Origin of the sequence: Halosimplex salinum, from assembly GCF_003730195.1 — an archaeon.
GTDB classification, from domain to species: Archaea; Halobacteriota; Halobacteria; order Halobacteriales; family Haloarculaceae; genus Halosimplex; species Halosimplex salinum.
In genome coordinates this window covers 390,990-618,398 of record NZ_QWGG01000002.1, presented here as the reverse complement: position 1 = coordinate 618,398, position 227,409 = coordinate 390,990, and the positions used below count along the sequence as shown (strand labels likewise).

Below are 227,409 nucleotides of genomic sequence, written 5' to 3'. Positions count from 1 at the left end.
GCGCCTGCTGCGCCCCGTAGGGCCCGGAATCTTGTCTCAGATTCCGTCTCCAGGCTCTTGCTCTCACAACCTGTACCGATTATCGGCACGGTGGGCCGTTACCCCACCGTCTACCTAATCGGCCGCAGCCACATCCTACAGCGCCGTAACGTTTCGAGCTCTCGGCACTCCAGCCTGAGAGCCCTATTCGGCATTAGCCTCAGTTTCCCGAGGTTATTCCGATCTGTAGGGCAGTTTGGCCACGTGTTACTGAGCTATCTGCCACGGGTCTGAACCCGTGCGACTAGCATGGCTAAATCGGACTCCGATAGCAATGGCCTCCGGCAGGATCAACCGGAATGTCCCCTGCAGAACAGGGGGGTTAGGCGGGAACACACTCAGATATGAGTGTGATCTCTAATATCGCTATCTTAGTCTAGCGTCCGGCGACACACGGCCACAGACCGGGTGTCACCGAACTACCAGGGCTAACATCAGATTCCATCTTGACGGCGGACCGCAGGGGTGGAATCCTCATTTCCTTCGGACCTAATCGTAGGTCGAGAAGGGTACATAACCCCTTCGACCTCGAGTGAGTCCGGCGGTCGGGTTTCGTCGGCCCCGACCGGGCCGCGTTTGCATTCCATCCGAGCGCCCTGTTACACTTAAGGGCGTCGGATCGAGTCCCGTCGAACCGCACGACGGGAGCGGGACGAATGCTCCATCACTCGACCGGCGGATCCGGTGAGGTGGAGTGCGTCCCACGGCCCGGCGGGGGCGTGTGCCCCGCGCCGCTTCGTATCTGATACGATGAGGGTGTTTTACTTAAGGCCGTCGAATCGATGACCGCCACGTCATGCGATTACATGGAACGGGACCCCGTGAACGAAGCCGAGACCAGCCGGTGCTCGAGACGGTGATGTCGCGTGGCAGGAGGGCGGCCAGTCATCCCGCGCGTCTCACGCTCGGTATGGCCGAGTGGTAGCCACGCGTCTTGCGATGAGTGGGCCCGACCTATGTAAGTCACGCACGCGGGCGACGCGCCCGCACCGACGGACCCGTGGCTCAGGACGGTCGGTGTCGGAGAGGGTAGTCGGAGAGACGTTCCGGGTCGGACCGACTCAAATGTCGTCTAGGTGCTCGACGCCCTCTTTCGACACGTTCGCCTTCGTGATCTCGTCGACCTGGTTCATCCACACGTCGGACGGGTCCTCCGCGTCCCACTCGTTCATGTCGACGTCCGGCGGCGACTCCTTCCAGGACCACCCCTCGTAGACGTGGACCTTGTGAGTGCCCTTCTCCCGGAGCCGGATCGACTCGCGATCGGCCGCCTCCTCACTGCTGGCCGGTTCGAGTCGCCGCGCCGCCTTCAGTGCCGCCTGTCGAGGTGTGCTCCCCGAAAAGACGCTCTCTTCCTCACCGTTCTTCGTCCTGAGCGCGAAGTTGCGCTTGTCACTGTCGGGTGCCATTGGTTCGACCGCTCCATGCCAACCCAGCACATGATTCATTATAAATATACCCCCCAATCGTGGCGCGTGCTGGCGATTCCTTTATAACTCGCCGTCGAACCACCCGGGCGATCCGTCCGAAACCGCCCAGATTTCCGGGGAGAGCGCCGGGAATTTAACTCGCGCGCACGGATCGAGCGCCGTCTGCGACCCGGCCGGCGGCCGCGCACGGTAGACTTAAGTGTATCCTGCGGCGAAGGGCCGAATAGGATAGCGCGATGGTGCGAAAGAAGAAGCTCAGCCCGAGTGGCGCCAAAGACGAGGACGGCGAGTACCACAACGTCCACATCAACATCCACGAGGACGAGCTGGCCGTCGCCGGGATGGAGATCGGGGACGAGGTGTTCGTCAGGGTCCGCGACAACAAGATAATCATCCAGAAGGCCGACCCGGACGACGTGGAACACGAGTTCTGACCCGCCCCACCCCGGGGCGACACTCCTCTCATGAACGCATACGATATCGCCAAACCACTGTTGTTCTCACTGCCCGCCGAAACCGCCCACAGTCTCGGCCACGGCGCGCTCGGGTTCGCCGGGCGTCCTCCCTTCGAGGGCGCGCTCGCACGCCACTACGCCGTCGACGACGACCGACTGCGCGTCGACGCGCTCGGCCAATCGTTCCCCAGCCCCGTCGGCGTGGCCGCCGGCTTCGACAAGAACGCCGAGGCCGTCCGCGGACTGGCCGCGCTGGGCTTCGGGTTCGTCGAGGTCGGCGGCGTCACCGCGGTCCCACAGTCGGGCAACGCCCGCCCGCGGCTGTTCCGCCTGCGCGAGGACGACGCGGTCATCAACCGCATGGGCCTCAACAACGACGGCGCCGAAGTCGTCGGCGAGCGCCTCTCCCGACTGACCGCCCCGGTCCCCGTCGGCGTCAACATCGCCAAGTCCGAACACGTCGGCACGGAGGACGCACCGGCGGACTACCGCGCCACCTTCGAGGAAGTCGCCGCCGGTGGCGATTTCTTCGTCGTCAACGTCTCCTGCCCGAACTCCCAGGGGTTCGAGGAGCTCCAGAATCGCGACACGATGGAGACGATCTTCACGGAGCTCCAGGACGCCGGCGCCGCGCCGCTCCTGGTGAAGCTCTCGCCGGACCTGCCCGAACCCGCGGTCGCGGACACGCTCGATCTCGTCACCGAACTCGGACTCGACGGCGTGGTCGCGACCAACACCTCCACCGAGCGCCCCGACGACCTCCAGAGTCCGAACCGCGTCGAGACCGGCGGGCTCTCCGGCGCGCCCATCGAGGCGCGCGCGACGGAGATGACTCGCTTCGTCGCCGAGCGCGTCGACGTGCCCGTGGTCGGCGTCGGCGGCGTCGCCACCGCGGCGGACGCCTACCGGAAGATCCGCGCGGGCGCAAGCCTCGTCCAGCTGTACACCGCCTTCCTCTACCGCGGCCCGTCGATCGCGCGTGAGATCAACCGCGGCCTGCTCGACCTCCTGGAGCGTGACGGTTTCGACAGCGTCGAAGCCGCGGTCGGCGCGGACCTCGGCTGACGATCCGACGCCGTCTTCACTCGATATCAGACCGTCGGAAGAGTACCACGGCGAGTCCGACGAGCGCGAGCGTCGCGAAGACGAGGACCACGGCGTCGCCGAGGGCGTACTCGCTCTCCCGGAGGACGGCGTTGGGGTCGACGTACCGCGTCGGCGAGACGGCGCCGACCGCCTCGAAGTCCGTGTCGGTCAGGAGCGATTCGGCGAAGAAGAGGCCGGCGATGACGCCCGCCGCGCTCCGCTGGGCGATGCTCGCGCGGTCGAACAGCACGGAGGCGACGAGACCGATCCCCGCGCACGTGGTGAGATACGGGATCGAGAGGAGGTGGAGCGCGACCACGTCCGTCGCGGCGATCGGGTAGTCGACGGCGATAGTCCCGAGGACGACCACCACGGGGACGACCGCGGAGAGTGCGACCAGCGGGACGGCCAGCGAGACGAACTGTTCGACGACGACGCGGGCGCGGGAGACGGGCAGGGAGAGGAGCATGTCCATCCGATCGCGTTCCACGTCGGCGGCGATCAGCGACGCCGCGGCGTACGCGAAGTAGATCCCGACGATCAGGAGCCAGCCGAAGGTGTACAGTTCGGAGGCGAGGTACCCCTCCATGGTCGCCAGCGACTGGACGCCGAACGCCTTCGAGAGCGCCTCGGGGTAGGCTTCGAGCAGCTGGTCGATATCGCCGCCCATGCTCTCGGCGAACGTGGGGTAGACGAAGATGTAGAGGAGTGCGAACGCGCTGAGCGCGGCCGTCGCGGCGGCGGCCCCGCGGACGCGGTGGCGTCCCTCGTAGCGAGCGATCTCAAGCATCGTGATCACCGTAGAACCGCATGAAGACCTCCTCGAGTGGCGCCTCCTCCACGTCGAGGTCGACGACGGTCCGCTCGCCGAGCCGAGCGATCAGGTCGTTCACGTTGCCGGTGAAGGTGAACGTGCACTCGGTGACGGGGCCATCGACGAGTGGGGCGTCGGCCGCGCCGCCGTCGGTCGGTTCACGGTCGGCCACGCCGCCGTCGGCCGGTTCACTGGTGGTCGCCTCACGGTCGGCCGCGCCGCCCTCGGACGTCCCGCCGTCGGGAGCGCCGCCGTCGGTCGTGCTACAGGAGACGTCGTGGACGCCGTCGAGGTCGAAGGCGCTCGGGCCCACGTCGCCGGCGACGCGCACGCGGACGAACTTGCCGGTGCGGTGCAGGAGATCCTCGATCCGTTCGGTCGTCACGAGGCGACCGCTACGGAGGATCCCGACCCGGTCGCAGACGCGGCGGACTTCGCTGAGGACGTGCGAGGAGAGGAACACCGTCAGCCCCCGGTCGCGCTCGACCTCCACGAACTCGTTGAACGCCCGTTGCATGAGCGGGTCGAGGCCGCTGGTCGGTTCGTCCATGACGACGAGGTCGGGGTCGTGCATGAACGCCTGGACCAGGCCGAGTTTCTGGACGTTCCCGGTCGAGTACTCGCGGACTTTCCGGTCGAGCGGCGGGTCGAACGTCTCGAGGAGTTCGTCTCGGCGCTCGCCGCCTTTGATACTGGCGTGGAGGTCGAGGATCTCCCGTCCGGTCACGGTCTCGTCGAACGAGGGGTGTGCGGGCAGGTACCCGATGCGGCGCTTGGCGGCGATCAGGTCGGACTCGTCCGTGATATCGTGCCCGAGCACGGTCGCACCGCCGGAGGTCGGCGACTGGAAGCCCATCAGCGTGCGGATGGTCGTCGTCTTCCCGGCGCCGTTGGGACCGAGGTAGCCGAACACCTCGCCCTCCTCGACCGCGAACGTTACGTCGTCGTTGGCGAGGACCTCGCCGTAGTCCTTGGTGAGACCCTCCACTTCGAGTGCGGCCATGGGTTCCGATCCGCCCGGTCGCGGGATATAGCTACGGGCGGCCGATCCGGCGGCGGAATTATGGGCCCCTCGGGTGAACCGGAGTCCATGGACGCACAGGACCGCGTCGCCGCGTTCGTCGAGGCCAACGACATGGACGCCGACCCGGCCTACCGGGTGCTCGACCTGGCCGCCGAGGTCGGCGAGATCGCCGCCGACGCCGCGAAGTCGAGCGAGTACGGGGCGTCACCCGACGAACTGACCGTCAGCGAAGACGAACTCGGCGACGCCCTCTTCTCGCTGCTGGCGACCGCGGACGCGCTGGATATCGACGCCGAGGCCGCGCTGGCGGAGTCGCTCGCGAAGTACGAGCGCCGTCTCGACGAGTCGGGCGACGCGGGTTCGTCGGAGTGAGCGCCGCGGATGGTCCCCCGCCTCCTCCACTACTCCGACATCGAGAACGCGCACGACCGGCCGGAGCGAATGGGCCGACTCGCCGGCACCATCGACGACCGCCGGGACGAGCGGACGCTCGTCGTCGGCACCGGCGACGACACCGCTCCGGGCGCGCTCGGCATCGAGACCCGGGGCCACCACTCGCTGGCCTTCTTCGAACGCGTCGAACCCGATATCGAGACGTTCGGGAACCACGACTTCGACTACGGCCTCCGCAACACCCGCGAAATCGTCGCCGAGTCGCCGGTCACGTGGGTCAGCGCCAACGTCGGGCGCGACGGCGACCCCGTCACCGGCGTCGACCCAGCGGTCGTCGTCGAACGCGACGGCCACCGCGTCGGCGTGATCGGCGTCAGCGGGCGGGGAATCCATCTCGCACCCGCGCTCACCGTCGGCGACCCCGTCGCGGCCGTCCGGCGCGTCGCGGCCGACCGCGACCTCGACTCGCTCGTCGTGCTCGCACACGCGTCGGACGAGACCGTCCGCGAGATCGCCCGCGAGACGGCCGCGAACGCCGTGCTCGCCGGCCACTGCCACGACGTTCTCCGGGAGCGCGTCGACGGAACGCTCCTCGTTCGCCCGGGGTCCAACGGCGAAGTGGTGTGGGAAGTGACCCTCGGCGGCGAGGCCGATGTGGCCGAAGACGGCGAAGCGACCGCCACCCGCCACGACGTGACCCACGGGCCGATAGACGAGACGATGGCCGACCGCGTGCGCGCGAATCTCCGCGAGACCGGACTCGACAAGGTGGTCGCGACGGTCGAATCGCCCGTCGAGCGCGACCGGCGGGCCTGTCTCCGCGGCGAGGCGCGCCTGGCGAACTTCGCGACGGACGCGCTCCGGTGGGTCGCCGACGCCGACGTGGCCCACGTCGACACCCGCGGCCTGCGCGGCGGCCCGCCGATCGGCCCGGACGTCCGCGTCGTCGACCTGGTCGGCGTCTCCCCGTTCGAGGCCGGCGTCTTCGTCGCCACCGTCTCCGGTCGGGAGCTTCGGCAACTTGTCGCCGAGTCCCACCGCTCGGACCTCGATACACTGGACGGCCACGCCTGGACCGGCCAGTTCTCCGGGATCGAGATCCAGTGGGACCCCGACGCAGGCGAAACGGAGGTGTCGTTCGACGGCTCCCCGCTCGAACCCGACCGGGAGTTGCGACTGGCCACGAACGGCTACGTCGTCTACACCGACGAGTTCCAGACGCTCGGCCCCGCGGACGCCCGAGAACTGCACGGTCTCCAGTACCGCGCGTTCGTCGACTACGCTCGGGGTGTATCGGATCTGTCCGTGGAACTCGACGGTCGGATCGAGGATATCGCGGACTGACTGTTCGACGGCGGTCTGTCTGTGAAGACAGCGAACGCGGTGGCGCGTGCTGGAGCGCGCTTTCATGCGCGCGACAGTAGTCGCGCGAGGGATGAGTAGCGCAGCGACCGAAGGGAGCGAGCAACGCAATCGGCTGGGGAGGTGAGAGGCTGTCGGCGCGGTCGGGTGGGACTGAAAGGGGCGACGGGCTCGGCGACGGCAGGCGATGGAAGCACCACAGGAGTGAGCGAAGCGAACGACGAGGAGCGCAGCGAGCCTCCCGAGGCGAGCACGTCGGGGCTTTCAGCGCTCCGTCGTGATCCGCGAGAAGGACTCAAAGACTCGTTCGCCCTACCGCTCGTCGTCGCACGCCTACTCGGCAAGCTACAGTTCTCGGCTGTCGACGTGTGACGCTTGTCCACCGGAGGACTCGCACCCCTCGCGACCTCTCGGCCAAAAAGATGGGGCAAAAAGCCGCTCGCTCACTCCGTTCGCGAGCGTCCCTATCGAAGCGCGTCCAGATCGAACTGCGACCACCTTTTTCGCCTCGGGTCGCTCACTACGTTCACGACCACTCGGCCAAAAAGATGGGGCAAAAAGCCGCTCGCTCACTCCGTTCGCGAACGTCCCTATCGAAGCGCGTCCAGATCGAACTCGAACGCGGCGACCGGGACCTCCAGATCGTACTGGACGAGCACCTTCGGGTGCACTTCGCCGACGACCCCGACCTGCTGGCCGTCGATGATGACGTCGGCGGTGCGCCCGGAGATGAAGCTCGGGTGGTCCGTGGGCGGGGTCGCGAGTTCGACGTCGAACGCGCGACACAGCGCCTGGAGGCGGGCCTTGGCGTCCTCGTAGGAGGCGTCGTTGCGGGCGAGCGCGGCGGCGACGGACTGGCGCTCGGCCATCTTCGTCGGCTCGCTGTCATCCTGTTCGGCCGCGAGGCCGATTTCGGCGAGGTCCTGCGGGTAGGAACGATGGGTGTTGTTCCCGAGGACCATCATCACGGACGGGAGCGCCCACGTGCGGACGATCTCGTAGTCGGTGCTGTAGGGCTCCTGGATGACCGCCGGTGCGCCGCCGCCGAGGACGTCGCTGCCGCGCTCGACGTCGAGGCGGTCGTAGTTGGCTTCCTCGCTGATCAGGTGGAAGTTCAGGAGGTCCTCGAAGCCCATGCCGACGAGGGCGGTCCGGGCGGCCCGCTCCAGGCGGGAGCGTTCGTGGCGGCCGCCGACGGTGGACACGTCGGGGTAGCGCGGTTCGAGTTCGTTGAAGCCGTAGGCGCGACCCACGTCGTCGATCACGTCGACGGGGTGGAGCACGTCGACGCGGTAGGGTGGGATCTCGACCTCGTAGGAGAGGAAGTCGTCCTCCTGGTCGGCGCCCTCGATGCCGTCGACGCCGAGGCCGGCCTGCTCGATCAGGCCGACGACCTCCTCACCGTCGAGGTCGATGCCGAGCATCGACTCCACGTCCGAGTGGTCGACGGTCTTGGTCTTGGTGTCGAAGTTCGGGCGGACGAGGGTGTTGCCGGCGTAGTCGCCGGCGGCGTCGTCGGCGTACTGCACCTCGACCTCCTCGACGCGGCCGCCGCGGGCGTCGAGGGCGTAGCAGACGATGTTCAGCATGTGGTCGATCGTCCACTGGTCCGTGCCGGTCATCTCGATGAACAGGTCACGGGAGTCCTCGGTCACCTCGGTGCGCTTGCCGTTGATCACCGGCGGGAACGAGAACAGCCCGATGTCGTCGTAGATGGCCGGCATCCGCTCGTAGTCCTCGACGAGGTCGGCGAACTTGTGGGCGGTGTGGTGGCCCATCAGCACCTCCTGGGGCGTCTGGTCGCGCTGGCCTTCGAGGGGGACGAAGCGGTCCTCGCGCCGGCCGATGCCGGTGTACTGGACCGACTTGCCGCCGCCGGTCGAGGCGATCTCGGTGCGCGGGTCCGCCTCCTCTTCGGGCGTGTCCTCGCCGCCGCTGGCCGCGACCTGACCCTTCAGCATGGTCAGGTCGTGGACGCCGATGGCGCCCTTGGCGCGCTGGCGGCCCATCGTCGCGTGGAGCTTCTCCTGTAACTGGATGAGCGACTCCAGCGCCGCCTCGTCCATGTCGAGGCCGCGGACGACCGCGCCGGTGACGTAGGGGCGCTCGTCGGGCACGTCCGCGTCGACTTCGATGGTCCACTCGGCGTCGTTCGTGGTCGGGACGTAGACGCCGCGGTCCTCGCCGTACTGGTAGCGCAGCGAGCGGGCGACGCCCTCGACGGAGAGGCGGTCCAGTCGATCCGGCGCGAACTCCAGTTCGAACTCGCCGTCGTCGGTCTCGCCCTCGTACTCGAGGCCGAGCGCGAACAGTTCGCTTCGGAGCGTCCCGTTGTCCTTCTCCGGGTGTCCGGTCAGCTCTCGGAGCTCGTCGGGGTCGATCTCGACGGTGGGCATCAGTACACCACCTCCTCGTTGCGGAGGAACTCGAGGTCGACGAGCGTCCCGTGCACGTCGCGGATGTCCTCGGCGCCGGTCGCGAGCATGAACAGCCGTTCGAGGGCCAGTCCCCAGGCCATCACGTCGGCCTCCACACCGAGGGGTTCGAGCATCTCCGGGCGGAAGATGCCGGAGTTCCCGATCTCGATGAGTTCGTCCGTCTCGGGATGGCGGCCGAACAGCTCGAAGCTCGGCTCCGTGTAGGGGTTGTAGTGGGGCTTGAACTCGATATCGGTGATGCCGAACTGCTCGTAGAACTCGGTGAAGGTGCCCATCAGGTCGCGGACGGAGAGGTCCTCGGCCATCACCCAGCCCTCGATCTGGAAGAACTCCAGCAGGTGGGTGGCGTCGAGGGTGTCGTTGCGGTAGGCCTTCTCGATGGAGAAGTGGCGCTGTGGCGGGTCGATGTCGCCGTCGGCGATGCCCGCGAGGTGGCGGACCGACAGGGAGGTCGTGTGGCCGCGCAGGGCGAGCGCGCTGGCGAAGTCCTCGTCCCAGGGGGAGTGGTAGCCCTCGCCGTCCGGGCCGACGCCGTTGCGGTGGGCGTTCTCGACGGCCTCGACGAGGTCGTCGGGGAGGTCCTCGCGGTCCATCCGGGCGGGTTCCTCGAGGGCGAAGCGGTCCCAGTGATTCCGCGCCGGGTGGTCCTGGGGCATGAACAGGCAGTCGTTGATGTAGAAGTCGGCGTCGACGTGGGGGCCCTGCATCTCCTCGAAGCCCATGCCGACGAGGACGTCCTTGACGCGCTCGGACATCTCGCGGAGCGCGTGGGGTTTGCCGCCGTTGACCGTCTCGGCGTCGGCGCCCACGTTGTACTCGGCGAACTCGACCTCGTCCCACTCGCCGGAGGTGAGCAGTTCGGGCGTGACCTGACCGACCGTCTCCGCGACTTCGACGCCCTCCATCAGCGCGGTGACGCCCTCGTCGGTCAGTTCGACCTCGCGGGTCGTGCGCTCGCGCTGCTCGACGAGCCCGCGGCGTTCGAGGCCCGCGAGCGCGTCCTCGTCGACGTCCTCGGGCCGGAGGTCGTCGTCGTCGCGGAGCGCTTCGAGGAGCGTGCGCTCGGGGTCGGACTCGAGGTCGAAGTCGCCGTTGACTTCGATGGTGCCGCTGTCGATGGTGCCCATCCCCTTGCGCGCGAAGTTCGAGAGCGCGATCTCGACCTGGTCGTCGCCCAGGCCGGCGGGGCCGAGCGCCTGGCCGAGTTCGATGGGTTCCTCGTCGGCGTCGTTCGAGAGGGCCCCGACCCAGAGGAGGTGTTCGGGCAGTCCGTCGTAGGCGTAGTCCTCGCCCTCCTCGGTGAGGACGAGGTCGGTCTCGGTTCGCTCGGTGGTGGTGAGCAGCCCCTGGTCTTCGAGTTCGAAGGCGGCGCCGCTCACTGCGGCCGTCGGTTCGCCGGTGTCCTCGGCGATCTGTTCGACTGGTGTGGGGTCGTCCGCGCTCGCGGTTTCGAGCACGGCGACCTGTGTTTCCGGGAGTTTCATCTGTTGTCGCTGGATCGGCGTGGTCGTCAGTTAACGGTTCTTGTTGCGCCGGGCGCGCACGAGACTCGCGGCTGCGCGGAGCGCGCTGGGTCGGCGCCGGCCGACGCGAGCGGGTTCGACCCGGGCCACCGGGGTTCGTTTCGGCACGAACCGTCGGCCCGGGCGTCCACCGCCCGTCACGTACCGTCGAAGAAAAACCCGAACCCCGGCCGCGCCGCTTCCGGTCGACGTGCGAGGCGTCCCGTCGTGGGTTCGGGTGCCATGTGCGATCGATTCACGTCGCGGCCGAAAAGCGTTCCGAACTTCGCGGCCGGTGATCGCCGGGGCCACGACGGCCCGACGGCCCACGTGAGCGGCCGCCGACCCCGTCGGCGTGCCAACGTCTATGAGTACCGACGACAAATGGCGGGTATGGATCGCATTCGAAGCGCCGTGCTCACCTTCGTCACAAACTTCTTCGTCGGCTACCTCCTCGGTCGACTCCTCGGCGACCGCGACACCGGCGTCCGGGCCGGGGCCGTCCTCGGGGGCGTCGGCGCCGCCGCCAGCTGGCGACTCAGCGGACGATTCGAATCCGACTTCGTCGAACCCACTTCTGAGCCGATCCAGATAGAGATCGACGAGTAAGCGGTCGTTTCCGGAGGACCGTCCCGAACAGCGTGTAGCTGTAGGAGCGGTCACCCGCGACGGTCCGCGGCCACGTCGAGGTCGATGTCGAGTTCGTCGACCTTCTCGGCCCACTCCGCGCGCTTCTCCTGGTGGTCTTCGAGGAACTCCTCCATGAGTTCGGCGGCCTGTTCCTTACAGCCGCCGCAGAGCCGCTCGCCGCCGACGCACTCCTCGTACACTTCGGTCGCGAACTCGTCGTCGTCGCCGGCCAGCAGGTAGGCGTACAGTTCGTACACCGGGCACTCGTCGGCCTCGCCGCCGAGTTCGCGCTGCTCCTCGGCGGTCTCGCGGCCGCCGGTCGTCGCCGACTTCACCTTGTCGTAGCCGTCCTCGGGGTCGTCGAGCAGGGAGATGTGTGACGCCGGGACCGACGAGGACATCTTCCCGCCGGTGAGACCGGTCATGAACCGGTGGTAGATCGAGGAGGGGGCGACGAAGCCGTAGCCGCCGTGGTCGACCTCGACGTCGCGGGCCAGTTCCTCGGCCGCCTCGTGGGACAGCTCGAACGCGTCGACGTGCTCGTCGTAGACGCGCTTCTCGCCGTCGACGGCCTCGATCAGCGCGTCGAACGCCTCGTCGGTGGCGTTGCGTCCCAGGAAGCGCGTCCGCCGGCGGATCGGCTCCATCCCGGCGTTCTCGAGTTTCTCCAGGACGCCCTCGATCGTCGCGGCCTCGTAGCCGAGGGACTCGTACTCCGCGCGGTCGGTGCGGAGGGCGTCGGCGGCGTCCTCGCACCGCAGCGGGTCGCCGCTCTCGTCCGTCGCGTCGCCCCCGTCGGTGAGGTCGTCGTACACCGCGCCGAGGAGCGCGCGCTCCCGTTCGTCCTCGACCTCGAAGCCGGCGAACGCCTCCGTGACGCGGAAGAATCGCATCCGTGCCGCGAGGTCGCGGGCGAGACGCATGTGCGGGTCCTGGTCCGGGCCGACGGGGATGACGGTGGGACGGGGTTCGTCGATCTGGGGGTAGAGGATGTCGGCCATCTGCGTGACGACGCTCTGCATGTGCGAGACGTCGGTCTCGCCGTCGAAGTCGTAGATCGCCTGTAGCTCGGAGAAGTTCGCCTCGACGCCGAGTTCGAAGGCCACGTCCTGTACGTCGCGGTTGGTGGACTGGCGGTACAGTTCGCCGTCCTCCGGGTCGAACCCGAGCGCGAGCAGGGAGAGCACGTAGTCCCGCGCGTGCGTGTCGATCTCGTCCCACGTCAGGCCGCGGGCGCTGTGAGCCTCCAGGTCGGCGATGAGACCGTAGGCGTCCCCGCCCTGTTGCTGGTGCCAGATGATCTCGTCGAAGACGAGTTTGTGGCCGATGTGCGGGTCGCCGGTGGGCATGAATCCCGAGAGCGCGGCGAAGTCGTCGCCCTCGCGCATGGCGCGGGCGACCGGGCGGTAGTCGCGGTGGCCGAAGATGACCCCGCGGCGCATCAGGTAGTGCGGGTCGGGGACCTCCGGGAGCACCTCGTCGAACTCCTCGATGCCGAACTCCGCGAACAGTTTCCGGTAGTCCGAGACCGTGGCCGACCCCCACGGGTCGAGGGCCATCTCGTCGGCCCCCTCCGCGTCGACCCCTCCGTCGGAGCGGAGCGCTGACGACCCTCGCCTCCCTTCGCCCGGCTCATTTCCGTCCGCCCGAACCGCGTCCGAATCCGGGCGTGAGCCCGCCGAATCGTCCTCTGGCGAATCGCGTGTCATTGATTGGGATGTACTCGCCCCGACACGCACTAATACCGTTCGCTTTCCCCACCTCGCAGGCGCGCCCGCGACGGCCGCCCGCCCCACCGGATCCGACCGCCGAAAATTTTATATCCCAGGCGTTCGAAGTTGTAAGTAGGCAGTAAACTTAATCTAAATAGTAATTTTTATCCGGGAGAGTCATCTACACTGGTATCCCGAGAGGAACGAGTCCCCCTCGGTCGATTCGGCGCGGGCGCACCGCTCGACGACCAGCAACGGCCACACCTACATGACAGTACTCTCACCATACGGCATCACAACGGGCGAGGGATCGGGGACGGACGACAGCGACGACGACGGGGAGGAGACTGCGGACGACGGGACCTCGGACGCAGCGGGGAGCGGGACCTGACGGAACTCGCGATTCGAAGGGCGGACCCGAGACTGGTGAGCGATTCGAATCGTTTCAGGACTCACACCGGTCGAACGTCGCGAGACGGACGTATGCGCTCACGGCGTCAGCCGACTCACGGACAGCCATTCGATCCCGTCGGACTCGTCGTCCGACTCGCCGTCCACGAGCGCGAACACCATCTTCTTTCGAACGCCGTGAGCGAGCCGAACGTCGAGTGCGAGGTCCCGCGGTGAGAACGAGTGGCCCCCCTCCAGGACCCGGACCAGCAGTTCGGAGTGGCCCAGGTCCTCGACGGACTCCACGTCGGCGTAGGTGCGGAAGTCCGCGCCGAACTTGTAGCCGGTCTTGGGGACGAGACCGGATTCGCGGAGGAACTCGTACACGCGCAGGCGGCGGTCGAATCGATCGCCCTCGATGTCCTGACCGCGCTCGACGACTGCCCCTGCCCCGCCCTCGACGTCGAGCACGCCGGTCCGAGCGAGACACGCGGCTTCGAGCAGGGAGAGCTGGATCACGTCGCCGATCTGGTCGTCCAGCGGCTGACCGTAGAACCCGTTGGTGTAGAGGGCCTCTGGCGGGTCCCACAGCAGGACGCGGTCGGCGAGGAGTTCGCCCGGGACGTCCTCCGGGAGCTCCGCGTCGCTCGTCCCCGCTATCTCGGGGCGTTCGGTCTCCAGATAGGTGAGTTCGCTCTCTTCGTCGACGACCGCGAGCACCAGATCACCGAGGTCGCTCGACGCGACGGCCTCGCGCTCGCTGACGACGGCGACGCGGTAGGCGACCTCGTCGCCCCACGGCCCCGACCCGCGGGGGTAGACGACGAAGTCCACGGACGGGTCGTCGATGGCGCTCCGGGCGGCCGCGGAGTCGGTCCACCCGTCGCGGGCGGGGGAGAGATAGAACCCGCGGTCGCGCAGGTCCTTGTAGACGAGAAATTCGATCTCCGAGACGGCGGCGGAGGTGAGGAAGGCCCGGAAGTCCATCGCCGTCCCGTCGGGGTCCGCCACGGCGTCGAGGTCGCCCCGGTAGAGGAGGTGGGCGGCCTCGACGGGCGCGAGTTCGAGCGCGCCCGCGTCGACCGGGTGGCCGTAGCCACTGGAGTCGTAGAACCGCTCGCGCGCCTCGTCTCCCGCGCGCACCACGTCTCCAGAGAGCGTCGCGTCCATGTGTGGTCGGAACTCATCCCCGCTGAAAGCACCTACGATCCACCGGTTGTCTGTTCGCACAGCGACACCACTGGCCGGCCCGACCGCGACACGCTCGGCACGGACGGGCTTCCACAAGACACTCCACACGCCCCCGAGACACGCGCCCATGGACGCGGTCTGTTTCGACATGGACGGAGTACTGGTCGACTCCGAGGACTACTGGGTCCCCTACGAGGAGGAGGAACTGTTCCCGACGCTCGGTCTCGAGGGACTCGACGTCGACGAGATCACGGGGATGAACTACCGTGAGATCTACGAGTACCTGGTCGAGACCTACGAGATCGAGATGGAGCGCGCGGCGTTTCTCGCGTGGTACGACGAGGCGGCGACCACCATCTACGGCGAACGGGTTCGTCTGCTCGACGGCGCCGACGACCTGCTCGCGACGCTCCGCGAGCGGGGCGTCACCGTCGCGCTGGTCTCCTCCTCGCCCCACGACTGGATCGACGTGGTGCTGGAGCGGTTCGACCTCGCGTTCGACGCGGTGATCAGCGCCGACGCGCTCGACGGCCCCGGCAAGCCCGAACCGGCGGTGTACGAACACGCCGCTCGCGAGATCGGCGTCGACCCGACCGACGCAGTCGCCGTGGAGGACTCCGTCCACGGGATCGAGTCAGCGAGCCGCGCGGGCATGCACGTCGTCGGCTTCCGCCACGGGAGCGCCGACGACACCGACCGGAGTGCGGCCGACTTCGTCGCCGGCTCGCCCGCGAGCCTGCGTGAGCACATCCTCGCCCGCGCCGACGACTCCAGCGCCTGAGCGGGGCGGTCCTCAGGTCTGCGCACACCCCGTGTCCAGACACCGCCGACCGGAGGCCGTCTCGAACACCGGGAGTCCGCAGTCGCAGGTGCCGTCGACGACGCCGGTCGGGACGCCGAAGCCCGTGTCGCAGTCGGGGTAGTGCTCACAGCCGGCGATGAGACCGCCGCGGCGGAGGATCCGGAGGTCGCCCTCGCAGTTCGGGCAGTCCCACTCGCGGTCGAACCGCTCGGTCACGCGGTCGTCGATGGACTCGCAGTCCCGGTCGATGCACACCTCGAACGTGTCGCCGCGCTCGACCCGAAGCGAGGGGAGCGCGCACACGGGACAGGTCTCGTCGAGCACCGCCCCGTCGCGCGGAACGGAGTACTCGTCGTCGCACTCCCGACACAGCACCGACCCGCGCGCGAGGACGAGCGACCCCTCGCAGGTCGGACAGTCGCCGACGGGGACGCCGGCCCGCGAGACCGGGTGGCATGCCGCGCCGTGTTCGTCGTGGACCTCGACGCGGAGCCGCTGGTCCCCCTCGCGGGCGTCGAGCACGCCGTCGACGAACTGGACGCTGTCGGCTCTGGTGAGCCACGCCACCGGCTGGTAGCCGTCGGCGTCGTGTACCAGAACCGTGTTGTCGGGTTTGACCACCGTGACCACGTCGCCGCGGTGTTCGCGTTCGTTGCGTCCGTCGAACGTCGTCGTGCAGTCGCCGGCGACGACGCGCACCTCGTCGTGCATGGGTCGGCGTGGTCGCGGGTTCGGACTTAAAGTTCAGGAGCGAGTGGAAACCGAGCACCGCGAGATCGTCGGCGAAGCAGGAAGGCGGGGACCGAAACGATTCGAAGACGTCAGTGCTGCTTGTAGCCGTGGCCGATGCGGAGGGCGACGACGTTCGCGACGAGCAGCGCGACGAACAGCGGCGCCTGCTCGGCGGCCGAGCCGGATGCGACGAGCGTGAGCATCGCGAACGGCAAGGCGACGGAGGACCAGAACCCGGCGAACTGCGCCGAGTCGACGAGACGGGACCGGACCCACTCTGCACTGCGAGCGGACGGGCGGTCAGGGGCGGAGCGACGGAATGGAGAGGCACTCGACATCTGTTGTCACCTACTACCCACATGCATCCACTACCCCATATAAAGGACAGACCGCTAGCCCCATTTCGCGCCGATCAGCCGATTTTGCCGACCCCAAACTGACCTTTCAGCTGTTTTCCGAACGTTTTAAAACCGTCCTAAAACCGTTTAGAGTTTTTAAAACCCCATCTAACGTCGTACCTCGGCATTCGGCGAGAGTGTCGGTAAGTGCCGAAACAGGTCACGTCGCGAGTCGAATCGGCGGTGATCGAGCGACTCGTCGCCGTGGCCGCGCGCACCGGCCGCGCTCGGTCACTCGACGCGGACCGAGCGAGTCTCGACGATCGGATGGAGCGGGAGGTCCGGGAACGCGATCTCGATGGCGTACTCGAGTTCGTCGGCGTCACCGCCGAACACGCCCACGGGGAGGTCCACCTCGCCGAGATAGCGGTTCTTCGCCGCCATCTCCACGCCGTCATCGGGAACCCCACGGCTTCCCGATTGGCTCGTCGGAGCCTCGCTCCGACGGGCGTTGACGGTGACGCGCAGGCCCGCGCGGGCGTCGCCGCCGACGTTGCGAACGGTGACCTCCTGCATGTCGTTCTCGCCGGCGGTCACGCTGTCCGGGAAGTCGCCCCACTCGACGACGACGTTCGGGAGTTCGCCGGCGCTGTCGACCACGCGCTCGGCGACGCCCTCCGAGAGGCCGGCCCGGACGAGCCCCTCGACGCCGGCGTCGAGCACCTCGGCGGGCGTCGTGATCCCCTCGGCCGCGAGTTTGCTCGCGCGACCGGAGGCGACGCCGTCGATGGCCGTCAGTCCGACGGCGTCGTCGCTGATGCCGTTCTCGATGCGCGCCTCGATGCGACAGGCGAGGTTCGCGGCCCGCGGCCCGTCGAGTCGTTCGAGGAACGCGCGGAGCGCGGCGAGCAGGCGCAGGACGTTCTGCGTGATCACCCACGCGTCGCTCTGTAACTCGCTCGGCGTCGTCCCGCGCATCCGCGACTCGAGGATCGCGAGCACCTTCCGCCCGCCCGGTTCGAGGTCCTCGGTCGCCCCGAGGACGGCGGCGACGGCGTCGCGTTCGTCCGACCGCGCGCTCACGCTGTCGAACTCCGCGGCCGTCGCGATGGCCCGGAGGATGCCGTCCTGGTCGATGTCGGCCTCCCGCTCGGCCAGGTCGGCGAACTCCCGGGCGGTGTCGAGGCGGAGGTAGAACTTCGAGGCCAGTCGGCCCAGCGGCGTGGGTTCGAGGCGCATGTCCTCGCGCTCGACGAACCCGTCGGCGACCAGCGACCGGAGCGTGTCGCTGACCCGTTCGCGCAGCGCGCTCTCCGAGTCGTACTCGCCGGGCGCGCTCCGCGCCCGGACGTAGTAGAAGGTCGTCTCCAGCCAGTCCATCACGTCGTCGATGTCGCCGACGGTCCCCAGCGCGATCTCGGCGTTGAGATGCGCGTCCAGGTCCTCGGCGAGTCGGGACTCGATCTCCTTGCCCTCTCGCAGGAGTTTGCGGTACTTGTCGGCGTCCGAGGAGTCACAGACCACCCAGGCGTACCCCTTGTCGTCGTACCCCGGGCGACCCGCTCGCCCGAGCATCTGGAGCACGTCCAGCGGACTCATGTCGACCTCGCCCTCCAGCGGGTCGTGGAGCTTGGTGTCGCGGATGACGACACAGCGGGCGGGGAGGTTCACGCCCCACGCCAGCGTCGAGGTGGAGAACAGCAACTGGAGTTTCCCCTCCTTGAACCACTGTTCGACGAGGTTCTTGTCGTCCCGCGAGAGGCCCGCGTGGTGAAAGCCCACGCCGTCGAGAACGGACTGGCGGAGCGTCTCGTTCGAGAGGTCGGCGGCGTCGTTGTGGAAGTCGTAGTCGCCCCGGGCGCCCATCGGGATGTCCCGCTCGACGATCTCGTCGCGGGCCTTCTTCGCGGCCTGGACCGTGTCCTGGCGCGAAGAGACGAACACGAGCGCCTGTCCCTCCTCGCGGATATGCGGTTCGGCGATGTCGAGCGCGCGGTAGAGCCGACGGTACTTGTCGGCGAAGGCGTTGTCGCCGTGGGTGTACGTGCGCACGTCGGCGTGGAGCGGAACGGGCCGGTAGTCGTCGCCGAAGGCGAAGGTGTTGTCGGGCGGGGCGTCGAGCCACCCGGCCACGTCGTCGACGTTCGGCATCGTCGCCGACAGCGCGACGACGCGAGGGTCGCAGAGTCGGCGCAGCCTCGACACCGTCACTTCCAGCACGGAGCCGCGCTTCTCGGAGTCGAGGAGGTGGACCTCGTCGATGACACAGCAGTCCACGTCGGTGATGAACGAGTAGCGCGGCGAGTCGTGTTTCCGGGTGGCGGAGTCGGCCTTCTCGGGGGTCATCACGAGGATGTCCGCCCGCTCGGCGCGGCGCGGGTTGAGGTCGCGCTCGCCGGTGACGACGTAGACCGAGTAGCCCAGGTCCTCGAAGCGTTCCCACTCGCTCTCCTTCTCGTTCGTCAGGGCGCGGAGAGGGGCGAGGAAGAGCGCGGTCCCGTCGGCTTCGATGGCTTCACAGATGGCGACTTCGGCGAGGGCGGTCTTGCCGCTGGCGGTCGGCGCGCTGACGACGACGTTCTCCTCGGAGTCGAGCAGCGCGGGGAGCACGCCACACTGCATGGCGTTGAAGCGCTCGAAGGGGAACGCGTCGGCGTAGTCGGGCAGCACCTCCGACACCGCCAGGTCCGTCTCGCCGTCGGCGTGCCGTGACACGACAGAAGGCGGGGGCCCCGTCGGCATATGCGTTTCTATGGCGGAGTGGAAGTGGTCGCGGGTGGCGTCGGTCCGCGACCGCCGGTGGTGCCGAAGACCTATAACGCGGACTTCCGACCGTGGTGACATGTCCACCGATACCGCCGATTCGACGCCACCTCCTCGGTGTCGCCGCAGATCGCGACTCCTCGCCGTCCTCGTCGCCGTGATCCGGAGGGTCGACGCGGTCCGAATCCGCGCGCATCTCCGGCGCACCGAACGCGCGCTCCGTGCCGCCGATACCGACCACCTCGACGCCGATCGGCGGCGTCGGCGGCACCGAGCGCTGGACGCGCTCCGGCGCTATCGGCGTCGTGGGGAGTTCCCCACGAACGACGCCGAACCCCGTCGGGCAGCACAGTTCGTCGGCGCGAACGGCGTCCCCTGTGCCGTCGCCGCGCTCCTGCTCGCCGATGGAGCGGAGGAACTGGTCGACCGGATCGCCGCGACGGACAACGCGGTCCGGATCGAGAATCTCGACGACGGGCCGCTCCTCGACTGGCTCGACCGGAACGGACTCTCCCGGCTGAGGCCGCACGGATCCAGCCGATGTACGCGTCCGATATCTACCTGGTCACCGACTGCGGCCCGGTGAGCTGTGCGGTCGCGCGGGCGCTGGCCGGCACCGTCGCGGTCGGCACGTTCGCGGTCGCGGAAGTCGTCGGCTATCGACTCGCAGGTGGGCTCTTCCCCGACAACTCGTTCAAGCGACGCGGGACACTCGCGTACCTGACGATCATGAACCTCCTGCTGGCACCGATTCTGGGTATCCTCCTCTACGCGCTCGTTCCCTGAGATGCGAGCGAAAGATCGAGCGCTCGTCTACGCGGCCGGGCAGTTAGTGATCGTTGCAGTTCTGGGCAGCCTGCTGCTCGATCTCATCGGCTACGCGCCGGGCGATGTTTTCGCGAAGCCTCGTCCGACGACGCCAGCCGTCACTCTCGCGATCGGGATCGCGCGGGTCGCACCGGTCGTCGTACTGGCCCTCTACGTCGCGCTCCCGGCCGGAATCGGACTGTCGCTGGTCCGAGATGGACAGTCCGTCCGGCACGTGGGTCCGTGGATCGTCGGCGCGATCCTTGCCGGACCGTTCGTCCTCGCGGCGACCGGATGGGTCGCGACGTTCTCGCCATCGACCGTCCCCGGACCGCCGATCGCGACGGTGGGGGCGTTGGGAACTGTCCTCGTCGGCGGGGCGCTCGTCGCCAGCGGTCGTGACCCGCTCCCCGACGGAATCCCGCCGATCCTGTTCGCGAACACCGCGTTGCTCGTGACGTTCGCGGTCGCGGTCGTCTTCGTCCCCCGCTTGGCAGGAGAACGACTGGACGCGCTCGTCGTCTGGTCGTAACGTCACCGACGGAGGCCCTGCCACCCTACTAGTCCGACGCGGCGGCCTCCGTCGCGGCCTGGTCGAGCATCCCCCGGTCCGTCGAGAGGTAGAAGTAGCCCGCGAGCCACAGCGCGGCGGCGACGTTCGAGAGCGTGACGCCCCAGAAGACGGCCGCGACTCCGAGGTCGAGGACGTACGCGCCGACGAGCGCGACCGGCAGGCGGACCGCCCAGTACTGGGCGAGCGTCGAGTACATGCTCACGTCCGTGTTGCCGGCGCCGTTGAACCCCGCCTCGACGGTGTAGATGACGCCCAGCGCCCAGTAGCCGTAGGCGAGGATCTGGAGGTAGAGGACGGTGTACTCCAGCGCCTGTCCCGAGAGATCCGGAACGAACACCTGTGCGATCGGCGCCGGGACGAACCACTGGATCACGCCGAAGACGGAGAGCCCGACGGCGGCGATGGCGACGCCGATCCACGTGGCCCGGCGGGCCCGGACGGGCTGTTCGGCGCCGAGGTTCTGCCCGACGACGCTGGTCGCGGCCTGCGCGACCCCCTGCGCGGGGACGAACGCGACCGTCGCGACCTGCGACCCGATGTGGTAGGCCGCCAGGCCGGCGGGACCGCCCACGGCCGAGACGACCCAGATCATCACGAGTCGAGCGACCTGTCGCCCGGCGCTCTGCCCGGCGATAGGCAGGCCCACGTCGACCACGTCGCGGGCGGTGTCGATGTGGGGGCGGAGCGCCTCGCGGGTGAGCACGAAGCCCTGGCGGCCCCGAGCGGCCAGCGCGAGCGCGAAGAGTCCGCCGACGCCGTACCCGATGGCCGTCGCGAGCGCCGCGCCGAACAGTTCGAGTCGGGGGAACGGGCCCCAGCCGAGGATCAGCAGGGGGTCGAAGATCACGTTGACGACGATGGCGGTGAGGTTGACGTACAGCGCCGCGCGGGTGTCCCCCCAGCCGGTGAAACCGCTCTCGAGGGTGTCGCTCGCGGCGATGGCGACCAGCGCGAGGGCGTAGGCGGTGAGGTAGCTGACGGCCATGGACTGGACCATCGGGTCGTCGGTGAACAGGCCGACGACGGAGTCGGCGCCGACGACGAGACCGACGCCCAGCACCGCCGCGACGGCGATCGCACAGGCGGCCGCCGTGAACGGGACGCGTCGGGCGGCGTCGGTCTCGTCCGCGCCGACTCGCTGTGACGTGGCGACCTGCCCGCCGACGAAGAACGTCCGCAGCGGGACGTGGAGCAGGGCGACGATGGCCGTCGCGACGCCGACGGCCGCCACCGCCGTCCCGCCGAGGCGACCGACCCAGAACAGGTCGACCACCGACTGCGCGACGAGCGCGAAGTTCTGGGCCACCAGCGGCCCCGCCAGCACGACGAGCGCGCGTGCCAGCGATCCCCCTACGATGTCCTCCCGAGACACGTCGAACATGCACGATCCTCTCTCGTCGATACATGTTAAATATTTGTATCTATGTTTTGAGCGGAGTACCGGCCCGTTCGGTGACATTTTGTGACGGGGCGACGTTCTCTCGGCAGTGACTCCGACCCTCTCCGTGCTCCAGGCCGTCGTCGCCTGGGTCGCCGTCGCGCTCGCCGTCGGGCTGGCGGTCCGCTGGCGGGGGCGCGCGGCCTACGAGGGGCCGGCCGACGACGCGGAGACCGCGGCGCAGTTGCGACGGCTCCGCCGGCTGGCCGACGTGGCGGGTATCGGTGCGACGGCGGCAGTCACCTACCGGACGGGGCTGGGGCGAGCTGCACAGGCGGGCGTGACCGAGGCGGTCACGGACGCGTCGGGGCTGGTTCCGCTCGGGACGGTCGCCGGCGTCGTCGCCGCGGTCGCGGTGTACGCGCTCCCGGTGATGCTCGTCGCGCTCGTCGTCCGCCTGGCGACGCTCCCGTACCGCCGCGCGGTCCGCGGGTTCCGGGTCCGCTATCGCGACGCCGCGGCCTGGGAACTCGAACGCGACGGCGTCGGACTGGTCGGCGTCCTGCTGGCTGCAGGCGCCATCGCGCTCGTCCCGGCGGGGTGGCCGCGCGTCCTCGCGGCGGTCGGGCTGGGACTGGTCGCGACCGCGCTCACGCCGTTTGCGGTGGTCGTCGCTCTTTGGACCCGCTGGCCGACCGACGCGGAACTGGCGGCCGTCGCCGACGCGCTCCCGAGCGGGGTCCGCCTCCGCGTCGTCGACGACCGGACGCGGCTGGGGAGCGCCTTCGCCGCCGGCGTCCTCCCCGGCGCCGAGTACGTCTTCCTCACCGAGTCGTTGTTCGCGGTCCTCGACGACGAGGAACTGCGGGCGGTCGTCGCTCACGAGGTCGGCCACCACGAACGCGAGCACGTCCTCCTGCGATACACGCTCGTCGCGGCGGGTGCGGGCGTCGCCCTCGGCGTCGCCCTCGGCGTCGCGTCGGTCGCACCCGACGCCGCGCTGGTCGCGTTGCTGGTCGGGGCGCCGCCCTTCGCGGTCGTTCTGGCGTGGGTGGTCCGCCGGACGGAGGCACAGGCCGACGCTTACGCGGCCCGAGCGGTCGGCGGCGACGCCCTCGCGAGCGCGCTGGAGACGCTCGCCGACCGGCGATACATCGCGGCGGGGGTCGGTCCCTCCCGAGTCCTCTCGCATCACCCGCCGCTGGGCGACCGGATCGACGAACTCCGGTCCGGGGGCGAGCGCGTCGAGCCCCGGGCGCGGTGACGGCGCGCGCTCGTCCGGCGAGGTACAGGACAGGACCGCTCTCTCGGTCGCATCCGATTTCCGACGGGCGACAATCGTTTTAGGCAGCGAGTGCTAACGTATGGCATATCAATCGTCCCGTTACAGCGGTAGTGAGGCGAACGCCCACGGCTTCAGCCGTGGGACGAAGCCGACTACTGGGGAGCTAGAGAGTATGGATCGGCGAACGCGTCTCACCGTCTACTATCTCGTCCTCGTCGTCGGCGTGCTGTCCGGGTTCGTGGTCCTGTACAACTACGGGATGGCCACGTGGGAGGGGCGGCCACAGCCGCTGTACCGGTCGGTCGAGGCCGTCGTCCAGACGGTCACCACCGTGGGGTACGGCGGGGACGCCCCGTGGTCGAGTCCGCAGATGAACTACCTCGTCTCGCTCATGTCCCTCTCGGGGCTCGTGCTCATCTTCGCGGCGCTCCCGGTGCTCGTCGTCCCGCTCTTCGAGGACGCGTTCACGTCCAGCGCCCCGTCGTCGGTTCGCGGCGTCGACGAGCACGTCGTCCTCTGTGACTACGGGCCCCGCGAGGAGGTTCTCGTCGACGAACTCACCGAACGCGGCGTCGAGTACGTCGTCGTCGACGCCGACCGGGAGAGCGCCGACGACCTGTACGCGGCGGGGCACACGGTGATGTTCGGGGATCCCGAGTCGGACGCGGCGCTCCGGCGCGCCCGGCTGGCACACGCCGACGCGCTGATCGCCAACGTCGACGACGAGGCGAACCCGAGCGTCCTCCTCTCCGCCCGAGCCGTCAACCCGGACGTTCGGACGGTCAGCCTGGCCGACGACCCGGACGCCGCGGACTATCACCGGTACGCGGGGGCCGACCACGTGCTCTCGCCCAAGCAGATACTCGGCGAGCAGCTCGCGGCCAAGGCGGTCGGGACGTTCGACCCGGAGGCCATCGAAGCCGTCGAGATCGACGAGGACTTCGACATCGCGGAGTTCCCGCTCCAGAGCGGGAGCGAACTGATCGGCCAGACCATCGACGAGGTCGACGTCGAGGAGCGGACGGGCGCGGCCGTCATCGGGGTGTGGGTCCGGGGGAACTTCCGGAGTCCGCCGCCGCTCGACACCAGATTCGACGCCCGGAGCGTCCTCGTCGCGACCGGCGGAGAGGCGGAGCTCGACCGACTGAAGGAGATGACGCTCTCCGAGGGACGCCACCGGCGGGGAGACGTCGTCGTCGCGGGGATGCGTGTCGTCGGACGGGCCGTCACGTCCGCGCTCTCGAACGGCGGGTTCCAGTACACGACGATCGACCTCGCGGCGGGCTCGACCGTCGACGTGGTCGGCGACGCGACCGAACGACGGGTCCTCCGGGCGGCGGGTATCGCCGACGCCGCCACCGTCGTCCTCGCGCTGCCGGACGATACGACGGCCATCTTCGCGACGTTCGCCATCCGCGAACTGAATCCTCGCATCGAGGTCATCGCCCAGGCGAACGAGCACGAGAACGTGTCGAAACTGTATCGCGCCGGCGCGGACTACGTGCTCTCGCTCTCGGCAGTCAGCGGTCGGATGCTCGCGTCGATCGTCCTGGGCGAGGACATCCTCTCGTCGGGGACGCAACTCAAACTCGTCAGGACGACCGTCCCCGGTGCCGTGGGGGATTCGCTCGCCGACGCGGACATCCGTAACCGGACCGGCTGTACCGTGGTCGCCGCCGAACGGAACGGTCGCGTCGTCACCAACCCCGGCGCGTCGTTCGTGATCCAATCCGGTGACGAACTCGTGGTGGCCGGGACCGACGAGAACATCAGTCGGTTCCAGTCGGAGTTCGTGTAGCGGACCGCTGCCGGCTGACGACGGCAGGGAAGTCGGGAGCGATACGCGGCGCCCGAGACCCGGTCGGACGAGCGAATCACAGGAGAAGAGCGAAGAGGAGGTACGAGCCGGCGACCGACAGCGACGGGGTGATGATCCAGAGGGCGACGATCCGGGTCGTCGCCGCCGGGTCGAACAGGCTCTCGGCGGTCAGTTGCTCGACGTCCTCCTCTCCGATCGGGGGGACCGACGGCGAGTCGTCCTGTCGAACCTCGGTGTCTGGCGACTCTCCGGCCGCGATATCGCCCACGGTCTGGGCCGCGGGTTCGCCTTCCTCTGTCGACGGGGCGGCGAGTGCGTCGGCGGTGAGGCTCGGGCCCGGCGCGTCCCCGGACGGCGGGGTGGCGAGTTCGGCGAGCGTGACGGCACGGCTCGCCCGGCCCCAGCCCAGGCCGATGATACAGCAGGTCGTGCTCACCGCGAGGCTCGCCGGAATGCCGAGATACGAGAGGATGGTGATGATCGTCGCACCGACCGTCGAGACGATGAGCGCGGCCAGAATGGGGAGGTCCGTGATGCCGTCGCCGACCGTCGCGAGGGTGCGTCTGGCGATCGTGAATCCGCCGAGACCGATGGCGGCGACGGCGAGTAACACGCCCTGGTCGATACTGACCGCGCCGTTGCCGACCAGCGGGGCGACCGCGTTCGCGGCGTTCGATGCGCCCGCGCTGAACCCCATGTAGCAGGCGATACCGAGCACCAGCACGGACCCGGCGAGGTCGCGCGACGACGCGTTTTCGTTGAGTCGGGGGCGCGGTAGACTGCCAGAGCGGTCGATCTGTACCAGCTGTCGTTCGAGCCGTGTGAACGCCAGGCGAGCCTCGAGCTGGGGGTAGACGTACCGCCCGATGACGGCACCGATCCCGAGTCCGACGAGCGGGGCGACGATCCAGGCGGAGACGATCGTGAACATCAGCGCCTCGTTGAGCGAGCCCGTTGCGAGGCCGAGGCCGACGATCGCGCCCACGGCCGTCATCGACGTCGAGGCCGGGACGCCGTAGATGTTCGAGACCAGCAGCGAGAGCCCCGTGAAGAACAGGACCCCGACGCCGGCTACCGGGGTGAACTGTGCGGCCGGGACGATGCCCTCGCTCATCGTCACGATGACGTTCCGGCCGACCGTCCACGCCCCCAGGAACGCGAAGGCCGTAAAGAGCGTCGCGGCGGTCGTCTTCCTGACGAGTCGGCTCCCGACCGCCGGCCCGAACGCGACGCCAGTCGACGACCCGCCGATGTTGAACCCGACGAACGCTGCGACGATCAGACCGGCGACGACCAGCAGTGAAACCATGATGACTGTTCGTTTACGTCTTATTGCGTACAGACCTAACGGTCTATCCATTAGTAATAGACAATATAGATAATAATTCTGTCGTTTTCTCGGCTCGGGCCGAGCCGGACGAGGGATCTGGAGGATTTCACCCGTTTGTCCTCCGATCGCTCGTCTCGGTCGCGGTGCCGGCGGCCGCGTTCGGTCGAACTCCCGCACGCTTTTCAGCGACCGAACCGAACCACCGACAATGAGTCGCGCCCGCAAGCCCGAGTGGCTGAAGATGCGGCCGCCGTCGGGCGAGCGCTTCACGGACATCAAGGAGACGTTGCGAGAGCGCGACCTCAACACCGTCTGCGAGGAGGCAAACTGCCCGAACATGGGCGAGTGCTGGAGCGGGCGCGACGGGCCCGGCACGGCCACGTTCATGCTGATGGGCGACACCTGCTCGCGGGGCTGTAACTTCTGTGACGTCGAGACCGGCGGGATGGACCCGCTGGACGAGGACGAACCCGAGCAGGTCGCCGACGCCGTCGCCGAGATCGGACTGGACTACGTCGTCCTCACCTCGGTGGACCGGGACGACCTACCCGACCAGGGCGCCGGTCACTTCGCGCGCACTATCGAGGCGATCAAGGAGCGCCACCCGGGCATCCTCGTCGAGGCGCTCGTGCCCGACTTCCAGGGCGAGGAGCGCCTCGTGCGGAAGGTCCTCGACGCCGAGCCGGACGTGTTCGCGCACAACGTCGAGACGGTCGACCGCCTCCAGTGGCCGGTCCGGGACCGCCGAGCGGGGTACGAGCAGTCGCTCTCCGTCCTCCGGCAGGCCGCGGCCGAGTCCGACTCCTACGTGAAGACGAGCGTCATGCTCGGTGTCGGCGAGTACGACCACGAGATATACCAGACGCTCCGGGACCTGCGGAGCGTGGGCGTCGACGTGGTGACGCTCGGGCAGTACCTCCAGCCCTCCCGGTCGCATCTGGAAGTGTCCGAGTACGTCCACCCCGACGCCTTCGACACCTGGCAGCGGGTCGCCGAGGCGGAACTGGACTTCCTGTACTGTGCGGCCGGACCGATGGTCCGCTCGTCGTATCGCGCTGGGGAACTGTTCGTCGACGCCGTCCTCCGGGACGGCAAGAGCGTCGAAGACGCGCGCGCCGAAGCGAAAGCTGCCGAATAGCCCGGTTCCCACGAGGGTCCCGTGCGCGCGAATGTGGACAAACGCCCACAAACACGCCCGCAATAGCCGCGTTTTCCAGCAAAATAAATCCCCAAACGCGCGGGTCGTCAAGGCCGACCGGCAATAATGGACCACAGCGAAAGCTATTTACGAAAATCCTTAAGCCGACAGCACCACTTGGTTCGGGTATGCTACGCAGGAGGGTTTTATGAGTACTTTACAGCGCGACCCGGAGGACCGGGTCCAGGTCATCGACGAGGAGGGCCAGGTACGCGATGGCGCGACCGTGCCCGACCTCGCCGACGAGACCCTCGTCGAGATGTACCGGGAGATGAAACTGGCCCGGCACTTCGACCAGCGAGCGGTGAGTCTGCAACGGCAGGGGCGGATGGGCACCTACCCGCCCCTGTCGGGGCAGGAGGGCGCACAGATCGGCAGCGTCCACGCGCTGGCCGACGACGACTGGCTGTTCCCCAGCTACCGGGAGCACGCCGCGATGCTCCACAAGGGGCTCTCCCTGCAGCAGACGCTGCTGTACTGGATGGGCCACGAGGAAGGGAACGTCCGTCACGACGAGAACATCTTCTCCGTCGCCGTGCCCATCGCGACGCAGATCCCTCACGCCACGGGGGCGGCGTGGGCGTCGAAGCTCAGAGACGAGAGCAAGGCGTTCCTCTGTTACTTCGGCGACGGCGCCACGTCGGAGGGGGACTTCCACGAGGGACTCAACTTCGCGGGCGTGTTCGACGTGCCCGCGGTCTTCTTCTGTAACAACAACCAGTGGGCGATCTCGGTCCCCCGAGAGCGCCAGACGCGGAGCACGACGCTCGCCCAGAAGGCCGACGCCTACGGCTTCGAGGGCGTGCAGGTCGACGGCATGGACCCCCTCGCCGTCTACCAGGTGACGAAGGCCGCCGTCGAGAAGGCAAAACACCCGAACCCCGACGAGTTGCGTCCGACGCTGATCGAGGCGGTCCAGTACCGCTACGGCGCCCACACGACCGCCGACGACCCCTCGGTGTACCGCGACGAGGCTGAGGTCGAGGAGTGGCGCGCGAAAGACCCGATCCCGCGGCTGGAGAACTTCCTCAGGGACCAAGGGATACTCGACGACGAGCGCGTCGAGGCGATACAGGGGGAGGTCGAGGACGCGGTGGCCGAGGCTATCACGGCGGCCGAGGGCGTCAAGCGGCCCGAGCCGTCGGAGATGTTCGCACACGTCTACGAGGGGATGCCCAGGCGGCTGGACGAACAGCTGGACTACCTGCAGCGACTGCGCGACCGACACGGCGACGAGGCGCTACTGGAGTAATCATGAGCCAGACCACCGACACCGACGCAGACACCGAGGCAGAGAGCGGCGAGACGCAGAGCCTGACGCTGGTACAGGCCGTCCGCGACGGCCTCCAGACGGAGATGGCCCGCGACGACCGCGTGATCGTCATGGGCGAGGACGTGGGCGAGAACGGCGGGGTCTTCCGCGCGACGGAGGGACTCATCGACGAGTTCGGCGGCGACCGGGTGGTCGACACGCCCCTCGCGGAGTCGGGCATCGTCGGCACCGCCATCGGCATGGCCGCCTACGGGATGCGCCCGGTGCCCGAGATCCAGTTCATGGGGTTCATCTACCCCGCGTTCGACCAGATCGTCTCGCACGCGGCGCGCCTGCGGACGCGCTCGCGCGGGGAGTTCACCTGCCCGCTCGTCGTCCGGGCGCCCTACGGCGGCGGCATCCGTGCGCCGGAACACCACTCCGAGTCCAAGGAGGCCTTCTTCGTCCACGAGCCCGGCCTGAAAGTCGTGATCCCGAGCACGCCATACGACACGAAGGGGCTGCTCGCCTCCGCTATCCGCGACCCCGACCCGGTGATCTTCCTCGAACCGAAGCTCATCTACCGGGCGTTCCGCGAGGACGTGCCCGAGGACGAGTACACCGTCCCGCTGGGCGAGGCCGCCGTTCGGAAGGAGGGGTCGGACGTGTCCGTGTTCACCTGGGGCGCGATGACCCGCCCGACGATGGAGGCCGCCGAGAATTTGGCTGGTGAGATCGACGTGGAGGTCGTCGACCTGCGGACGCTCTCACCGCTGGACGAGGACGCCATCGTCGAGTCGTTCAAGAAGACCGGCCGCGCCGCGGTCGTCCACGAGGCGCCCAAGACGGGCGGGCTGGCCGGCGAGATCACCGCGACCATTCAGGAGGAGGCGCTGCTGTACCAGGAGGCGCCGATCGAGCGGATCACGGGTTTCGACGTGCCGTACCCGCTGTACGCGCTGGAGGACTACTACCTGCCGGAGCCGGAGCGCATCGAAGACGGCATCAGGGACGCTTTCGAGTTCTGAGCCATGGTCCGCGAGTTCAAGCTACCGGACGTGGGCGAGGGCGTCGCCGAGGGCGAGCTCCTGGAGTGGCACGTCGAACCCGGCGACCCGGTCACGGAGGACCAGGTCGTCGCCGACGTGGAGACCGACAAGGCCGTCGTCGACGTACCGTCCCCCGTCAACGGCACGGTACGAGAGTTGCTCGCCGAACCGGGCGAGGTAGTCCCCGTCGGGACGGTGATCATCACCTTCGACGTGGAAGGCGAGGCGTCGTCAGACGCCTCGGACAGTCGAGCGGCGGAGCCGCGAGACGGCGAGGAGGCGACGGAGAGCGAACAGGACGCCACCGCCGACACGGAGACCGAAGCGGTGTCCGACGAGTCCGCGACGGTCGGCGAGTCCGAACAGGCGGTCGCCGACGAGAGCGACGACGCCGGGCAGGCGGCCGAGTCGTCGGTGAACGGGCAGGGCGGGCGCGTGTTCGCCGCGCCGAGCGCCCGCCGACTCGCACGGGAACTGGGCGTCGACATCGCCGCCGTCGCGGGATCCGGTCCCGGCGGTCGCGTCACCGAGGCCGACGTGCGCGCCGCCGCGGAAGACGAGGGCGAGGAGGCCGACGGCACACAGCTGAAATCCGCCATCACTCGCATCGGAGACCACGGGAGCGCCGGCGACGGCGAGCCGGACGCGAGCACGAGCACCGACAGCGGCCTGAAATCCGCCGTCTCGCGCATCGACGACGGCGACAGCGGCGAGTCGGCGGGCGCGGCCGGCGGGACCGCAGGCGCGGCCCAGTCCATCGAGGCCGCCGGACGCGACCGGACGCTGGCGGCGCCGGCCACCCGGAAAGTCGCCGAGAAGCTCGACGTGAACATCGACGACGTGCCGACCGACGAGATGCGCGACGGCGAGCCCTACGTCGACGAGGCAGCCGTCCGCGAGTACGCCGAGGTCCAGAAGCAGGCCCAGGCCGCCGACGCCGAGGCGCTCGCGACGGCGGAGGACGCCGGCGAGGCGGGACCGCCGACGACGACGGTCGAGAGCGGCGCCGGACCCGACGCCGTCGAGGCGAGCGAGGGCGAGCGCCGCGAGCCCTACCGGGGCGTCCGCAAGACCATCGGGCAGGCGATGGAGCGCTCGAAGTTCACCGCGCCGCACGTCTCCCACTTCGACAAGGTCGACGCGACGGCGCTCGTGGAGGCCCGCGAGAAACTCAAGCCGCGCGCCGAGGAGCGCGGCGTGAAGCTGACGTACATGCCGTTCGTGATGAAGGCCGTCGCCGCCGCGCTCGACGAACACCCGGTCCTCAACACGCAACTCGACGAGGAGAACGAGGAGGTCGTCTTCAAGTCCGACCGCAACGTCGGCGTCGCGGCCGCGACCGACGCCGGGCTGATGGTCCCGGTCGTGAAAGACGTGGACAGCAAGGGCCTCCTGCAGCTGGCCTCGGAGGCGAACGAACTCGTCTCGAAGGCCCGCGAGCGGTCGATCGCCCGCGAGGAGATGCAGGGCGGCACCTTCACGATCACCAACTTCGGCGCCGTCGGCGGCGAGTACGCCACCCCGATCATCAACTACCCCGAGACGGCCATCCTGGGACTCGGCGCTATCGAGGAGCGACCCATGGCTATCGACGGGGAGGTCGTGGCGCGGGACGTGCTGACCCTGTCGCTGTCGATCGACCACCGCGTGATCGACGGGGCGGACGCTGCACGGTTCGTCAACACGCTGAAGGAGTACCTCGAAGACCCGACGCTGCTCCTCCTGGAGTAGCGGTCCGGCGCTCCTGCTGCTGGAGTGGCGAATCGAAAACGCTGTTTTACGATGAGACCGCGGCCTACTCCAGCGTCGCGAGGCGCGAGGCGGCGTAGGCCCGTGCGACGTAGACGGCGAGCGCGCCGGCGAGCGCGACAGTCGCGAACACGTCGACCGTGACGCCGAGTCCGCTCGCGCGGAACGGGTTCGCGCCGTCCATCGCGTGGACGTACGCGCCGAGCGTCGACTCGCCGCCGAGGCCGAGCGCGAACAGCGCGAGCATGACGGCGGTCGCGAGCCCGCCCGTCCCGAACCCGAGGTAGGTCGCGTACGTCTCGGTGTTGAACAGGCTGATCGCCTGGTCCTCGGTGAGCGGTTCGTGGCGAACTCGATAGAGGACGACGCCGAGCAGGAGCGCCGCCGCCCCGAGTTCGATGACGAGCGCGAACAGCCCCATCAGGATGATCGTCGGGGACGCCGTCGTCGGATCGACGGTCGGGAGATACGTGGCGGCGTCCGCGGGGAAGAGCGCGTAGACCGGGAGCGTGAGCGCCAGCGCGCCGATCAGCGCACACTGGATCAGGAGCTTCCGCGGCACGGGCTGTTTGAAGTGAGAGAAGCGTTCGACCTGGACGGTGTCGTACGCCGAGTCGCTCAACACGCGCTGGCAGATCGGATCCTCCGGCGCGTCGTCCGGGTCGGCCGCCTGACTTCGGTCCATGTCGGTTCGCCCTTAGTTGCGCCTGACCGTTCCTGTATAAGACGCTTGCGTTGCCAAACTCGTCGGCGGGAATCTATTCGAGGTGGAGTGGAGACGGACCCAGGAGCGAACCGCGTCGATAGGCCCGACTTACCCGGCGACGGCGCCCGGTAGCGACGTGGTTACTAACTGTCTTTCAAATATATAATTCCATACACATATGCCGGTAGAACTGTCGATACACGATGGAAGTCCGTGGTGGGCGAGCCACGACATCTGGACCGTCCCGGGCGGCGACCCGCAGGGGACTCCCGGGACGCCTGTCGTCGGTGAACCGTGTTACGTCTGGGCGCGAGTACACAACGAGGGGACGGAGCGAGCGGAGAACGCCGTCGTCAGGTTCTACTGGGCGAACCCGGCCGTCGGCTTCGACCGGACGACAGCGACCCAGATCGGGACGTCGTTCGTCACTCTAGATCCGGGTGAGACATCCGAGGTGCTGTGTCTGACACAGTGGCTGCCGCAGTTCGTCAACGAAGGGCACGTGTGCCTGCTAGCGGAGGCATTTCACGAGACGCTCGACCCGCTGGGGCCGAGTGCGTCCTTCGACGTCCCGGCGGATAAGCAAGTCGCACAGCGGAACCTCACGATCGTACAGGCGCTGGAGTCGATGGAGTACCGGTTCTCGTTCGCGTTCGAGGTCCACAACGCTGAACGCGTTCCCCAGACGTTCAGCCTGAGGGCCGAACAGGTCGACTTCGAGTCGGTCCGGGGGCTCGAATCGCTGTTCGGACCCGAGTTCGAACTGCCCGAGGAGGGGGCCGTCGAGGACCTCGGGTTCGTGGACGAGCCGTGTCCCGACCTCGACGACGTCGACGCCGAGGAGCGGATCGGCGACCTCGAACTCGACGCGGAGCGACAGACCGGCTTCTCGCTCGTCGGGCGACTCGACGGCGAGGCCGCGCTCGTGAACGTCACGCTCCGGAGCGACCGACGCACCGACCGCGACCGACCGCTGGGCGGACTGACCGTCCTCGTCACGGAGGCGAACCGATGACGCACGTCACTATCCCCAACCGACCGTTCGCGACCGAACAGATCACCGGCCTCATGCTCCCTGACGGCATCTTCGAGACGTCGATCGGGACCCAGAACATCAACGTCCACCTGCGGAACGTCGGCAACTCGTCGACCAGCGTGAACGTGTACGTCGAGGGAGCCTCGACGCCGGTGCTCACCGTGTCGCCCCGGACGCACGAGGTGTCCGGGCTCTCGAGTGGCGCCTCACGACAGGTGTCCTGGGAGGCCGACTTCAGCGCCGTCTCGCCCGGCGTGCACTACGTCAGCTTCGTGGCCGAGAGCGGCGGCGATCGGACCCGGATGATCGAGAAGATATTCGTCACGCGGGTGAACTTCGACCCGAACACGCTCACGTTCGGCGCGGAGACGCCGGAAGGGACCATGGAGGTCCAGTTCACGGACATGGTCGAGCCACGGGATCGCTGTTGCCGGACGCCGGACAGGGACAGACCGGAGCAGACCCGCGTCGACGGACGACCGGACGTGATCGAATACCTGCAGGAGTTCGAGGGTCACGAGGCGGACTTCGAGTTCTGCCCGCCGGGGTACCTCCCCGAGGAGCTGTCGATCGGTGTCGAGCCGACGCCGCCCTACGACGGGAAGTACGGCGACCTCCCGTTCCAGGACCCCTGGTGGAAGATCGTCCTGTGTATCATCGCGGTCGTCCTCCTGATCGCCGCCGCGATCGCCGCGTCACAGGAGGGCGGGACCGTGATCGTCGGTGGCGGCGGTGGCGGCGGTGGCGGCGGTGCAGACGGGGACGAAGACTGCTGTGGAGTCAGCGCGTCGGGCGGGAGCAGTAGCTACCTGGTGGCGGGCCTGGTCGCGGCCGCGGCGGCGGCGGCGACCGCTGCCGTCCTTTCCGACGACCGGGACCCGTTCCGGCGCGGCCAGGACAACACCGACCCGGGCGCCGGCGAACAGACCACGGGCGAGCGGCTCGACGCCGCGATCTCCTACGGGGAGCCCGTCGCGCTCGGTCGGCCGTTCGCCGCCGACGTGAAGTGGACGTACACCCGCCAGACGACCGGCGGGACGTACACCCACAGCGTCAGCGAGACCAACACGAACCAGCACGTCCTCTCGCGCTACGAGGTCCGCGCGCCCGACGTCGTCGACACGGGCCAGCAAGAGCGCTTCGTCGTCGAGGCGGAGTTCTTCGACGAGGACGGGAACCAGGTGACCGGGGACGAGCTGTTCGTCCAGTGTATCCTCGCCGGTCCGAACGGCGAGTACGAGCGGTTCGTGCTCCAGGACGACGGCATCGACCCCGACCAGAAGCCCGACGACGGCGTCTACACGGGCGAGTTCGACTTCCGGCGAAAGGACGCGCGACTCGGGATGTGGCGATACTACGTCGTCGCGCAGGACGTCAACAGCGCCGACCCCGACATGGACCCCGAGGAGGCCGCGAAGATCATCGGCGGGATGGTCGTGACCCACCAGCTCGAGATCACGTTCGACCCGAGCGAGGAGTGCGAGTTCGTCTCCGACGGTCACGTGAACGTGATCTGACCGGGGGCCGCCGCCGGTCACCGGTTCGCGTCGCCACCGCCCGCTCGCTCGCCACAGTTAAACCACGTCAGGACGACCGATCGAGTAACAGATGGTCGTCGGAGACGTCACTACTGGAACCGACGTACTGGTCATCGGCGCGGGGCCGGGCGGCTACGTCGCCGCCATCCGCGCCGGACAGCTCGACCTCGACGTGACCCTCGTCGAGAAGGACGCCTACGGGGGGACCTGTCTGAACTACGGCTGTATCCCCTCCAAGGCGATGATCTCGGCGACGGACGTGGCCCACGACGCCGGCCACGCCGAGGAGATGGGTATCTACGCCGATCCTGCCGTCGACTTACAGGGCATGGTCGAATGGAAAGACGGCGTCGTCGACCAGCTCACCGGCGGCGTCGAGAAGCTCTGCAAAGCGGCGGGCGTCAACCTCGTCGAGGGCCGCGCGGAGTTCGCCGGCGAGAACAAGGCGCGCATCGTCCACGGCGGCGAGGGGCAGGGCTCGGAGACCATCGAGTTCGAACACGCCATCGTCTCGACCGGCTCGAAACCCATCGAGGTGCCGGGCTTCGAGTTCGACGGCGAGCACGTGCTCTCCTCGCGCGACGCCCTCGCGCTCGACGCCGTCCCCGAGAGCATGGTCGTCGTCGGCGCCGGCTACATCGGGATGGAGCTCTCCACCGTCTACCAGAAGCTCGGCTGCGACGTGACCGTCGTCGAGATGCTGGACGACGTGCTCCCCGGCTACGAGGACGACGTGGCCCGCGTGGTCCGCGACCGCGCGGAGAACCTGGGTATCGACTTCTACTTCGGCCAGGCCGCGACGGAGTGGGAGGAAGCCGGCGAGGGCGTGACGGTCCTCACCGAGAACGAGGACGGCGAGGTCTCCGAGTTCGGCGCCGAGACGTGCATGGTCGCCGTCGGTCGCCGACCGGTCACGGACACGCTCGATCTCGACGCCGTCGGGCTGGAACCCGACGAGAACGGCTTCCTCCAGACCGACCACGAGGCCAGGACGGACGTGGATCACGTCCTCGCCGTCGGCGACGTGGCCGGCGAACCGATGCTGGCCCACAAGGCGATGGCCGAAGGCGAAGTCGCCGCGGAGGTCGTCGCCGGCGAACCCGCCGCGCTCGACCATCAGGCCATCCCCGCCGCGGTGTTCACCGACCCCGAGATCGGCACCGTCGGGATGACCCAGGCGGAAGCCGAAGAAGCCGGTTTCGACCCGATCGTCGGCCAGTTCCCGCTCCGGGCGAACGGCCGCGCGCTCACGCACGGCGAGGACGAGGGGTTCGTCCGCGTCGTCGGGGACGCCGACAGCGAGTTCCTGCTGGGCGCGCAGGTCGTCGCGCCCGAGGCCTCCGAACTGATCGGCGAACTCGCCCTGGGGATCGAGATGGGCGCGCAACTCGAAGACGTGGCCGCCACCGTCCACACCCATCCGACCCTCTCCGAGGCCGTCCGCGAGGCCTGCGCCAACGCGCTCGGGAAGGCCGTCCACTCGCTGAATCGGTAGCTCTCGATAGCCTGCATCGTCCGTTTCTGCCGCGGATCTTCCGTCGTGGCGCGCGCTGGAGCGCGCTCTCGTGCGCGCGACGAAGCCGCGCGAGGGATGAGTAACGCAGGAGCGCAGCGACGAGTAACGCAATCGGCTGGGGAGGTGTGTGGTCGTCTGCAGTGCTGTGCGGGGCGGTTGCTGTCCCTGGTGGACTGAAAGGGCGAGGCCCGCTCGCGTTCAGTTCAGTCGCCTGAGCGGGCACTATCCGCGCGAGTGCGGGGTGGTGCGGTTGTCCGAGCGCGGATATCCCACTCAGCGATCGCGAGCGGGCCGAGGGCTTTCGTCGCTCATCGTCAAGCGCGGTCGAAATAACTGCTAGCGAGCGGGCCGAGGGCTTTCGTCGCTTGCCGTCGAGCGCGGTCGAAATAACTGCTAGCGAGCGGGCCGAGGGCTTTCGGCGCTCATCGTCGAGTGCGGGCGAGACGACTCGTAGCGATCAGGTGGAGGGCTTTCGGCGCTCACCACCAACGGCGATCGATGCGGCTCCCGATTCTCCGGGAGACGAACCACCAAGTCCCGCCGTCCCGACTACAGATCGATGCCACTGGACTACACCCACACGCCGGTCACGGTCGACGGGAAGACGGCAGTGCTGATCGGGGCGACGAGCGGGATCGGTCGGGCTATCGCGCTCGGGTTCGCCGCGGAGGGCGCGGACGTGGTCGCGACCTCCCGCAGTGAGGACCGCGTCGCGCGCACGGCCGAGGAGATCCGCGACCGCGGCGCCGAGACGCTCGAACGGACCTGCGACGCGACCGAGCGCGACGAAATCACCGCGCTCCGCGACGCGGTCGAAGCCGAGTTCGGTTCCATCGATATCCTCGTCTACGCGCCGAGTTACATCGCCCGCGAGTCTATCGACGCCGTCAGCGACGAGCAGTGGGACGAGGTCTTCGACGTGCACCTCAAGGGGGCCTATCGGGCGACACAGGTCTTCGCCGAGGCGATGGACGAGGGATCGATCCTCCACGTCGCGTCGGCGTCGGCGACGAGCGCGATCCCGAACCTCGCGGCCTACTCGGTGGCGAAGGGCGGGCTGGACACGCTCGTCAGGGTCGCGGCGGAGGAACTCGGCCCCGAGATTCGGGTCAACGCCGTCCGGCCGGGATTTATCGTCAGCGAGCAGACGCAGGGGACCTACACCGAGGGAGAGCCACGCTTCGAGACGATCAGGGACCGGACGACACAGGAACGGCTGGGCCGGCCCGAGGAGATAGCGGGCGCGGCGATCTATCTGGCGAGCGACGCGGCGAGTTACACGACCGGGGAGATCGTCGACGTCGACGACGGGTTCGGGGCCGCGACGTTCGAGGAGTAGCGGGTCCGAGCGCCGGGAGCCCCGGAACGGCCGAGCGAGGGCCGTCAGGACGAGACGAACTCCCGGTCGCTCACGACGTCGGGGTGGCGAATCGCGTCGAGCGACTCGCTCACGTCCGAACCGGCCGAGAGGACGCCGACGAGGCCGACGAACAGCGCCAGCGGGTTGCCGGTGGCGAGCGCCCACATCGCAGGCACCACGCCCAGAATCACGCCGGGCGCGGCGACGCCGACGAGATAGGCCGAGCGGCGGATCGGCCCGGCGGGCAGGACGGCTACGCGGACGGGATCGAGTCCGCCGGGGAACAGCGACGCGTCGACGGTCACGTCGCGCCAGGAGCCCTCACCCAGCAGCGCGTAGGCGACGGCGTGGACCGCGCCGTGGAGGACCACAACCCCCGCCAGCAGGGCGAACTGGAGCACGTCCCCGCGCGGGCCGAGCATCGCGGTGTAGTCGAGGTAGCGGTCGAACCCGTAGGTCGCGACGTAGACCCCGGCGAACGCGGCGGCGACGGCGACCGGGACGCCCACCGCTCGCACTCGTCCCCACGCGTCGTCGTCGCACTCGGGATCCGGGTCGGCGTACATGGTCACGGAGCCGTCGCCGCGTCGGTCGCTTCGACGCTCGGCCGCTGCTCTTGCCGCTGCCCCTGCCACCGGCAGTCGAGCCCGGTCATCGACACCCTCCGACGTAGCCGCGACGGCGCGCCAGCGCCAGGAGCGTCAGTTGCCCGTACAGCAGCGCGAGCGCGATGGGGAGGAGCGCGAGCGCCGTGAGGGTGTTCGAGAGCGGGAGTAGCTCGGCGATCTCGAGACCGAAGACGACGGTTATCGCACCGATGTACAGCAACGGCGAGGCCGCCATCGACTTCGCCTCGGCGAACAGGCTCGAGCGCTCGGATTCGGAGCTGTTCACACTCATACGTGTGGCTACCGCAGGGACCCACTTCAGCGCTCGGCGAACGGGATTTCTATTCGAGAACTGTCACGAATCGCGGACCGACACCGACCCCGAGTCGTCGACCGAGACGGCGAGCGCGTCGCCGTCGAGCGAGACGTCGACGTCGATGCGCACGGGATCAGTGTCGGCCACGGAGACTGCGTCGCCGTCGACGAACGCGGGTTCCCAGACGTGTAGCTCGTCCAGCGGGCGGTCGTGGCGGCGGTAGAACGCGGCGACGGCGGGGTCGACGAGGAGACAGAAACCGACCGGGCCGACGAGGCGGGCGCCGCAGGTGTCACAGCGGACGCGGAGTCTCGGGGAGGGTTCCTCTCCGTCGGCGTCGGCGTCGGGGTCGGTGTCGTCAGAGCCGGCGACGACGGCGGGGTCGACCGGGCCGGAGCACTTCGGGCAGACGCCGGCCAGCGCGCGCTCGATGGCCTGGCGGGCGAACAGTTCGGTGAGCGAGACGACTTCGGGGAGCGTCGCGTCGGCGGCCGCGGCCGGCGGGAGCGACCAGTGGAAGAGGGGGTGACCGGCTTCGCAGACGACGGCGCAGACGCCGTTCTCGTAGGTCGCCACCGCGGGAGAGCCACACACCGAGCAGTCGCTGTCGAGGGGTTCGGGCTCCATCGACCCGCGGCCGGTGTACGTGCCCGCGAGGATGGCGGCGACGACTTCGAGGCCGGCGTGGGTGAGTCGGTACCCGCCGTCGGCTTTCTCGACGAAGTGGTCGCGGAGTTCGTTGAGGTGGTAGCGAAAGCGCCCGGAGTCGCGCACGTCGACGCGCCTGCGCAGGTCGGCGAAGCCCACGGAGTCCGGCCCGGCTTCGCGGTGGAACGCGGCGAGTGCCCGGAGGATGTCGACCCGGAGCGGGTCGGAGAGCGACGCGAACGCCGCCGCCGGATCGACGTGCATCGCTCCCGCCGGCGCCCCGGACTCGCCGCCGTCGGCGTCGGTCGTGCCGTCGGCCCCGCCCTCGTCGGGCGGACTCACGGCCGCGTCACACGGGTGGGGACCCGTCGCATGCGCGACGGTTCGCCGCCGACGGGCACAAATCCATCGGCGGCTACAGCCCGGTCACCCAGTCGGCCAGGTCGGCGACCAGTTCGCGCGCGACGTTGTCCGGGAAGGCGTACTCCGTCGACAGCGAGGGAGTCGTGCCGGGCTGGAACAGGTGCGAGAGATCGGGATAGCGCTCGAAACGGTGGACGTCGGGGTCGTCGAGGCCCTCCCGCCAGCCCGACAGCGCCGGGTCGATCGGGATCTGGAAGTCCCGACCGCCGTGAGCGAGAAAGAGCGGCGCGTCGACGCGGTTGGCCGTCGCGACCTGGTCGTACTCGAAGAGGGTCTTCCACCAGATGCCGGGGAGCGGCCCGATCTGCCGGTCGTCCGCCACGGAGCCGTCCTCGACGGCGGACATCAGCCGCTCCACCGCCGAGAGTTGCTGTTGCTCCCGGGTCGAGAGGCCGCCCTGCACCTCGAAGATGTGTCGCACCTGTTCGGGGTACACCTCGGTGAACGGCCGGGCGTTCCCGGAGAGGAGGGCGCCGCCGGCCACTGCGCCGTCGCGCTCGGCGATGCGCGGGACGCACGTCGCGCCGATGCTGTGGCCCGCGACGACCGTTCTGTCGGGTTCGACTTCCTCCTGTTCGCGGAGGACGCCCAGCGCGTGGACCGCGTCGTCGACGATTATGTCGTCGATGGACCACTCGGCGCGGGGCACCTCGCAGGCGCGAGTGCGCTTCTCGTAGCGCAGGACCGCGACGCCGCGACTGGCGAGGCCCTGCGCGAGGTCGCGGAAGGGCTCGTTCGGCCCGATGGTCTCGTCGCGGTCGTGGGCGCCGCTGCCGTGGACGAGGACGACGCCGGGGACGGCGTCCGCGTCGGTGTCGGCGCTGGTCGCCGTTGCCGTGTCGGTCGCCGTCGCGGTGGCGGCGGCGCTGGCCTCCGTAGCAGTCGCGGTCGCCGTGGCAGTCGACGTCCCCGAACTGTCGGCGGGCACGGAGAGCGTCGCGGGGAGCGAACACCCCTCCGGTTCGAGCGTCAGCGTCCGCTCGGTGAACGCCGACTCGTCGACGTACTCCGGCGACTCGTACTCGCCGGGGAACCAGAGGCCCGATATCTGTCCCTCGCCGTCGACGACCGTCTCGACGGGCTGAGACCCCTGTGCGCAGTCGAGGGGGACGACGAACGTCTCGGACCCGTCGCGGGTGTCGGTCTCGACGCTCCCGACCGACTCGACGGCCGCGTGCTGGGCAGTGAGCCCGAGCCAGTAGCGTTCGAGCGTCGAACGGGGCATCTCCCGCGCGAGGTCGGCGGAGAAGCGGGCGTGGGCGGCGTCGAACTCGCCCCCACGGAGTTCGGCGACGAACTCGCGAGCCGTCTCACGGCCCGCGGGCGTCGCCGTCGCGGTGACTGTCGCAGTCGCCGTCGCGGTGGCCGTGGCAGTCGCAGTGGCTGTCGGCGTCCCCGCTGGCGTGGGAGTCGGCGTCTCCGTCGGTGGTGCCGTCATCGTCGGCGTCGGTGTCTGTGTCAGTGTCTGCGTCACCCTCGGCGATGGATTTCGAGTCGTGGTTTCGGCCCCTTCCGATCCGGGCGTCAGCGTGTCGGTCGACCCGCCGGTACCGTCGTTACAGCCCGCGAGTCCGCCGGCCAGCGTGAGCCCGGCGACGGCGCGGAGGAGCGTTCGTCTGGAGGAGGCGATACTCGGGGCGGAGGCTTCAGGGTCGGACCCCGTCATCACTCGACCTGACAGTCGGGGACGACTTCAACACTTTGCGAACGGGATTTCTATCCGAGATCCGACAGCCGGTCGGGTTACGTGGCGTCGACGACACAGCGGAAGCCGATGTTCCCAGTCGAGCTCTCGGGGTCGTTCTTCGACCGCGCGGCGAGCCGATAGCGGTTGCACCACGACTCGTGACAGAGGTGCGAGCCGCCCCGCATCACCCGCTCATCGCCCGTCTCGGGACCGGTGGGGTTCTCGGGGTCGTAGGCGTCGGTGGTGTGGTGGTCGGCGCTGAACCAGTCGCGACACCACTCCCAGACGTTGCCGCAGACGTCGTAGAGTCCGAAGTCGTTCGGCCGGTAGGCGTCGACCGGCGCGGTCGCGAGGTGGCCGTCGTCGCCGGTGTTGTGCTCGGGGAAGTCGCCCTGCCAGACGTTACAGCGGTGTTCGCCGTCGGGTTCGAGTTCGTCGCCCCACGGGAAGCGCGTCCCCTCGCGGCCGCCGCGGGCGGCCCGCTCCCACTCGGCTTCCGTTGGGAGGCGCTTGCCCGCCCAGTCCGCGTACGCCGCCGCGTCGGACCACGAGACGTGCGTGACCGGGTGCGTGAGGATATCGGCGTCGACGACGCTGGAACTCGGGCCCCGCGGGTGGAACCAGTCGGCGCCGGCGACGGCCGCCCACCACTCCGCGCCGGGGACCCGGTCCCGGACGTGTTCGCGGTCGGCCTCGGCGACGAAGTCCTCGAAGACGAACGACCAGCCGAATCGCTCCGCGTCGGTCGTGTAGTCCGTCTCGCGGACGAACGCCAGGAACTCGGCGTTCGTGACGGCGTAGCGGTCGATGTAGTACGGGTCGGTGGTGACCTCGCGGGCCGGCCCCTCGCCGTCCTCCGCGAAGCCCACGTCGTCGTCGGTGCCCATGCGGAAGGACCCGCCGTCGACGCGGACCATCCGGTTCGTTCGTTCGTCGTCGTCGGTCGCGGGTTCGGTGCGCCAGTCGACGTCGGAGGCGTGGTTTCTGGCGGCGCTCGCGGTGGAGTCGTCGGTGTCGCGTCCCGGCCCGCAGCAGGCGCGGTCGTTCTCGCTCACGCCCGCGCTTCGAGCGGTTCGGAGTAAACGGTTTGGGTGCTCCGAGTAGTTGGGGACGAGCGTACAGCGACCGCAGGAGACAGCACTTGCGAGAACAGCGTGAAAGCCCCGACCGTTTCGGCTCGGGAGCCTCGCTGCGCTCCTCGCTACGCTGCGGTGCTTGTGTCGGCTTCCTTCACCGAAACGGTCGCCCCTTTCATTCCCACCCGCACAGACAGGCCCATCGGCCGACACGGGTGGGTATGAAAGGGGCCGACCGCTCCGGGAACCCGGACGTAGCAAGCACTGCAGGGAGCGAAGCGACCGAAGGGCGCAGCAAGTCCCGGGACCGGAGCGGTCGGGGGCTTTCACGCTGTTTGTGGTCGCTGTCGTCTCGGTCGCTGTCGGGCCGGCCACTCGACACACGACACCAGATCGACCACACCGAACCGCGGCCACTCCTAGGCGTGGATTTAATGGCGCAGAGGGCATGGTGGCGGGTATGGACATCCGGGACGCAGTCGAGGCGGACGCGGACCGGCTGGCGGAACTCACCGGCTCCCCGCAGGACGTGATGCGGAACCTGGTCCACGACCGGACCGTCCGCGTCGCGACCGACGACGAGGAGATAACGGGGTTCGTCAGCTACGACGCGCAGTCGGAGACGGTCCACATCACGCAACTCGAGGGCACGCCGGCCGTGCGCGACCGACTCCTCGAGGAACCGATACGCTTCGCCGAGTCGGAGGGGATGGCCGTCGAGTTGCTCGTCCCGGAGGACGAAGGCGAGACGCGCGACGCCGCCGAGGACGCTGGCTTCGAGCACACCGGCGCCGGCCCGACCTTCGAGGGGCAGCCGACCGTCCGCTACCGGCTCGAACTCCGAGCGGAATAACCGAGGGTTACGGCGCGATACGGACGCGCTACGCGCCGGCTACCCGACGCATACTTTTCTCACCTCGCGCGGACGATGAGACATGTCACTGGCCGCACTCGATGCGATCGACGACGCGTATCGGGCGACCGGCGCGTTCCTCCGACCCGTCGACCGGACGCGGTGGGCGAAGCTCGCACTGATCGGGCTGTTCGTCGGCCTCCCGACTGCGAACGCGGGCGGTGCCCAGTTCGGCGGGGGCGGACCCACCGACGAACAGCCGATGCCCGGCGGACCGGTCGACGGGGCGGTCGACATCCCGGTCGAGGCGTGGATCGCGATCGCCGTCGCGGTCGTCGCCGCGGTCGCGCTCGCACTGGTCCTCCTGCTCGTCGGGTCGGTGATGGAGTTCGTCCTCGTCGAGTCGCTCCGCGAGGAGCGAGTCCGGATCCGCGCCTACTGGCGGCGGTACTTCCGGCGCGGACTGCGCCTCTTCGGGTTTCGACTGGTCGTCGGGCTGGCGGTCCTGGCGGCGGTGGCGCTCCTCGCGGCGCTCGTCTTCGTGCCGCTGGCGCTCGACGACGGCGGCACAGCGGCCGTCCTCCTCGCGCTGTTGCTGGTCCCGGCGTTCGTCGCGATCGCGCTCGTCGCCGCGGTCGTCGGCGGGTTCACCACCGCGTTCGTCGTTCCGGTGATGATGGTCGAGGACTGCGGCGTGCTGTCCGGCTGGCGGCGCTTCTGGCCGACGCTGACCGGGCAGTGGACCGAGTACCTCGCGTACATCGTCGTCGCGTTCATCCTCGGCGTCGTCGGCAGCGGCCTGGTCGGCGTCGTCACCGCGATCATCGCCGTCCTGCTGTTGATCCCCTTCGGCGTGCTGGCCGCGCTGGCGTTCGGGCTGTTCGTCCTCGCCGCGCCCGTCGGCATCGCGGCGTTCGTCGTCGTCGGTATCCTGTTCGCCCTCGCGATCATCGCCGTCGCCGCGTTCGTGCAGGTGCCGGTGATCACGTACCTGCGGTACTACGCGCTGCTGGTGCTCGGCGACACGAACGAGGCGTTCGACCTGATCCCCGACCAGCGGGCGGCCGTCCGCGACTGAGCGACGGTCCCCGGGTCGGTCGTCACGCGTCCATCTCTTTCGTCCAGCGTTTCTCCACCTCGCGATTGGCGAGGACGACGGTGTCCCCTTCGTCGAGTTCGAACCGGGTCTTGCGGAGTTCGATAGCGCTGACCGTGCCCGTCATCGACTGCGTGGTGATCCGGTCGCCGGGGTTGAAGTCGGGGTCCTGCAGGAGGTACACACCCGCGACGGCGTCCTCGATCATCTCCGAGAGGGCGTAGGAGACGCCGAGCGCGAGAAAGCCCGTCGCGGTGCCGAGACTCGCCGCGATAGCGCCCAGTCCGAGGATGTTCAGGAGGACGAGCGCGGCGCCGAACCAGAGGAAAATGCCGACGATGGTTACCCACAGTTGCGCGATGAGGTCCTGTTCGGTGGGGTAGACCCTGTCGAGGAACCGGCGGACGACCGCCAGGACGACCTTGATCGCGACGTAGGCGAGCGAGACGAAGATGATGGCCATCACGAGTCGGGGGATTGCGGCCCTGAGCGCCGCCGCGAGTTCGTTTACCGTCCCGACAGCCAGATCGGCGAGAAAGTCGACGGGCGTCTGCATAGCGCCCCCAAAGGACGGACGGCCCAAGAGTTTCGGGGAAGCGGCGGTGAGCGGGGCGGTGGCTGTGGTGGGGAGCGGAGGCGGAGCGGTGGCTGTGGCGGAGCGAGAAGCGGAGGCGGAGCGGTGGCTGTGGCGGAGCGGGAAGCGGAGGCGGAGCGGTGGCTGTGGCGGAGCGGGAAGCGGAGGCGGAGCGGTGGCTTTGGCGGAGCGGGGAGCATCCGGCGAGGCGCGGAGCGCCGAGCCGGTTCACCGGAACCGAGCGAAGCGAGGTTCCGGCCCTTTTTCACCACCGGAAGACGATCCGCTCGCTTCGCTCGCGGCTGCGACTTCCGAGCCTCGTCTCGCTCCGCTCGACGAGACCATGTTTTTGCCGCGAGGGTGCCCGCAGGCGCGCGAAGCGCGCCGAGGACACCCGAGCGGGAAAAAGATGGTCGCAAAAAGATGGTCAAAGGAACTCCCGGACGTCGGAGTACCACATGTCGTGGTGGTCGAGGGCGTCGATGGCGCGGGCGACGCGGACGGCGATGGCGTGCCAGCACAGTTGCTCGGGGTCGTCGTCGTCGAGGTTGTACTCGGCGTCCTTGCAGTCACAGGAGTCGTCTTCGACGACGTACTCCTCGTCGTAGCCGACGACGACGGTGAAGTCGCGGTACTCCTTGACGCGCCGCTCGGAGACGGCCTCGATGGCGCGGGCGCCGCGCTCACCGTGGGCGTCGAGGATGCCGTCGACGGCGTCGGGAGTGAGTTCCCCCGTGTCGGCGAGCACGGCCTCCCAGCGGTCGACCGCGTTCACGATACCTCCCGTTGGGCACACCCGAACTAAACAAGTTCGGTGCGTGGGGCCGGTACGACCGGAGTACCGCGAGTACGGACAGCGATCCCGTCAGTGTGGCCCGCGAGGGAGCGACCGGGGCCGCCGGGGACCGGCCCCGTCCGACGCGAGAACGCATGGCTTTTCGCGTTCGCTGGACAGGTGCGGGTATGCGCGTCACCGAGGGGAACGTCGAGGTCGAGGTGCCCGAGCAGGCCGACGCCGGCGTGGGCGAGGGCGTCTTCTTCAACCCCGTCCAGGAGCTGAACCGCGACCTGACCGTCGCCGTCCTGCGGGCGCTGGAGGGCGAGCGCGAGGACGAGCGAAGCGAGTCCTCGAACAGAGCGAGCGGGGAGGAACGACCCGCGAGCCGCGACGGCGACCGGACGCCGAGCTACCTCGACGCCAACGCCGCTTCGGGGGTCCGCGGCGTCCGCGCGGCCGCCGAGGGGTACGACGCGACGCTGTGTGACGTGGACCCCGACGCCGTCGACCTGTGTCGCGAGAACCTCGCGCGCAACGACCTCGACGGGGACGTGGTCCACCGCGACGCCAACGCCGTGATGCACGAGGGAACCTTCGACGTGGTCGATATCGACCCCTTCGGGACGCCGATCCCCTTCGCCGACGCCGCCTTCCGCGGGGCGACGCGACTGGTCGCCATCACCGCGACGGACACCGCGCCGCTGTGCGGCGCGCACTTCGAGAGCGGCGTGCGTCACTACTCGACGGTGCCGCGCAACACCGAGTACCACGCCGAGATGGGGCTGCGCGTCCTGCTGTCGGCGCTCGTCAGAACGGCGGCGCGCTACGACCTGGCCGCCGAGCCCGTCTTCAGTCACGCGACGAAACACTACGCGCGGACGTACCTCCGCCTGGACTCGGGCGCGCAGGCGGCCGACGCGCTGATCGAGGAGCTGGGCTACGTCGACCACTGCGAGCACTGTCTGTATCGCGAGGCGACCCGCGGGCTGATCGCCGACCCGATCGACTGGTGTCCCGAGTGCGGCGAGGGCATCCAGACGGCCGGTCCGATCTGGCTCGGGCCGATCCGCGACCGCGCGTTCACCGAGGCGGTCCGCGACGCCGTGGACGACGGCATGGGCACCGCCGAGCAGGCCCGCGACCTCTGCGAGACGGTCGGCGCCGAACTCGACGAACCGACTCACTACGACCAGCACCGCCTCTCGAAGCGCTGGGGAGTCGGCGCCACGGCGATGGACGAGTTCCTCGACCGGCTCCGCGACGCCGGTCACGCGGCCTCGCGGACGCACTACGGCGGGACGACGTTCAAGACCGACGCCGACGTGGCCGAGATCCGTGCGGCCGCGATCGGGGACTGATCGGGGGCCGGCACTGCCCGGGTCAGGCGACTCCGAGGCGGCGCGCGAGCGCGTAGACGAGGTGGTAGAGCGGTCTGAGGAAGTAGTTCAGCATGCCGACGAGGCCGCCAAGGGCCTGCACTTCGCCGGCCGTGGCGTCGAGCTGGAGGGCGACGAGCGCGGCGGCGAGCGCCGGCCCGATCCAGAGGTCGGTCGCGACCGTGTGGAGGCCGAGGCCGTCGTCGGACGGGTCGTCGAGCGCCCCGGCGGCGAGGCGGAGCGCGACGGCGAGCGCGGCGAGCGCGGCGAAGAGGAGGAACGAACCGCCGACGCCCGCGGTCCCGGCGGCGACGAGCGAGAGGCCGCCAGCCAGTAACACGACCGTCGCACGCATCACGGCCCCGTCGAGCGAGGGATCCATACCTTCGAGTCACGCCGGCCGCGTCTTGGTCCTTTCGTCACGGCCACCGACGCCCTCGCGGCGGTCGACGGCGAGAGTCGCGACTCACCGACCCAGAGCCGGGGCTATTAGTGTCGCTGACCCGGAGTCGACGACGTGCAAGAGGATACGGCGGACGGTCGGGCGCAGGCGGTCGGCAGGGGGAGCGTCGCCGTCGTGCGGGAGATGGTCGCGCTCGTCCAGGAGCGGGAGGTGACGTTCCTGGCGGCGGGCATCGCCTACTACGCGTTCGTCTCCCTGCTGCCGTCGCTGATGCTCCTACTCGCCGTCGCGTCGGCGGTCGGCGGCGAGGACCTGGCCAGCGAGGTCGTCGCTGTCACCGGGGACGCGCTCTCGCCGGTCGGACAGGACCTGCTGCGGACGACGCTGGTCGACGCGTCCGGGCGCGCGCCGGCGACGCTGGTCAGCCTCCCGCTGCTGGCGTGGAGTACGCTCAAGGTGTTCCGCGGGCTCGACATCGCCTTCTCGCGGGTGTACGGGACGGAGGCGGCGCCGTCGTTTCTCGGTCGTGTGCGCGACGCCGTGGTCGCGCTGGGCGCGGTCGGGGTCGGGCTGGCCGCGCTTGTCGTCGTCGGTACGCTCGTCAGCTACTCGGGGGTCGCGTTCGCGGGCGTTCTCGGCACCGTCTCGCTCGTGGTCGTGTTGACCGTCGTCTTCGCCCCGCTGTTCTACGTCTTCCCCGACACCGACGGGACCGTCCGTCAGGCGCTTCCGGGGACGGTGTTCGCCGCCGTCGGCTGGACGCTCCTCGGGACGGGCTTCCGGATCTACGCGGGGATGGCCGGACAGTTCGAACTCTACGGCGTGCTCGGGGTCGTGTTGCTGTTAGTGACGTGGTACTACGTGGGGAGTATCGTCGTCCTGCTGGGCGCGGCGCTCAACGCGGTGCTGGCCGACCGGAGCCGTGAGACCACCAACACCAAGAGGGAGCCAGGCGAGACCAAAGACACGCGCCCATGACTGCAGACACTGGTGCCGACGACGACGCCTCCGGGGTGGACGACGAGCGGAGCGCGTCCCCGGACCCCGGACCGACACCCGGCCCGGGGGCCGGAACCGACACGAACCGCGACGAGCGTGGCGAGGAGGTCGAGGAGTTGCGTGCGGAACTCGATGCCCTGCGGGAGCGCATCGACGAGAAGACGGTCCACCGGGACGACATCCGCGCCGAACTCCGTCGCTACGTTCGCAAGCGCCAGCGCCGCGGTCACGCCACCGGCTGGGGTCCCTACCTCGTCCTCCTCTACGGGACCGCCATGACCGTCGCCGCCTTCTGGTATCTCGCGGGCTGGGCCGCCGTCGCCGCCATGCTCGTCATCTGGCTCTCCACGCTCGGCCTCTACGTCTTCATGGTCGTCGTCGGCTCGTTCCTCGCCGCCGGTCGCAAGGCCGCCGGCCTGCGCGACCTCGTCGGCAAGTTCCGGTAGCCGACCCCGGCCCCGCCGAGTGCCGACGGACGCCCCCTCGGCCGCCAGGGGTTGCGTTCGTCTCTCGCCGGTTCGAAATAACTAAACTCCGCCCCGCGAACTCACAGGCATGGATTCGGGTGGCGCGTCGATGGACGGTGAGTCCCGCGTCGACCTCCACGTCAAGATTCTGGACGAGGGAGTCGTCGAGCGGGCCAAGGCCGTCGGCCTCGACGCGCTCGTCTACGCGCCACACTTCACCCACCTCTCGACGATCCGGGAGCGCGCCGCCCGCTTCTCCGACGACGACCTGCTCGTCGTCCCCGGCCGGGAGTACTTCACCGACACCTGGACCGACCGCAAGCACGTCCTCGCCGTCGACCCCGACGAACCGGTCCCCGACTTCCTCACCCTCGAGGACACCATGGCCGAGATATCGGCCCACGACGCCGGGATCCTCGTCCCCCACCCCGAGTTCCTCACCCTCAGCATGACCGAAGCGGACATCGCGACCTACGCCGACGACATCCACGCCGTCGAGGTGTACAACCCGAAACACTGGCCGTGGGACGACCGCCGCGCCCGCGAGATCGCACGCGAGAGCGGCCTCCCGACCTACCTCTCCTCGTACGCCCACCTCACCCCCACTATCGGCGAGGCCTGGGTCGAGTTCGACCGCTCGATCGACTCCGCCGCCGACCTCGTGGACGCGCTGCGCTCGGGCGCCCCGCGACGGATGTACCACCGCGACGGCCTCTCGCACGTCCTCAAGCGCCGCGTCGAGTTCGCCCACCTGGGCTGGGAGAACACCTACGAGAAGTTCCAGCGCGTGGTCCTCGGCGGCGACGAACCCACCCACCCCGCCGGCGACTACCCCGACCGCTTCGCCGCCATGAACGCCTACCGCTAAGCGGCTTCCGGCGGGTGTTCGAGCGGTCGACTCCGCGTTCGAGTGAGCGAGTCCGTCGAGAACGCTACAGGATCGTGGCGATCGCGTCGCGGAACTGGTCGAACAGGAGCAGCCACACGAGCAGCGCGAACGCCGCGAAGACGGCGCCGGTCGCGGCCGCGAACCCGCGCCAGTCGTGGACCCACTCGCGGTCGCTCAGTTCTCGCCCGACGAAGACGACGTAGTCGGTGATCGCCACGGCCGACGCGAGCCCCAGCGCCCACAGCAGGACTTCCGTGACCGCGGTCGCGGGCACGAGCATCGCCACCATCGCCAGGAACTGCAGGTTCGTGACGACCTTCCCGGGGAGCCGCGCCTGTACCTTGCTCGTGTCGAAGTCGTACAGCGGCACGAGCGGCGCCAGCGAGACGACGAAGATGTCGCGGGCGAAGAAGAGGGCGAGATACGGGACCGCGAGGTCGAGCCGCGGGAAGAGCACGGCGACGAGGACCAGCGCGGTGAGTTTGTCGAGCGCGGGGTCGAGCAGCGCGCCCAGTTCCGTCGTCTGGTCGAGTTTGCGGGCGACCCAGCCGTCGATCCCGTCCGAGAGGATGATGAGCGCGAACAGGACGTAGCGCAGCGGGGAGTTCAGCGTGAACACGATGCCCGCGACCAGCGGCAGGCGGGAGAGCGAGATCAGGTTCGGGACGGTCCACACCTCGCTCGCCCGCGCCCGCCAGTCGATACTCATGGTGCTGGATTGCTCTTCGGTGGTCCATGTGTCCACCGATCTGTGTACGAGGGGTGGCCGCTCTCTGTGTACTGGACGCTCGCTATGAATTATTTCGGCCGCGGGTGACGGCAAGCGCGGAAAGCCCTCGGCCCGCTCGCTATGAATGGTCTCGACCGCGGGCGACAGCAAGCGCTGAAAGCCCTCGGCCCGCTCGCGGTCGCTGAACAGGATATTCTCGGTCGCTTTCGCTCCCTCGAATAGGGCCTGTTCAGCGACTCCCCTTCGGTGCGAGCGCGCCTCGCCCTTTCAGTCCACCAGGGACGGCACCGTAACCACACCGCACCTCACGCCTCCCCAGCCGATTCGCTCCCTGCGGTCGCTCATCCCTCGCACGGCTACTGTCGCGCGATGAAACGCGCCAACGTCAGAGCAAGCTCTGACGGCCCTCGGAATCGCAAGCGATTCCGAGACGACAGCGCGCGCCACAGCAGGAACGCAACCGGTCGATCCCCCCGTCTGTCACTCCTCGAATTCGAGGACCACGGGGCGGTGGTCGGAGACCTGCACGTCGATCACGTCACAGCGCGTCACCACGATGTCGGGCGAGGCGAGGAAGAAATCGAGCGTCCGGGTCTCGGAGACGATGCTGTCGAGCGGGCGCTTGGGGACGGTCTCGCCGGGGTTGTGGAGGAGGAGCCCGGTCTCGCTGAGGGCCGACTCGACCTCTTCGAGGCCGTCGTAGGCGTTGAAGTCGCCGCAGACGACGACGCGGTCGCGCTCGGCGACGATGGCGGCGATCTCGTCGAGTTGCTTGCGTCGGCCGCGGCCGCTCATCGCGAGGTGGACGCCGAAGATGGAGAGGCCGTTCAGGGTGACCTCGGTGACGAGCCGTTTGGGGCCGGTGTCGAGGTAGTGGGCCTCGATGGTGGCGTCCAGGTCGTCGCGGACGAGGAGGCCGTTCGAGAGGTGCGAGAGGACGGGCAGGTTGCCGAGGACGTTGCCGTCGCCGTACTTGGCGTCGGCGCGGGCGTGGTAGTCCAGGCCCCGTTCGGTCAGCATCTCGGCGAGGCGAGTGACCTGTCCTTCGGTCATAGTGCGCATCGACCCCTGGTCGACCTCGAGGAGGCAGACGACGTCGGGGTACTCGTCGGCGATGACGTCTGCGAGGCGCTCGGTGGCGCGCTCCTCGGCGGCGTCGCTCCCGAGCAACCCCCGGTGGGGTTTCAGCGCGTATTCGCGGAGCGATCCGTCGTAGTCGAGCAGGTAGCCGGCGTTACACGAGAGTATCTTCACACGTTCTCCGTCGCCTGTGGCGGCGACTCCGTCCGTTGGGGGGACAGAGCCCGTACGTGGATAAAAAGGCGACGGTAACCTGTCGGTAGCCGGAACTGTCGAGCGAGGAAACGGAGCGCAGACTGCGAAAGCGAAAAACGCGGTGGGGCGACAGGCCTGCGGCAGGCGTCAGGCCCCGGAGCAGCGTCGTGGGCGCGACGTGAACCGAGTGCGAGACGAGCTCTCAGAACGTCTCGAGGTACTGGTCGAGTTCCCACTGGGAGACCTCGACGATGTACTCCTCGAACTCCTTGGTCTTGGCCTCGGTGAAGTTCTCGTAGACGTGCTCGCCGAGGGCGTCCTGGATGACCTCGTCCGCTTCGAGGGCGTCGATGGCCTCGCCGAGGTTCGACGGCAGCGTGGTGATGCCGTACTCGTCGCGTTTCTCCTCGTCGAACTCGTAGATGTTCTCGCGGACCGGGTCGTCGCAGTCGAGGTCGCGCTCGATGCCGTCGAGTCCGGCGTGGATGAGCGCGGCGAAGGCGAGATACGGGTTACACGACGGGTCCGGGAAGCGCGCCTCGATGCGGGAGGCGGCCGGGACGCGCGCGGCCGGCTTGCGGATGAGCGCCGAGCGGTTCCGGTCGGACCAGGCGACGTAGACGGGCGCCTCGTAGCCCGGGACCAGTCGCTTGTAGGAGTTGACCGTCGGGTTGGTGACGGCCGACAGCGCCTCGGCGTGGTCGAGGATACCGGCGGTGAACTGCTTTGCGACCTCGCTCAGGTTGAACTCGTCGTCGTCGTCGTGGAACGCGTTCTCGCCGTCCTGGAACAGCGAGAAGTGCGTGTGCATGCCCGACCCGTTGATCCGCGCGATGGGCTTGGGCATGAACGTCGCGTGCAGGTCGTGTTCGGCCGCGATGGCGCGGACGACCGAGCGGAAGGTGGCGACGTTGTCGGCCGTCGACAGCGCGTCGTCGTACGTGAAGTTGATCTCGTGTTGCCCCTCGGCGACCTCGTGGTGAGAGGCCTCGATGTCGAAGCCCATGTCTTCGAGGCCGAAGATGATGTCGCGGCGAACGTCCTGGGCGAGGTCCTTGGGCGCGAGGTCGAAGTAGCCACCGACGTCGTTGGTCTTCGTCGTCGCGCGACCCTCTTCGTCCTCCTCGAAGAGGAAGAACTCGGGTTCGGGCGCAGCGTTGATCTCGTAGCCCATGTCCTCGGCGCGCTGGATGGCGCGTTTGAGCACGCCGCGCGGGTCGCCGGCGAACGGCTTGCCGCTGGAGGTGTCGATCACGTCACAGATGAGGCGACCGGCCGCGCTGTCGTCGTCGTTGCGCCACGGGAGGACGGCGAACGTCGACGGGTCGGGGTCGAGACGCATGTCCGACTCCTGGATGCGGACGAAGCCGTTGATCGACGACCCGTCGAAGTAGATGCCCTCGGTGAACGCCTTCTCCGCCTGGTCGGCCGGCACTGATACGTTCTTGACCGTCCCCAGAATGTCCGTAAACTGCAGACGCAGGAAGTCGACGTTCTTCTCCTCTATCTCGTCGAGCACGTCCTGTGCCTCCGCAGAGAGACCGCCGTCGGGTTGCGCGTTTTCGCTTGTCATGTTTATCGACACCCGAAGGGTATACCCATAGTATTAAAATCCTATCCATCTGCGCAATTCTTCCCCTTCGAGACACGGAATTGCATATTCGTAAAATTCTAATGCCCGGGGAGAGTTACTGAGGCTAATGACGTACGAAAATCTGGACCGCAAGTTGGTAAACGCGCTGCTGGGCGACGGCCGTGCGAGCCTCAGGAGCCTCGGCGAAGACCTCGACGTGTCGGTGACGACCGTCTCGAACCACCTCTCGGACCTCGAAGAGGACGGCATCATCGAGGGGTACACCCCCAAGGTCGACTACGACAAGCTCGGCTACGACGTGACCGCCGTCCTCCAGCTCAAAGTCGAGGGGAGTTCGCTCCCGGAGGTCACCGAGTCCCTGCGCGACCACGAACAGATGACCTCCGTCTACGAGGTCACCGGCGACTACGACATCATCGCCATCGGCAAGTTCACCGACACGGACGGCATGAACGAGCACATCAAGGAGCTGCTGGTCGACCCCGAGATCAAAGAGTCCAACACCAGCGTCGTGCTCAACGCCGCCTCCGAACACGAGCAGTTCGAACTCGAGACGGAGTAGTCGACGCGCTTCGGGCGCAGGTGTTGCGGTGATCAGCACGGCGACAACTCGTCGCCGCCGACGCGCTCGGTCGCGTTCGCGGTCACGCGATACCGGGCGCGCGACGCGCCGTCGGCCTCGTCTCTCGCCGTCCCGTACCAGTACGGCTGGGTCACGTTCACCGACAGCGCGTCGGCGCTCCGGTCGGTGACGACCGCCTCCCTGTCTATCACCGTCGGATCGGTCCCCCACTCGTCGACGCAAGTGGCGTTCGACAGGCGCTCCGAGACGAACGCCTCCTCGGTGGCGAGCGCTCGCTCGGTCGCGTTCTCGTCCGAGACCGGTGCGCCGCTCGGGGTGCCGCCGAGACAGCCTGCGAGCGCCGCAGTCACCACGAGCGCGACGGTAAGCGACGAATTCCGCATACCGGACGGTGTTGTCAGCTCGGCATAAGCTTTCTACACGCCGAACGACGACGCCGTCGCTCACCGGTCGAGAACGAAAGAAACTGCGGAGATGGGCTCGGGAGCCGGCCGCAGCGGTCGAAGGCGGTTCGGGGGTCGACGGGTAAGCATCCACGCGCCTTCGGCGCGCGGTTCACCGCGACCGAACGGAGTGAGGTCGCGGCTTTTTTCCCCAAGTTTTTCTTGACCGGGTTCCCGCAGCGAGCGAAGCGAGCGAGGAAACCCGGTCAAGAAAAAGTGGCTTCTACATCATGCCGCCCATGCCGCCGCCCATGCCGCCCATGCCGCCCGGGGCGCCGCCGGGGCCGCCGGGCGCGCCGCCGGGGCCGCCCTCGTCGCCGCCGGAGTCGGTGCCGCCGCCCTTCAGATCGCCCGCAGCGATGACGTCGTCGATGCGGAGGATCATGACGGCCGCTTCCGTCGCGGACTCGACTGCCTGGGTCTTGACGCGGAGGGGCTCGACGACGCCCTCCTCGACCATGTTGACGGTGTCGCCGGTGTAGGCGTCCAGTCCGACCTGGTGGTTGCCGGAGTCGTGCTGGCTACGCAGGTCGACCAGCGAGTCGATCGGGTCGAGCCCGGCGTTCTCGGCGAGCGTGCGCGGAACGACGTCGATGGCGTCCGCGAAGGCCTCGACGGCCAGCTGCTCGCGGCCGCCGACGGAGTCGGCGAAGTCGCGCAGTTCGAGCGCGAGGTGGGCCTCGGGGGCGCCGCCGCCCGGGAGGACCTGCCCGTCTTCGAGCGTCACGGAGACGACGCCGAGCGAGTCCTCGATGGCGCGCTCGACCTCGTCGGCGACGTGCTCGGTGCCGCCGCGGAGGATCATCGTGACGGCCTTGGCGTCCTCGACGTCCTCGACGAAGATGCGCTCGTCGCCGGCGACGTCCTTCTGGGCGACCGAGCCCGCGAAGCCGAGGTCGTCCTCGGAGATGTCGTCGATGTTGGAGACGATGCGGCCGCCGGTGGCTCGCGAGAGCGCCTTGATGGCGGACTTCTTCGCGCGGCGGACCGCGAGGATGCCGCGCTGGGCGAGGTAGTGCTGGGCCATGTCGTCGATGCCCTTCTGGGAGACGACGACGTCGGCGCCCGCGTCCTCGAGCTTGTCGACGTACTCCTCGAGCTGCTGTTCCTCCTGGTCGAGGAACTGCTGGAGCTGGTCGGGGTCGGTGACGTTGACCTCGGTGTCCAGTTCCGTCTCGGGCACCTCGATGGCGGTGTCGAGGAGCGCGACGTTGGCGTCCTCGACGGCGTAGGGCATGTTCTCGTGGACGCGTTCCTTGTCGATGATGACGCCCTCGACGAGCTCGGACTCGTCGATGGAGCCGCCGACGACGGTCTCGAGCTGGATGTTGTCCGTGTCGACGCCGTCCTCGTCGGCGACCGCCTGCACGGCGTTGACGACGAGCGAGGAGAGGGTGTCCTTCGCGTTCTCGGCGCCCTTGCCGGTCATGGCGGTGGCGGCGATGGATTCGAGGATCTCGGTGTCGTCGGCGTCGACGTCGATGGCGATGTCCTCGAGGGCCTCCTTGGCCTTCTCGGCGGCCTGGCGGTACCCCTGTGCGAGGATGGTGGCGTGGATGTCCTGGTCGAGGAGGTCCTCGGCCTTGCCCAGCAGTTCACCGGAGATGACGACCGCCGTCGTCGTGCCGTCGCCGACCTCGTCCTCCTGGGTCTGGGCGACTTCGACGATCATGTTGGCGGCCGGGTGCTCGATGTCCATCTCCTCGAGGATGGTGACGCCGTCGTTCGTGACGACCACGGAGCCGGCGTCGTCGACGAGCATCTTGTCCATCCCTTTCGGGCCGAGTGTGGTCCGTACGGACTCGGCGACGGCCTTCCCGGCCGTGATGTTCATCGACTGTGCGTCCTTCCCCGAGGTACGCTGCGAGTCCTCGGACATGATGATGAGGGGCTGGTTACCCATCTGCTGAGACATAATCAAGAGAAAGGTTGATTGCGATTCTATATAAAAGTACCGGAGGTAGCCGACGTTTCGTTCCTTGGACGCCCGAGAGAGTGTGAGAACGCGTATCAAAGGTGTATTTATATAGCAGAATCGGCCGTTTCGAGAGAGGCGCGGCGATTCGTGCAGATGTGAGCGGCGGGGCGGCGATTCGTGCTGTCGTGAGCAGCGGGGCGGTGTCGTGTCGGTTGTGGTGGGAGAGCCGCGTCGCCGGATCTCATTTGGTCGCGGAGTTCGTCTCTCCGGTATGAGCGAGACCGGCACCGTCGGAGCGGGTCGGAGCGGTCGCCGAACTATCGGGACGATAGTGGCGGGCGTCGTTCTGGTGAATCTCGTCGGCGCGGCCCCGGCCGTGCTGTCGGGGCCGGGGTCGGCGTGGTTCCAGTCGCTCGCGAAGCCGTCTATCTACCCGCCGGGGTGGCTGTTCGGCGTCGTCTGGACGCTCCTGTTCACGCTCGCCGGAGTCGCCCTCGCGCTGGTCTGGCTGGCCGACGAGGGGCGCGCCCGGCGCGTCGCGCTCGGGCTCTTCGCGGGTCAGATGGTCCTCAACGTCGCGTGGACGCCCGCGTTCTTCGCGGCGGAGAACCTGCTGGCCGGACTCGTCGTCATCGTCGCGCTGTGGCCGGCGCTGCTCGCCACCATCGTCGCCTTCGACCGCGTCGACCGCCGTGCGGCGCTGTTGCTCGTCCCGTACCTCGCGTGGGTCACCTTCGCCGCGGTCCTGAACTACCAGTTCTGGCGGCTGAACTGATCGACCTTCTTGCGCTCACTCGGCCGTCAGGTGAGCGAGCAGCGCGTCGTTGACCCGCCCCGGCTCCTCGTCGTGGACCCAGTGGGAGGCCCACGGGATCCGTTCGAGGATACCGTCAGAACAGTGGCCGATGCTCTCGTTGGCCATCTTCGGCAGGAGGGCCACGTCCTCGTCGCCCCAGACGACCAGCGTCGGCGCCTTGACGGTCTCACGGGGCGGTTCGTCCGGCCGCCGGATCAGCGCGCGGTACCAGTTGACCGCGCCGCGGATCGCCCCCTGTCGCTGCCACGCGTCGCGATAGTACGCGACGTCGGCCTCCGTGAACGCGCCCGGGTTCGCGCTCCCCTCCAGCAAGTCGACGACACCCTGCGCGTCGCCGCGACCAAGTACCGCTTCCGGGAGGAGCGGGATCTGGAACGCGAACATGTACCAGCTTCGCACGAGCTGTCGGGGGTTCGACCGGAGCGTCCGCCGCATCACCGACGGATGCGGCACGTTGATGATCCCGAGTCGGTCGACGGTATCGGGGTAACGGAGTGCGAGGTCCCACGCCACCGCCGCGCCCCAGTCGTGCCCGACGACGTGCGCGCTCTCGCGACCCTCGGCGGCGACGAGGTCGACGATATCCCGGGAGAGTTCACGCATCCGGTAGGCGTCGATGCCTCGCGGTTTCTCGCTCAGGTTGTACCCGCGCTGGTCGGGGGCGACGACGTAGTAGCCCGCTTCGGCGAGCGCGGGGATCTGGTGGCGCCAGCCGTACCAGAAGTCCGGGAAGCCGTGCAGGAGGACGACCATCGTGTCGTCGGGGTCCCCCGCGCGGACGACGTGCAGGTCGACGTCGTTGACGGTGTGGCGAGTCGACTCGACGGAGGGGAAATCGAGCAGCGTCGCGTCGGTCGCGGTCATAGTCGACACTGCGCGTGGGACCACCGTGTAGATTCCGGCTGGATGACGGGTCCGCCCGGCGCACAGCCCGTGACCGCGACCGGCGGACGATTTATTTCCGGTCGCCGAGTTGTCTCGGGTATGTCCCCGACGACCTACACCTGCCAGTGCGGGGCGACCATCGAGTACAAGCAGGACCTCCGGAAGGAGCAGGGCGAGGTGTACCCCACGTGGAAGTGTCGGGAGTGTCTCTCCGAAGTGCCGAGCATCCGCGCCGAACAGATCAAACATCAGCACCCGTCGTAGGAGGGGTCGGTCGAGAACTGCGGCCGAACGAGCTGTCGAGGAGACAGCGACCGCCTTCTGAAACAGCGTGAAAGCCCCGACGCGCTGGACTCGGGCGGCTCGCTGTCGCCGAAAGAGCGCAGAGCGCTCTTTCGTGATGACGAGAGGGCTTTGCTCTCTCGAACCACGGTGCTTGCGTCGCCGGCCTTCGTCCAGCACGTCGCCCCTTTCATTCCCACCCGATTCGGCTGGCCGACCAGTCTGTACGGGTGGGAATGAAAGGGGCCGACCGCTCCGGGAACCCGGGCGACGTAAGCACTGCAGCGAACGCAGTGAGCGAAGCGCGCAACGAGCCCCGGGACCGGAGCGGTCGGGGGCTTTCACGCTGTTCGCGGTCACGAGCACGCCAGCGGTCGTCGCCGTGCTGTTCACGACACTCCCACTGGTACTAATCGAAAATCAGACTGCTAGCGGCCCATCCCGAAGCGACGATGCCGCAACTCCGGCGTGATCTGGATGCGGTCGATCTCCTGGCCGGTGCGGTACCAGACGAACGCCGCGCGCGTGAACAGTTCGCGACACTCGATGCGGACCTCCCGCGGGACGCCCTCGGTCCGCTGGTGGACGTCCCGGATGGCGTCCTCCGTGAACAGTTCGACGGGCTGGTCCTCGTACGGTTCGCCGCGGAAGTAGGCGAACGAGCGAGCGATGTACTCCGCGATGTCCCCGGGGTCGAACGGCTCGATCTCCTCGTAGTAGCGCAGTCGGGAGTCGAGCGTGCCGCGCAGGTCCGCGACGCGCTCTTTCCCCTCGGGCGTGCCCATCAGGAAGAGTCGGACGCCCATGTCGCCGGCGACCTGCAGGGTCGAGAGGATGTCCGCGGGGAGGACCTCTATCTCGTCGACGACGAGCAGGATGGTCTTCCCGTCGGCGCGGACCTCCTCGACGAGTTCGCGAGCGGCCTCCTTGGCGTCCTCGGTGGCCCACGGGACGCCGTCGCGGGTCTGCCAGTAGTCACGATCTTCGATCTCGTAGCCCGCGGCCTCGGCGGTGGTCTGGATCGTGGCGTACAGTTTCCGGGGCGTGGTCTCTCTGGGGTTGTCGAGGATGGCGACGACGAACTCGTCGTGTTCGCCCAGGTCGCGGCGGACGATCTCCCGAAACGCGGTCTTGCCGGTACCGTAGTGGCTGACGAGCCCGATGTGCTGTTCCTGGAGGAGCCAGCCGGTCACCTGGTTGAGCATCTCCGTGTCGTGGCGGACGTACAGCGGTTCGGGCATCTTGTCGGTGCCCGCCTCCTCCGTGAAGGGGAGATCCGCCACCGTGTCCGGGTCGCCGCCGAGCGCCCGTCCGAACGACAGGAGCCGGGTCTCGACCTCGGCGAGTTGATCGAGGAGGATCCCCTGCCCGCGCTCCTCGTCGTCGTCCAGCGCCCGTATCTTCTCGACCAGGTTCCCGACGGTCTCCGTCTCCCCCGAGCGCCCGTCCGCCGTCGGCTGGTCCGTATCGTCTGTCATGCTGTTCGACCGATTACTGCGTGGTTGACCGCGCGGACGGATAGCTTTTCTGACGGGGCGCTCCGGGACGGTTCCCTCGGAACCGACGGCGCTCCGGGACGACTCACTCCGAAACGGTTCACTCGGAGACGGTGAACACGCCGACCTGCTGGTCGCTCTCTTCGAAGCCGTACCGGATCGCCTTCGCGCGCACGGTGGTCTCCCCCTCGGGAAGGTCGACGGGTCCCGTGTACAGTCGCCAGCGCGGCTCGGACCCGTCGTTCCCGACCATCTCGTCGGACAGCGCGTAGCCGATCGACGCGCCCTGCGTCGCACAGTAGAGCGAGAGCGTCGCCGGACCCTCGACCGTCGTGCCATCGACCAGCGCCTCGCGCTCGTCGTGGTCCGGCGCGTTGACGAGGAACCGCGGCGCCGCCGTCTCCGGTTGCTCGTCGCCGCGATGGCGCTCCCAGACCATCTCCGCCTCCGCCGTGTCACCGGTATCGTCGACGCGCTCGCGCCACTCGTCCAGCGCGTCGCGGAAGCGCTGGAGCGTATCCGCGTACTCCGGATCCCCGGCGAGGTTGTCGACCTCGTGGGGGTCGGAGCGGAGGTCGTACAGTTCCTCGGCGGGGCGGCGGGCGTCGAACCACTGCTCGGCGCCCTCCAGTTCGCCCGCGGCCGCGCGGTCGAGGATCTGGCGCATCACGGGATGGCGATTCCTGAACGGGATCCACTGGCGGTACGGCGTCCCCGGGCGGTAGTGGCGGATATACTTGAAGTGGTCGTCGCGGACGGCCCGGACCATGTCGTAGGACTCGTCGTAGCGGTCGCGACTGGCGAAGACGTACTCGCGCTCCGTGGCGTCCGGGCCGAGAAACTGCCGACCGCCCGCGTACTGGGGCACGTCGAGGCCACAGGCGGCCATCGTCGTCGGACCGAGGTCCATCGTGCTCACGAGTCGGTCGTCGACGCCCCCGTCGTCGGCCTCGCCGGGCCAGCGGACGATCAGGGGGACGTGGATGCCGCCGTCGTAGGGCCAGCGCTTGCTCCGCGGGAGTCCCTCGCCGTGGTCGCTCCAGAGGACGACGAGCGTGTCCTCCGCCAGCCCCGCGTCGTCGAGCCGGTCGAGCAGGTCCCCGACCCACTCGTCCGAACGGGCGATATTGTCGTACTGCCGGGCGATAGCCAGCCGTGTCTCCTCGGTGTCGGGGAGGTAGGGCGGCACCTCGACGGCGTCGGGGTCGGTGTCGGGTTCCGCCACGCTCCCGCCGAACTGGTCGTCGGTGCCGGGTTCGGTCGGGTCCCACTGGCCGCTCTCGTGGGTGACGCCGTTGGTGAACATGGCGAAGAAGGGCTGATCGGAGTCGCGTGCGTCGTCCCACCAGCCGGCGCCCTCGCCGTGGTGGTCCCACATCGTGAACGGCGTACCGAACTGGTAGTCGGCCTTCGAGTCGAGCGTGCAGTAGTACCCCTCCTGTCGGAACAGTTCCGGGACCGCGGTGACGTAGTGGGGCGGGACGGCCTCGTAGGGCGTCGGGAGTCCCGGGGCGTCCTCGTTGGTGTGGGTCGTCCGCATGTGGTGGGTGCCGATGGCGTTCTGGTGACAGCCGGTCATCACCGCGGCGCGACTGGGCGCACACACCGGCGCGGTGGAGAAGGCGTTCGGATATCGCCGGCCGTCGGCCGCGAGGCCGTCGATGTTGGGGGTTCGGGCGAGGTCGTCGCCGTAGCACCCCAGACGCGGCGTCGTGTCTTCCATCGCGATCCAGACGACGTTGGGTCGGTCGGCCCCGGGCATACCCAACGGGCGGCCGCCGCGGCCCTAAACATTGTTGCGGGGTTGTCAGGGTCGCGGGTCGCGTCCGTCGTCACAGCTATCCGGGGAGCGTCCCTACGGCCGAGCATGGCGGACCGCCCCGGCAACCCCGCCGCGCGAGAGCTGGGTTACTGTCCGTGCTGTGGCTACCGGACGCTCCCGCCGGGGCGACCCGGATCGTACGAGCGCTGCCCCGTCTGCGACTGGCTGGACGACCCCATCCAGTTCGGCGACCCCGAGTTCGTCAGCGACACCAACCACGTCACGCTCAGCGACGCCCGCGAGAACGTCCGCGAGTACGGCGCCTGCGTCGAGGGCGCCGCGCCGAACACCCGCGCCCCCGACCCGGAGGAGCCCCGCGACCCGAACTGGCCCTACGACGCCGACGAGTGAGGCCGTTCTGACAGTCGGTACCCGAAGGCTTATTCGCCGACGCGGCGGACACGTCTCTCAAGATGGACGTCTCGCGCGGCAGTGCCCTGATCCTGCTCGGCGTCGGCCTGTTCCTCACGACGATGCTCGTCGGCGCCGCGACCGCCCCCGACCGCTCCGTCGGCGGCGTCGACGTCTCGACACCGACGCCCGAACCAACGGACGGCACGCCGGCGTCGAGTGACCCCGGCGACGCCACGCCGACGGCGACGCCCCTCCCCGACTCGCCGCAGACGCTCGTCGGCGTGCAGGGCGGCTGGGTGACTCACGGCAGCGTCCTCGGCTACGACGGACAGGACGTCGCCTGGCGCAACACGCAGGCGGACGGCTACTTCGAGGTGAGCATGCTCGACGACGGCCGAGTTCTGGCCGCGTTCGCCAACGAGAGTTCGACCGACTGCGGCGAGTACGGCGACTCCTGTGCCCGCACGGGCTATCGCACCCTCGACCCCGAGACCGGCGAGATCGTCGACGAGTACAGCTTCCCCGTCGGCTCTATCACGAACAGCGAGGTCCACGCGATGGACGCGACCGGGAACGGTGGCGTCGTCTACACCGACATGGAGGCCGAGCGCGTCGTCGTCGTCGAGAACGGCACCGAGGCGTGGGAGTGGAACGCGAGCGACCACTACGAGGCGCCCGAGGACCCGACGAGTCGCGACTGGCTCCACATCAACGACGTGGACACCATCGGCGACGGCCGCTTCCTCGTCTCCGTGCGCAACGCCAACCAGCTCGTCATCGTCGAACGCGGCGAGGGCGTCGTCGAGACGATCAACGAGGACACTGGTACGAGTGACGAGAACTGCCTGCGAGGGGGCGACCGCCTCGTCGACGCCGACGGCGACGGCGACGTGCGCTGTGGCGACCCGTCGGTGATCAAGGAACAGCACAACCCGCAGTGGCTCGGCGACGGCGCCGTCCTCGTGGCCGACAGCGAGAACGACCGCGTGGTCGAACTCCACCGCGCCGAGAACGGCAGCTGGGAGCCCGCGTGGGTGGTCGAGGAGACCGGCGGGCTCGAACTCTACTGGCCGCGCGACGCCGACCGCCTCCCCAACGGTAACACCCTGATCACCGACTCGCGGAACAAGCGCGTCGTCGAGGTGAACCCGCAGGGCGAGGCCGTCTGGAGCGTCCCGGTCGACGAACACGTCACGAGCGGGTCCGGCATCCCCTACGAGGCCGACCGACTCCCGTTCGGCGAGTTCTCGGGGAGCTACGACGACGGCAGCGAGACGGCGACGGACGGAGACGGGACGGCCACCGACGGCGACGGCACGGCGACGCCGACCAAGACCCCCCTGCCCCAGATGACCGGCGACGCCGGCGGCGCCGACGAGAGCGGGTTCCCGCTGCTCACCGAAGCGGTCGCGGGCATCCAGGGAACGTTCTCGCTGGTGCCGTTCTGGTTCCGCGAAGTCCACCTCGTCGCGACGGTCGTCGGCTTCCTCTTCGTCCTCGTCGGCGGCGTCGACCACCTGCTGTCGACGCGGGGCCTGTCGCTCCCGGGCAACGAGTAGCGCGACTGACTCCGCCCTCGGACGGCCGGGAGCGGCCCGGCCCGGATCCGTGCTGGACCGTCTCGAGGCTGCGCAACAACTATTAGCGCTCCGCGGACTTTTCGAGCGGTGCACCTGTTCGACTACAGCCGCGAGACGGTATCGCTGGACGGCGAGTGGCAGGCGATACCGGACCAGTATCGAGTGTTCGAGGACCATCCGATCGGTGACTCGCTGGCTCTCCCGAACGCGCCGGCAGGAGACCGGCTGGACTTCGACGTCGACGACGGGTACTCGATCCGCGTCCCGTCGAACTGGGGCGAGGAGCTGCCGGAGTTCCGTCACTACGAGGGATGGATGTGGCACACGAGGCGGTTCTCCTGGTCCGCCGACGGGGACGACGGTCGGTCCTTCCTCGCGTTCGGAGCGGTGAACTACGAGGCGACGGTCTGGCTGAACGGCGAACTGCTGGGCAGCCACGAGGGCGGCTACACGCCGTTCGCGTTCGAAGTGACCGACGCGCTCGAAGCGGGCGACAACGTGCTCGTCGTGCGGGCGAACAACGAGCGCCGCGAGGACGGCGTCCCCGACACGCAGACGGACTGGTTCAACTTCGGCGGCGTGTTCCGGTCCGTCGAGCTGGTCCCGGTCCCGGAGACGTTCGTCCGGAACTACCGGGCCGAGACGACGCTCTCGGACGGCCAGGTCGGCGTCGCGGTGACCGCGTGGATCGACGGCCCCGACGACGAATCGACCGTCTCGGTCCGACTCCCGGAACTCGACCGCGAGGCGGAGCTGTCCGCCGACGGCGACGGCCGATACAGCGCCGAACTGTCGCTGGACGCGGACGCCGTCACGCTCTGGAGTCCGGCCGACCCCCGGCTCTACGATATCGAACTCGAGTGTGGCGGCGATACGATCGAGGACCGGGTCGGATTCCGGGAGGTCCGGGTGCGCGACGGCGACGTGCTCCTGAACGGGGACCCCGTCTGGTTGCGCGGCGTCTCGCTGCACGAGGAGTCGGCGGGGTCGGGCCGGGCGCTCCGTGCGGCCGACGTCGACGAGCGGTTCCAGTGGCTCGGCGAACTCGGCTGCAACTTCGCGCGGCTCGCACACTACCCGCACTCCCGGGAGATGACGCGGCGAGCCGACGAGGAGGGCATCCTCCTCTGGGAGGAGGTCCCCGCCTACTGGGACGTCGACTTCGGTGACGACGACGTGCGGGAGCTGTACCACCGACAGCTACGCGAGCTGATCCAGCGCGACTGGAACCGGCCCTCGGTGGCGCTGTGGTCCGTCGCGAACGAGACCGACCACGACGACGAGACCAGGAACCGGGTGCTGTCAGAGACGGTCGAGTTCGTCCGGGATCTGGACGATAGCAGACTCGTGACCGCCGCCTGCTTCGCCGAGGAGACCGACGACGGAATCGAGATCCGGGACCCGCTGGCGGACTCGCTCGACGTGATCGGAATCAACGAGTACTACGGGTGGTACCACGGCGACGCCGACGACATGCGGGCCTTTCAGGACGACCCCGACGGGACGCCGGTGGTCGTCTCCGAGACCGGCGGCGGCGCGAAGTGGGGGAACCACGGCCCGGCCGACGAGCGGTGGACGGAGGAGTTTCAGGCCGCCATCTACCGGGACCAGACCGACGCGATCGACGGCAACGAGCAGATCGCGGGGATGACTCCGTGGATCCTGTTCGACTTCAGGTCACCCTCGCGGCAGAACCCCCATCAGCGGGGGTACAATCGGAAGGGACTCCTCGACCAGCACGGCCGGAAGAAGCAGGCGTTCTCCGTCCTCAGGGAGTTCTACCGGGACAGCACCGAGTGAGCGCGGGCTACGGTGCCACGCTACTATCCGGGTGTTCGTGACGCCTCACTTCTCGACGGTCATCGACGTCTCGGCGAAGTCGAGGAACGCCGTCTCGTAGCCCTCGTGACGGGAGACCTGCGGCGGCGTGTCGACCGTGATCGCCAGTTCGTCTCCCGACTGTACGTCCGCGAGCGCGCCGTAGTGATAGCCGATGTCCGGGTCGACGGTCGCGCCGAGCGGCCCGTCGAAGACGGTCTCCCCGTCGCGAGCGACCGTCGCCGACAGCGCGGCCAGCGGGAGCGGGTAGCCGTTGTACGGCGTCCGCATCGAGACAGCGAGGTACGGGCGCTCGTCGCTCGAATCGCCGCCCTCGTCCGTCGACTCACCACCGGCGCCCGCGGGCGGCGAGTCCAGTCGCGTCGCGACGAAGCGGGCGTCGCCGCTCGACCCCTCACCGACGACGGTGCCGGGCAGGTCCTCGACGGCGGGCGCCGTCGACACCGGGAGCATGTCCATCTCCATCGGATCGAGGGCGTCGCGCTCCCCCTGCCGGTCCTGGAGCCGTTCGAAGGATATCTCGTCGAGCGTCGACTGGGCGAACGCCAGCGAGAAGTCGGCGGTGACCTGCTCGTCGAAGCGGTCGCGGAAGCCGCCCGTCCGGCGCGCCGAGAGGGGCGGGACGTCCACCTCGACCTCGTAGGTGCCGTCGCCGTCGAGTTCGAGGTTGTCGCCGGTGTGGACGCCCATGTTCTGGGAGAGCATCGGCCAGAGCGGTTCGCCGCTGACCAGCGTCTCGCCGTCGCTCGTGATCGTCGTCCTGATGCCGTCGGTGGGGATCACCGTCCCGGTGTCGGTGTCCCAGACGGTCGTCATGAGGTGGACGGAGTCGCTCCCCTCGATCTCGACCTGATTCGTCCGGTCGCCGTTGACCAGCCAGAACCGGTGGGGGAAGCTGTAGGTGAGCGCGACCGTGTAGTCGCCCGCCTCGGCGGTGTCGACCATCTCCATCCCTTCGACGTGGCTGGGGACGTAGACGGCGTCCGGGCGGTCCTCGACCAGCGGCGGGGAGCGCGCCGAGCGCGTCTGGAACAGCGACCGACACCCGGCCAGCCCCACCGACGCCGCGGTAGCTCCCGCGGCGAGGAAGCGTCGTCTGTGCATACGCTCTCTATCGGCCATACCTGTAAGCGGCTTCTGGTTGGACAGTCGAAAACCGCCGGCGGGGACGAGGATCGGCAGCCGAATGTCAGGCACGCGGCGTCGGGAGCGCTCTCGAAGAACGGGGCGGGAGGAGGTAGTTGCCGCGCCGCCGGACGTTGATGTACTGGAGGATGCCGTTGTTCGTCCGCTGGCCGACGGCGCCCTCGTCGGCCGCGTCGGTGCCGTTCATCGCCTCGCGCGTCGCCACGAAGTCGGCGATGGACTCCTGGAGGGCGAGGAAGTGCAGGCCCGCGTGGTCGCCGTCCGTCGAGTCGAAGTCGCGGCGGAGGATGACCGGGCGCCCGTCCTCGCGGGCGCGAGCGTTCTTCTGTGCGTGCCCGACGACGCCCTCCTCGCGGGCGTCGCTGGCTACGTCCTCGGCACAGGCGCCGACGCCGCTGGTGTTCCCGAGGTTCTTCCCCGTGCCCTCGATGCGCCCCTCGTCGGCGTGGGCCGGGCAGAACATCGTCGCCTCGCGGTGGTAGCGAGTGTCCTGTTCGTACCACTGCTCGAGGTTCAGGTGCATCGTCGACACGTGCTGGGTCGTGCCGCCCGCGAAGGGGCCCTCGTCGATGGTCACGCGGTCCTCGGTGGCCTGCGTCTTCTCGAAGCCGGACTCGAAGCCCATGAACAGCGGCGAGTCCTCGGGGACCGGCTCGGAGTCGGGGACGCCGGTCACGTCCTGGTTGTCGGCGGGGAGTCCTTCGCCGACGAACCCCGTCCGGCGATTCGGGCCGTCGTCGGCGAGCGCAGCGCGCTCGAAGACCCCCTCGAAGGTGGCGTCCATCTCGCGCCCGTTGAGTTCGGTCGTCTCCCCGAGCAGGGCCTCCTCGGCGCCGATGACGACGGAGCCGTAGTCGCTGGCGAGGTGGAGGACGGCATCCGGTTCGTCGGGCGCCGGGTCCTCGAACGGCGCGAGCGGTTCGGGCGCCGGCAGGTCGACGCTCTCCGGGAGCGGGTCGTCGAAGCGGTCGAAGTAGGCGGGCGCGTAGCCGACCGTGAAGAGGAGGCCGACATCGCCCTCGTGGCTCCGCGGGTAGGCCCGTTCGAGCGACCGGAGAGCGGTCTCGACCGTCTCGCGGTCCGCGTCGGTGGGCGTCCCGTCGCCCGCGTAGTCGAGGTACAGGAGGAGGTGGTGGCGGGGCGGCACGTCGTTCCCGTGGTCGTCCGTCTGGAGGGCAGCGTTCCAGGCGTGCTGGCGCTCCGGGAGGGCGGACAGGTCGTCGGTGCCCTGCGGGAGATCGGGGTTCTCCCGGTCGAGACACGCCGACAGCGCCGCGGACCCGCCGATGGCGACCGCGGCCTTCACGAAGTCGCGGCGGGAGATCCCTCGCGAGCGGGTGGGTGGCATTGGCGACTCCTAGCGACCGGTCGGACAAGGGGGTTCTGGTCGGGCAGTCGAAAGCCGCGAGCTCGGTTCTCCGGTCCGTTATTCCGCCAGCAGGCGGTCGACCAGTCGCGTGAATCGGTCGACCAGCCGCTCCGGCAGCGACGGTTCGACCGTGCGGAGGAGCCCCGCGGTCTCCTCGGGTCGTTCGAGCACGAGCGTCACGCGCCCGCGCTCGTCGCGGCGCTTGGCGACGACGCCGAGGTCGGTCAGTCGGTCGAGGTGCCACTCCAGCGTGCTCCGGGCCACGTCGACCCGCTCGGCGGTGTCGGCCGCGGGAGTCGGGCCGTGTCTGAGGAGGGAGACGACGATGTCGACGGCCGTCTCGCGGCGCAGGACCGCCAGCGCTCGCCGCTCGAAGGCGTCGCAGTCTGGCGGGTAGTAGTGGGTCCGCCCGTGGAACTCCCGAGAGACGACGGCGTCGCCGAGTTTCCGCAGGTGGTACTGGACCTGTCCCGGCGCGAGGTCGGTCTGACGGACGAGTTCGCTGAAGTAGACGCCCGGGTGGTCCGCGACGTGGGCGGCGACTCGTGTGCGCGCGTCGTTCTCGGTCATCTGGAGTCCTCCGTGGGTGAAGTGGAGTCGGTCGTCCGCCCGTAGTAGACCGCCCCGAGCAGGAAGGTGGCGAGCATCGCGTCGAGCGCGTGCTCGGCGAAGTGGTGGACGCCGGGACCGAGCGGTCCGAACATCGCCAGTCCCGAGACGAGCGTCCGGGCGACCAGCGCCCCGAGCGCGAGCACGACCAGCAGGTACGAGCGCGACCCGCGCTGGCCGAGCGCGACGACGCCCAGCGCGAGCAAGAGCCCGGAGCCGACGCCCGCGAGCAGGTGGATCCCGAGGAGGGCGGGGTCCGGGGACGGCGCCGCGTGGGCGACCGGACGAAGCGGTGTCACAGCCGAATTAGACGGCAGACGCACCTAAGTCGGTCGGTCCGACGCGTGCGGGGGCGGGCCGGCCGACGCTACGCCAGCGAGATGTCGAGGTAGAGCATGACGACGACGCCGACGATGGTGCCGAGCGTCGCGACCCGCTCGTTGCCCCGGATGTGGGTCTCCGGGACGATCTCGTCGCTGATGACGAACAGCATCGCGCCCGCGGCGAAGCCCATCGCGTAGGGGAGGATGGGCGCGGCGAGCGTGACCGCGAGCGCGCCCAGCAGGACGAGCGGGATCTCCACGACCCCTGACCGGATCCCGGTGACCATCGCGTAGAACCGGCGATCGAGACCGGCGTTGACCGCGGCGACCGACACCGCCAGCCCCTCGGGGACGTTCTGGATCCCGATGGCGAGCATGAGCGCGACGGCGCTCCCGATGGAGGCGTCGCCGGCGGCCGCCGACCCGAACCCGACCCCGACGGCCAGTCCCTCTGGCATGTTGTGGAGCGTGATCGCGAGGATGAACAGGACGACCGAGGCCAGGCGGTCCTCGTCGATGGGAACGCTCCCGTCGGGTTTCGCCGTATCCTCGCTGGGTTTCGCCGCGTCGTCGCGTCTCTTGCCGGTCAGCAGGTAGTGGGCGTGCGGGACGAGCACGTCCGCGCGGTCGAGCGCGAGCGCGCCCAGCAGGACGCCGCCGAGCACCGGCAGCGGACTGCCGCCGGGCGTCGCCTCGATCCCCGGGAGGATGAGACTCGTGAAACTCGCCGCGAGCATGACGCCCGCGGCGAAGCCGAGCGCGCCGTCGAGCGCCCGCTCGGAGGGGTCGCGCCAGACGAGCACGAGCGACGCCCCGAAGAGGTTGAGCCCGGCGATGACGCCGCCGCCGATCAGCGCCTGCACGAGGAGCGACTGCACGCTCAGTGCCTCGACGAGCGTCTCGGCGACTCCCTGCATGTACTGGTAACGCCTGCGCGGCCGTCCATATAACTGCCGGCGGGGACGACCCGCCGCCCGTACATATACCCGTTCGCCGCCCGAACGAGCGGACATGAACGGCCAGGAACTCGTCGACGCGGTCCGCGAGAAGCGGGCGACGGAACTCGACCGACTCGGGTCGGACAAGTACCTGATCGCCGCGACGGGCGCCGACCTGGAGCGCGCCCCGGTCCTGCGGACGGTCGCGGAGTCGGCCGTCAGCGGCCGCGAGACGTTCGAGCGCTGGAGCGAAGCGGCGGTCGGCGACCTCGCGACGGCGTTCGGGTCGGCGGCCGAGACCGAGGCGGCCCACTTCGACCGGGTCGTCGAATCGCTGTCGGCCCTGCCGAACGACGACGCCGAGGCCGACGCGACGATCGACGCGGCCGACGACCCGCTCCACGCCGCGCTCGCGGAGTTCGACGGCGCGGTCGAGCGCCTGGCCGCAGGATTCGTCGGCCGCCCGCTGGTCGCCGACCGGGCGCGCCTGCAGGCGATCAGCTTCTTCGTCAACGAGGCCGACGAGGTGCGGGCGGACCTGGCCAGAGACCTGCGCTCGGACACGCAAGACCGGCTGGACGAGGGGATCGCCCTCCTCGACGCGACCTGCGAGACGGACGCCGACTGGGAGCGCGCCCAGCGGGCCGCGGAGGGAGTCGTCGAGGCGGCCTACGACGAGTACGTCGACGCGCTCGAAGCGATGGGCGTCGACCCGAAGCCGGTCTGCTAAACCATCTTTTTTCACGGGGGCATCGGCGCGAGCCGTCGGCTCGCGCCTCAACCCCCGCCAAAAAACATGGGTGAAAAAGGCCGAGCCCTCACTTCGTTCGGGCTCGGTATCCGCGGGAGTGCCCGCCGCGAACGACCGCGGCCTCGTCAGAGCTTGCTCTGACGGCGAACCGCGCCTCGCTCCGCTCGCGCGAACGCTATTGCGCAACCGGCAGACGGACCCGAACACGTCGACGATCCCGGGGAACGGTTTTATCGAATCTCTCGCCCTATATGAGGCTATGAGCGACACGACAGCGGACGAGAGCGAGGATCCGGGTACCGCGACGCAACTCCTGCGGACGGTCACGCCGGGGACGGGGTACCGCCCCGACGTGGAGATGGACTCGCTCGGGTGGGCGCTGTTTCTCGGCCTCGTAATCCTGCTCGTCCCGCTGCTGCCCTTCCTGATCGTCGGGTGGCTGTTCACGAAGGCGCTCGACTTCCTCGCGCGACAGCGAGGGTCCGAGGGCGCGGACTGAGACGCCCGCCGACCGCACTACTGTTCGGCCTCGCGGATCGCCGTCCACACCCGCTCTTCGGTGAGCGGCATGTCGACGTGGGCGATTCCGAGGGGGTCGAGCGCGTCGCAGACCGCGTTGACGACCGCCGGCGGCGCGGCGATGGTCCCCGCCTCGCCGATGCCTTTCACGCCCAGATCGTTCGTCGGACTCGGCGTGACGGTCGCCTCCGTCTGGATATCGGGGACGTGGAAGGAGCGGGGGACGGCGTAGTCGAGCATCGAGTCGGTTTCGAGCGTCCCGTCGTCGGCGTAGACGGCTCCTTCGTAGCGCGCCTGGCCGATGCCCTGGGCGACGCCGCCCTCGACCTGCCCCTCGACGATGGTGGGATTGACCCGCTCGCCGCAGTCGTCGAGCGCGACGTAGCGCTCGATGTCCACCGCGCCGGTCTCCGGGTCGACGGCGACGGCGGCGACGTGCGTCCCGAACGTGTAGGCAGTCTCCTCCTGCTCGAAGAACGTCGTCGCCTCCAGTCCGGGGTCCATCCCCTCGGGGACGCCCCAGCCGTAGGCCGCTTCGGCCACGTCGGCGAAGGTACGGGTCTCGTCCGTGTGGTCGGGAGCGGCGAACTCGCCGTTCTCGTACTCGACGGCCTCGACGGGCGCGTCGAGCAGGTTCGCGGCCAGCTCGCGGGCCTTCTCGCGCACGGCGCGGGCGCTCTCCGCGACGGCGTTGCCGCCGGTGATGGTCGAGCGACTGCCGAAGGTGCCGGTCCCGGTGGGCGTGGCGTCCGAGTCCCCCTCGTTCACGTCGATGGCGTCGTAGTCGACGCCGAGTTCGTCCGCGACGATCTGTGCGTAGGTGGTGCCGTGACCCTGCCCGTGGGAGTGGGTGCCAGCGTAGACGGTGACGGTGCCGTCGGGGTGGGCGCGCACGACGCCGCTCTCGTGGCCGCCGCCGGTCGACTCGACGTAGCAGGCCAGCCCCACACCGAGGTAGCGCCCGTCGTCGTCGCGGTCCGGGCGGTCCCGGAGGTCCGCCCAGTCCGCCGCGTCGAGCGCCTCGTCGAGGCCGAGTTCGTAGTCGCCGCTGTCGTAGGTGGCGCCGACGGCCGTCTCGTGGGGGAACTCGGCGATCTGGTTCGCTCGCCGCAACTCGGCGGGGTCGAAGCCCAGTTCCCGCGCGGCCGCGCCGACGAGGCGCTCGGTGACGTAGTTTGCCTCGGGGCGGCCCGCGCCGCGGTAGGAGTGGATCGGTGCGGTGTTCGTGAAGACGGCGCGGGTCTCGCAGTGGATCGCGGGGATGTCGTACTGGCTGGCGAGGAGCGACCCGTACCAGCTGGGCATGGAGAGGCTGCCGCCGAGGCCGTACCCGCCGACGTTGGCGTCGGTCTCGACGCGGAGCCCGCGGATCGTCCCGTCGTCGTCGACGGCGAGTTCCGCGGTGGTCCGGTGGTCGCGGCCGTGAGCGCCCGCGAGGTAGTTCTCGCTGCGCGTCGCGGTCCACTTCACCGGGTCCCCGAGGTCCATCGCGGCGAAGGCCGCGGCGGCCTCGCCGGGATGGTGGTGGCCCTTGTGGCCGAAGCCGCCGCCCACGGAGGGTGCGACGACGCGGATCGCTCGCTCGGGGAGGCCGAGCGTCGTCGAGAGCTTCCCGCGGTGGCCGTGTGGCGACTGGGTCGTCATCTCGACGGTCAGGCGCTCGTCGCCGGCGTCCCAGCGGGCGACCGCCGCGCGGGGTTCGAGCGCGTTCGGGATCAGTCGGTTGTTCGTCAGGTCGACTTCGACGACGTGGTCGGCCGCGGCGACGGCCTCGTCGGTCGCCTCGGCGTCGCCGAGTTCCGAGACCGCCGCGACGTTGTCCGGCGCGTCGTCGTAAACGGTCGGGGCGTCGGGTTCCTGCGCGGCGCGCTGGTCGACGACGGTCGGGAGCGGGTCGTATTCGACGTCGACCGCGTCCGCGGCGTCGCGGGCGCGGTAGCGGTCCTCGGCGACGACGGCGGCGACCGGTTGCCCCTGGTAGCGGACGCGGTCGCGGGCGAGTATCGGGTGGCCGGGCGGGTCGCAGTCGAGGCCGTGCGTCGAGATGGGGAGGACGCCGGGGACCCCGGAGTCGGCAACGTCGTCCCACGTGTAGACGGCGAGCACGCCGTCCATCGATTCCGCGGCGCTCGCGTCGACCGATTCGACTGCGGCGTGGGCTTCGTCGCTCCGGGCGAAGGTGAGGTAGGTCAGGTCGGCCGCGGCGACGTCGTCGGTGAAGGTGGCGTCGCCGGTGAGCAGGGCGGCGTCCTCGCGGCGGTCGACGCTCTCGCCGACGAGGGCGTCAGATCCGGCGTCGGTGCCGTCCGGTGGGTCCGTCGGCGCGTCGTCGGTCATGGACGATGGATCTGGCGACAGCGGCTAAACTGTTGTCCCGCGCGAGCGTGCGAGCACGACCCCGACGCAGAGTCAATGGGGGAGCGAGACGGAGCTGACCGACTGGTCGTGTTCGGCGTCCCAGAACTCCAGGCGCTCGACGGACCACTCGACGGGGTCGAAGGGGGTGTCGCGCAGGCCGGCGGCCCGCTCGATAGACCCGCCGCGAGCGACGGTGACGTGGGGGACGTACCCCTCGCCCTCGATCTCGTCGACGGGGCGGAACACCTCGCAGAGCCGTTCGTGGAGGGCGACGAGACCGGGGCTCTCGACGGCGAGGTAGACGACCGGGCTCTCGCCTCTCGGGACGTCGGTGAACACGTCGACGCCGGTGACGCGGACGGCGAAGGGGGGTTCGCCGGCCAGCACTTCGCGGGCGCGGGCCTCGAGTTCGTGGTAGGTGGCGGCGTCGTCGGTGTCGAGGCGCTTGCAGACGAGGGTGTGTTCGCCGCGGCGGCGGACGGAGGCCGTGCCGAGGCGGGTCCCCAGGTCGCGGGCGAGTGCGGCGACCGTGCCGGGGACGGGGACGTTCAGGCTGTACACGACCGTGAGGAGTGGAGCGCGGGCGAAAAGACCGTCGAACGCCGCCTCAGATCCGGTCCAGCAGCCAGAGGACGATCAGGACGACGATCACCAGCCCGAAGACCGACTTCAGCGGACCGAGGACGATAGACAGCGCTGCGTCGAGTATCTCGATAGCGATCCAGACGACGACGAGGACGAGGACGACCTTCAACAGCGTCTCGACGTCCAGATCAGCTCGTGAATCCATGGGCAGACGGTCGGCGTCCGGCGGGAAAGGCGTTGTGGCCGGCTCGCCGGGGCGGTGGCGCTCGCGGTCACACTGCGGAAAGCCTTTCGCCGTTCGGACCAACCCCAGTGACGATGAGAGGCACGTCGCGCCGGATCGCCGTGTCGGTCGCGGTCGCACTCGTCTGTCTGTCGGCGGTCGGCCCCGCGCTCGGGGCCGTCGGACAGTCGGGCGACCGGAACACCGCGGCACAGGGGGAACTCGGACAGCAGGTCGGGCCCGCCCAGCAGGCGCCCGCGTTCCAGACGGCGGTCGACCCAGACTCGGTGGAACTGCGGGCCGCGGTCAGCGAGGACGGCACCGCCGAGTGGACCGTCGAGTTCCGGGTGCGCCTGACCGACGAGAACGACACCGCGGCCTTCGAGTCGGTCCAGGACGACGTCGAGGCGAACCCGGCGGAGTTCACGGACCAGTTCGCCACCGGGATGGAGCGCACGGTGTCGAGCGCCGAGAACAGCACCGGCCGCGAGATGGCGCTGGAGAACGTCACCGTCACCACCACGAGAGAGCAGCTCCCACAGGAGTACGGCGTCCTCACCTACCGGTTCACGTGGACGAACTTCGCGCGAGCCGACGGAGACCGGCTCCGGGTCGGCGACTCGCTCTCGGGCTTCTTCCTCGACGAACAGTCCGCACTGGTGCTCGCGTGGCCGACCGACTACGAGCGCCAGTCGGTGACGCCCGAACCGGACGACACGGGCAACGGCTCGGTCACCTGGCGCGGTCCGGCCGACTTCGGCCCGAACGAGCCGCGCCTGGTCGTCGCACCCGGCGGCGGCCTGCCGACCACCGCGCTCGCCGGCGTCGCGCTGCTCGTGCTCGCGCTGGCGGCCGGCGGCCTGCTGTATCGCTCGCGCAGCGGCGACGCCGCGACCGACGAAGACGCCGACGGCGCGGCGGGTGCGGGCGGCGCGGCCGCCGCCGCGTCGACGGGCGGCGGTGACGCGCCCGCCGCGGACGAGTCGGACGACGACGCCGACGACGGGCCGCCCGAGGAACTGCTGAGCAACGAGGAGCGCGTGATCGGCCTGCTCGAGGACAACGGCGGCCGGATCAAACAGCAGCAGATCGCCGGCGAGTTCGACTGGACCGACGCCAAGACCAGCCAGGTCGTCGGCAACCTCCGCGACGAGGACGCCGTCGAGACGTTCCGGATCGGCCGCGAGAACGTCGTCGCGCTCCCCGAAGAGAGCGATTTGTAGCTTCCGGTCGTTCACACGCCCGGCCGACCGGATATCACCGGCGTACCCGGGGACTGCGCGCCGATCTACCGAGGTCGAAATCGGGCTTAATCGGGATTGAACCGGGTTGAGGACTGTGGGTTTATATGGGATAGCCGGGCCAAGGAAGAGACAGGATGGACGAAGTATCACCCGTCGCCGTGGCGCTTCTGGTCGTGCTCGGTGCCGTCGGCGCGGTTCCGGTCGCCGCGCTGTCGGGCGCCGGGTCCGGCGCGCAACAGACCGCCGCGAACGAGACGGTGAACGAGTCGCTGGCGCCCGGCGAGCGGTTCGCCGGGGTCGTCGGCGTCGAACAGGCCGAGATCGCCGGCGAGGTGGAGGCGCGGGCGTTCGGCCAGCGGGTCGCCGCCGCGCGGTCGAACGCGTCGGCCGCCGGCGTCGTCGCCGACGAGGTCACGGACCTCGAGGATCGACTGACCGAACTCGACGAGCGACTGGCCGAACTGGAGCGCGCCCACGAGAACGAGACGCTGAGCGAGGGGCAGTACCGCGCCCGACTCGCGAAGGTGCACGCCGAGCAGCGTGCGCTCCAGCGGCAGGTCAACCAGACCGAGTACGTCGCCCGCGAACTGCCCGCCGCGGCGCTCGAAGCGAAGGGCGTGAACGTGAGCGCCATCGAGACGCTCCGGACGCGGGCCAGCGAGATGAGCGGCCCCGAAGTCGCGGCCATCGCGCGGGGTATCGCCGGGAAGAACGCCGGCAAGGGTATGGGCGGCCCGCCCGAGCAGGCCGGCCCGCCGGCGTTCGTGCAGAACCGGACCGGCGGACCGGGCGCGTCCGGTAACGGCAGCGCCGGCGGACAGGGCAACGGCGGTCCGCCCGCCGACGCCGGCCCGGGTACCAAGACCGGGCAGGCCACGGACGCGGGCCCGGGAAACGAGACCGGACCGCCGGCCGACACCGGTCCCCGTAACGAAACCGGACAGGCCGCCGGCGCTGATCCGGGAAACGAGACCGGGCCGCCCGCCGACTCCGGCCAGGGTAACGAAACCGGACCACCAGTAGACACCAGCCCGAGTAACGAGACCGGGCCGCCCGCCGATTCAGGTCCCAGTAACGAGACCGGACCGCCCAGCGACTCCGGCCAGGGTAACGAAACCGGACAGGCCGGGTCCGGCGATTCGGGCGGCAGTGACGGCGGTTCCGGCGGCGCGGGCGACGATGCCGGCGGTGCCGGCGGTTCGAACGCCGACGAGGAGACGAACCGGTCTGCCGTTCCGGTCGAGCGTCTGTAGACGGCCGACAGCGGCTACTCGCGACCGTGTTTCGTGTGAACCATAACCAGTCGATAGCCGCCCGCTCGACGGCGCTTCGGAAAGTTTTAGTACCGAACTATCGGTAGTAGCAGATACATGGCTACGACCCGCGCTCCCGGCACGCAGGCCGCGTCGAGTGGCGGGTCCGCCGACCGACTTTTCACGCGTCGAGTCGCGTCCGCGGCGGCAAGCCGCGTCGAGACTCGACGACCGCGGCGACGACGGCCGGGCCGTTAGGCCCGAAACTACCTCTCCCATCGTCGCCACGTCTCGTTTCCAATCGCCGCCACCGTCGGGTTCCGGGCGGACACTTCACCCGACAGCTACCACACAACACATGACATCCGACCCATCCGGCACGGTCGCGCTCGCCTTCTCCGGCGGGCTCGACACGACAGTCTGCGTCCCGCTCATCAAGGAAGAGTACGGCTACGACGACGTCATCGGCGTCACCGTCGACGTCGGCCAGCCCGCCAAGGAGTTCGACGAAGCCGAGGAGACCGCCGAGGAACTCGGCCTCGAGCACTTCGTCGTCGACGCGAAAGCGGAGTTCGCCGACCTCTGCATGCAGTCCGTCAAGGCCAACGGCACCTACCAGGGCTACCCGCTGGGCACCGCGCTCGCGCGCCCGGTCATCGCCAACGCCATCCTCGAAGTCGCCGAGGAACAGGGCTGTAGCGCCCTCGCCCACGGCTGTACGGGGAAGGGCAACGACCAGCTCCGCTTCGAAGCGGTCTGGCGCGCCTCCGACCTGGACGTGCTCGCGCCGATTCGCGAACTCGGCCTCACCCGCGAGTGGGAGAACGAGTACGCCGCCGAGAAGGGCCTGCCCGTCGAGGGCGGCGACGGCGGCCGCTGGAGCATCGACACGAACCTCTGGAGCCGCTCCGTCGAGGGCTCCGAACTGGAGGACCCGTCGTACGTCCCCGGCGAGGAGATCTACGACTGGACGACCGCACCGGGCAGTGCAGAGACGGAGACGCTCGAACTCACCTTCGAGCAGGGCGTCCCGGTCGCCCTCGACGGCGAGGCGATCGACGCCGTCGAACTCATCGAACAGCTCAACGAGACGGCCGGCAAGCACGGCGTCGGCCGCTCGGACATCATGGAGGACCGCATGCTCGGCCTCAAGGTGCGCGAGAACTACGAGCACCCGGCCGCGACGGTGCTGCTGAACGCCCACGAGGCCCTGGAGAGTCTGGTCCTCACGCAGGAGGAGCGCGCGTTCAAACAGCAGGTCGACCAGCGCTGGGCCCAGAAGGGCTACGAGGGGCTCGTCGAGGCGCCGCTCACGAAGGCCCTCGAGAGCTTCATCGAGCAGACCCAGACGAAGGTCACCGGGACCGTGACGGTCAAGCTCGACGGCGGGCAGGCCCGTCCGGTCGGCCGCGACAGCGACTACGCGGTCTACAGCGAGTCGGCGGCCTCGTTCAACGAAGAAGCGGTGACCGACGACATCGAACAGGACGACGCCACCGGCGTCGCGAAGTACCACGGCTTCCAGTCGCGTCTCGCCAACCGCGTCGCGGCGAACGTCGCGGCGAAGCAGGCCGAGGCCGCCACGGACGGCGGTCAGACTGACGACAGCGAATAAGATGACGAACGGCGAGGACACTCCCGACGCGGGCGATACGACCGGTGACGCTGACAGCGGCGACGCCGCCAGCGCCGGCACCGCGATCCGCCGGGACCGCTTCTCCGGCGGGCCGGCGCGCGGGTTCATGTCCTCGCTCGCGGCGGACGAACGCATCTTCGCGGCCGACCTGCAGGTCGACCGCGCTCACGTCGTGATGCTCGCCGAACAGGGCATCGTCGACGACGAGGACGCCGGTTCGATCCTCGCCGCGCTGGACGACGTGGAGGCGGCGGGCCACGGCGAGTTGCCCGACGCCGAGGACGTCCACGAGGCCATCGAGACCGCAGTGATCCAGCGCGTCGGGCCCGAGGGCGGACGGATGCACACCGCCCGCTCGCGCAACGACGAGGTGGCGACCTGCATCCGGTATCGCCTGCGTGCGGACCTGTTCGAGGCGCTCGAAACTGTGGTCGGCGCGCGCGAGCAGTTGCTCGACGCCGCGGCCGAGCACACCGAGACGGTGATGCCCGGGTTCACGCATCTCCAGTACGCCCAGCCGGTCACGGTGGCCCACTGGATCCTCTCATACGAGGGGCCGCTGGCCCGCGACACGGAGCGCCTGCTCTCGGCGTTCGACACGACGAACCAGTCGCCGCTCGGCGCGGCGGCGTTCGCGGGGACGCCCTTCGACGTGGACCGCGAGCGCACCGCCGACCTGCTGGGCTTCGACGGGACGGTCGCGAACTCGATGGACGCTACGTCCTCCCGTGATTTCCTCGTCGAGACGACGAGCGCGCTGACGACGCTGGCGACGACGCTGTCGGGGCTGGCCGAGGACCTCGTGGTGTACAGCGGTCGGGACTACCTCGAAATCAGCGACGACTACGCGTCGACGTCGTCGATCATGCCCCAGAAGAAAAATCCCGACACCCTCGAGATCGTCCGCGCGACCGCAGGCGAGGCACAGGGCGCGCTCCAGCGGTTACTGACGACGCTGAAGGGGCTGCCCCGGTCGTACAACATCGACCTGCAGGAGGCGACGCCGCCGGCCTGGACCGCGGTCGATACCGTGCCGCCCGCGCTGGAAGTGGTGACGGGCGCGCTGACCACGGCGGAGTGGCACGAGGACGTGCTGGCCGCCGAAGCGGCGGCCGGGTTCTCGACGGCGACGGGCGTCGCCGACCGGCTGGCGATGGCGGGCGTCCCCTTCCGAACGGCCCACGAGGTCGTGGCGACCGTCGCCGAAGACCTCGAACCCGGGCAGGACGCCCCCGACATCGACGCGCTGGAGGCGGCGGCCGAGGAGATTCTGGGCGAGCCGCTGACGGCGTACGTCGACAGGGAGACGCTGACGGCGACGCTGTCCCCCGTCGAGAGCGTGGCGATGCGCGACTCGGCCGGCGGTCCCGCGCCCGACGCGGTGGCCGTCCAGATCGAGGGCGCTCGCGAGCGCCTGTCGGCCGGCGAGGCCGCGGTCGCCGACCGCCGCGAAGCGGTGACCGGCGCGCTCGACGACCTCGAGACGGAGGTGACAGAGTATGTCTGAGACGACCGCGCGCCGGCAGCGCGCTCACAGCGACCCGCACTACCGACCACAACCGCTCCCACGACCCCTTCGAGGGGAACTACCACAATCTTGATACAGTGAACGGACTGTCCGCGAATTTCGGCTTGCAACGCGCTTAGAGTGGCGTATGCGTAACCCTTCTTGTCTGATAGGTTCGAAGGCTTTAAGTACATAGCACTGCGAGTAGCTGGTACAATGGCAGAATGCGTCGAGTGCGGAGCGGAGGTATCTCTGCACGACGGCATCGAGATAGGAGAGATCGTCGACTGTGGCACCTGCGGTGCGGAGCTCGAAGTCGTCGACACCGAACCTCCAGTCCTCGAGACGGCACCGGAGCTCGAAGAGGACTGGGGTGAGTGAGAGTGAACGTCGGCATCCTCTACTCCCGGATCCGTCGGGACGAGAAGCTCCTGCTCAACGAGTTGCGTGAGCGCGACCACGAGGTCGTGAAGGTCGACGTCCGCAAGCAGCGCTTCGGGCTCTCCGACCCGCCCGAGGACATGCAGGACGTCGACGTGCTCGTGGACCGCTGTCTCGCCACGAGCCGCTCGCTGTACGCCACCCAGTTCGCCGAGGCCTACGACATCCCGGTCGTCAACGCGGCCGCGACGGCGGAGGTCTGTGCGAACAAGGTGAAAAACAGCATCGCGCTGGAGCAGGCGGGTGTGCCGACGCCGACGACCGACGTGGCGTTCACGAAAGACGCGGCCCTCGAGAGCATCGAGGACTTCGGCTATCCGTGCGTCCTCAAGCCGGTCGTCGGCTCGTGGGGGCGCCTGATGGCGAAGATCGACTCCCGTTCGGCGGCCGAAGCGATCCTCGAACACAAGGAGACGCTCGGGCACTACGAGCACAAGGTGTTCTACATCCAGGAGTTCGTCGACAAGCCGGGTCGCGACATCCGTATCGTGGCCGTCGACGGCGAGCCGGTCGCCGGCATGGTCCGCTCGTCGGACCACTGGCTGACCAACGCCGCCAAGGGTGCCGAGACGGCGGAGATCGAGATCACGCCGGAGATGGAAGAACTCGTGCGGAAGGCCAGCGACGCGGTCGGCGGCGGCCTCCTCGGGATCGACCTGATGGAGACCGGCGTGGACGACGACGGGAACCCCTCGGGGTACACCGTCCACGAGGTCAACCACACCGTCGAGTTCAAGGCGCTCAACGAGGTCACCGACGTCGACGTGCCCGCGCGGGTCGTCGACTGGCTGGAGAGCGTCGCGGGGGCGGCGGACACGGAGACGGCAGAGGCAACCACATGAGGACGAACGTATGAGCTACACTGCATCGGTCGTCGGTGGATCGGGCTTCACCGGTGGCGAGCTCCTCCGCCTGCTGGCGGGCCACCCGGAGTTCGAACTCGCCCAGGCGACGAGCCGGTCGAAGGAGAACAAGACGGTGGGCCACGCGCACCCGAACCTCCGCGACCTGGACCTGCGTTTCTCCTCGCCCGAGGAGCTAGAGAGCGTGGACGTGCTGTTCGCGGCGACGCCTCACGGCGTCTCGATGGAGCAGATCGACGCGTTCCAGGACGCCGCCGACACGGTCGTCGACCTCTCGGCGGACTTCCGTCTCGACACGGAAGCGCAGTACGACGAGTGGTACGACGGGCACACGCGCCCCGAGCTGCTGGAGGAGTCCGTCTACGCGCTCCCCGAAGTGACGCGCGACGAACTGCCGGGCGCGGATCTGATCGCCTCCGGCGGCTGTAACGCGACCGCGACGATCCTCGGGCTCAAACCGCTGGTCGAGGACGGGATCCTCACCGGCGACGAGCAGGTCGTCGTCGACGTGAAGGTCGGCTCCTCGGAAGGCGGTGCGGGGGGCGGGGAAGCGTCCTCGCACCCCGAGCGCTCGGGCGTCGTTCGCCCGTACGCGCCGACGGGCCACCGTCACGAGGCCGAGATCGAGCAGTTCCTCGGACTCGACGTGTCCTTTACCGTCCACGCGGTGGACATGATCCGCGGTGCGAGCGCGACCTGTCACGTCTTCCCGGGCGAGCCCGTCTCGAAGGGCGACCTCTGGGGGGCGTATCGCGGCGAGTACGAGGACGAGCCGTTCGTCGAACTCGTCGCGGGCGGCGGTGGCGTGTATCGCTACCCCGAGCCGAAGGCGGTCGCGGGGACGAATCGTGCGGAGGTCGGGTTCGAGCTCGACCCCGGAAACAGGCGCCTCGTCGTCTTCTCGGCGATCGACAACATGATGAAGGGCTCGGCGGGGCAGGCGGTCCACGCCGCCAACGTCGCGCTGGGTCTCGAGGAGACGGCGGGACTGGAGTTCGGGGGCCTCCACCCGGTCGGCGCCCCCTGAGCAGGTGATTTTTCGTGACTACAGTCGTCAAGATCGGCGGCGCTCGCGCGGTCGACCCCGCGGGCGCACTGGCGGACGTTGCATCGTTACGTGAAGACGGAGAGAGCGTCGCGGTCGTCCACGGCGGCTCGACCGCCGTCGACGAGACGCTCGAACGGCTCGGTATCGAACCCGAGTACGTCGAGACCCCGTCGGGCGTCGTCGGCCGCTTTACCGACGAGGACACGATGGAGGTGTTCGAGATGGTGTTCGGCCACCTCAACACACAGCTCGTCGCGGGCCTCCAGAGCCAGGGCGTCGACGCCGTCGGATTGAACGGCGTGGACGGCAGGCTCCTCTACGGCCCGCGGAAGTCCGCGGTGCGCGTCGTGGAGGACGGCAAGCGCAAGATCAAGCGCGGCGACCACTCGGGGACGATCAAGCGGGTCAACGCGGACCTGCTGGAGACGCTCTTCGACGACGGCTACACGCCAGTCGCGTCGCCGCCGATGGCCGGCAAGGACGAGGAAGACGTTATCCCCGTCAACACCGACGCCGATCGCTCGGCGGCCCACATCGCGGGCGCGCTGGAGGCGACGCTCGTCCTGCTGACGGACGTGGAGGGCATCTACGCGGATCCCGACGATCCGTCAACGCTCATCGAGTCCGTCGAGACGCCCGACGAGTGGGCGGCCCTCGAGGACGCCGCCGAGGGGTTCATGGAGCGGAAGGTGATGGCCATCGAGGAGTCCCTCGACGGCGGTGCGGCGGAGGTCATCGTCGCGGACGCGAACGCCGAGGAGCCGATCCTGTCGGCCCTGTCCGGCGGCGGCACGCACGTCCACGCGTCGGCACTTTCAGATACTGCGGAGACGGAGGAGACACAATGAGCGGATTCGTCTTTTCGGAGAAACCCATCCAGATCGAGGAGGGCGACGGTGCGACCCTCTACGACGACGACGGCACAGCTTACCTCGACTTCGGCGCCTCGTACGCCTGCGTCCCGCTGGGGCACGGGCACGAGGCGGTCCACGACGCCGTGACCGAGCAGTTCGAGAAACTGACCTACGTGCAGGCCTCCTACCCCAACGCGGCGCGGACGGCGCTGTACGAGTTGCTGGCCGACACCGCGCCCGATCCCATCGACAAGACGTGGCTCTGTAACTCCGGCACGGAGGCCAACGAGGCGGCGCTGAAGTTCGCCCGCTCGGCCACCGGGAACTCGAAGATCGTCGCGACGATGCAGGGGTTCCACGGCCGGACGATGGGGTCGCTCGCGACCACCTGGAAGAGCAAGTACAAGAAGCCCTACGAGCCGCTGATGGGCGACGTGGAGTTCGTCCCCTACGACGACGGCGACGAACTCGCCGACGCCGTCGACGACGAGACCGCGGCTGTCATCGTCGAACCCGTCCAGGGCGAGGGCGGCATCAACCCCGCCTCCGCCGAGTTCCTCCAGCGCGCCCGCGAGGAGACCGAAGAGTCGGGCGCGGCGCTCATCTTCGACGAGGTGCAGACGGGGATGGGTCGGACGGGGACGCTGTGGGCCGCCGAGCAGTCGGGCGTCACGCCCGACATCCTCACCGCGGCGAAGGGACTGGGCAACGGGTTCCCGGTCGGCGCGACGCTGTGTCGCGACTGGATCGCCGAGGACTACGGCTCGCACGCCTCGACGTTCTCGGGCGGCCCCGTCATCTCGGCGGCCGCCGGCGCGACCGTCTCGACCATCGTCGACGAGGACGTCCCGACCCACGCCAGCGACGTGGGCGCGTACATGCAGGAGCGCCTCGAAGCGGAGATCGGCGACGAGGTGCGCGACGTGCGCGGCGAGGGCCTGATGGTCGGCGTCGAGGTCGGACGCGGCGCGAACCGCGCGCTGAAGCAGCTGGCGATGAACCACGGCATCCTGGCGCTGCCGGCCGGACGGACGGTCGTCCGGTTCCTGCCGCCGCTGACGGTCACCGAGGACGAGGTCGACCAGGTCGTCGACGCCATGGCGGAGGTCGTCGGTGATGAGTGAGAGCGCGGGCGAGAACGCCGGAGCGGACATCGGCCCCGACGAGGCGGCGCGCGACCTCCTGATCGAGGTGGTCGACACGCCGTCGGTGACCGGCGAGGAAGCGGAGGCCGCGCAGGTCCTCGTGGAGTTCTTCGAGGCCCACGACCGCGAGGTGTGGATCGACGAGGTCGGGAACGTCCGCGCGCCGGCCGACGACAGCGTGCTGTTGACCTCGCACATCGACACCGTCCCCGGAGACATCCCGGTGCGAGTGGAGCGCGTGCCTCCGGAGGAGGCACGGTTCGGAGGCGGTGAAACCGCCGACAGCGAGGACGGTGAGGAGCAGCTGTGGGGACGCGGGAGCGTCGACGCGAAGGGGCCGCTGTGTTCGATGGCCGTCGCGGCCGTGCGGACGGGCGTCTCCTTCGTCGGCGTCGTCGGCGAGGAGGTCGACTCGCGTGGTGCCCGCTACCTCGTCGAAAACCGCGACGAGGTCCCGGGGGCCGTCGTGAACGGCGAGCCCTCGGGCTGGGACGGCATCACGCTGGGGTATCGCGGCCTGCTCGCGGGGACGTACGTCGCGACCTCCGAGTCGGGCCACTCCTCGCGGCCGGAGAACAACGCCATCCAGGACGCCATCGACTGGTGGTCCCGCGTCGAGGACGAGTTCGCCCACGACGAGTGGGTGCCCGTCTTCGAGCGGGTGACGTGCAAGCCGATCAGCTTCGAGGGCGGCGCCAGCGACGACGGGCTCTCCGTCGAGGCGACGGTGGACGTGCAGTTGCGCGTCCCGCCGGAGTACACGACCGAAGAAGTCCGTGAACTGGCGGACGGCCACCTGACGAACGGGACGGTTCACTGGCACGACGCGGTCGAGCCGGTGATGCAGAACCCGCGGACGGCGGTCGCGCGGGCGTTCCGCGCCGCGGTCCGGCAGACGGGCGGCGACCCGCGACTCCTGCGGAAGACCGGGACGAGTGATATGAACATATACGCACAGGAGTGGGACTGTCCGATGGTGACCTACGGGCCCGGCGACTCGGACCTGGACCACGCGCCGGACGAGCACGTCTCGCTGGCGGAGTACGACCGCGCCGTGGCCGCGCTGGAAGCCGCGACCGACCAACTGCTCGATTAGCAACTCATGACGAACTTCCTCGACGTCGACGACCTCACGACCGACGAACTGACGGCCGTCCTCGACCGCGCGGCGGCGATCAAGGCCGACTACCGCGAGCACGGGTCGACCGACCTGCTGGACGGTCAGACCCTCGGGATGATCTTCGAGAAGCCGTCGACACGGACGCGAGTCTCCTTCGAGACCGGCATGACACAGCTGGGCGGGCACGCGGTGTTCCTCGGCCCCGACGACATCGGCCTGCACGGCCGCGAGCCGGTGAAAGACATCGCGCGGGCGCTCGGTCGCTACGTCGACTTCGTGATGGCTCGCGTGTTCGACCACGAGGACGTGGTGGAACTCGGCGAGTACGCGGAGGTGCCGGTGATCAACGCGCTGACCGACGACGCCCACCCCTGCCAGACCCTCGCCGACCTGTTGACCATCCGCGAACGCTTCGAGGACCCGACGGTCGCGTGGGTCGGCGACGGCAACAACGTCTGTCAGTCGTTCGTCCTCGGCGCCGCGATGTGCGGGCTCGATCTGAGCGTCGCCACGCCCGAGGGCTACGAGGTGGACGAGGGCGTGCTGGACCGCGCGGAGACGCTGGGAACGGCGCCCGCGGTGACGACCGATCCCGAAGCGGCCGTCGCGGACGCCGACGTGGTGTACACGGACGTGTGGGTCAGCATGGGCCAGGAGGACGAGCGCGAGCAGAAGCTCGCCGACTTCGAGGGGTTCCAGATCACCGAGGAGTTGCTCGGCGACCGCGCGCTGATGCACTGTCTCCCCGCCCACCGCGGCGAGGAGGTCACCGACGCGGTGCTGGAGAGCGACAACGCCATCGTCTGGGACCAGGCGGAGAACCGCCTGCACGCCCAGAAAGGGCTCATGGCGTGGCTGGCCGAGCAGGAATAGTCACGCGCCGAGCGAAGCGAGGCGCGCTTTTTCACCACCGGAAGACGGTTCTGCTCGTTCGCTTCGCTCACTGCGCGGACTGCGACTTCCGAGCCTCGGGGGGGGGGGGGGGGGGGGCGCCCCGGTTTGTGTGGGGGGGTGGGGGGGGGGGGGGGGGCCCCCCCCCCCACTACCGCCCCTCGCCTCGCACCGCTGGGCGACAAATTTTTTTTGCGCGAGTGGGTCGCGAGCGAAGCGAGCGACCCCGAGCGGAAAAAGATGGTAGCTGGCTCGTGGCGTGGCTGGCCGAGCAGGAGTAGCGCGGTAGGTGCCGGGACGGTGGCCGGTCAGGAGCGGACGAGGTCGAGTAGTTGTTTGCCGTCGCTGTCCAGTCCGTCGTAGGCGCCGCCGGAGTACGTCCTCGGGACGATGGTCGCTACCGCCCGAACGAGTTCACTGTAGAAGATAGCGGTCAGGCAGACGGATAGCGGTCCGGTACCGTCGCGGAAGACCATCGCTCCCAGCGTCGCGACGACGAGAACCGTCATCGCCGGCCCGGCCGCGAAGGAGAGCGCCCGGACGCGCTTCGAGTGCGTCCCCTCCCACTCGAAGTAGCCGTACGTCAGCAGTTTCCGCACGCCATCGAAACCGACCGTCACCGTCAGCGGACCGAGACGGGCCGTTCTCCCCGAGTCGCTCCCGATCGAAACGTGTACGCACCCACCTGCGAGGAGGATCGGAACGGAGTGGGCGGCCTCGTGGAGGAAAAGCGCGACGACGACCCCGGCGACGGCGGCCGGAACAGCCAGCACGTACAGTATCACGCCGCCCATAGAGATGACGTTATTCGGACAGGTCCTAAAGGTATCCCCCACGCGAGTGGGGCGCCGTGTCGCGGGCGGCGATAGGCTCGGGTTATCGCCGGTAAGGCGTCTCGACCGGCGAGAACGGTCGGCAGTGGTCAAGGTGTCGCTCAGCCAAGATCTCGTATGGCCTCGACAGGGACGAACGCGAGCGAGCGCGACGCGACGAGCGGGAGCGGCGAACAGCGGGCGCGGCGGGTAGTGGACTGGGCGGTGCCGATACTGCTGGGGCTGTACGGGCTGGCGCTGGGGTTCGGCGGGGCGGCGCTGGCGGTGGCCGCGGACCGGACCGTGATCGCGAAGCTGGTGGCCGAGGGGACGATCCAGTCGGACGTGTTCACGGACGCGACGCTGGTGGACGTGAGCTTCGCGACGGCGCGCTGGAGCGGGGTCGGGCTGGTCGTGACGGGGCTGTTGGCGTGGGCGGGGGCGATAGCGTTCGTCGCGCATCGACGGCGCGAGCGGAGCCGGGAAGCCGGGACGGGACCCGACCCGACGTACACGTGGACCGACGCGGTGGCGGGCGGGGTGGTGACGGCCGTCGCCTCGTTCCTGTTGCCGTTCGCACCGATGCTCGGTGGGTTCGCCGGCGGGTATCTCCACCGCAACGAGCGAACGAGCGCGACGCGAGTGGGCGCGCTGTCCGGCGTGCTGTCGATACTGCCGCTGGCGGTGGCGCTGGCGTTCGTCACCGCCGGGGTCGCTGTCGGGGCGCTGCGGGTCGACGCGGTCGGCGTCGCGCTGCTGGTCACCGGCGTCGTACTCGTGTCGCTGCTGTTCACGGCGCTCCTCTCGGGCGGCTTCGGCGCGCTTGGCGGCTACCTCGGCGGCCAGCTCCGCGACCGCGACGCGGACGAACCCGACGAGTTCGCCGACGAACACGAGGAGGGCGACTTCGACGACGAACGGCCCGGCCACGAGGAGTCGACCGCCGACTGAGCGGCCCCCTCGCGAACCCGGCGAACCGACCCTCGACCCCGGACTCTCCAGTTCTTCCGCCGCACTGCCAACGTACGTCCAGAACGGCGCCCCGATATCGTGCGTGAGATTGACACACTCCTAACCTCATGATTTATAATGACGTAGAATGATCGTGAAATACAGATGCGGATCACAGAGACGCGAAAGTTGTTCACGGAATCGTGCGAGTACCCGACAGACGCGGCGGCCGTCACGGACGCGTTCGGTGACGTGGAGATCGAGGCGCCGACGGGCGACACGACGACGGTCGAGACGGTGCTCGCGCGGTCGAACGAGACGACGTACCGGTCGGCCGACGCCGTGTACACGGCGATGATGAGCAACGTCGACGAGACCTTCATCGGCCGCAAGTACTACGACGACCGCGGCGACAACCAGCCCCACCCGAACCGGAGCTGGCAGTAGCGACCGACGCGGCCGGCAGGCGCCGGTGGACCGGAACGAACACTGATTATCGCGGCGGTCCAACCGTGGCGTGATGACCGACCTGCCAGTCGTCGACGCCGGCGAGATGGACGCCGACGCCCTCCTCGCCCGGATCAAATCGGAGGGGCGAGTCCGCGTCCGCACGGAGTTCCTCGACGCCGAGCACGAGGTGACGCTCCGGTGGGACGGCACCACCTTCTACTGCGACACGCCCACGCGCCTCCACAAACACGACTCCGAGTCGGAGATGCGGACCTGCCTGCAGAACCAGGGCTACGGAACGTAGGTGACGGATCGGTCGACGGATCTCGGGTGAGGCGTGGGTAACATGCCTGTTTAAGCGTCGGGGGCCGCAAGTGTCGGATACTATGGTCGAGGCGGACCCTTCGCCCCAGCGCTTTCGCGAACTGATGCTCGACGAGGAGCCCGGTTTCGAGGACGTGCTCGCCTGCGTCTTCAACATCCAGGAACACGAGGTCAGGACGTTCCTGACACTCCAGGAGTTCCCCGGCAGCACGGTCGCCGAGCTGGCCGACCAGCTAGAGCGCGACCGCAGTAACGTCAACCGGTCGCTGTCCACCCTCCGAGAGAAAGGGCTGGCCGGACGGGAACGGCGGTTGCTCGACGGCGGCGGCCACGTCTACCAGTACTCCGCGACACCGCTTCCCGAGGCCCGCGAGTTGATGCACGACACCCTCGACGAGTGGACCGCGTACGTCCACGACCGCATCGACGAGTTCGGCGAAGAAGACCTCTGATCTGGTGGGTCTGGTCCTGGTGTCTGGGTATCTCTGTTACATTCTCGACCGTACTCGACAGCTTGTGCTGACCGCTTTCGACCCGCTCACTCTCAGACAGTTCTACCGCACTCGGCGGCAAGCGTTGAAAGCCCTCGACCCGCTCGCGGGCGCTGAGTAGGATATTCTCGCTCGCTTCGCTCCCTCGAATAGTGCCTACTCAGGCGCCTCCGTTCACTGCGTTCACCGCGAGCGCGCCTCGCCCTTTCAGTCCTCCAGGAACACAGCGACCCACATCGCACCGCAAACAGCCTCACGCCTCCCCAGCCGATTCGCTCAGTCGCTCCGCTCCTTCGCTCATCCCTCGCACGGCTCCGTCGCGCGCATGAAAGCGCGCGACAGCGCGCGCCAGAACGAAGAACGGTGAGTCGAAACAGATTCGCCGGCCGAATCGGCGTTACTCGCTCAGGTGGTCGAGGACGGCTTCGGTGTCGTTGGGGACGGGTTCGGGCTCGCTCCCTGCCTCGTAGGCCGCGTTGGGGTCTTTGAGCAGGTGGCCCGTGGTGAGACAGACGACGTCCTCGTCGGCGTCGATTTCGCCGGACTCGCGGAGTTTGCGGAGACCGGCGATGGAGGCGGCGGAGGCGGGTTCGACGCCGACGCCCTCCTCGGCGAGCGAGCGCTGGGCGTCGGTGATCTGTTCGTCGGAGACGGCGACGGCGGTGCCGCCCGTCTCGCGGATGCCGGGCAGGGCCTTCGGGGCGTTGACCGGGTTGCCGATGCGGATGGCGGTCGCGCGGGTCTCGACCTCGTCCCAGCGGCGGACCTCGTCGTTGCCCTCGCGGATGGCCTCGACCATCGGCGCGGAGCCCTCGGCCTGCACACCGGTGAGTTTGGGCACCTCGTCCTCGTCGATAGCGCCGACCTCCCGGAGTTCTCGGAAGCACTTGTACAGCGCGGCGGTGTTGCCGGCGTTACCGACCGGCAGGACGATCCGGTCGGGATAGCGACCTTCGTCGGCGTGGAAGCGCTCCATGATCTCGAGGCCGATGGTCTTCTGGCCTTCGAGGCGGAAGGGGTTGAGGGAGTTGAGGAGGTACGCCTCGCCGCGGGCGGCCAGGTCCTGGACGATGTCGAGACAGGAGTCGAAGTTGCCGTCGACTTCGAGGATGCGTGCGCCGTGGAGGCTGGCCTGCGCGACCTTCCCGGCGGCGACCTTCCCGGCGGGGAGGAGCACGAGCGTCTGCATGCCGCCGCGGGCGCCGTAGGCGGCCAGCGCGGCGCTGGTGTTCCCGGTCGACGCGCAGGCGAGGCGGTCGACGCCGACCTCCTTCGCGACGCGGACGCCGACGGTCATCCCGCGGTCCTTGAACGAGCCGGTGGGGTTCATCCCCTCGTGCTTCACGCGGAGGGTGTTGACACCGGTCTCCTCTTCGAGGTCGGGGACGTAGTGGAGCGGCGTGCCGCCCTCGGGGAGGGAGACGCCCTCCTCGAAGGGCAGGGCCGCGGCGTATCGCCAGACGCCGTAGGGGCCGCTCTCGGGCGTGCTCGCGCCGCCGAAGTCGTCCCACGTGGGGAGGTCGGCGTAGCGGACTTCGAGGAGGCCGTCGCAGTCGTCGCAGGTGTACCGGATCGCGTCGAACGGCGCGAACGTCTCGCCGCACTCGATGCAGGTGAGCCAGACGCCGTCGGTCGCGACCGCGGGCTCGGGCTCGGCCAGGTCCAGGTGTGCGCTCATTGGTGGCTCTGAACGCCCGGCGACCAAAAGAGGGACGGTTGTCGTGTCGTCTCACACTGCTCAAGCCACGTCCAGCACTAGCGCCTCACCGTCGCGCTCGAAGCGGGTGCCGTAGCGCTCCGACCGTTCGCGCATCCGTTCTCGACTCCACGCCGCGACCGACCCCTCGGCCGCGTGGACCGCCCGGTCGCTGATCTCCGTCGGTTCGAGGCGGAGAGAGTCGACGCCCGACTCGTTGGCGTCGGCGACGAACAGGAAGCTCCGGTCGTTCCGGAGTTCGCCGTCAACCCGGTAGTCGTCGACGAAGTCGCCGCAGTCGTGGAGCACGGGCGTCCCGTCGACCACCTCGACCCCCTGGAACACGTGGGCGCTGTGGCCGTGGACGAGGTCGACACGCCCGGCGAGCCAGCGGTGGAACTCCCGGAGCGTGTCGGCCGGCTCGGTCTCCATGTTCGGCCCGCCGTGGACCGACGCGACCAGCAGGTCCGGCTTCAGCGCGCGGGCGTCGTCGACCATCCCCTCGATAGCGGCCTGGGTCACCTCGTCGCCGGGGTCGAAATCGAGGTGGCACACCCCCGGACTGTCCGGCCCGGCCGCGTACTCGGGCGTGTTGTCCGTCGCGGCGATCACCGCGATATCGAGGCCGTCGACGGTGAACTCTGCGGGTTCGCGGGCGTCGGCGACGGTCTCGCCCGCGCCGGCGTGAGCGACGTCGATCGCGTCGAGGTGGTCGAGCGTATCCAGCAGCGCGGGCTCCTCGAAGTCCAGCAGGTGGTTGTTGGCGAGGCAGGCGAAGTCGACGCCGGCGGCGGCCAGCGCGTCGGTCGCCCAGTCCGGCGTCGCCCGGAAGTGGAACGGTCGACGCGTTCGCTTCCAGCGCCGGCCTCTCGTGGAAATCGCGCATTCGAGGTTGATCAGCAGGCCGTCGAGGTCACCGAGGCGGTCGAGTAGATTCCCCCAGACGTCCGTCGCGGCGGTTCCCGGCTCGCTGTAGCGTTCGTCGACCAGCCGCCCCAGCATCACGTCCCCCGTCAGACCGATTCGGGGCATGTGTGATCGTTCGGCGTGGAGTAGCAAGTGTGATCGGTCGGGGAGAACCCACGCCGCTTTTTACGCGCGCCCTTTCACTCTCAGACGAGGGCACGTAGCTCAGTCCGGATAGAGCGTCGGACTTCTAATCCGACGGTCGTGGGTTCGAATCCCACCGTGCCCGTCCACCTTTTTCCGCCGGGGGTGTCCTCGGTCGCTTCGCTCCCTGCGGGCACCCCCGACGCAAAAAGATGGGGCAAAAAAGCCGGCCGCCTCGCGGCCGGTGAACCGCCTCGCTCCGCTCGGCGGATGCTCGACGACCGCGTTCTGGTCCGCGACACCGACGAACGTGAAACGAACGATCGGCTGAAATCTCAGGAACCCACGTCCGGGTCAGCGGCCTTCTCGTCGAAGCCGGCCAGCCGGTACTCGCGGGAGTCGGTACAGTCTTCGGTCGCAGCGGCCAGGTCGCCGATGGCGAAGTCGTAGCGGTGTTCGAACTCGCCCTCACGGCTCTCGAGTCGGTCGAACACGTCCTGCGCGGTCAGGTGCTCGTCGTAGTCCTCGCGGAAGGCCGTGGCCTTCTCGGCGGCCGCCGCGGCGGTGTCGCCGTCGGCACCGAACTTGTCCTCGAACGCGTCGCGCAGTTCGCTCTCGAAGGTGTCGTCGCTCATACGCGTGCGTTCGTGACCGGTCCACGAATGACTTTCCACTTGGGTTCAGACGTGTTTTCGGGGCATCAGGTCCGCTAACCCCGTGTCTTTGCTCCAGGTGAGCGTGAATATGTAATTATTTTATCACTATTCGTATTTGAATATTGCAATTAAGTACAAATCATGACCAGAGTACATCTAAGTCGAAACCACATATGGACGACGACTCAATCAATCGAAACGTAAATCGACGTACTGTACTACACGCCACGGGTGCCGGATTTGTAGGGCTCAATGGGATGAAAGTAGCTATAGCGGCGACGATACCGTCGAAATTGTAGTCGAGAAAGCACCAGAAAACAAACAAGACGCGACAAAAGAGGTACCGAGGGAGTGGCACCGATATGAAGAAACGGTAGACAGGGTTTACGATACCACTAGCGAGAGGCATGGTACCGACGAGAACGTTACAGGGATGGGGATTCGAAGAACGGAGAACCGAATAAATGGGCATCGAACGAATAAGATCAAGGTCTTTCTGAAAGATAAATCGAAATCAAACATCCCGGAGTCAATCGATGGTGTTCCAATCGAGACGGCTTCGCAGCGCGGTGAGTTCGTCCTTGATGCAGATCGTGGCTGTTATAATAACGACCCAATCTCCGTAATAAACCCGGGAGAACTCTTGTATGGCAGTGGCGGTACCGGTTCATCAGGATGGATTGTAGACTGGGACGGGTCCGAATATTGTTTAACTGCGAACCATGTGTTGACATCAGATTACAACTGTGATGGTTCAGGGTTACCTATCTACGACGTAGACAACAACAAGGTCGGAAACTGTGATAGATACCGTGACCTGTGGGACTGGGCGCTCATTGATGTGAAAGATAGCATCTCTTCTAGTGAGTACATCGATGAAACGAGCGGTGGCTTCCCCGGTGACGACTACCCAGAGCAGGCGTCGAACTTCACCCGAAGCGGGATTAAGGATCTTATGGACACCGATGAAACAGTCTGGCAGACGGGTGTCGGGACAGGCACGACGAAAGGACAGATACTGGGTATAAATGAGAGTTACAGTAACGATAAGAATTGTGTTGACGTATTTGACGACGGGGTGTTAACCACTTGTAACGTATGTGGTGGCGACTCCGGCGGTCCGATCTACGCCGAGAGCTCTCTTGATATCGGCGATGTCTCGGCTATTTCCATTTACAGTGGACACTACGAAAACGATGAGATGGACGAACAGAACTGTCAGGATCAGAATATCGCGTCGCAGGGTTACAGCACCCCTGCCTGGAAGATGAAAGATTCATACAATATCGAATTCTATTAGCTGCCATCGGCCAGTTCTAGCGATTAAGTATCCGCCTTTCGAGTGTCCGTTCTCCATCGGAGGTATGCGTGATGACCACTTCGTTCGGGATAGCTGGAGTGAACTCCAGACGTACACTGTACGAGATGGGGCGGTCTGCGCCCATGACGAACTGATCGGAGTCCGCATCGTCGACTTCTCGAATCCTGACCGATACTTCATCGTCGTCGGCTACGACCTCGTCAAGAGAAATAGTGCGATTCGATGGACCGCCGACGAAAACTCCGGATATCAGAATAGCCCCATTGTCTGGCAGAAAGAATGCCATCGATTCGCCCGTAGAGGGAGGAAAGATTTCGAAACTATTGATTTCGAACTCGCAGTTAGCAAGGGGATCTGAGTCACTCATAGCCGAGAGTTCGAGTTCTGGATACATATTAGATCGGTCCCAAAATCGAGATATCCGGACACAATAGACATCGAGACTGCACATTTCCCGTCAACGTGCGCGTGGACACGCCGGCAAAACCCGGGAAGCCGAATCAGACGTGGTCTCGCGGCATCAAGTCGTCGTAGGGCTGGTCGTCGAGCCACTCCGCCAACCGAACTAACTGGTCGCTGGCGGCTTCGAACAACTGGGCGCCCTTCTCCCGAGTCGCGTCGGTCTGGTCGCCGATGACGCCGCTCTCGGTGTTGTCGATGGCGTCGTAGAAGGTGCGCGCGCCGAACTGGCGGGCGCCCTCGTAGTCCTCGAAGCTCCGGATGCCGTCGTCGCGGGCCGCCTCGAACTGGTCCTCGCGGACGAGTTCGTCGGCGATGTGGAGCATCATCGCGGTCTCCTTGGGGCCGCCGTGGGGGCCGTTGTGTTCGAAGAGGTCGTCGACGAGGTCGGGGATGGACTCGTCCCACATCCACTCGATGGCGTAGGCGTCGCCGTCGTCGCGGAGGCGCCGGCCCACTTCGCGGAGGTGCTGGACGTTGCCGCCGTGGGCGTTGACGAAGACCACGCGGTCGATGCCGTGGTAGGTGAGATTGCGGGTGAGCGACTCGACGTAGTCGCGGAAGACGCCGGGCTCGACCCACATCGTGCCGTGGAACTGCCGGTGGTGGGGACTGACGCCGACGTTGATGGTGGGCGTGCAGAGAAAGCCCGTCCTCTCGGCGGCGTCGCGGGCGAGCGCCTGCGCGATGCGGTGGTCCGTCGATTCGGGGAGGTGCGGGCCGTGCTGTTCGGTCGATCCCAGTGGGACCAGCGCCAGCGACTCCTCGGCGAAGTACTCGCCCAGTTCGGGCCACGTCCGGTCTGCGAGGTACATACCCGGATACGGGACTGGCCCGACCTTACTGTTTCCCAAGAGACGGTACCACACGACACACCATCCCCGCAACTCATCTCGGAGCGCGCAGACCCGATCCCATGGACGAGTCGGACGCCTACGGTGCCGTGATCAGGGATCAGTACGCGGGCGACGATGTCGCAGAGGTGATCGAGCGCGACGACGGCTGGATCGGTCCGGCCGCTGCGGCGAACTACTTCGCCGACCCGGAAGAGTGGCCGGCGTTCGTCACGCGGGCGATGGACCGCGTGGAGGGGCGCGTCCTCGACGTGGGCTGTGGCCCGGGCTCGCACGCGCTGTACCTGCAGGAACGGGGCCACGACGTGACCGGCATCGACGTGTCGCCGGGGGCCATCGAGGTCGCCCGCGACCGCGGCGTCGAGGACGTACGCGAGGTGGACGTCGCCGACGTGGCCGAGGCGTTCGACCCCGGCACGTTCGACACGATCCTCATGATGGGCAACAACTTCGGGCTGGTCGGGACAGCGGAGACGGCGCCCGAGCGGTTGCGCGCGCTGGCGGAGGTGGCGACGGCGGACGCGACGCTCGTCGGGCAGAGCCGCGACCCGACGGCGACCGACGACGAACATCACCTCTCCTACCACGAGACGAATCGAGAGCGCGGTCGGCTCCCCGGCGCGCTCCGCATCCGGGTGCGCTACGAGGTGTACGCGACGCCGTGGTTCGACTACCTCATGGCCGCCCCCGACACGATGGCCGAACTCGCGGCGGAGACGCCCTGGGAATTCGTCGAGGCGATCGAACCCGACGAGGAGTTAACCGACGCCGGCGGCGACTACGTGGGAATCTTGCGGGCGCGGGAGTAGTGCCAGGAGGAGGGGCGGTCATCAGAAGCACCACAAACAGCGTGAAAGCCCCGGCCTGCTTCGGTCACGCGGCTTGGTGCGCGTGGTTGCGGCGCCGTGCTTCCCGAAGCGGCCCGCCCCCTTTCATTCCCACCCGTGTCGGCTGTTCGGGCAGTCTGTGTGGGCGGGAATGAAAGGGGCGACGCGTTCGACGTACGAGGCGACGCAAGCACCGCAACGGAGTGAGGAGCGCAGCGAGTCGCAGTAGTCGAACGCGTCGGGGCTTTCACGCTGTTCGCTGCCGGATCGACAGTAGCGGTCGCTGTCACACGACGCCACCACCGACGCCCTCTCACGCGTCCCCGAGACCAACACTTTACTCTCCGTGGGCCGTTGTCGGGACAAGTTACCACCTCTCGCCATGGCTACACACGATATCACGCTCACGGTGAACGGAGCGGCGGAGTCCCTGACCGTCGAGTCCCGGACGCTGCTGGTCCACGCGCTGCGCGACGACCTGGGCTACACCGGCCCGAACGTCGGCTGCGAGAGCGGCAAGTGCGGCGCCTGTACGGTCGAGGTCGACGGCGACGCCGTCAAGTCCTGTACGATCCTCGCGGTCCAGACCGACGGGAGCGACGTGAGGACCGCTGCCGGCCTCGCCGACGAGGGACTCGACCCCGTCCAGCAGGCGTTCCACGACGAGCACGGCCTGCAGTGTGGCTACTGCACGCCCGGGATGCTCGCGACGACCCACCAGCTACTGGACGAGAACCCCGACCCCTCCCGCGCGGAGATCCGAACGGCGCTCAAGGGGAACGTCTGCCGCTGTACTGGCTACGGGAACATCGTCGACGCCGTCGAGACGGCGGCCGACAGACTGGCCGAGACAGACGACGAGTCGGAAGCGCGCGCCGACGCGCCCGAGCTGGAGGCCGAGGACTGAGATGTTCCCCGCGGAGTTCGACTACGAGCGCGCCGCGTCGGTCGGCGAGGCGCTCGACGCGATAAACGAGCACGCCGACGCGGACGTGGAGATCCTCGCCGGCGGTCACAGCCTCGTCCCGGCGATGAAGACCGAGGGGCGCAGTCCCGACGTGGTCGTGGATCTGGACGTGCCCGCCCTCGACGCTATCAACGCGCTCTCGGATCGAACCGTCGTCGGCGCGCTGACGACCTACGCGACGATCGCGGACTCGAAGGCGGTCCGGGCGAACGCGCCGCTCCTCGCCGAGACGGCCGCCGAGGTCGGCGACCTGCAGATCCGCAACCGGGGGACGATCGGCGGCAACCTCGCCGAAGCCCATCCGGGCGCCGACCTCCCCGCGGCGGTGCTGGCGAGCGACGCGATCGTTTTACTCCGCCACCGCGACGGCAAGCGCGAGGTGCCCGCCACCGACTTCTTCCGCGGTGACGGGGAGACCGCGGTCGAACGCGACGAACTCCTCACCGGCGTTCGCATCCCGCACACGGACGACGCCGGCGTCGCGTACGCGAAGAAGACCCATCCCGCGACGGGCTACGCGATGGTCGGCGTGGCGGCGGTGGTCGAGGTGGACGACGGGGACGGGGCCGCGGAGCGGACCGTCTCGGGTGCGCGGGTGGCGGCGACCGGTGCGGTCGACCGGGCAGTCCGCCTGCCCTCGGTGGAAGACGCGCTCGCCGGCGAACCGCTCGAAGAGGGAACTATCGAGGCCGCGGCGGGCGAGGCGCAGGCCGATATCGAGGCCGAGAAGCTCCGCTCGGACGCCTACGCCTCCGGTGAGTTCCGCGCCGAACTGCTTTCGACCTACACGGCTCGCGCGCTCGAATCGGCCGCCGAGCGAGTCGCCGATGACCCGCCGACGGCATGAGCGAGGACGAACGCGGCCGCGACGCGACGACCGCACCGGACTGGACGGCGCCCGCACGCGAGGTGCGCGCCACCGCTCGCGAGTTCCTCGAATCGGGCGAGCCTGCGGTGCTGGCGACCGTGGTCGCGGTCGAGGGGCGCGCCTACCGGCGGCCGGGCGCGAAGATGGTCGTCGCGCCCGAGACCGACGAATCGGGGACAGGCGGCGCCGGGTCGGTCACCGCCGGCTGTCTGGCCGACGACCTGCGCAAACTGGCGAGGGACGTGCTCGCCGACGGGACCGCCCGGCTGGAGCGGTTCGACCTCGGCGCGGACGGCGAGACGTGGGGCCTCGGCGTCGGCTGTGACGGCGTCGTGGACGTACTGCTCGAACCGCTCGGGAAGAGCCATCGGCCGATGCTGGCGTCCGCCGACGAACTGGACAGCGGTCGAATCGCCGCAGTCGTCGTCGAGAGCGACGACGACAGCGTCGATGTCGGCGACAGGTGGACGAGCAACGATGGCGGCGTCGCGGGGGAGCTCCCGTCGGCCGTCGTCGCCGAGATCCCCGACGATCTGGACGGGACGGCGACGGTTCGAGTGGAAACGGAGGGGGGCGCGGTCCGGCTGTTCGTCGAGCGCGTGCGGCCGCCGCCGCGGCTCGTGGTCGTCGGAAGCAACGCCGACGTCCGCCCGGTCGTCGACCTGGCCCGCTCGGCCGGGTTCCGCGTGACCGTCGTCGGCTTCCGCGGCGGGAAGGCGACCGCCGACCGGTTCCCACGCGCCGACCGGGTGGTCTCGACTTCGCCGCGGGACCTGCGCGAGGCGGTGGATCTCGCGGCGTCGGATTCGGTGGTCCTGATGACCCACAACTTCGTCGACGACCAAATCGCGCTCGGCGAGTTGCTGGCGACCCCAGTCGAGTACGTCGGCGTCATGGGACCGTCCGACCGCTTCGAGCGACTGAGCGACGCGCTGGCGTCGGACGGTCGGGGTATCGACGATGCCGATCGGGAGCGGATCTACGCGCCCGTGGGGCTGGATCTGGGTGGCGGCAGTCCGTATCAGGTCGCCCACAGCATCGTCGCCGAAGCGCTCGCCGTTCGGAACGGTCGCCCCGGCGGGCATCTGCGGACGAGTGATCGACCGATCCACGGCCGAGACCAGCGCTGAAAGCCCTCGGCCCGCTCGCTAGCAGTCGGACCAGCCGCTGGCGAAAGCAAGCGCTGAAAGCCCTCGGCCCGCTCGCGGTCGCTGAGCAGGATATCCTCGCTTCGCTCGGATAGTGCCTGCTCAGACGACTGTATGAACGCGACCAGGCCTCGCCCTTTCAGTCCACCAAGGACAGCAGACCGCACCGCACAGCACCGCAGACGGCCACGTACCTCCCCAGCCGATTCGCTCAGTCGCTACGCTCCTTCCCTCATCCCTCGCACGGTGCTGTCGCGAGACGAGACTCGCGACAGCGCGCGCCAGAACGAACTCCGAATCGCCGAATCCGCTCCGAAAACCCGCCTCGCAGTCGCTTACCGGTTGTCGCGGCTCCAGTCGGGGATGGGGACCTGTCCGCCGTCGACGCGGAGCTCGTGGCCGTTGACGTAGTCGGCGGCGGGGGAGGCGAGGAAGGTGACGCCGTTGGCGATGTCCTCGGGTTCGGCGAAGTGGCCGAGCGGGTTGAGGTCCCTGATCTGATCGGCGACGGCGTCGGAGAACCCCTCGGTCATGCGGGTGTTCACCCAGCCGGGGGCGACGGCGTTGACGCGGATGCCGTCGCCGCCGAGTTCGAGCGCGAGACTCTTTGTGAGGCCGAGCAGGCTCCACTTTCCCACGTCGTACTGCGGGGACTGGCCGACGGCGTTTTTCGTGTGGATGGAGGTGATGTTGATTATCTTGCCGTAGCCGCGCTCGATCATCCCGTCGACGACGGCGCGCGTGCAGTTGATCGACCCGAACAGGTGGACCTCGATGTTGAGACGGAAGTCCGAGTCGTAGTCCTCGTCGAGGAAGGGGCCCGCGTCGCCGACGCCGGCGTTGTTGACGAGAATGTCGATACTCCCGAGTTCCTCGACGCCGTGTTCGACCATGGCCGCGACTTCGTCCTCGTCGGTCACGTCGGCGGCGAGGCCGACGGCGTCGCTGTCGTCGTCGCGGTCGCGGATGGTCCGGGCGGTGTCTTTCGCCACGTCCTCGTCTAAGTCGTTGACGACGACGTCGGCGCCGTGGGTCGCGAGTTCGAGCGCGATGGCGCGACCGTTGCCGCGGCCGCCGCCGGTGACCAGGGCCGTCTCTCCTGTCAGATCGAGATCCATAGCGCGGCGTTGTGGGGCCGGCGTCTTCAAGGCCGGCCTCCGCGGAAGGTTCCGCCCCGTTCCGCGCGGTCCGGGCTCCGCGCTGTCGCGTCGTCCGTCGGAAACGTTTTTTGTCGCGCCCGTCCCTGCTATGCGTATGGATTACCTGGAACTCGAAGGGGCTCGAGAGTTCGTCGCCCGCCTCGAACACGGCGCGGACTGGCGCGCCCAGATCGAGGCCTTCGCCGCCGAGGAAGGAGTCGACGCCGCCTTCTTCTTCGGTCTCGGCGCGGTGCAGGACGCCGAGATCCTCTACTACGACCAGGACGACGAGGAGTACTACCCCGAGCGCTTCGACGAGCCGCTGGAGATGGCCGCCTGCGTCGGGAACGTCTCCGAACTGGACGGCGAGCCGTTCGCCCACACCCACGCCGTCCTCTCGCGCGAGGACGGGACGACGCTGGCGGGCCACCTCGACAGCGCGACCGTCTTCGCCGGCGAGCTGTACGTCCGCGAGTTCGACGCCGCTCTGGAGCGAGAGTACGACGAGGAGACCGCGCTCGACCTGTGGCCGCTATGACCGGAGCGCGACGATGAAACCCGAGGACGAGGCGTACTTCGAGCGACTGGAGTCCGGCCTCGACGACGCCTTCGACGTCGCCGAGGCGGCCCGCGAGCGCGGCGGCGACCCCACCGACGACGTGGAGATCCCGGTCGCTCGCGACATGGCCGACCGCGTCGAGAACATCCTCGGTATCGAGGGCGTCGCCGAGCGCGTCCGCGAACTCGAGGGCGAGATGAGCCGCGAAGAGGCCGCGCTCGAACTCGTGTCGGACTTCGTCGACGGCGACGTGGGCGACTACGACACCCGCGCCGGGAAGGTCGAGGGCGCCGTTCGAACCGCCGTCGCCCTCCTCACCGAAGGCGTCGTCGCCGCCCCCATCGAGGGGATCGACCGCGTCGAGATCCTGGAGAACGACGACGGCACGGAGTTCGTCAACGTCTACTACGCCGGGCCGATCCGCTCTGCGGGCGGGACCGCGCAGGCACTGTCCGTGCTCGTCGCCGACTACGCCCGGGCGATGCTCGGCATCGACCAGTACAAGGCTCGCGACGAGGAGATCGGCCGCTTCGCGGAGGAGATCGACCTCTACGACAAGGAGACGGGCCTGCAGTACACGCCGAAGGAGAAGGAGTCGAAGTTCATCGCCGAGCACATGCCGATCATGCTGGACGGCGAGGCCACCGGCGACGAGGAGGTGTCGGGGTACCGCGACCTCGAACGAGTCGACTCGAACTCCGCCCGCGGCGGGATGTGTCTCGTCATGGCCGAGGGGATCGCCCTGAAGGCCCCGAAGATCCAGCGCTACACCCGAAACCTCGACGAGGTCGACTGGCCGTGGCTGCAGGACCTCATCGACGGCACCATCGGCAAGGAGGAGGGTGACGAGGACGGCGACGCGGACGAAGAGGGCGAGGATGCCGACGACGCCGACGGCGAGGCGGGCGACGAGGCGGACGACAACGCTGGCCCACCCCGTCTCGACCCCTCGAAGAAGTTCCTCCGCGACCTCATCGCCGGCCGCCCCGTCTTCTCACACCCGAGCGAGGCGGGGGGCTTTCGACTGCGATACGGTCGCGCGCGCAACCACGGGAACGCCACCGCGGGCGTCCACCCGGCGACGATGCACCTCGTCGACGACTTCCTCGCGACCGGGACCCAGATCAAGACCGAACGACCCGGGAAGGCAGCGGGCGTCGTCCCCGTCGACACCATCGAGGGGCCGACGGTCCGCCTCGCCAACGGCGAGGTCCGGCGGATCGACGACCCCGAGGACGCGCTGGAGGTCCGCAACGGCGTCGAGAAGGTGATCGACCTCGGGGAGTACCTCGTCAACTACGGCGAGTTCGTCGAGAACAACCACCCGCTCGCGCCCGCCTCCTACACCGTCGAGTGGTGGGCCCAGGAGTTCGACGAGGCCGGCGCCGACGTGCAGGCGATGCGCGACTCGACGGACGTGGACCTGTCGAACCCCAGCGCCCAGGAGGCGCTCGACTGGGTCGAAGCGTACGACGCGCCGCTCCATCCCAAGTACACCTACTGCTGGCACGACCTGAGCGTCGACGAGGTGTGCGCGCTCGCCGACGCCGTCGACCAGGGGAGGATCGTACAGACTGATGGGGCGAGCGAGGTGCGAAGCACCTCGGACGCGAGTGGCGCGGAGCGAAGCTCCGCGAACCATTCGAGCGGGCAGAGCCCGCGAGAAGACGGGGAGCAGAGCGACCCGCGAGCGATGGCACGAGACCCCGACGACCGGGACGACGACGGGACGACCCGCACCCAACACGACGCCGCGACCGACGGCCACGACCGCGACGCCGGCGCTTCGGCGGCCGGCGACCTCGTCCTCCCGCGCTCGCCGCCCGTCCGCGAAGCGGTCGAGCACCTCCTCGTCGAACACACCCAGACCGACGAGACGCTCGTGATCCCGGACTGGCGACCGCTCGCACGCACGCTCGGCTTCGACGACTCGCTGGAGCGAGACTGGGCACCCGGGGACCTCTCGGAGCGCGCCCGGACCTACGGCGGCGGCGAGGCCAGCGACGCGCAACTGGACTCCTCCGCGGCCTCCACCGAGGACGGCGCGAACGCCGTCCTGGCGGTCAACGAGATCGCCCCCTTCGACGTGCGCGAGCGAGCCCCGACCCGCATCGGCAACCGGATGGGACGCCCGGAGAAGTCTGAGAGCCGCGACCTCTCGCCGGCGGTCCACACCCTCTTCCCGATCGGCGAGGCCGGTGGGTCCCAGCGGAAGGTCGGCGACGCCGCGCTCTCGGGCGACAGCTACGACGACACGCAGGGGAAGATCGAACTCGAGGTCGGCCGTCAGGAGTGTACCGACTGCGGGAATCGGACGTACAAGCCCCGCTGTCCCGACTGCGGCGGCGTCTGCGAGGCCGTCTACGTCTGCCCCGACTGCGACAGCGAGGTCGAACCCGACGAGTCCGGCCGCGCCGAGTGCTCGCGCTGCGAGACGCTCGCCCGCCCCACCCAGACCGAAGTCGTCGACGTCAACCGGGAGTTCAAGGACGCCCTCGCGAACCTCAACGAGCGCCCCACCGCCTACGACGCGCTCAAGGCCGTCAAGGGGCTCTCCTCGGAGATGAAGACGCCCGAACCCATGGAGAAGGGGATCCTCCGGGCGAAACACGGCGTCTCCGCGTTCAAGGACGGCACCGTCCGCTACGACATGACCGACCTGCCCGTCACGGCCGTCCGCCCCTCCGAACTCGACGTGACCGCCGACGCCTTCCGGTCGCTGGGCTACGAGGCGGACATCCACGGCCAGCCCCTCCAGCACGACGACCAGCTCGTGGAACTCAACGTGCAGGACGTCGTCCTCTCGGAGGGCGCCGCAGAGCACATGCTCAAGACCGCCGACTTCGTCGACGACCTGCTGGAGTCCTACTACGGCCTCGACCCCTTCTACAATCTGGAGGAGCGCGACGACCTGGTGGGGGAACTGGTCTTCGGGATGGCGCCCCACACGAGCGCCGCGACCGTCGGCCGAATTGTCGGATTCACGACAGCCGCAGTCGGGTACGCTCACCCCTATTTCCACGCCGCTAAGAGGCGGAACTGCTTCCACCCGGACACGAAGGTCTGGTACGAGGACGAGGCCGACGAGCTGAGGCACGAGTCTATCGAAACTCTCGTCGAGAAGTATCTCGACTCGGAGGACGCCGACGAAGACGACTTCGGAACACTCGTAGACGAACTCGGCCACCTCGACGGTGAACTCTCCGTCCCCTCGTTCGACAACGGCGGATCCCAGTCCGCACAGACTGTCGAAGCGCTCAGTAAACATCCGGCGCCGGATCATCTCGTCGAGATTCGGACCGAATCAGGTCGGGAGTTAACAGTAACTGCTGACCACGACGTTCACATCTACGACACGGACCTCGGACGGATGGTTCCGGTCTCTGCGGGCGAACTCGACGACTCGGACTGTCTCGTCACGCCGAAACACCTCGATAGCGTCGAACCAGCGGACGAACTGCGCCGGTTCGATCTCCTCGAAGCGTTCGTCGAGTCCGATGTCGTCGAAAACGACCGGCTGATGGTGAAGGGCCTCGACAAGGGGCGTCTGTACGAACACTTCGAACAGCGACTCGCCGACGATTGGGACGGCCGGTTCTACCCGCTCCAGAGCACCGCTGATTACCTGGGTCTCACGAAAAAGACGCTGAGTAACTACCTTTACCGGGGGAGTATCCCGGTCGACCTTCTCGACGTATTCTTCGATTCCACGGACGAATTGCTCGCATTCGTTCCCGAAAATGCCACTCTGGGTGTCAAGCGCGACGGGGCCGAGATCGACCGATACGTCACGCTCAACGAACGGGTCGCGACCCTCCTTGGCTACTACGCTGCCGAAGGGTTCGCCCGCGAACAGGAGACTCCGAAAGGAGCGATCCATCAAACGACGCTCTGCGGAACGGACGAAGAAGCTCGGCAGTTCTTCCTCGACGTGCTCGCGGACGAGTTCGGCGTCGATCCGTACGTCGAGAACCACGCGAAAGTGACTGCGTCCGGACGACTGCTCCGTGGATTCTTCGATACCGTTCTGGAGGCCGGTGTTCTCGCACACACCAAGCGCGTCCCACAGTGTATTTTCGACGCACCGGACCGGATCGTCGGTGCGTATCTCGCGGGATACTTCAGTGGGGACGGGACTGCCGACAACCAGTCTGCTCGCATCGGTACGACGACGGTAAGTCAAGAACTCAAGACCGATCTCGTCTCGTTACTGACTCGACTCGGAATCACTGCGACGGTCAATCACATCGAACCAGTGGTGCTCTCCGATCAGTTCCCGGAGTTCTACGACGAGGCTGACCAGTCGCTTTCACGCCCCAGCTACGAACTATCCGTCTCACGAGACGATGCGGTTCGGTTCGCCGACCGCGTCGGGTTCCACCTCTCCGAGAAAGACGACCGCCTCCAGCAGCAAGTCAGTGGACGAGACACGAACAGCCGCCACGCCTACGTCTTCGATGGCGGCGCCAGCGACTATCACCTCGACCCGATACAGGAGGTATCGTACACCGAATCTGATGTCGATCACGTTTACTGTCTCACTGTCGACGAAACGCACTCGCTTGTCGCCGGCGACCTATCAGTCAAGCAATGCGACGGCGACGAAGACTGTGTGATGCTTTTGATGGACGGTCTTCTCAACTTCTCGAAACAGTTTCTCCCCGACCAGCGGGGTGGGCAGATGGACGCGCCGCTCGTCATGTCCTCGCGGATCGACCCGGCCGAGATCGACGACGAGGCGCACAACATCGACATCATGCGGGAGTACCCGCGGGAGTTCTACGAGGCGACCCGCGATCTGGCAGACCCGGAGGACGTCGAGGACATCATGACCATCGCGGAGGCGACGCTGGGGACCGACGAGGAGTACACGGGCTTCGACCACACCCACGACACGACGGACATCGCCGCGGGACCGGCGCTCTCGGCGTACAAGACCCTCGGGTCGATGGAGGAGAAGATGGACGCCCAGCTGAACCTCTCGCGGAAGATCCGGGCGGTCGACGAGACGGACGTGGCCGAGCGCATCATCGAGTACCACTTCCTGCCGGACCTGATCGGGAACCTCCGCGCCTTCTCGCGGCAGGACGTGCGCTGTCTGGACTGCGGCGAGAAGTACCGGCGGATGCCCCTCTCCGGGGACTGCCGTGAGTGCGGCGGCCGCGTCAACCTCACCGTCCACGAGGGGTCGGTCAACAAGTACATCGAGACCGCCACGCGCGTCGCCGAGGAGTTCGACTGTCGCACCTACACCAAACAGCGCATCGAACTGCTCGACCGGAAGATAAACCGCATCTTCGAGAACGACAACAACAAGCAGAGTGGCATCGCGGACTTCATGTGATCGCGGTCGGCGTCCGCCGAGCGGAGCGAGGCGGTTCACCGCTCTCGACTGACGGAAGAGAGCGGCTTTTTCCCCCACGTTTTTGGCCGAGCGGGTCGCGAACGAAGTGAGCGGCCCCGAGGCGAAAAAGGTGGAACTGACAACAACAAGCAGAGTGGCATCGCGGACTTCATGTGACCGCGGTCGGCGTCCGCCGAGCGGAGCGAGGCGGTTCACCGCTCTCGACCGACGGGAGAGAGCGGCTTTTTCGCCACCGGGAGAGCGGAGCTCTCCCGAGCCTCGCTTCGCTCTGCTCAGCGAGACCACGTTTTTGTCGCGAGGGTGTCCACAGCGAGCGGAGCGCCGTCGCCGATTTCGTGTCGGTCGTCGGCGGCCGCCGCCTCATCGGGTCAGCCCGCGATACCTGAAGAGTTCGCCGTACAGCTCCCGGCCCTCGAGCACCGCGAATCCGACGACGATGACGGCGAAGCCGGCGAGCGTCGTCAGTCCGACGCGCTCGTCGAGCGCGAGCCAGCCGACGGCGAGCGCGACGACGGGTGTGAGATACGTCACGAGGTTCGCCTTCAGCGCGCCGACCTCGCCGAGCAGCGTGAGGAAGGAGACGAACCCGATCGCGCCGATGAAGACGGCGAGGTAGAGCACCGTCGCGACCGCCAGGGGAGTGACGCGGATAGCCGCCGGCGATTCGCCGGCGAGAACGGCGACCGCGAACTGGATCGCCGCGCCGAGCAGCATCGACCAGCCGGTCAGCGCCGGGACCGGCAGTGTGCTCTCGCTTCGCCTGACGAGTACCGTCCCGAGCGAGACGGTGACGACGGCCAGCAACACGAGCAGCTTCCCGAAGAGGGTCGGATCGAAGAGCGCGGCTGGGTCCGGCCGGAGCAGTATCGCGACGCCGAGGAAACCGAGGAGGATTCCGGCGTAGTCCCGACCGGCGAGGCGCTCGGCCGGGAGGAACACCCAGGCGAACAGACCGGTGACGATGGGGGAGAGGCTGAAGATGACCGCGGACACGCCGCTCGGGACGAACTGCTGGCCGACGAAGCCGAACCCCGTGCCGCCGATCAGGAACACGCCGCCGGGGAGGACTGCGCCCCAGTCCCGCCGCGACTCGGGAAACCGGTGGTCCGCCGTGGTGGCGACGTAGGCGAGGAGGAAGACGCCGGAGGCGAGATTTCGTATCGCGGCGAACAACAGCGGCGGGAAAAACGAGAGCCCGGTCTTGATCGCCGGGAACGCGGTCCCGAACACGACGGTGACGAACAGGAACAGCGCCACCGTTCTGGAACGAGCCATGACGTAGCTCGAACCGGCACTCAGACGCTGTTAAGTAATCACGGGATACCGACGGTTCGAAGTCGCACCGTTCGACCCATCACAATCCCGAAGTAGCTGTACTCGCTGTACTACCCATGGCACCCCTCCCGTGGCCGGCGGCGGCCTCGCTGCTCGCCGCGGGAGGGACCCTCCTCCTGATCCGGTATCTCCGGCAGTACCGCGGCAAGCCCGGCGCGGACTGGTTCCTGGCGAGTCTCTCCTTCCAGACGGTGTGGAGCGCCGCGTACGGGGTAGCGCTCCTGACGTTCGCCGAGCCGATCCGGTGGGCGCTCGAAGTGGTGTCGTGGGCGGGGATGGCCGGAACTGGGGTCTACTTCCTGGCGTTCGCGCTGGCGTACACGGGCCGCGGGCACCTCGTCGAGCGGTGGTGGCGCGGGTTTCTGGGCTTCCCGATACTGATCGGGCTGATCGGGGCGACGAACCCGGTCCACGGGCTGGCGTGGGTCGACTTCACCGTGGTTCCGGTCGCGGGGATGGCCGGAGCGACCTACGACATGCGCCTGTGGGCGACAGTCGCCGCCACGATCGGCGTCCTCTCGATCACTGTCGGGAGTCTCGTCCTGTTCGACACGGTCGTCAGCTACGGGCCGCTCTACCGGCGCGAGGCGGTCGCGGTAGGGCTGAGTACGATCCCGCCGGTCGTCGCGGTGCTCGTCTGGATCTACGGGCTCGGGCCGGTCCCGGAGGTGAACTTCGCGACGGTGATGTTCCTGCCCCACGTGGCGCTGGACGCCTACGCCTTCGCCGGGAGCGACATGTTCGAGTTCCACCCGGCCACCCGCCGAGTCGGCGAGCGGGCGGCCATCGACGACCTCGGCGCGCCGGTGGTGATCGTCGACGAACAGCGGCGGGTGGTGACGCTCAACGGCGCTGCCGAGTCGTCATTCGGCGTGCCGAAGGCTGCGGCGCTGACGCGACCGCTCGACGAGTTGTTCGGCGAAGGGAGCGTCGACCCGACCGCGACCGACGACACCGTGACCGTCCAGACCGAGGGACGCCAGCGGATCTACGCGGTGACCGCGACGTCGCTCTCGGACGCCGGCGGGACCCACGTCGGCTACACGGTCGTCTTCCAGGACGTGACCGCGGAGCGGCGCCGCGAACAGCGACTCGCCGTGCTCAACCGCGTCCTCCGGCACAACCTCCGCAACGACATGACCGTCGTCCGGGGGTTCACCGAGGCGGCCGCCGAGCGCGTCGACGACGCCGAGACGCGGTCGATGCTCGACCGGGCGGCGGCGAAGTCGACGGAGCTGGTCGCGCTCGGGGAGAACGCCCGGACGGTCGAGCGCGTCCTCGACAGCGACCCGCGCTCGGAACGGGTGGCGCTCGCGGACCTGCTCGGGGCGGTCCGCGACGAGCACGTCGACGGCGACGAAGGGACGACGGTCTCCGTCGACGCGTCGGACGTGGCGGTCACGTCTGACCCCGCGGTCCTGCAGGTCGTCGTCGGAGCGCTCCTGGAGAACGCGCTCGAACACGCCGGCGAGGCGCCGACGGTCGTGCTCTCGGCCGAGCGCCGGAACGGAGCCGTCGCGGTCGGCGTCGCCGACGACGGGCCGGGCGTGCCCGAGCACGAACTCGACGTGCTGGACGCCGACGCGGAGTCCGCGCTCGAACACGGGTCCGGGCTGGGCCTCTGGCTGGCCAACTGGGGCGCGACGACGCTGGGCGGCGACCTCGCCTTCGACACGAGCGACGGGACGACCGCGACGGTTACCGTGCCCGACGGAGAGCGCCCAGAGAGCGGGAACGTGAACGGGAACGGGAACGGGGAGCCGTAGCCGAGTCTCGCGTCCGAACGCCGGTCAGAGACGGCCTTCGAGGACGGTGCCGAATCCGGCCGCGCCGATCGCGAACGCGATAATGCCGCCGATGCCGGTGACGACGAGGCCGCCGTTCAGGGCGGCGGCGACGAGGAGGTGTTTCGTCCAGCCGTCCTCGTCGCCGACGAGGCGGTCCGCGATGGCGAGGAAGGCGATGGCCGACCCGATCGCCCAGACGACGTAGCCGACGAACACCAGCGGGAGGGCGAAGACGATCCCGACGATCGTGATCGCGAGGACGAACGCGACGAGTATCAGCAACAGGAAGACGAGGAACCCGTAGACGAACGACCCGACGGGGTCGTCGAGCACCGCGGCCATCCGGTCCTCGGTGAACTCCGGGGCGACGGCGACGAGGATCGCGCCGACGACCAGCGTCGTGACGAACGCGCCGACGGCGCTCCCGGCGACGTTCCCGGCGTCGACGAGCGGGTCGAAGTCCACGTCCACGTCGACCTGGAGCAACAGGCTCGTGACTCGCATCGCGAGCGGGTACATACGGCGAACTGTCGGCGGCCCCCGGTAAGTAGTCACCGGCGAGACGGGCGGTAGCGGCGTCCGAGCGGTCGGTCGGACGGCGCTCCGTTACCCCTCGACGCAGATGTCGACGAAGTTCCGCAGGATCCGCAGTCCGGTCTCGCCCGACTTCTCCGGGTGGAACTGGGTGCCGAAGACGTTGCCGCGCTCGTTGGCGACGATGGAGGCGAACTCGGCCCCGTAGTCCGTCGTGGCGACGACGGCCTCGGAGTCCTCGGGTTCCGCGTAGTAGGAGTGGACGAAGTAGGCGTACTCCCCATCGACGCCGTCGACGAGCCGGTGGTCGCGCTGGACGTCGAGTTCGTTCCAGCCCATGTGGGGGACCTTCAGGTCGCCGCGGAAGCGGACGTTCTTCCCGGGAACCAGGTCGAGCCCTTCGACGTCGCCCTGCCCCTCGCGTTCGGCCTCCTCGCTGGTCGTGAGGAGCATCTGCATCCCGAGGCAGATACCGAAGAGGGGGGTGCCCGCCTCGGCCTGTTCGATCAGCGCCTCGCGGAAGGGGCCGGCGTTGTCCATCCCCTCGGAGAAGGCGCCGACGCCGGGGAGGACGATGCCGTCGGCGCTCGCGAAGTCGCCGGGGTCGTCGCTGAGCCGGATCTCGGCGCCCGCGCGTTCGAGACCGCGCGTGACGCTCCGAAGGTTCCCCAGCCCGTAGTCGACCACGACGACTTCGGCCGCGGTCTGTCGTGCGTTCATGGCTGCGGGTAGGACCACCGCGGACAAGTCCCTTTCCGTCCGGGCGAAGCCTGCGACCCGCGCGGCCCCGCGGGCGCTACTCGGCGACGGCGTCGACGGCGCGAGCGGCCGCCAGCACCTCGTCGTGGGTGTGACCGCTGGAGGCGACGAGCCCGCGAGCGTCGTGATGCCACCGCTCGCCGTCGAGATCGGTGACGCGCCCGCCGGCCTGCTCGACGAGGAACGCGCCGGCGACGGTGTCCCAGGCGTGAGTCTCCCGGTTGGTGAACGTCGCGTCGAGCGACCCCGCGGCGACCATCGCGAGCGTCGCCTGCGCCGACCGGAAGCGCACGAGGTCGCCGAACCGCTCGACGATCTCCGTGGCGGCCGTCCCGTACTCCTCGCGGCGGTCCAGTCCCCACCAGAACGTCGGCGTGACGGTCTGCGTGTCCGGGTCGGTGCGGTCGCTCACCGCGATCGGGTCGCCGTTCAGGGACGGGCCGTTCCCGTCGGCGACGTACGTGTCCCCGAGCGCGGGGAGCACGACCGCGGCGCCGACCGCCTCGCCGTCGACGACGGCCGCGACCGCCGTCGCCCAGACCGGGATGTCGTGGACGAAGTTGTTCGTCCCGTCGATGGGGTCGACGACCCACGCCGGCCCGTCGGCCGGGACTGTCGCGTCGCTCGCGGTCTCCTCGGCGACGACCGGTTCGCCCGGGAACGCAGACTCGATCCGCTCCAGCACCGCGGCCTCGGCCTCGCGGTCGGCCCGCGTCACCAGGTCCGTCTTGCCGCCCTTCCGCTGGACTGCGAGCTCGTCGCGGAACAGGTCGAGCGCCACCGCGCCGCCCGCTTCGGCCGCTCGTCGCGCCGTCTCGGCCCTCTCTTCGGACATAGCCATCGGTGGGGCGACCGGCCGAATAGCTCCTCCGGTCACGCGGCGACCACCGCCCCGCCCGGTCGACGAGCGACCGGTCGGCCCGCGACAGAACCGACGACGCCCGGAGAGTTTTCTTCAGTTTGTGTCTGTTTCGAACCCAAACGCTATACTTACCCCCTCTGATATGTGGAATCAATGCCCGAGCAAGGCACGAGCGGGCGGTCCACACGGCGTCGTTTTCTCACCAAGGCCGGTCTCGCGGGAACCGCACTCGTCGCCGGGTGTTCAGGCGGTGGCGACGGCGACGGTTCCGGAGACGGCAGTGACGGCGGAGACGGCGGAGACGGCGGAGACGGCGGAGACGACGGGCCGACGGAGATCACGTGGGTCCTGAATCCGGCGGAGGAGGAGATCGACATCGAAGTCCAGTACCAGCCGCTGTTCGAGTACCTCGAGTCCGAGGCCGACGTCACCATCACGCCGAAACCGACGGCGAGTTACTCCGGGACGGTCCAGGAGCTCCGGCGAGCCGAGGAGGGCGACCGCATCTTCGCGGACGTCTCTCCCGGTGCCGTCGCGCAGATCCCCGAGGAGATCGACGTCACCGGGATGCGCGTCGCCTTCGGTGCCGAGCGGTACTTCTCGCTGATCACGACGACCCAGGACAGCGGCATCGAGGAGCTCTCGGACCTCGAAGGCGAGACGGTCGCGAGCGCCGCGCCGACCTCGGTGTCGGGGACGCTGTTCCCGCTCCTGATGCTGAGCAACGCGGGCCTCGACATCGGGAGCGCGCCGGGCGGGTCGCCCGAGGACTTCGAGTTGCGGACCTCGGACCACACCACCGCGCGCGAGCAACTGATCCAGGACGACAGGATCGCCGCCGCGGGGACCGGCGCGTTCTCGACGGCCGCGCACGTCCCGCAGGAGCAGTTCGACGAGATGTCCGAGGAGTTCGTCGACATCTCCGCCGAGTACGACGGTGCCGGCGAGGCCGAGCCGAAGCTCGACCTGCTCGCCGTCTCGGACCCGATCCCGCGGGCCCCCATCGTGAGCAACGGGGCGTGGGAGGAGGACCTCAAGGCGGAACTCAGACAGCTGATGATCGACGCGCCCCAGGAGGCGTTCGAACACGACTCGCAGGCGGACATCGCGGAGGCGCTCAACGTCGATCCCGAGCTCCTGGAGAAAGACGAGGAGGAGCTCTCTGAGGACGAACAGGCGGACGTGGAACTGGTCGAGAGCCACTCCCTGTGGTTCAGTGGTATCGAAGCGGCGACGGTCGAGGACTACGACCCGGTCGCGGAGCTCGGCCAGGAACTCGGTCTCGACTGGGCGGACCTCTAACCGACCCGCGGTCGTAGGACTACTACATGAGCCGAATCGTCATCGACGGCCTCACGAAGACGTTCGGGGAGACGGTCGCCCTAGACGACGTCTCGTTCGAGGTCCCGGAAGGCGAGTTCGTGATCGTCCTCGGCGTCTCCGGCTCCGGGAAGTCGACGCTGTTGCGGTCGATGTGCGGACTGACCGCGCCCACCGAGGGAGAGATACTTCTCGACGGCGAGCCGATGGTCGCGCCCCGGCCGGAGGTGGCGATGATCTTCCAGCAGCACAACATCATCGGCGACCTCTCGGCGTACTCGAACGCGCTGTCGGGCGGCGTCCACCGGAGCGGGTTCCTGACGAGCGTCCTCCAGTTACAGGACACCGCGGAGAAACACCGGGCGCTCGAAGCGCTCGACACCGTCGGACTCCTCGACGAGGCCGAACAGAAGGCGCGTCGGATGAGCGGCGGCCAGCAACAGCGCGTCGGCATCGCCCGCGCGCTGGTCCAGCGACCGGACGTCCTGCTCGCGGACGAACCGGTCGCGAGCCTCGACCCCGGGAGCGCGCAGGGAGTGATGCGATACCTCCGAGACGCCTCCGAGGAACGGGGGCTGACGACGTTCTGTAGCCTCCACCAGGTAAACATCGCCCGGAAGTTCGGACAGCGGTTCATCGGCCTCAGAGACGGGAAGAAGGTGTTCGACGGCTACCGCGACGAACTGACGATAGACGTGGTCGACGAGATATACGGCGACATCGACACCGAGGGGATGTTCGTCGACACGGAGGCGACGCGGTCGGCGGACAGCGAGGAGGTGCCGCCGTGACCGACAGCGAGCGCGACGCGCCCGACGACTGGAGCGAATCCGACTCCGCTCCCGGGGCGGACACTGCCCCGGACGGGGGCGTCGCGGGCGAGGGCGACGCCGACGTGACGAGCGGCGTGGCCAGGCAGTTCGAGAACATCAAGCGGACGCGCCGGCGCAAAGCCGTCGGGTCGGTCGCGCTGCTGGCCGCGCTCGCGTTCGTCACCCTGCAGGCGTTCGCCGCGACGGAGCTGTTGAACCCGGACGCCCGACTGGAGACGTTCGTCGAGTCGCTCACGGAGTTCTTCCCGACCACGCTGTACTTCGGGGTGGTCCCGTTCCTCGACTTCGGTCAGTACGTCGAGTTCATCGTCCAGGAGAACCTGCTGTACGACCCCGAGGTCGGGAACCTGCTGTTCCAGTGGCCGCCCCAGCCCTACGCGTTCTTCTTCTGGGAACTCGGCATCTTCAGCGTCTTCGGCGAGGCCGGGATCACGCTCGCGATGGGCTTCGTCGGCACGGTGCTGGGATTCCCGGTCGCGCTGGTGTTCGGGATCCTCGGCTCCGAGCGAGTCATCCCGTTCCCGTTCAACTTCGTCTTCCGCGGGACGATGTCGTTCATCCGCGCGATCCCCGCGATCATCTGGACGCTGATCTTCATCCCCTTCCTGGGGCTGGGGCCGGCCTCCGCCGCGATCGCGATCGCGTTCGACACGACGGGGAACCTCGGCCGACTGTTCGTCGACGAACTGGAGGAGATCGAGGACGGGCCGATAGAGGCCATGCGCACCACCGGCGCGAACAAGCCGCAGGTCGTCTTCTTCGGCATGCTGAGCCAGGTCCGCACGGCGTTCATCGCCTGGACGCTGTACATCTTCGAGATCAACGTCCGGATCGCCGTCACCGTCGGCGTCATCGGCGGCGGCGGCCTCGGCTACATCGTGACCGCCCAGCAGAACCTGCTCCGGTTCACGAACATGATGGCGACGCTGCTGTCGATCTTCCTCCTCATCATCTCCGTCGAACTGTTCAGCCAGCGCCTCCGCTCGCGGCTGCGCTCCGACGAGGAGAAGATGGGGCTCTGGGAACTGATCACCGGGTTCCCGCGCCGGATGGCCGAGGCCGCGACGAAGTGAACGGCCGTCGCGGTCGCCTCGCGAGCGGGGTTCGGACGAGACGCGGGCGTCCCGCCGGCGGCTCAGAAGTCGCCGATGCGGGACTGGCCGCTCGTCTCGTCGGTGAAGTCGGCGGCGCGTTCGAGGGTCGACGCGAAGGTGTCGCGCTGTGACGGGTCGTACAGCGTCGCCGCGGGGTGGACGCAGATCAGGACGCGCCGGCGCTCGCTCCCCAGTTCGGCCTCGACCACGTCGCCCGCCTCGCCAGTGACGGCGACGTCGCGTTCGAGCAGGTGCTCCGCGGGGACCTTCCCGAGCGTGACGACGACTTCGGGGTCGACCCGGTCGATCTCCGTCTCGATGTAGCCGCGACAGTTCGAGAGTTCCTCGTCGGTCGGGTCGCGGTTGTCCGGCGGGCGACAGCGGACGCAGTTGGTGATGCGCACGTCGCCGCGGTCGAGGCCCGCGTCGCGGAGGCCGTCGTCGAGCACGTCGCCGCTCCGGCCGACGAACGGCTCGCCCTGTTCGTCCTCGTACTGGCCGGGCGCCTCGCCGACGAACAGCAGGTCGGCGTCCGCGGGGCCGACGCCGTTGACGATGCGACTACGGCACTCGACCAGCGCCGGGCACCGCTCGCAGGCGGTCACGTCGAGCCCGTCCAGCTCGCCCTCACTCATGACCTGCTCTGTGCCCGGGACCCCTATAACGGAGTCGGTCGCGGGACGGCGCGGAGCGGGACCGGACGCGGTCGCGGACCAGCCGCGGTCGCGGACCGGCCGCGAACCGACCGCACCTCACTCGCCGTCGCGGCCGAACCGCTCGTCGGCGGCGCGGGCGGCGAGTCGCGCGACCCGGAGGGGTTCCGGCCGGCCGCCCTCGGGCGTGAACGCGCGGACGACCTCCGCGGCCGCCTCCTCGTCCAGCCCCGCCGCGCGGACGTACACCGTCTCACCGTCGACCGAAACCGGGTGGCGCTCGGGCTGGCGGCGATACACGGCGAGTCGCTCGTCGAGGGACTCGCCCTCGAACGCCTCGCGCAGGGCGGGTTCGAGGCCCGCGCTCTCCTCGAAGCTAACCGAACACACCGGGCGCTCGACTCGCTCGCGGATCGCCGGCAGGTCGAAGAGGTTGAACCACGCGGGCGCGACGCCCGCGAGCAGAACGTATCGGACGTCGTCGCGGTCGAGCCGTTCGACCAGCGAGACGACCGTCTCGGTGGCGTCGGTGCCGCCGACAGTGCACGTGTCGAACGCGAACCCGTCGACGACACGGTCGGCGCGGACGACGGCACCCGCCAGCGTGCTGTACTCCGCACGGAACGATTCGGCCACGCCGAGGGCGCGGACCCCGTGTTTCACGTGTTCTCTTTGATGTCCTGTAGCCTGTCGAGGAGCTCGTCGTTCGAGGCGTCGAACTCGTACTCGACGTCACCGTCGTGTGTGTTTTCCGCTGTGTTGACACCGTCGTCGTCGTCGATGTCGGTGTCGATCTCCTGGTTCTCCTGTTCTGATTCGTCGTAGCTCCCGAACCCCATACGAGTGATCATAGCACACTGATCGTGAAAAATCATACGCCTCCACGGGGGTAATCGGTAATTAACTGATCGAACATCTGCAATCGCACCCTATTCGGACGGATCGTCGAAAAATAGGAACTGTCACGAATGTTAGTTCGATAATACCCGGCGAAACTGGACGGTCGTGAGATGGGGTATCACACCACTGGAGCGATCGTCCGGTTCGCGTGAACGGTCGTATTCGAGCGCTTGAACGGTAGTATGGACCGATTACTCGGATCTGTCGAGCGTCGAGTGTCGGTAGCGACACATTTCCAGCCGTCTCGGTGGAGATCTCTTCGACAGTCGAGCGCGAAGACTCCGGCAGCCGTCGGGACGGTGTGAGTAGTCCTCCCGAAGAAGCGGGCCAGTGATCCGGGGCCCCCGACGTTCATTACCGTCGCCTCGAAACGGGGGGTCATGACGGACGTCGAAATCACGGACGTACAGGCGACGCAGGTTGACGCGGACTGGACGTGGACGTTCGTCCGGATCTACACGGACGACGGTGCCACGGGGACGGGCGAGTGTTACTGGGGGCCAGGGGTGGCCGACATCGTGCGGGACTCGAAAGAGTGGCTCGTGGGCGAGGACCCGCGCGACGTCGGGCCGCTCGTGCACAGACTGTACGAGATCCACTCGGCGACGGGGTCGCTCGCCGGCGCGACGGTCAGCGCCATCTCCGGCATCGACATCGCGCTCCACGACCTGACGGGGAAACTCGAGGACCAGCCCGCCTACCGCCTGCTCGGCGGGAAGTACCGCGACGAGGCGCGGATCTACGTGGACTGTCACGCCGGCGCGCACCTCGGCGGCGCCTTCGAGGGCGCGAAACAGGAAGAACACGACCGGGACATCTACTCGCCCGAGAGCTACGCCGACGCGGCGGAGATGGTCGTCGAGGAGGGCCACGACGCGATCAAGTTCGACCTCGACGCGAGCAAGCGCTACGAGAAGGACCGGCACAACCGCCACCTCAACGCCGAGGCCATCGACTACAAGTCGTCGGTCGTGCAGGCGGTCACCGAACGCGTCGGCCACGACGCCGACGTGGCCTTCGACTGCCACTGGAACTACGCGGGTGACAGCGCCCGCCGCCTCGCCGCCGCCGTCGAGGAGTACGACGTGTGGTGGCTCGAAGACGTCGTCCCGCCGGAGAACCTGCAGGTCCAGCGCGAGGTCACGCGGGCGACCGACACGACCATCTGCGCCGGCGAGAACGTGTTCCGCTCCCACGGCGCGCGCGACATGATCGAACAGCAGGGCGTCGACGTGTTCCAGCCGGACATGCCGAAGTTCGGCGGGATGGCCGAGACGGTCAAGGCCGCGCAGATGGCCTCTGACTACTACATCCCGCTCGCGCTCCACAACGTCTCCTCGCCGCTTGGGACCGTGGCCGGCGCCCACGTCGGCGCCGCCAGCCCGAACTTCCTCGCGCTGGAGTGGCACGGCCGCGACGACCCCGACTGGGAGACGTTCGTCGAGGAGGACTCGGTCATCGAGGACGGCGCCGTCCCGCTCTCGGACGACCCCGGCCTCGGCGTGACGCTCGACCTCGACGCCGTCGAGGAGCACATGAAACCCGGTGAGACGCTCCTCGATCCGGCTCCTTGAGCCGGATCGAGCCGGCGAATCTCCGATTCGACACGCTCGACGAAGCGTAGCTTCGTCGTGTTCGCCAGAGCTTGCTCTGGCGGTACTCGATCCGGCGTAACGACACCGACGACCGACCGCGTCGTGTCTCCGCAGTGGATTTTTCACGGCCGCAGTCGTAGATCGGACCGATGCAGCGAACACTCCTCCATCGGGCCCTCGCACTCGTCCTCGGCGTCAGCACGGGCGCCGTGCTCTGGTGGTTCGACGCCGCGCCGGGGCTCGCGGCGGCCGCCGGACTCTCCGTGCTCGTCCTCTGGCTGGCGATGTCGCGAGCCGTGCGCGAACACCCCGTCTACACCAGTACCGACGGGAGCTGGCGCGACAACAGGTGGAGCGCCATCGGACAGGTCTTCGTGATCATGATCGCGTTCCAGGCGGTCTTCTCGGTCGATGTCCCGCTGATCGACCAGGTCGGGCTCCACGTCGTCGTCCTCTCGACGTTCATGATCGGCTACTTCTTCGGCGGGCTGGACGCGCTGGAGCGGGAGTCCTCGGAGTCGCCGCAGTCGTCGAGCGGGGCGGAGCCGGCCGACGACTGATCACACAAGATTTCTCCCCGGTCGCGGTAGTAGCCCGGTCCATGTCCGAATACACGATCGAGATCGGCGACTACGATCCAGCGTGGCCGGATCTGTTGGAGCGTGAGCGCGAGCGGCTGGTCGAGGCGGTCGGGCGACCTCGTACTCTCGATCGAACACACGCGCCACGACGTGAGCGCCTACACTCGGGCGAAAAATGATGTCATCGGACGGGCCCAGAAACGGGCGCGCGCCGAAGGGTGCTGGGAACGGATCCACCTGTAGCGGCGTGGCGGCAGTCAGTCGACGACGGCTTCGACACCTCGGTCGAGACGGGGGCGGCCCCCGACTCAGCGCAACTCCTCGGGCGCCCGGTCGGTGAGGTAGATGTCCGCTTCGGGGCTCTGGTCGGCGTCCTCGACGATCTCGCCGGCGTCGCGGGCCTCGTGGATGGCCGTGGTGGCGTCGCCGCGCTGAACCCGCCCGACGAGCATCATCGCTTCGACGACGGCCTTCTCCGGGACGCCCGAGCCGGGACCGCCCAGTTCGACGTCTTCGAGGTACTCTGGGTCCTCGTCCTCGATGAACGCGACGTACTCGGTCACGTCGGCCGACCCGCCGAGGTGGTCGTGCCACGCCCGCGGGAACAGACTGATCCGGTCGTCGTCGGCGTCGTCACCGATCTCGTAGTACACGCCGCCCTCCCACCAGTCGGCGTCGGTGGTGTTCTCCGCCACGTGCGCGAGGAAGTCCGCGCCGTCGAAGGCGTAGTCGTCCCGGGCTTCGAGTTCCTCGACGTACGCCTCGATCGTCTCCAGTTCGACCCCCGGTCCCCGGTGGTAGCGTTCGATCAGTTCGACCAAGCCGCGCGCGCCTATCGCCTCCCCTTCGCGGATGATCTCGTCGACGACCGCCTGGTTCGGTTCGCTCATGTGGCCGGTTGGGGCGTGCATCCGATAAGTTGCGGGCCGGCGATATGCGACCGCCGCCGAGCGGGTCGGGACGAACGCGGTTAAGTACGAGCGAGCGGAACCCGGGCCAATGCCAGCCGCGCTCGTCGTCGCCGACGACCTGACCGGCGCGATGGACACCGGTCACGGGTTCGCCGCGGGCGGACGAACCGTCCGAGTCCGCCGCTCCGCAGACGGCGACGCCGTCGAGGTGGACGTGCTCGTCGTCGACACGGACAGCCGCGACGCCGATCCCGAGACGGCCGCGGCCGCTGTGACGCGCGCAGTCGAAACCGCCCCCGCCGAACTGGTGTACAAGAAGGTCGACTCGACGCTCCGGGGCAACGTCGTCGCGGAGGTCGACGCCGCCGTCGCGGCCTCGGGAGCGGACCTCGCCGTCGTCGCGCCCGCGTTCCCGTCGACCGGGCGGACCACTGAGGACGGTCGCCACCTCGTCGACGGGACGCCGCTGGCCGAGGCGGGCTACGGCGTGGACGAGTCGGATCTGCGAGCCGTTTTCGCGCCGTCGGAGTATCCGGTCGCCCACCTCGACACCGCGACCGTCGAGAGCGGCGCGGCGACCGTCGCGGACCGCCTCGCCGAACTCGCGAGCGGTGACGGGCCGACGCTCGTCGTCTGTGACGCGCGCACGGAGCGCCACCTCGAAGCGGTCGCGGCGGGTGCGGGTTCCACGGACACGACCCCGCTGTACGTCGGGAGCGGCGGGCTCGCGGCCCACGTCGACGTGCCGGGCGACGCCGACGCCGGCGGCGGTGCTGATACTGAGGTACCGGCAGGTCCCGACGGCGCCGGCGTCCTCGGCGTCGTCGGGAGCGTCAACGAGCGCACGCTGACCCAGCTCGCGACGGTCGACGGCGACGCTGTCGTCCGACTCGATCCGGCGGCGGCCGTTCGCGACCCTGAATCGACCGGTCGAGCGGCCGCGTACGCTCTCGTCAACCTGCTCGACCGGCAGGGGCGAGCGGTCGTGACGGCCGCCACCGACACCGACGACGTTGCCACCGCGGAACGGGCCGCCACCGACCTCGACGGCGGCGACGCGGCGGCGGTGACGGCCGCGGAGCGCGTCTCGACCGCACTCGCCGCTGCGGCGCGTTCGACGGTGGCCGACGCCGCTCCCGCGGGGCTGTTTCTCACCGGCGGCGACGTGGCCGGAGCGGTCCTCGACGCGCTGGCAGCCGACGCGATCGAACTCACCGGCGAGTCCGTCGCCGACGGGGTACCAGCGGGGCGGATCGCGACCGGGCCGGCAGCGGGGACGCGAGTGGTCACGAAGGCAGGCGGATTCGGCGACGAAAGAGTCATCTTCAACTGTCTGGACGCGCTGGATCGGTGACATGGAGCGACCGACAGTCGCCGTGACGATGGGCGACCCCGCGGGCGTCGGCCCCGAGGTCGTCGTCGGGGCGTATTCGACCATGGTCGACGCCGCGAACCCGCTCGTCGTCGGCGACGCCGACGTGATCCGCGCCGCCGTCGAAATCCGCGACAGCGACCTCGCCGTCGCCGCCGTCGAGTCGGTGGCCGACGCGACCTTCGATCCCGGAACCGTCCCAGTGCTCGACCTGGACGCCGTCGACGCCGAGAGCCTGGAGCGCGGCGTCGTCAGAGAAGCCTACGGCGAGGCGAGCCTCGAGTACGTCGAACGGGCGATCGAACTCGCGACGGCCGGGGACGTCGACGCCATCGCGACCGCACCGATCAACAAACAGGCGACGCGGCTCGCTGGGAGCGAGTACGCGGGTCACACCGGGATGCTCGCCGACTACACCGACACCGACGACTACGCGATGATGCTGGTCGAGGATAGTCTCGTGGTCACCCACGTCAGCACGCACGTGTCGCTGTCGGAGGCCTGCAACCGGGTCTCCACGCGTCGCGTCCGGGCGACCATCGACGTGACCCACGAGGGACTCCGCGACCTCGGGGTCGAGGACCCGACCATCGCCGTCGCGGGGCTCAACCCCCACGCCAGCGACGGCGGCCTGCTCGGCACCGAGGAGGCCAGCGATATCCGGCCCGCCGTCGAAGCCGCCCGCGCGGACGGACTGGACGTGCACGGCCCCGAGTCGCCCGACACCGTGTTCGCGCAGGCGGCCGGTGGCGCCTACGACTGCGTGGTCGCCATGTACCACGATCAGGGCCACATCCCGATCAAGATGCTCGGGTTCGCCAGCGACGACGCCGTCTCGGGCGTGAACGTCACCATCGGCCTGCCCATCGTCCGCACCAGCGTCGACCACGGCACCGCCTTCGACATCGCGGGCGAGGGCGTCGCGAGCGAGGCCAGCATGGTCGACGCCGTCGAACTCGCCGCGCGGATCGCTCGCAACCGCGCGGCCCGGGACGACGCTCTCGAATCGGACTCGGAACCGAACCCGAGCGGAGCCCGATGACCCTCGACTTTCCCGACGCCGACGCGCTACGGAGCGCCAGCGAGTACACGAGCGACGACCTCCCCGAGTTCGCCGTCGCCCGCCGCGAGCGGAACCCGGAGTCCGTCGACGACGTGAGCGCGGCGACCAGAGCGGCCGTCGACGCCATCGACGGGTTCGACGACCTCGACGCGGGGTCGACCGTCGCCGTCACGGCCGGGAGCAGGGGGATCCACGACATCGCCGCCGTGCTCGCGGCGGCCGTCGACCGCCTCCGGGAGCGGGGGTTCGAGCCGTTCGTGATCCCCGCGATGGGGAGCCACGGCGGCGCGACCGCGGCGGGTCAGCGCGAGACGCTCGCGGCGCTCGGGATGACGCCCGAAGCGCTGGGGTGCGAGATCAGGTCGTCGATGGCCATCGAGGCGGTCGGCGAGGACGACCTCGGTCGGCCGGTGTACGCCGCGGAGGACGCGCTCGAAGCGGACGCCATCTTGCTCGCCAATCGCGTCAAACCGCACACCGACTTCCGCGGCGACGTGGAGAGTGGCCTCGCGAAGATGGCCGTGATCGGCCTCGGAAAACACCGCGGTGCCGAGTCGCTGCACAACGCCGCCATCGCGACCGACTTCGCCGACGTGATCGCCGACCGCTACGAGGTCCTGCGCCGCGAGACGCCCGTCGTGGGCGGCCTCGCGCTCGTCGAGAACGCCGCCCACCGCACCGCGCACGTCGAGGGGATCGACGCCGCGGCCGTGCTCGACCGCGAACCGGAACTCCTCGACCTCGCTCGCGAACACCTGCCGAAACTCCCCGTCGACGACCTCGACCTGCTCGTCGTCGACGCGATGGGGAAAGACGTGTCCGGGACCGGGATGGACACGAACGTCCTCGGCCGCTACGACTTCCACGGCGAGGCCGAACCCGACTCGCCGTCGATAACCCGCGTCTACGCCCGGTCGCTGACCGACCCCTCGCACGGCAACGCCGTCGGGATCGGTCTCGCCGACTTCGTCCACCGCGGCCTCGTGGCCGACGTGGACTTCGAGGACACGTACGTCAACATCGTCACGAGCGGCGAACCGCGGCGGGCGAAACTGCCCTTCGTCGTCCCCGACGACGCCACCGCGCTCCTGCTCTCGTGTTCGACCACGGGCGTCGCGGACCCGAGCGAACTGCGGGTCGCGCGCATCCCGAGTACGATGGAACCCGATTCGCTGGTCGTCTCCGAACCGGTCGCCGACGAACTGCGCGAGCGGCCGGACGTGACCGTCGGCGAACTCGGGCCGCTGGCGTTCGAGGACGGTACGCTCGAACCCGACCCGTACTGAGGCACAGCGACCGCGTCAGTCTCACCGACCGCGTCTGACCCGCCGACCGCGTCCGCACCGGCGCTCCGGCGTCAGTCGTCCCGCGCCGGAATCTCTCCGGCCGGGAGGACCTCGCACTCGGGCATTTCGGCCAGTTCGGACTCCGGTCCGGGCGGCGCGTAGACGGCGAGCAGTTTCAGCGTCTCCCACCCCGTGTTCCGGGTCCCGTGCTCGACGCCCTCCGGGACGTAGATCATCTCCCCGGCGGACACCTCCCTGGTATCGCCGGCGACGGTCTGCTCGCCCTCGCCCGCGAGGAAGTAGAGGATCTCGTCGCTGTCGGGGTGCTCGTGGAGGTCGTGGCCCTCCCCCGGTTCGAGCTGGACGACGCCCGCGCTCAGCCGCTCGGACCCGTTCACGTCGGGCGTCGCCATCCACTTGAGCGTCCCCCAGTCGAACTGCTGTGTCGATACGTCCCCGCTCTCGACGAAGTACTCCTCGGACATGCTTGCGTGCGGATCGTTCGCACGACCGTCGTATAGATGTTCCTACCTGTCAGATTCGCATATAGAAGCGCAGATTCGGGACGGTCGGCAGGAGCCCGCAACTATCCGGGTACTATCCCGTCACCGCGACGGGGCGTGAACCGGATAGCTGCACAACATATTGATTAGGGGCTTCTTCGTGTGTGGACACGTACCATGAAAATCAGCCGTGCGGACTCCCTGGAGCGACTCGAATCGGTCGTCGAAAGCGGCGAACCAGTCATCGGCGCGGGGGCGGGAACGGGGATCTCGGCGAAGTTCGCGGAGCGCGGCGGCGTCGACCTGCTGATCATCTACAACTCCGGGCGCTACCGGATGAACGGCCGGGGATCGCTGGCCGGCCTCTTGCCCTACGGCGACGCCAACGAGATCGTCGTCGAGATGGGACACGAGGTGTTGCCGGTCGTCGAGGACACGCCCGTACTCGCCGGCGTCAACGGAACGGATCCGTTCAGGGACATGAACGTCTTCATCGAGGACCTCAAGCGCAGGGGGTTCTCCGGCGTGCAGAACTTCCCGACCGTCGGGCTCATCGACGAGGACAGCGGGTTCCGGCAGAACCTGGAGGAGACGGGGATGGGCTACGACGAGGAGGTCGAGATGATCCGCGAGGCGAGCGAGCAGGGGATGCTCACCTGCCCGTACGTCTTCTCGGAGGAGCAGGCGCGAGCGATGACGGAGGCCGGCGCGGACGTGGTCGTCTCCCACATGGGACTGACCACGTCGGGCGACATCGGCGCCGAGACCGCGCTGGACCTGGAGACCGCCGCCGAGCGGGTGCAGTCCCACTGCGACGCGGCGAAAGCGGTGAACGAGGACGTTATGGTGATCTGCCACGGCGGGCCGATCGCCTGGCCCGACGACGCGGAGTACGTCCTCGACAACACCGAAGGCGTGATCGGGTTCTTCGGCGCGTCCAGTATCGAACGCCTGCCCACCGAGGAGGCCATCGAGAACCAGGCCCGCGATTTCAAGGAGATCGACTTCTGATGGCCCCGACTCGAACCCGTTCGCGGCCGGCGACGGCCCTCGCCCGATCCCGGGGGTGGCGACCGTGAGCGTCGTCATCGTCGGGACGCTCGACACGAAAGGCGAGGAGATCGCGTTCGCCCGCGACGTGATCGAGGCCCAGGGCCTCGACGTCCACGTCGTCGACGTCGGAATCATGGGCGAACCCGAGTTCGAACCGGACACGTCCGCCGGCGAGGTCGCCGAGGCCGACGGGACGACCATCGACGCGCTCCGCGAGGCGGGCGACCGCGGCGAGGCCACCGAAGCGATGGGTGAGGGCGCGGCCGCCGTCGCCGTGCGACTCCACGAGGAGGGCGTGCTGGACGCGGTCCTCGGCCTCGGCGGGTCGGGGAACACGTCCATCGCGACCGCGGCGATGCGGGAACTGCCGGTCGGCGTCCCGAAGGTGATGGTCTCCACGATGGCTTCGGGCGACACCGAGCCCTACGTCGGCGCTCGTGACATCATGATGCTGTACTCCGTCGCGGACGTCGAGGGACTGAATCGGCTCTCCCGACGGGTCATCTCCAACGCCGCGCTCGCCGTCGTCGGGATGGTCGCCAACGAACCGGACGTCGAGGTCGAAGACCGGCCGACGGTCGGCATCACGATGTTCGGCGTCACGACGCCGTGCGTCCAGACCGCCCGCGGGTACCTCGAGGACCGGGGATACGAGACCATCGTCTTCCACGCGACGGGAACCGGCGGCAGGGCCATGGAGTCGCTGATCGAGGAGGGCGTCATCGACGGCGTCCTCGACGTCACCACGACCGAGCGGGCGGACGAACTCGTCGGCGGCGTCCTGAGCGCCGGTCCGGAGCGTCTCGACGCCGCCGCCGAGGCGGGGATCCCGCAGGTCGTCTCCGTCGGCGCGCTGGACATGGTGAACTTCGGGCCGCGCGACTCGGTCCCCGAGGAGTTCGAGGGGCGCGAGTTCCACGTCCACAACCCGCAGGTGACGCTCATGCGGACGACGCCCGAGGAGAACGCCGAACTCGGGGAAATCATCGCCGCGAAACTGAACGACGCGACCGGGCCGACGGCGCTCGCGCTCCCGCTCGACGGCGTCTCGATGCTCGACGTCGAGGGCGAGGACTTCCACGACCCCGAGGCCGACGCGGCGCTGTTCGACGCGCTCCGGGACCACCTCGACGAGGGGATCGAACTGATCGAGATCGACGCCGCGATCAACGACGAGGAGTTCGCCCGGGCGATCGCCGAGCGTCTGGACGAGTACATGCGCGAGGCAGGGGTCGCCTGAGCGAGCCGGCGGCCTCACCTGAGCGACCCGCCGGCCCCGCCCGAGCGATCCCGGGCTGACGGCGCGCGGGACGCCTGTAGACCTTTGTATCCGGCGGCTGATTGCTGACGTGTGAGCAGGGACACACAGGACGGACCGGGCGCCGGGAGCGAGGTGGACGGCCAAGCGACCGACGGCAACCTCCCCGGAGGGACGAACGTCGAGGGCGAGGCGCCGATCGTCGAGGAGACAGTCGAGACCGAGGAAGCGACGATCACCGACGACGCCGAGCTGGAACGGACGCTCGGCCTCACGGGCGGCCTCGCGATCGGTATCGGGACGATGATCGGCGCGGGTATCTTCGTCTTCCCGGGCCTGGCGGCGGGAGAGGCCGGCCCGGCCGCGGCGGGGTCGTTCGCCATCGGCGCGGTCGTCGCGCTGCTGGTCGCGCTCCCCACTTCGGAACTCGCGACGGCGATGCCGAAAAGCGGCGGCGGCTACTACTTCATCTCCCGCGGCCTGGGCACGCTCGCGGGGACGGTCGTCGGCCTCTCGCTGTGGTTCGGGCTCGTGTTCGCGACCGCCTTCTACCTCGTCGGCTTCGGCTACTACGCCGTCGACACGCTCGCCGAGATCGGAGTCACCGTCGGCAGCGGCCTCGTCATCCCGATCGCCCTGCTGTTCGGCGCCGGCTTCACCGTCCTGAACGTCACCGGCACGGAGAACGCCGCCAAACTCCAGAACGGTGTCGTCGCGCTCCTCCTCTCGATCCTCACGGTGTTTCTCCTGTACGGCAGCCTCGACGCGCTGGGCGTGGTCGGCACGGCGAGCGCTCCCGAACGGTTCATGCCGTTCGGTCCGGTGTCGGTCCTGACGACCGCGGCGCTGGTGTTTACCTCCTATCTGGGGTTCGCGCAGGTCGCGACGGTCGCCGGCGAGATGAAGCAACCGGGACGGAACCTCCCGCTGGCGATGGTCGGGTCGGTCGTCATCGTCGGCGTCCTGTACGTCGTGACGGTGTTCGTCGCGACGAGCGCGTTCGAGAGCGCCCGCCTCGCCGAACTCGGCGAGACGGCGATGGTCGACGTGGGTCGGCACTACCTCGGCGGCGCGGGCGCGCTCGCCATCGTCTTCGGCGGCCTGCTGGCGACGATGTCCAGCGCGAACGCCTCGATCCTGAGCACGTCGAGAGCGATCTACGCCGTCTCCCGCGACGCCCTGCTCCCGCGGGGTGCCAGTCGTATCAACCTCAAGTACGGCACGCCCCACGTCGCGCTGGGGCTGGCCGGCGGGCCGGTGCTCGTGCTCGTCGCGACCGGGGAGGTCGAGGTCCTCGCGGAGGTCGCCTCTTTCCTGCACCTCATCCTCTACGGGCTGATGTGCGTGGCCCTCCTGATGCTCCGCCGAGACGAACCGGAGTGGTACGACCCCGACTTCCGGGTGCCCGGCTACCCCGTCGTGCCGATACTGGGCGCGCTGTCGAGTTTCGCGCTCATCGGCTTCATGCAACGGATATCACAGGTCATCGGGCTCGCGGTGATGCTCGCCAGCGCGGCCTGGTACTTCTATTACGCTCGCGACGTTAGCCTGAGGGGAGCACTATGACTCGCGTCCTCGTGTCGCTGGCGATACTGGAGGGGGACACCGTCTCCCCGGGGCTGATAGACCTGCTGGGGACCGTCGACGTGACGGTCCTGGGCTATCACGTCCTGCCCGAGCAGACGCCGCCCGACCAGGCCAGGCTCCAGTACGAGGACCGGGCGAACGAGGCGCTCGACGACGTGACCGAGGAGTTCGCGACCGCCGGGGGCGCGGCCGAGCGGCGCCTCGTGTTCACGCACGACCGGGAGAAGTCGATCCAGCGCGTCGCCGAGGAGACCGGCGCAGACGCGTTCGCCGTCACCGGCGCGACCGGACCGGTCGAGCGGCTGCTCGTCCCGGTGATCGGCGACGTGGCCGTCGACCGCATCACGGCGTTCGTCACCGAACTGGTCGGCGACCGCGACATCGAGGTGACGCTCTTCTTCGCCTCCGACGACGAGGGCGAGACGGAACAGACCGCCCTCGACGACGGCGCGGCGGCGCTCCGCGAGGCCGGTATCGCCGTCGAGACGGAGCACGTGACCGGCGCACCGTTCGACTCGCTCGTCGACGCGGCGCCGGGTCACGACGCCGTCGTCATGGGCGAGGCGGCGCCGTCGCTCAGGTCGTTCCTCTTCGGCGACGAGGCCGAGCGCGTCGCGAGCGAGACGGTCGGCCCCGTGCTCGTCGTCCGCAGAAACGAGGAAGAAGACGAGGAAGAGGATGAGGAGGGTGAAGCCGTCGCGTCCGATCCGGCCGCGGAGTCCGACCCGGACACCGAATCCGATTCGACTGCGGAGTGAGGGGGTCGGCCGCGGCGTACCGCGGCGTCGGCCACGACCGCTCTATAGCTTCTCGGAGTTTCTGGCCTGTTTCGACCGCCGGTCGATCTGTTCGAAGCGGTTGTCGGCCGCGTTCGCCAGCCCCGGCGGGAGGTCCGAGCGGGCCGCCTCCAGTCGCTCGGTCGCGCGTTCCAGCCGCGAAGCCACGGCGTCGATACTCGCGTCGGCCTGCCCGCGGTCGCCGGCCTCGGCGCGCTCGGCGGCCCGCTCGGCGGCCTCGGCGATGGCTTCGAGCACCTGCACTAACCCGCGGAGCGAATTCCCGGCGTCACCGTCGTCGTCGCTCTCGCCACCACCGCCACCGCCGCCGTCCTGTCCCTGCCCCGGCGAATCGTCGCCGTCGCCGTCGTCGTCGCTCTCCGCGTCGAGTTCGGCCGCGACCGCCGCTCGGGTCTCTTCGGCCACGTCGGCGAGATACCGGGCGAGCGACGCTTTTCCCGTTCGCGGGCGGTCGACGTCCACCCGCTCCTCGGCGCCGGGGTTGACGCGGTCGGCACCGATCTCGTCGTCGGCGTCTCTGACCTCGGTCGTGTAGGCGCCGCCGCGGTGGACGTAGACGGCGTCGGGGCCCGACAGCGGCGCGTCGTAGAGGCGCCCGGCGAAGTCGTCCTCGACGGCGAAATCCGTCAGGTCGTCGTCGCTCTCGGTCGGGTCGACGGCGAGTTTCGTCGCGTCCTCGCGGGCGACCAGCGCCACGTCGCCGCCGACGCCGGCGGCCGTCACGCCCGGCGCGGGATGGTCACCGGGCGTCCGGGTCCCGTCGTCGGTCTCCGTCTCGGTGTCGCCCTCGACGGTTCCGGTTGCAGTCGCCGAGGCGTCGGTCGCCGCCGCCTCGCCGACGGCGACCGTCTCGCTGTGAGGTGCGAGGCCGGCGCCGTTGACCGTCAGTCGGTGTTCGCCGTCGGGCACGTCCTGCGCGACGGCGATCCCGCCGAACGTCGGGACCGCCTCGGGGTCGCTCTCGACCAGCGCGACCGCTTCGACCCGCGACTCCTCGGTCGTCAGGCCCTCGTCCTCCGGGGCGTCGGGGGAGGGGACCGACTCCAGGACGCGGGCGAAGACGGTGTTGATCGGGGCGGGGTCGCCGACGGCGTCGTAGCGGTCGGCGAGCGCCTGTCGGTGGTTCGGGTCGGAGATGTCGGCCGCGGGGTTCTCGTATCGCTCCTGCTCCCACGGCGACCCCGGCGCGGTGAGGTGACTCGCGACGGCGTCCTCGACCGCGCCCGGGATGGCGAACTCGAAGCTCAGTTGCGGGCCGGTGAAGTCGGCGACGTGTTCGAGGTCGGCCGTCGGTGCGAGGTCGTACGTCACGTCGGCGTCGACGTCGGTGTCGGTGTCGGCGGCCGCCGCGTCGAAGACCAGCCCGGTCGAGCGCTCCGGGAGACCGCTCGGCGGCGACGACAGCGCGTCGAACGACCGGATCGTCGCCGCTGCCGGCACGAGGTCGGACTCCGTCACCGACGGGAGTCGGTCGTGTTCGTAGATGGGCGCGTCGTCGAGTTCCGGGACGACGAAGGGGAGCCGCCCGCCCTCGTCACGCGGGAGGCCGTAGGCCAGCGGGAGTTCCGCCACGTCCTCGATGCCTTCGATGGCGCTGTTGGTGATGTCCGCGAGGAAGTCGGTGCCGCCGAGTCGCTGGAAGCGGTCGGTGGTCTCGTTGACCGACAGCGCGCTCGAATGGGAGCCCAGCTCGGAGAGGATCCGCGGCTGTCGGTCGGGGTCCGGGTCGAGGAACTCGTTGTTGGGGACCTTCCGGGAGTGAGAGCTGGCGACGTACAGCTGCGGGTCGCCCGAGTCCGTGTCGACGAACACCTGCAGCACCTCCCAGTCGTGCCAGTGGAAGTTCGTGGTGAACTGGTCGAACGCCGAGTAGAACCAGAACTGGACGACCGCCAGCGGCGAGTCCTCGTACGCGACCGCGTTGTAGAACACGGTCGGATCGGGCGGGGAGTCCCCGTCGAACGCAGCGGTGTAGCCGTCGAAGGCCGCGAAGCCGTCGACGACCGTCTCGCCGTCGCGGTCGCGCTCGTACGGCCGCGGGTCCGTCGGGAACCACCGCTCCCCCTCGTCGAAGAAGAGCGTCGGGGCGAACCGTTCGGCGAGGTCCCGGGCCCGATCCGCGGGAACGTCGGTCGTCGCCTCGTCGGGGTCGCGCTCGAAGGCGCCGCAGCCGGCCAGCGCCGCCGTTCCTGCGACGGCACCGAGCAGGCTCCGACGGGTCAGCGTCCGCGGTCCGTCCGGGGTCATCGGTCCACCTCACGGACGGGTGAGTCGGACGCACCGGAAAATTGCATGGCCAGTTCTTCGTGTGACGTCGGATATGTCTTGTGCCCGTGTCGTGTGATGCTCGCTGGAGCGGTACCAGCGTGCGCGAACGTTTATTCGGCCGCCGGCACAACGCTCCGGTCATGGTACCTACGCCCGCCGTCGAGGTGTCGTAGTCGTGCCGGGGGTCGGATTCTGGGCGCTGGTCGTCCTCGCGACGGTCGTGAGTCTCCTGACCGCGTGGGCGCTGGGCGCCAACAGCAACTCGCCGCCCTTCGCCCCCGCCATCGGCGCCAACGCCATCTCGACGATGCGCGCGGCCTTCCTCATCGGGATCCTCGCCGCACTCGGGGCGCTCACGCAGGGCGGCGCGATCTCCGAGACCGTCGGCGCCGGCCTCATCGACGGCGTCGCGATCACCTCGCTCGCGGCCACCGCGGGCCTCCTGACCGCCAGCGCGTTCATGGCGTTCGGCGTCTACACGGGGTACCCCGTTCCCGCCGCCTTCGCCACTACCGGCGCGATGGTCGGTGTCGGCCTCTCGCTCGGCGGCGCCCCCGCCTTCGACACCTACCGCCGGATCGTGACCTTCTGGGTGCTCGTCCCGCCCGTCTCGGGCGGCCTCGCCTACCTCACCGCGACGATCCTCCGCCGCGACGACATCCCCGAGACGGTCGGCGTCCCCCTCCTCGCCGCCGTCGTCGGCGCCATCATCGCCAACGTCCAGCTGGGCATCATCCCCTCGGGCCCCGACGCCACCCAGAACTCCCTGGCCGGGTTCGTCGCGGATCTGGTCGAGTTGCCCACCGTCGGGGGTATCCACCCCATGATCGGCGTCGTGACGGTCGCGTTCGCCGCCCTGAGCTTCCAGTTCATCCGCCGGCGGACCCAGCAGTCCGTCGACAAGGGGATCCGGACGTTCCTCGTCGTCCTCGGCAGCGTCGTCGCCTTCTCCAGCGGTGGGAGCCAGGTCGGCCTCGCGACCGGTCCGCTGGAAAACCTCTACAGCGCAGAGCTGGGACTGCCGAGCATCGTCCTCCTCGCCATCGGTGCGGTCGGCATCCTCGGCGGCGCCTGGATGGGCGCACCGCGGCTCCTGCAGGCCACCTCCCGCGAGTACGCCTCGCTCGGCATCCGCCGTTCCATCGCCGCGCTCGTCCCGGGGTTCATCATCGCGCAGCTCGCCATCGCCCTCGGCATCCCGATATCGTTCAACAACATCATCATCTCCGGCGTCATCGGCGGCGGCCTCGCCGGCGGGTCCGCCGGCGTCTCCCGCCGGAAGATCGGCGTCACCATCGCCTTCTGGCTCATCACGCTCGTCTCCTCCATCGCCATCGGGTTCGGGCTCTACCGGCTGTTCGCCGCCGTGCTCGGCGGGTGAAGATGGAATCGGAGCCGCGCGAGGACCGAGGTGAATGGCGCGCGCTGTCGCGAGTTCTATCTCGCGACAGTAGTCGTGCGAGGGATGACTGAGCGAGCGGAGCGAGCGAAGGAATCGGCTGGGGAGGTACGAGGCTGTCTGCGGTGCCGTGTGGGGTGGTTTCCTGGTGGACTGAAAGGGCGAGGCCCGGTCGTCGGCGTCCTCGTGAGTCGTGCGAACGAGGACTCGAAAGAGGAGCGGAGCGAGTCTTTCGGCGCCCCGGCGAAGTAAGCACGCGAACGGAGTGAGCGCGCGCAGCGAGCCGCGGCGTCACGACCGGGCCGAGGGCTTTCAACGCTTGCAGTCACCAGCGGCTGACCCGACTCATAGCGAGCGGGCCGAGGGCTTTCAGCGTTCGCCTCAACGTGCGGTTGCCGTGACACAGACCATGTCAGTCGAGCGTATACAGATCTACACAACGCATCCAGAACGAAACACACAATCTCACCGAACGACGGTCACCGAGACGGGCGCTTCTCCGACGACGGTCGTCGCCACCGTCCCGAGCAGTCGCCGGCCGATAGCGCTCCGTTCCCCGCCGTGGCCGCCCATGACGACGTGGTCGACGCCGTGTTCCCCGACGACCTTCAGGATCGCGTCGGCGGGGTCGCCGGTCTCGACGACGGTCTCCACGCTCCTGTCCGCCTCGGCGGCCCGCTCGCGTGCACGCTCGACCAGTCGGTCGGCGCGCTCACGGGCCTCCGCCTCGCGCTCGTCGCCGGCTTCGAGGACACCGCCTTCGCTCATCGCCGAGTCGAGCGGCGTGACGACGTTCAACACCGTGACGCGGCAGTCGAAGGTCTCCAGAGCGTGGGCGAGCGCGTCGTCGGCGAGCGGCGACCCGTCCAGCGGGACGAGCACGTGCGAAGGCGCCATACCAGGAGATGGACGCCGAGCACCAAGAATCCACGGCGGGCGGTTCGCGAACGCGTCGCCGGCGACGCCGCTCTCATGGTCCTGGCCCTCGAATCGGGAAGCGATGCGCGCCGCTGCATTCACCGACCTCGTCGGCCCGGACGGCGTAGGTATCGTCGACCAGCCAGCCCCCGACCCCGGCCCAGGCGAAGCCGTCGTCGACGTGGACGCGTGTGCGATCAACCGCCACGACCTGTGGATATTGCAGGGCGACTCCGCGATGGTCGACGCCGACGACCTCCCCTTCGTCTCCGGCCTCGACGTCGCCGGCACGGTCGAAGAGACCGGACCGGGTGTGACCGGCGTCGACACGGGCGACCGCGTCGTCCTCTGCCCGAACGAGACCTGCGGCACCTGCCGGTTCTGCCGCGAGGGACCGGAGAATATGTGCGAGAACTTCTCGCTGTACCACGGCGGACTGGCCGAACGGGCGCTCGTGACCGCCGACCGCCTCGTGCCGATCCCGGAGCAGATGGACGCCACCACCGCTGCCGCGCTCCCGACGGCGTACACGACCGCCTATCGGATGCTCCAGCGTGCGGACGTGGCGGCCGGCGACCGCGTCTTCGTCCCCGGCGCCACCGGCGGCGTCGGCGTCGCCACCGTCCAGCTCTGTGACGGGCTCGGCCTCGAATCGGTCGGCACCTCCCGCTCGGCGGCGAAACTGGACCGCGTCCGCGAGGCCGGACTGGATCGAGGGATCGAATCGGCCGACGTCGACGAGATCCGCGAGGCAGTCGACGAGCCCGTCGACGCCGTGATCAACCACCTCGGCGGCGAGTACTCGGAACTCGGCCAGTCCGTGCTCCGGCGCGGCGGCCGGATGGTCGTCTGCGGCCGCACCGCAGGCGGCGTCTCCGAGTTCGACGTCGCCGACCTCTTCCTCCAGCACAAGCGCATCGTCGGTTCGACGATGGGTACCCAGCCCGACCTGGAGCGACTCGTCCAGTTCGTCGCCGACGGCGCGTTCTCACCCGTGATCGACGACACCTACCCGCTGGCCGAGACCGGCGCGGCCTTCGCCGCGATGGAGAACCGGGAGAGCGTCGGGAAGATCGTCGTGGAGGGGTAGGAGAGCGGCGGAGTCGTTGCTAACCAATCTGATATTTGGAAGAGAAGATAGTCCCGGGAAGATTCGAACTTCCGTCGTCAGCCCCAGAAGCTGACAGGATTGGCCACTACCCCACGGGACTCTGACATGTCACCCGTCCGATCTTGGGCGACGTCGTATCTCAGAATTGGGCGGAGTTATACTTGAGTGTTGCGGAGCAGATGGGTACTGTGACGCGGTAACATCCGTAGGGAATTAGGCTTCTTCGGCGATCGGATCAGGGACTTCGTAGTGTTCTTTCCGGTGGCAGTTTGCACAGAGGACTTCACAGTTCTCGAGCTCTTCGCGGATACTCTCTTTCGCGTATCCGTAGCTGACCATCTCTCCGACACCGAGTTCTTTCTCGTCGGAGTTCGTGTGGTGGAAGTCGAGACACGCGGGGTGGCCAGCTCCACACCGTTCACACTCGCAGTGGTCACGTTTGAACTCGTGAAGCCACGTGCGTAGCATCTCTCTCCTGACTTCTTTTTTCTGAATTTCCGCTTCCCTGTTCTTGTAGTACCACCGCTGGTACCCCGATAGCTCTTCCCACACCTTTCCCTCGGGTAGTTCGACGTCGTCCGGTTTCGGCTGAACGGGATACCCACCGTTGTCGCTCTGTGCATAGGTTTCTAACCCAGCCTCCTCCTTGGCCTCGTTCCAGCCACCGAGGATCCGCATGATAGTGGACGCTGCCGGCGTCAACTCCAGTTCGACGTACTCCTTCTTCGTGGGCGCCTGTCCCAGCATCTCCGCCGCTTTCTGGAGCGATTCGATGCACTCCTCCTCCGTCGTCGCCATATTTCCGGTGGCTATCCCCGAGATATTAACGGGTAGCCACGGAGTGAAAGTGAAACAGAGACTACAGATGCTTCTCGAAGACGATCCGCTCCCCGGCGGGCGTCGACTCCCGACGAACCTCCGAATAGCCGAACGACTCGTAGAGCGCGATGGCGCTCATTTGATCCGGCGTCGTGTCGAGGACGAGTCGGTCGAACCCCAGATCCGCGGCGCGAGTCTCCAGTTCACCCAGGATCGCGCTCCCGAAACCCCGCCGCTGCTGCTCGGGGTCGACGCGCATCCGCCGGACCACGACCGTATCCGGGTCGCTCTCGTGGTGGTCGACGTCGGGCGACGGCTTGATCGCGCCCATCGCGACGAGTCCGCTGTCGGTCCCACTCGCGTCTCGCCGCTCGACCTCACCGACGAGAAACTCGCCACCCGCGTCGAGATACTCTGACTCGACGGCCCGGAGGTCCGCGTCGAGATGGGCGTACGCCTCGTCGTAGGCGCCCACGTCCCGGAGCGCCCGCTCGTGGAGGTCCCAGACGGCGTCCTCGTCCCCGGGTTCGTACCGACGGATCTGCAGGTCGGCCACGGGTTCTCGGCCGGCCGCCCTCGACATAGATCCACCGCGAGCGGCAACGTCTGCCGTTCTTCGGACCGGTGCGCGGGTTCTCAGCCGCCACGAATCGAGCACTCGATTCTGTAACACTCCGTAACATCCTGTTACACTTCGTAACAATTAAATCGTCGTCGTGATTTTCGAGAGATATGTCCGAGACAGTTCGGATCCGCGACGAGGACTACGAGGCGATCGCTGCGGCCCAGGAGGTGCTCGGGCTTCCGTTCCCGGAGGTCGTCCACCTGAGTCTCAACACGGACGTCCTGAAGGGCAGTCCGGCACAGAACGCGCGGCGGGCGATACAGTACTACTACACGTACGTGATCCAGGAGTACGACGACGTCCACGACGTGCCGGTCGAGGAGTTGTCCTTCGAGAGCGCGGACCAGGCCAAGGCCGGCCTGACCATCGGCGCCGAGAAACACGAGAATCGAATCGCGGCCGACAACTAAGCGGGAGTGCGATCCCCGACGGAGTCGGCTACAGCGACACCGTGTCGAGGGCCTCGGAGATCTCCTCGACGTGCTCGTTGAACGCCTCGACGAACCCCGGGAAGTCGTCGGCGTGCGAGCGCAGGTCGTAGACGGACGGCGGCTGGTACTGCGAGATGATGTAGACGCCGCCTTCGCCGCCGACGCGGAGGTAGCTCGTCCGCCCCTCCTCCCACTTGAGTTCCCAGCGGGAGCTGCCGACGCGGGCGCCGAAGGAGCCGTAGTCGCCGCCCTCGGCGCGGTGGAGTTGCTGGGCCATCTGGTCGCAGGTCTCGCGCATCCGCGAGAGGATCCGCTCGCGCTCCTCGACGACCGAGTCGACGGAGACGAGGTCGGGAACCTCGTCGGACACGTCGTCCAGCACGCCGTCGAGCGAGCGGACGTAGTCGTTGAACGACTCGACGAACGCGTCGTAGTCGGTCATCGCGTCGGCGAGCGCGGCGGGTTCGGGCGGTTGCTGCGTCGAGACGACGTACGTCTCGGTCCCCCGGTCCTCGAACCTGAGGTACTGCACGTCGCCGCCCTCGTACTTGAGCGTCCAGGTGCCGCGGTCGGTCTCGAACTCCTCCTGGCCGTAGTCGCCGCCCTGGAGTCGGGCGAGTTCGCGCGCGATTCGGCCGGCGTGGTCGGTGACGTCCGAGACCACTTCGTCGCGGCGTTCGGCCGCCGCGTCGGCACCGACGACGTCCGCATCGAGGCCTGCTGTCATCGACGGATACAGGAGCGCGAGGGGCATAACCCCCGCGCTCTCGCCCGGTTTCGGGGCGCTCCCTGCGGTCGGTCCGTCCCCGTACCGCTTGCTCAGCGGGTCGCCGCTCGCACCCGGGGCCTCCCTGCGGTCGACCCCGCACCCCCCGATTCGTCTCGAGGCGCTCCCTCCGGTCGCGCCTCGCACGAACCGACATTTACTTTCGCGACTGGGGCGGAGATTCGGACATGTACGTCGGACGCTTCGTCGTCGTCGCACCGGAGGTGGGCGCCTATCGCGTCTCCTCCCGCTCGTTCCCGAACCGGAAGGCGACCGGCCGTCAGCCGGGCACCGTCACCGTCGGTCCGACCGACGACGCCCCCGAGACCGACAACCCGTACGTCGAGTACAACTGCCTGCAGGGGACCGCCCGGGGCGCCGTGATCGGCAACGGCTCGCACGTCGACCCGATCGCCGAGAAACTCGCGATGGGCTACCCCGCCCGCGACGCGCTGGCCGAACCGCTGCTCGCGCTCGACTTCGAGAAGGACGACTACGACACGCCCCGCGTCGCCGGTATCGTCGGCGTCGACCCCGCCGACCCGAGCACGAACGCGACCGGCCCCGGCGCGGTGATCGGGACCGTCCGCCGCGACGCCCTGCTCGTCGAGGAGGTCACCGAACCGACGCTCGTCGCGACCTACGAGAGAGACAGCCCCGAGGCCGTCGACTTCGCGGCGGTCGACTCCGCCGGCGCCGCCCGCGAGGCCTACGACATGGCGTTCGAACACGAGGTCTGCGCCGTCGGCGTCTCCGGGTCCGCCGTCGACGGGTTCGAGACGGCCATCGTGAACGGCGAGACCGACGACTGACGCGAGGCGCGTACGCGCCTCGATCTGCGCGAACGGGGAGGCGAAGCCGACCCGCGCGCAGCGGAGCGAAGGAGGAGGTCTCGAGGCGGAGCGGGGAACGCAGTGACCCGCGAAGCGTGGCAGCGGCGAGTAACCGCCGTCGCGGCCGCCAGCTGACACCTGTGTAACACGAGTCTGCCGTACAACTAAGACAGAGGAGCGCGCACGCCACTCCATGAGAGTGGGCGTCATCTCGGATATCCACGGGAATCTGGTCGCGCTGGAGGCGGTCCTCGAAGACATGCCGCCCGTCGACCGGCTGGTGTGTGCGGGCGACATCGTCGGGTACAACCCCTGGCACGCCGAGTGCGTGGCGGCGATCCGCGGGGAGGGGGAGCACGGGCTGAGCGACGAAGCGGCGGACGTGTTGCCCGACGGCGAGGTGCCGACGGTGATGGGCAACCACGACCGCGCGGTGGCCTTCGACCAGGCCTACGGCTTCAACGACATGGCCGCGACCGCCGTCGACCACGCCCGCGAGACCTGCTCCGAGGACCAGCTGGAGTGGCTGGGCGAACTGCCCGAACAGCGGGTCGTCTGCGACCGCCAGATGCGACTCGTCCACGGTCACCCCGACGACCCCGACCGCTACACCTACCCCGAGGAGTACAGCGCCGACATGCTCGGCAACGAGGGCGTGCTGGTGACGGGCCACACCCACGTGCAGGGCCACGAGATCTTCGACGAGGGGCTGATACTGAACCCCGGAGCCGTCGGGCAACCCCGCGACGGCGACCCGCGAGCGGCCTACTCGCTCGTCGACTTCGACACGCAGGAGATCGAGGCCCGCCGCGTCGAGTACGACGTCGACCGCGTCGTCGACGCCGTCCGCGAGGCCGACCTGCCGCTCCGGATCGGGACGCGACTGCGCTCGGGCCAGTAGTCGCCGCTCCCGACCCGGTGTGGCGACATATGCAAGCCGCCCATTGAGGGGTATCCCCCTCGAACCCTCGGCACGTCGGCGATCCGCCCGGAGCGATTCGCGACGCCGGCGGCGCGCGCCGCCGGCCGCGAGTCCCGACGGACGGCGACACACCGCCAATGGCCGACCTGTTCGCACTCCTACTCGGCGTCATCCTCGTGTTGAGCGTCGCCGCGGTCGTCCGCGTCCTCGCCGCCCGCACCAGCGAGGTGGTGTATCCGGTGTTGCTCGTCGTCGTCGGCGTCGCTGCCACCGTGCTGGGCGTCGCTCCCGAGTTCAGGCTCTCCGCCGACGTGATCTTGATGGTGCTGGTCCCGACAGTCCTCTTCCAGGGCTCCCAGGAGACCAAGTCCGAATCGTTCCTGCGGGTGCTCCCCGTCGCGGTCCTGCTCCCGATCCTCGGACTGCCGATCGCCGTCGCGCTCCTGGGCACGCTCGGGAGCTACGCGTTCGGCCTCCCGCTCGTGGTGACGCTCCTGTTCGCCGTCATCATCTACCCGGTCGACCCGGTGGCGATCGTCGCGCTGTTCCGCGAGGCCGACGCGGCCGAGCGCCTCGCGGTGCTGGCGGAGGTGGAGAGCCACTTCAGCGACGGGTTCGCCGTCGTCACCTACGGCGTGATGATCGGCGTCGTCTCCGACCGGTTCGAGAGCGGGACCGACCTCGCGACGCTCCTTGGACCGGCGGACCTCCTCGACATCGCCGTCGAGATCACCGTGGTGAGCTTCGGCGGCGTCCTCGTCGGACTGGTGGCGGGCGTACTCGCGCTGGTCGTCCTCCGGGCCATCGAGGACCGCATGGCCGAACTGCTGACGACGGTCGTCCTCGCCTACGGGAGCTTCCTGCTGGCCGACCACTACCTCCACGTCAGCGGCGTCCTCGCGACCGTCGCCGCCGGCCTCGTGATCGGCCTCTACGGGAAGGGCGGGGCCGTCCACCCCGACAACGTCAGCTTCATCGAGCGGACGTGGGACACCGCGGCCTTCCTCGTCTTCACGCTGGTGTTCGTCCTCGTCGGCGTCCAGGCGCCGTGGCGCCGTCTGCTGGGGAACGCTCCGACAGTGTTGCTCGCCGCCGCCCTCGTCCTCGTCGTCCGCGCTGTCGTCGTCTACGGCGTGACCAACCTCGTGACCGTGACGGGCGCCGAACCGGTCCCGTATCGCTTCCAGCACGTCCTCGTCTGGGGCGGGATGCACACCGTGATCCCCATCGCGCTCCTCCTCAGCGTCCCCCGGGAACTCCCCTTTCGCTCCGCGCTCGTCGAACTCGTCTTCGGCGTCGCGCTCGTCGGGATCGTCGCGCAGGGCCTCCTCTTCCCGGTCGCGCTCCGCGTGACGGGCGCGGCCGAGGAACCCGACGAGGAGTCGCCGGGGATGTTCTGGTGAGCGGCCCGTCGAGACCGACCCGTCGAGACCGCTCCGCGACCCCGCCGGCGCTCACCACGTGACGATCCGCGCGAGGACGAACACGAGCAGCGCCGAGAGCAGCGATCCGACGATCGAGAGCGTCCCCGCGAGGAACCGCGCCCACGCCCCGATAGGCTGGATGTCCCCGTAGCCCAGCGTCGCGAACGTCACGACGCTGAAATAGAGGCTCTTGAAGAACACGCGGCCGATCCACCACGGCGGCGCGGTGCTCGGATCCTCGATGGAGTAGGTGATCGCCCGCTCGCCCTGTATCTCCATGATCCCGCCCGTCAGCGGGAAGAGGATGGCACAGGCGACGATGGCCAGCAGCGACCCCACGAGCACGCGGTAGGGGCTGCTCCCGTAGCGCATCACCCAGCGCGACAGCTCCCACTTCAGCGCCGTCAGGTACGACTCGCGACTCCACGCGAGGCGGCGGCGAGCGTCCTTCTCCTGCGTGTAGCTCCGCTGGGCCATCCCCGGGAGCGCGTTGTCCTGATATATCCGCCTGAGCTGGCGGTACGTCCACGCCGCGGCCTCCAGCGGGTGGTCGTCGCTCAGCGTCGGTTCGACCGGCTCTCGCTCGTACGCGGACACGTCGCTGAACTGCGTGCCGGCCCCGACGTGGACGTCGGAGAACACTGCCTCGTTCGTCAGGACGTGTTCGAGCGTCGCGCGCCGCAGGTCGGCGTTCGTGAAGACGGCCCCCTCCAGCGTCGCGCCGGTGAAGTCCGTGCCGATAGCCGTCAGGTCGGCCATGTTCGCGAGCGTGAGGTCCGCTCCGCCGAGGTCGGCGCCGTTGACGACGGCCCCTCTGAGGTCGGCGCCGACGAGCGACGCCTCGGCCAGCCAGTCGACGCCGACGAGCGACGCCTCCCGGAGGTACGCGCCGTCCAGCACGCCCCCCGAGTCCGGTTCGACCGCGGCCAGCGTCTCCGCGGTCTTGCCGTCGACGGTCGCGTGCCAGACACAGCGGTCGCGGTCCTCCCACACCGGGCGTTCGCAGGTCTCGCTCCGTTCGTCCGCGTCGTCGAGTCCGACTTCGAGGCGATACTCACAGCTGTCCGCGGGTGCAGTCGCCATACCGCCGGTTCGAACGGACGGCGTAAGTCGGCCGGGCCGGGAACTGCGCCCCCAGGCGTCGGCCGCTCGCCCCTGTCGCGACCTGTCACACGGACCGAACACTTACTGCCCGTCCCCGCGAACTCCCACACGGGATTCAACTGTGTTCACCGTCCTTCGGGACGTGCTGGCCGGTGACCGCCCCGTTCGAACGCTCGCCGTCGGCGCGCTCCTGAGTTCGCTGGGCGTCTTCGTCCTCCCGGCCGTGTTCGTCGCGGGCTTCTACGGTCGAGTGCTCGCCCGGAGCGCCGCGACCGGTCGCGACGAAGTCGAGACGCCGCCCGTCCCGACGTTCGCCGAGTGGCGGACGCTGGCGACGCACGGGCTGAAGACGTGGCTCGTCGGCTACCTCTACCTCTGTGTGGGGGCCGCCCTCGGAGTGACGATCGGGGTCGTCGCCGTCGCCGCCGGCGAGGTCGTCGGCAACGGCACGGGCGCGACGGTCGGAGCGCTCGCGCTGATCGTCCTCGCGGCCACCGTCCTCGGCGTTCTCTCGCTCCCGGTGTGGTTCTTCGTGCCGGTGGCGCTCGCCCGCCTCGCGCTGACCGGCCGGGTCGGGGCGGCGCTCGAACTCCGGACGGTCCTACGGACCGCCGTCACGCCCACGTACCTGAAACGCTGGGTCGTCGGCGTCTGCGTCCTCGCAGTCGGGTTCGCCGTCTATCTGGTGCTCTCCTTCGGCGGCGCGCTCCCCCTCGTGAGCGAGCCGCTCGCTGGCCTCCCGTTCGTCGGCCACGTCGTCGGTGCGGGCGTCAACTTCGCCTGTCAGGTCGTCGCGTTCGTCGTGTTCGGACGAGGGTACGCCGCGGCCGTCGCCGGCAGCGACCACGACCCGCTCCTCGACGACGTTCGGACGGAGATGGGCGCGACCGACGACGGCTGGGGCCACGACGGCCGACTCCCCGCGTGGGGCGAACTCCGCGACGGCGACCGCGGCCCGACTTCGGTCGGTGACTGATCCGGCGGTCGACGGGACCGCCAGCACCGGTCCGCCCGTGGCGACCGGTCACTGCTCGCCGCTTGGCGCGTCGACGCCGTCGCCGGTCTGGAACACGAACTCGTGTTCCGCGTCCGTCTCGAAGTGCGAGATGCCGTCGCCGAGGTACTGCGCCGTCCGCTTCAGTTCGAGCGCCCGCGCCGACACCTCGGCGAGTTCCGCGGCCTGCTCCTCGGCGGCGCCGGCGACCGTCTCGCTCTCGGCCAGCACCGTCTCCCCGGTCGACGCGGCCTCCGCGATCAGGTTCGAGGCCGTTCGGATGCGGGCGAGGGGGTCCTCGAACTCGAGCGCGTCGTGTTCCGCGTCGAGGGCTTCGAGTTCGTCGGCGACGGCGTCCATCTCCTGCGAGACGGCCGTGAGTCGCTCGTTCTGTTCGTAGGCGTCGTCGGAGATCTGCTGGATCGACTCGGCGACCTGTTCGCTCGCGTTTTTGACCGTCTCGGCGCTGGTGTGGACGCCCTCGCCGCCCTCGCGAACCTCCTCGGCGAAGCTCTGCAGTTGTCCGGTCGTCAGTTCGAGTTCCCGGACCGTCTCGTTGAAGTCGGCGGCGATCCGGTCCATCGCGTCGTTCTCGCCGTCCGGGTCCATCCGCCGCGTCAGGTCGCCGCGGGCGCAGGCGGCGAGGACCTCCGAGTAGCGTTCGGCCGTCTCCTGGAGGTACTCGTTCGTCTCGACCGCCTCGGCCCGCGCGACCTCCGCCTCCTCGCGGGCGCGTTCGGTCTCGGAGATCTGCTCGTCGAGCGCGTCGCGCATCTCGGCGAAGCCGCGGGTGAGCTGTCCGAACTCGTCGACGCGGTCGCTCTGTAGGGTCACGTCGCGGTCGCCGTCGCGCATCGCGGCGGCCTTCGCGGTCAGCTCGTCGAGTTCGGCGCCGGCGCGCCGGCCGATGACCGTGCCGACGAGTCCGAGCGCGACCAGTGGGACGAGGATCAGCGCGCCCATGCTGGTGGCGATGTCGTTGCGGAGGCCGAACGCCACCGACTTCGGAACGTGCGTGAGGACGGTCCAGCCGGTCCCCGAGACGGTCGCGTGGCCCACCACTTCCTCACCCGTCGTCGAGACTCCGGAGCCGTTCGCGATGAGCGCGCCGTCCGGGACCGGCGTGTCTCCCGCCGACCCGGCGCTCGTCCCGCCGCAGACCGGCGCACTGTCGTCGCCGTGGACGGTCGTGTACGCCGACTCGGCGGACTGGTCGAACGACCGGCCGCAGGTCGAGAGGTTCGCCTCGACGACGACGAGGTGCTCGGTGTTCTTCGGGGGAGCGCTGACGAACGCGAGAACGCGCTCGCCCGAAGCCGGCGACTCGTACGGGTCGGTCGCGACGTAGACGCGCTCGGCGACGTTGGTGACGCGCCCGACCGTCTCCGCCCGGTCACGCGCCCACGGAGCCCCCGCCTGCGAGAGGTTCGTCCCTTCGACGCCGTCGTTCGTGCTCACCAGCACCTCCCGGCTGTGCGAGTGCACGTAGTGCACGTCGAGGATGTCGTCGCTGTAGCGGTGCTGCTGGCGGAGGAGGTGGTAGTCGATGTCCGACCGGTTGCCCCGCTGGAACGGCGGCGCCTGCGATATCAGCCGCGTCTGGTGGCTGACGCCGTCGATCCATCGGCTCAGTTCGTCGGCCTGTAACTGCGCCGTCGACTCCAGTTGCCCCTCGGTCCGGTCGGTCAGCGTCGCCGTCGTCGTCCCGAAGAGGACGGCGCCAAGCCCCGCCGTGAGAACCATCACCACCAGCACCGAGCAGAAGAACTTGTACACGAACCGTTCACGAACCGCCCGCGGGAGCAACCGAGCCAACCCCGACCCGTCTCCCGGATCCTGACTCATGCGCGGACCTGCCGACCTCTCGCATATAAATCACGGTAATATATAGAGTGCTGTGACAGTTCGAGCGTTCGGGATATCTCCGGACCGTTCAATAGCCGTCTGCCGATCGATTCGTGACGGGTTCGAGAGGAGAGGGCCGTTCGGCTGATGCCGGATCGAAGCGGAACGGCCGGGGTCGGCCGCTCAGAACACGTCCTGGACGAGTTCGAGCGTCTGCTCGCGGTCGTCCCAGGGGACGAACACGGAGACGGAGGTCGCGGAGGTGATCACGTCGTAGAGGTGGATGTGGGCCTCCGAGACCGGGTCGATCGTGCGTTTGACGATGCCGGGCTGGTTCGGGAGGTCGCTGCCGGTGACGCGGACGACGGCGATCTCGTCCTCGACCGTGACGCTGGAGAGGGCGTCCTCCTCGACGACGCGGTCGTGCAGGAGGGCCTCGGCGTCCTCGGCGTCCTCGGCGTTGACGTAGAAGGTGATGGAGTCCATCCCCGAGGAGTTGGCCTCGATGTTGATGCCCTCGTCGCCCAGCGCGTCGGCGAGTTCGCCGAGGATGCCGGGGCTGTTGCGGATGGCGCGACCGGCGATGGTCATGCAGGCCAGCTGGTCCTCCTGCAGGTCGATGAGGTTCTGGAACTCGCCCTCGATGGACGTGCCGCCGGTGAGCAGGTCGTCGTGCTGGTAGTGAACGACCCGAACGCCGAGGCCGGCGTCCTTGTAGGACAGCGCGGAGGGGGCGACGACTTCCGCGCCGCGGAAGGAGAGCGAGCGGAGTTCGTCGACGGTGATCTCGCCGACGTTGCGGGCGCCCTCGACGACGCGCGGGTCGCCGGTCATGACGCCTTCCACGTCGGTGACGATGACGACCTCGTCGGCGTCCATGAACTTGCCGAGCATGACCGCCGTGGTGTCCGAGCCGCCGCGACCGAGCGTCGTGACGTTGCCCTGGTGGTCCTCGGCGAGGAACCCGGTGATGACGGGCACGATGTCGCCCAGCTGGCCGCCGAGCGCGCTCGCGCGCTTGGTGGTCTCGTCGACGTCGACCTCGCCGTACTCGTCGGTGATGATCGGCCACCCCTCGCTCCCGGGCTCGAAGAAGTCGGCGTCGATGCCGCGGGCGGCGAGAGCTCCCTTGAGCATTCGGACGGACGTGCGCTCGCCCATGCTGACGATCTCCGCGCGGTCGGCGTCGCCGGCCTCGTAGTCGATGTCGCCGAGCAACTCGTCGGTCGTGTTGCCCATCGCGCTGGCGACGACCGCCACCTCGTGGCCGTTCTCGATGGCCGCCGCGATGGAGTCGGCCGCTCGCGTGACGCGCTCGCCGTTCCCGAGACTCGTCCCACCGAACTTCACTACGACCCGCATCGGATCACCCGCAGCGTGCTTGCGTGACTCATGGCTGGTGGAGCGGTGTTGTCCCTCTCCCCGAATAACTGTGTCCATCTCGCGCCGGAACGGCTGTGCTATCGTGGGATTTTCTCGGCAATTTCTGCGACAGCCGTGGACACATCGGCAGTGTTCTCGTAGACGACGGCGTTCTCGCGACCGGCCACGAAGTCGCGAAAGCGCGCCTGGCGCTCGGTGTGACGGTCGCGGGTCTCGCCGTCGGCCAGCAGTTCCGGCCGATGCGTCTCGAAGCGGTCGCGACTCGTCGCCTCGTCTATCGTCAGCAGGACCGTGAGGTCGGGTTCGACCGGCATCGCGGCCTCGAACTCGGCCAGCGTCTCGGTCATCTCGACCCCCTCGCGCTCCGCCACCAGCGGCGTGTCGTAGACCGCGACGCTGTCGAGGTAGCGCTCGGTCAGCACGACGTCCCCCCGCTCCAGCGCCGGTCGGACTACCGTCTCCGCCTGATACGAGAGGCTGCCGAGCGCGCTCGCAGTCAGGGTGAGCGCCCGTTCGTCGAACGCCTCGCCGCCGTACTCCGAGAGCGTCCGCTCCATGAACTCGCCGACCTCGCAGTCCGCGAACTCCGGGACAGTCGTGACCGACTCGCCGCGCTCGCGCAACTCCTCGGCGAGCGCGTGCAGGAGTGTGGACTTGCCCGTCCCCGCCGCCCCCTCCAGTACCACGAAGGTCCCCGTCATCGGTCGGGTGTGAGAGCGGACGGGGTATGAGTGTCGGGGGTCGAAACGATGGTCCCGCGAAGGTTTAAATCCGAAACTGCACAACTGTCGCGTAGATGGCGACGGAACAGGTGAGCGGCATCGTCCCCGGTGAAGACTCGGACATCCACGACGAGCCACACGTCGAGGGATCGCGCCTGAGTGTCCGATTTCTCCGCGAGCAGGTCGAAACCCGCGGTCTCTCCCCGGAGTCGGTCGCGGACCGATACGGCCTCTCGCTCGCGGACGTGTACGCGGCGCTCACCTACTACCATCGGAACCCAGACGAGATGGACGCCGTCGAGAGACGGCGCGAAGAGCGGATAGCGGACGCCGAGGACCGGACGACGCTCACGCCGCCCGACGAGTAGCCGTGGGGTATCGACTGCTTCTGGACGAAAACGTCGAGAACGAAGCGACCGAGCGTCTCGCTGCCGGAGGTCACGACGCCGAACACGTCGATTCGGTCCCGGGCCTCGGCAAGGGCACGCCCGACGGGGAACTCGCTCGGTACTCGGTCGAGACGGACCGGACCATCGTCACGTACGACGACGATTTCGTCGCCCGACTCTCGCCTGAAGCGTATCACTCGGTACTGTTCTTCGAGGACGAGTCGATCTCGGTAGCGGAACTCGTCGATATCGTCGACGCGATGGCGGCCGTCTACCCGCACGACGAAGTCGACGGACTGCAGAAGACCGGCCGCGAATGGCTCTGACCCGGCACCGCTCTCACGTCTCGTTGTCCCACACTCGTATCCGGTCTTCCAGAAAGTCGTGTACCGCATCCGGCGACTCGGCGAACCACCGCGCCTCGGCGATCTCGTCGTCGCCGATATCGATCTCGGTCGCGCGCGCCTCTCCCTCGAACCAGACCGTGAGCATCTGGAACCGCCGCTCGGGGTCGTCCGCGTGGACGGCCGTCTTCCGGCGCCCCCGGAAGATGCCCGTCAGATCGGCTTCGATTCCGGTCTCCTCGCGGACCTCGCGGCGGGCGGTCTCCGCCATGGTCTCACCGGGTTCGTGCCCGCCGCCGGGCGTCCCCCACTGGTCGGGTTCGGACTCGTGACGGATCAGCAGGGCCCGATTCTCGTCGTCGGTCACGAACGCGCCGGCGTCGCCGATCCAGCCCTCTTCGACCATCTCGACGCCCGATTCGAAGAACTCGGGGTCGTTCTGGACGGTCTCCTCGGCGACTGGAAACGCCCCGTACTCGGCTTCGAGTCGCTCCAGTCGACGGTCGACTTCTTCGCGCGTTCGCTCCTCGACGGTCATCGCGTGAACCGCGCCGCGAACCCGCCGTTCTCCGGGACGACCACGTCCAGCGCCTCCGCGCCGGTGACCGTCCACGTCTCCGACTCCAGACCGTCCGCGCCGTCGTCGCGGACCACGTGGGCTGTCCACTCGTCACCGGAGTCGGCGTCGCCAGCGAGGAACGAACAGTCGACGGTCACGATGCGCTGTGGCCCCGCCGTGATCGACCCGAGGAACCACTCGTCGCCGTCCCGTCGGGCGACGGTCGCCTCGACGCCGGGGTGGCCGCCGACGAAGCGGGTCTCGTCCCACGCGGTCTGGACGCCCTCGAGGAACCCCTCCGCTTCGGGTCGAGCGGCGTACTCCTCGATCGAGTCGGCGAAGTGCTGGAGCGGCGACTCGAAGACGACCGAGAGGGCGAGTTCGTGCCCGGGCGTGGTCTGTGCGGCGTCGGCCGAGAACGTGACCGGCGTGTAGTCCATCGGCCCGACGACGTTCCGGGTAAAGGGGAGCGTGCAGTTGTGCTCCGGCGTGACCGTGCTCCACTTGTAGTACTCGGCGCCCATCACGCCCTCGTAGGTCATGACGTGCGGATACCGGCGCTGGAGCCCCGTCGGCACGACGGAGCCGTGGAAGTTGACGAGCAGTTCGTGCTCGGCGGCGGCCTTCGCCAGCCGGTCGTAGAACTGCATCCGGCCCTGGTCGTCGTTGTCCATGAAGTCGACCTTGATGCCTGCGGCGCCCCAGTCGGCCCACGTCGAGAGCCGTTCGTCGCGCTTGGTCTCGGTGTTGAGGTCGGTCCAGTGCGACCAGAGGACGATATCGACGCCGCGCTCGTTCGCGTACTCGATCAGGTCGGGCACCTCGTCGCGCCGGCGCGGCCAACCCGCGTCGACGAGGACGTACTCCCAGCCCCGCTCGGCGGCGTAGTCGACGTACTCGCGCTGTCGGTCGAAGTCGTCGGGACTCTCCGATTCGGACCACCACGACCACGCGACGCGGCCGGGTTCGACCCAGTCGTCGTCGACCTCGGCCTCGCCCGCGAGGTCGGTCACCAGCGTCGACTCGACGACGGTAGAGAGGTCGCCGACGACGGCGACCCGCCACGGCGTCTCCAGCGGGAAGTGGGCGTTCAGTTGCGTCTCCGGCGTGTGGAACGTCAACTCCGACTCGCCGGCGACGAGTCGCGACGTGGCGTAGTCGCCGTCCGCGCCGGCCTCGGTGAGGAGCAGCCACTCGTCGTCGACCCGGAACAGGCCCGGCGGGCAGTACTCGCCGCCGGTCTCGACGATCGGTTGCTGGCGAGCGCTGGCCTCGTGGGCCTCGTCGAAGGGGATCAGCCACGAGACGGTGTCGCGGGGGACCGAGAGCGTCGTCTCGTCGCCGGTGTGGCGCTGCATCGCGTCGCCGGTGACCCGATAGCGGAAGGCGACGCCCTCCTCGGCGACCCGGAGGTCGACTTCGACCGCGCCCATCGCGTCGGGGTGGTCGTACGTGACGGTCTGTTCGACCGCGCGATGACTGCGCTCGCGGGCCTTCCCCTTCGGCATCTCGTAGGTCTCCTCGACCGTGCGGGCGTCGCCGACGGAGACGTCAGCGCCGGTCCAGTCGACGCCGTGGAGCTCGCGGGAGAGCTTCTCGACCGCGAGTTCGGAGGGCGTGACGAGTTCGGTGCCGTCGCGTTCGATGGAGAACGCGGCCGTCTCGGGGTCGAAGACGGCCGTCGTCGCGTCGTGGGGGCCTGTCAGTCGCATGTCTCTCTCGGCGACCGGGCGTCGCAAAAAGTTGCCGGGTACCGAAGTGGGTGGAGCCCCCGGGCAGTCGGAGTGGGTGGAGCCCCGGGGCAGTCGGAGTGGCGGCCCGGGGCGAACTCCCACCAGCCAGCGGCCTCAGACCGTCGGTCCGTCCACGTCTTCGTCGGCGGCCTCTCGCCAGATGTGCTCGGGCGTCCAGTCGAGCAGGTCGGCGGCTTTCGCGTTCGAGATAGACGATTCCTCGCCTGCGATTTCGCAGGGCTCCGGCACCGCGCCGAAGAACGCCTCGAACAGGTCGGCGGTGTCGCGGCCGGCGTAGTTCTCGTCGGCGACCGCGAAGACGGCCTCGTGACCCTCGACGTCCGCCTCCAGCGCCGCGGCGACCATGGAGGCGATGTCCCGCACGTCGATGTAGCTCCAGAAGTTGCCGACGCCCTCTTCGGGGGGCTCGTTGCCGGTACAGACGTACTCGCCGGGGTACTGGATCCACGACGGCCGGATCGAGACGACGGGCACGTCGTGCCGGCGGGCGGTCGCCCGCGCGAGCGCCTCGCCGGCCTCCTTCGAGACGCCGTAGGGGTCCTCTGGACGGAGCGGGTGCTCCTCGTCGATGGGCAGGTAGTCCGGTGCGGGCGTCTCCGCGGCGAACGGGAAGCCCAGCGCGCTCTCGGAGGAGGCCCAGACGACGCGGGCGTCGGCGCGACCCGCCGCTTCGAGGACGTTGTACGTCGAGACGATATTGTTCTCGAACACCTCGCCGCCGGGGTGGTCCAGCGGGTCCGGGATAGCGCCCCAGTGGACGACCGCGTCGGGGTCGAACGCTCCAACCAGGTCGAACACGTCGCCGCGGTCGGTCAGGTCGGCGACGCGCACGTCGACGTTCCCGCGCTCGCTCTCCGCGAAGCGCTGGTCGACGCACATGACGCGGTGGCCGTCCTCGGCGAGTCGGTCCACGATCCATCGGCCCGAGCCACCGAGTCCGCCGGTGACGAGCACGCGTGACATGTCCGGTCGTACGGACTCATCCCCGATAAAGCCGCAGAAACCGGTTCACAGAGTTTCACGGCTGACAGGTGAGGGAGGACCCGCGTCCGGCCCGCAGTACTGCCAGAGATGGACGATTCAGACCGGACCGGTTCAGACCAGACCGATTCAGACCGGGACGAGCACCACGGGGACGTGGCGTGTCTCGAGGACCGCCTCGGTCAGGCTCGGCAGTCCGAAGCTCTCGACGGCGCCGTGTTCGACTTTGCCCATGACGACGAAGGCGAACTCGCGGTCGCTGTCGAGTATCGCGTCGGTGAGCCGCTTTTGCGCGGAGACGTTCGTCTGGTCGGACTCCCCTTTGCCGGTCTCCACCGTGACTTTGGTCGGCACGTCGGGCGCGATCCGGTCGAGGACGGAGTCGATCTCGTCGCGGATCGTCGCCGTCTCCTCGGCGGCGTCGTCCTTCGCGTGGTAGACGTACAGCTCGTCGCCAGTCTTGCGTGCGCGCTCGGCGGCGAACTCAAGCACCGACTCCCGGCCGTCGCCGCCGTACGCGACGAAGATCGTTCCCATGGCCACCGGTTGCGTCGCCCCCGTCTTCAGTTCGTCGGCGTCCGTCCGCCGAGGTCAGTCGACTGCGCCGAGGCGGTCGCTCCCGACACACCGACGTATCCAGCACGTACCTGTGGAACAAAGGCCACCCGTCCGCCGCGACTACGGACAGGTATGTCAGACCAGCCCGATCCAGATGACTCGGAGACGCTCGGCGACCTGCTCGAACGCGTCGAGGAGAACCTGCCGAGCCTGCTCGGACACATGTATCGCGGCGAGATGGACCGCGCGAACACGTGGCGCGGCCGACTCGATCAGACGACGAACTGGGCGGTGACGATCATGGCGGCGCTGCTGACGTTCGTGTTCACCAGCCCCGACAACCCCCACTACCTCCTGCTGATCGGGATGGTGACCGTCGAGGTCTTCCACGTGGTGGACACCCGACGGTACCTGACCTACGACGTGTGGCGCTCGCGCGTCCGCCTGCTGGAAGAGGACGTCTTCGCCGCGGCCGTCGACCCCGATTCGGGCATCGAACACGCCGACTGGCAGCGGGAACTCGGCAAAGACCTGCGCAGACCGGCCCTGAAGACGCCGCTCCCCGAGGCGTTCGCCCGGCGTCTCCGCCGGATCTACCTCCCCCTGCTGCTCGTGTTGCTCGCCGCGTGGATCGCGCGCATCACCGTGTTCGCGTCGGACTCGGGCCCCCTGGCCGCCGCCGCGATCGTCGGCATACCCGGCGCGGTCGTCATCGGTGCCGTCGCAGTCTGCTTCCTCGCCGCGATCTTCGTGGCGTATCGGCCGCGCGACCGACAGGCGATGGGCGAACTCTACGAGCGCGACAAGCAAGGCGAGTGGAAGGAGTGAGCGGCCGCGCACTCACCGCTCGCGTTTCCGCGGTCCCCACTCCGTACGGACCGCGCTACTCCTCACGGTTCGCTTCGCTCACCGTTCGGCCTCCGAGGCCTCCCTCCGGTCGACCGCGCTACTCGCGGGTCACAGCCGTTCCCGCTCGCGTTTCCGAGACGCTCGCGTCTCGCTATCGACTTCTGGTCGTCACTTCCGCACCGTCCTCCGTCACGATCACGGTGTGTTCCTTCTGACTGACGAGGAAGCCGTCGCTCCCACCTTTTTCCCGCTCGGGTTCGCGCGAGCGCGAACCGCTCGCGGCAAAAACGTGGGCGAAAAAGGCGGTCGCTCGCGGACGACCGTCTACCGGCTTCGAGTCGTCACTTCCGCACCGTCCTCGGTCACGATCACGGTGTGTTCCTTCTGGCTGACGAGGAAGCCGTCCTCCTCCTTGAGAACGGGATAGCCGTGGACGACGTCCTGTCGCTGGAGGCGGCGCAGGGCCATCGACGCGCGGGAGTTGTCGACCCAGCGGGTGGCGAAGGGGAGCGTCTTGAACTCCTCGGTGACCTGTTCGAGCACCTGTCGCGCGTTGCGGTCGCGGACCGACCCCTCGTGTTCCAGCGCCCAGATCTCCTCGTCGCTCCCTTCCTGTACCTTGCCGCCGCCGTCGGTGGCGAACGGTTCGATGGCGACCACGTCGCCGGCTTCGAGTTCGACGCTCTGGGCGACCGCCCTGTTGGGGATGTTCGGCGTCGTGTGCTGTTCCCAGTGGCCCAGGCCGTGCCCGGTGAGGTTGACGACCGGGTTGTAGCCGTAGCCGTCGATGACCTCCTCGATGGCGGCGCCGAGTTCGCCCGTCTCGACGCCGGGTTCGATCAGGTCGATGGCGGCGTCGAGCGCCTCGGCGGGGGCCTCCGCGAGTTCGGAGTTGCCCGAGAGGTCGACGGTGACGGCGGTGTCGGCGAGCCAGCCGTCGACGTGGACCCCGATGTCCAGGTTGATCATCTCCTCGCCGAACGTCTCCTCGTCGTCGACGCTCGGGGTGGCGTGGGCGGCCTCCTCGTCGATGCTGATGTTGACGGGGAAGGCGGGCTTGCCGCCGAGTTCGCGGATGCGATCCTCCGCCCACTCGGCGAGTTCGAGGTGGCTGGCGCCGACCTCGACGCGGTCGGCGGCCTCGTCGCGTACCTCCGCGAGTATCTCGCCGGCCTCTCGGCACTTCTCGTACTGCTCGGACTCCAGGTCCACGTCGCTCATGGCAGGCGGTTTGCGCCCTGCGGTCAAAGGGTTTCTGTGTCGCGGGGCGGTGGTCGCCCCCGACCAGTGTCCAAGAGACGCCAAACGCACTCCCGGACCAATGTTTTTCCGTGTCTGTAAACGACGTATACACATGGGGACGAAGACAGTCCGCCTCGACGACGACGTGTACGAGCGGATCAAGAGTCGAAAGCGGGCCGACGAGACGTTTTCGGAGGCTATCGACCGGCTCACAAACGAGTGGACCCTCCTCGACTTCGCCGATGGGGAGTCACCCGCCGATCCTGACCGGCACAGAGAGCTAATCGAACAGTCGGAGAGCGAGGGCACCGAAGACACCGAGGAACGGCTGGAGCGACTCGGCGTCGAAACCGACGGCGACGAATGATCCTCGATACTGATTTTCTCATCGCACTCGGTGAGGACGACGACGCCGAGGAGAAAGCTCTCGAACTCGAAACTGCAGACGTGCCGTTGCGTGTGCCGGCTATCGTTCTGCAAGAACTCTACGTCGCCGTCGGAGCCGGCGAGAACTCGAACCAGAACGCACGGAAGTTCGAGGCACTGGTAGCGAACAAACCGCTAGTCGACATCGACGAAAATATCGCCCGACGCGCGGGTGTACTGGAGGGGCAACACCTCACCAGCGACGAGAAACCGACACTCGGTCCCGGCGATGCGCTCGTCGCCGCGACGGCTCTACAGTTCAACGAGCCCGTGGTCACGTCCGACGGGGACTTCAAAACGGTCGATGGGCTCGCAGTCGAGACGTTCTAAGCATCACTCGACCGCGCCGTCTGCATCGCCGGACTGTTGTACGCCTCGCCGGCCGTCCCGTCCGCGTCGACCACGACGATGCCCGCGTTGCCCTCGGCCGCCGCGCCGAACTCCTCGATAGCGATGCGAGCGGCCGCCTCGGCGTCGGCGCCCCGCTCCAGAAGGCCGACGGCGCGCCGAGCGACCCCCTCGCGAGCTATCTCCTCGCCCGCGCCCGTCGCGCTCGCGCCGCCCGCCTCGGAGGCGTAGAAGCCGGCGCCGACCTGCGGCACGTCGCCGACTCGTCCCGCGAGCGCCCGCCAGCGCCCGCCGGTGGAGGTGGCCGCGGCGATGGCGTCGCCGTCTCGAGCGACCGCGCCGACGGTGTCGTGGTCGTGGGGGTCCGGCGCGGCTCTCTCGGCCGCCGCGCCGCTCCCGTCGACGTCCTCGTCGCTGGCGAAGTGGTCGCGGACCCACTGGAGGTGCTCGTCGGGGTCGCCGGTGGGCGGTTCGTCGTCGCCCCACTGCTCGCGGGTGCGGTCGGTCCAGAGGTCGAGGCCCGCCTCGACGCCGACGGCGTCGGCGAAGGCGACGGCGCGCTCGCCGGCGAGCATGACGTGGGGCGTCTCGGTCATGACCGCGTGGGCCACGTCGACGGCGTGACAGACGCCGGGCATCGCGCCCGCGGCGCCGACCTCGCCGTCGGCGGTCATCAAGCCCGCGTCGGTCCGCGGGAGGCCGTCGCTCTGGACGGCGCTCCCGACGCCCGCGTTGAACGACGGGTCCACTTCGAGGACGCGGACCGCGGCGCACACCGCCGAGACCGGGTCGGCCTGCTCGGCCCCGCTGGCGACTGCCTCGTCGAGCACTGCCTGCCGGTCGGCGGGTTCGTCGGGCGGCGACCCCGCGCCACCGTGGGCGATAACCTGCATACGCGACCCTCCCGCGCCCGGCGGCATAAGTTCGGTGTCCCGGGACGGCGGGCCGTGATCGACGACGGACGGCGATATGTCACTCCCTGTCCAGTTCCACCGCGGAGACGCGGTCGAACGTCGCCTCGCAGTAGGCGCCGATCAGGATGCTACAGGCCGCGAGGCCGACGCAGACGGGGTCGGTGAGCGCGACCGAGCGCTGGTCGATGGCGTGCCAGTCGTCGCCGTCGGCGGAGACGAAGGCGGTGACGCGGTCGCCGGTCCGCTCCAGCGCGAACCACTCGAAACTACGGTCGCCGCTCTCCAGCAGTTGCGAGCGGGTGGGCTCACCGTCGTCGGTCCGCCACAGCACCTCCGTGCGGCCGTCGCCGGTGCGGCCGACGTAGCCGAAGGTGGCGGTCTCCGTGGCGTCGGACCGGATCATGACGCCGGCCTTGCTCCGGTCGGCGGGCGCGTCGAAGTCGACGAGGCGCGCCTCGATCCGGCAGGCTCCCCGGAGAGACGCCCACCGGAAGTGGAACTCGTTGGTGTGGCCGAGCAGGTTGTCGCCGGCCGCGGTGAGCGTCCAGGTGTCGACCGACTCGTCGTGGGAGGACTCGCCGGCGTTGAGCACCCGACCCACGTCGGCACCGGTCGTGAGCGGGCGGCGCGACCCCGACCCGCACATCGGTTCGGGGTCGGTCACCAGCAGGACGTTGTCGAACTCGAAGCGGGCGCCGGGAGAGCGGTCGCTCTCCCGTGCCCCGGACTCGCCGTCTCCGTCCGGGACGCCGCCCTCGGCGCTCTCGACGATCCGGACGTCCCAGCCGTGCGTGTCGGCGATCTCCGAGACGATAGCGAGCCCCGTCCCGGTGCCGCTCGCGGCGGTCGTGTAGCCGTCCTCGAGGACGTCCTCGCGCTCGTCGTCGGGGATCCCCGGCCCGTCGTCCTCGACGAAGAAGCCGTCGCCGGTGATGCCGACGCGGACGGTCACGTCGGCGCCGGCGTAGCGGTGCGCGTCGTCGGCGCGCGGCCGACCGTCCGTCGACCCGTGCTCCAGGCTGTTCTTGAACAGGTTCTCGAAGAGGGGTTTGAGCTGGAGCCGGTTGGTGTACAGCGTCGTCTCCGGGGGCATCGCGATGTCGAGCGTCGCCGTCGCCGGCGCGACCTCGTCCCAGACGACCTGCAGGAACGAGTGGAACTGGACGCCGCCGACCGGCGCCGGCGCGGTCCCGCCGGACGCGGCGAGTTCACTCATGTTGTCGACCAGTTCCTCCATCCGGTCGAGTGCGTCGCTGACCCGGTCCGCGGCCGCCTCGTCGCCCTCGCGTGCGAACTCCTGGTAGGCCATCGCGACGTGGAGGGGGTTGCGCAGGTCGTGAGCGACGAAGCTCGTGAAGTCGTCGAGGCGCCGGTTCTGTGCACGCAGATCCCGGATCTTCCGTTTCTCGTCGGTGACGTCCTGCGAGACGCCGACGAGTCCGCGCGTGTGGTCGCCGTCGCGCCACGGGATCTTCGTCGTCTTGAGCCAGCGTCCGGCCTCCGGCGGGCCGTGGCGCTCCTCGCGCTCGCGGATCGACTCCCCCTCGTCGATGACCAGTCGGTCGTCGCCGAGCGCCTCGACCTTCGACTCGTCGTTCCAGGAGTACAGCTCCCAGTCGGTCCTCCCGATGGCCGCCTCGGGGTCCGGCGCCCCGTGCACGTCGGCGAACTTCAGATGCCGGGCCGACTCGTCTTTCACGTACATCGGGATCTGTATCTCGGCGAACAGCGTGTCGAGGACCGCGCTCTGTGTCGCCGCCCGGTACCGCCGGTCGTGGACCGACAGCGCCTCCTCGACGGTCTCGAGGAGGTCGCCGTGGTCCGGGACGGCGGTCGCGTCGGCCGGCTGTGGGAGATACGCGAACGCTCCGGCGCGCGTCGTCGCGCTCGCGACCGCCTCGTCCCCGTCGGCCGCGTAGACGACCACCGGCAGATCCGGGTACTGCTCGGTCGTCGCCTCGATACAGTCGACGACCGACCGGTCGGCGAGCGCGTCGTCGACGACGACACAGCCGACCGTCTCGTCGCTCTCGAGTCGGTCCAGCGCCGATTCACAGTCCGCTACCGCGACCGCATCGACCGGCTGCTCGTGGTCTGTCCCCGCGGCCGCACGGACCAGGTCGTCCGTGACCGGCGACCGGAACGACCGGCGGTCGACAGCAGTCGTGATCGACTCCCGCATCGACTCGTCCCCGACGACGACCAGCACCGTCGACGGCCCCTGGAGGAACTTGCTCACCTCGACACCCCTAACAGGCCGCGTGTTTTCCAGTCTCGTTGATAAATGTTCCCCCGTGTGCGGGGATCGTCGACACCCCCCTCGGGCATCGTCGAAATGACGTTCACCGATACCGAACAGATTCGGGGATCGGCCGCGTTCGTTCCGGAACGCAACGCTCGCGGAAAACGGCAGTCCTTTAGGCCCGAGCGAAGAAGGGCGGCGTATGGATTACGAGTACGACAGAGTCGAGGTTCCGGCAGATGGAACGCCGATCGAAGTGGTCGACGAGGAGGCCGACGAGCTGGACGTCCCGGAGAATCCGATCGTCCCCATCATCCACGGGGACGGCATCGGCAAGGACGTCGGCCCCGCCGCCCAGAAAGTGCTCGAGGCCGCCGCGAACGCGACCGGCCGCGAGATCGCCTGGATGCGCGTCTACGCCGGCGAATCGGGCCGCGAGAAGTACGACGAGAACCTGCCCGACGACACCGTCAACGCCATCGACGAGCACCGCGTCGCCATCAAGGGCCCGCTGACGACGCCCGTCGGCGCCGGCTTTCGCTCGCTGAACGTCGCTCTCCGGCAGACGCTCGACTTCTACTCGAACGTCCGACCGACCTACTACCTCGACGGCGTCCCGTCGCCGATGAAGTCGCCCGAGGAGATGGACATGGTCACCTTCCGTGAGAACACGGAAGACGTCTACGCCGGCATCGAGTGGGAAGCGGGCACCGAGGAAGTCGAGCAGGTCCGCGACTTCGTCGAGGAGGAGATGGGCTTCGACGACGTGATGCACGACGGCCCGATCGGCATCGGCATCAAGCCGATCACCGAGTTCGGCTCCAAGCGCCTCGTCCGCAAGGCCATCGACTACGCCCTCGAACACGACCGCGACAAGGTCACGCTGGTCGGCAAGGGCAACATCATGAAGTTCACCGAGGGGCAGTTCACCGAGTGGGGCATGGAGGTCGCCGACGAGGAGTACCCCGACGAGGAGGTCTTCGCCGCCCCCGACTCCCTGTGGGAGACCCAGGACGAGATCGACATCCCGGACGAGGCCGTCATGGTCGAGTCCCGCCTCGCCGACGCGATGCTCCAGTGGATGCAGCTGCGCACCGACGAGTTCTCCGTGCTCGCCATGCCGAACCTCAACGGCGACTACCTCTCCGACGCCGCCGGCGCACAGATCGGCGGCCTCGGCATCGCGCCGGGCGCCAACTTCGGTGACGCCCGAGTGCTCGCGGAACCGGTCCACGGCTCCGCGCCCAAGCGCGCCGGCCAGAACATGGCCAACCCGACCGCGATGATCCTCTCCGGCCGCCTCATGTTCGACTACATGGGCTGGAAGGACGCCGCCGACCTCGTCCGCGACGCCGTCGAGGAGACCATCTCCTCGGGCAAGGTCACCTACGACCTCGAACGACAGCTCGACGACGCCGAGAAGCTCGGCACCGACGAGTACGCCGAGGCCATCGTCGACAACATCGAAAAACTCTCGTAGAGAGGGTTTCGTGTCCTAACGGACGCACCGACATCTACTCCGTTTTTTCGCGCCGACTCCGCGACCGGCGGGACCGCTCTCGACCGGCTCACCCGCCGTCCCACGTGTAGTGCTGTGCGACGTGGAGCGTCGAGTCGGGGACGACGATGTCCGTCCCGGGCGCATCGGAGGCGTCGCCAGCCGAGAGTAGATAGGGGAGCCAGAGGTCGCCCGTGCCGGCCTCGCCGCCGAACGCCCGGATCGAGTCGACGGGGCGCAGTCCGCCGGGGGCGGCGGCGTCCTCCGCGAACACCTCGATAGCGCGCGTGACGAGGTCGAGGACGAACAGGTGGCCGTCGTGGGCGTCGACGGCGATGGGCAGGAGGAACTCGTGGCCGGAGCCGTAGCCCGGGGAACCCACGGCGTGCCAGTCCTCCCCATCGAAACGCTGGAGGCGGTTGTTGTTCTCGTCGGCGACGTAGACGCCGCGGTCGCCGACCGCCACGTCCGAGGGGTTCCAGAACCCGCCCTCGAAGTGGCCGAAGCCGCCGCGGTCGCCGAGCGACTCCGCCTCGTCGGACACCCAGTCGTACTCCCAGACGCCGACCCGGCCGTTGCCCGAGTCCGCGACGAAGACGCGCGCTCGCGTGGCGCCGACCGGCTCGACCGCCACGCCCCGCGGGAGTTTGACCTCGCCGTCGCCCAGCCCCCAGGTGCCGAAGGAGTGCACGAGCGAGAGGTCGACGCACCCGCCCTCGGCATCGCTCGCGTCGTCGACCGCGTAGACGTGGATCTGGTCGCTGTCGTCGTCCTCCCGGTAGCGCGCGGTGTAGTCGGTGACGAACAGGCGGTCGCCGCCCGCGCCGGCCCGCCAGTACGCCAGCCCGAACGGGAACCGCGTGGCCGGGAGGTCGACGGGCGCCACTGCGCCGCCGTCGCGGCCGCCGGCGTCGTCCCCCGCCGTCGCGCCGAGGTCGACCTGCTGGAGACGACCGTTCGCGCCGTCGGCGACGAACGCCCGGCCGGCCAGCGGCCCGTCCCCTTCGTCCAGCGTCGAACCGGTCGGGACGGAGAAGCGGCCGGGGTCGCCGCCCGCGCCGCCGATAGCGTCGAACCGACGGGCCGTCTCCCAGTGGATGTCGACGGCGTACGCGCCCACGCGCTGGGCGAGCCCCTCCGACACGAGCACCGCGAGCGTCGGGTCGTCGGCGTCGCTGTCGGGGAGCGAGTGCCCCTCGAACGGTCGGATCCCGACCGGCCCGCGGAAGCGCCGCTGTGACCGCTCGTCGCCGTCGTGGGGGAGGCCGACTCCCTCTTCGAGCGCCGCGCGGGCCCGCAGGTCCTCGTGGTTCTCGGGGACGACGGCGTCCTCGATACCGACGCTCGTGTAGACGTGGACGCGGCCGGTCGCCGCGTCGGGGACGAATATCTGTGCCGCTCGCCCGGACCCGACGACGGCCACGTCGCGGGGCATCGGCAGTTCGGCCAGCACCGCGTCGGAGCGCCCCGCGAACGGGACCGGATCGCCGTGCCGGTCACAGCGGACGACCGTCGCGAGCTTCGACGGGCCCGCCGGGCCGTCGTTCAGGACGCCGTGCCCGGTGTTGGCGACGTAGAGACGTCCCTCGTCGTCGACGTCGATCCCCTGGGGCCAGTACAGCCCGTGGGAGTCGTCCTCGCCGATAGCCCGGATCGAGCGCAGTTCGGTTCCCTCGGCGTCGAAGACGACGAGGCGGCCCCGCAGGTCGTCGCCCTCGCGGTAGAACTCGTCGGCGACGACGACGCGGACGCCGTCCCAGTACTCGTGGGCGACCACACCGTTCGGGTGGAAGTCGTCGCCCGACGCGAACACTCGATTGCCGGTGACGAGCGGCGCTGGCCCGTCGTACTCGTAGTCGAGTCGCTGGACCCGGCCGTTCGCCGTGTCGGCCACGAAGACGGCGGCCTCGGTCGGATGATGCGTGAGTCGGAGCGGCAGGTCGAACGACCCGGACGCGTCGCCGGCGCCGCCGATCTGCCCGAGCACGCGCTGGAGCGCGTCGTCGACGACGACCAGGCGGCTGTTCCCGGCGTCGGCGACCCAGACGTTACCCCTGCAGTCCTGCGTGACGCCGACGGGAGAGGCGAGGCGCAGGTCGCAGTCGGCGAGCGGAGCCGGGAACGCCGGCGACTCGGCGGTCGATCGCACTCCGCAAGACCCGTGGAACGTGAACCCACCCATACGGACCGATCACCGTCCAGTTGCTTGTCAGTTACTGTTCGTCGGGCGAGCCGGCGTCAGCGTCGGTGTCGGCGTCATTGTCGGCATCGGCGTCAGCGTCAGCATCAGTGTCAGCGTCGGTGTCGGCATCGGCGTCAGCGTCAGCATCAGTGTCAGCGTCGGTGTCGGCATCGGCGTCAGCGTCAGCGTCGGTATCGGCGACCGGGAGGTCGACGACCACTGCACGGCGGTCGCCGGTCCAGTCGCGGTGAACTCGCGCGTCCGACCCGTCGAGCACCCACGCGAACAGCCAGATCCCGGCGTCGCGGTGGCGTTCGAGCACCGTGTCGGGGTCGGCGGCGAACGGGTCGAGCGCCGCGCCGCTCGCGTGGTCGGCGGGGATCGACGCCCGAAGTTCCACACGACCGCCCGTCACGCTCGCGTCGACGCGGACCCGCGGGTCGTCCGCGTCGCTGCGCCGACCGAGCGCGGCGACGAGCGCCTCGACCGCGGTGGCGAACGGTTCGGGGACGGTCACGGTCAGGTCGCCGGGAACGTCGCTCGTCACGGTCACCCGCTCGTGGCGGTGTTCGACCGTCTCGACGGCGGCGTCGACGACATGCGCCAGCGACTGGGACCGGCTCTCGCGTCGCCGTTCGACCGCCTGTTCGACCGCTCGCGCGTTCGCGGCCGTCGCCGCGAGGTCGTCGCACAGCCTGCGGACCGACCGCGCCAGCGTCGCGACCTCCTCGTCGGCCGCGTCGGCGATCAGCTGTGCGTGGCCCGCGACGAGCGTGAGTTCGTTGCGCAGGTTGTGCCGGAGGACCCGCCCGAGCACCTGTTCGAGCAGCGCGAGCTCCTCGGTCCGGCGCTCGCGCTCGGTCACCTCCCGACAGGTACACACCGTCCCGTCGAAGGTCGCGGGCTCGGCCGCGGTGACCTCGTATCGGTGTCGCTCGCCGTCGGCACCGCGAACCCACGCCTCGAAGGTGCCGTCGCCGTCCTCGGTGAGCCAGCGCTCGACGGCCGCACCGCCCTCGTCGCCGCGTTCGTCGGGGAAGAGGTCCCCGACGGCGACGCCGCGGAGCGCGGCCCGGGGGCGGCCCAGCAGTCGTTCGAGCGCCTCGTTGACGAGCACGACCGCCCCGTCGGCGTCGAGGACGAACATCGGGTCGCCGGCGCTCTCGACGAGCGTCCGGTAGCGTTCGACGCCGCGCTCGTCGGCCGTCGCCCCGGTGTCCTCGCGCGCGACGTTGACGACACCGCCGTACTCGCCGTTCGCTCGGCGGACGGCGAAGTGGACGGCGAGCGTCACCGTCTCGCCGTCGACCGTCTCGAACGTCAGGTCGAGCACCTCGCTGTCGAGTTCCGGCGTCGCCAGCAGGCGCTGGACCGCCAGCTGCCCCTTCTCGAGTTCGCCCGCCGCCATGTACGTCGCCGCGTGCGTCCCGGTCATGTCCTCGTCCCCCAGCAGGTCGGCGAACGCCGCGTTGTGATACACCACCTCGCCGTTCGCGTCGACGACCGACACCGCGTCGCGAGCGTGGTCGACCAGCGCCGACAGCAGCGCCAGCCGGCGCTCGCGCTCGACGACCGACGTCAGGTCGCGACTGCACGCGACGCGGAGTCCACCACCGAGGTCCCGCTCCCAGTAGCCGAACCATCGACGCTCCCCGTCGTCGCCGACTCGAACCGGCGCGACCGCACTACCCGCGCCGTCCACGCCGTCCGCACCGCCCGCGCCGTCCGCACCGTCCACGCCGTCCGCACCACCCGCGCCGTCCACGCCGTCCGCACCGTCCGCACCGCCCACGCCGTCCGTGATAGCCTCGGGCAGCCCCTCGAACCCCGGATGGCCGTCGGGCACTCGCTCCCAGCAGTCGTTCTCGTCGGCGAGCCGGACGGCAGTCCCGGCGTCGGCCCGTTCGGTCGCGCCCGCGTCGACTCCGCTCGGGTCGTCGTCGACAGCCCTCACAGTGCCGGCTGCCGTCTCCCCCGCTTCGGCGTCCGTGTCCGTCTCGCCGTCGGCGACAGTCGCCGCCCGGCTCCGGCGGTCGTCGTCGCGGTCGGTCCGCTCGGTGCCGTCGACGCCCGCGACCGCGAGGACCTTCTCGAGGAGGAGGGTCGCGGGCTCGCTCCCGGTGCCCTTCTCGACGAGGCTGTCGACGGCGGTCAGTCGGTCCTCGTCGAAGGCCGTGTGCGCGGCGGCCGTGTAGCAGACGACCGGGACGCCGGCCGCGGCGGCGGCGTCGTCGAGCCGGCTCCAGTCGCCGTCGTCGGGCCGCTCGGTGACGAGGCAGTCGACCCGTCCGGTCGAGAGCGCGTCGACCGCGGTCGCGACGTCGGCGGTCCGCTCGACGGCCACGGCGTGGTCGACGGCGGTCGCGGCGTCCCGGATCCGGGCGGTCGCCATCCTGTCGGCGTCGACGTGCAGGAGGTGCACGTCGCTCTCCCGGGATTCCACCGGGGCCTCGGGACGGGCCGCGTCGGCGCGGTCGAGTCGGATCGACGCGCGCGTCCCGCCGTCGGTCTCGAAGGCGAGGTCGCCGCCGGACTTCGAGACGGCCCAGTCCACCAGCCAGAGACCGACGCCGCTCCCGTGTTCGAGCGTCGTCTCCGCGCCGCGTTCGAGCGCCGCGAGCTCCGACGACTCGATGCCGGGGCCGTCGTCGGCGACGGTGAGCGTCACGTCCCGGTCGTCCACCGTCGCGGTGACCGTCACCGTCGGCAACTCGCCCGCGTGGACGAGCGCGTTCTCGACGAGGTTCTCGACCGCGAGGTCGAGCGCCGGGACCGCCCGAACGCCGACCGACGGCACGTCCACCTCCACGTCCGCGTGCGTGTCGGCGTCAGTGTCGGCGTCAGTGCCGGCGTCCAGTTCGACGGTCCCCTCACCCGCACCGTCGCCGACGGCCTCGATACCCCGGTCGACGAGCGCCGCCAGGTCGGTCGCGCTCGGTTCGGGGTCGGCCTCGACGAGTCGTTCGACGGCGGCCGTCTTCGCGGCCAGCGCGGCCAGCGCGTCGGCCCGTTCCGCTATCGCCTCGGCGAGGGCCGTTCGCTCCCCGTCGAGACGGGCGACCAATCGCTCGGCGAGGTCGCGTATCTCGTGGGCGCTCCGGCCGACGTCGTGGCGGACGACGCCGCCCAGCACCGCCTGAAGGTGCCGGAGTTCGGTCGCGCGGCGCTCGCGCTCGGTGACGTCCCGGAACGTGCCGACGGTGCCGACCACCGCACCGTCCCGGCGGACGGGGCCGAACGTCGCCTCGAAGTCGCGGGGCTCGCCGCCGGCGTTCGGGAGCGTCAGCTCCGTGTCGTTCCATCGCCGCCGGTCGCGCCCGCGGACGACCGAGAGCGCCTCGGCGACCCGCGACGCCGCCTCGGCCGGCACGACGTCGGCCACCGCCTGTCCTTCGAGCGCTTCGGCAGACCCGCCCAGGAACGACGCCATCGCCTCGTTGCAGAGCTCGATCCGGTCGTCGCCGTCGAGCACCCACATCGGGTCCGGCGCGCTCTCGACGAGCGTCCGGTACTGCTCGACGCGCCGCGCGCGCTCCGCCTCGCAGCCGTCCGGGCGGCGAACGGCCGCGAGAACGCCTCCCTCCGGCCGCCCGGTCAGGTGGACCGTCAGTCGGACGCTTCGCCCGACCCGCCGGAAGTCGACGGTCAGAGTCTCCTCGTCGCCGGGTCCACAGGCGTCGACGGCCGCCGTCCAGGCCGCCTGGTCCGCCGCGACGACGAGCGCGCTCGCCGGGGCACCGCGAAGGTCACACCGGTCCGCGCGGAGCCGTGACGCGAACGACTCGTTACAGTAGACGAGCCGTCCGTCGTCGTCCGTCGCGAACAGCCCGTCCCGCGCGTGCTCGGCCAGCCGTTCGAACGCGGCGAGACAATCGGCCCGCGCTCGCTCGCCGGTTCCGTCCTCGAAACACTCGACCCGGTCGCCAGGCGCGTCGGACGGCAGCGGGACTCCGACGTGCCGGAAGACGCGCGCGTCCTCGCCCGTCCCCACCGTGAGGGTCGTCTCGACCGCCTCCTCCTCGGCGGCCGCCGCCCGGACCGCAGTCGCGCCCGCGTCGTCGCCGACCGCCGCGAGCGCGTCGTAGAAATCGCGCTCTCCGGCGGCGACGGCCGGGTCGAGCGAGAGCGACGCGTCGAACCCGTCTGTCGCGCGGACGACCCGCCCGTCACGGACCAGGACGGCGAGGCCGTCGTCCGGTTCGACCGCCTCCGCGACCGCGCCGTGGGGCGAATCGGGGCCGAGACCGTCCCAGTCGACGAGCGGGTCCCGCCCGGTCATCGTCGGGAGACCGACTCGTGGACGGCGAGCGACGGGCGGTCAGGTTCGGAGAGTGACACGACCGCGCGTAGCGGGGGACTCGCGATAAAAGTGACGCCAGACGGTGAGGACCGTGATCCCGCCGTTCGGTGAGTCCCGGAAGCGGGAGCGAACGGGAGGAACGGCGGTAGCGGGGCCGCGGGCTCGCGGAGAACCGAAAGCGCCTATACGGGCCCGGTCACCGACTCGGTGTATGCGACGTGACTGGGGGACGACACTGATCGTTGCGGCGCTGGTGGTGCTGTCCGGCTGTGGGACGCTCGCCGGTGGGACCGCGACACCGGGCGCGGACGGGGCGACCGATTCGCCGACGCCGACCGCGGCCGACGCACCGGATCAGACCGCGGCGCCGACCGACGAGTCGGCGGCGACGACCGAACCGACGGACGCGACGGGGACGGACGGATCGACAGACGCGACAGCGACGGCCGAACCGACAGACGCGACGGCGACGAGCGAGCCGACGGCGACGCCGGAACCGACGGCGACGCCCGAGTCGCTCCCGACGCCCGGCGAGGGGCAGTCGCTGCCGCCGGGCGTCCGCGACGACGGCACGGTCAACGAGACGGGTGTGTTCACCGCCCACGCGGCGGCGCTGAACGCCTCGGGCTGGCGGCTTGACCACCGCAACGGCAACGACACGCGTGTGCTGTACCACGCCGACGGGACGAGCTACGAGCGGACCGACGAGGGAGTGACCTGGTTCAGCGACGGCGTCAGCGTGACCAACCGGACGTACTTCGGCGCGCCCTACGAGATGGACGCCACGCACAACACGACGACCGGGTTCGGCGACCCCACGGGGACGGTCACGTTCGCGCTCGCCATCCGACTGGGGACTGGTAACTACGAGTGGGCCGGGACCACGGACAGCGAGGGGCGGACGCTCCACGAACTGCGGATGACGGGCGCGCGAAACGCCGGGTCGTCGCTCGACCACTACACCGGGACGATACTCGTCGACGAGGAGGGGCGGATCCACCGCCTCAGCGGCGAGGTCGGCGAGAACGAGTCCGTCGCGGAGGCCTACGACTACGACTACGAGTGGGGCGTCGACGCGGTCCCGCGACCGTCGTGGTTCGACACCGTGCCCCGCGGCGTCGTCGAGAAGACGTCCGACGGCACCGCGCTCAACGTGACGATGACGGGCGGCTCCGCCGTCCCCGCGGGCACCGAGTTCGAGTTCCGGCACAACCGCACGACGCGGACGGTCACGCTCGACGACCCGCTCGAACCGGGCGAATCGCTGTACGTCGGCGTCAGTACCGGCGACGACGGGTCGGTCGCTGTCTCGCGCGAACCGCCGAGCGGCGACGGCCTCCGCGACCTCCGCGGGAAGCAGACCCGCCTCTCCGCGACCGTGACCGTCGACGGCATCGAGGTGGACCTGTCGTTCACCGCCGGCCGGCTCGACATCTGAGGGGAGGACCGGGCCAGTCCCGTGGATTTATCTCTCCGACAGTACCACCCACGTGATATGACAGCCGAACACGACTGGCTCTCGCTCGATCCGGGCGAGGACGTCGTCTGGATCGGACAGCCGCGAGTCTGGCGTATCGTCGGCACCGCCGCGGGGGCGTTCGTGCTGGTCGCGATCGCCGTCGCCGGCGCCGCGCTGGCGCCGCGGCTCGACGCGGTCGGGGCCGGCGGCGAGTACGGCGTCGTCGCCGTCTGGGCCGTCGCCGGGATCGTCGCCCTCTCGGCGCTCTGGAACGTCGCCGTCGCCTACCTCCGCGTCCAGCACACCGACTACGTACTGACGAACCGGCGGATATACCGGAAGACGGGGATCCTCTCGGAGACCGTGACCAGCGTGGGCGTCGACCGCGTCCAGAACACGACGCTTCGCAAGGACGTCACGGGCAACCTCTTCGACTACGGAACGGTGTCCATCTCCACCGCCGGCAGCGGCGGTGCGGACCTCTCGATCAGCGACCTCGACGACCCGGAATCGTTCCGCGACCGCCTGCAGGAACAGGTCCGCGCGGCCGGCGAGCGTGACGGGGACGGCGACGACGAGCGACCGGACCCGGCCGTCGGCGCGCTCGACGAGGAGGCCATGACGGCGGTGCTGGCCGAGGCCAGACGGCTCCGCGCCGTCGCCGAACGCATGGAGGAGCGCGTATGAGTCCCGACGACTCCCCGGCGAGCGGCGGAGACGACGCGGCCGTGGTCGACCGGGCCGCGTCGGTGGCCGACTCCGACGTGTCGGAGTGGCTCTCGCTCGAACCCGACGAGGAGGTGGTCTGGGTCGGCGAGCCGACGACGATGCGGCTGGTCGGCACCGTCGTCACCGGGATCGTCCTCATCCCCGTCCTGATCGGTATCCTCGTCCTCCTGTTCGCGCCGCTGTCGTATTTGGGGATCAAACACACCGACTACGTGGTCACGACCCGGTCCCTCTACGTCAAGCGCGGGATCCTCTCCACCAACATCGAGAGCGTCGACCTCGACCGCATCCAGAACACGGAGTTCACCCAGTCGTTCTGGGGGACGCAACTGGGCTTCGGGACCATCGATATCAGCACCGCCGGGAGTTCCGGCGCGGACATCTCCTTCGACGACGTCGAGGACGCCCGCGAGGTGCGCGAGGAGATATCCCGCGTCCAGCGCGAGTTCGGCGGCGGCGGTCGCGGCGCTCGCGACGGCACCGGCGGCGGCGACTCCCCCGCTCGCACCCGGCAGGCCGCGGGGGCGGACCAGCTTGACGAACTCGTCGCCGAACTGCGCGCGACCCGCGAGGCGCTGGAGCGGGTCGAAGCACGGCTCGCCGAGGGGGCCGACACCGCGGTGGAGCCGGCGGACGACGCCGACACCGCCGTCGGCTCGCAGTCGAGGGGAGACGGACCGCTCACTGACGAGACCGACAGGCAGGGATCCGACCGGGCCGACGAGAACTGAGCGGTCCGTTACTCGCGCGAGAGCGACGACGGGACCTGCTCGACGGCGTTTCCGCAGGTCGAGCAGGTCGATTTCTCGACGGCGACGTACACGTCGTTGCAGGTGTCACACTCGAAGAGCTTCGTCTCCGGGCTCGAACGCGAACCGGTCGCGCCGCGGGGGCGACCGCCGGACGACTCGGCGATACCGTCGGTCTCGCCGTCGCGGCCCGCTCGCTCCCGGGCGTCGCTCAACACGGACCGCAGTCGCGTCGTCAGCGTCATCGCCGGACCACCCGTGTCGTCGGAGCGCGGTCGACCTCGCTGTGGAAGTGACTCCGGGTCGAACGTGTCATGAGCATCTACCGGATATCGGGCGAGAACTGCCGTGACGGTTATCCCTAATTGTTTACCCCCCGGTCGCCGAGACCGTCGACATCACGGCGGAGACCCGGACTCCGGGCGGCCGACTCGCGGGCGGCGACCGAGTTCCTGCCGGCGAATGCATGCCGGCGATCGAACTCCCGCCGGCGAATGCAAGGCGACGGCGAAGGCGGTGCGGGGCAGGCTAGACGTACGTGAACCAGTCGTCGTAGCCGTCGAGACGGCCCTCGACGAGGTCGAAGAACTGCGACTGGATGTCGTCGGTGACCGGGCCCTTGGTGCCCTCGCCGACCACGTTGTCGTCGACGCTACGGATGGGCGTGACCTCGGCGGCCGTCCCGGTGAAGAACAGTTCGTCGGCGGTGTACAGTTCGCCGCGGGAGATAGTGGCCTCGTCGTGGACGGTGTAGCCCATGTCCTCGGCGAGTTCGATGGCGGTCCGGCGGGTGATGCCGTCGAGGATGGACTCGGCGAGGCCGGGCGTGTAGATCTCGTCGTCGCGCACCAGGAAGAGATTCTCGCCGGGGCCCTCGGCGACGTTGCCCTCCTTGTTGAGGACGATAGCCTCGGTGTAGCCGTTGCCCTTGGCCTCCTCGGTGGCCAGCAGGGAGTTGACGTACAGGCCCGTCGTCTTGGCGTTGGTCGGGATCTGGCTGGAGGCGTGTTTGCGCCACGAGGAGACCATCACGTCGACGCCGTTCTCGAGGGCGTCCTCGCCGAGGTAGGCGCCCCACGGCCAGGCGCCGATGGCGACGCGGGTCGGGCAGTCGCCGGGGCTCACGCCCAGCGAGTTGTAGCCGTAGAAGGCGATCGGTCGGATGTAACAGGATTCGAGCTCCTCGCGGCGGATCAGCTCGACCGTCGCCTCGGTGAGTTCCTCGGGTTCGAAGGGGATCTCCAGGTCGTAGGGCTTGCCCGACTGGTAGAACCGTTCGAGGTGCTCCTCCCACCGGAAGATGGCGGGGCCGTCGACCGTGTCGTAACAGCGCACGCCCTCGAATATCCCCGACCCGTAGTGCAGGCCGTGGGTGAGAACGTGGATCTGTGCGTCGTCGAAGTCGACGAACTCGCCGTCCATCCAGAGTTCGTCGACCCCTTGGAACATCTCTGGGCGCTCGCTCATGGGTCGTACCTCCCGGTGAGGGTCGCCCCCGATTTATACGTTGTCAGTCCGCCGGCGCCCGCGTCGCTCGGTCTGTCCATGACGAATGTTGCGACCCCGCCGTAAAGAGTGTTGACGGTCGCGTGCGAGCGCGTGACACAAACAGACGCTGGAGTTACGGGAGGGCTTTTCATCGAGAGCCCCGAGACCCCACTGGACGATGACTGTCGAACGAAACTGGGGTCGTACGGACGGTCCGCGACGAGTCCGCGACCCGTACCCGGTACCCGCGAGCAGCCCCTCCACGACGACGCCGATCGACGCACGGCCGGCGGTCGCCACGGCGCCGACCCCGTCTCGGGAGGCACCGACGTGAGCGACGATTCGGGGTTCTCGATCGGCGGGCCGGAGTCGCTCCGCGGGGCGTTGCTGATGCTCCTCGTGGGGTTCGCGCTGGTCGGCTACGGCGGCTACGACCACGTCCAGCAGTCCGAGGCGGTGGAAAACGCGGTCGAGGTGAACGCGACGGTCCACGAGGTCGGCGTCGAGACGGTGTCCGCCAGGCGCGGCGTCGACCACGAACCGACGGCACGGTTCAGCTACGAGTACGAGGGGACGACCTACGAGAGTTCGAGCGTCTTCCCCGCGGAGATCTCCCCGACGTACGACACGGAGTCGGCGGCCCGGTCCGTCGTCGCCGGGTACGAGGAGGGAGAGACGGTCACCGCGTACGTCTCGCCCGACCGGCCTGACGACGCGTTCCTGCAGAACCGGACGACGAACACGCCGCTGTTCGCCGCCGGGTTCGGGCTGTTCTTCGTCCTCGGCGGCGGCTGGTTCACACTGAAGCACCTGTGAGGGGCCTCACCAGTCGCCGGCGGACCGCCCGCGACGACTCGGACGGCTTCGAACCGCGCTACTCCTCGACGATGACGGTCCCGACCATCCCCTGTCGCGCGTGGGGGATACAGACGTAGGTGTACTCGCCGGGCGTCTCGAAGGTGTGCTCGTAGGTCTCGCCCTGCTGGACCGTCTGGCCGGGGCTCCCCTCGTCGTAGCTGGCGAAGGGTTCCGCGTCGTCGGGCAGAGAGACCTGCCGGTTGTCGTCGGGGACACAGCCGACGTTGTGTGCCGGGCTGTCGAAGTACCAGGTGACCGTCTCGCCGGCGGTGACGGTGTACTCGTCGGGGTCGTAGACGTAGGACCCGCCCGGTCCGACGACGACGTCGCCGGCCGCGTCCGTGGAGTCGTCCGCTCCAGTGCCGCTCGAACAGCCGGCGACCGCACCGGCGGTCGCGACGCCGGCCGCGCCCAGGAACGACCGCCGCGAGAAGTGTCTCATCGACGAAACTGGGGACCAGTGGGTCTTCAGTGCCCCGAAATCGGTCGAACGGTCGGACTACGTGAGGCGGTCGATGACGGCCGAGCCCTCGACGTAGACGAACCCCTCGCGGTCGGCGTAGGCCCGTGCGGCCGCCGGCGAGAGCGCCGCGCCGGTGTCGTCGTCGAGCATCTCGCAGACGACCATCGCGGGCGGGAGGTCGGCGCCGGCGGCGAGCGCGACGGCCAGTTCCGTGTGGCCCTCGCGGTCGGCCAGCAGGTCGGGCGCCGCCCGCAGGAGGTGGACGTGACCGGGCGCGCGGAACTCGGTGGCGAACTCCGCCGAGTCGGGGTCGGCCGCGGCGGCGGCGAGTTCGGTGATCGTCAGCGCGCGGTCGTCGTCGGTGATCCCGGTGTAGGTGTCGCGGTGGTTCACCGTCAGCGAGAACGACGAGCGCTCGTCGTAGCCCAGTTCGTGGTCGGCCGCCGCCGGGTGGTCGAGCACGTCCTGGGCGTAGGGGAGGTCGAACGCCGTGGCGACGGCGTCGCCGAGCGCGACGCAGACGAGGCCGCCGGCGTCGTTTCGCAGCCGCGCGACGGCCGCGGGCGTGACGGCGCCCGCGGGGTAGATCAGGTCGGTCTCGCCCTCGCGGTCGGCCGCGTCGTGGACGAGGATCGGGTCGCCGCGACGGAGGGCGTCCATCGCGCGCTCGACGCTCGCGGCCGCGGTCGATGCGTCGCCGGTCATACTATCGCTGTTCGGTGACATGGATGGTGAGTGGTGAGCCGTCGTCGAGTCCGAGTTCTTCCCGGAGCTTCACCGGGGCGATCACTTCCAGCTGGTCGTCGCCGTGATGGGTCCGCTCCGGCGTGATGACGTGGGCGTCCTCGAAGCGGTCGCCCTCGTCGCTCTCGACCGTCGCGGGATAGCAGTAGGCGGGCCCGTACGTGCGCTCGTCGTCCTCCCAGCCCTCGATGGTGACGGGCTCGAACGAGGAGAGGTGTCCGCGCTCGCGGACGCTCTCCTCCGTGAGTTCGACGTTGAGCGTCCCGAGGAACGGCTCGTACCCGAGTTTCTCCTCGAACTGCCGCATGTAGCCCGGCAGGGAGATGTAGTGGCGGCCCTCGCCCATGCCGCTGGTGATAGAGCCGTGGAGTTCGACGCTGGCGTCGCGCTCGAAGATGCGCCGGTAGCCGGCGTACTCGCGCTGGAGCGCGCGCTCGCCGTCGCCGGTGACCGTCACCCACTGCCCGTCGCTGACGATCTCCCGTTCGACGAGGTCGGCCTCCTCCAGCCGCTGGAGGCGCCGCGAGGCCGTCTGCGTCGAGGCGTCCAGCCGTTCGGCCAGCGCCGAACACGACACCTTCTGGTCGCCCTCGAGCCCGCTCTGCAACGCCAGCACTTTCAGCGTCGCCAGCTCGGCGTGCCCCACCGGGGACGCCGTCACTCCTGTCATACCCGACAGTAACGGTTACCGGCCGATAAGTATACCGAATGCGGAACGCGTCTCAGAAATGGAACGGCGCGTGCGTTGTGAGGAGTTGTCGCTCGTCCAGCGGGTACGGGAAATTCAGACCGATCCGGTATAACGGCGTCGAACGCGACGAGGCCAATGAGCCCGCTCAGTCGCCGGCTTCCGCGTAGGGGTCGCGTTCCCAGAACTCGCTGTCCTTCTGGAGTTTCGGCACCCAGGTGTCCTCGGTCTTCGAGAGGAGCGTGACGTGCGAGACGGGCACCTCGTTGAAGTAGTCGTGGTCGGGCATGTGCGCCTGCACGTCCTCGGTGAACGCTCGAACCTCCTCGTGTTCGGGCATCGAGTCGCGGTCGAGTCGCCCGCGCGAGTGACCGACGTGCATGTACGCCTTCATCTCGATGAAGTCGGGGTCGGCCCGCTGGAACATCGACGCGTACCACTCGGGGTGGTGCATGTTGTTCCCCTTGACGAGCGTCGTCCGCAGCACGGTCCGGGTCTCGTCCTTCTCGGCGAGCACGTCCAGCGTGTCGATCAGTCGCTCCCAGGCGTCGTCCTCAACGGCCTTCACCGTCTCGTCGAACGTCCAGCGGTCGGGCGCGTCGACGCTGACGTACAGCTGGGTCGGGTCACACTCCGCCAGCACCTCGGGTTTCGTCCCGTTGGAGACGAGGAACGTCGTGATGTCGCGGTCGCGGAACTCCTCGATGAGTTCGGGGAGATAGGGGTAGAGCGAGGGTTCGCCGTCGAGCGAGATGGCGACGTGGCGCGGCTCCATCGCCTCCTCGAAGCGTTCGCGGGGCACCTCCTCGTTGCCGCCGAAGCCCGAGAGGATCTTCTTCTGGAGTTTCAGCGAGGCGTCGGCGACGGCGCTGGGGTCGTCCCACTCCACGTCGCCGAGTTCGTAGGCGTGGCCCGCGTGGTCGCGCCAGCAGAAGACACAGCGCTCGTTACACTTGACGACCGGCGTCATCTGGATACAGCGGTGGGACTCGATCCCGTAGAACGCGTACTTGTAACATTTCCCCTCACCGCGAAGTGAGTTAGCCGTCCAGCCGCAGGTCTGGGCGGCCGTATGGTTCTCACTGTGGTAGTCTGGATCGTCTACCTGTTTGGGCCCGTCCGATTCGCTCATTGGAGGAAGGGACGGTAGCCGTTCCTATACATCCTTTCCTCCGACCGATGGCTCCACCGACAGCTGTCGAGCAATCTGATCGCGCGCACCGAGCGGAGTCACAGTGACACAAGGAGAAAGCCCACGGCTTGAGCCGTGGGAGGAATCCGACCGTTCGACTCCATCCACGAGCGAGAGGAGACTGACTCCCCACCGCTCCAAGAACCCCGCCAACGCACGCCACTGCCACGGAATCACTCTCCCCGCTCGGTGGCTTTCCTGGCAGGCTCCGCCCACTGGAGATTCAGGTGAGAACGGCTTGATCAACAGCTACAACTTTCGGAGTTTCGCGAGAGATATGGACACCACTAGAATGGTGGATGCGGTCTAAGCGGCCGCCCTCTTCCTCCAGTGATGGCGCAACTGTCTATGCCGATGCGGATATCGAATCGCCGATTATCTCGTCGACGGTGACTCGGATGGCCCACGGATCAGGTCCATCGAGTCCATGATCGTGTTCAGGTGTACACACACGCCACAACGCTATTATCGGGAAATCCTAATTGAGAACATGAACTGGCGTCTCGTGAGCGTCGTCTCCATCGTCGTTCTCGCGGGGTGTGGGTCGGTTCTCGACGGCGATACGGATTTAAACAGGGACACGTCGACCGAGACGCTGACGCCCGCGCCGGTGCCCCAGATGACCGAGACACCGGTCCCGCTGCCTCCCGGCGTGACCGACAGCGGCGTCAGGGACACCGACGCACTGCTGGACGCCCACCAGTCGCTTCTCGAGACGCAATCGTACACGCTCCGGGTGCGACTCCGCGTAGACGAGACCCGCTACACGCGATTCATCCGCGTCGAAACGCCGACGCGGTACTACAGCCACGACGTGCTCGGCGGAAACGATGGGAACGTCACCCAGTTCGCGAGCGGCCCGTTTATATACGTGCGGACAGCGTACGCCGGTATCACACGGTACGATCGGCTGGACAACACCCGACCGCCGGAGTCACGGACTGTCCGCCTGAGTCGTCAGTTCCTCCAAGTCGGCGACGCTGTCGTCTCCGAGACGACAGTCGACGGCCGACTCGCCTTCGTCATTCGGGGGAACTACTCCACCCTCCCTGAGATGGAGCGGATCCGGAACGTGAGTATTCGCGCAGTCGTCGAACCCACCGGACTGGTCCGTTCGATGAACGCGTCCTACGTCAGAACCGGGAGAACCGGTCCAGCGACTGTCACGCGGTCGTTCGCTTACGACGACGTCGGTGAGACGACCGTCGAACGACCGGACTGGGTCGAGACGCAGTGGAACGGAACGACGACCCCGGAGTGAAAACGTGACCAGCGGGGGTGACACGACGCGAATCGAGGTGGTCGCAGGCGTAACACGTCTGCGAGTGTACGCCGGATTCGCTCGAGGTCGCGGTCGAGAGAAAGGGACGAACCCGGCGGGGTGCTAGTCAGTGCCCGGTACGACCGCAGATGCCACGATCGCTTTCGAGCGCCATTCACCACGATCAGTGGGACCGTAGCCGATCCGCAAAAATATATAAAATCTGGTGAGTGATACAAAATATCTCCAAACAGTCTAGTAAGAAAGTAATGCAATATGTATTATAGTAACCAGGAGAAATGGGTTCTAGAGCCATTTAAACACAAAATCTGCATATTAGTCGGTATACCGGAGCTGAACGGCTCATCGGAACATCTTCTTTTTAACTACTCTACACCGCATATTTTATGGACTCCTAAGGACGGCGTTACCGACATTCCAGATATATAATATTTGTATGAATAACCGAATTATGAAATTTGTGCGGGTACCGACTGGAGCGTCCACCGGTACCGACGCGGACGCTCGGGCGGCGGATTCGCGTTCCGGTACTGGCACGGGGGTTCCTGGCGCAAGAGTTAACTAAAGTTGCGCACTGGGTGCGTTCATGGAATTGACACGCCGCGACGCGGTAGCGGCGCTTGCGGCTATCGGCGTCGGTGGTGGTGTGGTGTACGGCGCGACAGAACTGCGCGAGGGGCGCGGCCCCGGCGAGTCCGGCGAGACGCCGACGAGCGCGGACGACACCGGCGCACTGCTAGAGACGACGGTGGCGCTCGCCGAGATCATCTATCCCCCCGAGGTCACCGAGACCGAGTCGTTCGTTCGGACGTTCGTCTCCGGCCGGATCGAGGACGACGACGCTCGCCGCGAGGCGATGGTCGACGCGGCGGACGCGCTGGACGCCGACGCCCGCTCGGAACACGGCGCGTCGTTCCGCGAACTCGAACCCGAGGAGGGGGACGCGCTCCTCGAGACCCTCGGGATGTCGCAGGTCGACCCTAACCCGGAGGGCGACGAGCGCCAGCGGATCCGGTACTACCTCGTCAACGAGTTGCTCTACGGCCTGATGCGGTCGCCCAAGGGTGGACAGCTGGTCGGCATCGAGAATCCGCCGGGTTACCCCGGCGGGCTGGACGCGTATCAGCAGGGGCCAGAGTGATGAGCGCGGCGGATCGAACCCCTTCCGAACGCGTCGACGTCTGCGTCGTCGGCGCGGGACCGGCCGGCGGCATCGTCGCCCACTCGCTGGCCGACCGGGGCCACGACGTGGTCGTCCTCGAGGCCGGTCCTCGCGTCCCCCTCGCCGAGCGGCTGGAACGCATGGAGCGCCACCAGCGCCCCGCTCACGACTGGACCGACGTCTGGGGGATGGACGGCGAGCGCGACGCCTACAGTTCGACGGGCGACGTGGACTACCCGCTGAACCGGACGCGCATCAAGGGCGTCGGCGGGACGACGCTGCACTGGATCGGCTACACCCCGCGATTCCACCCGAAGGACTTCGAGATGGGGACGCGGTACGGGCTCGGGACCGACTGGCCGATCGCTTACGACGACCTGCGACCCTACTACGCCGAGGCGGAGTCGGAGCTGGGCGTCGCCGGCGCAGAGGACAACCCCTTCGCGCCGCCCCGCGAGGAGCCGTTCCCGATGGAGGCGTTTCCGCCGAGTCACTCCGACTCGATCCTCGGAGCGGCCTGCGAGGAGCTGGACATCGAGGTCCACTCTGTCCCGCAGGCGCGCAACAGCGAGGCCTACGACGGTCGCAGCGCCTGCGTCGGCTACGGCACCTGCCATCCGGTCTGCCCCTCCGGCGCGAAGTACGACGGCTCGGTCCACATTCGCAAGGCCGAATCCGAGGGCGCCCGCGTCGTCGACCGCGCGCCCGTCCAGCGACTCGAACACGACTCGGAGGGCGAGCGCGTCGAGGCGGCCGTCTACGCCACGCCCGACGGGACCGAACACCGCCAGGAGGCTCGCCAGTTCGTCGTCGCCTGCGGTGCCATCGAGACGCCACGTCTGCTCCTGCTCTCGCAGTCCGAGCAGTACCCCGACGGACTGGCCAACTCCTCGGGGGCGGTCGGCCGATACCTGATGGACCACCTGCTGTATCTCGTCACCGGGCGACTCATGGAACCGACCGAGCAACACCAGGTCGGGTTCAGTACGTCCGTCACACACCAGTTCTACGACCACGAGGAGGCGACGCCGGGGAGTTTCTTCGTCGGGTTCCTCAACTACGCCGGCCCCTCGCCGGTCGAGGCCGCGCTGGACGACGGCGGATGGGGCGACGACCTCACGGCCGCCGTCGAGCGCTCCTACGGGGGCCACATCGGGACGGAGGCGCTCGTCGAGCAGCTCCCGAACCCGAACAGCCGCGTCACGCTCGACCCCGACGAGACCGACGACCACGGCAACCCCGTCCCACAGATCCACTGGACGGTCGGCGATCACGGACGCACGACGGCCGAGAAGGCCATCGAGGTCCAGCGCGACATCCTCGACGAGGCCGGAGCACGCGTCGACTACGCCACGCCGGCCGACGATCCCCTGTCCGGGAGTCACCCGATGGGGACGACCCGGATGGGTGACGACCCCGCGGAGAGCGTCGTCGACCGACGACTCCGCACCCACGACCTGGAGAACCTCTCCATCGCCTCCAGCGGCGTCTTCCCCACCGGCGGCGCGATGAACCCGACGCTCACCATCGTCGCGCTCTCCCTGAAAGCCGCCGAGCACATCCACGACGACCTCTGACAGCCCGTCGGCCCCGTCAGGCCCTGTCCGGTCTGCACTCCGGTCGACGGTCGAACGAGCGGGCAGGACGGAGAGCAGTCCGTCTCAGCCGCCCCTGGGGCCGGCGTACTCGGCCGACCCGGAGCGGTCCTCGGCGCCGCTGACGGGCTCGGTGTCGGTCGCGTACAGGGGCGCGAGCAGTTCGGTGTGGAACCAGGCCGCGACGGCGGGGAAGACCAGGACGAACGCGACGGTGAGCACGAGCGAGAGGGCCAGGAGCAACCCGGTGAGCAGCAGCGTCGAGAGCGCGGCCACCGAGTGCGAGATGGTCCACCGGTAGCTCGTCCGCACGGCCTCCGAGAGCGGGACGCCGGCGGCCAGTCCCACGAACGTCGGGACCAGTACCAGTACCAGATGGACGGTCGCGTACAGGCCCGCGACCCCGAGGACGCCGGCGACGGGTGCCTCCGTCCGCACGAACTGGGCGACGTAGAGCAGGCTGACCCCCGACATGAGGACGACGACGCCCCCGAGCAGGAGGGCGTCGACGCCGTGGTCGCGCATCGCCCGGACGACCGCCGCGCGGTCGACCGACCCGTCCGCACGGATGGACGCCACGGCAGTGTACGCACCCAGCGTCGCCGGGCCTACCGTGACCAGCGGGAGCGAGGCCAGCACCCACGCGAGACTCACGGCGACGACCGAGAGAGCGTTCCCGGCGACGAATCCGAACGAGGCGCTGAACGCGCCGTGGACGGCCTCGATGTCGACCGCGTCGGGGCCCCTGGGGGTGTCGTCCGCCCCCGCGTCGCCGGCGGCGTCGGACGTTCCCCCGTCCGCGAGCGTGCTGCGGGGTCGGGTCATGCTCGTCGTTGGGACGGCACGGGCCTCGGTCGTTCGGTTCCGGCCAAAATTGCTGTGTCCGCCTCGCCAGTGCGAGCGACTGCGAGCGCGACAGGATTGCCGGTCGCGACCGCGACCCGGTCTAGCGGCCGGGTGTGCGACCGGGGGTACAGCGTCCACTCCCGGAAGCGGACGACGGAGAGAAGCGGACGGCAAAGAGAACGGGGCCGTTACTCGGTGACGCCCTGCATCTCGACGGCACGCACGAGATACCGCTGGAGCACCAGGAAGACCAGCAGCAGCGGTATCGACGCGATGAGCGCCGCGGCCATGGTGCGACCCGGGCGATAGATCTGGGCGTTGAGCAGCGAGACGAGCCCGATCGGGAGCGTGAACGAGGCGTTGTCCTGCAGCACGACCAGCGGCCAGAGGAACGCGTTCCAGTTGAACACGAACATGAACAGCGCCAGCGCCGTCAGGATCGGTCGCGCGAGCGGCAGGATGATCCGGGTGTAGATCTGGAAGTTCGAGAAGCCGTCCAGACGCGCGGCCTCCTCGTACTCGTCGGGGATATCCTTGAAGAACTGGTAGAGCAGGAACACCCCGAGCGGACTCGCCACGGCCGGGAGGACGACCCCCCAGTAGCTGTTGACGAGCCCCAGGTCCGCGATGATCGTGAACAGCGGCACGATGTTCAGGTAGTAGGGGACCATGAAGCTGGCGACGATGATCCCGAGGATCACTCCCTGGCCCGGCCAGTCGAGCCGCGACAGCGAGTAGGCGATCATCGAGTCGGCGATCAGGATCAGGACGGTCGCTCCGCCCGCGATGATGAACGTGTTGATCGTCCAGTCGATGATGAGGGAGTTCTCGAACAGGAACTGGTAGTGTTCCAGCGTGAACTCCGGCGGGATCCAGTACGGGACACCGTCGATCGCGGTGCTCCGCGGCTGGAACGACAGCGTCGTCATGTAGAGATACGGGAGGAGGAAGACCGCCGCGGCCCCGTAGAGGAACGCGTGGACGGCCACGCTCTCGAGCGTGAGGTTGCTCGTCAGTTCGTCGACTGACCGCGGCACGCGGTCGGTTATCGATTTCTCGGGTTGTGCGTCACTCATTGTTGCCTCCGATGACGTAGTAGTTCACGAGCGAGATTCCAACCAGGATGGCGAAGAGGATGTACCCGATCGCCGCGGCGTAGCCGTAGGACTGCTGGTTGAACGCCGACTGGTAGAGGTAGTAGACGATCGTCCGGGTCGACTCGGACGGACCGCCGCCGGTCATGACGTAGGGCTGGCCGAACACCTGGAACTGGTAGATGAACTGGATGATCACGACGAACAGCAGGGCGTTTCGCATCTGGGGGAGCGTGATGTCCCGGAACTGCCGCCAGGAGCTCGCGCCGTCGAGGCGCGCGGCCTCGTAGAGGCGCCCGGGGACGTTCTGGCGGGCCGCCAGGAGGATGATGAAGTTGAACCCCAGCAGCCACCAGACCGTCGTGATCGCGAGCGACGGCATCGCGAACAGTTCCGAGGTCAGCCACTCGATCCGGATCCCGAACAGGAGGTCCAGGTAGTAGTTGATCGGCCCGAAGTCCGTCGAGAGGAACTCCAGCCAGACGATGGCGACGACCGCGATGGTCAGCACGTACGGGCTGAAGTAGATCGTCCGTAGCGCCGTCTTGCCCTTGACGTTGCGGTTGACACCCAGCGCGAGCGCCAGGCTCAGGACCACCATCGCCGGCACCGTCAGGATCACGAAGTAGATCGTGTTCCACAGGGCGTTCCAGAAGAACGGGTCGCTCATGAGCTCCACGTAGTTCTGGATCCCGATCCACTCCGACTCCGACGGGAGCAGCGGGTTCCAGTCGTGGGCGCTCATCCACAGCCCTTTGAACAGGGGCCACAGGAGGAACACCACGAACGCCGCCAGGTAGGGCAGCGCCCAGACGTACCCGGCGATGGTCTCCCGGTCGAGGGCGCCGATGCTCTGGCGTCTGCGCCCCTCCTCGGTCTCGGTGAGCCCCGAAAGTTGGTCTCGTATCGACATGAGGTGATAGTGGTGGGATGGGAGTCCGGGTCAGTTCCCGATCGCGTTGTTGACGTTCTGGATGCCCGACTGGAGTCCCTCTTCGGGCTCGGCATTGTGCGCCCAGACGTCTACCAGCCAGCTCCAGACGCCCTCGTCGTTGGGGTCGCCGCTGGGGAACTGCGGGTGGAAGAAGTACTCCTCGGCCTCGGCCATCTCGAGGAACTTGCTGAGCGTCTTGTCGTAGATCGCCGCCTCCTCGAGCGCACCCGAGTCGTGGATTTCTTGGGCCGCCGGCAGGTGACCCGCCTCGGAACCCCACTCGGGGTTCTGGGTCGTGATCCACCGGGCGGCCTCGGCGGCCAGCCGCGTCTTCTCGTCGCTGCGGTCGGCGCTCTGGGGGAGGATGATCGTGTGGCCGTCGGCCCAGGCGGCGTTCTGCTCGTGGCCGGGCGCGACGTAGGGCTTGAAGAAACCCCAGTTGAAGTCGTCGAGTTCTCGCATCACGTTGACGTACCACGTACCGTTGGTGACCATGCCGAGGTTTCCGTTCTGGAAGACGCGGTTGCCCCAGTTCTCCTCGGCGGTCTGCTCGGCCCAGCCCCAGTCGCCGGTCATGTCGTAGAAGGTCTGGGTCATCTCCTGACCGGCCTCGTTGTCGAACAGCGGTTCGCTGTAGTCGTCGTTGAACAGTTCGCCGCCGGCCTGCTTGACCCAGCTACTCCAGGCCCGGTAGGAGCCGACTCCGTCCTGGTAGGGCGTCGGAACCCACGCGTGGTTATCGGTCTCCGAGACGATGGCGTCACCGGCCGCCTTGAACTCCTCCCAGTTGCTCGGGGGGCTCTCCGGGTCGAGACCCGCCTCCTCGAAGATGTCCTTGTTGTAGTAGATGCCGGCGGGGTGGAAGTCCATCGGGACGGCCTGGGGGTCGCCGTTGACCGTCACCATGTCAGAGTGCGAGGCCAGGTAGTACTCCTCCAGTCCGCTGTCGAAGTACTGGACTGGGTTCACGAGGACGTCGCTGAACCGCCGTAGCAACGACCCGTGCATGATCGCCATGTCCGGTGCCGCGCCGCCGGTCAGCGAGGTGAACAGCCGGTCGTAGTACTGGTCCCACGGGACGCGCTGGCGCCTGATACCGACGCCGTCGCCGAGCGGACGCTCCTCGTTGAACTTGTCGATGATACTCGACATCACGACGCCGTCGCCGCCGCCGAACAGCGTCCAGTAGCTGATGACCGTGTCCGCGTCCGGGGGCGTCGCGCTCGGGGTTCCGGTCGCCGTTCCGTCGCCGCCATCGCCACCGTCGCCGCCATCGCCACCGTCGCCACCGTCGCCACCGTCGCCGCCGCCACTACAGCCAGCGAGTCCGACGGCACCCGTGATGCCTGCAGCCTTGATAAACTTGCGACGACGCTTGTCGACGCGGTTGTCATCGAGTGACATACGGGACCATATTGATCGGGAATATATAAACATACCGGTGATATCGGGTGTCGCAGCGGGTATGATGGTCAGTTCATACGACGGACCGAAGCGGTTAGCCTCGGGAAAGGCTCGGTGCCGGTGGCACGCGCGGTCGCTCGAAACAAGACTGAATTTGTTGTCGGCGGCGTGTGGTTACCCTATCAACCGATTGTCCGTCAGGGTCGGAGTTCGACGGGAGATCGACGAAAAGCGACCGGGTGCGTGCGTCAGTCCTCTGCGGTGGCGACCGAGTTGGCGCCCGACGCGGACGCCTGTGACGCCTGTTCGATGTCCGCGAGGACGTTTCGCCCGGTCTTCTCGCGGAAGAGGTGGAGGTTCGACTCGTCGAACCTGATCGTGACGTCGGTCCCCTCCTCGGGTTTCACGTCGCCGGGGACGCGGACGCGACACTCATCGTCGCCCATGGTGAGATAGAGGTAGTTGTCGCTCCCGACGGGTTCGCGGACGTCGAGGTGTGCCTGGATGGTGTTCTCCGAGGGGTCGTCGGTCAGTACGATGTTCTCCGGGCGGATCCCCAGGACGAGCGGTTCGCCCTCGCTGGCGTACTCCTTGACCCGTTCGACGTACTCGTTCGAGAGCGTGTACTCGAAGGCGTCACCTACGAGCGTGTTCCCGTCCAGCTTGACGTCGAAGGTGTTCATCGACGGACTGCCGACGAAGTCGGCGACGAACAGGTTCACGGGCTCGTTGTAGATCTCGTCGGGCGTCCCGACCTGCTGGATCTGTCCGGCGTCGAGGACGACGATCCGGTCGGACATCGTCATCGCCTCCTCCTGGTCGTGGGTCACGTAGATCGAGGTCGTCCCGAGTTCCTCCTGGATGCGCTGGAGCTCGGTCCGCATGTGGACGCGAAGTTTCGCGTCGAGGTTCGAGAGCGGCTCGTCGAACAGGAACACCTCGGGGTCTCGCACGATCGCCCGGCCAGTGGCGACCCGCTGCTGCTGGCCCCCGGAGAGGCTCCCCGGTTTCTTGTCCAGCTGGTCCTCGATGCCCATCATCTCGGCGGCCTCCTGGACGCGTTCTGCCACCTCGTCGTCCGAGAGATCAGACGTCAGCTTGAGCCCGTAGGACATGTTCTTCCGGGCAGTCATGTGCGGATAGAGCGCGTAGTTCTGGAAGACCATCGCCACCCCTCTGTCCTGGGGCTGGACGTCGTTTATCACACGGTCGCCGATCCGCATCGTCCCGTCGGTGATGTCCTCGAGTCCGGCGACCATCCTGAGGAGTGTCGACTTCCCCGACCCGGACGGGCCGACGATCGTCACGAACTCCCCGTCTTCGATATTGAGGCTGACGCCGTCGACAGCGAGGATCCGCCCCTCGTCGCTGTCCTCGTATATCTTCGTCACATCCTCGATGCTAACACTTGCCATGTCGCCAAGTATGCCAGGGCCTGTTAAAATATCTTCGGCCCTCAGCCCCTGATTCACTGCCGACAAAACAGTTAAGTCCCGATCCCCGCACCGGGGAGTATGCGCCCGGACAGAGCGACCGACCGTGGTCTCGCGGCACTCGCGTGGCGAGGTGGACGGTGAGCGCGACGCGGACGCCGTCCGACCGGGTCGACGTCTGCGTCGTCGGGGCGGGTCCCGCCGGTGCCGTCACCGCCGCGCGCCTCGCCGACCGGGGCCACGACGTGGTCGTCCTCGACGCCGGCCCGCGGTTCGACTTCGCCGACCGCCAGCGCCGGATGGAGCGGTACCTCCGTCCCGCCCACGGCTGGACCGACGTCTGGGACATGGGCGGGGAACGCGACGCCTACACCTCCAGCGGGGAGATCCACTACCCGCTGAACACGACCCGCGTCAAGGGTGTCGGCGGCACGACGCTGCACTGGCTCGGACTCACCCCCCGCTTTCACCCGAAGGACTTCGAGATGGAGACGCGGTACGGCCTCGCGACCGACTGGCCGCTCTCCTACGCGGATTTGCGACCGTACTACGCCGAGGCGGAGGCCGAGATGGGGGTCGCCGGCGCCCAGGACAACCCCTTCGCGCCCCCCCGCGAGGAGCCGTTCCCGATGGAGGCGTTCCCGCCGAGTTACTCGGACTCGCTGTTCGCCGCGGCCTGCGAGGAGCTGGACATCGAGGTCCACTCGGTGCCCCAGGCGCGCAACAGCGAGCCCTACGACGGCCGAGCGGCCTGCCAGGGCTGGGGGACGTGTGCACCGGTCTGTCCCTCCGGCGCGAAGTACGACGCGACCGTCCACGTCCGCGAGGCCGAGTCCGAGGGCGCCCGCGTCATCGACCGCGCGCCCGTCCAGCGACTCGAACACGACTCGGAGGGCGAGCGCGTCGAGACGGCCGTCTACGCGACCCCGGACGGTGAGGAGCACCGCCAGGCGGCCCGCCAGTTCGTCGTCGCCTGTGGCGCCATCGAGACGCCCCGCCTGCTGCTGCTCTCGCAGTCCGAGCAGTACCCCGACGGACTGGCCAACTCCTCGGGGGCCGTCGGCCGATACCTGATGGAACATGCCTTCGCGGGGACGAACGCACTGCTCCTCGGACGGACCGAGCAACACGAGATCGGCTTCATCACCAGCGAGTCCCACCAGTTCTACGACCACGAGGAACCGACACCGGGAAGCGTCAAACTCGAGTTCTTCAACTACGCCGGCCCCTCGCCGCTCGACGTCGCCCTCGGCGACGGTCGGTGGGGGGCGGACCTGCGCGAGGCGCTGGAGTTCGAACTCGGCAACCACCTCCAGATGGGGGCGCTGGTCGAGCAACTGCCGGACCCCACGAACCGCGTCACGCTCGACCCCGACGAGACCGACGACCACGGCAACCCCGTGCCGGACGTCTCCTGGAGCGTCGGCGACCACGCCGTCGCGGCGCTGGAGCACGCCCAGTCGGTCCAGCGACGGATCCTCTCGTCGATGAACACGCGGATCACCGGCCAGACCGACGTCCACGACCCGGGCGCCGCCCGTCACCCCGCCGGAACGACCCGGATGGGGACGGACCCGTCAGAGAGCGTCGTGGACCCCCGCCTGCGAACGCACGACCTCGAGAACCTCACCGTCGCCTCGAGCAGCGTCTTCCCGACCAGTGGCGCGATGAACCCGACGCTCACCATCGTCGCCCTCGCGCTGAAAGCCGTCGACCACCTGGACGCCGACCTCTGATACGGACCGCTGTGACTGTCTTCGGGACACTGACAGCGTACGCTCCTGCTCGAAGCCGTTCGCCGCCGACAGCGTGGAGTCGCTCGCCGCCGACGAGCCTACTCGACCGTAGGCGCCGGGACGCTTACCGGAGCGAGACGCCGAGGACCGTCGAGGGCGGGAGCTCGGCGGTGAGGGTGCCGTCGTTCTCGACGCCGACGTCGAACGATTCGGGTTCGAACGACGCGGCGTTGTCGGCGTCGACGACCGCGTCGGGTTCCTGGCCGTCGAAGAGGATCTGCGCGTCGACGGCAGACGGGTCGTCGCCCTCTGTGTCGATCTCGACCTCGCGGGCGCCGAGAACGTCGAGATTCGTGAGCGTGACGTACGTCTCGTCGTCGGCCACCGAGGCCGAGGCGCCGACCAGCGGTAGGTCGGCGTCCGTGCGCTCGGCGTCGCGGACGGGCGCGTCGACAGACGTCTGGACGGCGTCGTTGCCCTGGTGGGGGCTGTAGAGGTCGAAGACGTGGTAGGTCGGACGGGCCCAGGCGTCGTCGCCCTCGGTCTCGACGAGACACTGCAGGACGTTGACCGTCTGGGCGATGTTACCCATGGTCATCACGTCGGCGTGGTGGTTGAAGATGTCGAGGACGGCGGCGGCCGAGAGCCCGTCGATGACGGTCCCAGGCTGTTCGAGGCCGGTCTCGGAGACCGCCTCTGTGTGCCAGGTGCCCCACTCGTCGATGATGACGCCGATGTCCCGCGTCGTCGCCGTCGCGTTGATCGCCGCGGCGATCCGTTCGATGTGTTCGTCCATCTCCAGGGCCTCGACGAGCAGCTGGTCGTACTTGTCCTCGTCGTCGGTCTCGACGACGGACATCGTCCGGCCGTAGTAGTGGTGCAGCGTCAGGTGGTCGAGCGGGAACGCGGCGCCCCAGGCGGACTCGCTAACCTCTTCCATGAAGCGGCGGTTCCACTCGTGGTTCTCGAACCCGCAGGCGATCAGGTCGAACTCCTGGTCGGCCATCAGGTTGTCCATCGTGCCGACGTACGTGGCGAAGCGGCGGTACTCGCGGGCGTACTGCTCGGGGGACATCTGGCCGCCACATCCCCAGTTCTCGTTGCCGATACCCCAGTAGGGCACGTCGAAGGGCTCCTCGCGGCCATTGTCCCGTCGACGGTCGGCCAGCTCCGTGTCGCCGCCGTAGGTGCAGTACTCGACCCAGTCGGCGGCCTCCTGTGGGTCGCCCGACCCGACGTTCAGGGCGAGGTACGGCTCCGCCCCGATGCGCTCGCAGAGTTCGAGGAACTCGTGGGTCCCGAAGGTGTTGGGTTCCTCCGGTAGCTCCTCGCGCCCCTGCGCCCAGAAGAGGTTGCGCCGTCGCGGACGGTCGTCGCCGACGCCGTCCTCCCAGTGGTAGTCGTCGGCGAAACAGCCACCCGGCCAGCGCAGTACCGGCATCTCGAGGTCGGCGAGCAGGTCGACCACGTCCTCGCGAAACCCTTCCCCGTCGGCCGTCTCGTCGTGCCACATCCCGTCGTAGATGCAGCGACCGAGGTGCTCGGAGAAGTGGCCGTGGAGTTCGGGCTCGATGCGGTCGATACGCGCCCCTGTATGCACGGTTATGTGGGTGTCTGACATGCGTGCGGATCCTCCGCGGACGGCCCAATAAAACAACCGGTCGGGGGGCCGCCACCCCTGACTCCTGCTCGTCGGGATCGTCGGATCCCACACCGTGTCGCGGTCCGTCCCGTCTCCCGTCGCGTGCGGAACCTGCACAAGCGAGTCCGGACCCGAACGGTGGTGAGACGATCTCGACCGGCGTTCAACGTACTGCGGACGCTGTCGTCGACTCCGCACGGCTCGGCGGCCTGTCCACGCCGACGACCGGGTGTCCGTCGATAACGCAGACGTCCGCAACTGTTCCGAGATACTCGGAAAATCCGGCCGCACGGTCGGCCCCTCCGGTCGCCGCCCGGGGCCGAGTCATCTCAGCCAACCATTCTGTTTCTAATCTATATACACCAGAATTCGATCATGTAGACGATCGTTCGTTGGGCGCGGTCGCGGCCGATTATCTCCGAACGAGATGCGTTCTGACACGCATGAAAAATAGTTAAGGATTGGATAAATTACACTACTACTTCTGTAATCAATAAGGGCTGTCAGAGCGGCGGTCGAACCGCCGCTGGTAGTCCGAGTATCTCGGAACTTCTTCGATACAGTCGTGTTCCGTCTGTGTGGGCGTCTGCGGCCGGTGACGGTCGCGACGCCTCACGACCGAGGTAAACTATTTATCTCGGTCAGTAGATTACGGAGGTAGACGGATGAGATTCTTCCAGACCAGCGACGGGACGGACACGGCCGTCGTCGTCGAACACGAAGACAAGCTGTATGACCTGAGCGAGACCGACGCCGGGATCGACTCGTTTCGGGAACTCGCCCGGTCGGCGGTCATCGCGGACCGACCGCTGGACGAGCTGACGGCTGCGCTGTGCGAAGGCGCACCCACGGTCGAACGAGCCGCGCTCGGGAGCGGGCTAGCGATGCCGGTCCGGCCCGACGAGATCTGGGGGGCCGGGGTGACCTACGCCATCAGCCAGGAGGACCGCCAGGAGGAAGGGGGGCTCGGTGAGACGTATCTCGACGCTTACGAAGCAGAGCGGCCCGAGGTGTACTTCAAGGCCACGCCCACTCGGACCGTCGGGCCCGGCGAGGCTGTCGGCATCAGGGGCGACTCCGAGTGGGACGCGCCGGAACCCGAACTGTCACTGGTGCTCCTGGACGGCGAGATCGTCGGGTACACGGTCGGCAACGACATGTGCAGCCGCTCGATCGAGCGCGAGAACCTGCTGTACCTCCCCCAGAGCAAGATATACGACCGCAGCTGTGCGGTCGGGCCCGCCGTCGCGCTGGTCGACGACCCGCACGACCTCGAGATGTCGATGACCATCGAGCGCGAGGGCGAAGCGGTGTTCGCCGAGTCGACCTCGACGTCGGAGATGGTCCGCACCTGCGAGGAACTCGCCTCGTACTTCAGGCGTCACAACTACGTCCCGGAACTGACCGTCCTGCTCACCGGCACCTCCATCATCCCGCCGGCCGACGTGACGCTCCACGAGGGGGACACGGTGACGATCACCATCGAGGACATCGGGACGCTCGAGAACGACGTCGTCGAGGTTTGACCGTCAGTCGACACGGACAACCGGCTGCGTACGGTTCGTTCCGCTTGGCCGGACCCGATTCCGAAATAGCCGGAACGCTTAACCTGTGTTCACTCGATTTGTCGGTATGGATCCTCGCCGCGACCCCAAGATACGCACCACTGCGGTGAGCTTCCACATCTTCGACCGTATCAAGGAAAACGACGGGCTGACCCTGACCGAACTCGTCGAGGACCTCGACAGACCGACGAGCACCGTCCACGACCACCTGCAGACGCTGACGGACCTGGGGTATCTGGTTCGCGAGGGCGACGAGTACGTGCTCAGTATGAAGTTCCTCGAACTGGGCGGATACGCTCGCACGCAGTCGAAGCTCTACCGGATCGCCGAGTCGGAGCTTCAGGACCTCGCGCTGGAGGTCGGCGACCACGCGAACCTCATGGTCGAGGAGAACGGCTACGGGGTGTTCCTCCTCACGCGCAAGGGCGACGATGCGCTCTCGCTCGACACCTTCGAGGGCAAGCGAGTCCATCTCCACACTACCGCGCTCGGGAAGTCGATGCTCGCCGCCATGGACGAGGACCGACTCGACAGCATCATCGAGAAACACGGGCTCCCCGGCGTGACGGAGAACACGATCACGGACGAAGCGGAACTTCGCGCGGAACTCGAAACGATCCGCGAGCGCGGGTACGCGACCGACGACGAGGAACGACTGGAGGGGATCCGGTGCATCGCCGCTCCGGTTCGGACCTCCGGTGGTGAGGTCGTCGGCGCCGTCAGCGTCTCGGGCATCAAGAGTCGCATGCGAGGCGACCACTTCCACGAGCGGGTCCCGCAGAAAGTACAGAGCACCGTCAACATCATCGAGATCAACCTGCGCCACCAGTGACTCGACGACGGTTCGCCCGGTGCCCTGACGACCGGTGGAACCCCGCCGTCAGCGGTCTCCCGTGCGGACGAAGGTGACGGGACAGGACGCGTCGAGCATGACCGACTGAGCGGTGGAGCCGAAGACGGCCTTCCCCGTCGGCGATCGCTTGCGACCGCCGATGAGTATCCGGTCGGCGCCTATCTCCTCGGCGGTCGCGACGATGCGCTCGGCAGCGTCGCCGACCTCGCCCAGCACGTCGTACTCGACGCCGGCGTCGTCGAGTTGTGACGTCACGTCCCGGAGTGGAGCGAAGCGGTCGGCGACCTCGTCCGGGGTAGCGGCCTCGCTGCCGGGTTCGATGTCCAGTCTGTCGATAGTGTTTTCCAGTTCGGACTCGCTGAACACGTGCAGGACCGATATCTTCGCGCCGGTCGCGCTCGCGAGGGTGACCGCTTCCGCGACGAGTCGGTCGACACGATCGCTGTCGTCAAATCCCACGGGTAACAGGATTGATTCGATAGCCATTCTACCTCTTCTTTTTACCTGACCCGTCATAAAATGATGGTGTAACCGAGGATGTTAGGTGGGTTCGGACCGACCGGCCCGTATGTCCGAGACAGTAATCGTCACCGGCGCGCTCGGTGGTGCCGGAAGCTGGGTCGTCGACGAACTCCGCCACGAGTACGAGGTGGTCGCGGTCGACCTGTCAATTCCAGCGCGAACCGACATCGACGGCGTGGACTTCAGGGCCGTCGACCTGACGGAGCAAGGGCCGACCTGGGAGACGATCGTCGACGCGGACCCGACTGCCGTCGTCCACTTCGGCAACATCCCCCACGAGGAAGACAACGCGGGCGGGGACGTCTACGAGAACAACGTCCTGAGCACGTATCACACGCTGGAGGCGGCCGGTCGCGCGGGCGCCGACGTGGTCTGGGCCTCCAGCGAGACGGTCTACGGCACCCACTGGGACGAGCCGGAACTTCCCGACTACTTCCCCGTCGACGTGGACCACCCAGTTCGACCCTGGAACGGCTACGAGACGTCGAAGCTCGCAGGCGAGGCGGCGGCCGAACGGGTCGTCAACCGGTTCGGCGTCTCAGTCGCTTCGGTTCGACCCTCGTGGATCCAGTACCCGGGACGCTACCGGATCACGCAGATCCGTGAGGAATTCGACTTCGAGAGCGCGGGCCGGTTCGGCAACTACTGGTCGTACGTCGATATCCGCGACGTGGTGTCGCTCGTCGCGGCCGCACTCGACGCCGACTTCGAGGGCCACGAGGTGTTCAACGCCTTCGCCGCGGACAACTTCCTCGGCGTCGACAGCGTGGCCGCCATCGAGGCCGGCTTCGGCGACCTGCCGCCCGACTGCGACCTCGACGGCGACGAGTCGGCGTTCTCGACCGAACACGCGAGCGACCTGCTGGGCTGGGCGCCCGAGCACTCCTGGCGGACCGCCGAGGACGAGTCCGTCGAGGGCCCCGCCTTCGTCTGAGGCGGCGCAGCCCCGCCCGGTCGCTCCCAGGTCTCGCCCGACCGCTCACCGTCACACCGCCGAGGGATCGTCACTACCACCCGCTCGACGGAACCGCTACTGCAGTCCGCCGAGGGATCGCTACTACCACCCGCTCGACGGGACCGCTACTGCAGTCCGCCGAGCGTCTCGATACCGTTCAACCGTTCCATCTCGGCGTCGGTCAGGTCCAGATCGAGTGCTGCGAGGTTCTCCTCGAGCTGGCCGACGGAGCTGACGCCGACGACAGGGACCGTCGGCGGCTCGCGCTGGGTCAGCCACGCGAGGACGACCTGGTTGCCCGAGACGTCCTTCCGCTCGGCGATGTCCTGTACCGCCTCCATCTTCAGGCGGTTCTCAGTGGTGACGTACCCCTCCGGTATCCGCCGGTCGTCGCGGCCGTAGCACCCCTGCAGGAGCGGCGAGTACGGCAGCATCGTCAGGTCGTGGTCGTCGCAGTACGTGACGAGTTCGTCGGTCGCCGGCCGCTGGGGCGCGAAGTCCGCGTTCCGGTGCGGGACGAGATACGAGAAACGCGGCTGGACGCAGCTGAACTCCGTCAGCCCGCGCTCCTCGGCGAGCGTGTTCGCGCGAGCGAGGCGCCACCCGTGGTAGTTGCTGGCGCCGATGTGGTCGACCGTGCCCGACTCGACCAGCCGGTCGAACGCGGCCATCGTCTCCCCGAGGGGCGTCTCCCGGTCGTCGACGTGAGCGTAGAGCAGGTCGACGGAGTCGATGCCGAGGCGGTCGAGACTCTTCTCGACCTCGCGTTCGATCAGGTCGGGATCGAGCGACTGTGGGACCTCCCCGTAGTCGAACCCGACCTTCGTCGCGATGAACAGCTCGTCGCGAACGCCGCGGTCGGCCAGCCACTCCCCGAGGAACGGCTCGCTCGCGGGTTCGTCGTGGCCGTCGACCCACGTCGCGTAGATGTTGGCCGTGTCGACGAAGCGACCGCCGGCCTCGTAGTAGCGGTCCAGGATCGCCCGCGAGGTCTCCGGGTCGGTGCGGCTCCCGAAGTACATCGCACCGAGGCAGAGCGGACTGACTGTCTCTCCGGTCGTGCCGAGCGGGAGTTCGTCCATACTCCGATCTGTCGAGACTGAGGGCAAAAGCGCTGGTGGTCTGTTCGAGTGCGGCGCAGGCCCGGGACGAACACGCCGGACCCGTCGACTGCCCCGACTCAGGACAGGTCCGAGCGGTGCCAGACCTGCATGTCGCCGGCCTCGCGGTTGTCCCACGCGTAGTAGGGGACGAGCGTGAGGGCGGCTTCCTCGGATGCGGTCTCGCTCGCCGGCCGGTACAGCGACCCGTCCCAGCCGTCGAGGTCGGGCACCGTCGCGTCCACGTCGAGCGTCGTCACGCCCTCGAGCAGCGAGGGCTCGTGGGTCGCCTCGGCGTCGGCATCGCTCGGGACGGCGTACTGGTGGAGCGGGCGGTCGTTGTCGACCGCCTCGGCAGCGTAGACCAGTGGCGCCCGCTCGACCGCGACGCGGCCGACGTCGTCTTCGACGGCCGGGTGGGCCGCGATCAGTTCCGTCTCCCGCTCGAGCGTGACCTCGACGGTCTCACCGTCCCACTCGCGGGCCAGGCGGACGAATCCCGCGCCGTCGACGTCGGCGTCTTCCCCGTCGACGGTGACGGTGGCGTCCGTCGCCCACTCGGGAACCCGAACATTGACCGGCACGGGACCCTCGGCGTCGATTGCGAGGGTCACGTCGCCCGTCCAGGGGAGTGAACTCGACTGCTCGACGGTCACGTCGACGCCGTCGACCGTCGTCTCGAGCGTGCTGCCGACGAACTGGTCGACGTAGAGTTCACCGTCGCGCGTCGAGTAGCAGTACTGCCCGAGCGAGGCGAACAGTCGCGCGGCGTTGGGCGGGCAACAGGCGCAGGTGAACCACCCCTTTCGGTGGTGGTCGCCGGAACTCGCGAGCGGGTTCACGTAGAAGAAGCGCTTCCCGTCCAGCCCGACCCCCGCGAGGAAGCCGTTGTACAGCGTCCGCTCGACGAGGTCGGCGTACTTCGCCTCGCCGGTGTGTTCGAGCAGCCGCTGGTTCCAGAAGATGCTCCCGATGGCCGCGCAGGTCTCGGCGTAGGCTGTCTCGTTCGGCAGGTCGTAGTCCTCGGTGAACCCCTCGTGTTCGTGCTCCGGACCGATGCCCCCGGTAACGTACATCCGTTTGGTCGTCATGTTTTCCCAGAGTCGCTCCATCGCGGCCCACAGCTCCTCGTCGCCGGTCTCGTCGACGAGGTCGGTGACTGCCGCGAAGAGGTACATCGCCCGGACGGAGTGCCCCTCGACGGTGTCCTGTTCGCGGACGGGCGCGTGTGCCTGTGCGTAGCTCCCGTCGTACTCACCGTCGTCGTCGGTGAAGACTACTTCCGCGCCCTCGGCCGCGTCGCCGTCGCTGTACTCGTGGCCGGCGACCTCGTCGAGGTGGTCGAACTCCCAGGCGAGGCGGTCGTCGTGCCCGCGCAGGTCCACGAAGTACCGAGCCCGGTCGAGGTAACGGTCCTCGCCCGTCACGCGGTAGAGCTTGATCAGGGCGAGTTCGATCTCCTCGTGGCCGGGGACGCCGTCGACCTCGTCGCCGAAGACGTCGTCGACGTGGTCGGCGAAGCCGACCCCGACGTCGAGCAGCGACCGCTCGCCGGTCGCCTGGTAGTGGGCGACGGCGGCCTCTATCAGGTGCCCGCCGCAGTAGAGTTCGTGCAACATGTTGAGATTGGTCCACTGCTTGTCGGGCTCGACGAGTTGGAAGTACGTGTTGACGTACCCGTCCTCGCGCTGGGCGCCCGCGATCAGGTCGATCACCTCGTCAACCCGCTCGCGCAGGCCGGGGTCGTCGGCTTTGGCGAGTTCGTAACTCGCCGCTTCGAGCCACTTGTAGGCGTCGCTGTCCTGGAACCACATCCCCTGGAAGCCACCCTCGCGCCCCGCGGCCGCGCGTCGGAAGTTCTCCAGCGCTCCCGACTCCTCGAGCTGGTCGTACTGGTACTCGATCGTCTCCGTCCGGTTTCGCCGGATCCACGGCGTCCAGAACTCGTCGTCGATCTCGACGTCACCGACGGCTACCGAATACTGCGGCGTGGTCATGCTATTAGCCAACAGAACTATCGACAGGGAAATAACGGTACTGGTCGTGTCGGTGGGCGCGGGAACGGGCGTGGCTGCTCGCCCGGTCAGAGCCGCCGGAGCAGCCGGTCGACCAGCGCGGTCGCGGTCGGGTGCTCGCCGTAGCGGTCGGTGACGCGGAAGGTGCAGCCACAGAGCCGGCCGTCGCCCACGTCGCGGACGACGAGCGGACTGCCCCAGTTGGCGATCCAGCCCTCGACGGATCCGACGTGGATCTCGTCGGTGGACTCGTCCAGGCCCTCGATCAGGTCGTGAGGGAACAGATCCTCGAACGCCCAGCCGACGCGGGCGTCCGTACACAGGCCGTCGAGGAGGTCGCTGTCCTGGTACAGCAGCGACGAGACGAGGTTCCAGCTCTCGCCGGCCGGGAGGTTCCGGTAGTCGAAGTCGTCCGTCCCGGCCATCCGTCCGTCGGGCTCGGGGACGACCAGCGCCGAGCCGCCCGCCTCGACGAACTCGGAGACGGTGTCGCCGACGGACGTGACCGCCGCGACGTCCGCCTCGTCGAGGTTGTCGGTGACGGTGACGCCGTTCGCTTCCAGGCCGGCGGCCAGCGGGTCGTCGGCATAGACCGTCCGGTCGGGACGCTCCCCGGCGACGACGAACACCGGTTCCTCGTTCGTGACCGTGCGGTCGTCGGCGTCGAAGGTCACTTCGAGCCGGTGGGCGCCGGTCGCGGCGTCGCCCGACGGTGCGAGCGTCACCGCGTCTTCGAGCGTGGTCGTCCCGAAGCCGTCGACCGAGACCGACCGCGTCCCCGACGATTCGGGGCCGCTCCAGCGGAGCTCGCCCGTCAGCGAGTCCGTGGTGTCGTTGACGATCTCGACGTCCGCGGTGACTTCTTCGCCCGGTGCGACGGCGTGCGTCTCGAGGTCGATCGCGACCAGCACCTCGCTGTTGATCCGGGCGAACTCCTCGGCGAAGCCCTTGGGGTCACGGAGGTAGTCGAGGATGCCGTTGAACTCCCACTCGATGTCGGAGAACTCGGTGACGACGTAGCCCGCGACGGCCTCGTGGGTCCGCATCTCCTCGATGACGCCCTGCAGCGAGACGGACTCGCGGCGCTGCCAGGCCTCGGCGAGGTCGTCGTATCCGTCGAAGACGTCGGGGAGGTCGGTCGCCTCGTAGCGCTCGTCGACGCCCTCGGGCCGCTTGAGCGGGTCTTCGAGGAAGTCGTGGGAGAACCACGTCGGGTCGCCGCCGTAGTGGTCGCGGAGCTTCGGCAAGTCGGGGAACCCCCAGGTCCCGAACTCCGAGATCAGGATCGGGGCGTCCGCCGCGGGCGTGTTCTCCGTCGCGTAGTTGTCCCCGGGGTTCGCGGCGATCTCGTCGAGCGCGTCGGCCCACGGCTCCGCGCGGTCGGGGCTGACGTAGTACTCGTGGTAGTCGTTGATATCGGTGGCGACGTGCGCCCAGCCGGAGTTGTCACAGACCAGCCGCGTCGTGTCCCACTCCTTGGCCTCGTGGAAGAGGTCGGTCAGGTACTCCTGTTTCGCCTCGTCGTTCCAGAGGCGCCCGTCGTGCATGGAGTAGTCCTCCTGGTCGAGGCCGATGCCCCACTCCTCGTTGTAGAGGCTCCAGGCGACGACGCTCGGGCTGTTGTAGTCGCGGTCGACCAGCCCTCGGAACTGCTCGCGGACCTCCCGTTTCGAGCGGTCGGTGTAGATGGTGGGGTTCGCCGGCTCCTGCCAGACGAGGATACCGAGTCGGTCGGCCGCCTCGATGAAGTCCGGATGGGCCGGCTTGATATGCTTTCGCAGCATGTTGAACCCGAGGTCCTTCGCGGTTCGAACCTCGTACTCGAAGAGGCCGTCCTCGAACGGCCGGTAGAACGTATCAGGGTAGTACGCCTGGTCGAGCGCGCCGCGGATGTAATAGGGATCGCCGTTGAGATAGATGCGCTCGCCGTCCGTACTGACGCTGCGCATCCCGAAGTACGTCTCTGTCGCGTCGACCACGGTGTCGACAGCCCGGAGTTCGACCGTCACGTCGTAGAGTGCGGGGTTCTCGGGCGTCCAGTAGTCGGCGTCGGGGATCGAAACCGTGCACGTTCCCTCGCCGTCTTCGATGTCGCAGGTCGTCGCGACGACCTCCTCGCCGTCCCGAGAGACGGTGACTGCGGCGTCGACCGCACCCGCGTCGTCGTCGCGGTCGGCGGCGTCGCCGTCCACCGTCACCTCGACGGTCGCGGTGTCGTCGTCCAGGTCCGGCGTGACCCGCACGTCGTCGACGAACTGCTCGGGTCGGGCTTCGAGGGTGACCGACTGCCAGATCCCGCTGACCCGGGTGTACCACGGTGCGCCCTGCTTACCGTGGGGGATCTCAGAGAGGTCCTCCGGGTCGGCCACTTCGACGGCGACGACGCTCTCGCCCGACGAGAGCGCGTCGGTCACCTCCACCTCGAAGGGGAGGTAGCCGTCGCGGTGCGTGCCGACCCGCTCGCCGTCGACGTAGACGGTCGCCTCGTAGTCGACGGCGCCGAACCGCAGGAAGACGCGGTCGCCGGACCCGTCGTACTCGACCGTCCGCCGGTACCACGCCGTCCCGGTGTACTCGCGATGGGCTTCGTCTTCCTGCCAGGCGTGCGGGACGGTCGCGCGCTCGGCGTCCGACCAGTCCGTCTCAGGGTCCGCGAGCGCACGCTCCTCGCCGTCGTCGGGGTCCGTCAGGAACTGCCACTCGCCGTCGAGCGATTCCGTGACGCGACTCTGGCCACTCGGTGATTCCATGCTCCCTCAGTTGCCACTGGTGGGGCAAAATACTACCGTCCGTTTCGCTCGCTCGCGCTCGTCGCCGGAACGACCCGCCGAGCCGGCGTCGTGACTGTCGGTACCGACGCCGGCATCACTGTCTCGCGAAGCGGTGTCTCTCCACCCAGAATCACACCCGGCCGCGTCCGCGAGGAGTATGACGGCGGCAGTGCATCACTGCACAGTCGAGCCCGGTTAGAGAGCCTACAATCAGTCGGCTGGCCACGGGGGTCACGTATCACGACGTGGCCGCCCCATCTGCGGTGTTCGCGGTTCGGATTCAAGAGAGACGGAACCAGAGATAGTTACAGAACATCTGTTTTTATCAAATACGGAATAGTACCGTATAATTATATGAGAATAGATAGTATCGCGATCGCCATGACACCTTCGACGCGCTCGATGTTCGCAAACCCTTCGAAACTCCAGTAAAGGTGCTGAGAGAACCATACTCACTACAGTACCGCAGGTTAATCATCACCGAAATGTTAGGGAGAACGGATCGACGATGAGATACGGTCTGTACGTCGTCGAAAGTTCAGATTCCGACGATTTCGTTTTTTTAAAGCCTGAATCGGCCGAAACGGACGTCAACCTATCGGAAAAGGACCGTTGAACACCGTCTCAGGTTCTCCACGACTGAACTTCAATTTATCCGATAGTAACACATTTCTATGTATAATTCTGTTTTGGTATTTGAGACAGTCGGACGTTGGCAGTCGCAGATCGACGCTGTGTCCGCTCGCAGTTCCCTCTCCAGAGACGACCTCTGAGTGACGCTCCCGGGTGGCCGCCGTCCGTTTGCTCCGACTCGGACGTCGAGTTCGTAGTCGCGTTCGGCTCCCAGATCACGGGCGGGACGACCCGTGGATCCGATCTCGACCTCGCAGTCAAGTTCGCCGACCAGCGTGACGACCTTCGCCGCCAGCAGCGTGCGGTGATCGACCGGATCGCGGAGGACGGACTCCGTGGCTGACCAGCGGGTCGTCGGCTCGGGTATCTCGCCGTCAAGTTCGTCGACCGGCCCCTCTACGGTGTTTGGTGACGGTTACGCACCTCGACCGAAACGACCCTTGCGCGTCTAAACCCGCAGTCGAACCGCGTTCTCGCGGATCGTCGAGACGTACCGGTCGTCGAGCGTGTGCCGCTCCTGGTTCGCGCCGCTGTCCCAGCCCAGGTGGTCGACGACGTCGTGGCCGTCGCCGACCTGGACCTCGACGACGAGCGACCCCTCGTCGATGGCGACCACCTCGCCGATCTCCTCGCCGGACTGGGCGACGACGCGCTTGCCGACCTGTTCGTCGGTGTACTCGGCCATACCGGGTCCAGGTCGGGGCGACCCCTATCGGTTCTGTCGGGCTGGTTGCGCGGCAGTGGCCGGTCGACTGCGACCGGGTGTTGGGAGAGACGACGAGAAGGGAGAAGAGGGGCGTGGTCGGCGGCCACGGCCCGGCGGCGTGCGGGTGGTCGCGGACGGCCCGGGATCAGTCGTGCCGAACGGACCGTCCGATGCGGGTGGTGGAGATGTCTGACAGCACGCCGCCTGAACGTCTCGACGCGTCCCGGAAGTAGCTCGCTAAGAGCGGTTCGTGGAGCTATATAGCCCTCAGTACCGACCCCTGTGAGATGTTCGCGTGCCTATCCGGTAGTACGGGAACTGGGAGGGGCGTATCCGGCAATACCCCTATTATAAACCAGTTTAGTCGGGTCCCGGCACCGTACAGGTGATGACGCACGATTCGGAGCGTCCGGCAGAGAGGGTAACGCGGCGAAAGTTCCTGCTCGCGTCCGGCGCCGTCGGGGCGGCGGGGCTGGCCGGGTGTACCGGTGGCGGCGACGACTCGACGGACACGCCCGAACCCGCCGACGGCGGGTCGTCCGGCGACGGCGAGTCCGCCGACGGGGACTCCTCCGGCGACGGCTCCTCGAGTGACGGGTCGAGCGGCGACTCGAACGGCCCCTCCCTGCTCACCGGCGAGGGCTCCTCGACGGTCTACCCGATCGCGAACAAGGGCGCCTCCTACTGGAACGGGAACGCCCCGCCGAGCGACGGCGAGTACTGGGGCAGTAACGACGAGGGCTCGGTCCCCGGCTGGTCGGAGATCGAGACGGACATGCACCTCGCGGACTACTTCGCGAGCCAGTACGGCTTCGAGCCGACCGAGGAACGGTCGAACCCGCCCTACCGCGCGACGATCGGCCTGAGCCACTCCGGGACCGGCTGTGAGGCGGTCACCAACGGCCTCGTCGACATCGGCAACTCCTCGGGCCCGATCACCGCCGAACTCGGCTGGAGCGAGGAGAAGGCCGAGGAAGAGGTCGTCGACCACGTCCTCGGCCGCGACGGCCAGCCGGTCGTCGTGAGCAAGGACATCTACGACGCGGGGATCACCCAGCTCACCGGCGAGCAGATCCGCCAGATCTACCAGGACGAGGTCACCAACTGGAGCGAACTCGGCGGCCCGGACAAGGAGATCTTCTGTATCGGTCGCGCGGTCGGGTCGGGGACCGACACTTCATTCCGCCTCAACATGCTCGGCGACGCCGAGGCCGAGATGCCGGGCGTCGACACTCGTCAGGGCCAGAACCAGGGCGTCGCCCAGCTCGTCCGACAGAACGAGGGCGCCATCGCGTACATGGCGCTGGCCTTCACCGGCGACCAGGTCCAGCCCATCGGGATCGAGTTCGAGGGCACCCTCTACGAGACCAGCAGGGACGCCGAGAACACGATCTTCGACAGCGAGTACCCGCTCAACCGCGACCTGCACATGTACACGCAGATCACCGAGGACACGCCGAACGGGACGGACAACCGCGAGGGCGCGTTCTGCCGGATGTTCCTGACCGAGTTCGGGCAACAGGTGTTCGTCGAGGACAACAACTACATCCCGCTGCCGACGAGCGACGTCGAGTCCGAACTGGAGAAGCTCCCCGAAACGGCCTGACTCGGGCGCTCGCGGCGTCGAACTTCGTCTTTCAGCTACTATCGAATCACGCACATGGCAACGACAAACGAGAGAGACCCCGACGGGTGGCAGGCTCGACTGGCGTCTCGGTTCGCTCGGATGGGAGCGGTCGTACAGGACACTGAAAACGACGCGGTAGCCGCGGGTGTCGTCGGGGCGGTGTCGCTCGCGGGCGCGTTCGCGGGGTTCCTCGTGACCTCGCCGTACACCTCGGTGTGCATCGTCGGATTTCTGCTGTCGGTGGGCTACGGCTGGGTGCGCCACCAGGAACTGGCGGCCAAGGGAGTGACGATGGCGATGACCGTCTCGACGGTCGTCATCCTCTCGCTCATCACCGTCTTCATCTTCTACGAGGCCTGGCCGATCCTCCAGGACCGGAGCGGACAGGTGCTCGGCGTCACGGTCCCCGGCCTCGAACTGTTCACCACGACCGCGTGGACACCCGCCGAGGGCACGCCCCGGTACTCGATGCTCCCGATGATCCAGGGGACGGTGCTGGTGACGATCATCGCCACCGCGGTCGCCGGCCCGCTCGGTGTGGCGGCCGCCCTGTTCATCTCGGAGATCGCGCCGGCGCCGGTCCGCGAGGTGGTCAAGCCGGGCGTGGAGATCCTCGCCGGCATCCCCTCGATCGTGTACGGCTTCATCGGGTTCACGGTGCTGAGCCCGTGGGCGTCGGACCAGTTCGACCTCGTCGGCCAGGGGACGTACCTCTTCGTCGGGATCGTCGTCGGCCTGATGGCGCTGCCGACGGTCGTCTCCGTCGCCGAGGACGCCATCAACAGCGTCCCGGAGTCGATGAAGAGCGGGTCGCTCGCGCTCGGGACTACCGACTGGCAGGCGATGACGACGATAACCCTCCCGACGGCGTTCTCGGGCGTGTCGGCCGCCGTCCTGCTCGGCGTCGGCCGGGCCATCGGCGAGACGATGGCCGCGACGGTCATGCTGCGGAACACGCCGAGAGTCGCCGAACCGCTGTACAACGTCTTCTACGGCTTCGAGACGCTCACGTCGCTGATCGCGGCCAACTACGGCTCCTCCAGCGGCCTCCAGAAGGACGCGCTGTTCGTCGCCGGCTGTATCCTCTTCGTCTCGGTCCTGACGCTCAGCATCGGCTCGCAACTGATCGAGGAACGCATGGACCACGACCTCGGGAGGGCCGAGTGATGGCGGGCGCAGCCGAGTCGACCGTCGTCCGCGAGGACACCTCGACCTACGAGGCGGTCGCGGGGCTCACCGTCGGGCTGGCCGCGATACTGTTCTTCCTCGGGCTCGCGGCCACCGTCGATATCGTCTCGGTCACCGGCACGCTCGCCGGGCTGGGGACGCTGACCGCGCTCGGACTCCTGCTGGTCGTCATGGGACTCGCCGTCGTCGCCTTCGGACTGGCGTCGTACCGCGGGATCTTCCCGACGGACCCGCGCGCGAGCGCCGGGCTCGTCGCCGCGACCCTCTTCTCGGGCCTGTGGTTCCTGGTCGGCGCGCTCGTCGGCTCGGAGACGCTCGGACTCGGGTTCGGCGGCGGGCTCGCGGTCGGCCTCCTCGTCGGTGCGGTCGGGTTCGCCGCGACCGCACTGCCGCGCGAAGACATCGGGTCGACGCTCCCCGCCGGGGCGCTGGCCGTGCTGTTCGGGCTCGTCTTCCTCCTTGGGGTCGTCGGCCCGGAGTGGTCGTGGTCGCCGGCGAGCTTCCCCGACAGCCAGTCCGTGACGTTCTTCGCGCGCACGATAGCTCCCTTCGCGGTGATCCTCTCGGCGCTCGTCGTCGGCTGGGCGGCCGCGAAGGCCTACGGCGGCTTCGGCGCTCGCGGCCGCCACCTGGGGGCGTACCTCCTCGTCTACCTCAACGCGATCGCCATCATCGCCGTCCTGGTCGCCCTCGTCGCCTTCGTCGTCGTGAAGGGGTTCGCCCCGGTCACCGAGAGCGTCACGGTCGGTCTCGGCGTCGGCCCGGCGACGACGATCGCCCTGTTCGGGTTCAGCTACGAGGTGGTCTGGCCCGTCAACTGGCCGTTCCTGATGAACGGGGCGTCGCTGTTCACGGACGTGACGGGCGTGTTCCCGGCCATCGTCGGGACCGCGTGGCTCGTCGTCGGCGCGGTCCTGCTGGCCGTCCCGCTGGGCGTCGGCGCGGCGATCTTCCTCACCGAGTACGCCGAACAGGGGCGGTTCACGCGCGTCGTCGAAGTCGCCACGAACGCCCTCTGGAGCACGCCGAGCATCGTCTTCGGACTGTTCGGGGCGGCCTTCCTCGTGCCGCGGTTCACCCCGCAGCCCCAGAAGTCGCTGCTCGCGGGGATGATCACGCTCGGGTTCATGCTCCTGCCGCTGGTGGTGATCACGAGTCGCGAGGCGATGATCGCCGTCCCCGACGAGTACCGCGACGCCAGCGCGGCGCTGGGCGTCTCGAAGTGGCAGACGATCCGCAGCGTCGTCGTCCCCGCGGCGATGCCGGGCGTCGTCACCGGGGTCATCCTCGGCGTCGGGCGGATCGCCGGCGAGACCGCGCCGCTCCTGCTGACGATGGGCGGCGGGTCGTTCGTCGGCGCGGGCCAGCGGGCGAAGGTGCTCGACAGCTTCCAGCTGTCGCTGTCGCCGCCGTTCGTCACCAACCCCGAGCTCACGCAGGCGACGACCGCGCTCCCCTACCAGCTGTACCAGGTGGTGCTCACGGGGACGGGCGAGACCGCCGGAGTCACCGACATCACCGCCTTCGGCTGGGGGACGGCCCTCGTGTTGCTGGCAGTCGTCCTCCTGTTCTACGCGGTCGGCATCGCGACGCGACAGTACTTCCGGAGCAAACTGACCTATGAGTGAGACCGAACCAGTGACGAACGGCACCGAGCGCCCGGCGGAAACGACCGCGGGCGAGACCGACGAGCGGACCCGCGAAGCGTGGCGCGAGTACGAGTTCGCCGGCGAGACGAAGCTCGCCGTCGAGGACCTCGACGTGTACTACGGCGACGACCACGCGCTGAAGCGCGTCTCGATGGACATCCCCGAGGAGAGCGTCACCGCCCTCGTCGGCCCGTCGGGGTGTGGCAAGTCCACGTTCCTGCGCTGTCTGAACCGGATGAACGACCGCATCGGCACCGCGCGCATCGACGGCTCCGTCGAACTCGACGGCCAGGAGGTCTACCAGGACGGCGTCGACCTCGTCGAGCTTCGCAAGCAGGTCGGCATGGTGTTCCAGGCGCCCAACCCCTTCCCGAAGTCCATCCGCGACAACATCACGTACGGCCCGCGACAGCACGGCGACATCGACACCGGGCTGCTCGCCCGCCTCACCGGCCGGGACGACAGCGAGGCGGCCGACCGGCTCGTCGAGCGGGCGCTCAGGCAGGCGGCGCTGTGGGACGAGGTCGAGGACCGCCTCGACGACAACGCCATGGGACTCTCCGGCGGCCAGCAACAGCGGCTCTGTCTCGCCCGCTGTCTCGCCGTGGACCCCGAAGTGATCCTCATGGACGAGCCCGCCAGCGCGCTGGACCCGATCGCGACCGCGAAGATCGAGGACCTCGTCGAGGAGCTCGCCGAGGAGTACACCGTCGTCGTCGTCACGCACAACATGCAGCAGGCGGCGCGCATCTCCGACCAGACCGCCGTGTTCCTCACCGGCGGCGAACTCGTCGAGTACGACGACACGGGGAAGATATTCGAGGACCCCGAGAGCCAGCGCGTCGAGGACTACGTCAGCGGCAAGTTCGGGTGATCCACGTGCCGAGAGAGGAGTACCAGACGGCACTCGGCGACCTCCGGGCGGACGTGCTCGCGCTCGGGGCGGACGTGGTCGACCAGCTCGAAGCGGGACTGACCGCGCTCGACACCGGTGACGAGGCGCTCGCCCGCGAGGTGATCGACGCCGACGCGGCGATCAACGACCGCTATCTCGCGCTCGAAAGCGACTGCGTGGACCTGCTCGCGCTCCAGCAACCGGTCGCCTCCGACCTCAGGTTCGTCGCCGCCTCGTTCAAGATCCTCACGGACCTGGAACGGGTCGGCGACCTGGCGACGAACCTCGGGGAGTACGCGCTGTCGGCCGACGGGGAGTCCGGGGACGTCGACGTCGACGCCATCGGGGCCGACGCCGTCGACCAGCTCGAGACGGCGCTGGCCGCCTACGAGAGCGGCGACCCCGACGCCTGTCGCGCGGTGGCCGCCCGCGACGACGACCTCGACGCGCTCTGTCAGCGCGCGAGCGAGGCGGTCGTCCGCGACCTCCTCGAACGAGAGACGGGAGACGACTCCTGGGCCGCGGAGCGCGTCCTCGACGACGTGTCTCGGCTCCTGCTGACGGTTCGTGACCTCGAACGCGTCGGCGACCACGCCGTCAACGTCGCCGCTCGCACCCTCTACATGCTCGAGAACGACTCGGAACTGCTGTACTGAATTTCCTATCCGTCCAGACCCGCCGTCGATCGGCATTCTTCGAGCGCCTCTCCCACCGCCCCCCAGTCGACCGGCGGGGCGAGTCCGTCGAGTTCGCCTTCGAGATCGGCGAGCGTGTCGCCGAATCGGCTCCGCCACGCGGGTTCGGCCCGCTCGGCGAGCCGCTCGCCGAGGGCCTCCCGGCGCGCGTCGAGGTCGCCCAGTCGGTCCGCGAGGTCGTCCAGGCTCGGGTCGGCGGGCCCGGCGCCCTCGCGGTCGGCCCACGTCCGCAGGTCGGCGAGTTCGGCCCGCATATCGGCGACGGTGAGCCCGGCGACCCGGTGGCGGAGGGTCGCGTCGAACCAGACCCGGGCGGGGTCGGCGTCGGTCTCCGCGTCCTCGACCGCCTCGACGGCGGCGGCGAGGTCGTCCAGCGACGACGCGAACGCGTCGGCGTCCTCGTCGAGTTCGCGGACGCGGGTCCCGTGACTGTCGAGCCAGCGCTCGAACGCCTCGATATCGAACTGGCAGTCGTCGGCGTCCCGCTGGACCGACCGCGCCCGCTGCTCGACCCGGCGGACCCCGTCGGCGACGGCGAAGCGTGCCGCGGGCTCGCCGCGGTCGTCGACGACCGACTGGAGCGACGGCCCGAGGTCGGCGGCCCGCTCCTCGACGGCCGAGACGTCGTGTTCGAAGCGCTCGATGCGGGCCGCGACCGTCGGGACGTCCTCGACCGACGCGGCGGCCTCGCGGGCCTCGTCGAGGGCGATACGGGCGAGTTCGGCCCGGGTCTCCGCGGTGGCGACGAGTTTCGAGGCCTCGGCCAGCGCGTCGCCGAGCGCCGCCTCGCTGACGACGCCGTTCTCGGCCGCGTACGACAGGGACGCCCTGGCCGTCTCGGCGTCTCGACCCGTCTCCCGGGCGAGAACCCGCTCGGCCGCCTCGTCGAGTGCCAGTCCGTCGAGCGGCGCCGCGTCGGTCCCGGCGCGCCCGGTCCCGTCGGTGTTCTGTCCGGTCTCGCTCCCGTCCGTGTCGTAGCCAGTGTCGCTCATAGTGAGAGTGGACGGAGCGGACCGCGTCGATCCCGCCCCGTCTGCTACGCGGCGATACAGGCCCGCGGGGGAAGACGGTGACTAAGAGCGCTATATCGACGCGGATAGCCCTCGGGAGAGCTATATATGTCGTCGTGGCCGAGCAGGTGCCGACCGACGGGGAGACGGGTGGGAACACCGCCAGTACCATTTAGTCAACTCGCTGCGAACTGTGGGTGATGGAACCAACCCCAGCGAGCACCCGTGACCGGGTCGGCGACACGCCGACGTTCGACCGATGAGCGCCAGCGAATCGGGGGACGAGACGGTCCCCGGCTGGTGGGTGTTCGTCTTTCTCGTCCTCGTGCTCGGGGCGCTCGCCGGCGTCCTGATCGTCCTCGGCGGACTGTGACCCCCGCTTACATCGAGTCGGGCGCTTCGACGCCGAGCAGGTGGAGCGCGTTGCCGACCGTCTCGCGGGCGGCGGCGACGAGCGCGAGGCGGGCGCGCCGCGTCTCCTCGTCCTCGGCGGTGAGCACCGGGCACTCGCGGTAGAAGGTGTTGAACTGCTCGGCGAACGTGCGGGTGTAAGTGGCGACGCGGTGGGGCTCGAGTTCGTCGGCGGCCTCCTCGACGACCGCCGGGAAGCGGGCGATCGTCTTGAGGAGGTCGGCCTCCGCGTCCGTGTCGAGCAGGGCCGGGTCGACCGACTCGGCCGCTTCCAGCCCGTCGCTCGCGGCCTCGTCGAGGATGCCGCAGGTCCGCGCGTGGACGTACTGGACGTAGGGCGCCGACTGCGCCTCGAAGTCGAGCGCGCGCTCGAACTCGAAGGTGATCATCTTCGTCGGCTGTTTGGCGACGATGTCGTAGCGGACGGCACCGATACCGACCTGGTGGGCGATGCGCTCGACGTCGTCCTCGTCCAGGTCGTCGTCGCGGATGCGGTCGTCGAGGCGCTCTTCGACCTCGGCGCGTGCGCGGTCGATGGCCTCGTCGAGCAGGTCGTCGAGGTCGATTCCGGTGCCCTCGCGGGTGCTCATCCCCTCGCCGCCGGGGAGGTTCACCCAGGAGTAGAACACCTGGTCGAGCTGGTCGGTGTCGTGGTCGAGCAGTTCCAGCGTCTCGCGCAACTGGTCGAAGGTGAGCTGGTGGTCCTCGCCGATGACGGTGACGGCGCGGTCGTAGTTCTCGAACTTCCACTCGTGGTGAGCGATGTCGCGGGTCGTGTACAGCGACGTGCCGTCCGAGCGGAGGAAGACGAGGTTCTTGTCGATGTCGGGGAGGTCGAGCTGCCAGGCGTCGTCCTCGTAGACGGCCTCGTCGAGGGCCTTGAGGCGCTCGATCACGTCGTCGGTCGAGCCGTTCCGCATGAAGCGCGTCTCCTTGACGAACTCGTCGAACGCGGCGGGCAGGCGGTCGAGCGTCCCCGTCATACCCTCGAGCACGGTGTCGACGACTTCGGAGATGCGCTCGTAGGTCTCCTCGTCGTTTTCCTCCAGCCCCTGCATGATCGCCTCGATCTCCGCCTCGGCGTCCTCGACTCGTTGGGGGTCGCCGTCCTCGAGGAACGAGTTGCCCTTGCGGTAGTAGCGCACGAGGTCGTAGTCCGGCTTGTCGCGTTCGGGGTCGGGCAGGTCGGACTCGTCGAACGTCTCGTAGGCCCAGGTGAACACGGCGATCTGGCGGCCGGCGTCGTTGACGTAGTAGTGCGCGTCGACGTCGTAGCCGGCGAAGTCGAGGACGCGCACGATGGCGTCGCCGACGATGGGGTTGCGCGCGCGGCCGACGTGGACCGGGCCGGTCGGGTTTGCGCTCGTGTGTTCGACGACGACCGACGTGTCGCGGTCGGCGAGGCGCCCGTACTCCTCGGACTGGGCGCGCTCGACGGTCTCGGCGACGTACCGGTCGGAGGGGAAGAAGTTGAGATACGGCCCCTCCGTGTCGACGGCGCCGAAGTAGTCGTACCCCGCGGGGTCGATCTCGGCGGCGATGTCGGCGGCCACCTGTGGGGGCGGCGCGCCCACCTCGCCGGCCAGGCGGAAGGCGACGCTGGAGGCGACCGCGGCGTCGACGTCCGCCGGCGGGCGTTCGATGCCCAGGTCCTCGGTCGGCAGGTCGAGCGCGGACAGCGCCGCTTCGAGCGCGTCCTCGACCTCGCCGCGCAGGGAGAGATACATACCTCCCGGTTTTCGAGCGGCAGATATAGGAATGACGAATGTGGTCGGGGAGACCAGCGGTTCTCGCCGTGGACGGATCTACGTCGGGCTTCGACCAGCGGTGTCGGATACGGTCCCCTTCCCGCTCAGCCGAACAGCCCGAAGCGCCCGCCCGAGTCGTCGTCGTCCTCGTCTTCGTCCTCGTCGAGGAACCACTCGGGGTCGACCGCGGTCTCGACGTCGTCGAGTTCGAGGCCCTCGAAGAAGATGCCGATCAGCTGGTCGGTCAGCCGGCGGTAGGCGTCGGCAGCGGGGCTGTCGGCCGCGTTGAGCACGAGCGGTTCGTCGGCGGTCGCCTCGATGTCGTCGGGGACCACCGCGAGCAACTTGGAGTCGAAGCGGTCGGCGATGGCCTCCACGTCCGTCTCGGTGGTCGTCCGGTTGAGGACGGTGCCGATGACCTCGCCGTCGACGCGCTCGGCGAGTTCGGCGGTCTTGATGGCGTCGCCGACGGCCACGTCGTCGGGGGTCGTGATCAGGACGACGCCGTCGGCCAGCCCGAGCGGGACGGTCGTCTCGTGGCTCAGGCCGGCGCCGGTGTCGATGAGGACTACGTCGTAGGCGTTGCGCAGGGTCTTGATGACCTTGCGGAGCTTCGCGGGGTCGGCGTCGGCGAACGCCTCGAGGCTCTGCTCGCCGGGGACGATCGTGATCCCGCCCTGCACGTCGGTCAGCGCGTCGCTGACCGCGCGCCCGCCGGCGAGGATCTGGTGGATGCTCGTCTCGGGTTCGACGCCGAGCATCGCACCGAGGTTCGCCATCCCGAGGTCCGCGTCCACGACGACGGTGTCGTACCCCTGGTCCTCCATGGCCGCCGCGACGTTGACAGCCGTCGTGGTCTTGCCGACCCCTCCTTTACCGCCGGCAACCGTACAGACGTAGCCCGCCATTGTGTACGTCCAAGTGACGGGTCCCATATAAACCCGCCGTCCGTTCTGAGGCGCTGGTGACGCCACCGGCGAAACCCGTCGCCCCGCTCACACCAGGATAGCGACGTTCCACAGGTGGATCGCCACCAGATGGAGGCCGCGAGCGGCCGCCAGCGTCGGGACGACCAGCCGCCAGGGGTCGGCCGACAGTCCGCCCACCGTCGGGTAGTAGCGCCAGACGAGCGCGAGCAGCGTTATCGCGGCCCCTTTCTGGACGACGAGCCCCGCGTAGCCGAGGTAGTCGAGGAAGAGTCGGGCGACCGGGCTGGCCTCGAACCCGCCGAGCGCGAGGACGACCGTCGTGAGGCCCGTATCGCCCAGCCCGTAGAACGCGAGGACGAACCCCCAGACGCCGACCGTGACCGGCCTGTATCGCGGGTGGACCCCCGCGTACCACTCCCGGAGGAGCCTCGCGACCGGGCCCCGACCGATCCGCGGCCCGAGTACGCGTGCCACCCAACTGTACACCCGCCCGTGTCCGTCCGTCGTGTCCGTGCTCACTCCACTCACCCGCCGTCCACCGCTCCGCGGCCGTCGCGCGCTCGCCCCACCCACCACGGTGGACGGCGCCGACGGCGTTCCGTGCGATCCCATCACAGCACCGTCACTTATCGGTTGCGGAGGGAGGGGGCGACCGAGCGGGCGCTCGGACAGGTCAACAATTACTTACCCCCGACAGCCCGAATGATGGACAATGAGCGAGCAAGAAGGACAGTCGGACAAACAGAAATACGAGTTCCGCAAGGTCATCGAGGAACTCAAGGGGTACGACGGGTCGGGCACGCAGCTCGTCTCCATCTACATCCCCGAGGACCGACAGGTCAGCAGCGTCGTCGCCCACGTCACCCAGGAGCACAGCGAGGCGGCGAACATCAAGTCCAAGGACACTCGCACGGCCGTCCAGGACGCGCTCACCTCGATCAAGGACCGCCTGCGCTATTACGACACCTACCCGCCCGACAACGGGATGGTCGTCTTCTCCGGCGCCATCGACACCGGCGGCGGCCGCTCGGAGATGATCACCCGCACGCTGGAGAGCCCGCCCCAGCCCATCGAGTCGTTCCGCTACCACTGCGACTCCGACTTCCTCACCGAACCGCTAGAGGAGATGATGGCGGACAAGGGCCTGTTCGGCCTGATCGTCCTCGACCGCCGCGAGGCCAATGTCGGCTGGCTCCGCGGCAAGCGCGTCGAACCCGTCAAATCTGCGTCCTCGCTGGTCCCCGGCAAGCAGCGAAAGGGTGGCCAGTCCGCACAGCGATTCGCCCGCCTGCGCCTCGAAGCCATCGACAACTTCTATCAGGAGGTCGCCGGGATGGCCAACGACCTGTTCGTCGACGACCGCCACGACATGGACGGCATCCTCGTGGGCGGCCCGTCGCCGACGAAAGACGAGTTCCTCGACGGCGACTACCTCCACCACGAGCTCGGCGACATGGTGCTCGGGAAGTTCGACGTCTCCTACACCGACGAGTCGGGGCTGTACGACCTCGTCGACGCCGCGCAGGACGTGCTCGACGAGCACGAGATGCTGCAGGACAAGAAGTACATGGAGGAGTTCTTCGACGAACTCCACGACGGCGACCAGGCGACCTACGGCTTTGGCCCCACCCGCGAGAACCTCAACATGGGCGCCGTCGAGACCCTGCTCCTCAGCGAGGATCTCCGGCAGGACGTCGCCATCTACGACTGCCCCAACGGCCACACCGAGCGGGAACTGCTCGGGCAGTCGGAGAGCCTCGAAGACGACCGAGCGTGCGACCGCTGTGGCGAGGAGATGGAGGGCGAGCGCGACGACGCCATCGACCACCTCATGGAACTCGCCGACCAGCGCGGCACGGAGACGTACTTCGTCTCCACGGACTTCGAGAAGGGCGAACAACTCCTCTCCGCGTTCGGCGGCGTCGCCGGCATCCTCCGCTACTCGACCGGCGTCTGATCGACGGGACCGTCTTTTCTGCGCTCGCAGTCCGAACCGTTCGACCAGTCGCATCGCTGGCTCGGGGCGGTGCGACCGTACCCGTCGGTAACGGTTCGTTACCGAGACGGAAGAGAGAGTGTCGCCGGCGTACCCGGGAAGCGGGGGGGAGTGCTTCCGTCGGGCCACCGCCGGCGACGCGAAATGGGTGCTGGTGGTAAAGGGGGGATTGGGGGGAGACGACGACGGGTCCTACGTGTCGTCGCGGCGGCACCTGGCATCGATGCCGCGTCTTTTCCTAACGCCCCCTGATGTAAATGCCCTGTACCTAACAGAGTAGGCACGCTGTGGGAACCCGTCGAAAGGCCCGATTACTCGATCCGATTCGCACGACGCCACGGGGGTCACAGCAACTGTTCGAGCTGGCGCCGGCGCCCCCGGAGATCGGTGTCGGGGTCGACGCTCGGGTCGTCGGCGAGGCGGTCGAGCGCGAGTAATGGGTCCGTGCCCGCCCGCTCGACGCGGGCCAGCAGGTCCGATATCTCCGAGCGGTTCGTCACCAGCGACGGGAGCAGACCGACGAGCAGGACGAACGGGACGGCCGCCTCGTCGTTCGACGGGACGGCGTCGCTGAGAGCGGTGAGATCCGGGCGCTCCGCGGGCGGGTCGTCGACCGGCCGGAGGACGAGACAGTCGGTGCAGACCTCGGCACCGGCGGCGTCGCCCGGCAAGTACTCGCGGTACTCCGACGGGACGGGAAAGGCGAGCGTCGGCGCGCCGCAGTCGGGGCAGGCCATGCGATAGCTGGTGGCGGCGGCGACTAAACGATGCCGGCAGAGAGAGAACGGGCGGCCGTGGAGGACGCGCGGAACGTCAGTCGTCGGCGGCGACGGTTTCGGCCTCTTCGGCCTCGCGTTCGGCCTCCGCTTCCTCGTCTTCCTCGCGTTCCTTCTTGTCCTTGATCTTCTTCATGCGGAAGATCTCCTCGCGCTCCTGCTCCTCGAGTTTCTGCTCGATGTACTCCTCGTTGGCGCGCAGTTCGGGGAGGAGCTTGAACTCCAGCGCGTTGACGCGGCGCTTGGTGGTCTCGATCTCGTCGAGCATCTTCTTCATCGCCGTCTCGACCTCGGCGGCGAGGATGATCTGTTCGAGCAGTTCCTCGTAGGCGGAGGCGGCCTCGTCGATGCGGGCGCTCGTCCCGAGGACGCCGTAGCCCCGTTCGTCGAGGCTCTTGCGGACCTTCGTGGAGTCGATCTGGGGGATGTAGACGCCCATGACGCTCTTGGACTGGGTAGTCAGCTCCGGGTGTTCCTTGAGCGCGGCGGCGGCGCCTCGCACGGCCACGTCGCCGTCGAGCGCGCGGGCCATGTTGATCGCGTTCTGGGCCTCCTCGTACTTCTCGTCGAGGTCGGAGCGAACGTCCTGGGCCTCGTCGAGGATGTCCATGAACTCCATGATGAGGCCGTCGCGTTTCTGCTCCAGCGTGTCGTGTCCTCGCTCGGAGAGCTCGATGCGCTCCTCGATCTGCATGAGCTCCTTGCGAGTCGGTTTGACGTCCTCGGCCATTGATCCCCGGTTGTCGACGTAGGCAGTTAACCGTTTTCAGTCCGGGCGGCGCGAACGCAGTGAGCGCCGCCGAACGAGCGAGCGGTGACCGCAGGGAACCGCGAGCAGCGAGGTCGTTCGCTGCGCTCACGACCTCGAAAAGTGAATGGCGAGCGAAGCGAGCCGTTCGCCTCACGAGACGCTCGCTTCGCTCGCGTCTCGCTACCAGTACCCGTCGAACCGGTCGAGCCACGTCACGACGACGACGTGGGGCAGGGTCAACACCGCGATGGCGACCAGATAGACGGCGACGGCGCCCGCCAGCGTCGGGTCGGGCGACGGCGTGAACCACCAGAGGGCGGCACAGCCGACCAGCGCCGCGAGCGTCGGGACCGCCGCTTCCCGGGCGAAGCGGGCGAGCGCGCCGCCGAGTCGACCCCGGGACAGCGCGTCGACCGCCCGGTCGTCCAGCGCGAGGACCCGGGCCACGTGACGGGGCGCGTGCCAGCAACAGAAGTACAGGCCGATCGCGAACACCGGCGGGACGACGAGGAAGTAGGCCCACAGTAGGGCCGTCTCGCCGGCGTCGAGCGCCCACTCCCGGCGGTTCGTCGCCGCCGGGTACCCGACCGCGAGGGTCGCGACGGTGAGCGCGGCCAGCGCGACCCCCAGTGCGAGTCGGGCGTCGGCGGTGAACGGCCACGCCGGCACGGTCCCGCCGAACGGCGCGACGAACGAGTCGAGGACCGTGCGGTATCGCCCGGGGAACGCGAGGAGCGGGACGCCCATCGGGAGCGCGCCGCGGACGGCGACCGTCAGCCCGCGTCGCCACCGCGCGTCGAGGTGGTCGGCGCCCAGCACGGCGCGGAGGGGGTAGAGTTCCCCCTGTCCCCAGTGGAACCACGTCAGCAGGAGGAAGGCGACGGTGGCCGCGAGCGGCGCGAGGAACCAGCCGACGGCGTAGGCGCCCCCGAAGGCGAGGTAGACGACGCCGACGACGGCGAGCCAGCGGCGGTCGAGTCGACCGACCGCCGCTCGCGGGAGCGCCGCCCAGTCGACCGCGCCGTGGGGGAGGCCGAACGCGACGACACTCACCGCGAGCGGGACGTAGCGCCACTCCCGAGGGACCGACAGGCCGGCCGCGAAGGCGACGGTCGCGAGCGCGACCGGGGTCCACGGAAGCCAGCCGACCAGCACGCGGAGCGGTCGCCGGGCCGTCGCCGGGAGCGTCGTCCCGCGTTCGCGGGCTACCGCCATCGGTGGACCACCCAGCGAAAGAGGACGACTCCCTGCACGACGAAGAGGTTCGTCACGACGAAGAACGTCATCTCCTCGACCGGCAGACCGGCCACTGCCAGCCCCGTCGTGTACGTCTCCGAGATGATCCACACGCCCGCCTCGATAGCGAGTCGGTCGACGACCCAGAGGTACGCCGACGGGACGAGGACGGCGACGGCGACGCGGGCGCGCGCACGCCAGAGATATCGCCAGCCGACGGCCCACTGGAGCCCCAGTACGGGGCCGGCCCACGCGAGGATCGCCCCCAGGTACGTCGTCGACCGCGTCGTGAGGAGCGCGAGTCCGAGGAGGCCGACGGCGAGTCCGGCGACGGCTCCCGCCGCCCGATCACGCCACGTCTGCGTGACGCCCTCGAGGACCGGGCCGACGACGTGGACGGTCCACAGCGTCGTCAGCGCGGGCTGGAGGACGAAAAAGGCGATCTCCTCGTAGGGGACGCCCCAGAGACGACCCGCGACCGTGTCGGCACCGTAGCGCCAGACGCCGACGTCGATGAGCAGGCGGTCCCACGGCAACGTGTACAGGACCGCCAGGGCGGTGACGACGGCGAGTCCGACGCCGCTGACCCGCCAGTCGACGTCGTCTCGGCGGTGGTGGACCGTCGCCGTCAGCGCCGCTACCACCGGCAACACGTACAGCGCGTGGAACTGGACGTAGGTCAGTGTGCTCGACATCGGTGGTGTGTCCCGCTACCGTGGCCGGTCACCTCAACGATCCGGGCCGATTCTCGACCGTGATACCGCCTGTCCGTCGTCGAGCGCCGACCCGCGCCGACCGCGGAGTGGATCACGACGGACGGTCGCGAGCGCGCCGCGTCGTCGCGGACGCGGCGGCGTCGACGATCAGTCGTCCGCGGTCGCGGTGGCGCCCGTGCCCGTCGCCGAGGAGACGCTGTCGAGCACCTGCCGGCTGGACAGCAGCAGGAACCCGAAGCCGACCTTCGCGACGAGGTCGAGCACCATGAAACCGGCCGTCTCGACGTTGAGGCTGATGAGCGTCAGCCCTTCGGTGCCGACGAGCCACCAGACCGGATACACCAGCCAGACGACGACGATCAGGTTCCGTAGCTGGGCGAACTTCGCGCCCACGTCGCTGCCGAGCGCGTTCGCCTGCTCGGTGAGCGTCCCGAACAGGAAGTACAGGAGCACCAGCAGGAAGCCGGTACTGACGCCCCACCAGATCAGTCGACGGGCGCCGTCGCCGAGCCCCGACGCGACGTAGGCACCGCCGGTCAGCGTCGCGACCGCGCCGGTGGCGATCATCAGCGCGTCGAGGCTGACGAGCGTCGCCAGTTGGTTGCGGTTGGCCCGCGCCAGCAGTCCGAGGTCGATGAGCAACAGCGGCGTCGTGAACAGCCAGTCCGTGTACCGCGCCCAGTAGATGGGGAGTTCCTCGCCCCCGACGTTGACCGTCGTGAGCCCGAATCCGAGCGCCATGGCGAGGTAGTTACAGAACGCGATGGCGGTGATCAGTATGGTCACGATGTAGAACTCCTGGCGCTTTTCGTCTTCCTCGCCCCAGCCGCGGGCGATGAAGTACAGCATCCCCAGGAACATTCCTGCCGTCCCTATCCAGAGCCATAACTGCTCGCTACCTGGTTGTGGCATGACTACACGTGGGAGTGAGGAATTTTCTCACATAACGACTCTACCAAACTAGTTGGACGACGGGTCTCACGGAGCGTCGACGCCGAACTCGCGGGTTTCGAGGGGGTCCCGGGGCCGTGGGGTCACCCGTACAGTTCCTCGAACACCTTTCGCTGGGCAGCCCTGAGGTGCTGGTGGAAGGTCGAGCGGCCGATGTCCATCGCGGCGGCGAGGTTCTCGCCGTTGGTCTCGCGGGGCCACTCGAAGAAGCCGCCGACGATGGCGGTCTGGAGCGCCGTCGACTGGCGGTCCGTGAGGCGGTCTTCGATGCGCGCGCGGACGTCCCGCCGGGTGTCGGCCGGCTGTTCGTGTTCCCGGTACGCCGAGAGGTCCGCGCGGGGGACGCGGTCCTCGATGGCCTCGACGACTGTCCGCGGCTGGGCCTCCGGCGGGAGTTCGACCGTTATCTCGCCCGTCCCGCCGGCCGCCGACATCGCGGTGATGCGTCCGCCCCGCTCGAGCAGGATGTCGACGAGCGGCGACGCCTCGACGGTGAACTCGACGACGGTCCGCCCGTCGCCGGTCGTCACGGGCGTACACGCCGCGACGTCCCCGCGAACCGACGCCGCGTCGACGACCGCGTCCGGGTCCGCGTCGGTCTCGAAGAAGAACGTCGTCTTCCCCTCGTCGCGCGTGATGGTCCCCGCGTGCGTGAACTCGGCGCCGAGCACGTCGGAGAGCCCGACGAAGAACGGGTCGTCGCCCGCCAGCGAGAACGACAGTTCGATCACCTCGTCGGAGCCGAGCAGTCGCTGCGAGGTCAGGTCGTGGAGCGCCATCGCCGTCGACTGGGCGACCGCCGAGAGGACTCGCTGTTCGGGCTCGGCCAGCGTCGCCTCCGAGCGGAGGACGACGACGAGGACGCCGTAGTTCACGTCGCCGTACTGGAGCGGGAGGGCCGCCAGCCCGCCGACGCCGCCGTCGACCAGGTCGGCGTACCTCGCGGGGACCGTCGCGGCGTCGACGACCTGTGACTCGCCCGTTCGCACGGCGCGGGCGGCCGGGTCGTCGGCGTCGCCGTCGAGTTCGAGCGCCGGCGGATCCGCGACGCCGGCCCACGTCCCCGGCGAGATGGCGCCCGACGCGGGGTCGGCCTCCCCGATCCACGCCAGCGCGTACTCGTCGGTCTCGGCCAGGCGCTCGGTCACCGCCGACTCGACGTCGGACCGCGTCTCCGCGCCCAGCAGGTGGCTGGTCACGTCCGTCACCAGCCCGTCGAGCTGGCCCAGCAGCGCCTCGACTTTCTCCCGTTCGGCGGTCGCCCGCTCGGCCTGTCGTTTGGCCTCGCGCTCCGCCTCGACGCGGTCGGTCACGTCCTCCTGGAAGCCGACGTAGTGGGTCAGCTCGCCCGTGTCGTCGTGGACCGGTGCGATGTGGACCCGGTTCCAGAACTCCTCGCCGTCGTCGGTGTAGTTCAGGAGTTCGACCGACACCGGGTCGCCCGCGTCGATGGCTTTCGCCATCTCGGCGATCTGCTCCTCGCCGGAGCCCTCGCCCTGCATGAAGTTACAGTTGCGACCCAGCACGTCCGCCTCCTCGTAGCCCGCGAGTTCCTGGAACGCCTCGTTGACGTAGATGAGCGGCGTGTCGCGGCGCTTCCCGTCGGCGATGGTGATCCCGACCGGCGCCTCGTCCATCGCGCGGTCTTTCAGTTCCTCGGTCACCGCGGCGAAGCGCCGGTCTCCGGCTTCCAGCGCCGCATCGATCCCGTCGACCAGCGCCCCGTACTGTTTCTCCGGCGGCGCGCGCGGAACGTAGTCGGTCACGCCCGCGGAGATCGCGTCGCTCGCCAGGTGTTCGTCGCCGACCGCGGTGAAGATGATGAATGGAAACTCCTCGAAGCGCTCGCGGACGTCTCGAAGCAGTTCCAGCCCCGACCCGTCGGGCAGGCGCTGTTCGCTGACGACGCAGGCGGGCGGGTCGGTCGCGACGACGTCCGACGCCGTCGCCGCGTTCTCGGCGCGTTCGACCTCGTACCCCGCCTCGGTGAGTGCGTCGAGTACAGGCGCCGCCCGCTCCTCGTCGGGGTCGACGTACAGCACCCGCCGCCCCGTCCCCACCCTGTCAGAGCGAGTCATGGACCGAAGTACTGGCGGGCGCTTCATGAGCGTTGTCCTCACAGACACGGTCGCGCGTGCGAGAAACGGCCGAACGGTCACGGGAAGAAGGGGTCGTCAGTCCGCGGCGACTTCGGCTTCGACGTCTTCGCGGTAGTACTCCGCGATGTTCTCCTCGTCGATGCGGTTGAGCTCCTCCTTCGGGAGCATCGAGAGCAGGTCCCAGCCGATGTCCAGCGTCTCGTCGATGTCGCGGTCGGTGCCGTAGCCCTGCTGGACGAACTCCTCTTCGAACCGCTCGGCGAAGTCGAGGTACTTGTTGTCGCGCTCGGACAGCGCCTCGCGGCCGACGATGTTCACGAGGTCGCGCAGGTCCTCACCCTGCGCGTAGGCGGCGTACAGCTGGTCGGAGACGCCACCGTGGTCGCCGCGGGTGAGCCCCTCGCCGATACCGTCGTCCATCAGGCGCGACAGGGACGGCAGCGGGTCGATCGGCGGCTGGATGCCCTGGCTGTTCAGGTCGCGGTCGACGAGGATCTGCCCCTCCGTGATGTACCCGGTCAGGTCCGGGATCGGGTGGGTGATGTCGTCGGACGGCATCGTCAGGATCGGGATCTGCGTGATAGAGCCCTCCTGACCCTTGATACGACCGGCCCGCTCGTAGAGCTGGGCCAGGTCGGTGTACATGTACCCCGGGTAGCCACGTCGGCCCGGGACCTCCTCGCGTGCGGCGCCGATCTCTCGGAGCGCCTCACAGTAGTTGGTCATGTCCGTCAGGATGACCAGCACGTGGTACCCCTTGTCGAAGGCGAGGTACTCGGCGGTGGTCAGGGCGAGTCGCGGCGTGACCGTCCGCTCGACGGCGGGGTCGTCCGCGAGGTTCATGAAGACGACGGAGCGCTCCAGCGCGCCCGTGCGCTCGAAGTCGTCCATGAACTCGTTGGCCTCTTCGGCCGTGATCCCCATCGCGCCGAAGATCACTGCGAACTCGGTGTCCTCGTCCTCGCCCGCCTCTTCCTCCGGGACGGAGGCCTGCCGGGCGATCTGGAGCGCCAGATCGTTGTGGGGCAGCCCCGAACCCGAGAAGATCGGGAGCTTCTGCCCGCGGACGAGCGTGTTCATGCCGTCGATGGCGGAGACGCCCGTCTGGATGAAGTCCTCCGGGTACTCCCGGGAGTAGGGGTTGATCGCTGCGCCGACGATGTCGCGGCGTTCGTCGGGGACGATGTCCGGGCCGCCGTCGATCGGGTTGCCGGAGCCGTCGAGGACCCGCCCGAGGAGGTCCTCGGTGACGGGCATCTTCATGGTCTCGCCGAGGAAGCGGACCGAGGAGTCCATGTCGATCCCCTCGGTGCCCTCGAAGACCTGGATCGCGACGTGGTCGCTCGAGGAGTCGAGCACCTGACCGCGGCGGGTCTCGCCGTCACCGGTCTCGATCTCGACGATCTCGTTGTAGCCGATGGGCTCGTCCGTCTCGACGTGGACCAGCGGACCGCTGATTTCCGTGATTGTCTGGTATTCTTTCATTGTTAGTACAGGGAGCGCAGTTGGTCTGCGATGTCCGATTCGAGGTCGTCGACGAACTCGTCGACCTCGTCGTCGGGCGTCGTGCCGATGCGGTTGAGCTGCGGCGCGGCGTCGATGCCCGTGATCTCCTCGATCGGGACGCCCGCGTCGAGCGCGTCGATCGCCTCGTCGTTGAACGTCCGGATCGCGCCGAGGATCCGGTAGGTCTTCTCCGGCGGACAGTAGCGGTCGACGTCGTGGAGCGCGTTCTGCTGCAGCCACGCCTCCTTGATGAAGCGGGCGACCTCGAGGGTCAGCTGCTGGTCCTCCGGCAGGGCGTCCTTGCCGACGAGCTGGACGACCTCCTGCAGTTCGCCGTCCTCGTCGAGGATGTCGATCGCCCACTGGCGCTGTTCGGGCCAGTCCTCGGCGACGTTCTCGACGAACCACGGGTCAAGCTGGTCCCGATACAGCGAGTAGGAGTCGTTCCAGTCGATCGCCGGGAAGTGGCGCTTCTCGGCCAGGTCGGAATCCAGCGCCCAGAACGTCTTGACGATACGCAGGGTGTTCTGGGTGACCGGCTCGGAGAAGTCCCCGCCGGGCGGCGAGACGGCGCCGATGGCCGAAATCGAGCCCTCGGTGCCGTTGATGTTGTCGAAGTAGCCGGCTCGCTCGTAGAACTGCGAGAGGCGCGCGGCGAGGTAGGCCGGGTACCCCTCCTCACCGGGCATCTCCTCGAGACGCGAGGAGATCTCGCGCATGGCCTCGGCCCACCGCGAGGTGGAGTCGGCCATCAGCGCCACGTCGTACCCCATGTCGCGGTAGTGCTCCGCGATGGTGATCCCCGTGTACACGCAGGATTCACGGGCGGCGACGGGCATGTTCGACGTGTTCGCGATGAGGCACGTGCGTGCCATCAGCGCGTTCCCGGTCTGCGGGTCGGGCAGGTCCGGGAAGTCGTCGATGACTTCCGTCATCTCGTTGCCGCGCTCGCCACAGCCGATGTAGACGACGATGTCCGCGTCCGCGAACTTGGCGAGGCTCTGCTGGGTGACGGTCTTCCCGGACCCGAACGGTCCCGGGATGGCGGCCGTCCCGCCCTTCGCGAGCGGGAACAGGCCGTCGAGGATGCGCTGACCCGACGTGAGCGGCTCCGTCGGCGTCTGCTTGTCCTCGGTCGGTCGGGCCGACCGGACAGGCCACTCCTGGCGCATCTGGATCTCCTCGCCGTTGTCGAGTTCGGCGACCGTCTCTTCGACGTTGAAGTTGCCGGACTCGATGGCGACGACTTCGCCGCCCTCGTAGTCGGGCGGCACCATCACCTTGTGGTCGATGCTGGGCGTCTCGGGGACGGAGCCGACGATGTCGCCGGCCTCGACCTCGTCGCCCTCCTCGACTTCGGGGGTGAACTCCCACGTTTTCTCGAGGTCGATACCGGGGGCGTCGACGCCGCGGTCGAGGAACGCCGACCCCATCTTGTCTTCGAGAACGTCCAGCGGCCGCTGGACGCCGTCGTAGATGGAGTCCAGCATGCCCGGACCGAGGTCGACCGAGAGCGGCGAGCCCGTCCCTTCGACGGGTTCGCCCGGGGCGACAGCGGAGGTCTCCTCGTAGACCTGGATCGTGGTGATGTCGCCCTCGATCTCGATGACCTCGCCCATCAGTCCCTCTTCGCCGACGTAGACGACGTCGTTCATCTTCGCGTCGAGGTCCTTGGCCGTGACGACGGGCCCCGACACGCTTTCGATGACGCCGTCCTCGCGAACGGTCGTGTCTGTTGCTTGGCTCATGTTAGTCTTCCTCCATCAGGTCGATGCCGATGGCGCGTTTGATCTGGTCGCGGAGTCCGCTGGAGCCGGTACCGCCACCGAGGGTGACCAGCACCGGTTCCACGCTGGTTTCGACGTCGGACCGCACGCCGCGGGAGAGGCGATTCAGGTCGTCGTCGTGCATCACGAGGATGCCGACGTCGTCGTCTTCGAGCATCTCCCGGACCGCCTCGTCGAACTGTTCGTCTTCGTCGTCGTCGCGTACGTCGGCGAACTTCCGGACGCCCGCCAGCCGAAAGCCGGTCGTGAAGTCCGGGCTGCCGACGACGCCGATCTCCTGGCTCATAGTACCACCAGTTCCGCCTCGATCTGCTCGGGGCTCAGTCCCGCCTCGCGGCCCCGCGCGATCGCGCGGACGTTGTCGACCTCCCGCTCCTTCGCGAGGACGAACGAGAGCACCGGACACACGGATAGGGGGTAGCGATTGGAAAGGGTGTCGGCGTACTCGAGCAGCGCCGCGTCGAGGGCGTGTTCGAACTCGATGAGGCTCTCGGCGTCGGCGAGGACGTCGAGCGCGTCGTCGAGTTCGTCGCCGTAGACGCTCGTGCGGACCCGTTCGACGAGCTGGTCCTCGTTGGCCACGAGCTGTCGGAGCTCGTCGGCGTCGAACAGGCGGCCCCCGTCGATGTAGTAGTCGGCGGGGTCCATGTCGGCGCCGCTACGAGCGAGTCGCAGCGCGTTCCGGAGGTTCCGAAAGTCGATCTCGGCCTCGAGGAACTCGATGTACAGCCCCGTCGCCCGGTCGGGCTCGTCCGGCAGCCCGCTGATGAGGTGTTCGTAGAACGTCCGGTCGACGGCGTTCTCGAGGGGCACGAGCAGGCCGGTCTCCTCGTAGTCCTCGACGGCCGCACCGAGCGCGTCGCCGAATATCGTCCGGTCGAGCGCCTCGACGACTTCCTCGACGGAGCCGGCATCGACGAGGTCGTCGAGCAGGTCCGCCGAGAACTCGCCGGCGTCGATGAGGTCGGCCTCGACGTCGTCGCGCGGCGCGTCCGAGTACAGCCCCCGGAGTACGGTCTTGATGTTCCACGCGTCGAACTTCCGCAGGTAGCGGGCGACGTAGTCGTACAGCCGACCGTTCGACCAGCGCAACAGGTCGTCGAAGTGTCCCGCGAGGTTCTCGTTCAGCGCGTACTCGACGAGGTCCGACCCGGAGTACCGGGAGCCGAGCCGGTTCATCTCCGTCTCGTACTCCGACTCCTCCATGAATCGGGCGATCTCGCCGGTCCCCATTCGGACCAGCTTCCGGTAGTCGTCGTCGTCGAACAGCTTCGACCGACGCGACCGGATGCGGGCCGTGACGTACTCGTAGTTGCTGTCCTCGTAGTCGTCTGTCGTGCTCATTTGTCTCCGAACAGACGGTCGCTGATCTCTCGGAGGTTGTCCTCCCAGACGTCGTCCAGCACCGAGTCGAAGGTGTTGTTGACGCGGACCCGGGAAGACTCGCTCTCGACGACGACGCCGCCGAGGCAGTCGTACTCCCCGGCGTACTCCACGTCGTAGTCCGCGAGGATCTCCTCGAGGAGGTCCTGGTCGTCGGGCCGTCCGTAGACGACGGCGTCGGTGGTGTCACCGATCTCCGCCGTCGCGGCGTCGAGCAGCGTGCGCGTCAGCTCCTCGCGCGTGTCGCCCTCGAGCGCGGCGACTTCCGACTCGACGGAGTCGCGGACCTCGGCCAGCACGTCGCGGCGGGCCTCGAGGCGCTCCTGTTTGGCCTCCAGCTTCGCGCTGGAGACTCTCTGCTCGCGTTCCTGCTCGATGGTGGCCTCGACTTCCCGGTCGCGCTCCTCGCGGATCGACTCGGCGTCGGCCTCGGCCTCCGAGATGAGTTCGTCTGCCTGTGCCTCGGCGTCGGCGCGAATCTCCTCCGCACGCGCGCGGGCCTCGTCTCGAATGTCCTCTACGACGGTATCGAGGCTCATGTGTAGTGAAAGGGTGTGAGAGAGGCTTATTGCCCAGCGATGAACAGCGTCACGAAGGCAATAATGATCAGTGTCTCGGGCAGTGCAGTGAAGATCAGCGCCTGGACGAACATGTCGTCGTCCTCGGCGACGGCCCCGACGGCCGCGGCACCGATGGACCGCTGTGCGATGCCCGTCCCGAGGGCGCCCAGCCCGACGGCGATGGCGGCTGCACCCTGTGCGGTCAGTGCCGGGCTACTTGCTCCTTCTCCCTGCAGTACGACGTTGGCGAGTTCGGCGGTGTTCTCGATCATTGTGTATGAGTTAGGTCGCGACGGTTCCGTTCCGTACACCCCCGAATTGCTCTATCGTGGGCATAAAGCTTCCCAAATACGTCGAATGAAGTCCGCAAAACCGGATCCCGTGAGCGCGGCTATCCGCGACAGCGGACCGGTCGCGGCGACCGGCCGCGGCGTCGAACTGCGGCGGCGAACGGGCCCGTCAGGACCCGTCGTCGGTGGTGTAGGTCCGCTCGGTCCCGAACGGCGAGTACACCGTCCCGTTGCCCTCGTAGAACTTCTCGAAGAACTCGAAGAACTCGAGGCGCACCGACTGGATCCCCGAGGAGGTGACCCCGAGGATCAGGACGACCAGGTTCCCGACGATCAGGACGACGACGCCGAAGACGGCCATCGCCGGCCCCATGTGGACCATGCCGGGGAAGAGGATCTCCGCGCTCTCGTAGTGGCTGAGCACGTACTCGCTCCCGTGCGAGAGCATGAAGTGCCACTCGGCACCGTGGTCACCCGGCACCGCGTACGCCCCCCAGAACAGGAGGTTGACCGCGAACGCCATCCCCGCCTTCGCGAGGAGGACCGCGGCGATACGCAGGTACGACAGGGTGTGGGCCAGCACGACGTGGATCTCGATGAGTTCGTGGACCGGTCCGATGGCCAGCAGCGCCATCCCGAGACCGACCATCCCGAGCCCGAGCCAGCCGACGACCGGCGAGAACCCGGAGAAGCCCAGTTCGAACCCGGCGCCCTGTCCCTCGTTGAGGACGGTGAACAGGAGGTCAGGCTTGGCGCCCTCGAACAGGGTGCTGAAGATGAACAGCCAGAGCCCGTTGAGCGCGAGGATCCACGAGCCGGTCTCGATGATGGCCTCCTTCGTGCCGTGGAGCGTCCGGTTCTCGAGGAACTCCAGCACGTAGGCCGTGTTCAGGTGGAACAGGCCGAACAGTGCGGTGACGACGAACCACGTCTCGGCCCAGTAGCTCGTCGCCGGGGAGAGGCCCTTCTCGATGGGCGCGTGGGAGAGTCCCACGACGCCCTCCCAGAACATCGAGGCGACCAGATGTAGTCCGAATATCTCGCCGTAGAGAACGCCGAATATCGTCGTCGCGAGCCCGGACGCGGCGGTGATGACGCCGAAGTTCTTGAACGCGTCCGAGTCGTAGTTCCGGATCATGTAGTAGCCGATGGCCGTGTAGATCAGCCCGTACCCCACGTCGCCGATGATGAATCCGAACATCAGCGGGAACGTGAGAAAGAGGATGATCGTCGGGTCGAACTCCGAGTAGTTGGGCCGACCGACGGCCTTCGTCAGGAGTTCGAACGGCTGGGTGATCCCGGGGTTGTCCTGGATCACCGGCGGGTCGTCGTCCGCCATCGTAACCGTACCCCCATCGGCGCGGGCCTCCTGGGGCTCGGCCTCTTCTTCTTCCTCGTCCTCGAACGACCGCGCGGCGGCCTCTTCCTCTTCGACGCCGCCGGTGCCGGCGCCGGTCTTCTCCGGCGTGTGGTCGACGCCCTCGGTGGTCGCGGCGTGACCGTGGCGGTCGTACTCGGCGACTTCGAGTTCCTCGACGTCGACGTGCTCGCCGACGGCGTCGGCCAGCGCGGCCTCGAAGTCCGCGACGCGCTCGCTCGGGATCCAGCCCTCGGCGACGAATGCGTTCTCGGTCGTCGCGAACGAGAGCGGCGCCTCGGTCTTCTGTGCGCGGATCGAGAACTTCTCCTCGGCGGCCAGCAGGAAGCCGGCCACGTCGTAGCGAAGCTCCTCGATCTGGTTCTCGACGGTCGCGAGCTTCGATTCGAGTTGCTGTTTTCGGTGCTCGAGTTCGCCGAGCACGTCCTGCGGGTCGCCCTCCTCGTTGGGGACCTCGACGGCCGTGAAGTCGGCCTCGACGAGCGCGCTCTGGAGCGTCTCCTCGTCAGTGTGGGCGAACGCGGCGACGACGTCGTCCTCGGCGAAGACGCCGGTCGCGGCGTCGACGTCGGCGAGCGCCCGTTCGACGCTGCCGGAGTCGCCGTGGCCGACCTGCACGGCCAGCGAGTCGTAGCCCCACAGGAGGTCGAGGTCGATGCCCAGCGTCGCGAACGGGTCCATCGCGTCGATCTCCTCGTCGACCCCGCGGAGTTCGCTCTCCAGTTCGTTGCGCTCGTCGTCGAGCGCGTTGGCCTCGGTCCTGACCTCCTCGAGTTCCGTCTCGAGGGTGTCGTCGGTGACGATCCGGCTGGGACCGGCGTCCTCGGGCTGGACGCCGAGGATGCTCTTGAGCGAGCGGACGGTGACGAGGTTCTCCGAGGCCTCGTCGCCGCCTTCCATCGGCGAGCCGTTGTCGAAGCCCGGCCAGCGGCCGTCGTAGTCGGTGAAGTGGACGAGATGGAGGTCGTAGACGGTCTCGATGACGTCGTCCATGACGGCCTTGGAGCCGGTCACGGACACCTTGCTCATTCGCTTAGGTCTGAGCATGCACCGCCTCCTCGAACTGTGTCACGACGAATTCGACCACGTCCTCCGTGCGTTCGCTCGCGCGCGCCTCGAGTGCCTCACGCTCTTCGGCCCCCTCTTCGAGGATCCGTTCGCGCTCGGTCTCGATCTCTTCGCGCGCGTCTGCGAGACGCTCCTCGGCCTCGGCGTCCGCGTCTTCGCGGGCTTCCTCGCGGATCTCGTCGGCCTCGTCACGCGCGGCCGCGATCGTCTCCTCGGCGTCCTCCTCGGCCTCGGCGACGATCTCGTCCGCCTCCTGTTCGGCGTCTTTGACTCGGTCGAGAACCTCTGGCCTTGGCATTTGCTAATCGTGGAGAGATCCGTTCAGGGCCTATTTGGTAGTTGCGAAGTGTCGCCGCCCAGCGGCGCCAGACGCCGTGCGAGCGTGTCATCTCGTTGCCTCGCTCGCTGCCCCCTCGTGTCGGCCGACTGACCCCCGTGCCCGCTCGGTCGACGGCGAAGCGTCGGAAAACAGGGGAATTATGCCCGACTGGGCCTAACCCTCGGCAATGGCCGTCCAAGACAAGTCGCGGGCCCGTCTGTTCTACAAGTATCTCTCGAAGGTGTACGACCAGATCAACCCCTTCATCTGGACCGAGGAGATGCGCGCGCAGGCGCTGGGCCTCTTGGACATCGAAGACGGGGACCGAGTGCTGGACGTCGGCTGTGGGACCGGCTTCGGCACCGAGGGCATCCTCCAGCACACCGGGAACGTCCACGGGCTCGACCAGAGCGTCCACCAGATGGAGAAAGCGTGGGCGAAGCTCGGCAAGCACGACCCCGTGCGGTTCTATCGCGGCGACGCCCAGCGACTCCCGTTCAAGGACGACACCTTCGACGTGGTGTGGTCCTCCGGGTCGATCGAGTACTGGCCCGACCCGGTCGAGGCGCTCGCCGAGTGTCGCCGCGTCACCGAGCCCGGCGGTCAGGTGCTCATCGTCGGCCCGAACTACCCCTCGCGGGCCATCTTCCAGAAGCTCGCCGACGCGTTCATGCTGTTCTACGACGCCGAGGAAGCAGACCGCATGTTCTCCGAAGCCGGCTTCGAGGAGTTCCGCCACGTGACGATGGGGCCATCGTACAGCCCGGAAGTCGCGATCACGACCGTCGCCGAAGTGCCCGAGTAGGGCCGCGAGCGAACGGAGTGAGCGAGCGGGTTTTTGGTCCAGATTTTTGCGCGAGTGGGTCGCGCAGCGACCCGAGCGGAAAAAGGTGGATGCAGGGCCATCGTACAGCCCGGAAGTCGCGATCACGACCGTCGCCGAAGTGCCCGAATAGGACCGCGCTCGCCGCGATCGAACGCAGAAAACCGATTTTCGCCGCCCTCAGCGCGAGAAGAACCGCTCGTGGACGGTCCGTCCGCTCTCCGTCGTGACGGTGATACGGACGGAGCGCTGTGGGGTGAGCGTCCAGAGACGGCCGTCGTCACCGGTCGAACCGACGTCGTGGCCGTTGACCGTCACCGTCGCGTCCAGCGATTCGCCGGTGAGGTTGTCGGTGACGACGATCTCCATCGGTCCGGTAGCGTGCGTGCGGTTGATCGTGAGGCGGACGTTGGAACTCACGTTCGTCGTCTGTCGGGTCGGGAGCGCGTCGAGGGGTTTGGTCTGGTACTCGCGGAACGCGTCCCCGGAGCGGCCGTCGAGGTAGGTGTCCAGCGAGCCGTGCGGGTGACCCAGCTGGACATAGTAGATCGACGTGTTGCCGATCGGTTCGACGTTCGGTCCCGAACGGTAGTTGTCGTATACCCACGGGTAGAGCTGCGTCGCGCGGGTGTTCGCGTTGCTGATCCCGCTGGGGTCGTCCTCGGTGACGAACTCGTTGGTTCCGACCTGGTTGCGGTTCTGCCCGAGGTAGGCCTCGCGGTAGTACAGCGACCCTTCCTTGGCCGCGAGGACGACGCCGGTCTGGGACGTGACCGTGTACACCGAGAGCGGGTCGCGAGCGCCGGACATCGCGCCGCCGATCTGCTGGCGAACCGGCCCGTGGAGGGTGAGCAGGTCGCCCTCGAGGTTGTCGAGTTTCGTGTCGATGTCCGAGGGAAGTCCCAGACCCGCCGCCCCCCGGACCCGGTCGAACTCGGACTCCATCCCGCGGGCGGCCACGTCGAGCGACGCCAGTTCCTGCAGGAACGCTTCGGTGTCGTAGTCGCCGTCGTTGTAGCTGTTGATCACGCGATTCCGGCGCAGTTCGAGCTCCTGCACGCGCCGTTCCAGCCGATCGACCTCGCTCCGGATCACGTCCAGTCGGGCCTGTCGACCGGTGGTGTTCTCGTAGCGCTGTTCGAACGTAAGCGAAGTGTACTCGCTCTCGAGCTCGGTAACGTCCTGTTGAATCGCACTGCCGACGTTCAGTGACACGCTGTCCTGGCCGGACTGCTGGACCGCTTCGTCCCGGATCCCGAGATAGCTCGACGTGTTCGGCTGGGAGACGACGACCGTTCGGGCCACGTCGGCGGACCGCGGCGTGAGGGAGAAGGCTGTCTGCTCGGTTCCCGAAACTGACTGGGCGCCGGCCGGCTGGGCCTGGGACGCCGCGTCCGAGTGGACATCGGTCGCGTCGGCGCCCCCGACAGCCGGGGCGGCAGCGGCCGCGCCGACCACCGGGGCCAGGGCGACGGCCGCCACGAGGACGGCGAGGAGGACAGGGCGGTCTCTGGGCATCACACGGACTCTTTCGTGCCCGATTACAAAAATCCACCTACTCTCGATACTATCGTAAAGGCCCGAGAGCCGTGTAGACGTTTCAAAAACAGCAGAGACGTTTTAATGGAAAGTGTTTTCCGCGAGGCCGGAAATGAGTCGTGTATGTCCCCGCGGTCGTTCGCAGCCCTCGTTACGCTGGTCCTCCTCTTGGCAGGGGCCGCGCCAGCGATGGCCCTCGGCGCGGCGCACGCGGATCCGGGCGCCCAGTCGGGAGCGGTCGCTGGTGCGATCGAACGCCCCCACAACAGTTCTCTCGACTCTGGGGACGTCGAGATGCGGGTCGACGTGGCCGCCGACGGTGACGCAGAGTGGCGAGTCATGACCGTCGTCTCCGTTACGGACGGAGACGAACGCGAGGCGTTCGCGGACCTCGTCGACGAGTTCAACGAGACGGAGTCGCCGTTCGCACTCGACACGTTCAGAGCCGGTGCGGAGAACGCGAGCGACGTGACCGGTCGGACGATGGAGATCGAGAACGTCCAGCGGCACCACGCGCTCCACAACGAGACCGGAGCGCTGTGGATCACGTTCACGTGGACGGACTTCGCGCGGACGAGCGGGAACAGACTCTACGTCGACGACGCGTTCAACACGAGCACGGGCGTCTGGTTGCCGAAGCTGACCGACCGGGAGACGCTCGTGATCGAACCGCCGAGCGGGTACGGCGTCAGTAGCGCGCCGACGGCCAGCACGTCGGCGGTGACCAACCTCGAGAACGGCGTGGCTCGCTGGGAGGGACCCCAGAACTTCGGCGACCGCGGCCCCTGGATCGTCTACTCGGGGGACGCCACACCGTTCACGACGCCGCCGACGACCACCGGACCCACGGCGGTGTCGCCGACGTCGACGCTCGACGGACCGACCGCGGGACCGGGGACCAGTCCAGGCGGGAACGGGAGCGAGTTCCTGGACGCGCTCCCGCTCGGGATCGTCGTGGT

The 227,409-nt window shown here is 68.6% G+C and carries 209 protein-coding genes, 2 tRNA genes and 1 rRNA gene (2 of these 212 running past the window's edge); 103 read left to right on the top strand and 109 right to left on the bottom strand.

All coding sequences use genetic code 11. The annotated features are described in order from the left end of the window. Nucleotides 1–340: ribosomal RNA gene (locus D1409_RS08235) — 16S ribosomal RNA — on the bottom strand; it reaches 1,133 nt to the left of the window's first position. Nucleotides 341–1,100: 760 nt separating this feature from the next. Then, on the bottom strand, nt 1,101–1,448 hold the full coding sequence (locus D1409_RS08230; protein WP_123535907.1) for a non-histone chromosomal MC1 family protein: 348 nt from the start codon (nt 1,446–1,448) through the stop codon (nt 1,101–1,103). A gap of 257 nt (nt 1,449–1,705) precedes the next feature. Here D1409_RS08230 and D1409_RS08225 point away from each other — a divergent pair, with 257 nt between their 5' ends. Together D1409_RS08225 and D1409_RS08220 are read left to right on the top strand one after the other, a co-directional pair. Beyond that, nucleotides 1,706–1,903, top strand: a complete 198-nt coding sequence (locus D1409_RS08225) for a hypothetical protein (protein WP_006882158.1) — start codon at nt 1,706–1,708, stop codon at nt 1,901–1,903. Between the two features lie 30 nt (nt 1,904–1,933). Further along, nucleotides 1,934–2,989: a quinone-dependent dihydroorotate dehydrogenase gene (locus D1409_RS08220; RefSeq protein WP_123535905.1), complete on the top strand. Its 1,056-nt coding sequence runs from the start codon at nt 1,934–1,936 to the stop codon at nt 2,987–2,989. 16 nt (nt 2,990–3,005) lie between these two features. Here the strand turns inward: D1409_RS08220 and D1409_RS08215 are convergent, their stop codons facing one another. Beyond that, nucleotides 3,006–3,800 carry an ABC transporter permease subunit gene (locus D1409_RS08215; RefSeq protein ID WP_123535903.1) on the bottom strand — a complete coding sequence of 265 codons (795 nt, stop codon included), beginning with the start codon at nt 3,798–3,800 and terminating at the stop codon, nt 3,006–3,008. Continuing rightward, the gene (locus D1409_RS08210) at nt 3,793–4,827 is read right to left on the bottom strand and encodes an ABC transporter ATP-binding protein (protein WP_123535901.1); all 1,035 of its coding nucleotides are present in this window, start codon (nt 4,825–4,827) and stop codon (nt 3,793–3,795) included. Before D1409_RS08210 ends, D1409_RS08215 begins: the two co-directional genes overlap by 8 nt. A gap of 87 nt (nt 4,828–4,914) precedes the next feature. On the opposite strand from D1409_RS08210, the gene D1409_RS08205 reads away from it, so the two are divergent. Together D1409_RS08205 and D1409_RS08200 are read left to right on the top strand one after the other, a co-directional pair. Then, a complete protein-coding gene (locus D1409_RS08205; protein ID WP_123535900.1) occupies nt 4,915–5,220 on the top strand; it encodes a MazG nucleotide pyrophosphohydrolase domain-containing protein in 306 nt (101 codons plus the stop codon). A 9-nt stretch (nt 5,221–5,229) separates the two neighbouring features. After that, on the top strand, nt 5,230–6,585 hold the full coding sequence (locus D1409_RS08200) for a bifunctional metallophosphatase/5'-nucleotidase (RefSeq protein ID WP_123535897.1): 1,356 nt from the start codon (nt 5,230–5,232) through the stop codon (nt 6,583–6,585). A gap of 608 nt (nt 6,586–7,193) precedes the next feature. Here D1409_RS08200 and D1409_RS08195 read toward each other — a convergent pair. Beyond that, nucleotides 7,194–8,999 carry a phenylalanine--tRNA ligase beta subunit-related protein gene (locus D1409_RS08195; RefSeq protein ID WP_123535895.1) on the bottom strand — a complete coding sequence of 602 codons (1,806 nt, stop codon included), beginning with the start codon at nt 8,997–8,999 and terminating at the stop codon, nt 7,194–7,196. Continuing rightward, nucleotides 8,999–10,525, bottom strand: a complete 1,527-nt coding sequence (gene pheS / locus D1409_RS08190; RefSeq protein WP_123535893.1) for a phenylalanine--tRNA ligase subunit alpha — start codon at nt 10,523–10,525, stop codon at nt 8,999–9,001. Before pheS ends, D1409_RS08195 begins: the two co-directional genes overlap by 1 nt. A 411-nt stretch (nt 10,526–10,936) precedes the next feature. Between pheS and D1409_RS08185 the strand changes: the two genes are divergently transcribed. Then, nucleotides 10,937–11,152: a hypothetical protein gene (locus D1409_RS08185; RefSeq protein ID WP_123535891.1), complete on the top strand. Its 216-nt coding sequence runs from the start codon at nt 10,937–10,939 to the stop codon at nt 11,150–11,152. A gap of 50 nt (nt 11,153–11,202) precedes the next feature. Here the strand turns inward: D1409_RS08185 and D1409_RS08180 are convergent, their stop codons facing one another. Beyond that, nucleotides 11,203–12,882, bottom strand: a complete 1,680-nt coding sequence (locus tag D1409_RS08180; RefSeq protein WP_123535889.1) for a tryptophan--tRNA ligase — start codon at nt 12,880–12,882, stop codon at nt 11,203–11,205. Between the two features lie 271 nt (nt 12,883–13,153). Between D1409_RS08180 and D1409_RS25550 the strand changes: the two genes are divergently transcribed. Further along, the gene (locus D1409_RS25550) at nt 13,154–13,276 is read left to right on the top strand and encodes a hypothetical protein (protein WP_268895814.1); all 123 of its coding nucleotides are present in this window, start codon (nt 13,154–13,156) and stop codon (nt 13,274–13,276) included. A gap of 98 nt (nt 13,277–13,374) precedes the next feature. Here D1409_RS25550 and endA read toward each other — a convergent pair whose 3' ends face one another. Further along, a complete protein-coding gene (gene endA / locus D1409_RS08175; protein ID WP_123535887.1) occupies nt 13,375–14,445 on the bottom strand; it encodes a tRNA-intron lyase in 1,071 nt (356 codons plus the stop codon). A 148-nt stretch (nt 14,446–14,593) separates the two neighbouring features. Here endA and D1409_RS08170 point away from each other — a divergent pair, with 148 nt between their 5' ends. Then, a complete protein-coding gene (locus D1409_RS08170) occupies nt 14,594–15,247 on the top strand; it encodes an HAD family hydrolase (protein WP_123535885.1) in 654 nt (217 codons plus the stop codon). A gap of 12 nt (nt 15,248–15,259) precedes the next feature. On the opposite strand, the gene D1409_RS08165 is transcribed toward D1409_RS08170, so the two are convergent. From D1409_RS08165 to D1409_RS08160, 3 genes are all read right to left on the bottom strand, one after another. Beyond that, the gene (locus D1409_RS08165; protein WP_123535883.1) at nt 15,260–15,979 is read right to left on the bottom strand and encodes a PDDEXK family nuclease; all 720 of its coding nucleotides are present in this window, start codon (nt 15,977–15,979) and stop codon (nt 15,260–15,262) included. Between the two features lie 110 nt (nt 15,980–16,089). Continuing rightward, on the bottom strand, nt 16,090–16,338 hold the full coding sequence (locus tag D1409_RS24395) for a hypothetical protein (RefSeq protein ID WP_164471578.1): 249 nt from the start codon (nt 16,336–16,338) through the stop codon (nt 16,090–16,092). 291 nt (nt 16,339–16,629) lie between these two features. After that, entirely contained in the window at nt 16,630–19,023 is a 2,394-nt protein-coding gene (locus tag D1409_RS08160; RefSeq protein WP_123536006.1) for a DEAD/DEAH box helicase, read from the bottom strand. A 157-nt stretch (nt 19,024–19,180) separates the two neighbouring features. On the opposite strand from D1409_RS08160, the gene D1409_RS08155 reads away from it, so the two are divergent. From D1409_RS08155 to D1409_RS08145, 3 genes are read left to right on the top strand one after another with little or no spacing between them, the layout of a single operon-like run. Then, nucleotides 19,181–19,687 (top strand): hypothetical protein, encoded by a 507-nt coding sequence (locus D1409_RS08155; protein WP_123535881.1) that lies wholly within the window; start codon nt 19,181–19,183, stop codon nt 19,685–19,687. Beyond that, nucleotides 19,684–19,887 carry a hypothetical protein gene (locus tag D1409_RS08150; RefSeq protein ID WP_123535879.1) on the top strand — a complete coding sequence of 68 codons (204 nt, stop codon included), beginning with the start codon at nt 19,684–19,686 and terminating at the stop codon, nt 19,885–19,887. The genes D1409_RS08155 and D1409_RS08150 overlap by 4 nt, the downstream gene beginning before the upstream one ends. 1 nt (nt 19,888) lies before the next feature. Continuing rightward, complete coding sequence (locus D1409_RS08145; RefSeq protein ID WP_123535877.1) at nt 19,889–20,440, top strand: hypothetical protein; 552 nt, start codon at nt 19,889–19,891, stop codon at nt 20,438–20,440. A gap of 28 nt (nt 20,441–20,468) precedes the next feature. Here the strand turns inward: D1409_RS08145 and D1409_RS08140 are convergent, their stop codons facing one another. Next, entirely contained in the window at nt 20,469–21,863 is a 1,395-nt protein-coding gene (locus D1409_RS08140) for an MATE family efflux transporter (protein WP_123535875.1), read from the bottom strand. A gap of 106 nt (nt 21,864–21,969) precedes the next feature. Here D1409_RS08140 and D1409_RS08135 point away from each other — a divergent pair, with 106 nt between their 5' ends. Together D1409_RS08135 and D1409_RS08130 are read left to right on the top strand one after the other, a co-directional pair. Next, nucleotides 21,970–23,124: a M48 family metallopeptidase gene (locus D1409_RS08135; RefSeq protein ID WP_123535873.1), complete on the top strand. Its 1,155-nt coding sequence runs from the start codon at nt 21,970–21,972 to the stop codon at nt 23,122–23,124. A gap of 193 nt (nt 23,125–23,317) precedes the next feature. Next, on the top strand, nt 23,318–24,943 hold the full coding sequence (locus tag D1409_RS08130; RefSeq protein WP_123535871.1) for a potassium channel family protein: 1,626 nt from the start codon (nt 23,318–23,320) through the stop codon (nt 24,941–24,943). A gap of 76 nt (nt 24,944–25,019) precedes the next feature. Here D1409_RS08130 and D1409_RS08125 read toward each other — a convergent pair whose 3' ends face one another. Continuing rightward, nucleotides 25,020–26,273: an inorganic phosphate transporter gene (locus D1409_RS08125; RefSeq protein WP_123535868.1), complete on the bottom strand. Its 1,254-nt coding sequence runs from the start codon at nt 26,271–26,273 to the stop codon at nt 25,020–25,022. 115 nt (nt 26,274–26,388) lie between these two features. Here D1409_RS08125 and lipA point away from each other — a divergent pair, with 115 nt between their 5' ends. From lipA to D1409_RS08105, 4 genes are all read left to right on the top strand, one after another. After that, entirely contained in the window at nt 26,389–27,432 is a 1,044-nt protein-coding gene (gene lipA / locus D1409_RS08120; RefSeq protein ID WP_328587664.1) for a lipoyl synthase, read from the top strand. 208 nt (nt 27,433–27,640) lie between these two features. Continuing rightward, nucleotides 27,641–28,744 (top strand): pyruvate dehydrogenase (acetyl-transferring) E1 component subunit alpha, encoded by a 1,104-nt coding sequence (gene pdhA / locus D1409_RS08115; RefSeq protein WP_123535865.1) that lies wholly within the window; start codon nt 27,641–27,643, stop codon nt 28,742–28,744. Nucleotides 28,745–28,746: 2 nt separating this feature from the next. Then, complete coding sequence (locus D1409_RS08110) at nt 28,747–29,772, top strand: alpha-ketoacid dehydrogenase subunit beta (RefSeq protein WP_123535863.1); 1,026 nt, start codon at nt 28,747–28,749, stop codon at nt 29,770–29,772. Between the two features lie 3 nt (nt 29,773–29,775). Continuing rightward, nucleotides 29,776–31,524: a dihydrolipoamide acetyltransferase family protein gene (locus D1409_RS08105; protein WP_123535861.1), complete on the top strand. Its 1,749-nt coding sequence runs from the start codon at nt 29,776–29,778 to the stop codon at nt 31,522–31,524. A gap of 64 nt (nt 31,525–31,588) precedes the next feature. Here D1409_RS08105 and D1409_RS08100 read toward each other — a convergent pair whose 3' ends face one another. Next, complete coding sequence (locus D1409_RS08100; RefSeq protein WP_123535859.1) at nt 31,589–32,227, bottom strand: hypothetical protein; 639 nt, start codon at nt 32,225–32,227, stop codon at nt 31,589–31,591. A 199-nt stretch (nt 32,228–32,426) separates the two neighbouring features. Here D1409_RS08100 and D1409_RS08095 point away from each other — a divergent pair, with 199 nt between their 5' ends. From D1409_RS08095 to D1409_RS08080, 4 genes are all read left to right on the top strand, one after another. Beyond that, nucleotides 32,427–33,263, top strand: coding sequence for a hypothetical protein (locus D1409_RS08095; protein WP_123535857.1), 837 nt, complete (start codon nt 32,427–32,429; stop codon nt 33,261–33,263). After that, entirely contained in the window at nt 33,260–34,801 is a 1,542-nt protein-coding gene (locus tag D1409_RS08090; protein WP_123535855.1) for a choice-of-anchor X domain-containing protein, read from the top strand. The genes D1409_RS08095 and D1409_RS08090 overlap by 4 nt, the downstream gene beginning before the upstream one ends. Before the next feature lie 91 nt (nt 34,802–34,892). After that, entirely contained in the window at nt 34,893–36,317 is a 1,425-nt protein-coding gene (lpdA, locus tag D1409_RS08085; protein ID WP_123535853.1) for a dihydrolipoyl dehydrogenase, read from the top strand. A 580-nt stretch (nt 36,318–36,897) separates the two neighbouring features. Beyond that, nucleotides 36,898–37,677: an SDR family NAD(P)-dependent oxidoreductase gene (locus D1409_RS08080; protein ID WP_123535851.1), complete on the top strand. Its 780-nt coding sequence runs from the start codon at nt 36,898–36,900 to the stop codon at nt 37,675–37,677. Nucleotides 37,678–37,721: 44 nt separating this feature from the next. Here D1409_RS08080 and D1409_RS08075 read toward each other — a convergent pair whose 3' ends face one another. The 5 genes from D1409_RS08075 to D1409_RS08055 all read right to left on the bottom strand — a co-directional run bounded on the left by D1409_RS08075 (nt 37,722) and on the right by D1409_RS08055 (nt 42,435). Continuing rightward, nucleotides 37,722–38,333 carry a DUF3267 domain-containing protein gene (locus D1409_RS08075; protein ID WP_164471606.1) on the bottom strand — a complete coding sequence of 204 codons (612 nt, stop codon included), beginning with the start codon at nt 38,331–38,333 and terminating at the stop codon, nt 37,722–37,724. A 16-nt stretch (nt 38,334–38,349) separates the two neighbouring features. Then, the gene (locus tag D1409_RS08070; protein ID WP_123535847.1) at nt 38,350–38,598 is read right to left on the bottom strand and encodes a hypothetical protein; all 249 of its coding nucleotides are present in this window, start codon (nt 38,596–38,598) and stop codon (nt 38,350–38,352) included. A gap of 63 nt (nt 38,599–38,661) precedes the next feature. Continuing rightward, nucleotides 38,662–39,612, bottom strand: coding sequence for a winged helix-turn-helix domain-containing protein (locus D1409_RS08065; protein ID WP_235853528.1), 951 nt, complete (start codon nt 39,610–39,612; stop codon nt 38,662–38,664). 73 nt (nt 39,613–39,685) lie between these two features. After that, complete coding sequence (locus tag D1409_RS08060) at nt 39,686–41,359, bottom strand: alpha/beta hydrolase (protein ID WP_123535845.1); 1,674 nt, start codon at nt 41,357–41,359, stop codon at nt 39,686–39,688. A 77-nt stretch (nt 41,360–41,436) separates the two neighbouring features. After that, the gene (locus D1409_RS08055; RefSeq protein WP_206425003.1) at nt 41,437–42,435 is read right to left on the bottom strand and encodes a formylglycine-generating enzyme family protein; all 999 of its coding nucleotides are present in this window, start codon (nt 42,433–42,435) and stop codon (nt 41,437–41,439) included. 481 nt (nt 42,436–42,916) lie between these two features. Between D1409_RS08055 and D1409_RS08050 the strand changes: the two genes are divergently transcribed. Next, nucleotides 42,917–43,309, top strand: a complete 393-nt coding sequence (locus tag D1409_RS08050) for a hypothetical protein (RefSeq protein ID WP_123535843.1) — start codon at nt 42,917–42,919, stop codon at nt 43,307–43,309. Nucleotides 43,310–43,391: 82 nt separating this feature from the next. Beyond that, complete coding sequence (locus D1409_RS08045; protein WP_123535841.1) at nt 43,392–44,387, top strand: DUF7544 domain-containing protein; 996 nt, start codon at nt 43,392–43,394, stop codon at nt 44,385–44,387. 22 nt (nt 44,388–44,409) lie between these two features. Here D1409_RS08045 and D1409_RS08040 read toward each other — a convergent pair whose 3' ends face one another. Both D1409_RS08040 and D1409_RS08035 read right to left on the bottom strand, forming a co-directional pair. Continuing rightward, on the bottom strand, nt 44,410–44,961 hold the full coding sequence (locus D1409_RS08040; protein WP_123535840.1) for a mechanosensitive ion channel domain-containing protein: 552 nt from the start codon (nt 44,959–44,961) through the stop codon (nt 44,410–44,412). Between the two features lie 445 nt (nt 44,962–45,406). Further along, nucleotides 45,407–45,754: a hypothetical protein gene (locus tag D1409_RS08035; RefSeq protein ID WP_123535838.1), complete on the bottom strand. Its 348-nt coding sequence runs from the start codon at nt 45,752–45,754 to the stop codon at nt 45,407–45,409. 188 nt (nt 45,755–45,942) lie between these two features. On the opposite strand from D1409_RS08035, the gene D1409_RS08030 reads away from it, so the two are divergent. After that, entirely contained in the window at nt 45,943–47,115 is a 1,173-nt protein-coding gene (locus D1409_RS08030) for a tRNA (guanine(26)-N(2))-dimethyltransferase (protein WP_123535836.1), read from the top strand. Nucleotides 47,116–47,137: 22 nt separating this feature from the next. Here the strand turns inward: D1409_RS08030 and D1409_RS08025 are convergent, their stop codons facing one another. Continuing rightward, nucleotides 47,138–47,515, bottom strand: coding sequence for a hypothetical protein (locus D1409_RS08025; RefSeq protein ID WP_123535834.1), 378 nt, complete (start codon nt 47,513–47,515; stop codon nt 47,138–47,140). A 135-nt stretch (nt 47,516–47,650) separates the two neighbouring features. Here D1409_RS08025 and D1409_RS08020 point away from each other — a divergent pair, with 135 nt between their 5' ends. The 3 genes from D1409_RS08020 (at nt 47,651) to D1409_RS08010 (ending at nt 49,870) form a co-directional block, all read left to right on the top strand. Further along, entirely contained in the window at nt 47,651–48,514 is an 864-nt protein-coding gene (locus D1409_RS08020) for a YihY/virulence factor BrkB family protein (protein ID WP_123535833.1), read from the top strand. Next, nucleotides 48,511–48,981 carry a ribonuclease BN gene (locus tag D1409_RS08015; protein ID WP_123535831.1) on the top strand — a complete coding sequence of 157 codons (471 nt, stop codon included), beginning with the start codon at nt 48,511–48,513 and terminating at the stop codon, nt 48,979–48,981. Before D1409_RS08020 ends, D1409_RS08015 begins: the two co-directional genes overlap by 4 nt. A 130-nt stretch (nt 48,982–49,111) precedes the next feature. After that, a complete protein-coding gene (locus D1409_RS08010) occupies nt 49,112–49,870 on the top strand; it encodes a PHP domain-containing protein (protein WP_164471605.1) in 759 nt (252 codons plus the stop codon). 64 nt (nt 49,871–49,934) lie between these two features. Here D1409_RS08010 and D1409_RS08005 read toward each other — a convergent pair whose 3' ends face one another. The 3 genes from D1409_RS08005 to glnA all read right to left on the bottom strand — a co-directional run bounded on the left by D1409_RS08005 (nt 49,935) and on the right by glnA (nt 53,469). Beyond that, complete coding sequence (locus D1409_RS08005) at nt 49,935–50,600, bottom strand: CDP-alcohol phosphatidyltransferase family protein (RefSeq protein WP_123535827.1); 666 nt, start codon at nt 50,598–50,600, stop codon at nt 49,935–49,937. Between the two features lie 501 nt (nt 50,601–51,101). Next, nucleotides 51,102–51,875 carry an endonuclease/exonuclease/phosphatase family protein gene (locus tag D1409_RS08000; RefSeq protein WP_123535825.1) on the bottom strand — a complete coding sequence of 258 codons (774 nt, stop codon included), beginning with the start codon at nt 51,873–51,875 and terminating at the stop codon, nt 51,102–51,104. Between the two features lie 223 nt (nt 51,876–52,098). Further along, complete coding sequence (gene glnA / locus D1409_RS07995) at nt 52,099–53,469, bottom strand: type I glutamate--ammonia ligase (RefSeq protein WP_123535823.1); 1,371 nt, start codon at nt 53,467–53,469, stop codon at nt 52,099–52,101. 127 nt (nt 53,470–53,596) lie between these two features. Here glnA and lrp point away from each other — a divergent pair, with 127 nt between their 5' ends. After that, nucleotides 53,597–54,052: an HTH-type transcriptional regulator Lrp gene (lrp, locus tag D1409_RS07990; protein ID WP_123535820.1), complete on the top strand. Its 456-nt coding sequence runs from the start codon at nt 53,597–53,599 to the stop codon at nt 54,050–54,052. 32 nt (nt 54,053–54,084) lie between these two features. Here the strand turns inward: lrp and D1409_RS07985 are convergent, their stop codons facing one another. Both D1409_RS07985 and thsA read right to left on the bottom strand, forming a co-directional pair. Next, on the bottom strand, nt 54,085–54,456 hold the full coding sequence (locus tag D1409_RS07985; protein ID WP_123535819.1) for a hypothetical protein: 372 nt from the start codon (nt 54,454–54,456) through the stop codon (nt 54,085–54,087). A gap of 283 nt (nt 54,457–54,739) precedes the next feature. After that, complete coding sequence (thsA, locus tag D1409_RS07980) at nt 54,740–56,419, bottom strand: thermosome subunit alpha (RefSeq protein ID WP_123535817.1); 1,680 nt, start codon at nt 56,417–56,419, stop codon at nt 54,740–54,742. A gap of 286 nt (nt 56,420–56,705) precedes the next feature. On the opposite strand from thsA, the gene D1409_RS07975 reads away from it, so the two are divergent. Continuing rightward, on the top strand, nt 56,706–57,209 hold the full coding sequence (locus D1409_RS07975) for a TspO/MBR family protein (RefSeq protein ID WP_123535815.1): 504 nt from the start codon (nt 56,706–56,708) through the stop codon (nt 57,207–57,209). Nucleotides 57,210–57,224: 15 nt separating this feature from the next. On the opposite strand, the gene D1409_RS07970 is transcribed toward D1409_RS07975, so the two are convergent. After that, the gene (locus D1409_RS07970; RefSeq protein ID WP_123535812.1) at nt 57,225–58,115 is read right to left on the bottom strand and encodes an alpha/beta fold hydrolase; all 891 of its coding nucleotides are present in this window, start codon (nt 58,113–58,115) and stop codon (nt 57,225–57,227) included. 120 nt (nt 58,116–58,235) lie between these two features. On the opposite strand from D1409_RS07970, the gene D1409_RS24390 reads away from it, so the two are divergent. Beyond that, nucleotides 58,236–58,400 carry a hypothetical protein gene (locus D1409_RS24390; protein WP_164471604.1) on the top strand — a complete coding sequence of 55 codons (165 nt, stop codon included), beginning with the start codon at nt 58,236–58,238 and terminating at the stop codon, nt 58,398–58,400. A 446-nt stretch (nt 58,401–58,846) separates the two neighbouring features. Here D1409_RS24390 and D1409_RS07965 read toward each other — a convergent pair whose 3' ends face one another. Beyond that, on the bottom strand, nt 58,847–59,896 hold the full coding sequence (locus tag D1409_RS07965; protein WP_235853527.1) for an ATP-binding protein: 1,050 nt from the start codon (nt 59,894–59,896) through the stop codon (nt 58,847–58,849). A 118-nt stretch (nt 59,897–60,014) separates the two neighbouring features. Next, complete coding sequence (locus D1409_RS07960) at nt 60,015–61,676, bottom strand: sulfatase family protein (protein WP_123535810.1); 1,662 nt, start codon at nt 61,674–61,676, stop codon at nt 60,015–60,017. Between the two features lie 105 nt (nt 61,677–61,781). On the opposite strand from D1409_RS07960, the gene D1409_RS07955 reads away from it, so the two are divergent. The 3 genes from D1409_RS07955 (at nt 61,782) to D1409_RS07945 (ending at nt 65,470) form a co-directional block, all read left to right on the top strand. After that, nucleotides 61,782–62,087, top strand: a complete 306-nt coding sequence (locus D1409_RS07955; RefSeq protein WP_123535808.1) for a CPCC family cysteine-rich protein — start codon at nt 61,782–61,784, stop codon at nt 62,085–62,087. A gap of 62 nt (nt 62,088–62,149) precedes the next feature. Beyond that, nucleotides 62,150–63,649, top strand: coding sequence for an aryl-sulfate sulfotransferase (locus D1409_RS07950; RefSeq protein WP_123535806.1), 1,500 nt, complete (start codon nt 62,150–62,152; stop codon nt 63,647–63,649). Between the two features lie 108 nt (nt 63,650–63,757). Next, entirely contained in the window at nt 63,758–65,470 is a 1,713-nt protein-coding gene (locus D1409_RS07945) for a glycoside hydrolase family 2 protein (RefSeq protein WP_123535804.1), read from the top strand. A gap of 45 nt (nt 65,471–65,515) precedes the next feature. On the opposite strand, the gene D1409_RS07940 is transcribed toward D1409_RS07945, so the two are convergent. From D1409_RS07940 to D1409_RS07920, 5 genes are all read right to left on the bottom strand, one after another. Beyond that, the gene (locus D1409_RS07940; protein ID WP_123535802.1) at nt 65,516–66,613 is read right to left on the bottom strand and encodes an iron transporter; all 1,098 of its coding nucleotides are present in this window, start codon (nt 66,611–66,613) and stop codon (nt 65,516–65,518) included. Nucleotides 66,614–66,698: 85 nt separating this feature from the next. After that, nucleotides 66,699–68,003 carry a DUF7405 family protein gene (locus D1409_RS07935; RefSeq protein WP_123535801.1) on the bottom strand — a complete coding sequence of 435 codons (1,305 nt, stop codon included), beginning with the start codon at nt 68,001–68,003 and terminating at the stop codon, nt 66,699–66,701. A 78-nt stretch (nt 68,004–68,081) separates the two neighbouring features. Next, complete coding sequence (locus D1409_RS07930) at nt 68,082–68,594, bottom strand: winged helix-turn-helix transcriptional regulator (protein WP_123535799.1); 513 nt, start codon at nt 68,592–68,594, stop codon at nt 68,082–68,084. Then, complete coding sequence (locus D1409_RS07925; protein ID WP_123535797.1) at nt 68,591–68,932, bottom strand: DUF7471 family protein; 342 nt, start codon at nt 68,930–68,932, stop codon at nt 68,591–68,593. The genes D1409_RS07930 and D1409_RS07925 overlap by 4 nt, the downstream gene beginning before the upstream one ends. Before the next feature lie 68 nt (nt 68,933–69,000). Beyond that, nucleotides 69,001–69,873, bottom strand: a complete 873-nt coding sequence (locus D1409_RS07920) for a ZIP family metal transporter (protein ID WP_123535795.1) — start codon at nt 69,871–69,873, stop codon at nt 69,001–69,003. A gap of 94 nt (nt 69,874–69,967) precedes the next feature. On the opposite strand from D1409_RS07920, the gene D1409_RS07915 reads away from it, so the two are divergent. Both D1409_RS07915 and D1409_RS07910 read left to right on the top strand, forming a co-directional pair. After that, on the top strand, nt 69,968–70,624 hold the full coding sequence (locus D1409_RS07915; protein WP_123535793.1) for a rubrerythrin family protein: 657 nt from the start codon (nt 69,968–69,970) through the stop codon (nt 70,622–70,624). A gap of 280 nt (nt 70,625–70,904) precedes the next feature. After that, nucleotides 70,905–71,144 (top strand): DUF7535 family protein, encoded by a 240-nt coding sequence (locus D1409_RS07910; protein ID WP_123535791.1) that lies wholly within the window; start codon nt 70,905–70,907, stop codon nt 71,142–71,144. A 17-nt stretch (nt 71,145–71,161) separates the two neighbouring features. Here the strand turns inward: D1409_RS07910 and D1409_RS07905 are convergent, their stop codons facing one another. From D1409_RS07905 to D1409_RS07895, 3 genes are all read right to left on the bottom strand, one after another. After that, entirely contained in the window at nt 71,162–73,501 is a 2,340-nt protein-coding gene (locus D1409_RS07905; RefSeq protein WP_123535790.1) for a xanthine dehydrogenase family protein molybdopterin-binding subunit, read from the bottom strand. A 72-nt stretch (nt 73,502–73,573) separates the two neighbouring features. Then, the gene (locus D1409_RS07900) at nt 73,574–74,083 is read right to left on the bottom strand and encodes a 2'-5' RNA ligase family protein (RefSeq protein ID WP_123535788.1); all 510 of its coding nucleotides are present in this window, start codon (nt 74,081–74,083) and stop codon (nt 73,574–73,576) included. A 46-nt stretch (nt 74,084–74,129) separates the two neighbouring features. Then, nucleotides 74,130–74,312 carry a DUF7554 family protein gene (locus tag D1409_RS07895; protein WP_123535786.1) on the bottom strand — a complete coding sequence of 61 codons (183 nt, stop codon included), beginning with the start codon at nt 74,310–74,312 and terminating at the stop codon, nt 74,130–74,132. 113 nt (nt 74,313–74,425) lie between these two features. Here D1409_RS07895 and D1409_RS07890 point away from each other — a divergent pair, with 113 nt between their 5' ends. The 11 genes from D1409_RS07890 to argF all read left to right on the top strand — a co-directional run bounded on the left by D1409_RS07890 (nt 74,426) and on the right by argF (nt 86,314). After that, nucleotides 74,426–75,553: a helix-turn-helix transcriptional regulator gene (locus D1409_RS07890; protein ID WP_123535784.1), complete on the top strand. Its 1,128-nt coding sequence runs from the start codon at nt 74,426–74,428 to the stop codon at nt 75,551–75,553. 155 nt (nt 75,554–75,708) lie between these two features. Continuing rightward, nucleotides 75,709–76,827 (top strand): collagen-like domain-containing protein, encoded by a 1,119-nt coding sequence (locus tag D1409_RS07885; RefSeq protein ID WP_123535782.1) that lies wholly within the window; start codon nt 75,709–75,711, stop codon nt 76,825–76,827. Between the two features lie 358 nt (nt 76,828–77,185). Next, entirely contained in the window at nt 77,186–78,442 is a 1,257-nt protein-coding gene (locus D1409_RS07880; RefSeq protein WP_123535780.1) for an argininosuccinate synthase, read from the top strand. A 1-nt stretch (nt 78,443) separates the two neighbouring features. After that, a complete protein-coding gene (gene argH, locus D1409_RS07875; protein ID WP_123535778.1) occupies nt 78,444–79,970 on the top strand; it encodes an argininosuccinate lyase in 1,527 nt (508 codons plus the stop codon). A gap of 216 nt (nt 79,971–80,186) precedes the next feature. Further along, nucleotides 80,187–80,351: a lysine biosynthesis protein LysW gene (gene lysW / locus D1409_RS07870; protein WP_123535776.1), complete on the top strand. Its 165-nt coding sequence runs from the start codon at nt 80,187–80,189 to the stop codon at nt 80,349–80,351. 2 nt (nt 80,352–80,353) lie between these two features. Continuing rightward, nucleotides 80,354–81,253: a lysine biosynthesis protein LysX gene (gene lysX, locus D1409_RS07865; protein WP_123535773.1), complete on the top strand. Its 900-nt coding sequence runs from the start codon at nt 80,354–80,356 to the stop codon at nt 81,251–81,253. Nucleotides 81,254–81,263: 10 nt separating this feature from the next. Beyond that, entirely contained in the window at nt 81,264–82,301 is a 1,038-nt protein-coding gene (gene argC, locus D1409_RS07860) for an N-acetyl-gamma-glutamyl-phosphate reductase (protein ID WP_123535771.1), read from the top strand. Between the two features lie 14 nt (nt 82,302–82,315). Next, nucleotides 82,316–83,170 (top strand): acetylglutamate/acetylaminoadipate kinase, encoded by an 855-nt coding sequence (locus tag D1409_RS07855; protein WP_123535770.1) that lies wholly within the window; start codon nt 82,316–82,318, stop codon nt 83,168–83,170. Next, a complete protein-coding gene (locus D1409_RS07850; protein WP_123535768.1) occupies nt 83,167–84,300 on the top strand; it encodes an aspartate aminotransferase family protein in 1,134 nt (377 codons plus the stop codon). The genes D1409_RS07855 and D1409_RS07850 overlap by 4 nt, the downstream gene beginning before the upstream one ends. Then, on the top strand, nt 84,293–85,417 hold the full coding sequence (locus D1409_RS07845; RefSeq protein ID WP_123535766.1) for a [LysW]-lysine hydrolase: 1,125 nt from the start codon (nt 84,293–84,295) through the stop codon (nt 85,415–85,417). Before D1409_RS07850 ends, D1409_RS07845 begins: the two co-directional genes overlap by 8 nt. Nucleotides 85,418–85,423: 6 nt before the next feature. Continuing rightward, entirely contained in the window at nt 85,424–86,314 is an 891-nt protein-coding gene (gene argF / locus D1409_RS07840; RefSeq protein ID WP_123535764.1) for an ornithine carbamoyltransferase, read from the top strand. A gap of 326 nt (nt 86,315–86,640) precedes the next feature. Here argF and D1409_RS07835 read toward each other — a convergent pair whose 3' ends face one another. Next, entirely contained in the window at nt 86,641–87,126 is a 486-nt protein-coding gene (locus D1409_RS07835; protein WP_123535762.1) for a hypothetical protein, read from the bottom strand. A 156-nt stretch (nt 87,127–87,282) separates the two neighbouring features. Between D1409_RS07835 and D1409_RS07830 the strand changes: the two genes are divergently transcribed. The 4 genes from D1409_RS07830 (at nt 87,283) to D1409_RS07815 (ending at nt 89,321) form a co-directional block, all read left to right on the top strand. Beyond that, nucleotides 87,283–88,095: a DUF5518 domain-containing protein gene (locus D1409_RS07830; RefSeq protein WP_123535760.1), complete on the top strand. Its 813-nt coding sequence runs from the start codon at nt 87,283–87,285 to the stop codon at nt 88,093–88,095. A 165-nt stretch (nt 88,096–88,260) separates the two neighbouring features. After that, on the top strand, nt 88,261–88,542 hold the full coding sequence (locus D1409_RS07825) for a DUF5789 family protein (protein ID WP_123535757.1): 282 nt from the start codon (nt 88,261–88,263) through the stop codon (nt 88,540–88,542). A gap of 73 nt (nt 88,543–88,615) precedes the next feature. Continuing rightward, nucleotides 88,616–88,849, top strand: a complete 234-nt coding sequence (locus tag D1409_RS07820) for a hypothetical protein (RefSeq protein WP_123535755.1) — start codon at nt 88,616–88,618, stop codon at nt 88,847–88,849. 82 nt (nt 88,850–88,931) lie between these two features. After that, the gene (locus D1409_RS07815) at nt 88,932–89,321 is read left to right on the top strand and encodes a helix-turn-helix domain-containing protein (protein ID WP_123535753.1); all 390 of its coding nucleotides are present in this window, start codon (nt 88,932–88,934) and stop codon (nt 89,319–89,321) included. A gap of 436 nt (nt 89,322–89,757) precedes the next feature. Here the strand turns inward: D1409_RS07815 and thrC are convergent, their stop codons facing one another. Together thrC and D1409_RS07805 are read right to left on the bottom strand one after the other, a co-directional pair. Beyond that, nucleotides 89,758–91,038 carry a threonine synthase gene (gene thrC, locus D1409_RS07810; RefSeq protein ID WP_123535751.1) on the bottom strand — a complete coding sequence of 427 codons (1,281 nt, stop codon included), beginning with the start codon at nt 91,036–91,038 and terminating at the stop codon, nt 89,758–89,760. 60 nt (nt 91,039–91,098) lie between these two features. Then, the gene (locus D1409_RS07805; protein ID WP_123535749.1) at nt 91,099–92,088 is read right to left on the bottom strand and encodes a CapA family protein; all 990 of its coding nucleotides are present in this window, start codon (nt 92,086–92,088) and stop codon (nt 91,099–91,101) included. Between the two features lie 88 nt (nt 92,089–92,176). On the opposite strand from D1409_RS07805, the gene D1409_RS07800 reads away from it, so the two are divergent. Continuing rightward, nucleotides 92,177–92,251: transfer RNA gene (locus tag D1409_RS07800), tRNA-Arg, on the top strand. Between the two features lie 190 nt (nt 92,252–92,441). On the opposite strand, the gene D1409_RS07795 is transcribed toward D1409_RS07800, so the two are convergent. Continuing rightward, nucleotides 92,442–92,741, bottom strand: coding sequence for a hypothetical protein (locus D1409_RS07795; RefSeq protein WP_123535747.1), 300 nt, complete (start codon nt 92,739–92,741; stop codon nt 92,442–92,444). 454 nt (nt 92,742–93,195) lie between these two features. Between D1409_RS07795 and D1409_RS24385 the strand changes: the two genes are divergently transcribed. After that, nucleotides 93,196–94,062, top strand: a complete 867-nt coding sequence (locus tag D1409_RS24385; RefSeq protein ID WP_164471603.1) for a hypothetical protein — start codon at nt 93,196–93,198, stop codon at nt 94,060–94,062. 16 nt (nt 94,063–94,078) lie between these two features. Here the strand turns inward: D1409_RS24385 and D1409_RS25185 are convergent, their stop codons facing one another. Continuing rightward, entirely contained in the window at nt 94,079–94,450 is a 372-nt protein-coding gene (locus D1409_RS25185; protein ID WP_206425002.1) for a hypothetical protein, read from the bottom strand. A 133-nt stretch (nt 94,451–94,583) separates the two neighbouring features. Then, nucleotides 94,584–95,357, bottom strand: a complete 774-nt coding sequence (locus D1409_RS07780) for a creatininase family protein (protein ID WP_123535741.1) — start codon at nt 95,355–95,357, stop codon at nt 94,584–94,586. A gap of 101 nt (nt 95,358–95,458) precedes the next feature. Between D1409_RS07780 and D1409_RS07775 the strand changes: the two genes are divergently transcribed. The 4 genes from D1409_RS07775 to D1409_RS07760 all read left to right on the top strand — a co-directional run bounded on the left by D1409_RS07775 (nt 95,459) and on the right by D1409_RS07760 (nt 99,188). Beyond that, nucleotides 95,459–96,205 (top strand): class I SAM-dependent methyltransferase, encoded by a 747-nt coding sequence (locus tag D1409_RS07775; protein ID WP_123535739.1) that lies wholly within the window; start codon nt 95,459–95,461, stop codon nt 96,203–96,205. A 400-nt stretch (nt 96,206–96,605) separates the two neighbouring features. Continuing rightward, nucleotides 96,606–97,130, top strand: a complete 525-nt coding sequence (locus tag D1409_RS07770) for a (2Fe-2S)-binding protein (RefSeq protein WP_123535737.1) — start codon at nt 96,606–96,608, stop codon at nt 97,128–97,130. A 1-nt stretch (nt 97,131) separates the two neighbouring features. Then, complete coding sequence (locus D1409_RS07765; RefSeq protein WP_123535735.1) at nt 97,132–98,037, top strand: FAD binding domain-containing protein; 906 nt, start codon at nt 97,132–97,134, stop codon at nt 98,035–98,037. Then, entirely contained in the window at nt 98,034–99,188 is a 1,155-nt protein-coding gene (locus D1409_RS07760; protein ID WP_123535733.1) for an XdhC family protein, read from the top strand. The genes D1409_RS07765 and D1409_RS07760 overlap by 4 nt, the downstream gene beginning before the upstream one ends. Nucleotides 99,189–99,541: 353 nt before the next feature. Here D1409_RS07760 and D1409_RS07755 read toward each other — a convergent pair whose 3' ends face one another. Next, nucleotides 99,542–100,324 (bottom strand): SDR family NAD(P)-dependent oxidoreductase, encoded by a 783-nt coding sequence (locus D1409_RS07755; protein ID WP_123535731.1) that lies wholly within the window; start codon nt 100,322–100,324, stop codon nt 99,542–99,544. Between the two features lie 136 nt (nt 100,325–100,460). Here D1409_RS07755 and D1409_RS07750 point away from each other — a divergent pair, with 136 nt between their 5' ends. After that, nucleotides 100,461–100,883 carry a PPC domain-containing DNA-binding protein gene (locus tag D1409_RS07750; protein WP_123535729.1) on the top strand — a complete coding sequence of 141 codons (423 nt, stop codon included), beginning with the start codon at nt 100,461–100,463 and terminating at the stop codon, nt 100,881–100,883. A gap of 13 nt (nt 100,884–100,896) precedes the next feature. Beyond that, nucleotides 100,897–106,248, top strand: coding sequence for an LAGLIDADG family homing endonuclease (locus D1409_RS07745; protein WP_123535727.1), 5,352 nt, complete (start codon nt 100,897–100,899; stop codon nt 106,246–106,248). Between the two features lie 381 nt (nt 106,249–106,629). On the opposite strand, the gene D1409_RS07740 is transcribed toward D1409_RS07745, so the two are convergent. Further along, nucleotides 106,630–107,544 carry a DMT family transporter gene (locus tag D1409_RS07740; protein ID WP_123535725.1) on the bottom strand — a complete coding sequence of 305 codons (915 nt, stop codon included), beginning with the start codon at nt 107,542–107,544 and terminating at the stop codon, nt 106,630–106,632. Nucleotides 107,545–107,660: 116 nt separating this feature from the next. Between D1409_RS07740 and D1409_RS07735 the strand changes: the two genes are divergently transcribed. Continuing rightward, complete coding sequence (locus D1409_RS07735) at nt 107,661–109,370, top strand: histidine kinase N-terminal 7TM domain-containing protein (protein ID WP_123535723.1); 1,710 nt, start codon at nt 107,661–107,663, stop codon at nt 109,368–109,370. Nucleotides 109,371–109,394: 24 nt separating this feature from the next. Here the strand turns inward: D1409_RS07735 and D1409_RS07730 are convergent, their stop codons facing one another. From D1409_RS07730 to D1409_RS07720, 3 genes are all read right to left on the bottom strand, one after another. Continuing rightward, on the bottom strand, nt 109,395–109,910 hold the full coding sequence (locus tag D1409_RS07730) for a hypothetical protein (protein ID WP_123535721.1): 516 nt from the start codon (nt 109,908–109,910) through the stop codon (nt 109,395–109,397). An 87-nt stretch (nt 109,911–109,997) separates the two neighbouring features. Further along, nucleotides 109,998–110,645 carry an imidazole glycerol phosphate synthase subunit HisH gene (gene hisH / locus D1409_RS07725; RefSeq protein WP_123535719.1) on the bottom strand — a complete coding sequence of 216 codons (648 nt, stop codon included), beginning with the start codon at nt 110,643–110,645 and terminating at the stop codon, nt 109,998–110,000. Between the two features lie 76 nt (nt 110,646–110,721). Then, complete coding sequence (locus D1409_RS07720) at nt 110,722–111,525, bottom strand: inositol monophosphatase family protein (RefSeq protein WP_394339022.1); 804 nt, start codon at nt 111,523–111,525, stop codon at nt 110,722–110,724. A 174-nt stretch (nt 111,526–111,699) separates the two neighbouring features. Here D1409_RS07720 and D1409_RS07715 point away from each other — a divergent pair, with 174 nt between their 5' ends. The 3 genes from D1409_RS07715 to phnE all read left to right on the top strand — a co-directional run bounded on the left by D1409_RS07715 (nt 111,700) and on the right by phnE (nt 114,772). Next, on the top strand, nt 111,700–112,848 hold the full coding sequence (locus D1409_RS07715) for a PhnD/SsuA/transferrin family substrate-binding protein (RefSeq protein WP_123535715.1): 1,149 nt from the start codon (nt 111,700–111,702) through the stop codon (nt 112,846–112,848). Nucleotides 112,849–112,874: 26 nt separating this feature from the next. After that, nucleotides 112,875–113,657 carry a phosphonate ABC transporter ATP-binding protein gene (locus D1409_RS07710; protein ID WP_123535714.1) on the top strand — a complete coding sequence of 261 codons (783 nt, stop codon included), beginning with the start codon at nt 112,875–112,877 and terminating at the stop codon, nt 113,655–113,657. Nucleotides 113,658–113,761: 104 nt separating this feature from the next. After that, nucleotides 113,762–114,772, top strand: coding sequence for a phosphonate ABC transporter, permease protein PhnE (phnE, locus tag D1409_RS07705; protein WP_394339025.1), 1,011 nt, complete (start codon nt 113,762–113,764; stop codon nt 114,770–114,772). A 62-nt stretch (nt 114,773–114,834) separates the two neighbouring features. Here phnE and D1409_RS07700 read toward each other — a convergent pair whose 3' ends face one another. The 3 genes from D1409_RS07700 to D1409_RS07690 all read right to left on the bottom strand — a co-directional run bounded on the left by D1409_RS07700 (nt 114,835) and on the right by D1409_RS07690 (nt 116,285). Continuing rightward, nucleotides 114,835–115,428, bottom strand: coding sequence for a uracil-DNA glycosylase (locus D1409_RS07700; protein ID WP_123535709.1), 594 nt, complete (start codon nt 115,426–115,428; stop codon nt 114,835–114,837). 117 nt (nt 115,429–115,545) lie between these two features. After that, on the bottom strand, nt 115,546–116,109 hold the full coding sequence (locus D1409_RS07695) for an endonuclease dU (protein ID WP_123535707.1): 564 nt from the start codon (nt 116,107–116,109) through the stop codon (nt 115,546–115,548). Next, nucleotides 116,106–116,285: a DUF5786 family protein gene (locus tag D1409_RS07690; protein WP_123535705.1), complete on the bottom strand. Its 180-nt coding sequence runs from the start codon at nt 116,283–116,285 to the stop codon at nt 116,106–116,108. The genes D1409_RS07695 and D1409_RS07690 overlap by 4 nt, the downstream gene beginning before the upstream one ends. 441 nt (nt 116,286–116,726) lie before the next feature. On the opposite strand from D1409_RS07690, the gene D1409_RS07685 reads away from it, so the two are divergent. Next, nucleotides 116,727–117,920 carry a mandelate racemase/muconate lactonizing enzyme family protein gene (locus D1409_RS07685; RefSeq protein ID WP_123535703.1) on the top strand — a complete coding sequence of 398 codons (1,194 nt, stop codon included), beginning with the start codon at nt 116,727–116,729 and terminating at the stop codon, nt 117,918–117,920. Nucleotides 117,921–118,090: 170 nt separating this feature from the next. Continuing rightward, nucleotides 118,091–118,501 carry a hypothetical protein gene (locus D1409_RS07680; RefSeq protein ID WP_123535701.1) on the top strand — a complete coding sequence of 137 codons (411 nt, stop codon included), beginning with the start codon at nt 118,091–118,093 and terminating at the stop codon, nt 118,499–118,501. Nucleotides 118,502–118,830: 329 nt separating this feature from the next. On the opposite strand, the gene D1409_RS07675 is transcribed toward D1409_RS07680, so the two are convergent. Then, complete coding sequence (locus D1409_RS07675) at nt 118,831–119,412, bottom strand: hypothetical protein (RefSeq protein ID WP_123535699.1); 582 nt, start codon at nt 119,410–119,412, stop codon at nt 118,831–118,833. A 109-nt stretch (nt 119,413–119,521) separates the two neighbouring features. Here D1409_RS07675 and D1409_RS07670 point away from each other — a divergent pair, with 109 nt between their 5' ends. Genes D1409_RS07670 through D1409_RS07660 form a run of 3 tightly spaced genes read left to right on the top strand, consistent with a single transcriptional unit; the run spans nt 119,522 to nt 123,154 of the window. Further along, a complete protein-coding gene (locus tag D1409_RS07670; protein ID WP_123535698.1) occupies nt 119,522–120,787 on the top strand; it encodes a four-carbon acid sugar kinase family protein in 1,266 nt (421 codons plus the stop codon). 1 nt (nt 120,788) lies between these two features. Next, nucleotides 120,789–121,847, top strand: coding sequence for a 4-hydroxythreonine-4-phosphate dehydrogenase PdxA (gene pdxA / locus D1409_RS07665; protein ID WP_123535696.1), 1,059 nt, complete (start codon nt 120,789–120,791; stop codon nt 121,845–121,847). Beyond that, nucleotides 121,844–123,154 (top strand): DUF362 domain-containing protein, encoded by a 1,311-nt coding sequence (locus D1409_RS07660; protein ID WP_123535694.1) that lies wholly within the window; start codon nt 121,844–121,846, stop codon nt 123,152–123,154. The genes pdxA and D1409_RS07660 overlap by 4 nt, the downstream gene beginning before the upstream one ends. A 71-nt stretch (nt 123,155–123,225) precedes the next feature. Here D1409_RS07660 and D1409_RS07655 read toward each other — a convergent pair whose 3' ends face one another. Continuing rightward, nucleotides 123,226–123,639 carry a cupin domain-containing protein gene (locus D1409_RS07655; RefSeq protein ID WP_123535692.1) on the bottom strand — a complete coding sequence of 138 codons (414 nt, stop codon included), beginning with the start codon at nt 123,637–123,639 and terminating at the stop codon, nt 123,226–123,228. 195 nt (nt 123,640–123,834) lie between these two features. Here D1409_RS07655 and D1409_RS07650 point away from each other — a divergent pair, with 195 nt between their 5' ends. From D1409_RS07650 to D1409_RS07635, 4 genes are all read left to right on the top strand, one after another. Then, nucleotides 123,835–124,668, top strand: a complete 834-nt coding sequence (locus D1409_RS07650; RefSeq protein WP_123535690.1) for a phosphoenolpyruvate hydrolase family protein — start codon at nt 123,835–123,837, stop codon at nt 124,666–124,668. A 64-nt stretch (nt 124,669–124,732) separates the two neighbouring features. Next, entirely contained in the window at nt 124,733–125,950 is a 1,218-nt protein-coding gene (locus tag D1409_RS07645) for a Tm-1-like ATP-binding domain-containing protein (RefSeq protein WP_123535999.1), read from the top strand. 153 nt (nt 125,951–126,103) lie between these two features. Further along, nucleotides 126,104–127,534, top strand: coding sequence for an APC family permease (locus D1409_RS07640; RefSeq protein ID WP_123535997.1), 1,431 nt, complete (start codon nt 126,104–126,106; stop codon nt 127,532–127,534). Next, nucleotides 127,531–128,313: a universal stress protein gene (locus D1409_RS07635; RefSeq protein WP_123535688.1), complete on the top strand. Its 783-nt coding sequence runs from the start codon at nt 127,531–127,533 to the stop codon at nt 128,311–128,313. The genes D1409_RS07640 and D1409_RS07635 overlap by 4 nt, the downstream gene beginning before the upstream one ends. Before the next feature lie 42 nt (nt 128,314–128,355). Here the strand turns inward: D1409_RS07635 and D1409_RS07630 are convergent, their stop codons facing one another. Further along, complete coding sequence (locus tag D1409_RS07630; protein ID WP_123535686.1) at nt 128,356–130,599, bottom strand: hypothetical protein; 2,244 nt, start codon at nt 130,597–130,599, stop codon at nt 128,356–128,358. A gap of 196 nt (nt 130,600–130,795) precedes the next feature. Between D1409_RS07630 and D1409_RS07625 the strand changes: the two genes are divergently transcribed. Beyond that, nucleotides 130,796–132,001 carry an inorganic phosphate transporter gene (locus D1409_RS07625; protein ID WP_123535684.1) on the top strand — a complete coding sequence of 402 codons (1,206 nt, stop codon included), beginning with the start codon at nt 130,796–130,798 and terminating at the stop codon, nt 131,999–132,001. 483 nt (nt 132,002–132,484) lie between these two features. Here D1409_RS07625 and D1409_RS07620 read toward each other — a convergent pair whose 3' ends face one another. Next, nucleotides 132,485–132,916 (bottom strand): universal stress protein, encoded by a 432-nt coding sequence (locus tag D1409_RS07620; protein ID WP_123535682.1) that lies wholly within the window; start codon nt 132,914–132,916, stop codon nt 132,485–132,487. 103 nt (nt 132,917–133,019) lie between these two features. Between D1409_RS07620 and D1409_RS07615 the strand changes: the two genes are divergently transcribed. After that, nucleotides 133,020–134,027: an alcohol dehydrogenase catalytic domain-containing protein gene (locus tag D1409_RS07615; RefSeq protein WP_123535680.1), complete on the top strand. Its 1,008-nt coding sequence runs from the start codon at nt 133,020–133,022 to the stop codon at nt 134,025–134,027. Nucleotides 134,028–134,075: 48 nt separating this feature from the next. On the opposite strand, the gene D1409_RS07610 is transcribed toward D1409_RS07615, so the two are convergent. From D1409_RS07610 to D1409_RS07600, 3 genes are all read right to left on the bottom strand, one after another. After that, nucleotides 134,076–134,148 (bottom strand) — tRNA-Gln (locus tag D1409_RS07610). Between the two features lie 113 nt (nt 134,149–134,261). Further along, entirely contained in the window at nt 134,262–134,846 is a 585-nt protein-coding gene (locus D1409_RS07605; RefSeq protein ID WP_123535678.1) for a homing endonuclease associated repeat-containing protein, read from the bottom strand. Nucleotides 134,847–134,907: 61 nt separating this feature from the next. Beyond that, complete coding sequence (locus D1409_RS07600; protein WP_123535676.1) at nt 134,908–135,423, bottom strand: GNAT family N-acetyltransferase; 516 nt, start codon at nt 135,421–135,423, stop codon at nt 134,908–134,910. A gap of 176 nt (nt 135,424–135,599) precedes the next feature. On the opposite strand from D1409_RS07600, the gene D1409_RS07595 reads away from it, so the two are divergent. After that, nucleotides 135,600–135,902 (top strand): hypothetical protein, encoded by a 303-nt coding sequence (locus D1409_RS07595; protein WP_123535674.1) that lies wholly within the window; start codon nt 135,600–135,602, stop codon nt 135,900–135,902. Nucleotides 135,903–135,930: 28 nt separating this feature from the next. Here the strand turns inward: D1409_RS07595 and D1409_RS07590 are convergent, their stop codons facing one another. Next, nucleotides 135,931–136,650: a hypothetical protein gene (locus D1409_RS07590; RefSeq protein WP_123535672.1), complete on the bottom strand. Its 720-nt coding sequence runs from the start codon at nt 136,648–136,650 to the stop codon at nt 135,931–135,933. Nucleotides 136,651–136,877: 227 nt separating this feature from the next. Here D1409_RS07590 and D1409_RS07585 point away from each other — a divergent pair, with 227 nt between their 5' ends. From D1409_RS07585 to D1409_RS07575, 3 genes are all read left to right on the top strand, one after another. After that, the gene (locus D1409_RS07585; RefSeq protein WP_123535670.1) at nt 136,878–137,501 is read left to right on the top strand and encodes an IMP cyclohydrolase; all 624 of its coding nucleotides are present in this window, start codon (nt 136,878–136,880) and stop codon (nt 137,499–137,501) included. Nucleotides 137,502–137,715: 214 nt separating this feature from the next. Then, nucleotides 137,716–138,423: a metallophosphoesterase family protein gene (locus D1409_RS07580; protein ID WP_123535668.1), complete on the top strand. Its 708-nt coding sequence runs from the start codon at nt 137,716–137,718 to the stop codon at nt 138,421–138,423. 158 nt (nt 138,424–138,581) lie between these two features. Beyond that, entirely contained in the window at nt 138,582–139,847 is a 1,266-nt protein-coding gene (locus D1409_RS07575; RefSeq protein WP_123535666.1) for a cation:proton antiporter, read from the top strand. A 51-nt stretch (nt 139,848–139,898) separates the two neighbouring features. On the opposite strand, the gene D1409_RS07570 is transcribed toward D1409_RS07575, so the two are convergent. Further along, entirely contained in the window at nt 139,899–140,951 is a 1,053-nt protein-coding gene (locus D1409_RS07570; protein ID WP_123535664.1) for a pentapeptide repeat-containing protein, read from the bottom strand. A gap of 142 nt (nt 140,952–141,093) precedes the next feature. Here D1409_RS07570 and D1409_RS07565 point away from each other — a divergent pair, with 142 nt between their 5' ends. Then, nucleotides 141,094–141,948 carry a DUF4013 domain-containing protein gene (locus D1409_RS07565; RefSeq protein WP_164471602.1) on the top strand — a complete coding sequence of 285 codons (855 nt, stop codon included), beginning with the start codon at nt 141,094–141,096 and terminating at the stop codon, nt 141,946–141,948. Nucleotides 141,949–141,996: 48 nt separating this feature from the next. Here D1409_RS07565 and D1409_RS07560 read toward each other — a convergent pair whose 3' ends face one another. The 3 genes from D1409_RS07560 to D1409_RS07550 all read right to left on the bottom strand — a co-directional run bounded on the left by D1409_RS07560 (nt 141,997) and on the right by D1409_RS07550 (nt 145,895). Continuing rightward, a complete protein-coding gene (locus tag D1409_RS07560; RefSeq protein ID WP_123535662.1) occupies nt 141,997–143,811 on the bottom strand; it encodes a HAMP domain-containing protein in 1,815 nt (604 codons plus the stop codon). Between the two features lie 183 nt (nt 143,812–143,994). Beyond that, entirely contained in the window at nt 143,995–145,173 is a 1,179-nt protein-coding gene (locus tag D1409_RS07555; protein ID WP_123535659.1) for an aspartate kinase, read from the bottom strand. A gap of 98 nt (nt 145,174–145,271) precedes the next feature. Beyond that, nucleotides 145,272–145,895: a dTMP kinase gene (locus tag D1409_RS07550; RefSeq protein ID WP_123535657.1), complete on the bottom strand. Its 624-nt coding sequence runs from the start codon at nt 145,893–145,895 to the stop codon at nt 145,272–145,274. 95 nt (nt 145,896–145,990) lie between these two features. On the opposite strand from D1409_RS07550, the gene D1409_RS07545 reads away from it, so the two are divergent. After that, nucleotides 145,991–146,284 carry a DUF433 domain-containing protein gene (locus tag D1409_RS07545; protein ID WP_123535655.1) on the top strand — a complete coding sequence of 98 codons (294 nt, stop codon included), beginning with the start codon at nt 145,991–145,993 and terminating at the stop codon, nt 146,282–146,284. Nucleotides 146,285–146,286: 2 nt separating this feature from the next. Then, entirely contained in the window at nt 146,287–146,631 is a 345-nt protein-coding gene (locus D1409_RS07540; RefSeq protein WP_123535653.1) for a DUF5615 family PIN-like protein, read from the top strand. Between the two features lie 13 nt (nt 146,632–146,644). On the opposite strand, the gene D1409_RS07535 is transcribed toward D1409_RS07540, so the two are convergent. The 4 genes from D1409_RS07535 to D1409_RS07520 form a co-directional block, all read right to left on the bottom strand. Beyond that, the gene (locus tag D1409_RS07535) at nt 146,645–147,187 is read right to left on the bottom strand and encodes an NUDIX hydrolase (RefSeq protein ID WP_123535651.1); all 543 of its coding nucleotides are present in this window, start codon (nt 147,185–147,187) and stop codon (nt 146,645–146,647) included. Continuing rightward, a complete protein-coding gene (locus D1409_RS07530) occupies nt 147,184–148,920 on the bottom strand; it encodes a glycoside hydrolase family 97 protein (RefSeq protein ID WP_123535649.1) in 1,737 nt (578 codons plus the stop codon). Before D1409_RS07530 ends, D1409_RS07535 begins: the two co-directional genes overlap by 4 nt. 135 nt (nt 148,921–149,055) lie before the next feature. Further along, entirely contained in the window at nt 149,056–149,925 is an 870-nt protein-coding gene (locus tag D1409_RS07525; RefSeq protein WP_123535647.1) for an NAD-dependent epimerase/dehydratase family protein, read from the bottom strand. Nucleotides 149,926–150,072: 147 nt separating this feature from the next. Further along, entirely contained in the window at nt 150,073–150,480 is a 408-nt protein-coding gene (locus D1409_RS07520) for a universal stress protein (protein WP_123535645.1), read from the bottom strand. 153 nt (nt 150,481–150,633) lie between these two features. On the opposite strand from D1409_RS07520, the gene D1409_RS07515 reads away from it, so the two are divergent. After that, nucleotides 150,634–151,329, top strand: coding sequence for a DUF2270 domain-containing protein (locus D1409_RS07515; protein ID WP_123535643.1), 696 nt, complete (start codon nt 150,634–150,636; stop codon nt 151,327–151,329). A gap of 345 nt (nt 151,330–151,674) precedes the next feature. On the opposite strand, the gene map is transcribed toward D1409_RS07515, so the two are convergent. Next, nucleotides 151,675–152,571, bottom strand: coding sequence for a type II methionyl aminopeptidase (gene map, locus D1409_RS07510; RefSeq protein WP_123535641.1), 897 nt, complete (start codon nt 152,569–152,571; stop codon nt 151,675–151,677). Between the two features lie 133 nt (nt 152,572–152,704). On the opposite strand from map, the gene D1409_RS07505 reads away from it, so the two are divergent. Both D1409_RS07505 and D1409_RS07500 read left to right on the top strand, forming a co-directional pair. Further along, nucleotides 152,705–152,959, top strand: a complete 255-nt coding sequence (locus D1409_RS07505; protein ID WP_123535639.1) for an antitoxin VapB family protein — start codon at nt 152,705–152,707, stop codon at nt 152,957–152,959. Further along, nucleotides 152,956–153,348 carry a PIN domain-containing protein gene (locus tag D1409_RS07500; RefSeq protein ID WP_123535637.1) on the top strand — a complete coding sequence of 131 codons (393 nt, stop codon included), beginning with the start codon at nt 152,956–152,958 and terminating at the stop codon, nt 153,346–153,348. The genes D1409_RS07505 and D1409_RS07500 overlap by 4 nt, the downstream gene beginning before the upstream one ends. On the opposite strand, the gene D1409_RS07495 is transcribed toward D1409_RS07500, so the two are convergent. Together D1409_RS07495 and D1409_RS07490 are read right to left on the bottom strand one after the other, a co-directional pair. Further along, nucleotides 153,345–154,259 carry an isoaspartyl peptidase/L-asparaginase gene (locus D1409_RS07495; protein WP_123535635.1) on the bottom strand — a complete coding sequence of 305 codons (915 nt, stop codon included), beginning with the start codon at nt 154,257–154,259 and terminating at the stop codon, nt 153,345–153,347. The genes D1409_RS07500 and D1409_RS07495 overlap by 4 nt on opposite strands. A gap of 79 nt (nt 154,260–154,338) precedes the next feature. Then, nucleotides 154,339–156,519, bottom strand: a complete 2,181-nt coding sequence (locus tag D1409_RS07490; protein WP_123535633.1) for an ATP-binding protein — start codon at nt 156,517–156,519, stop codon at nt 154,339–154,341. Between the two features lie 205 nt (nt 156,520–156,724). On the opposite strand from D1409_RS07490, the gene icd reads away from it, so the two are divergent. After that, entirely contained in the window at nt 156,725–158,002 is a 1,278-nt protein-coding gene (gene icd / locus D1409_RS07485) for an NADP-dependent isocitrate dehydrogenase (protein ID WP_123535631.1), read from the top strand. A gap of 88 nt (nt 158,003–158,090) precedes the next feature. On the opposite strand, the gene D1409_RS07480 is transcribed toward icd, so the two are convergent. Beyond that, nucleotides 158,091–160,169: an NHL repeat-containing protein gene (locus D1409_RS07480; protein WP_206425001.1), complete on the bottom strand. Its 2,079-nt coding sequence runs from the start codon at nt 160,167–160,169 to the stop codon at nt 158,091–158,093. Nucleotides 160,170–160,233: 64 nt separating this feature from the next. Beyond that, a complete protein-coding gene (locus D1409_RS07475; RefSeq protein ID WP_123535627.1) occupies nt 160,234–164,481 on the bottom strand; it encodes a PAS domain S-box protein in 4,248 nt (1,415 codons plus the stop codon). Between the two features lie 232 nt (nt 164,482–164,713). Between D1409_RS07475 and D1409_RS25180 the strand changes: the two genes are divergently transcribed. Genes D1409_RS25180 through D1409_RS07460 form a run of 3 tightly spaced genes read left to right on the top strand, consistent with a single transcriptional unit; the run spans nt 164,714 to nt 167,421 of the window. Next, nucleotides 164,714–165,940, top strand: a complete 1,227-nt coding sequence (locus D1409_RS25180) for a RodZ family helix-turn-helix domain-containing protein (protein WP_206425000.1) — start codon at nt 164,714–164,716, stop codon at nt 165,938–165,940. Between the two features lie 57 nt (nt 165,941–165,997). Continuing rightward, nucleotides 165,998–166,648 (top strand): PH domain-containing protein, encoded by a 651-nt coding sequence (locus D1409_RS07465; RefSeq protein ID WP_123535625.1) that lies wholly within the window; start codon nt 165,998–166,000, stop codon nt 166,646–166,648. Next, nucleotides 166,645–167,421 (top strand): PH domain-containing protein, encoded by a 777-nt coding sequence (locus D1409_RS07460; protein ID WP_123535622.1) that lies wholly within the window; start codon nt 166,645–166,647, stop codon nt 167,419–167,421. The genes D1409_RS07465 and D1409_RS07460 overlap by 4 nt, the downstream gene beginning before the upstream one ends. Nucleotides 167,422–167,429: 8 nt before the next feature. Here D1409_RS07460 and D1409_RS07455 read toward each other — a convergent pair whose 3' ends face one another. Both D1409_RS07455 and D1409_RS07450 read right to left on the bottom strand, forming a co-directional pair. After that, entirely contained in the window at nt 167,430–167,684 is a 255-nt protein-coding gene (locus D1409_RS07455) for a hypothetical protein (protein ID WP_123535620.1), read from the bottom strand. Between the two features lie 283 nt (nt 167,685–167,967). Continuing rightward, nucleotides 167,968–168,906 (bottom strand): branched-chain amino acid transaminase, encoded by a 939-nt coding sequence (locus D1409_RS07450; RefSeq protein WP_123535618.1) that lies wholly within the window; start codon nt 168,904–168,906, stop codon nt 167,968–167,970. A 351-nt stretch (nt 168,907–169,257) separates the two neighbouring features. Between D1409_RS07450 and D1409_RS07445 the strand changes: the two genes are divergently transcribed. After that, nucleotides 169,258–169,743, top strand: a complete 486-nt coding sequence (locus D1409_RS07445) for a DUF3592 domain-containing protein (protein WP_206424999.1) — start codon at nt 169,258–169,260, stop codon at nt 169,741–169,743. Between the two features lie 58 nt (nt 169,744–169,801). Here the strand turns inward: D1409_RS07445 and D1409_RS07440 are convergent, their stop codons facing one another. The 4 genes from D1409_RS07440 to twy1 form a co-directional block, all read right to left on the bottom strand. Further along, nucleotides 169,802–170,227 carry a plastocyanin/azurin family copper-binding protein gene (locus D1409_RS07440; protein WP_123535616.1) on the bottom strand — a complete coding sequence of 142 codons (426 nt, stop codon included), beginning with the start codon at nt 170,225–170,227 and terminating at the stop codon, nt 169,802–169,804. A gap of 57 nt (nt 170,228–170,284) precedes the next feature. Further along, the gene (ribB, locus tag D1409_RS07435) at nt 170,285–170,953 is read right to left on the bottom strand and encodes a 3,4-dihydroxy-2-butanone-4-phosphate synthase (protein ID WP_123535614.1); all 669 of its coding nucleotides are present in this window, start codon (nt 170,951–170,953) and stop codon (nt 170,285–170,287) included. Between the two features lies 1 nt (nt 170,954). Then, nucleotides 170,955–171,662: a DUF120 domain-containing protein gene (locus D1409_RS07430; RefSeq protein WP_123535612.1), complete on the bottom strand. Its 708-nt coding sequence runs from the start codon at nt 171,660–171,662 to the stop codon at nt 170,955–170,957. Nucleotides 171,663–171,828: 166 nt separating this feature from the next. Continuing rightward, nucleotides 171,829–172,812, bottom strand: coding sequence for a 4-demethylwyosine synthase TYW1 (twy1, locus tag D1409_RS07425; protein WP_123535610.1), 984 nt, complete (start codon nt 172,810–172,812; stop codon nt 171,829–171,831). 550 nt (nt 172,813–173,362) lie between these two features. On the opposite strand from twy1, the gene D1409_RS07420 reads away from it, so the two are divergent. From D1409_RS07420 to D1409_RS07410, 3 genes are all read left to right on the top strand, one after another. Then, on the top strand, nt 173,363–174,133 hold the full coding sequence (locus tag D1409_RS07420) for a DUF7537 family lipoprotein (RefSeq protein ID WP_123535608.1): 771 nt from the start codon (nt 173,363–173,365) through the stop codon (nt 174,131–174,133). Nucleotides 174,134–174,740: 607 nt separating this feature from the next. Next, entirely contained in the window at nt 174,741–175,295 is a 555-nt protein-coding gene (locus D1409_RS07415) for a gluconate 2-dehydrogenase subunit 3 family protein (protein ID WP_123535606.1), read from the top strand. Then, nucleotides 175,295–176,893 (top strand): GMC family oxidoreductase, encoded by a 1,599-nt coding sequence (locus D1409_RS07410; protein ID WP_123535604.1) that lies wholly within the window; start codon nt 175,295–175,297, stop codon nt 176,891–176,893. The genes D1409_RS07415 and D1409_RS07410 overlap by 1 nt, the downstream gene beginning before the upstream one ends. Before the next feature lie 84 nt (nt 176,894–176,977). Here D1409_RS07410 and D1409_RS07405 read toward each other — a convergent pair whose 3' ends face one another. The 5 genes from D1409_RS07405 to D1409_RS07385 all read right to left on the bottom strand — a co-directional run bounded on the left by D1409_RS07405 (nt 176,978) and on the right by D1409_RS07385 (nt 182,604). Beyond that, entirely contained in the window at nt 176,978–177,736 is a 759-nt protein-coding gene (locus D1409_RS07405; protein WP_123535602.1) for a hypothetical protein, read from the bottom strand. Between the two features lie 209 nt (nt 177,737–177,945). Beyond that, nucleotides 177,946–178,833, bottom strand: a complete 888-nt coding sequence (locus D1409_RS07400; RefSeq protein ID WP_123535600.1) for a carbohydrate ABC transporter permease — start codon at nt 178,831–178,833, stop codon at nt 177,946–177,948. After that, on the bottom strand, nt 178,826–179,764 hold the full coding sequence (locus tag D1409_RS07395) for a carbohydrate ABC transporter permease (protein ID WP_123535597.1): 939 nt from the start codon (nt 179,762–179,764) through the stop codon (nt 178,826–178,828). Before D1409_RS07395 ends, D1409_RS07400 begins: the two co-directional genes overlap by 8 nt. Nucleotides 179,765–179,794: 30 nt before the next feature. Next, complete coding sequence (locus tag D1409_RS07390; RefSeq protein ID WP_123535596.1) at nt 179,795–181,189, bottom strand: extracellular solute-binding protein; 1,395 nt, start codon at nt 181,187–181,189, stop codon at nt 179,795–179,797. Nucleotides 181,190–181,437: 248 nt separating this feature from the next. Beyond that, the gene (locus D1409_RS07385) at nt 181,438–182,604 is read right to left on the bottom strand and encodes an ABC transporter ATP-binding protein (protein ID WP_123535594.1); all 1,167 of its coding nucleotides are present in this window, start codon (nt 182,602–182,604) and stop codon (nt 181,438–181,440) included. A 158-nt stretch (nt 182,605–182,762) separates the two neighbouring features. Here D1409_RS07385 and D1409_RS07380 point away from each other — a divergent pair, with 158 nt between their 5' ends. After that, the gene (locus tag D1409_RS07380; protein ID WP_123535991.1) at nt 182,763–184,358 is read left to right on the top strand and encodes a GMC family oxidoreductase; all 1,596 of its coding nucleotides are present in this window, start codon (nt 182,763–182,765) and stop codon (nt 184,356–184,358) included. Nucleotides 184,359–184,482: 124 nt separating this feature from the next. Here D1409_RS07380 and D1409_RS07375 read toward each other — a convergent pair whose 3' ends face one another. Further along, nucleotides 184,483–185,979, bottom strand: a complete 1,497-nt coding sequence (locus tag D1409_RS07375) for an alpha-N-arabinofuranosidase (RefSeq protein ID WP_123535592.1) — start codon at nt 185,977–185,979, stop codon at nt 184,483–184,485. 686 nt (nt 185,980–186,665) lie between these two features. Here D1409_RS07375 and D1409_RS07370 point away from each other — a divergent pair. Both D1409_RS07370 and D1409_RS07365 read left to right on the top strand, forming a co-directional pair. After that, nucleotides 186,666–187,526 carry a fumarylacetoacetate hydrolase family protein gene (locus tag D1409_RS07370; protein ID WP_123535590.1) on the top strand — a complete coding sequence of 287 codons (861 nt, stop codon included), beginning with the start codon at nt 186,666–186,668 and terminating at the stop codon, nt 187,524–187,526. Nucleotides 187,527–187,632: 106 nt separating this feature from the next. Beyond that, the gene (locus tag D1409_RS07365) at nt 187,633–188,397 is read left to right on the top strand and encodes an IclR family transcriptional regulator (protein ID WP_123535588.1); all 765 of its coding nucleotides are present in this window, start codon (nt 187,633–187,635) and stop codon (nt 188,395–188,397) included. A gap of 48 nt (nt 188,398–188,445) precedes the next feature. On the opposite strand, the gene D1409_RS07360 is transcribed toward D1409_RS07365, so the two are convergent. After that, complete coding sequence (locus tag D1409_RS07360) at nt 188,446–188,904, bottom strand: universal stress protein (RefSeq protein WP_123535586.1); 459 nt, start codon at nt 188,902–188,904, stop codon at nt 188,446–188,448. An 82-nt stretch (nt 188,905–188,986) separates the two neighbouring features. Here D1409_RS07360 and D1409_RS07355 point away from each other — a divergent pair, with 82 nt between their 5' ends. Further along, nucleotides 188,987–189,874: an NAD-dependent epimerase/dehydratase family protein gene (locus D1409_RS07355; protein WP_123535584.1), complete on the top strand. Its 888-nt coding sequence runs from the start codon at nt 188,987–188,989 to the stop codon at nt 189,872–189,874. A gap of 146 nt (nt 189,875–190,020) precedes the next feature. On the opposite strand, the gene D1409_RS07350 is transcribed toward D1409_RS07355, so the two are convergent. The 3 genes from D1409_RS07350 to D1409_RS07340 all read right to left on the bottom strand — a co-directional run bounded on the left by D1409_RS07350 (nt 190,021) and on the right by D1409_RS07340 (nt 195,760). Beyond that, nucleotides 190,021–190,977 (bottom strand): aldo/keto reductase, encoded by a 957-nt coding sequence (locus tag D1409_RS07350; protein WP_123535582.1) that lies wholly within the window; start codon nt 190,975–190,977, stop codon nt 190,021–190,023. A 98-nt stretch (nt 190,978–191,075) separates the two neighbouring features. Beyond that, complete coding sequence (locus D1409_RS07345) at nt 191,076–192,992, bottom strand: glycoside hydrolase family 127 protein (RefSeq protein WP_123535580.1); 1,917 nt, start codon at nt 192,990–192,992, stop codon at nt 191,076–191,078. Nucleotides 192,993–193,078: 86 nt separating this feature from the next. Next, a complete protein-coding gene (locus tag D1409_RS07340; RefSeq protein ID WP_123535578.1) occupies nt 193,079–195,760 on the bottom strand; it encodes a sugar-binding domain-containing protein in 2,682 nt (893 codons plus the stop codon). A 733-nt stretch (nt 195,761–196,493) separates the two neighbouring features. Here D1409_RS07340 and D1409_RS07335 point away from each other — a divergent pair. Next, complete coding sequence (locus tag D1409_RS07335; RefSeq protein ID WP_235853526.1) at nt 196,494–196,757, top strand: nucleotidyltransferase domain-containing protein; 264 nt, start codon at nt 196,494–196,496, stop codon at nt 196,755–196,757. Between the two features lie 105 nt (nt 196,758–196,862). On the opposite strand, the gene D1409_RS07330 is transcribed toward D1409_RS07335, so the two are convergent. Beyond that, complete coding sequence (locus D1409_RS07330; protein WP_123535577.1) at nt 196,863–197,099, bottom strand: hypothetical protein; 237 nt, start codon at nt 197,097–197,099, stop codon at nt 196,863–196,865. A 409-nt stretch (nt 197,100–197,508) separates the two neighbouring features. Here D1409_RS07330 and D1409_RS07325 point away from each other — a divergent pair, with 409 nt between their 5' ends. Genes D1409_RS07325 through phoU form a run of 5 tightly spaced genes read left to right on the top strand, consistent with a single transcriptional unit; the run spans nt 197,509 to nt 203,135 of the window. Beyond that, entirely contained in the window at nt 197,509–198,726 is a 1,218-nt protein-coding gene (locus tag D1409_RS07325; RefSeq protein WP_123535574.1) for a PstS family phosphate ABC transporter substrate-binding protein, read from the top strand. 54 nt (nt 198,727–198,780) lie between these two features. After that, nucleotides 198,781–199,914, top strand: a complete 1,134-nt coding sequence (pstC, locus tag D1409_RS07320) for a phosphate ABC transporter permease subunit PstC (protein WP_123535572.1) — start codon at nt 198,781–198,783, stop codon at nt 199,912–199,914. Then, nucleotides 199,914–201,563: a phosphate ABC transporter permease PstA gene (gene pstA, locus D1409_RS07315; RefSeq protein WP_123535570.1), complete on the top strand. Its 1,650-nt coding sequence runs from the start codon at nt 199,914–199,916 to the stop codon at nt 201,561–201,563. Before pstC ends, pstA begins: the two co-directional genes overlap by 1 nt. Continuing rightward, nucleotides 201,556–202,458 carry a phosphate ABC transporter ATP-binding protein PstB gene (pstB, locus tag D1409_RS07310; RefSeq protein ID WP_123535568.1) on the top strand — a complete coding sequence of 301 codons (903 nt, stop codon included), beginning with the start codon at nt 201,556–201,558 and terminating at the stop codon, nt 202,456–202,458. Before pstA ends, pstB begins: the two co-directional genes overlap by 8 nt. 5 nt (nt 202,459–202,463) lie before the next feature. Then, a complete protein-coding gene (gene phoU / locus D1409_RS07305; protein WP_123535987.1) occupies nt 202,464–203,135 on the top strand; it encodes a phosphate signaling complex protein PhoU in 672 nt (223 codons plus the stop codon). Nucleotides 203,136–203,140: 5 nt separating this feature from the next. On the opposite strand, the gene D1409_RS07300 is transcribed toward phoU, so the two are convergent. The 4 genes from D1409_RS07300 to D1409_RS07285 form a co-directional block, all read right to left on the bottom strand. After that, the gene (locus D1409_RS07300) at nt 203,141–204,166 is read right to left on the bottom strand and encodes a coiled-coil domain-containing protein (RefSeq protein ID WP_206424998.1); all 1,026 of its coding nucleotides are present in this window, start codon (nt 204,164–204,166) and stop codon (nt 203,141–203,143) included. A gap of 398 nt (nt 204,167–204,564) precedes the next feature. Next, a complete protein-coding gene (argS, locus tag D1409_RS07295; protein ID WP_123535567.1) occupies nt 204,565–206,322 on the bottom strand; it encodes an arginine--tRNA ligase in 1,758 nt (585 codons plus the stop codon). A gap of 125 nt (nt 206,323–206,447) precedes the next feature. Then, complete coding sequence (locus tag D1409_RS07290) at nt 206,448–207,251, bottom strand: MinD/ParA family ATP-binding protein (RefSeq protein WP_123535565.1); 804 nt, start codon at nt 207,249–207,251, stop codon at nt 206,448–206,450. Between the two features lie 87 nt (nt 207,252–207,338). Beyond that, a complete protein-coding gene (locus D1409_RS07285) occupies nt 207,339–207,746 on the bottom strand; it encodes a hypothetical protein (protein ID WP_123535563.1) in 408 nt (135 codons plus the stop codon). Nucleotides 207,747–207,984: 238 nt separating this feature from the next. On the opposite strand from D1409_RS07285, the gene prf1 reads away from it, so the two are divergent. Beyond that, nucleotides 207,985–209,229 carry a peptide chain release factor aRF-1 gene (gene prf1, locus D1409_RS07280; protein WP_123535561.1) on the top strand — a complete coding sequence of 415 codons (1,245 nt, stop codon included), beginning with the start codon at nt 207,985–207,987 and terminating at the stop codon, nt 209,227–209,229. A 383-nt stretch (nt 209,230–209,612) separates the two neighbouring features. On the opposite strand, the gene D1409_RS07275 is transcribed toward prf1, so the two are convergent. The 14 genes from D1409_RS07275 to ahaH form a co-directional block, all read right to left on the bottom strand. After that, nucleotides 209,613–210,005, bottom strand: a complete 393-nt coding sequence (locus D1409_RS07275) for a DUF6276 family protein (RefSeq protein ID WP_123535559.1) — start codon at nt 210,003–210,005, stop codon at nt 209,613–209,615. Nucleotides 210,006–210,081: 76 nt separating this feature from the next. Beyond that, entirely contained in the window at nt 210,082–210,774 is a 693-nt protein-coding gene (locus tag D1409_RS07270) for a V-type ATP synthase subunit D (protein ID WP_123535557.1), read from the bottom strand. Nucleotides 210,775–210,975: 201 nt separating this feature from the next. Further along, nucleotides 210,976–212,010 (bottom strand): Brp/Blh family beta-carotene 15,15'-dioxygenase, encoded by a 1,035-nt coding sequence (locus D1409_RS07265; protein ID WP_123535556.1) that lies wholly within the window; start codon nt 212,008–212,010, stop codon nt 210,976–210,978. Further along, on the bottom strand, nt 212,001–212,726 hold the full coding sequence (locus D1409_RS07260) for a lycopene cyclase domain-containing protein (protein ID WP_123535554.1): 726 nt from the start codon (nt 212,724–212,726) through the stop codon (nt 212,001–212,003). Before D1409_RS07260 ends, D1409_RS07265 begins: the two co-directional genes overlap by 10 nt. 168 nt (nt 212,727–212,894) lie before the next feature. Next, nucleotides 212,895–213,659: a bacteriorhodopsin gene (locus tag D1409_RS07255; protein WP_123535552.1), complete on the bottom strand. Its 765-nt coding sequence runs from the start codon at nt 213,657–213,659 to the stop codon at nt 212,895–212,897. Between the two features lie 122 nt (nt 213,660–213,781). Beyond that, nucleotides 213,782–215,776 carry a bacterio-opsin activator domain-containing protein gene (locus D1409_RS07250; RefSeq protein WP_164471601.1) on the bottom strand — a complete coding sequence of 665 codons (1,995 nt, stop codon included), beginning with the start codon at nt 215,774–215,776 and terminating at the stop codon, nt 213,782–213,784. A 96-nt stretch (nt 215,777–215,872) separates the two neighbouring features. Next, complete coding sequence (locus D1409_RS07245) at nt 215,873–217,282, bottom strand: ATP synthase subunit B (protein ID WP_123535548.1); 1,410 nt, start codon at nt 217,280–217,282, stop codon at nt 215,873–215,875. A gap of 2 nt (nt 217,283–217,284) precedes the next feature. After that, nucleotides 217,285–219,051 (bottom strand): ATP synthase subunit A, encoded by a 1,767-nt coding sequence (locus tag D1409_RS07240; RefSeq protein ID WP_123535546.1) that lies wholly within the window; start codon nt 219,049–219,051, stop codon nt 217,285–217,287. 1 nt (nt 219,052) lies between these two features. After that, nucleotides 219,053–219,376: a V-type ATP synthase subunit F gene (locus D1409_RS07235; RefSeq protein WP_123535544.1), complete on the bottom strand. Its 324-nt coding sequence runs from the start codon at nt 219,374–219,376 to the stop codon at nt 219,053–219,055. Then, complete coding sequence (locus D1409_RS07230; protein ID WP_123535542.1) at nt 219,373–220,434, bottom strand: V-type ATP synthase subunit C; 1,062 nt, start codon at nt 220,432–220,434, stop codon at nt 219,373–219,375. Before D1409_RS07230 ends, D1409_RS07235 begins: the two co-directional genes overlap by 4 nt. After that, nucleotides 220,431–221,012 carry a V-type ATP synthase subunit E gene (locus D1409_RS07225; protein ID WP_123535540.1) on the bottom strand — a complete coding sequence of 194 codons (582 nt, stop codon included), beginning with the start codon at nt 221,010–221,012 and terminating at the stop codon, nt 220,431–220,433. Before D1409_RS07225 ends, D1409_RS07230 begins: the two co-directional genes overlap by 4 nt. A 26-nt stretch (nt 221,013–221,038) precedes the next feature. Further along, on the bottom strand, nt 221,039–221,305 hold the full coding sequence (locus D1409_RS07220; protein ID WP_123535538.1) for a hypothetical protein: 267 nt from the start codon (nt 221,303–221,305) through the stop codon (nt 221,039–221,041). Between the two features lie 187 nt (nt 221,306–221,492). Then, the gene (locus D1409_RS07215; RefSeq protein WP_123535536.1) at nt 221,493–223,748 is read right to left on the bottom strand and encodes a V-type ATP synthase subunit I; all 2,256 of its coding nucleotides are present in this window, start codon (nt 223,746–223,748) and stop codon (nt 221,493–221,495) included. Beyond that, a complete protein-coding gene (gene ahaH / locus D1409_RS07210; RefSeq protein WP_123535534.1) occupies nt 223,735–224,067 on the bottom strand; it encodes an ATP synthase archaeal subunit H in 333 nt (110 codons plus the stop codon). Before ahaH ends, D1409_RS07215 begins: the two co-directional genes overlap by 14 nt. 208 nt (nt 224,068–224,275) lie before the next feature. On the opposite strand from ahaH, the gene D1409_RS07205 reads away from it, so the two are divergent. After that, nucleotides 224,276–224,893 carry a methyltransferase domain-containing protein gene (locus D1409_RS07205; protein ID WP_123535532.1) on the top strand — a complete coding sequence of 206 codons (618 nt, stop codon included), beginning with the start codon at nt 224,276–224,278 and terminating at the stop codon, nt 224,891–224,893. Nucleotides 224,894–225,091: 198 nt separating this feature from the next. On the opposite strand, the gene D1409_RS07200 is transcribed toward D1409_RS07205, so the two are convergent. Further along, nucleotides 225,092–226,429, bottom strand: coding sequence for a PspA/IM30 family protein (locus D1409_RS07200; RefSeq protein WP_123535530.1), 1,338 nt, complete (start codon nt 226,427–226,429; stop codon nt 225,092–225,094). 144 nt (nt 226,430–226,573) lie between these two features. Here D1409_RS07200 and D1409_RS25375 point away from each other — a divergent pair, with 144 nt between their 5' ends. Continuing rightward, nucleotides 226,574–227,409, top strand: the 5' portion of a protein-coding gene (locus D1409_RS25375) for a helix-turn-helix transcriptional regulator (protein ID WP_235853525.1). It continues 517 nt past the right edge of the window; only the first 836 of its 1,353 coding nucleotides appear in the window; its start codon is at nt 226,574–226,576; the stop codon falls past the right edge of the window.

Coding starts and splice junctions, on each gene's coding strand:
- D1409_RS08230 (WP_123535907.1), bottom strand. CDS start 1,448: ATGGCACCCGACAGTGACAAGCGCAACTTCGCGCTCAGGACGAAGAAC.
- D1409_RS08225 (WP_006882158.1), top strand. CDS start 1,706: ATGGTGCGAAAGAAGAAGCTCAGCCCGAGTGGCGCCAAAGACGAGGAC.
- D1409_RS08220 (WP_123535905.1), top strand. CDS start 1,934: ATGAACGCATACGATATCGCCAAACCACTGTTGTTCTCACTGCCCGCC.
- D1409_RS08215 (WP_123535903.1), bottom strand. CDS start 3,800: ATGCTTGAGATCGCTCGCTACGAGGGACGCCACCGCGTCCGCGGGGCC.
- D1409_RS08210 (WP_123535901.1), bottom strand. CDS start 4,827: ATGGCCGCACTCGAAGTGGAGGGTCTCACCAAGGACTACGGCGAGGTC.
- D1409_RS08205 (WP_123535900.1), top strand. CDS start 4,915: ATGGACGCACAGGACCGCGTCGCCGCGTTCGTCGAGGCCAACGACATG.
- D1409_RS08200 (WP_123535897.1), top strand. CDS start 5,230: ATGGTCCCCCGCCTCCTCCACTACTCCGACATCGAGAACGCGCACGAC.
- D1409_RS08195 (WP_123535895.1), bottom strand. CDS start 8,999: ATGCCCACCGTCGAGATCGACCCCGACGAGCTCCGAGAGCTGACCGGA.
- pheS (WP_123535893.1), bottom strand. CDS start 10,525: ATGAAACTCCCGGAAACACAGGTCGCCGTGCTCGAAACCGCGAGCGCG.
- D1409_RS08185 (WP_123535891.1), top strand. CDS start 10,937: ATGGATCGCATTCGAAGCGCCGTGCTCACCTTCGTCACAAACTTCTTC.
- D1409_RS08180 (WP_123535889.1), bottom strand. CDS start 12,882: ATGACACGCGATTCGCCAGAGGACGATTCGGCGGGCTCACGCCCGGAT.
- D1409_RS25550 (WP_268895814.1), top strand. CDS start 13,154: ATGACAGTACTCTCACCATACGGCATCACAACGGGCGAGGGATCGGGG.
- endA (WP_123535887.1), bottom strand. CDS start 14,445: ATGGACGCGACGCTCTCTGGAGACGTGGTGCGCGCGGGAGACGAGGCG.
- D1409_RS08170 (WP_123535885.1), top strand. CDS start 14,594: ATGGACGCGGTCTGTTTCGACATGGACGGAGTACTGGTCGACTCCGAG.
- D1409_RS08165 (WP_123535883.1), bottom strand. CDS start 15,979: ATGCACGACGAGGTGCGCGTCGTCGCCGGCGACTGCACGACGACGTTC.
- D1409_RS24395 (WP_164471578.1), bottom strand. CDS start 16,338: ATGTCGAGTGCCTCTCCATTCCGTCGCTCCGCCCCTGACCGCCCGTCC.
- D1409_RS08155 (WP_123535881.1), top strand. CDS start 19,181: ATGTCCACCGATACCGCCGATTCGACGCCACCTCCTCGGTGTCGCCGC.
- D1409_RS08145 (WP_123535877.1), top strand. CDS start 19,889: ATGCGAGCGAAAGATCGAGCGCTCGTCTACGCGGCCGGGCAGTTAGTG.
- D1409_RS08140 (WP_123535875.1), bottom strand. CDS start 21,863: ATGTTCGACGTGTCTCGGGAGGACATCGTAGGGGGATCGCTGGCACGC.
- D1409_RS08130 (WP_123535871.1), top strand. CDS start 23,318: ATGGATCGGCGAACGCGTCTCACCGTCTACTATCTCGTCCTCGTCGTC.
- D1409_RS08125 (WP_123535868.1), bottom strand. CDS start 26,273: ATGGTTTCACTGCTGGTCGTCGCCGGTCTGATCGTCGCAGCGTTCGTC.
- pdhA (WP_123535865.1), top strand. CDS start 27,641: ATGAGTACTTTACAGCGCGACCCGGAGGACCGGGTCCAGGTCATCGAC.
- D1409_RS08110 (WP_123535863.1), top strand. CDS start 28,747: ATGAGCCAGACCACCGACACCGACGCAGACACCGAGGCAGAGAGCGGC.
- D1409_RS08105 (WP_123535861.1), top strand. CDS start 29,776: ATGGTCCGCGAGTTCAAGCTACCGGACGTGGGCGAGGGCGTCGCCGAG.
- D1409_RS08100 (WP_123535859.1), bottom strand. CDS start 32,227: ATGGACCGAAGTCAGGCGGCCGACCCGGACGACGCGCCGGAGGATCCG.
- D1409_RS08095 (WP_123535857.1), top strand. CDS start 32,427: ATGCCGGTAGAACTGTCGATACACGATGGAAGTCCGTGGTGGGCGAGC.
- D1409_RS08090 (WP_123535855.1), top strand. CDS start 33,260: ATGACGCACGTCACTATCCCCAACCGACCGTTCGCGACCGAACAGATC.
- lpdA (WP_123535853.1), top strand. CDS start 34,893: ATGGTCGTCGGAGACGTCACTACTGGAACCGACGTACTGGTCATCGGC.
- D1409_RS08080 (WP_123535851.1), top strand. CDS start 36,898: ATGCCACTGGACTACACCCACACGCCGGTCACGGTCGACGGGAAGACG.
- D1409_RS08070 (WP_123535847.1), bottom strand. CDS start 38,598: ATGAGTGTGAACAGCTCCGAATCCGAGCGCTCGAGCCTGTTCGCCGAG.
- D1409_RS08060 (WP_123535845.1), bottom strand. CDS start 41,359: ATGACGGGGTCCGACCCTGAAGCCTCCGCCCCGAGTATCGCCTCCTCC.
- D1409_RS08050 (WP_123535843.1), top strand. CDS start 42,917: ATGGACATCCGGGACGCAGTCGAGGCGGACGCGGACCGGCTGGCGGAA.
- D1409_RS08045 (WP_123535841.1), top strand. CDS start 43,392: ATGTCACTGGCCGCACTCGATGCGATCGACGACGCGTATCGGGCGACC.
- D1409_RS08040 (WP_123535840.1), bottom strand. CDS start 44,961: ATGCAGACGCCCGTCGACTTTCTCGCCGATCTGGCTGTCGGGACGGTA.
- D1409_RS08030 (WP_123535836.1), top strand. CDS start 45,943: ATGCGCGTCACCGAGGGGAACGTCGAGGTCGAGGTGCCCGAGCAGGCC.
- D1409_RS08025 (WP_123535834.1), bottom strand. CDS start 47,515: ATGGATCCCTCGCTCGACGGGGCCGTGATGCGTGCGACGGTCGTGTTA.
- D1409_RS08015 (WP_123535831.1), top strand. CDS start 48,511: ATGACTGCAGACACTGGTGCCGACGACGACGCCTCCGGGGTGGACGAC.
- D1409_RS08010 (WP_164471605.1), top strand. CDS start 49,112: ATGGACGGTGAGTCCCGCGTCGACCTCCACGTCAAGATTCTGGACGAG.
- D1409_RS08005 (WP_123535827.1), bottom strand. CDS start 50,600: ATGAGTATCGACTGGCGGGCGCGGGCGAGCGAGGTGTGGACCGTCCCG.
- glnA (WP_123535823.1), bottom strand. CDS start 53,469: ATGACAAGCGAAAACGCGCAACCCGACGGCGGTCTCTCTGCGGAGGCA.
- lrp (WP_123535820.1), top strand. CDS start 53,597: ATGACGTACGAAAATCTGGACCGCAAGTTGGTAAACGCGCTGCTGGGC.
- D1409_RS07985 (WP_123535819.1), bottom strand. CDS start 54,456: ATGCGGAATTCGTCGCTTACCGTCGCGCTCGTGGTGACTGCGGCGCTC.
- thsA (WP_123535817.1), bottom strand. CDS start 56,419: ATGGGTAACCAGCCCCTCATCATCATGTCCGAGGACTCGCAGCGTACC.
- D1409_RS07975 (WP_123535815.1), top strand. CDS start 56,706: ATGAGCGAGACCGGCACCGTCGGAGCGGGTCGGAGCGGTCGCCGAACT.
- D1409_RS07970 (WP_123535812.1), bottom strand. CDS start 58,115: ATGACCGCGACCGACGCGACGCTGCTCGATTTCCCCTCCGTCGAGTCG.
- D1409_RS24390 (WP_164471604.1), top strand. CDS start 58,236: ATGTCCCCGACGACCTACACCTGCCAGTGCGGGGCGACCATCGAGTAC.
- D1409_RS07965 (WP_235853527.1), bottom strand. CDS start 59,896: ATGACAGACGATACGGACCAGCCGACGGCGGACGGGCGCTCGGGGGAG.
- D1409_RS07960 (WP_123535810.1), bottom strand. CDS start 61,676: ATGCCCGGGGCCGACCGACCCAACGTCGTCTGGATCGCGATGGAAGAC.
- D1409_RS07955 (WP_123535808.1), top strand. CDS start 61,782: ATGGCGGACCGCCCCGGCAACCCCGCCGCGCGAGAGCTGGGTTACTGT.
- D1409_RS07950 (WP_123535806.1), top strand. CDS start 62,150: ATGGACGTCTCGCGCGGCAGTGCCCTGATCCTGCTCGGCGTCGGCCTG.
- D1409_RS07940 (WP_123535802.1), bottom strand. CDS start 66,613: ATGCACAGACGACGCTTCCTCGCCGCGGGAGCTACCGCGGCGTCGGTG.
- D1409_RS07935 (WP_123535801.1), bottom strand. CDS start 68,003: ATGCCACCCACCCGCTCGCGAGGGATCTCCCGCCGCGACTTCGTGAAG.
- D1409_RS07930 (WP_123535799.1), bottom strand. CDS start 68,594: ATGACCGAGAACGACGCGCGCACACGAGTCGCCGCCCACGTCGCGGAC.
- D1409_RS07920 (WP_123535795.1), bottom strand. CDS start 69,873: ATGCAGGGAGTCGCCGAGACGCTCGTCGAGGCACTGAGCGTGCAGTCG.
- D1409_RS07915 (WP_123535793.1), top strand. CDS start 69,968: ATGAACGGCCAGGAACTCGTCGACGCGGTCCGCGAGAAGCGGGCGACG.
- D1409_RS07910 (WP_123535791.1), top strand. CDS start 70,905: ATGAGCGACACGACAGCGGACGAGAGCGAGGATCCGGGTACCGCGACG.
- D1409_RS07905 (WP_123535790.1), bottom strand. CDS start 73,501: ATGACCGACGACGCGCCGACGGACCCACCGGACGGCACCGACGCCGGA.
- D1409_RS07895 (WP_123535786.1), bottom strand. CDS start 74,312: ATGGATTCACGAGCTGATCTGGACGTCGAGACGCTGTTGAAGGTCGTC.
- D1409_RS07890 (WP_123535784.1), top strand. CDS start 74,426: ATGAGAGGCACGTCGCGCCGGATCGCCGTGTCGGTCGCGGTCGCACTC.
- D1409_RS07885 (WP_123535782.1), top strand. CDS start 75,709: ATGGACGAAGTATCACCCGTCGCCGTGGCGCTTCTGGTCGTGCTCGGT.
- D1409_RS07880 (WP_123535780.1), top strand. CDS start 77,186: ATGACATCCGACCCATCCGGCACGGTCGCGCTCGCCTTCTCCGGCGGG.
- argH (WP_123535778.1), top strand. CDS start 78,444: ATGACGAACGGCGAGGACACTCCCGACGCGGGCGATACGACCGGTGAC.
- lysW (WP_123535776.1), top strand. CDS start 80,187: ATGGCAGAATGCGTCGAGTGCGGAGCGGAGGTATCTCTGCACGACGGC.
- argC (WP_123535771.1), top strand. CDS start 81,264: ATGAGCTACACTGCATCGGTCGTCGGTGGATCGGGCTTCACCGGTGGC.
- D1409_RS07850 (WP_123535768.1), top strand. CDS start 83,167: ATGAGCGGATTCGTCTTTTCGGAGAAACCCATCCAGATCGAGGAGGGC.
- D1409_RS07845 (WP_123535766.1), top strand. CDS start 84,293: ATGAGTGAGAGCGCGGGCGAGAACGCCGGAGCGGACATCGGCCCCGAC.
- argF (WP_123535764.1), top strand. CDS start 85,424: ATGACGAACTTCCTCGACGTCGACGACCTCACGACCGACGAACTGACG.
- D1409_RS07835 (WP_123535762.1), bottom strand. CDS start 87,126: ATGGGCGGCGTGATACTGTACGTGCTGGCTGTTCCGGCCGCCGTCGCC.
- D1409_RS07830 (WP_123535760.1), top strand. CDS start 87,283: ATGGCCTCGACAGGGACGAACGCGAGCGAGCGCGACGCGACGAGCGGG.
- D1409_RS07825 (WP_123535757.1), top strand. CDS start 88,261: ATGCGGATCACAGAGACGCGAAAGTTGTTCACGGAATCGTGCGAGTAC.
- D1409_RS07820 (WP_123535755.1), top strand. CDS start 88,616: ATGACCGACCTGCCAGTCGTCGACGCCGGCGAGATGGACGCCGACGCC.
- D1409_RS07815 (WP_123535753.1), top strand. CDS start 88,932: ATGGTCGAGGCGGACCCTTCGCCCCAGCGCTTTCGCGAACTGATGCTC.
- thrC (WP_123535751.1), bottom strand. CDS start 91,038: ATGAGCGCACACCTGGACCTGGCCGAGCCCGAGCCCGCGGTCGCGACC.
- D1409_RS07805 (WP_123535749.1), bottom strand. CDS start 92,088: ATGCCCCGAATCGGTCTGACGGGGGACGTGATGCTGGGGCGGCTGGTC.
- D1409_RS07795 (WP_123535747.1), bottom strand. CDS start 92,741: ATGAGCGACGACACCTTCGAGAGCGAACTGCGCGACGCGTTCGAGGAC.
- D1409_RS24385 (WP_164471603.1), top strand. CDS start 93,196: ATGGGGATTCGAAGAACGGAGAACCGAATAAATGGGCATCGAACGAAT.
- D1409_RS25185 (WP_206425002.1), bottom strand. CDS start 94,450: ATGAGTGACTCAGATCCCCTTGCTAACTGCGAGTTCGAAATCAATAGT.
- D1409_RS07780 (WP_123535741.1), bottom strand. CDS start 95,357: ATGTACCTCGCAGACCGGACGTGGCCCGAACTGGGCGAGTACTTCGCC.
- D1409_RS07775 (WP_123535739.1), top strand. CDS start 95,459: ATGGACGAGTCGGACGCCTACGGTGCCGTGATCAGGGATCAGTACGCG.
- D1409_RS07770 (WP_123535737.1), top strand. CDS start 96,606: ATGGCTACACACGATATCACGCTCACGGTGAACGGAGCGGCGGAGTCC.
- D1409_RS07765 (WP_123535735.1), top strand. CDS start 97,132: ATGTTCCCCGCGGAGTTCGACTACGAGCGCGCCGCGTCGGTCGGCGAG.
- D1409_RS07760 (WP_123535733.1), top strand. CDS start 98,034: ATGAGCGAGGACGAACGCGGCCGCGACGCGACGACCGCACCGGACTGG.
- D1409_RS07755 (WP_123535731.1), bottom strand. CDS start 100,324: ATGGATCTCGATCTGACAGGAGAGACGGCCCTGGTCACCGGCGGCGGC.
- D1409_RS07750 (WP_123535729.1), top strand. CDS start 100,461: ATGGATTACCTGGAACTCGAAGGGGCTCGAGAGTTCGTCGCCCGCCTC.
- D1409_RS07745 (WP_123535727.1), top strand. CDS start 100,897: ATGAAACCCGAGGACGAGGCGTACTTCGAGCGACTGGAGTCCGGCCTC.
- D1409_RS07740 (WP_123535725.1), bottom strand. CDS start 107,544: ATGGCTCGTTCCAGAACGGTGGCGCTGTTCCTGTTCGTCACCGTCGTG.
- D1409_RS07735 (WP_123535723.1), top strand. CDS start 107,661: ATGGCACCCCTCCCGTGGCCGGCGGCGGCCTCGCTGCTCGCCGCGGGA.
- D1409_RS07730 (WP_123535721.1), bottom strand. CDS start 109,910: ATGTACCCGCTCGCGATGCGAGTCACGAGCCTGTTGCTCCAGGTCGAC.
- hisH (WP_123535719.1), bottom strand. CDS start 110,645: ATGAACGCACGACAGACCGCGGCCGAAGTCGTCGTGGTCGACTACGGG.
- D1409_RS07720 (WP_394339022.1), bottom strand. CDS start 111,525: ATGGCTATGTCCGAAGAGAGGGCCGAGACGGCGCGACGAGCGGCCGAA.
- D1409_RS07715 (WP_123535715.1), top strand. CDS start 111,700: ATGCCCGAGCAAGGCACGAGCGGGCGGTCCACACGGCGTCGTTTTCTC.
- D1409_RS07710 (WP_123535714.1), top strand. CDS start 112,875: ATGAGCCGAATCGTCATCGACGGCCTCACGAAGACGTTCGGGGAGACG.
- D1409_RS07700 (WP_123535709.1), bottom strand. CDS start 115,428: ATGAGTGAGGGCGAGCTGGACGGGCTCGACGTGACCGCCTGCGAGCGG.
- D1409_RS07690 (WP_123535705.1), bottom strand. CDS start 116,285: ATGGGGTTCGGGAGCTACGACGAATCAGAACAGGAGAACCAGGAGATC.
- D1409_RS07685 (WP_123535703.1), top strand. CDS start 116,727: ATGACGGACGTCGAAATCACGGACGTACAGGCGACGCAGGTTGACGCG.
- D1409_RS07680 (WP_123535701.1), top strand. CDS start 118,091: ATGCAGCGAACACTCCTCCATCGGGCCCTCGCACTCGTCCTCGGCGTC.
- D1409_RS07675 (WP_123535699.1), bottom strand. CDS start 119,412: ATGAGCGAACCGAACCAGGCGGTCGTCGACGAGATCATCCGCGAAGGG.
- D1409_RS07670 (WP_123535698.1), top strand. CDS start 119,522: ATGCCAGCCGCGCTCGTCGTCGCCGACGACCTGACCGGCGCGATGGAC.
- pdxA (WP_123535696.1), top strand. CDS start 120,789: ATGGAGCGACCGACAGTCGCCGTGACGATGGGCGACCCCGCGGGCGTC.
- D1409_RS07660 (WP_123535694.1), top strand. CDS start 121,844: ATGACCCTCGACTTTCCCGACGCCGACGCGCTACGGAGCGCCAGCGAG.
- D1409_RS07655 (WP_123535692.1), bottom strand. CDS start 123,639: ATGTCCGAGGAGTACTTCGTCGAGAGCGGGGACGTATCGACACAGCAG.
- D1409_RS07650 (WP_123535690.1), top strand. CDS start 123,835: ATGAAAATCAGCCGTGCGGACTCCCTGGAGCGACTCGAATCGGTCGTC.
- D1409_RS07635 (WP_123535688.1), top strand. CDS start 127,531: ATGACTCGCGTCCTCGTGTCGCTGGCGATACTGGAGGGGGACACCGTC.
- D1409_RS07630 (WP_123535686.1), bottom strand. CDS start 130,599: ATGACCCCGGACGGACCGCGGACGCTGACCCGTCGGAGCCTGCTCGGT.
- D1409_RS07620 (WP_123535682.1), bottom strand. CDS start 132,916: ATGGCGCCTTCGCACGTGCTCGTCCCGCTGGACGGGTCGCCGCTCGCC.
- D1409_RS07615 (WP_123535680.1), top strand. CDS start 133,020: ATGCGCGCCGCTGCATTCACCGACCTCGTCGGCCCGGACGGCGTAGGT.
- D1409_RS07605 (WP_123535678.1), bottom strand. CDS start 134,846: ATGGCGACGACGGAGGAGGAGTGCATCGAATCGCTCCAGAAAGCGGCG.
- D1409_RS07595 (WP_123535674.1), top strand. CDS start 135,600: ATGTCCGAGACAGTTCGGATCCGCGACGAGGACTACGAGGCGATCGCT.
- D1409_RS07590 (WP_123535672.1), bottom strand. CDS start 136,650: ATGACAGCAGGCCTCGATGCGGACGTCGTCGGTGCCGACGCGGCGGCC.
- D1409_RS07585 (WP_123535670.1), top strand. CDS start 136,878: ATGTACGTCGGACGCTTCGTCGTCGTCGCACCGGAGGTGGGCGCCTAT.
- D1409_RS07580 (WP_123535668.1), top strand. CDS start 137,716: ATGAGAGTGGGCGTCATCTCGGATATCCACGGGAATCTGGTCGCGCTG.
- D1409_RS07575 (WP_123535666.1), top strand. CDS start 138,582: ATGGCCGACCTGTTCGCACTCCTACTCGGCGTCATCCTCGTGTTGAGC.
- D1409_RS07570 (WP_123535664.1), bottom strand. CDS start 140,951: ATGGCGACTGCACCCGCGGACAGCTGTGAGTATCGCCTCGAAGTCGGA.
- D1409_RS07560 (WP_123535662.1), bottom strand. CDS start 143,811: ATGAGTCAGGATCCGGGAGACGGGTCGGGGTTGGCTCGGTTGCTCCCG.
- D1409_RS07555 (WP_123535659.1), bottom strand. CDS start 145,173: ATGCGGGTCGTAGTGAAGTTCGGTGGGACGAGTCTCGGGAACGGCGAG.
- D1409_RS07550 (WP_123535657.1), bottom strand. CDS start 145,895: ATGACGGGGACCTTCGTGGTACTGGAGGGGGCGGCGGGGACGGGCAAG.
- D1409_RS07545 (WP_123535655.1), top strand. CDS start 145,991: ATGGCGACGGAACAGGTGAGCGGCATCGTCCCCGGTGAAGACTCGGAC.
- D1409_RS07535 (WP_123535651.1), bottom strand. CDS start 147,187: ATGACCGTCGAGGAGCGAACGCGCGAAGAAGTCGACCGTCGACTGGAG.
- D1409_RS07530 (WP_123535649.1), bottom strand. CDS start 148,920: ATGCGACTGACAGGCCCCCACGACGCGACGACGGCCGTCTTCGACCCC.
- D1409_RS07525 (WP_123535647.1), bottom strand. CDS start 149,925: ATGTCACGCGTGCTCGTCACCGGCGGACTCGGTGGCTCGGGCCGATGG.
- D1409_RS07520 (WP_123535645.1), bottom strand. CDS start 150,480: ATGGGAACGATCTTCGTCGCGTACGGCGGCGACGGCCGGGAGTCGGTG.
- D1409_RS07515 (WP_123535643.1), top strand. CDS start 150,634: ATGTCAGACCAGCCCGATCCAGATGACTCGGAGACGCTCGGCGACCTG.
- map (WP_123535641.1), bottom strand. CDS start 152,571: ATGAGCGACGTGGACCTGGAGTCCGAGCAGTACGAGAAGTGCCGAGAG.
- D1409_RS07505 (WP_123535639.1), top strand. CDS start 152,705: ATGGGGACGAAGACAGTCCGCCTCGACGACGACGTGTACGAGCGGATC.
- D1409_RS07500 (WP_123535637.1), top strand. CDS start 152,956: ATGATCCTCGATACTGATTTTCTCATCGCACTCGGTGAGGACGACGAC.
- D1409_RS07495 (WP_123535635.1), bottom strand. CDS start 154,259: ATGCAGGTTATCGCCCACGGTGGCGCGGGGTCGCCGCCCGACGAACCC.
- icd (WP_123535631.1), top strand. CDS start 156,725: ATGGATTACGAGTACGACAGAGTCGAGGTTCCGGCAGATGGAACGCCG.
- D1409_RS07475 (WP_123535627.1), bottom strand. CDS start 164,481: ATGACCGGGCGGGACCCGCTCGTCGACTGGGACGGTCTCGGCCCCGAT.
- D1409_RS25180 (WP_206425000.1), top strand. CDS start 164,714: ATGCGACGTGACTGGGGGACGACACTGATCGTTGCGGCGCTGGTGGTG.
- D1409_RS07465 (WP_123535625.1), top strand. CDS start 165,998: ATGACAGCCGAACACGACTGGCTCTCGCTCGATCCGGGCGAGGACGTC.
- D1409_RS07460 (WP_123535622.1), top strand. CDS start 166,645: ATGAGTCCCGACGACTCCCCGGCGAGCGGCGGAGACGACGCGGCCGTG.
- D1409_RS07455 (WP_123535620.1), bottom strand. CDS start 167,684: ATGACGCTGACGACGCGACTGCGGTCCGTGTTGAGCGACGCCCGGGAG.
- D1409_RS07450 (WP_123535618.1), bottom strand. CDS start 168,906: ATGAGCGAGCGCCCAGAGATGTTCCAAGGGGTCGACGAACTCTGGATG.
- D1409_RS07440 (WP_123535616.1), bottom strand. CDS start 170,227: ATGAGACACTTCTCGCGGCGGTCGTTCCTGGGCGCGGCCGGCGTCGCG.
- ribB (WP_123535614.1), bottom strand. CDS start 170,953: ATGACCGGCGACGCATCGACCGCGGCCGCGAGCGTCGAGCGCGCGATG.
- D1409_RS07430 (WP_123535612.1), bottom strand. CDS start 171,662: ATGACAGGAGTGACGGCGTCCCCGGTGGGGCACGCCGAGCTGGCGACG.
- twy1 (WP_123535610.1), bottom strand. CDS start 172,812: ATGAGCGAATCGGACGGGCCCAAACAGGTAGACGATCCAGACTACCAC.
- D1409_RS07420 (WP_123535608.1), top strand. CDS start 173,363: ATGAACTGGCGTCTCGTGAGCGTCGTCTCCATCGTCGTTCTCGCGGGG.
- D1409_RS07415 (WP_123535606.1), top strand. CDS start 174,741: ATGGAATTGACACGCCGCGACGCGGTAGCGGCGCTTGCGGCTATCGGC.
- D1409_RS07410 (WP_123535604.1), top strand. CDS start 175,295: ATGAGCGCGGCGGATCGAACCCCTTCCGAACGCGTCGACGTCTGCGTC.
- D1409_RS07405 (WP_123535602.1), bottom strand. CDS start 177,736: ATGACCCGACCCCGCAGCACGCTCGCGGACGGGGGAACGTCCGACGCC.
- D1409_RS07400 (WP_123535600.1), bottom strand. CDS start 178,833: ATGAGTGACGCACAACCCGAGAAATCGATAACCGACCGCGTGCCGCGG.
- D1409_RS07395 (WP_123535597.1), bottom strand. CDS start 179,764: ATGTCGATACGAGACCAACTTTCGGGGCTCACCGAGACCGAGGAGGGG.
- D1409_RS07390 (WP_123535596.1), bottom strand. CDS start 181,189: ATGTCACTCGATGACAACCGCGTCGACAAGCGTCGTCGCAAGTTTATC.
- D1409_RS07385 (WP_123535594.1), bottom strand. CDS start 182,604: ATGGCAAGTGTTAGCATCGAGGATGTGACGAAGATATACGAGGACAGC.
- D1409_RS07375 (WP_123535592.1), bottom strand. CDS start 185,979: ATGTCAGACACCCACATAACCGTGCATACAGGGGCGCGTATCGACCGC.
- D1409_RS07370 (WP_123535590.1), top strand. CDS start 186,666: ATGAGATTCTTCCAGACCAGCGACGGGACGGACACGGCCGTCGTCGTC.
- D1409_RS07365 (WP_123535588.1), top strand. CDS start 187,633: ATGGATCCTCGCCGCGACCCCAAGATACGCACCACTGCGGTGAGCTTC.
- D1409_RS07360 (WP_123535586.1), bottom strand. CDS start 188,904: ATGGCTATCGAATCAATCCTGTTACCCGTGGGATTTGACGACAGCGAT.
- D1409_RS07355 (WP_123535584.1), top strand. CDS start 188,987: ATGTCCGAGACAGTAATCGTCACCGGCGCGCTCGGTGGTGCCGGAAGC.
- D1409_RS07350 (WP_123535582.1), bottom strand. CDS start 190,977: ATGGACGAACTCCCGCTCGGCACGACCGGAGAGACAGTCAGTCCGCTC.
- D1409_RS07345 (WP_123535580.1), bottom strand. CDS start 192,992: ATGACCACGCCGCAGTATTCGGTAGCCGTCGGTGACGTCGAGATCGAC.
- D1409_RS07340 (WP_123535578.1), bottom strand. CDS start 195,760: ATGGAATCACCGAGTGGCCAGAGTCGCGTCACGGAATCGCTCGACGGC.
- D1409_RS07330 (WP_123535577.1), bottom strand. CDS start 197,099: ATGGCCGAGTACACCGACGAACAGGTCGGCAAGCGCGTCGTCGCCCAG.
- D1409_RS07325 (WP_123535574.1), top strand. CDS start 197,509: ATGACGCACGATTCGGAGCGTCCGGCAGAGAGGGTAACGCGGCGAAAG.
- pstC (WP_123535572.1), top strand. CDS start 198,781: ATGGCAACGACAAACGAGAGAGACCCCGACGGGTGGCAGGCTCGACTG.
- pstA (WP_123535570.1), top strand. CDS start 199,914: ATGGCGGGCGCAGCCGAGTCGACCGTCGTCCGCGAGGACACCTCGACC.
- pstB (WP_123535568.1), top strand. CDS start 201,556: ATGAGTGAGACCGAACCAGTGACGAACGGCACCGAGCGCCCGGCGGAA.
- D1409_RS07300 (WP_206424998.1), bottom strand. CDS start 204,166: ATGAGCGACACTGGCTACGACACGGACGGGAGCGAGACCGGACAGAAC.
- argS (WP_123535567.1), bottom strand. CDS start 206,322: ATGTATCTCTCCCTGCGCGGCGAGGTCGAGGACGCGCTCGAAGCGGCG.
- D1409_RS07290 (WP_123535565.1), bottom strand. CDS start 207,251: ATGGCGGGCTACGTCTGTACGGTTGCCGGCGGTAAAGGAGGGGTCGGC.
- prf1 (WP_123535561.1), top strand. CDS start 207,985: ATGAGCGAGCAAGAAGGACAGTCGGACAAACAGAAATACGAGTTCCGC.
- D1409_RS07275 (WP_123535559.1), bottom strand. CDS start 210,005: ATGGCCTGCCCCGACTGCGGCGCGCCGACGCTCGCCTTTCCCGTCCCG.
- D1409_RS07270 (WP_123535557.1), bottom strand. CDS start 210,774: ATGGCCGAGGACGTCAAACCGACTCGCAAGGAGCTCATGCAGATCGAG.
- D1409_RS07265 (WP_123535556.1), bottom strand. CDS start 212,010: ATGGCGGTAGCCCGCGAACGCGGGACGACGCTCCCGGCGACGGCCCGG.
- D1409_RS07260 (WP_123535554.1), bottom strand. CDS start 212,726: ATGTCGAGCACACTGACCTACGTCCAGTTCCACGCGCTGTACGTGTTG.
- D1409_RS07255 (WP_123535552.1), bottom strand. CDS start 213,659: ATGCCACAACCAGGTAGCGAGCAGTTATGGCTCTGGATAGGGACGGCA.
- D1409_RS07250 (WP_164471601.1), bottom strand. CDS start 215,776: ATGACTCGCTCTGACAGGGTGGGGACGGGGCGGCGGGTGCTGTACGTC.
- D1409_RS07245 (WP_123535548.1), bottom strand. CDS start 217,282: ATGAAAGAATACCAGACAATCACGGAAATCAGCGGTCCGCTGGTCCAC.
- D1409_RS07240 (WP_123535546.1), bottom strand. CDS start 219,051: ATGAGCCAAGCAACAGACACGACCGTTCGCGAGGACGGCGTCATCGAA.
- D1409_RS07235 (WP_123535544.1), bottom strand. CDS start 219,376: ATGAGCCAGGAGATCGGCGTCGTCGGCAGCCCGGACTTCACGACCGGC.
- D1409_RS07230 (WP_123535542.1), bottom strand. CDS start 220,434: ATGAGCACGACAGACGACTACGAGGACAGCAACTACGAGTACGTCACG.
- D1409_RS07225 (WP_123535540.1), bottom strand. CDS start 221,012: ATGAGCCTCGATACCGTCGTAGAGGACATTCGAGACGAGGCCCGCGCG.
- D1409_RS07220 (WP_123535538.1), bottom strand. CDS start 221,305: ATGATCGAGAACACCGCCGAACTCGCCAACGTCGTACTGCAGGGAGAA.
- D1409_RS07215 (WP_123535536.1), bottom strand. CDS start 223,748: ATGCTCAGACCTAAGCGAATGAGCAAGGTGTCCGTGACCGGCTCCAAG.
- ahaH (WP_123535534.1), bottom strand. CDS start 224,067: ATGCCAAGGCCAGAGGTTCTCGACCGAGTCAAAGACGCCGAACAGGAG.
- D1409_RS07205 (WP_123535532.1), top strand. CDS start 224,276: ATGGCCGTCCAAGACAAGTCGCGGGCCCGTCTGTTCTACAAGTATCTC.
- D1409_RS07200 (WP_123535530.1), bottom strand. CDS start 226,429: ATGCCCAGAGACCGCCCTGTCCTCCTCGCCGTCCTCGTGGCGGCCGTC.